Consider the following 224,005-nt stretch of genomic DNA (forward strand, 5'->3'; position numbering starts at 1 on the left):
CCTGCGGGATGGCGACGTCCAGGATCGCCTTCAGCAGGAACGGCGAAGCCACCGCGACGAGCGACGAGGCGCAGACGAGCAGTCCGACGACGGCGAGGCGGCCCCGGTAGGGGCGGAACAGACCCACGATCCGGCGCAGCTCACGCGGCTGCTCGTCGGGCGCGGGGCGGTTGGGGTCGAGTGCTTCTTTCGATGGGGTCCATTTCGGCTCTTCGGGGCGCATGGGCCTCCTTCTGGCGAGACCTGACAAGACTCGAATGAGCATAGCTCATTGTTACCTATGCTCACAATGAATCTGGTCCTGGTACTGTTCCCCAGTATGAGGACCGCTTCCGAAACCGACAGCACGGACGGCGTGCTCGCCGAGCAGCTGCTGCGGCTGACCCGTCGGCTCCACCGGATCCAGAAGCGCCATCTGGAACCGCTCGGCATCACCCCCGCCCAGAGCCGGCTCCTGCGCCTCGTCTCGCACTACGACGGCGAGCAGCCGCCCCGGATGGCGGACCTCGCCGCCCGCCTGGAAGTCGTGCCCCGGGCCGTGACCACGCTGGTGGACGGCCTGGAAGCCGCTGAGTGCGTGCGCCGCGCGCCCGACCCGGCGAACCGGCGCGTCATACGGATCGAGCTCACGGACACGGGCCGCGCCACGCTGCGCCGGCTGCGCAACGCGCGAACCGACGCGGCAGAGGAGATCCTGGCTCCGTTGACCGCCGAGCAGCGTGACGTGCTCGGCGGCCTGCTGAACGCTCTGACCGACGCCCCGGCGGAGCGCCGCTGCTGAGTACGCCGCCCCGGATCGGGAGAGGTTCCTCGGACTAGGCCGAACGAGTAGGCGAGGGGTCGCGCATGCCGCTGCTGGAACCGAGGCCCCGTGCCCTGCGCCCCCGCGGCATCGGCGGCCCCGCCCACGACCGGGTCCCCGAGCACCTCGCCGCCGGGACCCCGGAACCCCTGCGCACCGAACTGACGGAGCTGCTGGGCGCCGAGAAGGTGCTGTGGAAGGTCTCCCACCTGGTCCGCTACGCCTCCGACGCCTCGCCGTACCGGTTCGTACCGCAGGTGGTGGTGATCGCCGAGGACATCGACGACGTCTCCGCGGTCCTCTCGTACGCCCACGGCCGCGGGCGCGAGGTCGTCTTCCGCGCCGCCGGGACCTCGTTGAACGGCCAGGCCCAGGGCGAGGACGTCCTGGTCGACGTACGCCGCCACTGGGCGGGCATCGAAGTCCTGGAGGAGGGCCGCCGCGCCCGGATCCGGCCCGGCACCACCGTGGCGCGGGCCAACGCCGCTCTCGCCCGGCACGGCCGCGTCCTCGGCCCCGACCCGGCGAGCGCCGTCGCCTGCACCCTCGGCGGAGTCGTCGCCAACAACGCCTCCGGCATGACGGCGGGGACCACGAGGAACTCGTACCGCACGCTGTCCTCCCTCACCTTCGTGCTGCCCGGCGGCACCGTCGTGGACACCGCCGATCCATTGGCGGACGAGGAGCTCGCGCGTGCCGAACCCGCGCTGTGCCGCGGGCTGATGGAGATCAAGCGGGAGATCGAGGACGACCCGGAACTCGTCGCCCGGATCCGGGCCAAGTACGAGATCAAGAACACCACCGGGTACCGCCTCGACGCGTACCTGGACGGCACCACCCCCGTCGAGATCCTGCGCGGTCTGATGGTCGGCTCGGAGGGCACGCTCGGGTTCATCGCCGAGGTCGTCTTCGACACGGTGGCGCTGGACCGCAAGCTCAGCAGTGCGCTGCTCTTCTTCCCCTCGCTGCCCGCCGCGGCGGCCGCCGTACCGCTCTTCAACGAGGCGGGCGCCCTCGCCGTGGAGGTGATGGACGGCAACACCCTGCGCGCCTCGGTCAGCGTCGAGGGCGTGCCCGCCGACTGGGCCGGGCTCCCCAAGGACACCACCGCCCTGCTGGTGGAGTTCCGTGCCCCGGACGAAGCGGGCCGCACGGTGTACGAACGGCGCGCGGCCGAGGTCCTCGCCGGGCTGGAGCTGGTGGCTCCGGTGGCCTCCGTCACCAACACCTTCACCCGCGACGCGCGGACGATCAACGGATACTGGAAGGCCCGCAAGGCGTTCGTCGCCGCCGTCGGCGGTGCCCGCGCCTGCGGCACCACCCTGATCACCGAGGATTTCGCGGTGCCGCCCTCCCGGCTGGCGGAGGCCTGCGAGGCGCTCCTCGCACTCCAAGCCGAGCACGGCTTCGACGCGGCCGTCGCCGGTCACGCGGCCCACGGCAATCTGCACTTCCTGCTCGCCTTCGACGCCGCGAAGCCCGCCGACGTCGAGCGGTACGGGGCCTTCATGGACGCCTTCTGCCGGCTGACGGTGGAGCGGTTCGACGGCTCGCTGAAGGCCGAGCACTCCACCGGCCGCAACATGGCGCCCTTCCTCGAACTGGAGTGGGGGCCCCGGGCCACCGAGCTGATGTGGAGGACGAAGCAGGTCGTCGATCCGGACGGGCTGCTCGCACCGCGCATCCTCCTCGACCGCGACCCGGCGGCCCACCTGCGCGGGCTGAAGACGATTCCGAAGGTGGAGGCGGAGGTCGACCCGTGCATCGAGTGCGGCTTCTGCGAACCGACGTGCCCGAGCGGGGACCTGACGACCACACCCCGCCAACGGATCGTGCTGCGCCGGGAAATGATGCGCCAGCAGCCGGGCTCCCACGTGCTGGACGGGCTGCTCGACGCATACGGCCACGACGCCGTGGACACCTGCGCGGGCGACTCCACCTGCAAGCTGGCCTGCCCCGTCGGAATCGACACGGGTGCACTGATGCGGGACTTCCGCCACCGGCGGCACGGCCCCCGCGAGGAGCGGGCCGCCGCACTCGCCGCGCAGCGGTTCAAGACCGTGGAGGGCGCCGCCCGGCTGGCCGTGGCCGCCGCCGACAAGATTACGAACCGGGTCGGGGACCGGGTCCTGGAGGCGGTCACCGGGCTCGCCCGGAAGGTCGTACGGCGCGACCTGGTTCCGCAGTGGCTGCCGCAGATCCCCGGCGCAGCCGCCCGGAGCCTGCCCCGGACGGGGCGGGTGGGCGCGGCGGCCGTGTACTACCCGGCGTGCGTGAACCGGATCTTCGGCGGGCCCGGGGGGCGGCCCGGCCCCTCCCTGCCCGAGGCGGTGGTGGCGGTCTCGGAGCGGGCCGGGAAGCCGGTGTGGATCCCCGACGACGTCGCGGGTACCTGCTGCGCGACGATCTGGCACTCCAAGGGCTACGACGCCGGGACCCGGCTGATGGCCAACCGGATCGTGGAGGCCGCCTGGGGGTGGACCGCCGGCGGGCGGCTGCCGCTGGTGGTCGACGCCTCCTCGTGCGCGCTGGGCGTCGCACACGAGGTCGTCCCGTACCTGACGGACGACAACCGGGCCCTGCACGCGGAGCTGACGGTCGTCGACTCGGTCGTGTGGGCGGCGGACGAGCTGCTCCCGCACCTGGAGGTCCGGCGCACGGTGGGCTCGGCCGTGCTCCACCCGACCTGCTCGATGCACCACTTGGGCGACGAGCCGCAGCTGCGGGCGGTGGCCGAGGCCTGTGCGGCGGAGGTGGTGGTTCCGGACGATGTGGGCTGCTGCGCCTTCGCCGGCGACCGGGGCATGCTGCATCCGGAGCTGACGGCCTCGGCGACGGAGCGCGAGGCGGCGGAGGTGACCTCGCGCGCGTTCGACGTGCATCTGTCGGCGAACCGGATGTGCGAGGTGGGCATGGACCGGGCCACCGGCCGCAGTTACCACTCGGCTCTGCTGGAACTGGAGTGGGCGACTCGTCCTTGACCTGGCGGTGCGCGGCCAGACACACCGCACACTCCACTGCGTAGGGCCTTGGCCAACGCAAAATCGATTGCCCGGGGCCGGTCCGGAAGGCGAACCTTGCACGGTTTGGACCACTCGACCAGTCATGGGGCGTCATGCAGATCAGCGATCTTCCGTATCCGGATCCCGGGGTACCCGACGCCCGCTCCGGCCCGCGCTTCCTGGTGTGGCTGGGACGTGGCCAACTCGGCGGACAGGTCAGGAGCCTGTGCTGGGGGCTGGTGCACTTCTGCGGCATCGCCGGGCTGCCGTACGTGGTGGGCCTGGGCGTCGACGCGGTCATACAGCGCGACGGCACCCGCCTGCTGCTGGTCGGCGCGCTCCTGGCACTGATCGGCGTCGCCATCTCCGTCGGCGACGCGATGCTCCACCGGACGGCCGTCACCAACTGGATCACCGCCGCCGCGCGAGTCCAGCAACTACTCGCCCGCAAGACCGCCGAGCTGGGCTCCGCCCTGACCCGGCGGGTCGCGGCGGGCGAAGTGGTCGCGGTCTCCACCGGTGACGTGGAGAAGATCGGCTGGTTCGTCGAGGCGGTCTCCCGTTTCCTCGCCGCCGCCTTCGCCGTCGTCGTCATCTGTGTCGGCCTGCTCTTCTACGCGCCCTCGATCGGTGTGGTCGTCGCGATCGGCGTCCCCGTGCTCGCCCTGTCCGTGCTGCCGCTGCTGCCGCGCGCCACCCAACGCGCCGACATCCAGCGCGAGAAGGCCGGCAAGGCCACCGAACTGGCCTCCGATACCGTGGCCGGCCTGCGGGTACTGCGCGGCATCGGCGGCGAGGAGCTGTTCCTGGGCCGCTACCGCGAGGCCTCTCAGGAGGTCCGCAAGGCGGCCGTGCGCAGCGCCCGGATGTGGGCGCTGATCTCCGCGATCCAGGTGCTGCTCCCGGGCGCCCTGCTGATCACCGTCGTCTGGTACGGCTCCGTGCTCGTGCTGGACGGCCGGCTGGCGGTCGGTGAACTCGTCGCCGCCTTCAGCGCGGTGGCCACGATGCTCTATCCGCTCCGGCACTTCGAGGAGATCGCGATGGCGTACTCCTTCTCCCGGCCCTCCGCCCAGCGGGCCGCTCGGGTGCTGTCGCTGACGCGTACGGACGCGCCCGAGCCGAAGGCGCCCGCCACCCCGGCGGCGCAGGCCCCGGCCCCGGGCGGGGACCTGTACGACCCCGCGACCGGGCTGCTGGCCCCGGCGGGCCGGTTCACCGCCGTGGTGTGCGGGGATCCGGACCTGGCGGGCCGGCTCGCCGAACGCCTCGGCGGCCACCCGGCGGACGACGGGTCCGCCGCCGACCGGGTTTCGGTGCTGCTGGGCGGGGTCGCTCTGGATGATCTCGCGCTGGACACCGCGCGCACGCTGGTCCTCGTCCAGGACAAGGACCCGGTGCTGCTGTCCGGCACCCTGCGCGAGCTGTTCGCCGTACCGGCGTCCGGAGCCGTCGAGCCCGGGGCGGCGCTGGCCGCCGCCCAGTGCGGGGACGTCCTGGACGCGCTGCTGCAGTCGGCGCCGGACGGGGTGGACGACCCGATGGACGCGCGGATCACCGAACGCGGCCGGTCCCTGTCCGGCGGGCAGCGCCAGCGGCTCGCCCTGGCGCGGTCCCTGGCCACCGACCCGGAGGTGCTGGTGCTGGACGAGCCGACCTCGGCGGTCGACTCGCACACCGAGGCGCGGATCGCGGACGGGATCGCAGCGCTGCGGGCCGGGCGGACAACGGTGGTGCTGGCCTCCTCGCCGCTGCTCCTGGACCGGGCCGACCGGGTGGTCCTGATCCACGACGGCACGGTCGCCGCGACCGGTACGCACCGCGAACTGATGCACGGCGAACCGCTCTACCGGGCGGTGGTCACGCGCGAGACCGACGAGGAGCAGCGGGTGGCCCGCATCGAACTGACCCGGCTGGAAGAAACCCAGCTGGAAAAGACACTGACAGAGATCGAGGAATCGGCATGATCGGCGTGGCGCCGCCGCAATACGATCCGGCGGCCCCCGAATCGGCCGCCACCCTGCCCGTGGGCTCGACGGCGACCGTACGGGGCTATGTGCGCGGCCTGTTCCGGCGGCACCGGCCGGCCTTCGTGCTGCTGGTGACGGTCAACGCGGTCGCGGTGACCGCCTCCATGGTCGGCCCGTACCTGCTGGGCCGTGTCGTGGACCAGCTGGCCGCGGGGGCGCGCGAGCTCCATCTGGGTCGCGTGGCCCTGCTGTTCGCGCTGGCCCTCGTGGTCCAGACGTTCTTCGTCCGGCTGGTCCGGCTGCGAGGAGCGATGCTCGGCGAGGAGATGCTGGCCGATCTCCGCGAGGACTTCCTGGTGCGGGCCGTGGGCCTGCCGCCGGGCGTGCTGGAACGGGCCGGCACCGGTGACCTGCTGTCCCGGATCACCACCGACATCGACCGGCTGGCCAACGCCATGCGGGAAGCCGTTCCGCAGCTGGCGATCGGCGTGGTCTGGGTGGGGCTGCTCTTCGGCGCGCTCGCCGTGACCGCGCCACCGTTGGCCCTGGCCGCGCTGGTCGCGCTGCCGGTGCTGGTGATCGGCTGCCGCTGGTACTTCCGGCGGGCGCCGTCGGCCTACCGCTCGGAGGCGGCCGGGTACGCGGCGGTCTCGGCCGCGCTCACCGAGACGGTGGACGCCGGCCGCACGGTCGAGGCGCACCGGCTCGGGCCGGGCAGGATCGCCCTGTCGGAGCGGCGGATCAAGGAGTGGACCGCGTGGGAGCGGTACACGTTGTTCCTGCGGACGGTCCTGTTCCCCGTCGTCAACGTCACGTACGTGACGATCCTCGGCTCCGTGCTGATGATCGGCGGCTACTGCGTGCTCCAGGGGTGGATCTCGGTGGGGCAGATGACCACGGGTGCACTGCTGGCGCAGATGATGGTCGATCCGATCGGCCTGATCCTGCGCTGGTACGACGAGCTCCAGGTCGCCCAGGTGTCCCTGGCCCGCCTGGTGGGCGTGCGGGAGATCGAGCCGGACGCGGGAGACGCGGGTGTCTCCCCGGCGGGGCGGGACGTCCGGGCCGACGAGGTCCGCTTCGGCTACCGCGAGGGTGTGGACGTGCTGCACCAGGTGTCCATGTCCGTGCCGCCGGGCACGCGGATGGCGCTCGTCGGCCCTTCCGGGGCGGGCAAGTCCACGCTGGGCCGGTTGCTGGCGGGCATCTACGCGCCGCGGACGGGCGAGGTGACCCTGGGCGGGGCGCAGCTGTCGCGGATGCCCGCGGAGCGGGTGCGCGAGCAGGTGGCGCTGGTCAACCAGGAGCACCACGTGTTCGTGGGCTCGCTGCGGGACAACCTTCGGCTGGCGCGTACCGGGGCGGGTGACGCGGAGCTGTGGGAGGCGCTGGGCGCGGTGGACGCGGACGGCTGGGCCAGGGCTCTGGAGAGCGGTCTGGACACCGAGGTGGGCTCGGGTGCGACGGCGCTGACCCCGGCGCAGGCGCAGCAGATCGCGCTGGCCCGGCTGGTGCTGGCGGACCCGCACACGCTGGTGCTGGACGAGGCCACCTCGCTGCTGGACCCGCGGGCCGCACGGCATTTGGAGCGCTCGCTGGCCCGGGTGCTGGACGGCCGTACGGTCATCGCGATCGCCCACCGGCTGCACACCGCGCACGACGCGGATGTGATCGCGGTGGTCGAGGGCGGCCGGATCAGCGAACTGGGCTCGCACGACGAGCTGGTCGCGGCGGACGGCGCGTACGCGGCGCTGTGGCGCTCCTGGCACGGCTGACCCGGCCCCCGCACCGGTCGTCGTACGAGGCCCCGGTCCCCGCTGCTGCGGGGGACGGGGCCTCCGTCGTGCTGGACGCGCTAGATAAAGCCGAGGGCGGAGGCTCCGCCTATGCCGCCGAGCAGCATGAACACGGGCATGAGGACCTTGAGCTCGACCCAGCTGCCGGCCCGGAAGCGCATTCCCTTGGGCGGGCCGATGGGGTACCAGCGCTTTCCGGCGATCGGCAGGGGCCACAGGACGGGGCAGCCGGAGACGGTCAGTGCGTCGCCGATGTCGTGGACCAGGGCGCCGAGCAGGATCGGCAGGCCGAGCCAGAGGTACTCCTGGCCGGGTTCCGTGAACAGCCAGCCGGCGCCGTTGCCGGGCTGGTCGAGGACTCCGGCCAGGATCCAGGCGCTGGTGGCGCCGAGGAGCCAGACGAGGACGTCGCTGGACATCCGGGCGGCCCGCCACAGCAGGCCTTCGACGGCCAGGACCAGGTGGACGAAGAGCAGGACGAGTACGCCCCAGCGGTCGGTGGTGACCGCGAGCGCGGAGGAGCCTGCGCCGATCAGGACGGCCCACAGCCAGGTGTGCGTCAGGGTGCGGTGGCCGCCGGTGCGGCGGGCGTCCTTCGGGGCACGGGTGGCCTTGTAGACGGCGTACGAGATCTTGTCGACCACCTCGCACAGGCCCCGGGAGAGCGGGCCGAAGGCGCGCGAGATCGTCGCCGACTTGTGGTCCAGGTCGGGGGCGAGGGCTGCGCCGGCGCAGATGAGCGCGCCGACGACGAGGACCGGCCAGGGCATCGGGTGTCCGGCGGCCGCGGCCGCCGCTCCCACCCCCAGCCAGGCTGCCGCCCCGGACAGTGAGTGCGCCGGACCCATCATGGTCGTTCCCCGCCCCAGTCGTGTGGTGGTCGGGCCCCGTTGACGGTTTCGTTCGGGCCCGGTCAACGGCACAGCGTACCGTCGGTGATCTTCGATGCGTCCGCCGGTTCCCTCTTCCGGCAGGAAGCCAGGCAAGATGGGGGGTGTGACCCTCATTGATCAGCTCCCGCCGAACGCCGACCCCGACGCCCTCTTCGAGGCTTTCTCCTCGTGGGCCGAGGATCAGGGCATCACCCTGTACCCGGCTCAGGAGGAGGCGCTGATCGAGGTCGTCTCCGGGGCGAACGTGATCTTGTCCACCCCGACCGGCTCCGGCAAGAGCCTCGTCGCGACGGGCGCGCACTTCACCGCCCTCGCCCAGGACAAGGTGACCTTCTACACCGCGCCGATCAAGGCGCTGGTGTCGGAGAAGTTCTTCGACCTGTGCAAGCTCTTCGGCACCGAGAACGTCGGCATGCTGACCGGCGACGCCTCCGTGAACGCCGATGCCCCGGTGATCTGCTGCACCGCCGAGGTGCTGGCCTCCATCGCCTTGCGCGACGGCAAGTACGCCGACATCGGCCAGGTCGTCATGGACGAGTTCCACTTCTACGCGGAACCGGACCGGGGCTGGGCCTGGCAGATCCCCCTGCTGGAGCTGCCGCAGGCGCAGTTCGTCCTGATGTCGGCGACCCTCGGCGACGTGAAGCGGTTCGAGGAGGACCTGACCCGCCGGACCGGCCGCCCGACCTCGGTGGTCCGCTCCGCGACGCGGCCCGTCCCGCTGTCGTACGAGTACGTCACGACGCCGATCACCGACACGATCACCGAGCTGCTGGAGACCCGGCAGGCCCCGGTGTACATCGTGCACTTCACTCAGGCCCAGGCCGTCGAGCGGGCACAGTCGCTGATGAGCATCAACATGTGCACCCGCGAGGAGAAGGACAAGATCGCCGACCTGATCGGCAACTTCCGCTTCACCACCAAGTTCGGCCAGAACCTCTCCCGCTACGTCCGGCACGGCATCGGTGTCCACCACGCCGGCATGCTGCCCAAGTACCGGCGGCTGGTCGAGAAGCTGGCCCAGGCCGGCCTGTTGAAGGTGATCTGCGGTACCGACACCCTCGGTGTCGGCGTCAACGTCCCCATCCGGACGGTGCTGTTCACCGCGCTCACCAAGTACGACGGCAGCCGGGTCCGCACCCTGCGCGCCCGCGAGTTCCACCAGATCGCCGGCCGCGCGGGCCGGGCCGGCTTCGACACGGCGGGTTACGTGGTCGCCCAGGCGCCCGAGCACGTGATCGAGAACGAGAAGGCCCTCGCGAAGGCCGGCGACGACCCGAAGAAGCGCCGCAAGGTGGTGCGCAAGAAGGCCCCCGAGGGCTTCGTCGCCTGGTCGGACACCACCTTCGAGAAGCTCATCGCCGCCGACCCGGAGCCGCTCACCTCGCGGTTCAAGGTCACCAACATCATGCTGCTGTCGGTCATCGCCCGACCGGGCGATGCGTTCCAGGCGATGCGCCACCTCCTTGAGGACAACCACGAGCCGCGCAAGGCCCAGCTGCGGCACATCCGCCGGGCCATCGCGATCTACCGCTCGCTGCTGGACGGAGGGGTGGTCGAGAAGCTCGACGCCCCGGACGCGGAGGGCCGCACCATCCGGCTCACCGTCGACCTCCAGCAGGACTTCGCGCTCAACCAGCCGCTGTCCACCTTCGCGCTGGCCTCCTTCGACCTGCTGGACCCGGAGTCCCCCTCCTACGCGCTGGACATGGTCTCCGTCGTGGAGTCCACGCTGGACGACCCGCGCCAGATCCTGGCCGCCCAGCAGAACAAGGAACGCGGCATCGCCGTGGGCGCGATGAAGGCCGACGGGGTCGAGTACGAGGAGCGGATGGAGCGCCTCCAGGACGTCACCTATCCCAAGCCGCTCGAAGAGCTCCTCTTCCACGCCTACGACGTGTACAGCAAGAGCCACCCGTGGGTCCGCGACCACCCGGTCTCCCCCAAGTCGATCATCCGCGACATGTACGAACGCGCGATGACCTTCACCGAGTTCACCTCCTTCTACGAGCTCGCCCGCACCGAGGGCATCGTGCTGCGCTATCTGGCGAGCGCGTACAAGGCGCTGGACCACACGATCCCCGACGACCTCAAGTCCGAGGACCTCCAGGACCTCATCGCCTGGCTGGGCGAGCTCGTCCGCCAGGTCGACTCCAGCCTGCTCGACGAGTGGGAGCAGCTGGCGAACCCGGAGGTGGAGACGGCGGAGCAGGCCCAGGAGAAGGCCGACCAGGTCAAGCCGGTCACGGCGAACGCCCGCGCCTTCCGCGTCCTGGTCCGCAACGCCATGTTCCGTCGGGTGGAGCTCGCCGCGCTGGACCACGTCGACCAGCTGGGCGAGCTGGACGGCGAGTCCGGCTGGGACGCCGACGCCTGGGGCGAAGCCATGGACGCGTACTGGGACGAGTACGACGACCTGGGCACCGGCCCCGACGCGCGCGGCCCGAAGCTGCTCCAGATCGAGGAGGACCCGGCGCACGGCCTGTGGCGCGTCCGCCAGACCTTCGCGGACCCCAACGGGGACCATGGCTGGGGCATCAGCGCCGAGGTCGACCTCGCCGCCTCCGACGAGGAGGGCCGTGCGATCATCCGGCTGACCTCGGTCGGTGAGCCCGGCGTGCTCTGACCTCCCCCGGACGCCGTCCGGGGGGATCCCCGACCTGCAAGCGACCGGCCCCGACAGTGGAGAACCCCTGATGACGAACCCTGCCGAGAGACTTGTCGATCTGCTCGACCTGGAGCAGATCGAGGTCAACATCTTCCGCGGCGCCAGCCCGCAGGAGTCCCTCCAGCGGGTCTTCGGCGGGCAGGTCGCCGGCCAGGCGCTGGTGGCCGCCGGCCGCACCACCGAGAGCGACCGCCCGGTCCACTCGCTCCACGCGTACTTCCTGCGCCCGGGCATCCCCGGGGTGCCGATCGTGTACCAGGTGGAGCGGGTGCGCGACGGGCGGTCCTTCACCACGCGCCGCGTCACCGCGGTCCAGCAGGGCAAGACGATCTTCAATCTCACCGCCTCCTTCCATCATCCGGAGGAGGGCAGCATCGAGCACCAGCTGCCTCCCCGCCTCGACTTCCCCCACCCGGACACGCTCCCGAAGGTCGCGGACGAGATCCGCGAGCACTTGGGCGCGCTGCCCGAGGCACTGGAACGGATGGCCCGCCGCCAGCCGTTCGACATCCGGTACACGGACCGGCTCCGCTGGACCCCCGAGGAGCTCAAGGACGCCGATCCGCGCAGTGCGGTGTGGATGCGCGCGGTCGGCCCGCTGGGCGACGACCCGCTGGTGCACACCTGCGCGCTCACCTACGCCAGTGACATGACCCTCCTCGACGCCGTGCGCATCCCCGTGGAGCCCCTGTGGGGCATGCGCGGTTTCGACATGGCCTCGCTGGACCACGCCATGTGGTTCCACCGGCCGTTCCGTGCGGACGAGTGGTTCCTGTACGACCAGGAGTCGCCGATCGCGCACGGCGGCCGGGGCCTGGCCCGTGGCCGCATCTACGACGTGGAGGGCAGGCTGCTGGTCTCCGTGGTCCAGGAAGGCCTCTTCCGCCCGTACGCCGAGAACGCGGCCAAGCCGGCCGTGTCCCCCCAGTAGTCCGTCCCGTCGACGAAGAGCTGAGCACACCCATGCCCACCCCGGCCCTCCCCTGCCCCTGCGGTCTGCCCACCGCCTACCCGGACTGCTGCGGCCGCTTCCACTCCGGTGCGCAGCAGGCGCCCACCGCCGAGCTGCTGATGCGCTCCCGCTTCAGCGCGTTCTCCGTCGGCGACACCGCCTACCTGCTGCGCTCCTGGCACCCGAGCACCCGGCCTGGCCGGCTCGACCTGGATCCCGGGCAGCGTTGGGAGCGCCTGGAGATCCTTGCTACGGAGCGCGGCGGGATGTTCGAGACGGAGGGTTCGGTGGAGTTCCGGGCGCACTACCGCGAGGGCCGGCACACCGGTTCCCTGCACGAGCACAGCGCCTTCACCCGGGAGGCCGGGGCCTGGGTCTACGTCGGCCCCCTCTCTCCCGTCGACTTCGACTGAGCGCGCGCCCCCGTCAGCGCGAAGTCCAGGCTGGTGCGGTACCAGTGGATCTCGTCCGGCGGCTGCGCCCGCAACAGTCGGAGCGCCACGGCAGCCGCGGCCGGGACCTTCGGGTGCCCATACGGCGGGGGCGGGGCGAGCGCGGCGAGCACGATCCGCTCGGCAGGATCGGGCACGGCCTCCCGCAATTCACCCTCCGGGAGTACGGAGGCCAGGACGGCGGCACGCTCCCAAGGGTCGGCGGTTCGTCTCAGCAGCAACCCCACATGCCGCCCGCGCCATTTACGCGGCCGCAGATCCGCCTTGGCCGCCATCAGATCCCGGTCCTCCGGGGGTGCGCTGCCGCGCAGCATCCCCGCCTCCCGGCGGGCGAACTCCCTTAGCTCCGCGCTCAGATAGAGCCACACCACTGCCCGGTAGCGGTTGATCCGGTAGCCCACCGGACCGACGTGCCCGCAGCGCGCCAGCCGGGTGAACCGGCCCGGGCTGATGCCCAGCACCGCGCCCGCCGCCTCGGCTCCGGCCACGGTCTCGACCCGCTCGCGCAGCGCCTCCGGGAACCCGCGGGCCGACCGGACCCGCTCCAGCTCCGCCCGGGTGTAGCGCGCGGACCCTCCCGGCGCCGGCGGCCCGGCGCGCACGATACCCAGCTGGACTGCCCGGGCGAACTCGGTCCGGGTCAGCTTCAGCTCTCCGGCCGCGCGGGCTCCGCCGACCGCGGTATCCCGCGGCAGCTCCCCCCGTACCACCGGTGGCCCGGCTGCCCTCCACACCGGCGGCCCGTCCGCCCGTACCACCGGCAAGGCATGCACCCGTACCACCGGGCCGACCCGCACCCCGGCCTCCGGCAGCACGGTCCCCGACTGCGTCGCGACGACGTTCATGACGGTCCTCCCCCACACGAGACGGTTACTCTGTGTGAAGACCGTAGCTCAGCGTCACAACACCTCGCGAGCCCTGTGGATAACTCCCCGGACTGTTCCCCGGACCACTCTCCGGACAGCGCCCTGACGACTCCGTGACGGCTTCGCGAAGGCTCCGCGACGGCGTCGCACCGAATCCGCGATCAGCCCCCGGTGATCCGTCGCTCCGCCACGCCCAAGTGCTCTCCCACCCGGTTGACCAGCAGCGTCATCTCGTACGCGACCTGACCGATGTCGGCCTCGGCGGCGCTGAGCACGCACAGCGAACTCCCCGCCCCCGCCGCCATGACGAACAGGGCGCCGTCGTCGTACTCGACCATCGTCTGGCGTACCTCGCCCGCCCGGAAATGCCGGCCCGACCCCTTCGCCAGACTCTGCAACCCGGCCGCCACCGCCGCCAGATGCTCCGAGTCCTCCCGGGCCAGCCCCGCGCTCGCACCCGTCACCAGGCCGTCGTTGGAGAGCACCACCGCATGCCTGACCTGCTGGACCCTGCGGGTCAGATCGTCGAGCAGCCAGTCGAGCTGCTTGTCCAGTGCCATTTCGAGCCCCTCCCCGTCGACGCCGCCGGCGTGGCTGCGTCCCACCCCTCGTAGTAAGTGCCGCCAGCCTTCCCCACCAGCGCCTTTGGGGCAAGGAGGATGTCCCCATGGCGAAGAAGATGACTCAAGAGGAATGGCGGGCATTCGTCTCGTACGGGACCCGCACCGGCAAGCTCTCCACCGTGCGTGAGGACGGCAGTCCGCACGTCGCCCCCATCTGGTTCGTCCTCGACGGCGATTCCTTCGTGTTCAACACCGGCAAGAGCACGGTCAAGGGGCGCAACCTGCTCCGCGACGGCCGGGTCGCGCTCTGCGTGGACGACGACCGTCCGCCGTACTCCTACGTCCTCCTCCAGGGACGCGCAGAGATCAGCGAGGACCTGGAGGAGATGCTCCCATGGGCGACGAGGATCAGCGCCCGTTACATGGGCGAGGAACACGCCGAGGCCTACGGCCGCCGCAACGCCGTCCCCGGCGAACTCCTCGTCCGCGTCCCCATCGACAAGGTGGTCTCCGTCGACGGTGTGGCCGACTGACCCGTTCACACGGCACCTCCTCCTCCCCCGCCGCACGCCCGTCACACCGAATCGGCCTGCGGTTCCACCAAGTCCAGCAGCCGGGCGGTGTGCACCCGCCCGGCGTACTCGACCAGCCGGATCAGCAGCTCCTTCCCCGAATCCTTGTCCCGCGCGTCACACAGCACGACCGGCGTCCCCGGCTCCAGGTCCAGCGCCCGCGAGACCTCGTGCGCCCCGTACCTCCGCGCGTCCGTGAAGCAGTTGACGGCCACCACGAACGGAATGCGCCGGTGCTCGAAGTAGTCCACCGCCGGGAAGCAGTCCTCCAGCCTCCGGGTGTCCGCGAGCACCACCGCGCCCAGAGCGCCCTTCGACAGCTCGTCCCACAGGAACCAGAACCGGTCCTGCCCCGGCGTGCCGAACAGGTAGAGCGACAGTCCGGAGCGGATGGTGATCCGCCCGAAGTCCATGGCCACGGTCGTGGTCGTCTTCTGGGCGACCCCGCCCGTGTCGTCGACCAGTTCGCCCGCTTCGCTGAGCAGTTCCTCCGTCCGCAGCGGGCGGATCTCACTCACCGCTCCGACCAGCGTGGTCTTGCCGACCCCGAAGCCGCCCGCCACGAGTATCTTCAGCGCGAGCGCCGCCAGTTCCCCGTCGTCTTCCGGATCCACATCCGGTCCGCCGGTCCCGTCGTGGTGTTGTCCCATCACAGCGCTCGCAATCCCTCGATGACTTCACGCAGAATCCGCTCGTCCGGCAGGCGCGCGGGCGGCACCGGCCGGCTGACCTTGACGTGCCCGTCCTCCAGCAGGTCCCCGAGCAGCACCCGCACCACGCCCACGGGCAGGTCCGCATCAGCGGCGAGCTCCGCCACCGACTGCGTCTCGGACCGGCACAGCCCGAGCAGCGCCCGGTGTTCGGGGCCGAGCAGCGACTCAGCCACCGCGTCGGGGCCATCGGCGTGCACGACCACCAGCGCGATCAGGTCGAACCGGACGCCGTGGGGTCCCGGCTTCGTACGCCCGCCCGTCATCGCGTACGGACGGACCAGCGGGCCCGCATCGGCGTCGTACCACTGGCCGTTCATGTGCCGGGCCGCCGCTCTCAACCCGTGGCCGGCGGGCGCGCCGCGAACCTGGACGGGGTGTACAGGTGCTCGCCGACCCTCTTCACGAGCCGGGCCATCTCGTAGGCGATCAGCCCGATGTCGGCGCTCGCCGCGCTCAGCACGGCCAGGCACGAACCGTCCCCCGCGGCCGCGACGAAGAGGAAACCCTCGTCCATCTCCACCATCGTCTGGCGCACGCCCCCGACGTGGAAGTGTCGGCCCGCGCCCTTCGCCAGACTGTGGAAGCCGGAGGCAACGGCGGCCAGGTGCTCCGCGTCCTCCCGGCTGAGCGCACTGGACGCGCCCACCGCCAGGCCGTCGTTGGACAGGACGACGGCGTGCCGCACCTCGCGTACCCGGACCACCAGGTCGTCCAGCAGCCAGTCCAGCTCGCCGGACCTGCGGACGCCGTCGAGGTTGAATCTCTGGTGCTCGATCATCACGCTTCTCCTTCACTGCCTGCGTGGGCAGAGTTCTCCTGGGCACCGCGGACCCAGCCGGCCCGGTAGGCCGCCATCCGGTCCCGGGCCTGCTCCGGGCTGCGCCCCGGCGGGTCCTCCGGCACGCGCACCCCGTCCGGGGCCTTCGGGTCGGGGGCCTCGCGCAGCTGCGGGACCAGGCTGGCCTGGCGTACGCGGCGCGGCAGTTCGGCGGCCATCCGGCCCTCGGGCGCGGAGCCGGAGCCCAGGCCCAGGCCGGGGCCGGAGCCTGGGCCTCCGGCGCGCCGCACGGGCGGTGCCACATCAGCCACCGGAGCCGCCGTCGTGGCAGCGCCCGGGGCAGGGGCCGCCGTGGCCGTCGCAGCCGGTGGGGCCTGCGTACGGGCGCCGACGGCCCCGGCCCCGGCCGCCGCACCGCGCGGCCGCAGGGAGGCCACCGGGGCCGGGCACGGCTCCTCCCGTCCGGGGCTCCGCTCGGGCGCCGGGATGCCGCGCGCGTCGTCCCGTACCGCCGAACGGCGCGCGTCCTGCCGTACGACGGTGATCGCGGGAGGCTGCGGGGTCGCCGCGGCCCGTCCCGCCGGGGTACCGGCCGGGACGTCGAGCTCCGGGTCCGGGGCCGCCGACGCGGGGCCCGTCTCGATCGCGCCCTGGAGCAGGGAGTTCGGCAGGAGCACCACGGCGGTCGTGCCACCGTACGGCGACGTGCGCAAGTGCACCCGCACCCCGTGCCGGGCCGAGAGCCGGCTGACGACGAAGAGCCCGAGCCGGTCGCTGTCGAACAGGTCGAGGGCCTCGGACTGCTCGATGCGCCGGTTGGCCTCGTGGAGGGACTCGCGGCCCATGCCGAGCCCGCGGTCCTCCACCTCCAGGACGTATCCGGCGCCGACCGGCTCGCCGCTGACGCGGACCTTGGTGTGCGGCGGCGAGAACTGGGCGGCGTTCTCGATGAGTTCGGCGAGGAGGTGCGTGAGGTCGGCGACAGCACCACCGACCACGGCGGCCTCCGCCAGCTGGCGGACCTCTACGCGCAGATAGTCCTCGATCTCGGAGACGGCGGCCCGTACGACGTTCGTCAGCGGGACCGGCATCCGCCAGGCCCGCCCGGGAGCGGCGCCCGACAGGATGATCAGGCTCTCGGCGTGCCGGCGCATCCGCGTCGTGAGGTGGTCGAGGCGGAAGAGGTCGCCGAGGTCACCGGGGTCGTCGGTGCGCCGCTCCATCGAGTCGAGCAGGGTGAGCTGCTTGTGCACCAGGACCTGGCTGCGGCGGGCGAGGTTGACGAACACGCCGCTGACGCCGCTGGCGAGCTCGGCACGCTCGACGGCCGCGCCGAGGGCCGCCCGGTGGACCGTGGCCAGGGCTTCGCCGACCTGGGTGATCTCGTCGTCGGCGGGCGGCGGGGGCGGGGTTTCGGCCTCGACGTCGATGTCCTGGCCGGCCCGTAGCCGGTCCATGGCGTGCGGGAGCTTGCGGTGTGCGATCTCCAGGGCGGTGTTGCGCAGCGAAACGAGTTCCACGACGAGGGCGCGGCCGATGCGGACGGAGATGACGAGGGAGGCGGCGACCGCGGCGAGGCCCAGCAGTACGGCGGCTCCGGCGGTGCTGAGCCCGGCCCGTGCGAAGGGGTCGGTGCGGTCGGCGGCCGCGGCGTGGGCGGCGGCTTCGATCTCGCGCATCGAGGTACTGGTGCTCGTGTACGCGGTGTCCCAGCCGGCCGGGACACCGCGGGCCGGCTCCTTGGCCGCAGCAGCAGCCGCACCCGAACCGGCGCCCGACCCGGCGCCGGCGCCGGCGGCCGAACCCGAACCCGAACCCGACCCGGCGGCCGCTCCCATGGCCGGTACGGCGGCGAGCACCCGGTCCTCGGCAGCGGTCAGCTCGGCGTAGGCGGCGCTCTTGGCCACGGACTGCCAGACGGCCCGCTGGGCGGCGGGCAGGTCGCCGACGGAACCCGCGGTGAGTGCGCGCCGGGTCTCGATGACGCCGGTGAGACGCCGAAGCGATTCGGCGGTGCGCGGGCCGGGCGCGGCGATCAGCGCGTCCTCGCGGGAGAGGAGTTCCGCGGCGCGGGCGAATTCGAGCAGGACGCGCGCTTCGGGGCCGAGTTCGGCCTGCTCGCCTCCGGAGAGGGTGCCGTCGACGGCGAGGGCGGAATCGACGACGCGGGTGTACGTCTCGTACGCCGCGTCCGAGGTTGCGCGTCGGTCCGCGATGTCCTTGCGGGTGGCGCCGAGACCCTCCGCTGCGGCCACGAAGGCCCCGACGCGGACCACGACGTCGGTGCGGAACTCGCCGGACTCTGCGACGGTGTGCCGGTCGCCGAGCCGCAGCCGGCGGACGGCGGCGTCGGTGCGCCGCGCCTGCTGTTCCAGGGCGGCGCCGTGGTCGGCGGCGGGGTCGGCCAGGTAGCGGACGGCGGCGCGCCGTTCGGCCTGGAGCTCGGTGACGGCGGCCGCGACGGGGGTGCGTATCTGCTCGTCGACGTGCTGGACCCGGGTGAGCCGGGCTATGTCCTGGGAGGTGCTGACGGTAGCGAAGCCCCAGAGGGCGAGCAGGGACACGACGGGCACCATCAGGAGCGACACGATCTTCGCCCGGACGGAGGCGGGACGCAGGCTCGGGCGCGGCCGGGGCGGACGGGGCCCTCCGTCGGGGGCGTCCGCCGGGCCGGCAGCGGCGCTCTCCCGGTCTTGCGGTGCCGGCGGTTCCTCGGCGGGCGGTCCGGCGTGGGCCCGGCGGCCGCGTGCCGGGGGCACGGGCAGCTGTGGCGGCGCTGCCTGCGGTGGTCTGCGGGGTGTGCGCATGGGCTCCTCGTTCCGGGGGCGGTCCAGCGGGCGGGTCGGGGCCGGTCGGCGGGCCGGAGCGGGCGGCGCCGCCGGCTTGGGGTTAGCGGGCCGGAGCGGGCGGCGCCGCCCGCTCCGGCGCGTGCCCGCCCAGGTGCCGAGCGGCGGATGCGGAGGCGGCGCGTTCGTCGGCGGTCGGGGAGAGGGCGACGAACGCGGAGGTGATGAAGAGGTACGAGCCGAGCCCCACGGCGAGCGGGAAGATGAACTGCATCGCGGTGGCTCCGGGCAGGGTCTGGTCCGAGGGCACGACACGGACGGCGACCGCCAGCATCCCGGTGTAGTGCATGCTGCTGACGGCGACGCCCATGACGAGCGAGGCGACGGCCACGGCGACCGGCGCCTTGATGTTGAGCGCCGCCCACAGCGCGGCGGTGGCCGCGACGACGGCGATGGCCACCGAGAGCCCGACCAGGAGCGGGTCGTACGAGACGCTGCCGTGCAGGCGCAGGGCGGCCATGCCGAGGTAGTGCATGCTGGCGACGCCGAGGCCGGTGGTGAGCCCCCCGAGGACCAGGGCACGGCCGCGGGCCCGGCCGTAGCCGACGGCGAACACGCCGGCGCCGACGACGAGGACGGCGATGAGCAGGCTGAGGATGGTCAGCGGCACGTTGTAGTGGATCTCGGTGCCGGTGACGTTGAAGCCGAGCATCGCGACGAAGTGCATCGTCCAGATGCCGGTGCCGATGGCGGAGGCCGCGGTGAGGAGCCAGTTGCGGCGGGAGGGTCCGTTCGTGGCGGCGAGCGCGCGGACGGTGCAGCGCAGCCCGAGGGCGGCGCCTATGCACGCCATCACATATGACAGTACGGGTGTCAGCCAGCCATAGGCCGCGTGGTCGAGGTGTCCCATGGCCCCGGGACGCTAGTCCGGGTGAGGGCACGAACAAGGGGCGCATTTCGAAAGAAGCTGGAACTGCTGGAATATGACAGAGCTACGTTCGTCTTCGATCACGCCACGGGCCACCTTGCGCACGCACCGCACGCACCGCACGCACAGCACGCAAAGCTCCCGCCCCGGCACGAGTCCCGCCGCGAGTCCCGTGGAGGATCATGTCCACATGAGCGAAGACCACACGCACGTGCAGGAGTTCTTCGGAGCGCGCGCCGCCGACTGGGACCGGAAGTTCCCCTCCGACGAGCCGGCGTTCACCCGGGCCGTGGCCGAATTCGAGCTGCGCCCCGGGGACCGCGTCCTCGACGCGGGCTGCGGGACCGGGCGCGCACTGACGGCTCTGCGCGCCGCCGTCGGCCCGGGCGGCACGGTGCTCGGCGCGGACCTCACCCCGCAGATGCTGGCCGCCGCGCGGCAGGCGGGGCGGGGCGCCGAGGGCACGCTGCTGCTGACGGACGTGGCCCGACTGCCGCTGCGCGACGGCGTGCTCGACGCCGTGTTCGCCGCCGGCCTCATCGCGCACCTGCCCGACCCGGAGGCGAACCTGCGCGAGCTGGCCCGCGTCGTCCGGCCCGGCGGCCGGCTCGCCCTGTTCCACCCGATCGGGCGAGCGTCGCTGGCGGCACGGCACGGCCGCGCGCTGACGCAGGACGACCTGCGGGCCGAGCACAACCTCGGCCCGCTGCTGGCCGGTGCAGGCTGGGACATGACCTCGTACGCCGACGAGGACGCCCGCTTCCTCGTGCTCGCGGTGCGCCAGCCCTGAGCCGCACACCCCGAACACACCCGTGCACGTGTACGACGGCACCTCGCCCGGGGTCCGGGGAGGTGCCCCCCATCACGCCGGGGGCTGGGCCTCGGCCTCGGCCGGCCGGCGCGGATGCGGCACGGGGCATCCCCCCGAGCCGGGCACGGGAAACGTGCCGAGCTCGCCCACGTCGTAGCCGCGGGGGTAGCCCTTGATCTCCGGGTTCTGCCGGGCGTAGTGCGGGGCCTTACGCGGCGGCAGCAGCCGGACGGCGCGGCCGCGCAGCTTCAGGACGCCCCGGACCAGCCGCTTGACCTGCGGGCGGGGGTCCTCGTAGCGGAACGCGGACAGCAGCGGCTCGTCGAGGAGCGAGAGGCTCAGTGCGCGCACCGCGGGGGCGAGCGGCGCCGGGTACCAGGAGGCCATCAGGCCGATGGTGGAGTCGGCGACCTTGCGGCCGCCCTCGTCCCAGCCGAAATGGGCGTCCTCGTAGGCGTTCAGGGTCTTCTCGAACTCCTCATAGGAGTCCGGGATGTCCGTGATGCCCAAGTGTCGACCGAGTTCGGCGTAGTAGTTCGCGCTGGCCCGGCGCTCGTGGTGGGTCATGGGGCGCCAGCCGTAGGCGTCCATCCAACGCACCGGAATCACCACGAACGTGCACAGGACGTAGCGCATGTCCTCGTTGGTGATGTTGTAGGCGCGGTGCATCTGGTTGACGCGGCGGATCGCGGTGCGCGCGGTCTCGCTCTGGAATCCGTGCTCCACGACCGCGTCGAGGAGCAGCGCGGTGTCGTCGTAGCGCTTCTGCGGGCGGTCGGTGAACTCGGCGGTCTCGGCCAGCAGGCGGCCGATGCTGGGGACCGCGTAGGTCCGGAAGAGGGCGAGCTCCAGGGCACGGGTGAAGTCCCAGGGGAACTCGTAGGTGGCGGTGAGCCGGTAGATGGCGAGGAAGTCCTTGTCGGGGTCGAGACGGAGGATCTCCCTCAGCCGGTCGTAACGCTGCACCGGGTGTCCCTTTCTGTGGCGGGTGGCCAACTCTACGTGCAGGTAGCGGGCTTGGAAATCGGCGCCCGCAGGCTCTCGACGCGGGGGTTACCCGCTGGTTAGGGTGCGCCGACGAGAGAGCGACCGGGAGGCCAGGTGTCCGACGAGGAAGGGGGCGGTTCGCTCTATGTGCTGACCGCCGTACTGCTGACCCCCGCGCAGTTCCCGGGCATCCTGGGCGACGATTTCCCCGAAGCGTGCTCGCTGCTGGGTGTGGAGCCGGCGGCACAGGGGTATGGGCTGGTGCTCGGCCAGGACGAGGAGGGCGCGCGCTGGACCGTCGTCGTGGACGACGTCTCGCTCGTTGCCATGGCGATCGCCTCCTGGGACTGCGGCATGGAGTACGACCTGTCGCCCGACGAGCGGTCGATCGTGGTGTCGCTGGCGGGCTGGCCGCTGGACCTGTCGGTGGCGACGCCCGGAATCCCGGAGCCGCACGACCCGGAACAGGGTGCCGACGGCACCGGCCGGGTGCCGCTGGCTCCGCCTTCCGCCGAGGCGTGGGGGCCGGTGCAGCGGCGGATGGGCGCGGACCAGATCGCCCGGGAATGGGCCGCCTGGCGGGATCGGGTCGCGACGGACGGCGGAGCGGCGGCCGCGGCGCACCCCGGGCTCGCGCGGGCGCTCAAGGAAGCCCTGGAGTACGTGCAGAGCCCGCCGCCGCCCGGCCGGGTGCGGTCCTCCTTCGCCGGCGAGGGGGCGAGGACGTTGCGGGCGGACGGTCCCGGGTGGTCACTGGTGGCCCGGACCGACGACGCGGCCTTCGTACTGCTGGACGAGGAGCCGAGCGAGGTTCTCGCGGTCCCCCGCGACGGGGACCACGATCAAGGTCTGCCGGAGCTTGCCGAGCTGCTCGCGGCGCTGGACCGTATCGCCGTACGCCCGGCCTGAACCCGAGGGAGACATCGTGCTGGTGGAATCGGAGCCGGTGGCCGTGGTGGTGGGCGGCCGCACGGCAGTGGTCGACGACGACTGGGGCCGGGAGAGGTCCGTGATCCGGCTGGACGCCGGGCGGTTCGGTCCGGAGGCCCTGTACGGGCTGGCGGAGTTCTCGCACCTGGAGGTCGTCTACCACTTCGACCGGGTCCCGGTGGAGAAGATCGAGACGGGCGCACGGCACCCCCGGGGCAACCCGGACTGGCCACTGGTCGGCATCTTCGCCCAGCGCGGCAAGAACAGGCCGAACCGGCTGGGGGTCTCCCGCTGCCGGATCCTGCAGGTGGACGGCCTGGACGTGCACGTGGAGGGCCTGGACGCAGTGGACGGCACGCCGGTCCTCGACCTGAAGCCGTACATGACGGAGTTCGGCCCACGCGGCGAACACGGCCAGCCGGAGTGGGCGACGACGCTGATGCGGGACTACTACTGAACCGTGCCCGCCGCGGCCACCGGGTTCGCCCACGGCCGGGACGCACGCCGGGCACGCAGACGCCGCACGCCGGACACGGAGGCGCCCCACGCCGGGCGTAGCAACCCCGCACGCCGGGCATGGAGCCGCCGCCCGACGGGTCCCCGGGCTCCTGCCCCGGACCGGGCGGTCAGGCGACTCGCCCGCCGGGCCTGCCGGGCCCGCTCAGCGGCCCAGCTGCTTCCTGGACACGCCCCGCAGACGACGCCGCTGGGAGGAGTCCAGCAGCAGGTAGGCGGCCGCCGGCACCCCGATCAGGACCAGCAGTCCCGCCCAGAACCCGACCGTCCAGAACAACACGAGGGCTGCCGCGACTCCGGCAACCGCGACCTTGCCACGCTTGGACATCTGCGGACACCTCCACCTGTCGTCGTCCACTACCCCCTCAACGCCCCGCCCCGGCGAGGCGTTCCCGGGCGCCCGGGCCGTCGGCTCCGGCCGGCAGCACGCCTCGGCGGCTTTTCGGAACGGCGCGTGGCCGACGCAGAGCTTGTCGGGGCCCGGGGCCGGGACGACGATGGGGGCGCTGCGGGTACGCGGCACCTCGGGAGGGTGGCATGGACGATCCGTCGGTGGCGCTGCCGGGCGGGGCCGACCCCGCCGAGCGCACGCGAGTGCTGCGGCGGGCACACACCGCGTTCACGCGGGACGGGCGCTGCGAGGCGGAGGTCCGGCCCGTGATCGCGAAGTCCTGGCGGCGGTGCGCCCGGGCCCGGCTCAGCCCCGACTGCACGCCCCGGGTGGAGCTGGCGGAGGCGGAACTTCGGTCGTACCGGGCGCAGCACCCCCTGGCCCGGGTGATGCCGGTGTTCCGGGAGCTCGTGGGGGCGTTCGCGGCGCACGGGGCCCATCTGCTGGCGGTGTGCGACGCCCGGGGCAGCCTGCTCTGGGTGGAGGGAGAGGCGGCCACGCTGCGGCGGGCGGAGCGGCTCGGCTTCGTCCCGGGCGCGCGGTGGGCGGAGACCGCGATGGGTACGAACGCGCCCGGCACGGCGGTCGCCGTCGGGGAGCCGGTGCAGGTGTTCGGGGCGGAGCACTTCAGCCGCCGGGTCCACCCGTGGACGTGTGCGGCGGCTCCGGTGCGCGATCCCCGTACCGGACGGCTGCTCGGTGCGGTGGACATCACCGGCGGGGACGGCCTGGCCCATCCGCACTCCCTCGCCTTCGTGCAGGCGGTGGCCCGGGCCGCGGAGGCCCAGCTGGCGCTGCTGGACCCGTTACCGCCGCCCGCCGGGGACACCCTGGCCGCCCTCGGCCAGGACGAGGCGCTGCTGGCGGGCGGTGGCGCCGGCCTGCGGCTGGGGCGGCGGCACAGCGAGATCATGGCTCTCCTCGCACACCACCCGACGGGGCTGTCGGGCGAGGAGCTGGCGATCGCACTGTACGAGGACGAATCGGTGTCACCGGTGACGCTGCGCGCCGAAATGTCACGACTGCGGGGACTACTGGGGGACCGCGCTCCGCTCTCGCGCCCGTACCGTACGACGGCGCCGCTGGAGGCCGACTTCACCGTCGTGACCCGCCACCTGGCGGCCGGCGCCGTTTCGGCGGCCCTCCAGCACTACGCGGGCCCGCTGCTCCCCGGCTCGACCGCGCCGGGCATCGTCCGGCTGCGGCGCCGGATCGAGGACCAGGCACGGGCCGCTGTGATCGCCCGGGCGGACGTGGGACTGCTCACCGACTGGGTGTGCACTCCGTGGGGCGCGGACGACGCCGCCGTGTGGCGGGCGCTGGCCGCGGCACTGCCGCCGGAGGCACGCCCGGCCGCGCTGGCCCGCGTCCGCAGCCTCGACAGCGAACTGGGCACCGCGGCCGCGCCCGCGTCCCGCGCCGCACCGGCACCGGCACCAGCACCAGCACCAGCACCCGATGTCGGTGCCGGTGCCGGTGCCGGTGCCGAACCGACGCGCGCCCGGCGGGAGCCGGTTCGGCCGCGCCGTGCAACGTATCCGCAACCTGCCCGCTCCTAGCCTCCTCCCGAGCGCTGTCCGACGGCGGCCGGCGCCCGGCAAGGGGAGGACCACCATGGCCCGTTACGCTGCGCCCGGTACCGAAGGCGCGCTCATGTCGTACGCGTCCCGCTACGGCCACTTCATCGGCGGCGAGTACGTCGAGCCCGCTCTCGGCCAGTACTTCGCCAACCCCTCCCCCGTCAACGGCCAGACCTTCACCGAGGTGGCCCGCGGCACGGCCGAGGACGTGGAACGGGCACTGGACGCGGCGCATGCGGCGGCGCCCGCCTGGGGGCGCACCTCCGTCGCCGAGCGGTCGACGATCTTGCTGCGCATCGCGGACCGGATGGAGCAGAACCTGGAGGCCCTCGCGGTCGCGGAGACCTGGGAGAACGGCAAGCCGATCCGGGAGACCCTCGCCGCCGACATGCCGCTGGCCATCGACCAGTTCCGCTACTTCGCGGGTGCGCTGCGCGCCCAGGAGGGCGCGCTCAGCCAGCTCGACGACGACACCGTCGCCTACCACTTCCACGAACCGCTGGGCGTGGTCGGGCAGATCATTCCGTGGAACTTCCCGATCCTGATGGCGGTGTGGAAGCTGGCTCCGGCGCTGGCGGCCGGGAACACGGTGGTCCTCAAGCCGGCCGAGCAGACCCCGGCCTCGGTGCACTACTGGCTGAGCCTGGTGGCGGACCTGCTGCCGCCCGGCGTGGTGAACATCGTCAACGGCTTCGGCGAGGAGGCGGGCAAGCCGCTGGCGTCCAGCCCGCGCGTGGCGAAGATCGCGTTCACCGGGGAGACCTCCACGGGGCGGTTGATCATGCAGTACGCGGCGGAGCACCTCAAGCCGGTCACCCTCGAACTCGGCGGCAAGAGCCCGAACCTCTTCTTCGACGACATCTGGACCACTGACGACGACCTGCGCGACAAGGCCCTGGAGGGCTTCACCATGTTCGCCCTGAACCAGGGCGAGGTGTGCACGAGCCCCTCGCGCGCGCTGATCGAGCGCGGCCGGTACGGGGACTTCCTCGACGCGGCCGTTGCCCGTACCGAACTGATCGTGCCGGGACACCCGTTGGACACGGACACGATGATCGGCGCGCAGGCCTCCGAGGAGCAGCTGCGGAAGGTCCTGTCGTACGTGGAGATCGGCCGGACGGAAGGCGCGAAGATCCTCACGGGCGGGCAGCGGATCGACCAGGACGGGGAGCTGGCGGGCGGCTTCTACGTTCAGCCGACCATCTTCGAGGGGGACAACCGGATGCGGATCTTCCAGGAGGAGATCTTCGGCCCGGTGGTGTCCGTGACCTCCTTCCATGACTTCGACGACGCCATTCGCATCGCCAACGACACGGCGTACGGCCTGGGCGCCGGCGTATGGACGCGCGACATCAACACGGCTTACCGCGCGGGCCGCGCGATCCAGGCGGGCCGCGTCTGGACGAACTGCTACCACGCCTACCCGGCCCACGCGGCATTCGGCGGCTACAAGCAGTCGGGCATCGGCCGGGAGACCCACAAGATGATGCTGGAGCACTACCAGCAGACGAAGAACTTTTTAGTAAGCTATTCCCCCAAGAAGATCGGCTTCTTCTAGAAGTTGAGCACGGTGCCTGACCTGCACAAACGACCGGCCAGGATCCGTGCCCTCGTCTCGCAATAGCTACCGAAGCCGCGTGATTCCAGGGTTCATTTCCCTCCGGAATCCAACTTCATAGAGAAGATCCGGGCCAGTCACGGACCAGCGCGATCGCCGGTCCACCGCGCATACCAGCAGACACTGGCCGTCTTCGGACCCCGTAGCCACCGTCCACGCCGCCTGCGCAGTGAACGACCCACCCCAGACGTCGAGCAGAAGGCGTCACCACCCGGAAACCGGCGGCGTTGAGCATGGCGGCCACTAGTGACCTGACCACACCGTGTCCCACAGGGGACACGACCCCGAGATCAAGAACCCATTCCGCAAACCACACCGGGGTGCAGTCGGCCGTCTACGGCGAACCCGCAATGTCACTCATCAGAGCAGCAATCGATCATTTCAGCCATCAGGAGAGGTAGTGCCCGAAGGCGGCCCCAACTGGCGGACCAGCTCGTACACCGGAACCGAAACGTGCGTCGAGGTCGCGAGCGATACGCCTGGTTGTGTCATGGTCCGCGACACCAAACGCCGGGACGGCGGCACCATCACGGTGGGGCCCCCTCGGCGTGGTCTTCATTCGTCGAGTACAGCAGGGCCTGCCAGCCCCAGCCCCGTGCAGGAGGAGCCAGCAGCCGCCAACGGCACGGGCTGACGGCCGGCTGCCAGAAGCCAACCCGCCAACAGCGCTACTCGTACGTATTCTTCCGCAGGGCGCGGTGTCGGCGGTCGCCCTGGCCGGCTCCGTTCACCGCTGTGAGTGACGAGAGTGCCGCTCCGTGGTTCCACAGACCCAAATGATCACGGTGGACGGCGAGGACACCGTTCTGCACGGCACAGCGTTCGGCGGGGCCACTGAAGTACGTGTTGGTGACGAAGAGAGCGACCTCGGCCTTGAAGTGCACCTGTGACCCGAGGAGGTTGCGGACCTCTCCGCTTGAGATCTTCCGCTTCGGGTTGTACCGCTTGCACTGGATCACCATCGTCCGGCCGTCGGGCAGCTGGCCGCGCACGTCGGCTCCATCGTCGCCCGTGCGGCCGACGCGGCGGACATCCGCACATCCGTCCCGCCTACAGAGGTCGGCCACAAAGTCCTCGAACTGCGTGCCGTCCATCACGTCCACCTCGGCAAGCGTTCGGTGGCCGACGCTGACCGCTCCGTCGTGACGCCACCGCCGGTCGCTGCTCCTGATGAGACGGTCCGTCCTCCACAGCCACCAAGCGCTGCCGCCAACAACCCCGAGGAGTAACACTCCGACCAGGTAAGGCCAGATCGCCGACCAGAAGGTAACGAGCAACGCCAGGACGATGAAACCACCCCACGCGCCCGCTTTGAGCCGGGCCTCCCGGCGCTTCTGTGATGCCGATCGGCGCCTCTTGCGTACTGCCACGCAGTACCTCCCCGTCTCCCATCAGCAGTCTGGGCGCGGCGACGCCTGCCAGTAAGGGGCGCCCGTCAGCCATGGCTCGATCCATGCGGCCCGGTGGCACCCACCGGCAACGTGCTCAACGGCGGCTTGGACGTCCTCGTGGCCGAGGCCGAGGAACGCTTGTGTCATCCCCTCGGACCGCTGGCCGGGCGGGTTCCGAGGGCTTTTGCGGCGGCGGTGATCGACAGTGCAACAAGTGGTGCGAAGAGGGTGGGGTAGCCACCGAGAGGGCCTGCCAGGACTGCGCCGACGAAGGGGGCGAGCGCGGCTGCAGCGTGTGCGGGCGCGCCGAGGAGCCCGGAGAGCCAGCCGTACTGGGTGGTGCCCCAGCGGTCGGTGACGGCGTGGGCCCCGCGCTCCTTCCAGCCAAAGTGTCCAAGCTCCGTGCCCATCCGTAGTACCGACGGGCACGGAGGCAGCGCATGCCACCTAAAGGAGTAGGAACATCAGCGCCAACATGCAGACGCCGAAGGCCGACACGAAGCCGCCAGCGCCGTAGGCGGCGGACTCCAGCACGGTGCCCCCTTCGCTGCTCTTGAGGAGCGCGGCCACCACCGCAACAAGGAGCGACAGAAGCACGGCAAAGCAGACAGAGATGATCTTGCGTTCCCGACTGGTCAACGACCTGCCCTTCCGAGGGGAAGGCGGTCTGGGCGCAGAGCACCGGGCCAGACCGCCATGAATGGCGATCACCGAACCGCCTCATGCACGGTTCAACCTGGTGCCCCTACAAGGTGAGCTGTCGGGTGCGGGCTTGATGGCCCGGCCGCAATCCTGGACTGCGTCTTAACCCCAAGGCCCTGCGCGGGAGGGCCGTACTTCCTTGTCCATCGCTCCGGCCGCACAGCCGCGCTCCTACGCGGGCTTGGTCGACTTGGCGCAGCTAGCCGGACTCGGGGAATTCTGCGCCAGTGCCAACGGCAGCGAATCACCAGCATGGTTGGACGAATGTGTGCGCGAAGTGGCACTCGTCACAGCCGAACTTGGAGCATATGGCTACCTCCGTCCAGAGAGCCGCCCAACTGCAGGCGTACGGGGCTGTTCGGCCCGAGGAGATGGCTGATGCGCTCGATGATCCGGACCACACGGTCCACCCCCTGGAGATCGCCGGTACGGATCGCGGCCCGGTACACGCGAGTCGATGCCGGCGAGCTTCAGGTCGATGGCATCGGTGCGGCGTTGGTGATGGTGGCTCGTACAGCCCAGGTGAGGTGGCCCATGAACGTTTCCCCGGGCCCCGCACCCACCTCCGTGATCTCGTAGTGAAGAGGCGGGGGACTCCGAGGGCGCACCCTGTACACAAGCCTGTCGGCCCGCACATCCGTCACGACCCGCACGGCCACCCTCATCGCCCTCGGCGGCGCAACCACAGCCGCTCTCGCCCTCATCCCAGGCCCGATGCCCCTGCTGGTCATCCTCGCGGTCCTGGCGGGAATCGTCCGCGGCAACCTCACCTCCTCCAGGCCACCGCCGTCACCGACCGCTGGGGCACCACGCACTACGGCCGCCTCTCCGGCCTCCTCGGCTCCCCCGCCCACATCGCCGCAGCCCTCGCCCCCTGGGCCGGCGCCGCCCTCGCCGGACCGCTCGGCGGATACGCGCACCTCTTCGCAGCCCTTGCCGCCCTGTCACTCATCTCGACGATTCTTACGGTCATATGCCCGATGAAGGTGCAGACGGCGCGTAACTGGGGATAACCAGGGCGAGACGAAGGGAGTACTGATGCAAGAGAAGTCTCTGAAACAACTCCTCGCAGGGATTCGGACCCGACGGCGACGATGCGCTCCCCCTGATGGAGCGTGCGCGGGACGCGATACGGGAGGATCTGGCCGACGAGTTCCCCAATCTCACCGTAGAAGTCGTCGGGCGACGGCGGGCCGTGCTCGTACGGTTCGGCGACCCGGTGACCGCGGGCCAACCGGACTTCACAGCCGACGTGATGACCGCGATCCCGCACCCTTCCGGCAAGGGCCTCTTCATCCCCAACGTGGAGATCGCCGACAAGTGGGACCGGGCCGATCCGATCACGCACACCGAGATGGTGCTGGATGCCATCGACAAGACAGAGAACACGTTCGCCCGGACGGTGCGACTGCTGAAGCACTGGAACTGCACCCACAGCAAGCCGCTCTGCTCCTGGAACATCAAAGCGCTCGCGCTGGAGTGCATCACGTCCCCGATGCCTCTGGCCGAGGCACTCCAAGCCTTCTTCACCCACGCGGTCCAGGAGCTCAAATCCAGGCAGACGGACGACCCGGCCGGTGTCGCCGGCCTCATTCCGCTCAACCTGCCGATCAGCGAGGTCCGCAAACGACTCGACACAGCCCGGGAATACATAGACCTCGCCATAGAGCACGAGGCCGAGAACCGACCGCTGAGCGCCCAGCACGTCCTGAGCAAGGTCTTCCCCGAGATCGTTCCGGATACGGACCCCACCCAGGAGGAGGCCGCCCGGCTCCGCCGAGACGTGATCCTCACCGGGAGCGCAGCATCCGGACTCGGGCTGGTGGTCCCTCGAGTTACCCCCACTCGGGCCTGGGCGCCGCAGCTGGATACCGAAAGGGAGATCCACCTCGGGAACCACCTCCTCAACCCTCTCCTGTCTCAGGAGCAGCGGCCAAGGATGCCCCGCGTTGACGAACTGAGTGGTCCCGTCGAGCAGGCTGACGCGCAGCAGCTGCCCGGTGACGAAGCCCCGCCTGCCGTGGTCGATGACGGCCCGGTTGGCCTCAAGGCCTGTACTTCGAGCTCGGCGCCGGCACGCCTGGCCCTGCGAAGGGCGCCCACTGCGAGAGTGGCGAGTAGCGCGGCTTCCACGTCGTGGCCCATGGCATCGGTGACGGAGAGCTGCATGGTGTCGCGGTCGACGACGTAGTCGAAGGTGTCGCCGCCGACATGCGTCGCCGGTTCCAGTGCTCCGGCGACCGTGAACTGGGCCGCCTCACAGGCCAGGGAGGTGGGGAGAAGCCGGTGCTGGATCTCGGCCGCCAGGTTCAGGGGCCGCGTACGACGGCCCCACTGGTAGACATCGGTGAAGGACCGGTTCGCGATGACGATGTAGGCCAAGGCATGCGCGGTCGCACCGATCTGCCTCATCGCGTCCTCATCGGGGCGATCCGGTAGAAAGAGTTCGAGCAGGCCGATGGCGTCGCCGCGGTTGGTGACGGGCGCCACGGCCCTGACCAAACTGTTGCCCTCTCGCTGGAGGGCCGGCCGCTGTGTGCGCAACACGTCCGCGTAGAGGGTACCGGGCAGAGCGACGCGCTCAGGGGGCTCGTCGGACTCGACGCTGTCGGCTGCCCCGAGCCGCACCACCGACGACCCGGTGAAGTCGACGATCAGGAACGAAACCGCAGCAGCGTTCAGGCGGTCCCTGAGCATCCGTGCGACGACGTCCAGTGACTCGACGGGAGAGGCGGCTTCCGCTGCCGCGAGCGTGCCCGCGAGGTCCATTTCCACCAACTGCTCACCGTCGGCGCGCCTCTGATTGGCGCCTGGATCTCGCTCCTCGGTTGGGGGCATGACCGCTCCTGTCCTCCTCCGACGCCGTTGGCCAGCCGCCCCTCCCGACCGTCCTCAACCCTGCCCGAGGACCCGCACGCCAGGTGGCTGCTGCTGCCCGTGCAGGCCGCGCTGCCTGACTGGTTCACCCGGACAGCAGGCATCGGCCCTACTCGGGGACGCCGCGCGGCCACCGGCATAGCGCTCATGCCCGGAATCCTCTGAGGACTCGGTTGCGAGGCAAGCACCGGGGCATGGGGATGGACGAGTCAAGCCGGCGGTGTGGCTGTGGCCGCCGCCTTCGAGCTGAGAATGAGTCAAAGCCGCTCCCCAGTTCACCACCGACGGTGAAACGGCTGACCACCGCTACCTGTCCGCCGTCGGCAACTACTACCTCTCTCTCCGCCGCCCCCTCGCACCCTGACCCGAAGCCGGCCGGCAACTCGCCCGCCCCACGCCGACAGCTGCCCCGAGTCGGAACATTGCCGTGGTCAGTAGACGGCGATGGAGATGGCGATGTAGTGCGCGGTGAAGGCTGCCACGGTCAGGGCGTGGAAGACCTCGTGGAAGCCGAACCAGCGGGGCGAGGGGTCGGGGCGCTGGAGGGCGTAGACAACCGCGCCCGCGCTGTAGAGGAGCCCGCCGGTCACGATCAAGGCGAGTACGGCCGCCCCGCCACTGTCCAGGAAGTCGGGCAGGTATCGCACCGGTGCCCAGCCCAGGGCCAGGTAGCAGGGGGTGTACAGCCAGCGGGGAGCTCCGACCCACAGGACACGGAAGGCGATGCCGGCCAGAGCGCCCATCCACACGATCCACAGCAGGACGGACCGCTGGTCAGGGGGGAGAAGGAGCACGGAGAGTGGGGTGCAGGTGCCGGCGATGATCAGGAAGATGTTGGCGTGGTCGAGGCGGCGCAGAACGGCCTCACCGAGTGGTCCCCAGGTGCCGAGGTGGTAGACGGCGCTCGTCCCGAACAGCAGCCAGGCGGTGACGGAGTACACGGTGCAGGCCAAGACTGCCTGCGGTGTCCCTGCCAGGCAGATGAGGACGATACCCGCGCCCAGCGAGGCGGGCACCATGCCGGCGTGAAGCCAGCCCCGTAGCTTCGGCTTGATCGGTTCGACCAGCTCGGCCGCCCGCTCGACCAGGTCGGCAACCGGGTGGGAGTCCTCGGGGGCCTTCTCACGGTGCGATCCGGAGGGAGGGCCACTTGCCTCGTTCCCTCCGACCGTCGGTGCGGAAGACACACCGCCGGTTTCGATGTCGTCGCGGGACACTGCTTCCCTTCCTGCCTCGGACTGCTGGGCGTCACTGGCAACCATGTGCTCATGCTAGGAGCCCCCGCAGCAGCATGGTCCGAGGCCTGCCTCGGACCACCGGGCCGGCACCGCCGGAGGTGGCCTGTTCAGCCGCCCCATGGTTCCGGTCCTGGGGGCCTGCCACCAACTGGGGCCGTGGAAACCGTGTAAGTCGGCGGGCCAAGGGAACGATCAGGGTCCTCCGAACGGGCCTCTCCGCTCTCCTACGTTCAAGGACCGCCGATGCTTCCCGAGTTCCGCTCCCACGCATCCGCCCCCCTTTCCCACCAGCTGGAACAGCGACTGGGACTGGACCCGCGCCTCGAAGCGGGCCGAATCGACGTGGAGCGCGTCGCCGACATCGCCGTCGTCGCATCCGCCCACTCCGACGGGTACGCGGCCACCGCGCACCTCCTCGGACTGCTGGCCGCGCTCCCCGCTCCCACCGAGGCCGGAGAACGCTTCTGGTCGGACCTGTGGAGGTCCTCGGGCTCCCTCTACCTGCTGCCCGCCAACATCAAGACATTCGTGCTGAGTTCGCTGGCCGGAGAAGGCACCGGTCTGGCCGGGCAGATCCTCTCGGCTGTCGACGAGATGACCTCGCCCCAGCGCGTCGCAGCCGGAGAGGTCATCGGCCAGGCACTCGCCGAGTCCGACCACCTCCCCGACCTCAAGACGCAGGTCATCGGCGAGCTGTGGCTCCGGGACCTCGAACTCACCGCCTGGCGCGTCCTGCACGCGGACCACAAATCAGCTGATCCGGCTGAACGGAAAGCCTTCCTCGACGCATGGAGGCGTGTCTGACCGCCCGGTTTCCTCTCGACACAGCACGGCCGTACACGAGCCATCGACGAGCGCCACCGGTGCTGTTCGGGCCCAACGGCACCCAGCGAGCCGGTGAGGGGAGGAAGGCGTGACGCCTCCCTCCCCTCACCCCACCGATCGTCAAGCGCCCTTCGCCTGCCTCTTCACCGCTCCCTTGACGCGGGCAGCGCGTACCCGGGCGTCGATGCCCCCGGCGACCTCCTGCTGGCGTTCGTCGTCGGAGTGCTGGTAGATCATCGCGGCCTTCTCCGAGGACTGCCACGGCGCGGACCATCGTGTCCTTGAGGGTCGCGCCGGACTGGGTGGAGAGGGTGTGCCCGGTGTGGCGCAGGTCGTAGAAGCGGAAGTCCTTCGGCAGGCCGACCTTCGCGCGAGCCTTGGCCCACTTCCGGCCGAAGGTCGTGCGCCGGAACGGCGCACCCTTCCCCCCTATGAACAGCAGCCCGTCGGGCTCCTTCTCCGCGAACCAGTCCAGGTGCCGCCATCACCAGCAACGTCGCATAAGTGCCGGCGCCGATCAGGACCTCGGATTCTCTGAACTAGCGACAGCCCGGGCGTACGGGCGGGAGGGAAGATCGTGATTCTCTCGGCTCGCCTCGGGGCCAGGAACTACTGTCGCGATAAGCCCTCGCCGGTCAGGCATGCTCGTCCGATGGCTGCTGGGCAGGCTGGACCGACCAGCTTGTCGGCTCGTCGTCGCCTGAGTCCTCGTCGCGCTCCGCGTCGGCAACTGTCGCATGGATCTTGCCCGACGCGTGGTGGACCGGCGCGTATACGGCGTAGAGCTGCAGGGTCTCGTCACCGATGTTGGTGACGTTATGCCAAGTGCCGGCGGGCACGAAGATTGCCCAGCCATCCTCGACCTCCCGGTCGAAGTCGAGTCGGTCCTTCGTGCGGCCCATCTGGACGCGGCCCCGGCCTGCGTCGAGTCGTAGGAATTGGTCAGTCTCCGGGTGCGCCTCCAAGCCGATGTCCTCACCCACCGGGATCGACATGAGGGTCAACTGAAGGTACTTCCCAGACCAGGCGACCGCGCGATAGTTCGTGTTCTCGAGCGTCGCCTTCTCGAGGTCGAAGCTTTGAGGTTCCGGCCCGATGTCCTTGATGGTCATACGTGTCTCCCGGTCAACGAAGGCGATACGCGGTCGCGGTCTTGCGCCAGCCCACGTCAACATTCTCAGAGCCCCAGGTTCTTCTGGCCACAGGTACGCGAGCCGCTACCGCACAAGCGGCCGCGACCCATTGCCACATTCCGCTGTACGTCCGGTCGTGTAGTCGACCGGGTTCGTGCAGTCGATGACAGTCTTGCCGGCCAAGCGCCGACGCAACACCTCCATGATCGAGTGCCCGTCCGCGCACTCCAGCACGATCCGCGACCGCTGAGCCAGAGCCTGGGTCGATGCATGACAACGCACCCAGCCCTCCAGCACAGCCCGCTGGGCGATCGATTGCCGGTCAACACTTCTCGTCGCGCATCTCGTCCTCGTGGCCCTTGCCCGGCTCCGGGTGCTATTGCGGAACTGGATTCCTCCCGCCAGGATGACACGTTGCGTGATGTTTCGCGTCATTTGTGTCACCTGGTGTGGTGGGCGAGCGACGCCGGGACGCAGGTGGCCGGGTCGGCGTGCGGGGCATGCGCGCACCACCCACGATGGGCGACGTACCCATCCGCTGCCACCCGTCAGGAGCACCCATGCTGGAGCGCACACCGGGCTTTCGCGCGCCACTTGCTCCAGGCGAGCGTGCGGGCGTCTCGCATCGCGCCACAAAGGCGGGCACGTAACCACCCACCCAGGCCCACTGGTTCGCGACGACGGGCTCCGGACCCTCGCCCCTGGCGCGACAGGAGAGACGCGCCGCGTCCGACACGTGGGCGGGCGCCCACCCTTCGGCAGAGGATCACAACTAGTGATGAGGGGGATGCAGACGTGCCCTGGGTCAGGGACTACGTGCGGTCGGACGGCACGCCGGCCGGAGCCCATGTCCGGCTCCCGGCGGATGCGCGGCGGGAGACCGCCTGGGGGGTCAGCGGCCCCAACGCAGCGCTACCGTCTGCACCGGTGCGTCCCACAGCCGCAGCATTTCCTCGTCGGCCCGGCACAGCGTCACCGAGCACCCCGCCATGTCCAACGAGGTGACGTAGTTCCCCACGAGGGTCCGGGCCACCGGGACGCCCCGAGCCGCCAGCACCCGGGCCACCTCCGCGTGGAAGCCGTACAGCTCCAGCAGCGGCGTTGCGCCCATCCCGTTCACCAGGGCCAGTACCGGCCCGTCGACAGGGGCCGCCTTCGCCATGTCCTCCAGCACGGAACCCACCGCGAACTCCGCGATCTCCCCCGCCGGCATCATGGGGCGCCGCTCCCGGCCCGGCTCCCCGTGGATCCCGATGCCCAGCTCCAGCTCGCCGTCCGGCAGATCGAAGGTGGGACTGCCCTTGGCTGGGGTGGTGCAGGCGCTCAGCGCCACGCCGAAGCTGCCCGAGGCCTCGTTGACCCGCCGGGCGACCGCGGCGACCTGCTCCAGCGGCGCGCCCTCCTCCGCCGCCGCCCCGGCGATCTTCTCGACGAAGAGCGTGGCCCCCGTGCCGCGACGCCCGGCCGTGTAGAGGCTGTCGGTCACGGCAACGTCGTCGTTGACCAGCACCCGCTCGACCCGGATGCCGTCCTCCTCGGCGAGTTCGGCGGCCATGTCGAAGTTCAGGACGTCCCCGGTGTAATTCTTGACGACGAACAGCACCCCCTGGCCGGAGTCCACGGCCTTGGCCGCCCGCACCATCTGGTCGGGCACGGGGGAAGTGAACACCTCGCCCGGACAGGCGGCGGACAGCATTCCGTGTCCGACGAAGCCGGCGTGCAAGGGCTCGTGTCCGGAGCCGCCACCGGAGACGAGACCGACCCGCCCGCCCTGCCGCGCGTCCCGCCGTACGACGACCCGGGCGTCGGCGTCCACGTCCAGTTCCGGGTGGGCCGCGGCCAGCCCTCGCAGGGCGTCCGCGACCACGGTCTGCGGACTGTTGATCAACATCTTCATCGTGTGCCTCCCGGTCGGAGCCGGCGATCCATACGAACAGTGTGCTGCCATGCCGCGGACATCCGCGAGAACTGGGGCGACCGCCTCGGAGAAGGATTGAGGAATCCGAGCGGGCACCGGCCTCCGCGGGGCCGGACCGCCCTCGCCTTTCAGGTACGGGCGACCCGTCTTACGCTGAACCGGGGGGCTCGGGGCAGTCGAATGCCGGTCTTCGGACCGGCGGGAAGCGGGCACCCATGAAGGAGCGCCTCAAAGCACATGGGTTGGTCGGCGAACTCTCGGCCGAATTCGCCGGCACCATGATCCTCATCCTCTTCGGCTGTGGTGTCGTGGCCCAGGTGGTCGCCGGCGGAGCCCTGACGGACCCCGCGGGCGGCCTCGGAAACCACGACAGCATCGCCTGGGCCTGGGGTCTCGGCGTGACCCTGGGCGTCTACGTCGCGGCGAGGCTGAGCGGTGCTCACCTCAATCCCGCGGTGACCCTCGCCCTTGCGGCCTTCAAGGGCTTCCCGTGGAAGAGGGTCGCCCCCTACGCGCTGGCCCAGCTGGCCGGAGCCTTCGTGGCGGCCCTGATCGTCCGCTGGAACTACACCGAGGCGCTGGCCAAGGCCGACCCCGGTCACACCATCAAGACGCAGGTCGTCTTCTCCACGCTCCCGGCCAACGGAAACACCAACCTGCCGGTGACCGAGTGGGGCGCACTGCGCGACCAGATCATAGGCACCGCGATCCTGCTGATGCTGATCTTCGCGGTCACGGACCTGCTGGGCACGCCTCCCGGCGCCAACCTGGCCCCGTTCATCGTCGGCCTGATCGTCGTGGCCATCGGCATGGCGTGGGGCACCAACGCCGGGTACGCAATCAACCCGGCCCGTGACCTCGGCCCCCGGCTGGCCAGCTTCCTCACCGGGTACGGAGGGGCCTGGAGAGATCAGTACGGGAACTTCTACTTCTGGGTGCCGATCATCGGCCCGTTCATCGGCGGTGTGCTGGGTGCGGGTATCTACAAGCTCCTCATCGGCCGGTTCCTGCCGACCGCCGAACCGGAGCCTCCCGGACGCGTACCGGCACCGGACGAGAGCTGACCGGATCCGGGGCGGGCGGAACACGGCACGGCACGGCACGTCCGTTCATCCCGTCCGTCCCGTCCCGGACGGACAGCCCCCACACACGGCATCCCCAAGAGGAGGCGGCACCCCATGGCTGACTTCGTCGGCGCAGTGGACCAGGGGACCACGAGCACCCGTTTCATGATCTTCGACCACGCCGGCAACGAGGTGGCGCGGCACCAGCTGGAGCACTCCCAGATCCTCCCGCGCTCGGGGTGGGTCGAACACGACCCGGTGGAGATCTGGGAACGCACCAACTCGGTGATCCAGAACGCCCTCCGGCACGGAAACCTCGACGCCTCCGACCTGGCGGCCGTCGGCATCACCAACCAGCGCGAGACGACCGTCGTCTGGGACCCCCGCACCGGCCGCCCGTACTACAACGCCATCGTCTGGCAGGACACCCGTACCGACTCCATCGCCGCTGCACTGGAGCGCGGCGGCCAGGGCGACGTCATCCGCCGTAAAGCGGGGCTGCCACCGGCCACCTACTTCTCCGGCGGCAAGATCCAATGGATCCTGGAGAACGTCGACGGCGTGCGGGAGGCCGCCGAGCAGGGCCACGCCCTCTTCGGCAACACCGACTGCTGGGTGCTGTGGAACCTCACCGGCGGACCCGACGGCGGCGTCCACGCCACCGACGTCACCAACGCCAGCCGCACCATGCTCATGGACCTGGAAACCCTCGACTGGGACGATGAACTGCTCGGCTTCTTCGGCGTACCCCGGGCCATGCTGCCCACCATCAACCCGTCCTCCCACCCGGAGGCGTACGGGCGGACCCGCACCTCCCGGCCGCTGCGCGAGGCCATTCCCATCACCGGTGTCCTCGGCGACCAGCAGGCGGCCACCGTCGGGCAGGTCTGCTACGCGCCCGGCGAGGCGAAGAACACGTACGGAACCGGCAACTTCCTGGTGCTCAACACCGGGACGGAACTGGTCCGCTCGCAGCACGGCCTCCTGACCACCGTGGCGTACCAGTTCGGCGACGACCCCGTGATCTACGCCCTCGAAGGATCCATCGCGGTCACCGGCTCCGCCGTGCAATGGCTGCGCGACCAGCTGAAGATCATCGGCGACGCCGCCGAGAGCGAGCGCCTGGCGCGCACGGTCGAGGACAGCGGCGGCATGTACTTCGTCCCCGCCTTCTCCGGCCTGTTCGCACCGTACTGGCGCTCCGACGCCCGCGGCGCGATCGTCGGCCTGGCCCGCTACCACGACAACGGCCACCTGGCGCGGGCCACCCTGGAGGCCATCTGCTACCAGACCCGCGACGTGGTGGAAGCCATGGAGCAGGACTCCGGCGTCCACCTCGACGTGCTCAAGGTCGACGGCGGAGTCACGGCCAACGACCTGTGCATGCAGACCCAGGCCGATGTCCTCGGCGTACCGGTCAGCCGTCCGGTAGTCGCCGAGACGACCGCGCTCGGCGCCGCCTACGCGGCCGGGCTCGCCACCGGCTTCTGGCGCGACACGGACGAACTGCGCACCCACTGGCAGGAGTCCAAGCGCTGGAACCCCGAGTGGTCGGAGGAACGGCGCGCGGAAGGGTACGAGGGCTGGAAGCGGGCGGTGGAGCGCACGCTCGACTGGGCCAAGGTCGAATAGGTTCCGGCCGCGCGCGCCCGCAGCACTGAGGAGGAGACCATGGTCGATCCGGTGGCCCTCTCACCCCAAGGCCGCACACAGGCCCTCGCCGACATGGGACAGGGCGAACTCGACGTCCTCGTCGTCGGAGGCGGCGTCGTCGGCAGCGGGGCCGCCCTGGACGCTGCCACCCGGGGCCTGAGCGTCGGACTCGTCGAAGCCCGCGACTGGGCCTCGGGTACGTCCAGCCGCTCCAGCAAACTCATCCACGGCGGCCTGCGCTACCTGGAGATGCTCGACTTCCGCCTCGTCGCCGAAGCCCTCAAGGAACGGGGCCTCCTGCTCCGGTACCTCGCCCCCCACCTGGTACGTCCGGTGCCGTTCCTCTACCCCCTGCAACACCGCATCACGGAGCGGCCGTACGTCGGCACCGGCGTGCTGCTGTACGACGCGATGGCCAGGGCCTCCGGCAACTCCGGCGGCCTGCCCCACCACCGCCACCTGAGCAGGCACCGGGCCCTGCGCGAGGCGCCTGCCCTGCGCTCCGACGCACTGGTGGGCGCCATCCAGTACTGGGACGCCCAGGTCGACGACGCCCGGCACACCATGTTCCTCGCCCGCACGGCCGCCTCGTACGGGGCACTGACCGCCAACCGCACCCGCGTCAGCCGCTTCCTGCGACAGGGCGAGCGGGTGGTCGGCGCCGTCGTCACGGACCTGGAGAGCGGCGACGAGACGGAGGTGCGGGCCAAGCAGGTCATCAACGCGACCGGGGTGTGGACGGACGACACCCAGGCCATGGCCGGCACCCGCGGCCAGTTCCACGTCCGCGCCTCCAAGGGCGTCCACCTGCTCGTCCCCCGTGACCGCATCAACTCCCGCACCGGTCTGATCCTGCGCACCGAGAAGAGCGTGCTGTTCGTCATCCCCTGGGGCCGGCACTGGATCATCGGGACAACCGACACGGACTGGACGCTCGACAAAGCCCACCCCGCGCTCAGCTCCAAGGACGTCACCTACCTGCTGGAACACGTCAACAGCGTCCTGGCCACCCCACTGGTCCCCGAGGACGTCGAGGGCGTCTACGCCGGCCTGCGCCCCCTGCTGTCCGGCGAAGCGGCGGAGACCAGCAAGCTGTCCCGGGAGCACCTCGTCGCCCATCCCGTGCCCGGACTCGTCGTGGTGGCGGGCGGCAAGTACACCACGTACCGGGTGATGGCCAAGGACGCGGTCGACGAGGCCGTCCGAGGCCTGGACGAGAAGGTTCCCGACTGCATCACGCACCGCGTCCCGCTGCTGGGCGCCGACGGCTATCCGGCGCTGTGGAACTCCCGACACCGGCTCGCCGGGCGCTCCGGGCTCCATGTCGCCCGCATCGAGCACCTCCTGAACCGCTACGGCTCCCTGGCGCCCGAACTGCTCGCCCTGGTGGCGGCCGACCCCACGCTCGGCGAGGCACTGCCGAGCTCCGACGACTACCTGAGGGTCGAGGCCGTGTACGCGGTGACCCACGAGGGAGCCCGCCACCTGGAGGACGTCCTCGCCCGGCGCACCCGGATCTCCATCGAGTCCTGGGACCGCGGGGTGGACGCGGCGCCGACCGTGGCCCAGCTGATGGCGCCCCACCTGGGATGGGACCGGGCGCACCAGGACCGCGAGGTCGACCACTACCTCAAGCGCGTGGCCGCCGAGCGCGAGGCCCAGCAGCAGCCGGACGACCGGACCGCCGACGCGGTGCGGCTCGGCGCCCCCGACATCATCCCGGTGAACTGAACGGCCGCACGCCGGGGGGGTTGCCTCTATGTCCTTCGTCAAGGACGTGGTGCCGGGTTTGAGGTTGTTTGGGGTGGTCATGCGGCGAGGGTGACGGTGGAGGTTCGGGACTCGTAGAAGGTGCCGTCGCGGAGCATGGCAAACAAGACGCTGATGCGTTGGCGGGCGAGCCGCAGGAGTGCCTGGGTGTGGGTTTTGCCGCGGGCGCGTTGGCGGTCGTAGTAGGTGCGGGAGGCCGGGTCGGCGTTCATGCAGGCGAAGGCGGAGAGGAACATGGCCCGTTTGAGCTGCCGGTTTCCGCCGCGGGGTGCGTGTTCGCCGTGGATCGAGGTGCCCGACGACTTGGTGGTGGGGCGAGGCCCGCATAGGAGGCGAGGTGGGCGGCGCTGTGAAAGCCGGTGCCGTCGCCGACGGTGACCAGCGGGACGGCGGCGGTCCTGACTCCGACTCCCGGCATCGAGGTCAGGACCGGGTGAAGAGGGTGGGCCTCCAGCAGGGTGCTGATCTGGGCTTCCAGTGCCCGGCGCTGGTCATGGACCGCGGCGAGCGAGGCGGCCAGGGACGGGATCACGATGTCGAGGGTGCCCGTGCCGGGAACGATGACGGTCTGCTCGTCGAGAGCGTCGAAGACCTCGTCGATCAGCCTCTGTGCCATCCGCGGGGCCTTGGGTCGGATGAGTTCGACGAGTCTGCGGCGGCCGACCTTGCGCAGTGCGGCCGGGGATCCGTATCGCTCGAGGAGCCAGGTGACGGCGGGGTGGTCCAGTCGCGGGCCGAGCACGCGCTCCAGCGACGGGTGGAACTGGGCGAGCAGGCCGCGTATCCGGTTGGAGGTGCGGGTGGCTTCTGCGGCGAGGTCCTGATCGAAGCCGGTCAGCACCGTGAGCTCGGCGGTGATCTCGTCGGTCAGCTCCAGCGAACGCAAGGTGTGGGGCATGGTGCGGGCGGCGTCCGCGATGACCGCGGCGTCCTTCGCGTCGGTTTTCGCCTCTCCCGGGTAGAGGTCGGCGATCCGTCGCATGGCCAGTCCGGGCAGGTAGGCGACCTGGCAGCCCGCGTCCCGGGCGACGGTCAGGGGCAGAGCACCGATCGAGGCCGGCTGCTCCACGATCACCAGCACCGTGCCGAACTTCGCGGTCAGCTTGTCGAAGACGGCCCGCAGTTTCGGTTCGCTGTTGGGCATCGGCTTGTCGAAGACCTTCTTGCCCGCCGGCGTCAGCCCGTGGCCGCGGTGAGCTGTCTTGCCGACGTCCATACCCAGGAAGACGCCCACATCGCCGGTGTCTAACATCGCACCGCTCCCGGGTGGTTGACCGTGCCGGCCTCGGCGGTGGCACCGTGCTCGCGCATCCACGTTATGCAGACCCGCCGCCCGCAAACTGCCCGGCATTGCGCCAGGCCAGGCGGTGGCCGGACCTCTCATCAGCGTCTCCGACGGCACCCCACGGGCCCGGCGACACCACCCCCCAGGTCATCACTTCGACAGAGGGGACACAGTCATACCGGGCCCGGAGGCCAGCGGCCCCATTGCAGGACCGCGAAAAAGATAACGGGGGGACGGTGACGAGCGGTTCTCCCTCAGGCTTGCACTCGAGGCCGCAGCGAGACTGTCGTGGTTGCGCCCTCGGATGGAGCAAGATCCGGGCCAGTTGCGGGCCAGCACGGCACGATCGACGACGGATCCCTCTATTTTGCCTGGTCAGGAGGATTGTGGCGCGTGTACCACCAGCACTCGAAGAACGTTTTGGTCAGTTACTCCCCCAAGAAGCTCGGGTTCTTCTAGAGAACAGAAATCCGTTGCCTGGAGCGGGCATTGCCTCTCCAGGCAACATTGAATCCAAGCGCAGAAGGTAATCAAACGGCAGCCATACGTGACCTCCGGACCACTTCGAAACCTTCCCCCGGACCAGTCACGGACCAAGAAGTTGGAAATCGCTCAAGGCCGAGTTGGCGAACCTGGTCGGCGGCTGCTGGATGCGCCGGCGAAGCAGCTCACTGAACCACCGGTGCTCGCTGCCGACGTGCCGCGTGAGGTCCCCGAGAGTCCAGCCGGGGCAGGTCGGCAGCGGGGTGGAGGGTCGGCTCCCGTGACCGTGGCGACGAATGCGGCGGTCTCGGCTGCGAAGGCCGCTCCGTGCTGGGCGGGGTTCATGACTGCGCCCTTCCTCTGATGACGCTGCCCCAGGTGGCGATACTCAAGGCCTCTGGCGTCGTACTCGGCGCCGATGGTGGGCAGGGCTCCGTTGACGTCCCAGGACGAGGTGCGGAGCACTGTGCTGCCCTTGGCAGCCGTGACACGATAGCCGTCGGAGTCACAGGCGAAGCCGTGACGGTTCGGGCAAGTCATCCCGGCCCTCGTTGTCGGCGGGTCGCATGCGGTGCAGGTCGTCGAGCCTCCAGCCGGTGCCCAGGCCGCCCACAGCGCCCCGCTGCCTTGCTTGGGATACGAGTCGGCGGCATCCGCTGAACTGCAGCCGTACCTCTGGTCACGCGCTATCGGCCGACCCGTGGCCCGGCGGGTGCCGGTTCGGCGAGAGCGAGGCCGGTCCGGTCGAGCGGGCGCACTCGGTGGGAGTCTGACCGTAGTGCTTCTTGAAGGATCGGGTGAAGTGACTGCCGTCCGCGAACTGCCAGTGTGCGGCGAGTTCCGAAATGCTCAGGCGCTCTGACGGCGAGACAAGGGCGAGCCGGGCCTCATGCAGTCGCCGGTGGCGGATGTAGGTGCTCACCTGCTCTCCCACCGCGGCGAATGCCCGGTGCAGCGTGCGGACGGAGACGTTGAGTTCACGCGCAAGCATCGCCGGAGAAAGTTCGGGATCAGCGAGCCGACGGTCCGCGAGGTCCTTGGCTGCCTGGGTGAGCGCGGGAGCCAACCGGGGCTCTACGTCGTCGAACCGGCCCTTCACCACCGCCTTGGTCAGCTCGATCAGGGTACCTTGGGCAGCTGCCACACCGGCCGGGCCGAGGTCGGCCACGGTCATGTGGATCATGTCTGCAAGGGCCGTCAGCAAGCGCACCTCGGCCGAGTCCGCCGGCCCGGTGACGACCCGGTTCCCGAGCAGGGGTTTGAGCTCGCCGGGGGGCAGGACGAGGAACTTCGCCGTGAGGTGCGCCGTCGTCTCGAAGGCCGTCAGGCGCCCGAGGTGCCGGACGAGGAACTGCCCGGCCGACACGGTCTGGTCGCCGTAGCCGGACGGGCCGCCCAGAGTCCATGCGCCGCTCCGCACGACATACATGGCAACCAGATCCTGATCGCCGCCCGGGACGTCCGCGGTCCGGGTTGCCGACGCGGCGTGGAGATCGGCGATCGCCGCGCCATGCACCTTGGCAACCTTGCCCTTGACCCGGAAGTCACCGATCGTGTCCGGGCTGAAGGCCGGCAGTTGGAAGACATCGTCGCCGACCTGCGTCTGCCACCCGCGCCGGAAAACGTCGAGTCCCCGCGGTGCGGAATCCGGGGCGGTCGAGTCCACTGCGAACACCCCGCGCGCGCCGTCGACCTCCGCTCCAGTACCGTGCATCCCTCTGCGATCCTCTCGTCTTCATTGCTTCAACGCCGTCCTGTGGTGGTCGTGTTCCGCAGGACGCCGCCATGACCCATGTGGACACCGCGCCAATCTTCCTATAGACGGCTCGCATTGCAGCGGCCGGGAGGCAGAGCTGATGCTTATGATTCGGCGAGATGAACGACGCGACCCCTGACGATCAGGTCGCAGCCTGATCGTCAGGGGTCGCACTCGCGCTCGGTCCTCCCTCATGGGCTCGTGCCGGGGACGTCTTCGCCGCCTCGGTCGGACCTTTCGCCGGAGGTAACGGTTAGTGGCCGGCGCGCAGTTCGCCGTGTGGGCCGATGGCGTCGGCCACGCCCAGGCAGGTGCTGCCCCGGAGGCACCGAGTTCGTAGTGCACAGCCCCGGTGTCGACGGAACGGACCGTGAGCGCGACCTCGTAGTTGCCCGGGTAAGTCACTCACCGAGCCGCAGCCGAATCCGGGCGTCTTCCGGCGGCGGGCCATGCCGATCGGCCTGCCAAGCCGTGTCGGCCAAGATCATCCTGTCGCGGTCGTGTCCCACCGGGAACCCATCCGTGCCGGTGCCGGCTCCGGTCTCCTGCAGGTTGCGCGGCTCGACGGTCAGCGGGCGATCGAGATCGCGAAGGGGGTGAATCCGATGGACCGGATGACGTGCGGTACGAACAGTATCGCGGCCTCCGTGGCGCGGGCGGTCTGGATCCCGCCGAGGTCGGTGATCCATTCCTTGCGCCAGCCGAGGTCAATGAGCAGTTCAAGGACGGTCCGCTTGGCCTCCGGTTCCTCGCCGGAGAGGAAGGCGGTTGGCGTCTGGGTGAGCGTGGCCGGGGCGGTCATCACCGGGAAGAGCATGGTGTTGAGCGTCTTGACGACGTGCGTTTCGGGGAGCGCTGCCTGGAGTTGCTCGGCGAGGCTTGAACCGGGGTAGATCAGGGCGGCGGGCAGTCCGTCCGGTCCGTCGACGGTGGCGTTGGAGACGTCCACGAGGATCTTGCCGTGCAGCTCTTCGCGCAGGGCGGCGAGACGTTCCAGGGAGCCGGCGCCCGGGGTGGCGTTGATGACGATCCGGGCCGCCCGGGCGGCATCGGCGGCGGCGCCCGGCGCGCGGTCCGCGACGGTCACCTCGTGCCCTACCAGGGTGAGGGCTTTCGCCAGGTTGCCGCCGACGCGGCCGTTTCCGAGAACTGCGATCGTGGTCATGATGTTCTGGTCCTTGCGTGGGTGCGGGTTGTGGTGTGCGGGGTCAGCGGGAGAGCGTGGCGACGGCTTCGGCGTGGACGCCGGGCGCGGCGGCCAGGAAGCTCTCGCTCTGCGGGGTCCAGGGGCGGCCCTCGGCGTCGGAGATCTGTCCGCCGGCCTCGGTGACGAGCAGCGCGCCGGGCAGCAGGTCCGCTCGGGCGCCGGCGAACTGCCAGAAGGCGTCGATGCGGCCGGCGGCCACGTTCGTGAGGTGCAGGGTCGCGGGCACGGCGGTGCGGACGACGAGCGCGTCGAAGAGCATCGCGGTGATCGAGGAGCCGACGCGCCGTACGACCCTCTCGTCCTCGTCCGGCCGGGCCTGGCTGGTGGCCACGATGCTCAGGCCGAGGTCCGCGGTCGGGGAGACGCGCAGCGGCCGGCCGTCGAGGTGGGCGCCGGCGCCGGTGAGCGCGGTGTAGGTCTCGCCGGTCAACGGCAGGTGGACCGCGGTGAGCACCGGCTGGTTCTCACGCACGAGGGTGGCGGTCACCGCCCACTCCGGCAGCGCGTGCAGGTGGTTGACGTTGCCTTCGGCCGGATCCACGACCCACCACTCGCCGGGCGGCAGCGCCCCGCCGTCCAGCTCGTCCTCCACCCAGCCGGCGTCCGGGCGCAGGCTCGTGAGGCGGGGGCGCAGGATGTCCAGGGCCGTGTCGTCGTTGGCGGCGAGCGCACGCATCAGCTCGTCACGGGTCTCGTAACGGACCACATCGCCGAAACGCTCGCGCAGCGCCGCACCGGCGGCGCGCACGGCGGTCGCGGTGCGGTCGAGCAGGTCGGCGTCGGAGGTGACGACGTCCGTGGTCTGAAGCGTTTCGGACATGGTGGTGCTCCTGTCTGAGGAGGGGTGATGAGGCCGGTCGGGGTCGCGTTCGACGGACGACGGGGGGATGAAGCGCGTTGTGGAAGCGCCGTGGGCGCGGAAGAAGGCTCAGTCGATCAGTTCGGCGGCCCGTTCGGCGATGGCGTAAACGGTCGCGTTGGTGTTGGCCGAGGGGACGGACGGCATCACCGAGGCATCGGCGACACGCAGTCCGGCTATTCCGTGCACGCGAAGGTTCGCAGGGTCGACGACGGCATCGGCGTCGGTTCCCATGCGGCAGGTGCCGGTGAAGTGGAAGTAGGGGCCGGTGGCCTTGCGAATGAACTCGTCCACGGATTCGCCGCTCGTCCCGGATCCCGGCACCGCTTCCTGCTTGCGCCAGTCGGCGAACGCGTCGGCCTCGCCGATGCGGCGTGCCACTGCCAGGCCCTTGCGCATGACCTCCAGGTCACGGTCGTCGCTCAGGTAGCCAGGGTCGACGACGGGAACACTGGCGGGATGGGCGTCCGCCAGGCGCACGGTGCCGCTGCTGTGCGGAGCCATCGCGGAGAAGGCTATGGAGTAGCCGTGGGCCGGCGGCTGGCCCCAAGCCGACGGGAGCGGTGCGGCGACGATGTAGACCTGAAGGTCCGGCCGGGCCGCGGCGGGATCGCTGTACAACAGGCCCATCATTTCGGCCGGCGGGTTGGCAGGAACGAACGGTACGGGCCGGCTGGCCTCGTACACCACACCCGCCATCGGATGGTCCTGCAGATGGGATCCCACTCCCGGCAGGTCGGCGACGACGTCGATACCGTGTTCGCCAAGGTGTTGGGCCGGGCCGATCCCTGACAGCATCAGGAGGTGCGCGGAACCGATGGCCCCGGCGGTCAATATGACCTCGGCGCTGTCGATGGCCAGGTGCTCCCCACCGATCGTGTACTCGACGCCGGTGCAGCGGCCCGCGGTGGTGCGCAGCCGCTGCACGGTCGCGTCCGTGACGACGTTCAGGTTCGGCCGGTCGAGGAACGGACGGATGTAGGCGTCGGCCGCGCTCTGGCGGGCGCCGCCGGGCAGATTCATGTCACTCCACCCGAACCCGGTCTCCAGCCCGCTGCCGATGTCATCGGCGCGTGCGAACCCAGCCTCCACTGCGGCGTCGACGCCCGCCGTGGCCAGGGGATGGGGTTCCGGGACCGGGGCGACCGCGACCGGCCCGTCCGTGCCCCGCACGGAGGCATCACGACTGCGAGTGCTCTCGCTGCGGCGGAAATAAGGCAGCAGATCGTCGAAACCCCAGCCCGGAGCACCGAGGCCGGGCCATTCGTCGTAACCGGACCGGTGCCCCCGCAGGTGGTAGAGGCCGTTGATGCTCGACGATCCGCCGAGCGCCTTACCGCGCAGCACGTCAGCGGCCCTGCCTGTACCGGCCTGCACGGTCGAGGCGCCCAGCCAGAGGGATGACGGGTCGAACCCCAGGAACCCCCAAGGAGATGCCATCGCCTCGGTTGCGTCCCGGGCTCCCGCCTCCAGCAACAACACCCGCACGCCCGGGCGTTCCGAAAGCCGGGAGGCAATCACGCACCCCGCCGTCCCCGCTCCCACCACGACATAGTCATAAGGACTCTTGCCCATCATGTCTCCGCTTCCCACGGCAGCACTGTCCGACCACCGGGTTTCAGGAAAAGGCTCCTCGACGATCAAAGAGCTGATTGCTTGCACGAACTAAAGGGGCCGAGAAGTCCGAGCTCGGCGCGCAGAAGGCGTGGAACCGGCTGATCAGCAGCGAGCGGGCTCCAGGGGAGCGGGGCTGTCCGCAGGCAGGCCGCGCGCGCTGCTGGTGCTGACGGACACCGAGGCGGCCCGGCGGCAAACGATCACCTTGATCCGACGGGCCTGGGAGCGCCCGGTCCGGCCATTGCCGATCACCCCGTTGGGGATGTCCATGCCGGCGCCGGTGCCTGCGATGACGGCCTTCCGGCTGGACTTCTCTTGTTTCACGCGTTCTTGTCCTTGGTGTGTACCCGTCCTGGAACAGCCCGGGTTTCCCTTCTGCCGTCGAATCTTAGGAATACGGACACGGCGCGTACTTGAACCTCCGCGACGTTCGTTCGGAACCTCAGCGCCATACGAGTGGCGAGACAGTCGGCGTCACACAGCACTGGGTCAGGCTGCTCGTACACGCCGACCGACTTCTTGCCCTGCCACAGGTGGCCGCCCTTCCCCACCGACGGCCGCGTGAACCCGGGTCGGCAGCAAGGACGTTAGGCGGCCGCAGTTCCGGCCACGGCGGGACCGTGGCATCGGGGATGGGCGCGGATCCTCACGTCCGTCCACCGGGAGATCGACCTCTGGCAGCAGGTCGACGAGAACCTCGGCCCGGAAGCCACCCTCCGCCTGCTCTCCTGCACGGCTCCCACACCGAGTCGATCGGCGAGTGGTGGGGCTCCGGCTGGTACGAGACGATGGTCCGCCGCGCGGTTGTCCGCGCGGCGGACGACGGAAGCCTCCCAGCAATCATTCCCAGAACTTCCCGGCCCACCCCACGCCAGGAGCGCCCGGGCAAAGATCCGGACCAGCTCCGGACCAGCCCAGACCAAGGGGGCGCATCAACTGACGTTTCCGCTGGTCAGCATGGGTCGCCTCCCGTACCACCAGGAGACGAAGAGTCTGCTGGACGTCTGCGGAGCGGATTATTGACGCAAAGGCAAGGGGAAAGCACAGGTCAGAGGGGGCGCATGGGTCATGGTGGTCGCACGAGACTGGAGGTGTCGACCCTTCCTCCGCCTCCCGGAGGCGATCCCCATGCGTACCACCGGCGACCGCGGCCGCATCTACCGCAGATGTGGCTGCCGGGACACACCGCATTACCAGCTCGGAGAGCACTGCCCACACCTGCTCGCTGACGGTGACCACGGGACGTGGACCTTCGCGGTCGATGTCCCGGCACCGCGCCGCCGCCGGACGACCGTGCGCAGGGGCGGCTTCGACAATCACGACGCAGCCGAGAACGCACTCCGCAGATTCCTCGAGGGCGAGGCCGGAGGATTCAACGCCGACCCGAACCAGAGCGTCGACGACTACCCGAGCACCTGGCTGGCCGCCAAGGCGCTCGTGCTCAAACCGACCACCATGGCGCGCTACCGGGACTACGTCCACAACGACCTCGCCCCCGCCTGCGGCACCCTCAAGCTGGACGAGCTCGGACACCGTCACATCGCCGCCTTCGTCACCGGCGAACTCGCCGCAGGCCGCGGAACGACCACCCTCTACCGCTGCGTGGCCACCCTTTCCGACCCCTGCGACCCCTGCGACCCCACACCGTCCTCGACCGGCTCCGGCAGCTGTCCCGAGAAGCCGGCGTACCCCGGGTGACCGTTGACGACCTGCGACACCTGGCTGGAACGGCTGCGACCACCACGCGACCGCATCCAGCACCTCCGCGAAGCCCTCAACCGGCTCCGCTCCCCCGCCCCGACCGGCCTCTACCCCACCGCCAACCAACCCCGAAGCGGGCGTGCGACCACACTGCGACCAGCAGCAGTCCGGGCATGGAAAAGGCCGTCCTCTCGTGTGTGAGAGAACGGCCTCCGACCTGCATGAAGCATGGTCGGGACGACAGGATTTGAACCTGCGACCCCTTGACCCCCACCGGCTCCAATAGGTCGCCACAGGTGGGCGCTCGGCATGGCGAACGGTGCAACAGCGTGCCGTCCGCGGCGCGGGACGGTCCAGGTGCGCGGCCGGTGAGCCGCGGCGCAGCCCCGCGTCAGGCCCCGGCCGCTCTGGCTCCCGCGATCACCTCGGGCCGCAGCAGGGCGGTGAGCCGCTCGGCCGGCAGCAGACCTCGCTCCAGGACGAGCTCGGCCACGCCCCGGCCGGTGGCGAGGGCCTCTTTGGCGATGTCAGTGGCGGCGGTGTATCCGATGTGCGGGTTCAGGGCGGTCACCAGGCCGATGGAGTTCTCAACGGTGGCCCGCAGCATCTCGGTGTTGGCGGTGATGCCGGCCACGCAGCGCTCGGCGAGGGTGAGGCAAGCCGCGCGCAGGTGGGTGACGGACTTCGACAGCGAGTGCAGGATGACGGGCTCGAAGGCGTTGAGCTGGAGCTGTCCGGCTTCGGCGGCCATGGTGATGGTGATGTCGTTGCCGATCACCTCGAAGGCGACCTGGTTGACGACCTCCGGGATCACCGGGTTGACCTTGCCGGGCATGATGCTGGAGCCCGCCTGCACCGGCGGCAGGTTGATCTCGCCGAGTCCGGCGCGCGGCCCGGAGGACAGCAGGCGCAGGTCGTTGCAGGTCTTGGAGAGCTTGACGGCGATGCGCTTGAGGACGCCGGACATCTGGACGAAGGCGCCGCAGTCCTGGGTGGCTTCGACCAGGTCGGCCGCGGTGACCAGGGGCAGCCCGGTGATGTCGGCGAGGTGGCGGCGGGCCGACTCGGCGTACCCGGCAGGGGCGTTGAGGCCGGTGCCGATGGCGGTGGCGCCGAGGTTGATCTCGTGGATGAGTCCGAGGGCCTCCGCGAGCCGGCTGCGGTCCTCGTCGAGCATGACGGCGAAGGCGGAGAACTCCTGCCCGAGGGTCATCGGTACGGCGTCCTGCAGCTGGGTGCGGCCCATCTTCAGCACGTCGCGGAACTCGACGGCCTTGCGGGCGAAGGCGGCCTGCAGGACGGCCATGGCTTCGAGCAGGCCGCGCACCGCCGAGGCGGTCGCGATCCGAACGGCGGTCGGGTAGACGTCGTTGGTGGACTGGCCGAGGTTGACGTCCTCGTTGGGGTGCAGGTGCCGGTACTCACCCCTGGCGTGGCCCAGCAGCTCCAGCGCCCGGTTGGCGATGACCTCGTTGGCGTTCATGTTGGTCGAGGTGCCGGCGCCGCCCTGGATGACGTCGACGACGAACTGGTCGTGGAGCTTGCCGCCGCGTATCTCCTGGCAGGCGGCGACGATCACGGCTGCCTTCGCGGGCTCCAGCAGGCCGAGTTCCTCGTTGGCGAGGGCCGCGGCCTCCTTGACGGCAGCGAGGGCGTCGATCAGGTGCGGGTAGGCGGAGATGGGCGTCCCGGTGATGGGAAAGTTCTCGGTGGCGCGCAGGGTGTGGACGCCCCAGTAGGCGTCGGCGGGGACTTCGCGGTCTCCGAGCAGGTCGTGTTCGCTGCGGGTGGCGGCGGTCATGGGTGTGCGGCCCTCTTCCTGAGGTGGGTGGGTCAAGGTGGTGAAAGGGGATGGAGTCAGGCGGTGGCGGGGATGCTGGGCGGGTTCAGCGCCGCCACCGGCTGGATGCCGCCGACGGGCCGGCCGCCGCCGGTCATCGACTCGCCCTCGAACCCGGCGAGCAGCCGCGGCTCGACTCCCGCCCGGGCGAGGGCTGCGGCCGTCACCGGGATGCGCGCCCGGTCCGCCCCGTCGGCGATCTTCACCGCGACGGCCCGGCCGTCGTGCAGCGCGGCCACCTGGACGCCCTCGAAGCCGTCCTTGGCCAGCAGCCCGGGCACCGCGCGCATCAGCCGGGCCGTGTCTCGCCCTGTGCCGGAGGCCATCTCCGGGTGGACGCGCAGCGCGTCCGCCACCCGGCGCCCGGCGGTGTCCGGACCGGCCGTGGCGATGCGGGCGGCGGCGCGGGCCAGGCCGTGCAGGGACACTGCGAACAGCGGGGCTCCGCAGCCGTCGACGGTGACGTTCGCGATGTGCTGGCCGGTGAGTTCCTCGACGACCTCGGCGATCGCCCTCTGAAGCGGGTGGCCCGGGTCGAGGTAGCTCTCCAGGGGCCAGCCGGCCAGCTTGCACAGGTACAGCATCGCCGCGTGCTTGCCGGAGCAGTTCTGGGCGAGCCGGGAAGGCTCGCGGCCCTCGCGCACCCAGGCATCCCGGACCGCCGGGGCGTACGGCACGTCGGGGACGTTGCGCAGGTCGTCCTCGGTGAGGCCGGCCAGTTCGAGGATCAGCCGGGTACCTGCGAGGTGGTGCTCCTCGCCGGAGTGGCTGCCCATCGAGAGGGAGAGCAGGGCGCCGTCGAGCGGCAGCCCGGCCCGCACCATGGCGAGGGCCTGGACCGGCTTGAGGGCTGAGCGCGGGTAGCAGGCGGCCTCGATGTCTCCGATGCTCAACCGGACGTCGCCATTACCGCCGAGGACGACGACGGATCCGTAGTGGACTCCCTCGATCATGCCGCCCCGGGTGACGTGGGCGACGGGTGCATGCTGGGGCTCGCGCATCGCTGGCGCGTCCGCGAGGAGACTGCTGCGCATCACTGCCTCGTTCGGTGGTGGGTTGCTGCTGACCGGGGTGGCCGGCGGCGGGCCCGGCCCGGGGGGACGGGCCGCGCCCGCCGCCCGGCTCAGCCCTCGCTCTTCGCGGCGGCGCGCGCCACGCGGCCGCGGACGGCGTACCAGCCGGCGACCAGCGCCGCGGCGATCAGTGGCACGCACAGCACGGTGGTGCGCGCCGCTCCTCCGTCGGCGTACATGAGGACCAGGACGGAGGCGAGGAAGGCCAGCGTCACGAGTTCGGTCCACGGGGAGCCGGGCAGGCGGTAGGAGGGGCGGGTGAGTTCGCCGTCACGGGTCTTCCGCCAGAAGAGGAGGTGGCAGAGCATGATCATGCCCCAGGTAGCGAGGATGCCGATGGCGGCCAGGTTGAGCACGATCTCGAACGCGTCCGCCGGAACGACGAAGTTGAGCCCGACGCCGAGGACGCACATGCCGCTGGTGAGCAGGATGCCGCCGTAGGGCACCTGGGTGCGGCTCAGCCGGGCGGTGAAGCTCGGGGCGGAGCCGTTGACGGCCATCGAGCGCAGGATGCGGCCGGTGGAGTAGAGGCCGGAGTTGAGCGAGGACATGGCCGCGGTGAGAACGACCAGATTCATCACGTCGCCGGCCGCCGGAATGCCGATGTGGGAGAGCACGGTCACGAACGGGCTCTGGCCGGCGCTGTAGCTGTTCCACGGCATCAGCATCGACAGCAGGACGACCGAGCCGACGTAGAAGAGGCCGACGCGCCACATGATCGAGTTGATCGCCTTCGGCATGATCTCCTCGGGATTCTCGGTCTCACCGGCCGCGACTCCGACCAGCTCGACGGAGGCGTAGGCGAAGACGACGCCCTGGATGATCAGCAGCATGGGCAGCAGGCCGTTGGGGAAGATCCCGCCGTTGTCGGTGATCAGGGACGGACCGGGCACGGCGTCGTCGATGGGGTGCCGGGTCACGAGGAAGAAGATCCCGATGGCCATGAAGACGACCAGTGCGCCGACCTTGACGATGGCGAACCAGAACTCCAGTTCGCCGAAGATCCGCACCGAGATGAGGTTCACGGTGAGGACCACGGCCAGGGCTATGAGCGCGATCACCCACTGCGGGACGTCGGAGAACAGGCGCCAGTAATGGGTGTAGGTGGCGACGGCGGTGATGTCGGCGATGCCGGTGGTCGCCCAGTTGAGGAAGTACATCCAGCCCGCGGTGTACGCGCCCTTCTCCCCGAGGAACTCCCGGGCGTACGAGACGAAGGCGCCGGAGGACGGCCGGTACATGACGAGCTCGCCGAGCGCGCGTACGACGAGGAACGCGAAGATCCCGCAGACGGCGTAGGCGACGAACAGTGAGGGGCCGGCGTCGGCGAGGCGTCCGCCCGCGCCGAGGAAGAGCCCGGTGCCGATCGCACCCCCGATGGCGATCATGTTGACGTGCCGGGGTGTCAAGGACTTGCTGTAGCCGGTGTCCCCGGCGTCCACGTGACGGGTCGTGGGGCGCTTCTCGTCTTTGAGGAACTGCTCGCTCACGCCTCGGGTCTGCCTTCCGTGGAGGTGGCCGCGCGCTGGGGGCGCACGATTTCTGTGAGGGTCGTCTCGACCCGCAGGAGGTGGTGGGACATGGCCTCCACCGCGTCGTGCTCGGAACCGTCGGCCAGCGCCTCGAGGATCGCCCGGTGCTCGCAGTTGGACTGCTCGCGCCGGCCGCCCAGTTCGTTGAGGAAGGTCGACTGACGCGCCAGTGCGTCGCGGATCTCCTCGATGACGCGGCGGAAGACGGGGTTGCGGGATGCCTCGGCCACCGCCAGGTGGAAGACGGTGTCCATCGCCACCCACGCGGTGGTGTCGGTCTCCTGCTCCATCCGGTCGAGCAGATGGCCCAGATGGTCCAGGTCCTCCGGGGTGCGGCGCAGCGCGGCGTACCCGGCGACCGGGATCTCGACGTGCCGGCGCACCTCCAGCAGGTCGCTGGCGACGTAGTCGCCGAAGGTGGGGTCCTCGACCGTGTTCGCCAGGACGAACGTGCCCTTGCCGCTCTTGGAGGCGGTCAGGCCGATGGCTTGGAGGGCTCGGAGCGCCTCCCGCAGCACGGGCCGGCTGACCTCCAGGTTCCGGCACAACTCGGCTTCGGAGGGGAGCTTGTCGCCCACGACGTACTCACCGCGCTCGATGGCGCTGCGCAGGTGGCCGAAGACCGCTTCCATCGCGCTGACGCGCCGCGGGGCCTGGCCACCTGTCTGGCTGTCTGACAGGTTCACGGTGTGATCCTGATGGGTGCGCCGGAGGGTGTCAAGACACCTGTGTCGGGAAAGTCCGGCCCGGCGAGTTTCGCACCGTGCGCACTTTCCGTCCTGCCACCGAAGCCGCCCGATCGGTGTCTGCGGCGAAACCGGCGGCATCCACCAGGGCATGCACCACCGGCGTGTCGACACCCATCTCCGGATGCCACTGGACGCCCACGGCGAAGCGGTGCCGGGTGCTCTCGATCGCCTCGACGGTGCCGTCCGCCGCACGGGCGGCCACGATGAACCCGGCGCCCAGGCGATCCACCGCCTGATGATGGTGCGTGGCGACCTCGCGGGTCCCCGGTAGGAGGGCGCCGATCCGGGTCCCCGGCGCGGTGGTGACGGTGTGGGCACAGAAGTGGCCCCGGTAGGGGTTGTGGCCGTGATGGCCCACCCTGTCGGGCAGGTGCTGGATGAGGGTGCCTCCGGCGTGTACGTTCATCAGCTGCATACCCCGGCACACTCCGAGCACGGGTATGTCGCGGGCGAGACCGGCGGCCAGTACAGCCTGCTCCCACCGGTCGCGCTCGCGGACCGGCGGCCCCGTGCACGGGTGGGGCCGAGCGCCGTACAGGGCGGGATCCACGTCCTCGCCTCCCGTCAGGACGATCGCGTCCAGACGTGCGACCACATCGGCCGCTGCCGACGGGGCGTCCGGCGGCAGCAGGACGGCCCGGCCGCCCGCGGCCTGGAGACAGCCGGCGTAGGCAGCAGGCAGCACTGCGGCGGGCAGGTCCCACTCGCCCCACCGGGCGTCGGCCAGGTAGGTGGTGAGTCCGATGAGTGGTGGCTGGGGCATACCACTTCCTTTCAGGGCGTGAGGGGTGATCGTCGACGGCCGGGTGCACACCCGCCCCGCCGGACGTCCCCGGCCACGGCGGGCTGCGGCAGAAAAGGCGGACGGGGCGGACGGGGCACTGGCGGAGGGCGCCCCGGCGACAAGGTGGAGGGGCGGTCACGATCCGGGAGCGCGGGCTTGCGTTTTTCTTGCCGCGAGCAAGAATCCTGCTGGCGTTCATCTGCAATCACAAGAAAACACATCTTCGCGACAGATAAGTGAGCCTTAACTCCGTGCACGGACTCGACCCCCGCCTGCTCGCCACCCTCGAAGCCGTCGTGCGGCACGGCTCCTTCAACGCCGCCGCACGCGAGCTCGGCTACAGCGCGCCCGCGGTCTCCCAGCAGATCGCCGAACTCGAACGCCGCGCGGGCCTGAGAGTGCTGGAGCGCCGGCCCGTGCGCGCCACACCGGCAGGCGAAGTCCTTCTCGACGCCGAGCAGGGCGTCCGCAACGCGTTGGCGACGGCATCGGTGGAACTCGACGCCATGCGCGCGGGGACGGCCGGACGGATCCGCCTCGGCGCCTTCGCCTCGGCCGCCACCAGCATCGTTCCGCAAGCGCTGGCCCAACTCCACGCGGCCTACCCCCACGTGCAGGTCAGCCTCAGCCAACTGGAACCCGAGGCCTGCTACAACCGGCTCAAGCGGGGGGACATGGACCTGGCCCTCAGCTACGACTACGACTTCATCCCCGTCCCGCCACCCCGGATGCTGCGCCGGACGCTGGTCGCACGGGATCCGGTGGTGGCCGTGGTCCCGGCACACCACCGCCTGGCCGACAGGGAGGTCATCGACCTGGCCAGCCTCGCGTCCGAGACCTGGATCGCGGCTCCGGAGGCCGCACTGCGCCTGGAACTGCTCTCCCAGATGGCCAAGACGCCCGGCTTCCAGGCCCGCCTGCAATACGAGGGGGACGACTTCAACACCGTGCTCGGCTTCGTGGCCGCAGGCCTGTGCGTGGCCGTCATGCCGCAACTCGCCCTGCCCCGCGCCAACACCCAGGTCGTGGCCCGCCCCCTGGCCGAGCCGCAGTTGACGCGCTTCATCTACGCCGTCCGCATCGACACCCGGCACGCCCCGCGCGCCGTCCTGGACCTGGAGCAGATGCTCGCCGCGCAAGCGGTGGCCGCGCTCGCATGAGGCTGCGGCGGGCGGCCACCGGAGGTGAACGGCGCGTGAACCCACGCGAAATGCGCCAAGTTGACGGCGGCCGCACGCGCGTAGACCGGGTGATGACGCCAGGTCTCCCGGCTTGTCCGACTACCGGACGCGGTGGCTGAAAGTTAAACCATTGTGTGCCGGGCGCCCTACGTTTGCGGCGGTTGACGTTCCAGCGAGAGGAAACCCCTCATGACCGCCGCCGACAGTGCGCCGCGAACGGCCCGCGTCCTCACCGGCTACCGCCCCGAGGACGGCTTCATGGCCGTGGAGCTGGACCCGCCTCCGGCCGAGTACGTATGGCACGACGAGCACGCCGAGCAGCAGGAGCAGCGCTACGGCCCGGGTGCGGGCTACCACCAGTGGCTGGCAGTGGACGCACGCGACGGCGCCGTATGGTTCGGCGACATCGACTGGCGGGCTCCGTCCGAAGACCTCGGCAGCCAGCTCCCCGGCCTCCCCCGCAGGGCACTCGGCGACGGGGCCGTCCCGGCCTCCGGAAGCATGGTGCAGCTGCTCGGCCACCTGACCCATGACGAACAGCGCGGCTGCTCCTGGCGCTTCTTCACCGCTGAGGAACTGCACGCGCTCGCCCTGCGCATACTCCCCGCCGTGCAGCGGCTCGTGGACTCCATCCACCGCATCGGACCGGACGACGAACTGGAGTGGTCGGCCGAGGCCGCCACCGCCTGGGACGACATCGAGCAGGCCGCGACACACACCTTCGACCCCTCCGGCGATCTCCGCTGGCCCAGGCTGCGCACGACACCGATCCCTGCCTGGCGTGTCGAGGTCGGCGCGTTCCTCGCCATGAACCCCGGTCTGTGCAATCCCTCCTGGGGCCTGGCCACGGACGCGGAACTCGATGCCTACGCCGACTACAGTCCCGAGAGCGGCTATGGCGGTGTACCGGGGCGGATGTGCCGCGCCGCCGACCGGCAGATCGAGGACGGTTTCACTTTCTACGGCCACCGTGCCGCCCTGTACGCCTACCGCGCGCAGGCGTGCGGCGACCGTGTTCCGACAGACGCCCGCGTCTGGCTGGAGACGACAGAGGCGGGTCGGGGCACCTGGGAGGCGGCCAAGCCCCCCGGGGCCACCCTCGCCGACGTCCCCGACTGCGTGCTGGCGGCCTTGGCCGAAGGGTTCCAGAACTCCGCGCACGAGGAGGGTCTGGTCCTGACGGGCCTGGACGCCCATCTGCGCCGGTTGCGCGCCGAGGAACGCTCCGCCGTCGACCAGCAGCTCGTCCGCGAAGCCGAGGAAGTCGAACGCCTCGAGAACATGCTCAAGGACTTCCGCGCGGCACGGAACCGCACCGTGACACGGATCCTGGCCTGGTCCGATGGGCGCAGCGACGGGGAAATCGCCCGCCTGGCGTCCATGCCCGACGACTACGTCAGCGACTGGCGGGCCCGCCTGACCGACGAACAGACGACGGCCACACCCGCAACCTGAAGCATGTGCGGCGAAGACAGGGCACCCGCTCCGCAGCCTCACCGCCCGGGCAGCCCGTCGAGCGCCACGGCCGTCCGTAGACCGAGGCGACGGCCCGAGGCCTTGAGCTGGTGCCGCCGGCCCGCTGCGAGTACCGCTGCGCGGGGTAGGCGGAGCCGGACCTGGCCGCTGTACCGGCGAGACGACCGGAGACGGTGCTCGTCGACGGCCTCGGGACCAAACGCACCTGGCCTGCTGCGATGATCCGTAGAATGGTCTTCTCCCGTGCCTCGCGGACAGCGTGGTCGCGGCCGGAGAACTGCCAGGCGACCGCGGCGGCCGAGGAGACCTCGATGACCGAGTCCAGGCCGAAACCGATCAGCGCAGTGGAGGGGGCGATAGCCCCAGCGGTGATGGCGACGATCGCCTCGACAACGTTGTAGGTGATGGTGGCCGCGACCAGCAGCCGCGATCGCACACCGGTGGGACCGCGTACCCGGGGTGACGCTGCTCGGTGACGCCGCCCACCTGATGTCACCGTTCGCCGGAGAGGGCGCCAACCTCGCCATGTACGACGGCGCCGAACTCGGCAAGGCCCTCGCCGCGCACCCGGACGACACCGAGGCCGCACTTACCGAGTACGAGGAGGCTCTGTTCCCGCGCAGTGCCGCCGCTGCCGCCGAGGCGGCCCGGAACCACGGGCTGTGCTTCGACGACAACGCCCCGCACAGCCTCGTCGACCTCTTCACCAACTACGAACAGGCCGAGTGAACGGCGGCTGCTCCAGCAATGCCGGCCCCCGGTAGGCGGCCGTCGCGATCTGGACGAACGACCGGATCAGAGGGTTCGGGTCGCCCTTGTTCCACGCCGCCACCACGCGATTCGGCGCGATGCCGATGAGCGGTACCACGGCCAGCTCCTCGGGTAGTTCGTGCCCGAGCGGGGTCATTCCGACCGTGCCGTTCCAGAGCACGGCCTGCAGGCATTCCTGGACGGCGCGCACGACCGGGCCCTCACGCGGCTCGCCGCCGCTCCAGTACGACTGCCAGATCGGGTCGGTGCCGTCCGGGAACCGGAACCAGCGCCGGTCTGCCAGGTCGGCCGGCGTCAGGCGGTCGTGGCGGGCCAGGGGATCGTCGGCGCGCAGCACCACGCCCACCGGGTCGGCGCGCAACTCGTGCACTGCCAGGCCGGTCTCGTCGAACGGCGCGCGGGTCAGGGCGACGTCGACCAGTCGGGCACGCAGCCCACAGGTCGGATCGGTCAGGTCGGTCTCGCGGATGCGGACCTCGGCGCCGGGGTGTCGTCGGCGGTACGCGGCGGCCAGCCGGGTCGCACCCCGGTCGGTGGTGTCGCCCAGGATGCCGACGGTGAGTGTCGCGGCGCCGGCCGCCGCGGTCACGCGTACGCGGACCCGGTCGGCCTGGTCGAGTAGGTTGCGCGCCTCCTCCAGCAGCGCCGCCCCGGCCGGGGTGAGCATGACGCCTGCGGCGGAGCGGAGGAACAGCGCGGCGCCGAGCTCGACCTCCAGCTGCTTGATCGCCCGGCTCAGGGGCGGCTGGCTCATGTGCAGCCGGGCAGCCGCCCGGCCGAAGTGGAGTTCCTCGGCGACGGCCACGAAGTAGCGCAGCGTGCGTAGCTCCATGACAGGCGACGATACCCGCACGGTATGGACACCGCCGAAACCGGTCTTGGACGGCCACGGTGCCCCGGCGGTGGAATCGGAGTATGACCGACGAACGCATTCCCGACCCCGTCGTGCAGGTTGCCAACGTGCAGGAGATCGCCTCCGACCTGCTGGTGATCCCCAACCGCCGGGTCCAGCTCGTACCCAACATCGGCATTATCGCCGGTACGCAGGCCGTCCTGGTCGTCGAGACGGGCATCGGCACCTCCAACGCCGAGCAGGTCCTCGCCTTTGCGTCCGAGGCGGCGAAGGGCCGCCGACTGTACCTGACCACGACGCACTTCCACCCCGAGCACGCCTTCGGCGCGCAGGCGTTCGCCGGCCAGGCCACGTACCTGGTCAACCGCGCACAGGCGGACGACCTGAAATCGAAAGGGCCCGGCTACCTGGAAATGTTCCGGGGCTTTGGCGGGCCAATCGCCGCCCGCCTCGACGGGGTCCGGGTTCCCACCCCCGACGTGGTCTACGACGACGAGTACGACCTGGACCTCGGTGGCCGGACCGTACGACTGCGGCCCACCGGCCGGGGCCACACCAAGGGCGACCAGGTGATCGAGGTCCCGGACGCCGGCGTGCTGTTCACCGGGGACCTTGCCGAGACCGGGCAGTTCGCCATCTTCCCGTGGTTCCCGCCGTACGACACGGACGTATCCGGCGTACGGTGGCTCGCGGTGATGGACCGGCTGGCCGCCACCCGACCCCGGCTGGTGGTCCCCGGTCACGGCGACCTCGACGGCCCGCACGTACTCACCGACGTCCGCGACTACCTGCGCGAGCTGCGCGACGAGACCTGGCGGCGGCGCGACTCCGCGATGAGCCAGGACGAGATCGTCGCCGAAGTCCGGGCGGTGCTGATCGAGCGGCATCCCGAGTGGGTCGGGCGGGAGTGGATCGAGCGGGGCGTCGGATGCCTCTGCGCCGAACACGCCGCATGACCCCTACTCAGCCGGCCATAGCGGCATGGAAGTCGCCCCGTGCTGTCGCAGATGAGGCGAGGCAACCGCGCACCCGGGTCGACGTCCCTGCTCGGGGTCGATCCGTTTCGCCGAGCCTCAAGGCGCCGGCGTGGACTGCGCCTTGAGGTGGGCCCGGCGCAGGTGCGGAAGGCCACCACCAGCCGGTTGCACTCGCGGGCGCGGGTCGCCAGTACGACGTGGCTGGGCTCGACCCCGTCCAGCGGGACCGTGGTGAGGTCGGGGCGCAGGGTGTGCGCATGGACCTGCGCGGAGATGGCCACGGCCCGTCCGGCGGCGATGAGTTCGAACTTGTCCTCGACTGCCTCGATCAGCGGGCCGTCTGGGACCAGGCGTCCGTCGGGCCGGGGGTCGATGCGCCAGAAGGCGCTCAGGAGCGGGTCCGCCCCCTGCACCCGGGGCAGGGGTTCGTCGGCGATGTCGTCAAGGGTGACCGATTCCTTGCCGGCCAGCCGGTGGTCCCGCGGCCCTCGGGGTGGCGGTGGCCCAGCTCCCGCGCGACCGGAGTGATGACGATGCCCGCCGTGTACCCGATGGTGATGCGGCTGGGCCGGGCGGCGGCCCGGGTGCGTGCCGCGGCCTGATCGGCGGAGCGCAGCAGCTCCGTGGCGAGCGGCAGGAAGACCTCGCCGGCCGCCGTGAGGTGGTTGCCGTGCGGCGTGCGCTCGAACAGGCAGACCCCCAATTGCTGTTCAAGGCGGCGGATCTGCCGGCTCAGTGACGGCTGGGTGGTAAAGAGGGCCTCGGCTGCCCGCCCGAAATGCCGGTACTCGGCCACGACAGTGAAGGACCACACCAGCCGCAGGTCCAAGGCAGCCGGAGGCGGCGGCGATGCGGGAGGTGGCGGTGATGCCTGAGGAGGTGGCGAGTCGGGCACCGTTCCAGCGTAGCCCTCGCGCTGCCTGTCGGGTACGCCCCAGCAACCGCCTTGGCCAGCAACGATGCACGAACCGTATCGCTCCTTGCGAAGCATTCATTGGACCCGACACGTGCGGTCGGCACAGAGTGGGATCACCGGCCCAGGGAATCCGTCACGCACGGGGAGTCATCGCTGAAGGGCTGCGAGTAGCCAATAGGGCAGTTCAGTCAGCTCTCCCGGACCAGTCACGGACCAGAACCCGCACATTCGCGGCCGTCGCGTCCAACTCCCAGCGCGTGGAGTAGCAGCAAGCAGCCGAGGACCGCAACGCCTACTTCGCGTGGTGCTGCGCGGCCTCCAGAAAGCGGGGTTTCTCACCCGGCCCGCCACCGCGGAAACCGGTCGCGCCCGCCCCACCACCCTCACCGACGAAGGCCGACGCCGGCTGAGCGCGGCGCAGGGGGACGTCTAAGCGATCGAGCCACGCATGATCGAGGCGATCCCGGCGAACGATTGACCGCACTGCTCGAAGACCTCGACCGGATGGCGCGCGCACTCGCCGTCCGGGGACCGTGGACCCGGGCGCGCGTCCTGGACCTGCTGCCGAGGCTCGGGGAACGCCTCGGCCACCGCGGCGACCAGCTCTCCGGCGGGGAGCAGCGGATGCTCGCGATAGCCCGGGCCCTGCTGGGCAACCCGCGGCTGCTGCTCCTCGACGAACCCTCCGACGGCCTCGCGCCCGCGATCGTGGCCCAAGTGGGCGAGGTGATCCGCGAGGTGGCCGCGGAGGGCGTGTCCGTGGTCCTCGTCGAGCAGAACCTGGGGCTGGCGCTGTCGGTCGCCCAGCACGTGGCCGTCATGCAGAAGGGCCGGATCGTCCACCGGGCGCCCTGCGCGGAGTTCGCGGCCGGCTCCGAGGACCGGAGGCGGCTGCTGGGCGTCGACTGAATGCGGGAGGCGCCTCAGCCGCGCAGGGCCGCGCGGCGGATCTTGCCGCTGTCCGTCTTCGGCAGCGCCGTGACGAAGTGGACGCGCCGCGGATAGGCGTGGGCCGACAGCCGGGTCTTCACCAGGGCCTGGAGCTCCGCAACCAGCGCGGGGCCGGTGGCCGCCGAGGGGGCGGGCACGACGTACGCCTCCACGACCTCCCCGCGGAGGCTGTCCGGGGCGGCGGTGATGCCCGCCTCGGACACGGCGGGGTGCTCGATCAGGATGCTCTCGATCTCGGTCGGGCCGATCCGGTAGCCCGCCATGACGATGAGGTCGTCCTGGCGGCCCCGCACGTGCAGGCGGCCCGCGTCGTCGAGGACGGCCAGGTCACCGGTGACGAACCAGCGGCCCTCCTGGAGGAAGGACCCGCCCGCCTTCGGGGCGAGCCCGCCGCCGCCCGCGTAGCCGGTGAACCACATGAGGGGGCTGCGGGCCACGTCGACGGCGAGGAGCCCCGTCCCGCCCACCGTCTCGCGGCCCGTCTCCGCATCGAGCACGGCGAGCGTCCAACCGGGGAAGGCGCGCACCTCGCTCGGCGCCGCGCCCGCCGCCGACGCGACGTCCCAGGCCTGACCGGCCGCCATGCCCAGTTCGGACTGGCCGTAGTGGTCGTACAGGTCCGCGCCGAGCACGCGGCGGGCCCACGGCGCGAGGTCCGGGGGCAGGGGCTCGCCGGCCGAGGAGCAGGCGCGCAGGGAGGTGCGCACCGGGCTATCGCCGAGGGCGTTGCGCAGCGCCCGGTACGCGGTGGGGGCGGCGGCGAAGTTGGTGACGCCGAGGCTGGTGAGGGCGCGGACGGTGAGCTCGGGGTCGAACCGGGCCCGGAGCAGGGTGGTGGTCAGGCCCAGCGCGAGGGGGCCGATGACGGCCTGGTAGAGCCCGTAGCCCCAGGCCGGGTCGGCCAGGTTCCAGAACACGTCGTCGGGGCGGTGGTCCAGGCCGTGGCGCTGGTAGGCGGCGAAGGTCGCCGTCGCCCGGACGGGGACGGTGACGGCCTTGGGCTGTCCGGTCGTCCCCGAGGTGTAGAGGTCGACGAACGGCGCGTCACCGCCCACCGCGCGGGTGGCCGGCGTCAGCGGCGGGCCCGCCTCCAGGTCCCGGAAGCCGTGCGTCCCGGGCGGCGCGGGCTCCGCGCCGTCCGCTCCGCCCGGGGCGCCGTTGACGACGATCGGGGGAGCGGGCGCGCCGCCGCGGACCGGCGGGAGCAGCTTGGGCAGTTGCCCGGCGTCCGCGACGACGAGCGCCGCGTGCGCGGTGCGGGCGGCGATGGCCTCGGACTGGAAGGCCGTGAAGAGCGGTACGTGGACCGCTCCGAGCCGCCAGGTCGCCAGGAGCGTGACCACGTGCTCGGCCGACTTGGCCATCAGGGTGGCGACGCGGTCCCCCTCGCCCACCCCCAGGCGCCGCATCGCCCCGGCCAGCCGGCGGGACCGGTCGGCCAGTTCGCCGTAGGTGACGGTGGTGGTCCGCAGCTCGGCGTCGACGACGCGCAGCGCCGGGCGGTCCGCGGGGTGCCGGTCGCACAGCAGCAGGGCGAGGTCCGCCCCGGGATGCGCGAAGGCGGCGACGAGATCGGTGAGGGACAGGTCCGGGACGGGCACGGTGTCTCCTAGCGCACGGTGTGGGTGGTGAGGTCGACGACCTGCTCGGCGAGGATTTCGAGGGTCCGCCAGTCCTGCTGGGCGGTGCCGCGCAGCCGCTGGTCCCCCGGATCGGTGTCCAGTACGACGTACGCGGCTCCCAGCGCCTCCAGTTCGCGCAGGTCCGCGCGGACCTGCTCGACCGTTCCGTGGCCCGTCCGCCGGCCCGCGTCCGGCAGCGGGGTGCGGGTGAGGGAGATCTGGATGCGGGGGCAGAGCAGCGGGAGCGGGCGCTCCTCCTCGGCACTGAGCTGGCGCAGCGCGGGCAGCGCCGCGTGCCGCAGCCAGTCGGCGTTCGGCCACAGGGGGTGCCAGGCGTCGCCGAAGCGGGCCGCGCGCCGCACCGCGGGCAGGCTGTTGCCGCCGATCCACACCGGCGGCGCGGGTTCGCGGCGCGGCATCGGGGCGCTGTGGACCGAGGTGAAGGAGACGGTCTCGCCGCGGAAGGTGGCCCGCCCCTCGCTCCAGAGCTGGTGCAGCGCGGCGAGGTACTCGTCGGTGACGCGCCCCCGCGTGGTGAAGGGGACGTTCAGGGCCTCGTAGCCCTGGCGGGCCCAGCCGACCCCGACGCCCAGGACGAAGCGGCCCCCCGAGAGCTGGTCGAGGGTCGCCCCCATCCGGGCCAGGAGCAGCGGATGGCGGTGGGGCATGATGACGACCCCGGTGCCGATCTCGATCCGGGAGGTCTGGGCCGCGAGCCAGGCCAGCGAGGTGAACGCCTCGTAGAACGGCGCGGGCGAGCGGCCGGCGGCGTCCGGGGTCAGTGCCACGTGGTCCGAGACCAGCAGCAGGTCGTAGCCCAGGTCCTCGATGGTGCGGGCCCAGCCCAGCAGCGTCGGGGGATCCATGCCGGGGCCGAAGTTGGGCAGGTTGATACCGATCTTCACCGGGTCTCCTTGTACGGGTCCGGGCCGGGTGGGACCGCGGGGGTCCGGTCCCACCCGGCGTACGGGGGCGCTGCCGCCGGCTAGCCGGCCGCGCCGTCGGGGGTGGCCGAGGGGACGAGGAGCACCTTGCCGCGGACGCCGCCGGCCTCGAAGCCGGCTACCGCCTCGGCCGCCCGGGCGAAGGGGTGGGCGCGGGCGACGCGCACGGTGAGGATCCCGCGGTCCACGAGGGCGGCGAGCTCCTCCAGTGCCGCGCCGTCCTGGTCGACGTAGGAGACCTGCGGGGTGATGCCGCGCTCGGCGGGCGGAACGACCGTGGGCACGACGGTGACCAGGGACCCTCCGTCCCGCACAGCCTTGATCGCGTCGGGGATGCCGGCGGTCTCGAACACCGCGTCGTACCCGCCGGCCCGGGCGGCGCCGGCCACCGTGGTGTGGACCTCGTGCGCCCCGAGCTCCTCCGCGAGGTCCACGTCCTGCTCGCGGACCAGCGCCGACGGGCGCCAGCCGCGGTGCGCGGCGAGCTGGAGGGCGTAGCCGCCGAGGGCGCCCACGGCGCCGGTGACCAGGACCGAGGCCCCGGCCGGGAGGCGCAGCCGCTCGAACGGCTGGTGCACGCTGAGCGAGGCCAGCGGCAGGGCGGCCGCGTCCCGGAGGCTGATGGAGCGCGGGGCCGGGGCGAGCAGCGACTCGTGGAGGGTGACCAGTTCGGCCCAGGTGCCGAGCCCGGTGGCGGGCTGGGCGGACAGGCCGATGACGGGGTCGCCCACGGCGAACCGCTCCACGCCCGGTCCGGTGGACTCGATGCGGCCGGAGAGGTCCCAGCCCAGGGTCATCGGCAGCGGGAGGGTGATCTCGTCGCCCTTCGATCCGGAGCGGACCTGGTTGTCCACCGGATTGACCGCCGCCGCCTCGATCCGGATCCGGACCTGGCCGGGGCCGGGCGCGGGCGCGTCGGGCACGTCGGCCTCGTGCAGGACGTCGGGGCTTCCGTAGGCGTTCATCACTACTGCGCGCATGGGGTGTTCTTCCTCGGGGTCGGGCTGCGGTGGGTCAGGCTTCGGCGGGCGCGGGGCTCTGCGCCGGCGCCGGGCCGGTGCCCGCACCGGCGGCGCGGCGGTCGGAGCGCAGGGCGTGGACGGCCAGCGGCAGGGCGAGCAGGGAGATGACGGCGGCGACCCAGTTGACGCCGGTGGCGCCGAGGGACGAGCCGATCACGAGGCCGCCGATCCAGGCGCCGAAGGCGTTGGCGAGCTGGAAGGCGGAGATGTTGGCCGAGACGGCCAGGGTGGGGGCCCCGGCCGCGGCGCCGAGCAGGCGGGCCTGCAGGGCGGGGGTGATGGCGAACGCGGCCGCGCCGAAGACGAACACGGCCACGGACACGGCCGCCTTGTTGTGCAGGGTGAGGCCGAGCACGACCAGGGCGAGGGGCAGGGCGACGAGCATGCCGCACAGGGACTTCATCAGGGACCGGTCGGCCAGCCGGCCGCCGATCAGGTTCCCGGCGAGCGAGCCGATGCCGTACACGAGGAGCAGCACCGTGACCGCCGTGCCGGAGAACCCGGTGGTGTCGGTCAGCATGGTCGCCAGATATGTGAAGGCCGTAAAGGCGCCGGTCTGGCCGAGGACGGTGATCGCGATGGCCAGGAGCACCTGGGGCCGGGCGAACACGGACACCTCGGCGCGCAGCGTGGTGGTGTCGGGGGCGACCGCGTCGGCACCGGCGCGGGCCGCCGGGATGAACGCCACGATGAGCAGGGTGCCGACCAGGGCCACGGCGGCGACGGCCCAGAAGGTGGAGCGCCAGCCGAACTCCTCGCCCAGGAGGGTGCCGAGCGGGACGCCGAGCACCGTGGCCAGGTTGAGGCTGGCGGCGACCTGAGCGACGGCGCGGCCCTGCTTCTCGGCGGGCACGGACTGGACGGCGACGACCAGGGCCACGGCGAAGAGGGTCGCGTGGGCCAGGGAGGAGATCACGCGGGCCACCATGAGCACCCCGTAGCCGGGGGCGACGGCGGCCAGGACGTTGCCGAGCGTGAAGACCGTCATGAGCGTGAGCATCAGGGTCTTGCGCTCGACGCGGGTGGTGAGCGCGGTGATGAGGGGTCCGCCGACGACCACGCCCGCGGCGTAGGCGGTGACCAGGAGGCCCGCGCTGGGCACGCTGACCGCGACGTCGGAGGCGACGTTGGGCAGGAGGCCGGCGATGACGTACTCGGCGGTTCCCACCCCGAACACGCAGACGAGCAGGGCGAACAGGGGAAGGGGCACAGCTCTACCTCTCCAGAAGGTTCTTCGGGACGGGGACGGGGACGGGGGTGGAGACAGGGGCGGGGACAGGGACGAGCCGCCGACGGGGGCGCGGGCGCGGGCTCATCTGCCCGCGAAGCGGGCCCGGCCGGGGCCGTGGGCGACGAAGCTGCCCATCCCCAGCTCCCGGTCCTCGGTGCCGAACAGCGCGGCGAACCGCTCCCGCTCGACGGCCAGGCCCTCGTTCAGCCCGGCCGCGCTGCCGTGGTCGATGGCGTACTTCGCCGCCGCCAGGGCGGCCGCCGGCCCCAGGGCGTACGAGCGGGCCCGGCGCAGCGCCGCGGACAGCACCTCGGCGGCCGGGACCACCTCGTCCACCAGGCCGATCCGCAGCGCCTCCTCGGCCGACAGCGCCCGCCCCGAATAGACCATGTCCTTCGCGGCGGCCAGACCGACCAGCCGCGGCAGCCGCTGCGTGCCGCCCGCGCCCGGGATCACGCCGAGCAGGATCTCGGGCAGGCCTAGGCGCGAGTCGTCCGCGCAGACGCGGAAGTCGGCGGTCAGCGCGAGCTCGCACCCGCCGCCCAGAGCCGCGCCGTTGATGGCCGCGATGACCGGCTTCTCGATCCGGGCGACCGCGCTGAACGCCTCCTGGAGCGCGACGGCGTGCTCGTGCATGTCGGCGTGCGTCATGGCGGCCATCTCCTTGATGTCCGCGCCCGCACTGAAGACGGCCGGGCCGCCGTACAGGACCACGGCCCTGACCCGCGGATCGGTGGCCGCCTCGGCGGCGGCCCGGTGCAGCGCCCGTTGGGCCTCGCGGTCCAGCGCGTTGACCGGAGCGCGGTCCAGGCGGAGGGTGGCCACCCCCTCGTCGATGTCGAGCGTCACGCCCACAGCAGGCCCCCGTTGACGCCGAGGATCTCGCCGTTGACGTAGCTGGCGTCCTCGGAGGCCAGGAAGACCGCCGCGCGCGCCGCCTCGCGGGCCTCGCCGGCACGTCCCAGCGCGAAGCGCCTGCTGTACGCCTCCCAGGCCCGCTCGTTGTCGGCCAGCTCCCGGCCCATGCCCTCGTCGAGGATGCCGGGGGCGAGGGAGTTCACCCGTACGCCGCTGCGGCCCAGTTCCACGGCCGCGACCTTCGTGAACATCTCCACGGCCGCCTTCGACGCGGCGTACCCGGCGGTGCCGACGGCGACCCGGCTGCCCATGCACGAGGACACGGTGATCACCGACCCGCCGCTCTCCTTGAGGTAGGGGACGGCGGCCTGCACGGACAGAAAGACCCCGGTGAGGTTGGTGTCGAGCATGATCTGCCAGTCCCCGGGGTCCAGGGACTCGACCTTGCCGTCGCGGTTGACGCCGGCGTTGGCGACGACGGTGTCGATGTGCCCGAAGTCCTCCGCCACCGTGCGCATCAGCTCCCGCACGGCCTGCGGATCGCTGACGTCGACCTGGACGTAGTGGGTGCGGCCGGGGTACTCCTCCCGCAGCTCCTTGACGTCCCCCTCCGAACGGGACGCGCACACCACCCGGGCGCCCTCCCGCAGGAACTCGCGGGCGATGGCCAGGCCGAGGCCCTTCGTCCCCCCGGTGATCACCGCCGTCTTCTCTTCGAGCTTCATGGTGTCTCCGTAAGTTGTTGGGCGGCCCGGGAGGGCCGGATGTGGCTGATGGTGTCTTGCCTTCTGTGGCTCCCAAGGAGTGGCCGTCCGGCCTCTCCGGGGCGCCCTGGCTGCTGATTGAGATGTGCGCTTCGGTCGCTGATTACGGAGATGACAGCGGGGTGTTCCTCGGGCCAACGGCGAACCGTGCGGAACGAGGAGGGGCGAGTGAGTGAGCGACGGGCCCAGGCGTGGGCCGGCATCGACGCGGGGAAGGGCCACCACTGGGGGGCGGTGGTCGACGTCCACTGGGCGGTGGACATCTCCGGTACGTCCTCCGCCCTGCTGCTGGCCCTGCTCGCGGCCCACGGCCAGCAAGCCGTCTACGTGCCGGGCCGCACGGTCAACCGGATGTCCGGCGCCTACCGCGGCGAGGCGAAGACCGACGCCCGTGACGCCTACGTCATCGCTGAAACCATCCACCACCGCCGGGACTTCGCCGCGACCGACGTGCCAGCTCAGCTCGCGGCAGACCTCGCGTTGCTGACCGCCCACCGCACGGACCTGGTGGCGGACCGGGTACGAATGATCAACCGGCTGCGGGACGTGCTGACCGGCGTCTTTCTTCCTCTGGAACGGGCCTTCGACTACTCGGGGCATAAGGGTGCACTGGTGCTGCTGGCCGGCTACCAGACCCCGGCGGCGATCCGCCGACGTGGCCGGGCCCGGCTCACAGCCTGGCTGGCCAACCGCAGCGTGCGTGGTGCCGACGCGGTGGCGGCGACGGCGCTGGAAGCCGCCCAGGCCCAGCAGACCGCCCTGCCCGGCGAGGACACGGCCGCCCAGATCGTCGCTGACCTGGCCGAGTAGATTCTGGCCCTGGACGACCGGCTCAAGCGGATCGACAAACAGATCCGCGAGACGTTCCGCAGTCACCCGCAGACCGAGATCATTGAGTCCATGCCCGGCATGGGCCCGATACTCGGCGCCGAGTTCATCGTCGCTGCGGGCGACCTCGCCGCTTACGCGGACGCCGGCCATCTCGCCTCCGCGGCTGGGCTCGTGCCGCGTGACTCCGGTCGGCGGACCGGCAACCTGCACCGGCCCAAGCGATACAGCCGCCGCCTGCGACGGGTGTTCTACATGTCCGCGCAGACCAGCATCATCCGCGAAGGACCGAACCGGGAGTTCTACCTCAAGAAACGCGGTGAGGGCTGCAAGCACGTCCAGGCCGTCATCGCCCTGGCCCGTCGGCGAGCCAACGTGTTGGGGGCTCTGCTGCGTGACGGCAGGGTCTTCACCTCCGCCCCGCCGGTCACGCAGCTGGCTTGACTTCGTCATTGAGACTCCTCGGTCGGTGTTCAGTACCAGGTCATGACGGCGGCACCCGCCGTCATCCCGCCGCCCACCCCGGCCAGGAGCACCCGCTCGCCGCGCCGCAGGGGGCTCTTGAGGTGCGAGTCGTGGAGGGTGATCGGTATGGAGGCGGCTCCGGTGTTCCCGTACACCGGGGCCGTCATGGGCACCCGGGCGGGATCGAGGCCGAGTTCGCGGACGCACTGCTCCAGCAGGCGGGTGTTGGCCTGGTGGAAGACCACCCGGTCGATGTCCTTGAGGCCCAGGCCGCTCTCCTGCAGGACCTCGGTGACCAGCTTGGGCAGGGTGGTCAGGACGTAGTCGCGCACACCGCGGCCGTCCATCGTGAAGAGGTGCTCGCCCGCCTCCCACGCCCGGGGGTCGAGTGCCTTCGCGGTACCGCCGGCGGGCACGCCCACCAGCGAGCTGAGTCCGCCGTCGGTGACCAGCCGCACGGCGTGGATGCCGTACCCGTCGGGGACGGGCGCCAGGAGCGCGGCGCCGGCGCCGTCCCCGAACAGGGCGACCGTCTTGCGGTCGCCGCGGTTCATGATGCGCGAGTACATGTCCGCGGCGATCAGCAGCGCCGCGCCGTGGCCGTCCTGCTGCTCCACCAGGGCGCGGGCGACGTTCAGGCCGAACAGGAAGCCCGAGCACACGGCGTTGACGTCGAAGGCGGGGACGCCGTGCAGCCCCAGCTTGTCCTGGGCGATGGCCGCGGTGGCCGGCTGCGGCTGGTCTCCGGTGGAGGTGGCCACCACGATCGTGTCCACGCGCGGCCACGCGGAGCGATCGGCGCCCAGCACGTCGAGGGCGGCGGCCGTCGCCAGGTCGGAGGTGGCCACGCCCGGGGCGGCGTAGCGGCGTTCCTCGATTCCGGTGCGCTCGCTGGTCCACTCGCGGCTCGCGCCGCTCCACTCGGCCACCATGGCGTTGTCCACGACGCCGGGCGGCAGGTGGGACCCGGTCCGGACGATTCCTACCGGCATGTTCCGCTCCCCTCACCGGCCGGCGCGTGGCCGGGGTGCGGGGCGTTCTCACGGCCCGACCACGCGGGGGTGTCCAGCACCTCCAGCACGGCGCAGCTCCAGTTGAAGCCGCCGCCGACACCGATGACGACGATGTGCTGACCGGGGCGCAGGGTGCCGCTCTCGGCCAGGTGGTTGAGCCCGGCGAACTGGTCACCGGCTCCCAGGTGGCCCACCCGGCGGGCGAACTCCCAGGTCGTGCGGGAGAAGTCGGACAGCCCGATCGGCTGCAGGACCTGCCGGCGCAGCAACTGCGAGCCGAAGTGCGGGAGTACGACGTGGTCGGCCGCCTCCAGCGCGATGCCGGCCTCGTCCGTGGCCCGGGCGACGGCGGCGTGCAGGCCGACGGCGCCGCGCTTCCACAGCTCCTCCTTGGGCATCCGCTCCAGGAACGCCTGGGCCCGCTGGAACAGGTCTATCGGGTGGTCGGCGCCGTTGCGGAAGTCACCGAAGCCGTCGTTCCCGCGGTGCAGGCCCTCCAGTTCGGGGTCCTGCGTGGTCACCAGGGACCGCAGCCGTGCGAACCCGCCCCGCGTCGACACGGCGACGGCGCTCCCGCCGTCGCCGAAGACGAGGCCGGAGTCGGCCCGCCAGCGGTCGAAGTGGGGCGGCCCCCAGATGTCGGCGCAGGTCACCAGGGCGAGGTTCGCGTCCGGTCGGGCCGCGAGCCGGTCGCAGGCCAACTCCAGAGCGGCCAGGCCGCCGTTGGATCCCGCGCGGACCTCGGCGGCGAACGCCGCGGCGCTGCCCACCTCGCGCTGGACGTAGGAGGTGGGGTTGGCGACGTTGATGCCGTTGTGCTTGAGGACGGAGTACAGGAGCACGTCCACCTCGCCCGGTGTGCGCGCGGCGCGCCGCAGGGCCTGGATCGCGGCGGCCGCCGCCATCCCGGGGGTGGAGGCGTCCGGCGGGGCCACGATCAGGTGCAGCTGCTCACTGCGCTCCGCCTCCTCGGGGCTGTAGTCGCCGTCGGCGACGGCCTGCCGGGCCGTGACGTGGTCGGTCGGCAGCCAGGCGCCGGTGCCTGCCAGGTATATGTCGTCCCACCGCATGGGTGTCCCTTTCTGTCGACGGGGTGGCCGGGTGGCCGGATGGCCTTGGTGTCCGGTCAGGGACGGTTCGTCCAGGCCACCGGGCCGCCGTCGCAGCGCCGCGCCGGCGTGCCGGCCTCGTACGGCATGGCCCCGTCGGGCATGTTGAGGACCTCCATCGGGATGCCGATGGGCGTACGGAAGTAGACCCAGCGGTCCCCGGCGATGGGGCCGTCGGGGATGGTCTCCGGCTCGCCCAGGATCTCCACGCCGTCCTGCGCCCGGAGGTAGGCGACGGCGGCGTCCACGTCGTCGACGTAGAAGGCGAGGTGGTGGCCGCCCACGTCGCTGTTGCGCGGCGGGTGGGCGGAGGAGCCGGGCACGCCGTAGGAGAAGAGCTCGATGTTGTCCGTCGGGCCCAGGCGCAGCATGGCCTGCTCGATGGTGCCGGCGCCGTGCACGTTCAGCTGGGTGCTCATGACGTCGGCGTCGAGGGGCAGGGGCCCGATCCGGTAGAGCAGCTCCGCGCCCAGGACCTCGGTGAAGAAGGCCACGGAGGCGTCGAGGTCGGCGACGGTGTAGGCGACGTGGTCGACGTTGCGGACGGTGGGGATGCCGCCGGCCGGAGCGCTCTCGTCGCCGTTGTGCCACTGCGCGACCGGGCCGAAGCGACGCCCGTCGGTCTCCTGGTGGTACGGCATCTCCTGCGGGACGGAGTGGACCTCCATCTGCATGCCCCAGGGGGTGAGGAAGTAGATCCAGCGGTCGCCCGCGTTGGGGGAGCCCTCGGGCATCTCCTGCGGGGTGCCGAGGACGCGTACGCCGGGCCGGCCGCTCAGGTAGGCGACGGCGGCGTCCACGTCGTCGACGTAGAAGGCGAGGTGGTGGCCGCCGACGTCGTTGTTGCGGGGCGGCACGGTGTTCTGCGTGGGGGCCGTGTACTCGAAGAGCTCGATGTTGCTGGTGGGCCCCAGGCGCAGCATGGCGATCTCGGCGGTGGCCCGGGGGTCGACGTCGAGGTGGACGCTCATCCAGTCGTCCTCGCGCACGAGCCGGTCGAGCCGGTAGACGAGCTCGCCGCCGAGGGTGGTGGTGAAGAACTCCACGGCCTGGTCGAGGTCGGGCACGGTGAAGGCGAAGTGGTCCACGCTTCGGGCGGTGGGGATTCCGGTGCGCTGGGATGCCGGAAGCAGGCTGGTCATGGGCAGGTCTTCTTTCTGGGTGGGCGGTGCGGCGGCGCGCGTCACAGGGAGTTGGCGTAGCCCTGGTTGGGGATCGCGGCCATGAGGCTCAGGCCGCCGTCGACGGTGAGCGACACCCCGGTGGTGTAGGCCGCGGCGGGCGAGGCGAGGTGGGTGATGAGGGCGGCTACCTCCCGGGGCCGGCCGGGGCGGCCGGCCGGGATGGCGGGGCGCTTCACGTCGGCGGCGTCGGTGTGCTCGGGGACGCCGTTCATGGGGGTGGCGGTCTCTCCCGGGGCCACTGAGTTGACGGTGATGCCGTGCTCGGCGAGCTCCAGGGCCATCACCTTGGTCACCGCTCCGAGGGCGGCCTTGGCGGCGCAGTAGGCGCTGCCGCCGCGGATGGGTATGTGCTCGTGCACGGAGGTGACGTTGATGATGCGTCCGCCCCGGCCCGCGGCGACCATGGACGCCGCTGCCGCCTGGGCGCAGAGGAAGGGGCCGGTCAGATCGACGTCCAGGAGCCGCTGCCAGCCCTCGGCGTCCTCCTCCAGGGCGTCCGCGCGGCGGTTGACGCCGGCGTTGTTGACGAAGACGTCGATCCCGCCCAGCTCCTCGGCGGTGCGGCGGACCGTCTCGGCCGCGGCCCGGGGGTCGCCCAGGTCGAGCCGGACGAGCGTGGCCCCGGCACCGGGGGGCATGGCGTCCGCGGTACGACGGGCGCCCTCCTCGTCGGCGCGGTAGCCGAGGACGACGTGGTGGCCCGCCTCGGCGAGGGCGACGGCCGTCGCGCGGCCGATGCCGGAGCTGGCGCCGGTGACGAAGGCGGTGCTGCGGCGGGTGTTCTCAGTGGTCATGGTCGTCCTCGTGGGCCGGGGCGGAGGGGTCGAACCGGAGCAGGATCTTCGGGCGGGCGCCGCGACCCTCCTCCAGGAGGCGGAAGGCCTGGTCCGCGTCCGAGGCGGGCAGCACCCGGTTGATCAGGGGGTCGGCGCGCAGCACGCCGCGGTCGAACAGGCCGAGGGTGTCGTCGTAGTGGTCGAGCCCGTGCCGGATGCCGAGCAGGGAGATCCCGTCGAGCGTGATGCGGGCGGCGTCCATCTCCGGCACCGGCGCGTGGGCAACACCGATGGCGGCGACGCGGCCGCCCGGTTCGACGAGCCGCAGGGCGGTCGTGAAGCCGGCCGGGGCCCCGGAGGCCTCGACGACCAGGGAGTACGCGCCCGGCTCCGCCCGGTCGGGCAGCAGTCCGCGGCGGGCCCCGAGCCCGGTCGCCAGCTCCACGCCCGCCGGGTCCACCCCGACGGCGTCGACGTACGAGGCCAAGTGGGCGCCGAGTTGGACGGCGAGCAGGCCGATGCTCCCGGTGCCGACGACGGCGACCCGGTCGCTCTCGCGGCAGCCGGCGCGCCGGAAGGCCTCGACCACGGTGACCGCGGGCTCAACCAGCGCGGCGGACCGGGCGTCGACCGCGGCGGGGACCGGGACCAGCGAGGAGGCCGGCACCCGGACGTACTCGGCCGCCGCGCCCTGGAGGCCGTACAGCCCGACCTCCCGCATGTGCGGGCACAGGTTGCGCCGCCCGCCGCGGCAGTGGGCGCAGCTCTCGCAGGGGACCATGGTCTGGCCGACCACGGTCTGCCCGGGGGCGACACCGGAACCGGGCGGGGCGGCGACGACGGTGCCGCTCCACTCGTGGCCGACGACGTGCGGGTGGGTGGCGCGGCCGTCGAGGACGTAACTCGCCGTGCCGTGCAGGAGTTCGAGGTCCGTCCCGCACAGTCCGGCGTAGGCGACGCGGACGAGGGCGTGGCCGGCGAGCGGCCCGGGGATCGGGACCCGGACGGTCTCGACGGTCCGGTGCGCGACGACGGCGACGGCCCGCATGGACCCCTGGGGCCAGGCGCCGTTGACCGGGTCGTCGGCGGCCGGGGCGAGTGCGGCCGGACTAGTCATGGAGGATCTCCGGTGTACGAGGGGGGAGTTGGGCGGCGCGCTCGTCGGGGAGCGTCGCCACGAGCAGCAGCGTCGCCGTCTCGGCGCCGGCCCTGATGTGGGGGCGGGTGCCGGCCGGGCTGAGCATCAGCTGGCCGGCGTGCAGCGTCCAGGGCGGGGAGTCGCACTCGTCGACCGTGACCGTCCCGGACAGGACGAACCACGCCTCGTCGACCCCCGCTCGGCCGAGGTGCTCCACGCCGACGTGCGGCGGCAGGACCAGCTGGTCGACGGCCTCGCACTCGCTATGCAGCATGCCGCGCCGGGCCAGACAGCGCCTGAGGACGGAGCCGGTGCCGGTGCCCCCGCCGGTGACGGTGCCGGAGCCGGTGTCGGAACCGCCGCCCGGCCCGGTCACCCGGGCGTGGGCCGCGGCGGGAGAGACGATCATCGGTCCTTCCCCCGGGCGTGCGGGACGTCCATCTCGGCGTGGAAGAGCTGGAGTCCGCCCTCGGCGGCTTCGATCCGGACCTCGCCGCCGAGCGGCAGGGTCAGGGCGGTGCCGGGGGTGAGCTCGACCCGGGCGCCCGGCCCGTCGGCGACGCCCTCGCCGTCGATCGTGAACAGGACGTGCTCGCTGTGCCGCGATGTGAGCGTCCGGCTGCCGCCCTCGTCGAGGGTCAGGATGCGGATGGTGGACAAGGGGCCGTCGAACGCCTCGGAAGGATCGACGCGCAGCACCTCGTCGAGCTGGTAGACCCGGCTGCGGGGCATGTGTCCTCCAGGAGGGAAGGGGGTGGCGTCCCGGGTGAGGACGGCGTGCGTCGCCGGCGTGGACATCTCCACGACCAGCCAGGCGAGTTCCCCGTCGCCGACGTTGCGCAGCGCGTGGGTGCTGCCGGCGCGGGTGAGGGCCAGGGTGCCGGGGCGCACCGGGTGGGCGGTGTCGTCGAGGAGGAACTCCCCCCGGCCGGAGAGGACGAAGTAGATCTCCTCGGTACGGGTGTGCCGGTGGGCCCCGCTGACGGCGCCGGGCGGCAGGCAGGCCCACTCCACCGCCTCCCAGGAGCCGGCCGTGCCGGTGCGGCGTGCGAGGCACTTCCAGTACGTGAGGCCCTCCGCGCCGTGCACGCCGTGGACGTGCGAGGCCTGCGAGGTGTCGGCGACGATCACAGGGCGCTCCGCAGGGCCAGGTCCCGCTCGCGCAGTTCCTCCAGCGCCCCGCGCACCTCCGGTGCGGTGAGGTCGTTGACGAAGCAGGCCTGGCCGATCCCGATCGGCAGCGGCAGCCGCTGCTGTCCGTCGCGGTGCCGGACGGTGTCGGCGAGGGCCCGCTCCATGGCCGCGGGCGTGCAGGCGGGGTGCCATACGGGCAGCCCCAAGTCGTCCATGACCGCGAGCACGCGCTGGGCCTCGTCGTCGTCGACCAGTCCGCGGCGGCGGGCGAGGACGGTGGTGAAGGCCATGTCCACGCAGACGGCCTCGCCGTGCAGCAGCTCGGGCAGGGCCTCCATCTCGATCACCGGCGAGAAGGAGTGGCCGTAGTCGACCAGGCGCTGGAGCTGGTGCTCCCAGAGGTTGGGCTGCAGCTCCTCCAGCATGCCGTGCACCGCGCGGCACAGGACGTCCTCGGCCACGCGGCGGTCCGAGGGGTCGTCGCCGGGCTGGAGCCGGCTGCTGAGCAGGGCCTTGCTGTGGGCGGCGAGCAGCTCGAAGAGCGTCCGGTCCTTGACGAGGGCGATCTTGAGGATCTCGGCCAGCCCGTTGGAGATGTGGCGCTGGTCGAGGGTGGCCAGGAACATCGGGTCCAGGAGCGCCACCGAGGAGGGGTGGTAGGTGCCCAGACGGTTCTTGTGGCGCCCGTAGTTGACGCCCGTCTTGGCGCCGACGCCGGCGTCGACGAGGCCGATGAGCGTGGTCGGCACGCGCACGTAGGGGGTGGAGCGCCGGTAGAGGCTGGCGGCGAGGCCAACGATGTCCATCAGGACGCCGCCGCCGATGGCGACGACGGGCTCGTGGCGGCGCGCGATGCCGAAGCCGTCCATGGACTCCACGACCCGGAAGGCCGACTCCATGGTCTTGAGCTGCTCGTGGGCGGGCAGGACGCAGGTCTCGGTGTCCAGGCCGCGCGCCGCGAAGTAGGCCGCTATGCGGTCGCCGTAGAGGCGCTGCACCTGCTCCTCGACCACCAGCAGGCGCCGCGAACCGGTGGTCCCGGCGGCGTTCCCGGCCTCGGCGAGGGCGGGGTTGGCGGGGTCGAGGAGGCCGTTCTCGAAACGCACCTCGTACGTGACCGGTTTCGCGGTGCTGACCGTCCACGAGCGCGTGGGTGTGCCGTTGGTGAAAAGTCCGTTGCCCGAAGGGCCGGAAATGGTGTGCCTCGGCATGGTCGCCGCCATTCAGTACTCCTCGTCAGGTCTCCGAACGGAAGGAGGGAGTGAGGAAGCGGAGTGTGTGTGGTGCACGGCGATCCCCCGATCTCTGCCCCCGGATCCGTGGCCTCGTTCCAGCCAGCCATCGTGATCTCGGAAGCAACTATAGATGGCAAGACAAGTTTTGACGCAAGTACAAATTCTCTGTGACCTGGGACACAAGTAGCCAGAGCTGTCCAACTTCGCTGCAATCGCGGGGATTTGGCGTGCATAGTCGTTAGCTCAAAATTGATCTCAAGTGTATTTTTGGTCGGGCATCTGCGGTGGAGGCAGGTGCACGATCGCGCCATCAGGACTAGGGGTGGGGAAATGCCCGAGGAATTCCGAAGCGTGGACTCGGCCGTCGCCGTCATCGGCATGGGATGCCGGTTCCCACAGGCGGACGGCATCGACGAGTTATGGCAGAACATGCTCGACAACACCGACTCGATCACACCGGTCCCGCCCGACCGCTTCGACGCCGGACGGTTCTACGATCCGGTCCCGCGCACGCCCGGGAAGACCGTCAGCCGCCACGGCGGATTCCTCGCCGACGCCTTCGGGTTCGACGCCGCCTTCTTCGGCATCGCACCGGTGGAGGCCAAGACGATGGACCCCCAGCAGCGGCTGCTCCTGCACGTCGTCTGGGAGGCCCTGGAAGACGCCGGCATCGTCCCCTCGTCCCTCGCGGGAAGCCGTACGGGCGTCTTCGTCGGACAGGCCACCGCCGAGTACGGGGAGGCGCACGCCACCGCCGACGTGCACGGCGCGGCCGGCAGCCGCATCCGCGGCGTGACCGCCGGACGGCTCAGCTACTGCCTGGACCTGCGCGGACCCAGCCTCGTCCTCGACACCGCCTGCTCCTCGTCCCTGGTCGCCGTGCACAGCGCCCGCCAGAGCCTGCTCACGGGCGAGAGCGACCTGGCCGTCGTCGGCGGGGCCAATCTCGTCCTGACCCCGGACGACGCCATCGCCTACTCGCAAGGGGGCATGCTGGCGCCCGGCGGCCGCTGCCGCTTCGGCGACGCCGACGGGGACGGGTTCGTCCGCAGCGACGGCATCGGCGCCGTGATCCTCAAGCGCCTCGGCGACGCCGTCAAGGACAACGACCCGGTGCTCGGCGTCATCAGAGGCAGCGCCGTCACGCACGAGGGGCAGGGGGACGGCCTGCTCCTGCGCCCCTCCGTGGCCGGCCAGCGCGCCATGCTGCGGGAGGCGTTGCGGTCCGCGGGCATCGGCGCGGACCGCCTCGACTACGTCGAGGCGCACGGCACCGGGACCACGGTGGGCGACGCCGTGGAACTGCGCGCCCTGATCGAGGAGCGGGCCCGGCACGGCGCCGCGGCCGGACCCCTGCGCGTCGGCTCCGTCAAGAGCAACATCGGGCACGCCGAGGCGGCGGCGGGCATGGCCGGCCTGATCAAGGCCCTGCTCGTCCTGCGGCACCGGACCATCCCAGCGACGCTGCACGTCACCCGGCCGAACCCGCAGGTGGCCGCGAGCGCCGGGGCGGTGCGGCTGGTGACGGAGAACGAACCGCTCGCACCCGCCGGGGACGCGGCCCTCATCGGCATCAGCTCCTTCGGCATCGGCGGCACCAACGCCCATGTCGTCCTCGGCGAGTACGTGCCCGAGCCCCGCCCGGCGACGGCGCCGCGGCCCGCGCCCGCCGGGCCCGAGCTCCTGGTGCTGTCGGCCCGCTCCGCGGACTCGCTGCGCAGGACGGCCCTGTCCTACGCCGCCTTCCTGCGGCCCGGCGGAAAGGGGCATGGCACCCCCCTCGACGCGATCTGCGCCGCGGCCGCGACCCGCAGGGAGGCGCACCCCCACCGGCTGTGGGCCGTGGGCGACACCCACGCGGACCTCGCCGACCGCCTCGAACGGCTGGCCCGCGGGGAGGAGCCCGCCGGCGCCGGCACCGGAAAGGCCCCGAGCGGCCCCGCCAAGCGCACGGTGTTCGTCTTCCCCGGGCAGGGCTCCCAGTGGGCGGGCATGGGCCGGGGCCTGCTCGCCGCCTCACCCGCCTTCCGCGCCGCCCTGGAGGAGTGCGACCGCGCCGTCCGGGAGGAACTGGGCTGGTCCGTACGGGAACTCCTCGAAGCCCCCGCCGAGTCCTTCCCCGCCGAGGTCGAGGTGGTCCAGCCCGTCCTGTGGGCCATGGAGATCGCCCTGGCGGCGGCCTGGGCCGAGCGCGGTGTGACACCCGACGTCTGCGTCGGGCACAGCATGGGCGAGACCGCCGCCGCCCACGTCGCCGGAGCCCTGACCCTGGCCGACGCGGCGGCGGTGATCTGCCGCCGGAGCCGGCTGATGCGGCGCCTGGTGGGACGCGGGTCGATGCTGGCGGTCGAACTCGGCGCCGAGCAGGCCGCGGAGGCCGTCGCGCCCTACGGCGACCGGGTGTGCGTGGCGGCGGAGAACGCGCCCACCGCCACCGTGCTCTCCGGAGACAGCGCCGTCCTGGACGCCGTCGCGCGGGAGTTGGACGCCCGCGGGGTCCTGGCCCGCCGGGTCAAGGTCAACGTCGCCTCGCACAGCCCCCTCACCGACGAGCTCCGGGCGGACCTGGTCGACGCGCTGGCGGCGCTCGATCCCACGCCCGTGTCGAGGACGATGGTCTCCACCGTCACCGGCGGGCCCGTCGACGGCTCCGAGCTCGACGGCCCGTACTGGGCGCGGAACCTGCGGGACAAGGTTCGCTTCACCGAAGCGGTCGGGGCCGCGGGGAGCGCGGACGACAGCGTCTTCGTCGAGGTGAGTCCGCATCCGCTGCTCACGCACGGCGTGGAGGAGACCCTGGGCGCCGCGGGTACCGCCGTGGAGTCGCTCCGGCGCGACCAGGACGAGGCCACCGCCCTGGCGCGCTCCGTCGGACGGCTCTTCGCGGCCGGCGGCCGGGTGGACTGGGAGCGGTACCACGGCGGCGTCCCCGAGGCCGTCGCCCTGCCCGGCTACCCCTGGCAGAGCATCGCGCTGCGGCTGGCGCCGCGCGAGGACGCCGCCACCGCTGCGGCGCCGGTCCACGTCCGCGAGACGAGCCTCGCGGACCGGACCGATCCGGCCGCCTGGGGCGAGGCCATCAGCGTGCACGGCTTCGCCCCCGTCCCCCCGATGGTCTACGCCGACGCCCTGCTCGGCGCCGCACACGAACTGCGCCCCGGCGCCGCCTGGTCGCTGCACCGGGTCCGCCTGGGCGGGACGCCGGTGGAGGCCTCCGACGCCGACCTCGTGCGCCTGAGGCTGACCATGCGCCCCGACCAGGCCGGCTGGCGGTGCACCGTCCACGCCCTGCACCCCCGGTTCGCCGAGCCCGTGCTGTGCATGACGGCCGACGTGCGCGAGGGAGGCGCCGCCGAGCTGCGGCAGGGCGGCGACGCGGTGCTGGACCGGGCCCTCGCCTCCTGCCGCCGCTACGTGTCGCAGGCCCGGTTCGAGGAGCACCTGGCGCGCCTGGGCTTCGCGGTGGACGCGCCGTTCCTGGCGGTCGAACGCTCCTGGAGCCGGGACGGCATGACCCTGAGCCGCATGCGCCGCCCGCAGGTGGCCACGCCGGCCGGCTGGGAGTCCGTACTCCTGCCGCTCCTGGCGGCGCTGCCGGCGGCACGCTTCGGGGCGCGGCACACCTACGCCGCCGTCGGCTTCGACTCCGTCGAGCTCGCGGCCGAACTGCCCGAGCGCTTCTGGAGCCTGGCGACGACCGGGGCGGCTTCGGGTCCCCCGGTCGCCGCCGGTGCCTCGGTGCGCGGCCACGTGCTGGTGCTGGGGGACGACGGGCGGGTCGTGGCGCGGATCAAGGGGGTCACCCTGCGCAGGTCCGCCCTCGGCGGGCCGACGGGCCTGGACCGGATACCCGCCCTGGCAGCGCAGGTCCGCGAGCGCCTGACCGGGGGCCGGCGGCGCACGCCGGAGCAGTCCGCCCCGGCGGCCGCGCCCGACCAGCCCGCGTACGACCGCCCCGTGCACGGCGACCCCGCGCACGGCGACCAGGGGGCGGTGGCGCCGGCGGGGGTCGACCTGCCGGCGCTCGCGGCGTCCGTGCTGGGCATGGACAGCCACGAGGTGGACCTCGACCGCTCGCTGCGGGACCAGGGGCTGGACTCCCTCATGGCCTCCCGGCTGCGCCAGCACCTGGCCTCCCGGCACGACCTGCGGGTATCGGTCAGCCGTCTGCTGGGGGAGGAGAGCGCGGGCGCTCTGACGCGGGAGTTCGCGCAGGTCGGCGGCCAGGAGTGAGCCGGGACGGGCGGGGTGGTTTCGGCCATGGTGAAAGTTTGGACTATGGTATAAGTTTTGCGGGCCTGTGAGACACGCCGACGTCGCAGGCGGGAGCCTCCGGCAGCGCGTCCTGCGAGGCCTCCCCGGGTCAAACCCGCGAAATCATGGAGTCAGTGTGGACAACCAACCCGTCAGCCGCCGCGCGCGCAACAAGCAGCGCGTTCACGACCGCCTCTACAGCTCCGCGCTGGCCCTGATCACGGAGAAGGGGTACGACCACGCGTCTGTCGACGAGATCGCCGAACGCGCCGACGTCGCCCGGGGGACCTTCTTCAACTACTTCCAGCGCAAGGAAGACCTGATCTTCGCCTGGGCGGAGCAGCGCAGGGAGCGGATCCAGGTCGAGGTCACCGAGTCCATGCCGCCCAGCTGCCCCAGCGCCCTGTCGCAGCTGGCGCAGTGCATGCAGGTCCTCGGCCGGATCAACGACGCCGAGAGCGAGCTGACCGTGGCCATGCTGACCGCCTGGGTCAAGGCCGGGCGCCCCCTGCACGAGGACCCGCACCTCGCCGACATCTTCGCGAAGATCGTGGAGCACGGGCACGCCACGGGTGAGTTCTCGGCCGACTTCTCCGCGGAGCGCGTGGGCCACGCCCTGCGCGACCTCTACCTCGGGGCGCTGTACGAATGGGCGCGCGCCACCCCCGAGACCCGCCGCGCCCCGCTGGAGCACCGGCTCCAGGAGATCCTCGCGCTGCTGGTCCGGGGCATCGCGGCCACCCCCGTGAAGGCGTAGAGGGTGTCTTGCCCCGTACCCCTCACGCGGTCCCGCCGCGTGCCCGGTCGTGGATCCGCTGCCAGACCACGTCGCGCGTGACCGGCAGCTCCGTGAACGCCGACGCCTTCGTCGCGGCACGGATCGCCGACGGGGCGGACCACCTCAAGATCTTCATCGAGGACGGAACCGCGATCGGCACACCGATGCCTGTCCTGTCCCCCGAGACGATCCGCGCGTTGGTGCGGGCCGCACACGAGCGCGGGCTGCGTACCGCCGCCCACACCCTCACCCGCCGCTCGGCCCGCCTCGTGATCGACTGCGGTGTCGACGGCCTCGCCCACGCCCCCGCCGACGGGCTCTCCGACGACGCCCTCGCGTAAGACGCTGCGGCTCGGGGCATGTTCGTCGTACCTACGCTGACCTCGCTGACCGGTACCACCGACAGCCCGGCCGAGTACGCCCTCGTGGACGACCCATGGTTGCGGCCCTACGCCGACCCGCAGTGGCTCAAGGAGATCGAGCGCATGCGGACCGAAGGCCCGGGCGAGGGCGAGGTGCGGGTGGGGCCGGTCTCGGTCGTCGCCCGGTACCCGGCCGACGTCGCGCTGCGGATGTTCCGGACCGGGGTCCCGTTGCTGGCCGGCACCGACGGCACGGGCGGCGCCGGCCACCCCACCACGCACGGCATCAGCTACCACGGCGAACTGGCCCTCCTCGTGGGCGCCGGACTCACCCCGGCCCAGGCCCTCACCCCGCGACCGACACCCCGCCGGTGTACGAGATCGCGAACCGGAACAGCGGTCTGATCCTGCGAGTCGACACCAACGCCCCCACAGCGATCAAGCAGCACAGGGCGGAGGGCGACCACCGGGAACGGCAGTGGCAGCTGCTCCCCGTCTGACGCACAAGGGGGCAGGAGCGACCTCCCCCTGACCGTGCCTGACCAGCCTTCCGTTATGCGTGAGCGGACGGTGGAACACGAGCCATCAGGCTGGGTGGTGCTGACCTGCTCGAACAGCACCACCCAACGGGCCGACCGGGGCGGATCAACTCCGCCCCGATGTAGCCGCAGCACGGTCGCGCCCCCACCCTGCGCAGGCAGAGCCGCATGTCCGTCAGCAGACCGGGAGCCTCCGCTGCTGACAGCCGCTCGTCACGCCGTTGACACGCTGAAGCCCCAGGGGAGGCCGGAGCCGCATTGCAGCCCGGAGGGACACGTTGCCGCCATCCCGAGGATGGGCCGAGATCCGGACCATTCACGGACCAGCCACCGGCCAACTCCGCTAAAGATGAGCGTCTTTGCTGGTCAGCTGAGGTGCCATCCGTGTACCACCAGCAGATGCTGAGCCTCTCACGATCCCAAAGACCCGGCGGCGACACCGTTCGCCATCAGCCGCCGGTGCGGCCCGACTGCCTGGCCGGAACACGCCGAGACCGCACCCGCCTCTCCGGTCCCGCCACGGCCGGGCCCCGGGGGCGGCCGTGGCGGGGAGGCGGTGGCCGACGGTCGAGCGGCCGCTCCCGAGGACCAAGGGCAGGGCGTCCGTCAGCCCGTCAGGGACTTCCACATGGTCAGGGGTCGGTCCTCGACCGTGATCTGGTCCTCGTGGCCGCTGCCGTCGCGGATCACGATGATCCGGTACTGGTCCTGGTGGAACACCCAGAACAGACTCATGCCGTTGATCCGCTGCATGTCCGGGACCGCGAGAAATTCGTCGACCCGTGTGATCCCGGTCAGTGATCGCCACAGGTCGAGCCCTCGGTCGCCGCGTTCGAGGGCGTCCTGGTGCATCCTGCCGTCGGCGACCGAGATGAGCCGGTAGACCTGACGACCCATGAGGGTGTGGAAGACCCAGTAGTGGCTCTTGCCGTTCACCCGCTGCATGTCGGGCACCGGCAGGAAGGCGTCCACCCTTTCGATGCCGCTGAACGAGGTCCAAGCGGAGAGCGAACGGTCCGGCAGGTCGGTCCCGGCCGCCTGCTCGGGAGGGAGCCCGGACTCGGCGCCGTCGGCGATCCAGATCCGCCGGTAGACCTGCCGGCCCTCGACGGTGTGGAACAGCCAGAACCGGCTGCGGCCATTGATCCGCTGTTCGTCCGGGACAGGTAGGACCGCGTCGACCTTCGTCACTCCGACATAGCACGGCCACATGGTCAGCGGCCGGTCGGGGCGCTCGATGACGTCCGTGTGCTCGTCCCCGTCGGCGATGGAGACGGTCCGGCAGACGCCGCTGTCGCTGCCCGCCCCATACGCCCAGTACCAGCTCTTGCCCTTGTCCCGTTGCATGTCGGGGATGGGCAGGAAGGCGTCGGTTGGCCGGACGACCGCGGGCGGCTTGTCGGTGAGCCGGCCGTCACCGAGCAGCCGCAGCAGGGTCAGCGAGGGAGCGAAGGCGTAGACGGACCCCTCGGTGAAGACGAACTGGCTCAGGCTCAGCTGCGTGGTCTTGCCGGGGGTCTCGTAGCTGAGCTTGCCGGCGGCGCCGACCATTCCGTCGGGGCCGGGCTTGTTGGTCCGGTTGGGTGGAAAGTCCGGGCTGTCGATCCACGCCTTCTGGATGAACTCGAACTGCTGCACAAGGTCCGACTGGTAGCAGACGAACAGCAGGCCGCGCTTCTCGTCCGGCCCTCCGGGGCCCTCCGAGGCGGGGTCGAAGGGCGCGCCGTACGGGGCGCCGCGGCGGATGATCCGGCGGCGGTCCATCACCGGGTTCTCGTCGAACGGCCGGTCGCCGGGCTTCTCCTGCAGGCCGTCCCGGGGGTTGGTCTTGCGCAGGTGCGAAAAGAGCGGGGTGATGAAGCCCTCGGGGTCGTTGCGATAGCCGAAGTCGTTGTCCTCCCCGGCCAGCGCGCTGGAGGGCCGGTCGGCATTCGGGCACGTGGCGACGGGAGTGCCGGACCGCCACCGGCCGACGAGGCGGGCCGCCAGCCACTCCGTGGTGGCCTCGGGCGGCACCACCTTGGCCTCTTTGAGCGCCTTCAGCTGCCCGGCGACCTGGAACCAGAAACCGGGGACGTCCTGGCCGAGCCGGCGCACCACCTGGAAGCTTCCGTTGTCAGCCCAGTCGGGCGTCTCGTGCGGCACGCCACCCACCCGGTCGTGCCCGACGACGAACTCGCCGGGCGGGATCAGCCGGGTGCCGTGATGGCCCTTGACGTACTCGGGTTTGACGGGGTCCGGCTCGTCGAAGCCGATGACACCGGGCTCGCTGACGCCATCCTTGAAACCGAAGTGCTCCTTCCCCCTCCGGCTGCCGGTCAGGGTGGCGGCGTCCTGCTGGAACACGATCACGATCTTGGCCGCGGCACACGCCTCGCGCTGCTGTCTGACCGTCGCCTGGAGGTCCTGAACGGTGTCCGAGGCGACGGTGAGCACGGCGTGGACGACCTGGCCCTTGCCGTTGCCGAAGAGCCACATCTCCGGCGAGCTGTCGCCGGTGTCCCCGAGCGCCCGCTTGTCCGAGCCCTGCTTGAAGGCCTCCAGTCCGCTGCCGGGCTTCACGGAGGGCAGCGGGTCCTTGCCGGTCAGCTGCAGTAGGCCCTCGTAGGTGAAACTGACGTTGATCCAGGTGGCCTTCAGCGCCTTCGGATCGTCGCCGGCCGAGGCCTTCCTGGCCTTGCTGAAGGCGGCGTTGAAGACGGCCACCTGCCGCGTCGTGGAGATCTGCGGTTCCAACGCCTTGACCCAGGTGCGCGCCCGCGCCGCGTCCTCGAATTTGAGGAACAGCAAGGCCATCTGGTCCTTCTTGAAGCCGGCGATCACATCGCCCTGGATGTCGTCGCTCTCACGCAGCTTGAGATCGTCCACCATGCTCTCTCCAGAAGATCGACACCTCCACGCCGATACCGCGCAGAGTAATCAACAACGTATGCGGCACTCGCACACCCTCCCACCCTCCGACTGGCCGATTACGCCGCCCGCCTCCCATTCACGCCCCGAATGCACTGGTAGGGGGCGTGCAGAAACCTTGGGGTTGGTCGGAGTCACCCGCGTGCACGCCTCGGGGTGACAGCCGACCGGCGCGCCTCAACACTGAATCTCGTCACTGTGCGTGATCATGTGGCAGTCCTGGCGCAGCCCGTGTCAGCCGACGTGTCCCCCAGTCGGAGCGCTGTGCCTTCCTTTCGCCAGCAAGGAGTCCCATGTCCCGCAGCAGTCCGCGCCTACCCGCCCGCCGGAGACTCGCCACGGCGATCTCCGTCTGCGCCGCCACCGCGATGGCCGTGTCCATGGCCCTGGCTTCGGCAGGCCCCGTACTCGCCCACACCGGTCACGGAGACGAGGGCGATGCCGTCCCGTACGGCCCCGCCTCCCGGGCGGCGAGCGCACCGGTCACCGTCGACCCGGAGGAAGCCGCGACACTCGGCAAGGAACATGCCGAGGCGCACGCCCGCACCCGAACGGCCATGGCCGGCATCGGCGAGTACCCGCAGACCACCCGTACGGAGCGGCTCAAGGCGCTGACCGCCTCCCAAGAGAAGGCCAACGCGTCCTTTGACGCCGCCGAGTTCGGCCGGTTCCGGGAGTACTTCCAATCCCCGGACTTCGCGGCCCACATCGCGCTGCTGCCCACCGGCAAGGTCCTGCTGTTCTCCTTCGAGCGGATCGAGGTCAACCCGCAGAAGGAGCCCGCCCCCACCGACACCATCGGCAAGGAGAACGCCGGCCGCGCCTGGATCTGGGACCCCGCCAAGGGAACCGGCTCCGACGCGTTCACCGAGAAGAAGCCGCCGGTCGTCAACATGCCCGACGGCAAGAACGAACCCCGCCCGGCCCCGTTCTTCTGTGCCGGCCACTCCTACCTGCCCAACGGCATGCTCGGCGTCTTCGGCGGGAACCTCGGCGGCAACGGAGGCAGCGGAGCCAAGCTGTCCCTGGTCTTCGACCCCTGGGCGGAGGAGTGGTACCTGAACAAGGACATGTCCGTCGGCCGGTGGTACCCGAGCGTGGTCACCGGCGCCGACGGACGCCAGGTGATCATGTCCGGCCAGTCGGAGCTCGGCTGGGGCACCCCCACCCCGGTCGTCGAGCGCTTCCCCGCCGCGACCCAACAGGTGCCCTTCGACAAGTCGGTCAAGCCGATCGGCTGGGGAGTGGACCAGCTCAAGACCGAAGCCCCCTTCAAGTGGGACTATCCGCAGTTGTTCTCACTGCGTGACGGCAAGATCTACGGACTCGGCCGTTCCGTGGACCAGCAATGGCTCTTCGACACCCTCGCCGACACCAAGACCGACCTGCCGAACCGCCCGGACATCAACAAGGACAAGCCGGGCCCGGACGGCGGGCAGTGGAGGCGCAACTACGGCTCCGCGGTCCCCCTGCCGGCCGGTTTCAGAGGCCCCGACTCGGTCCTGGTCCTCGGCGGCGACCGCAACGACCCGAACACCTACCGTCTCGCCGGCGGCAAGTGGAACACCGAGAAGCCCCGCGCCTTCGGGCGTACCCAGGACGACACTCTGCTGCTGCCGAACGGCAACCTGCTCACCGTCAACGGTGCCTTCGATATCCGCGACTACGGCAACGGGCCGTACAACCCCAACGCCGACCTCAAGTACCGCCAGGTCGAACTGCGCGACGAGAACGGCGACTGGAAGCTCGGCCCCGTCCAGCGGCTTCCGCGCGGCTACCACTCCAACGCCGTGGTCCTCCCGGACGGCCGAGTCATGGTCACGGGCGACGAGCTCCAGCAGCTCGCCAACGACCCCGACATCACCGACAACAACAACGGCAGCATCGAGATCTACGAGCCCGCCTATCTCCACCAGGGCAGCCGCCCCTCGCTCGGCCTGATCTTCAACCCCAGCGTCGCCTACAACGAGAAGATCACGGTCAGCACCAGCACGCCCAACGACGTCACCCGCGCCGTCCTACTGGCCCCGACCACCGCCACCCACTCGATCAACACCAGCCAGCGTCACCTCGAACTACGCATCAAGAGCCGCGGCGGCAACTTCCTGGAGCTCCAGGCCCCACCGACCGCCGCCTCGGCCCCGCCCGGCTACTACATGCTCTTCCTCCTCAACGAGGAAGGCGCACCGAGCAAGGCGGGCTGGATCCAGCTCAAGCCCCCGACGGTCGCCGCGGGTGCCACCGCCACGAAGGCGAAGGCCGGCGGCTGACACCCGCCGGCACCTCCGGACGAGCCCCCAGCCTGGTCACGGGACACGGCTGGGGGCACTCCACGCGTACCGCTCACGTGAGCCCAGCTGCCCCTCCCCGCTGAGCTCGTCCTCGACCACGCCACACGGTGAACGTCGTGCGCCGGTACGCCGACGACGACGGCAGCGCCCCGAACGAGCGGCTGCGAGCGTACGGCTCCCGTAGGCGGTCCACCGGGCGATCACTGAGATCAGCCTCGCGCCAAGGCCAATGCACCGCAGAACCGGACCATGTCCACTGGCCACCGCTGCAGGAGAACCCGCCGATGGCGATGAAGCGGCCGGAGGCGGTGTTCTCGCCGGTGACCCGGGTGCGGTACGAGCCGCCGGACTCGAAGCGCGCCCCGGCTCCGGCGGCACCGGCTACTTCGGCGCGAGGGTGTCGACGAAATCGATCGACGCCGTCACCCAGTGCCGCAGGACGGAGTCCTCCGCGAGAGCGGGGCCCGAGACCGTCACCCAGCCGCGCATCGGTCGGCCGCTGAAGTCCATGGGCCGGGCTTCGGGCCGGGCGAGCGCCTCCTCGGTCCGTTCCGCGCCCACCCGCGCGATGAGCTCGTCGCCGACCACGCCCACGCTCATGTTGCCGCCCTTCAGGAAGGACAGCCCGCCGAACATCCGCTTTTCGGTGATGTCCGGCCGTTCGCCGAGCTGCCCCCTGATCCGCTGGGCCAAGCCCTCGTCGTACGTCATGTGCCCACCTTCCCCCAGGGGGCCGTGATCTGCCCGCGCGCTGGGCGCGGGCAGGCTGGTGCGGTTCGTTCCGCGCTTCCCCGCGGTCGAGTCGACGGCTTCCTGTGGTCAGCGGTGCGCCCCGCACCCTCGCCGGAGATCCCGCCGAGTTCGACAGCGGGGCGCTCGCTCCGTTCCGTTTGCGACGCCCCGTCAAGTGCGGGTAAACGCGCGGCGTACGCTGGGGCTCCGCGCCACAGATCGTAAAAGCAAAATAAAGGAAGGCTGATCGTGCGTACTCCCCTCTCATGGCTCGCCGGCAGGTACTCACTCGGAGCGAGAAGCGTCAGACTGGCCGCGCTGGGTTCGGTCGTGGCGAGTATCGCGATCATCGTGACCGGTGGAATCGTCCGCGTCACCGGCTCCGGTCTCGGCTGCACGGATTGGCCCATGTGTACGGGAGAGACACTGGCCCCCACTGCGGAAATGGGGGTGCACGGCGCCATCGAATTCGGAAACCGGCTCTTGACCGGAGCGCTGTGCGCGGTGGTGGGCTGGGTCATCATTACCGCGCGCCTCCAGGAAAAGCCGATGCCCGCCGTGCTGCGCGGAGGATGGGCGCAGTTCTGGATCGTCGTACTGAATGCGGTCGTCGGCGGAGTGACCGTATGGATGCGGCTGAGCCCGTACATCGTCGCCGCGCACTTCCTCGCCGCCACGCTGCTGCTCACCGCCGCGGTGTACACCTGGCACGCGGCGTATGCCGATGCCGACGCTGGTGCGGATGCCGATGCCGGCGCCGACGGCACTGGGCACGGCGCGGGCGGCGAGGGTGGCCGGTCCGGCGCGCGGATCCGGTCGCTGTCGACGGCCCTGGTCGCGGTGACGGCCCTGTTGGTCCTCGTGGGCACGCTCGCCACCGGTTCCGGACCGCACGCGGGTGACTCCTCCGACGTGGCGCGCATGCCCTTCAACTGGACGGCCGTGACCATCGTCCACGGCGTGCTGGCCGGGGCGGTCCTGGTCCTGGCCGGAGCCCTGCTGTCCGCGCTGCCCAAGGACGGCTTCGGCGTCGCGCGCCGCAAGGCGGTCGCCTTCCTGGCCGTACTCCTGGGCCAGGGGCTCGTGGGGCTGGTGCAGTCGGTGACGGCCCTGCCCTCGCTCCTCGTGATGCTCCACCTGCTGGGCTCGGCGCTCGTTTGGACCGGAGTGCTCCAGGTCCACTTCACAGTCAAGAGGGCCTGTTCCAGCCATTCGGGTCCACTCAGCGGTGCACCGCTGCCGCGGGCGCAGGGCGCCGCGACGCACGCCTGATCCACCGGGAGACCAGTGCACACGCCACGCATTCGACAATCGGAGTTCGATATTCCATTTCGCCCGGGCCGTGGTTTTCGGCCATAACGGGCGACGGTATCAAAAAAACGTTCTCGCGAATCCCCACCCCCGCTTGTTAGGTTGAAGATGAATCGAACGGAAGGGGGTGACACAAATGAACGACCACGAGGTTGTCGAATACGAGGCGCCCGAAATGCTGCCCATCGGCGAGTTCTCCGAACTCACGATGTGGTACGGCTGGGCCAGCAACGACGGTGAGGGCACCGCGATCATCTAATCGCCGTGCGCAAATTTAGTTGGCCAGGGGGATTCCTTGAGTGCGTCATGGTTCATCGCTTTCCCGGAGAACGTCGATGACGCATTTCCGGTCTATGCCGGGCCGACTGAGAACACCGAAGTGCTGACGTATGCCTCAGGCCGGACGTGGGTGGTCGCGGACCGCTCCCATTCCCGCCTGATTGCCGCGGAAGCCGGCGCCAGACGCCTCGCGCTGTTCGGCGAGACGAGCATCGACGCGGGGGGTCTGGCCCGCCTGCTGGCACAGCACGACGAAGCCGACGGTCTGATGGCCGCCGCGCACGAGATCGCTGGCAGCTTTCACATCCTTTACACCGACGGCCGCTCCACCCATGTCCAGGGGAGCGCGTCGGGCCTGCGCCAGGTGTTCTACGCCCGGCGCCAGGACGGCTCGTACGCCGCATCCGACTCGGCCGAACCACTGGCCCGGCTCAGCGGTGCCACCCCGCGCATCGAGATGGTCGCCTGGGGGATGCTGCACCCCGGATTCGACTACGGGCTGACCCGGGGCACCTACTGGCACGGGGTCCACCGGCTCCCCGCCGACCAGAGGCTGCGCATGACCGCCGACCGGGTCGAGTCCACCACCTGGTGGCGTCCCCCGGCGCCGACGCTGTCGCTCGCCGACGGAGCTCCGAAGGTGCGGGCCGCGCTGGAGGAAGCGGTGGCCGTCCGGCTCGCCACGGCCGGCGGCCTCTCGGCGGACCTGTCGGGCGGTATGGACTCGACCTCCCTCTGCTTCCTCCTGGCCGGCCAGGGCGCCCGCTTCCAGTCGTTCGTCGAGCAGACCGTCGACCCCAACCACGACGACGCCCACTGGGCGGCGATCGCGGCGCAGGAGATCGACCGGCCCCTGACGGTCCTCGGCCCCGAGGACGTCCCGGGCCCGTACGACGGCATCTGGGAACTCGGCCGCGGGCTCGTCCAGGACGTCCCGTACGGACTGGGAGAGCCGTACACGCTCATCCGGAACCGTGCACGGAAGACCGCGATGTCCAAGATCTTCGCCGCCACCGGCTCCGACGTCCACATCGGCGGATTCGGCGGGGACGAGCTGTTCACCATCGCACCGTCCTACTTCGGCGACCTCTACGCGCGCGCTCCCCTGCGTGCGGTCCGCGGCATCCGCGATCTCGCCCGGCTGCGGCGCTGGAGCATGCCCTCCGTCCTGCGCGGGCTCGCCCGGCAGCAGACGTACCAGGGCTGGTTCGAGGAGCAGCTGCGCAGTCTGCACCTGCCCCGGCCGGACGTCCTCGGCCCCGGCTTGAGCTGGGGCCCGCAGGTCCGCGTGACCCCGTGGTCGACGCCCGCCAACGTCGAGGCCGTGCGCGCGGTCGCCGCCGCCGACGATGCCGGTCGGACCTCGCAGGCCGACACCCGCTCGGTGCACACCAGCATCGCGGGACACCGCATCGGTGGACAACGGCTCGGCCCGCTGCGCGCCCTGATGGAGCACCAGGGGATCACCCTGTCGCTGCCGTACATGGACGACGCGGTACTGGAGGCCGCCCTCTCGGTGTCGCGCGCCGAGGCCCTGCCGGGCACCGGGTTCAAACCGGTCCTGAAGGCCGCCATGCGGGTGGACGCGACGCCGGGTTCCCGGACGGGTGCGCTCTCCCGTTCCACCAAGGGCGAGTTCAGCATGTCGGTGCACCGCGGCCTGGCCCGCAACCGCCGCTCGCTCCTCGGCCTGTTCGAGGACTCGCTGCTCGCCGAGCACGGCCTGGTGGACATCGACCGGCTGCGCGCCACCCTGCGGGACACGATGCGCCCCGAGTACGAGACCAACGCGCTGGAGCTGACCGTCGCCGCGGAGGCCTGGATGCAGGCTGTCGCGGGGGCCCCGGCAGCGGCGCCCGAACGCCCCCTCACGAACCGACGACTGGCCTCACCATGCTGAAGATCTCCCCTCACGTCGTACTCACCAAGACCGAGGACGCGGCCGTTCTCCTGGACAAGAAGTCCGGCACCTACTTCCGCATCAACCCGATGGGGACGTCGGTGTTCGAGATGCTCGCTGCGGGACGCACCCAGGACGAAGTCGTGGCCGAGCTGTGCGCACGCCACCCGGAGGCGGCCGACCGGATACCCGCGGACGTCGCGAAGCTGATCGACACCATGCGCCGTGCGAAGGTGCTGGTCTGACGTGACGCTGCCCATGACCCTGGAGCCCCGCGCCCGGTTGCCACTGCGCCGTCGGCCCCTGCCGATGCTGGCCGTCACGGCGAGCCGCCTGCTGACCCGGCTGAGCCCGCACGCGCTGGAGCGGGCGCTGCGCCTGCTCAGCGGCGGCGCCCGCCCCGCCACCCGCGCCGAGGCACTGGCCGCGCGCAGCGACGTCGTCTCCGTCAGCCGCCGCGCCGCCGGGCCGTACTGCCTGGAGCGATCGATCGCGGCGGCCCTGCTGGCCCGCCTGCGCGGCAGCTGGCCGGACTGGGTCTCCGGCGTCAGCCTGATGCCCTTCGCCGCGCACGCTTGGATCGAGGTCGAGGGCCAAGCGGTCGGCGAGTCCATGCGGCTGGACGCCTTCCACAAGAACATCGTCGTGTCCCGCACCCTCCGCACGGGGCGGAGCGACGGGCCGCACGACCACCTCTCCGAGAGCTGAGACGAACGGACGCCATGGACACCAAGCACATAGTGGAACGACTGGCCGGCCGGGGATACGCCCTGGTACCCGGCTTCGTGACGGGCGAGGCCCTCGCCCGGGCGCAGGCCGCGATCGACACCTACTTCCCCGACCCGGAGGCGAGCGGGAGCACGCCCGAGGAGGTCAACGCCCTCAAGCACGCGGTTCCGTTCCCCTTCACCAGCAACGACCTGAACCGGCACGCGCTGGACACCCGGGTCATCGACGTCGTCGAGGAACTGCTCGGCACCACCGACCTGCGGCTGACGAGCTCCTTCATCCAGGCCAAGTACGGCACGGCGTACGGGGAGAGCCGCGACCAGACCCTGCACAACGACGCCTGGGCGGCCAGCAGCCTGGTGCACCCGCGTGCGGACGGTGTCTACCAGCGCGTGTACGGCATCCTCTACCTGACCGACGTGACCGTGGACACCGCGCCCACCTACGTCGTCGACCGGGCCGCACACCTCGGGCTGCCGCTGCTGACCGACGCGGGCAAGGGCTCGTACGACAAGGCGGAGTATCCGGGGCTGTACGAGCAGGAGCGGCCCGTGGAGGCCGAGGCCGGTTCGCTCTTGCTCTTCGTCGGCGACATCGTCCACCGGGGGTCGGCCTACAACGAACTGCTCGGACGGCGTCTCGCGCTCTTCTTCAACATGCACGGCGCGCAGGCCCGTTGGACGGACAAGCACCTGTGGTCGATGCGGCCGGCGCACCCGAACTGGAACACCCTGCACGAGCTCATGGTCGAACTGGACCCGCGCCAGCGCCACCTGCTGGGCTTCCCGCCCGCCGGGGACGACTACTGGACCGAGGAGACGATCGGGCACCTGGAGCGGATGTACCCCGGGATCGACTCCAAGCCCTACCTGCCGCCCACCCCCGAGCCGGTCGCCCCGTGACGTCGGAGCGGCCCGGATACGCGGGACTGGCCGTCGACGGGCTGCGCTACCTGGGAGAGGTGCTCGGCCTGGGGGAACGCTTCGACGCGGCGGCCGAGGAATCCGTGCGGACCCTCTTCGACGGGTGGGGCCACCGTGTCTCGCGGGACACCGACGGCGGCGGGACCCGGCAGGACGCCGTGTCGACCGCTCCGTTCGAATACTCTCTCGTGCTCGACGGGGACCGGGTCGACGTCCGGCTCTTCTTCCGGCCGCTCCCCGAGCGGGGCCCCGTCTCGGCGACCGGGAGCTGGGAGCGCGGCCGGCGGACGCTGGCCGAGCTGGAACGCCTGGGCCTCGCACGCCTGGAGCGGGCCCGGGAGGTCGCCGACCTGTTCCGGCCGCGCAGCGAGCGGGCGGCGTTCGGGATGTGCCTGGCGGCTTCGGTCAGCGCCTCGGGAATCGCACGCCCCAAGGTGTACTTCGACACGCTGGCGGCGGGCACCGAGCGCAGCCGGGAGACCGTCGGGACGGCGCTCGACCGGCTCGGCCAGGGCGGCGCGTGGGGCTGGCTGCAGCGCCACGACCCGCAGGGCATGGCCCATCTGATGCCGGCCTTCTTCGCGCTCGACGTGGACGAGTCACCGCACGCTCGTATCAAGTTCTACACGACGGTCGCGGAGCGCTCCACCGCCGAACTGGAAGCACGGCTGGCCCCGTTGGGCCGCGCCGCGGCGGCCGCCGCGGCGGGTCTGGTGACGGACACCGCCCCGCAGGGATCGGAGCCGCTCGACACGCCCGGGGTACGCCCGACTCTGTGCTGGAGCATGACTTCGCGCGACGGGGCGCAGCCGGACGACGCCACGCTGTACCTGCCGTTCAACCTGTACGCCCCGCAGCAGCAGGAGGCGCGCGGCAGGCTGCGCAGGAGTCTCGACCCGGCGTTGCTGGCGCGGGTCGAGCGGCTGGTGAGCGACCACGTCGTTGCCGTGGAGGGACGGGCGAACCCGTTCCACTGGGCGGCGGCCAAGCTGGTCCACGGCGGGCGAGCACTGACCCTCTACACCTCGGCCGCGGCGGTGGAGGCGGCGCGGACGGCCCGGGTCCCGGCGCGGCCCCGCCCGGACGCCCTTCCGGTCACGACGTAGAGCCGTACGGACGGACCCCGCCGACGCTGGGTACCTGGCGGCGCAGCCGGAGCCGGCGGACCGGTGTTCACCGGCGCGACGGCAAGATCACCCGGGTACGGGTACGGGTACGGGTACGGCGCTGCCGGCCACCGCCGCGGAGGGGTGGCCGGCAGCGCCGGCTGGGGTGTCGGGGGTGGTCAGTTCCCGGGGGCGGTCAGGGTGTCGTCGGCGATCCAAGAGCCGTGGACCCCGGCGGTCACCCGCTGCGGCAGGTGGACGGTGGCGATGCGGTCGAGGCCGGAGGCGTCGAGGACCAGCAGTTGCGAGGCGTTCTGCTTGAGGTCGGAGACGACGGTCAGGAGGTAGCCGTCGTCCTCGCCGCTCGCTCCGGCCGCGGGGACGAACACCGCTTCGCTGGGCAGGCGGGCGTCACCGACCTGATGGATGCGGCGAGCGCCGGTGGTGCGGTCGTACTTCACCACGCCGTAGCCGCCGAAGCCCTTCTCGTCCGGGAACGAGATGGCGTACTGGTAGCGGTTCTCGGCGCCGAGGTACTCCTCGTTGAGGGTCGGGAACTCCACCGCGAGGTCGTCGATGATCTGCTCGTCGACGGTCCCGGCGGTCATGTCCACGACCCAGCGGCGGGTGTACGAGCGGGAGGCGGGCTCGGAACCGCGCCCCGGAGCGCCGGTCCACCAGTTCCAGGACAGCCGGAACCCCTCGCGGTCCACGGTGGGGCCTTCCAGGACGATGCGGCCCTGGCCGTCCTCGTACGCGTTGGAGACGTGCAGCATGTTGCCGGGCTCGATGGAGAACCAGCGCAGGTGCTGGGCGCCGTTGGCGCCGCGCGGCATGATGCCGATGCGGGAGAGCTGCTGGTCGCTCCAGGCGTACGGGATGCCGGAGTGCTCGCTGGGGTCGAAGGTGACGTTGCCCTCGACGAAGACCACGTGGCGGCGGGTGATGGCGAAGTCGTGCTTCAGGGAGGCCGTCGCGCCCGGGATCTCGGCGCTGTGGACGATCTCGCCCTTGGCGTCGGAGACGTAGTACGTCAGGAACGGCGGGAGGGGCGAGGAGCCGAAGAAGTGCAGCTCCCCGGTGAGCGGGTCCTCCTTGGGGTGCGCGGTCATCGCGGTGCGCAGCTTGCCGCCGAAGTCGTAGGCGCCGACCGTTTCCAGTTCCGGGGTGAGCTCGAAGGGGAAGTTGGACTCGCACAGGGCGAGGAGGCGGCCGCCGTGCTCGATGACGTGGGTGCCGGCGGTGCTGGCGGTCAGGTCGGGGCCGTTCTCGGTCATGTAGGGGGCGCCGTCGAACGCGGGGGTGTGCACCCAGCGGTTGCGGTACCACTCGGCGCGGCCCTCACGGAGCCGGATGCCGTGGACCATGCCGCTGCCCTTGAACCAGTGCGTCGGGGTCACACCGGGCTTCGGGTTGTGGCCGTTGCGGATCAGCCGGCCGGTCAGCTCCGGGGGCAGGGTGCCCTCGACGGTCAGACCGGTGGCGGTGACTTCCTCGGGGACGGGGGCGTAGTGACCGGTCAGGTAGGGCTTGTGCGTCGTCATGTCAGAACCTCTTCGAGTGGGTGTGATGGCAGGTCAGGCAGCGTGTTCGGCACGGTGCTTGAGGTGGGTGAGCCAGGTGTCCAGGGAGTCGTGGAGGGCCGCGGCGAGTTCGTCCACGGCGGCGTCGACCGGGTCGCCGCTCCAGGACTCCTCGGTGCGGACGGTGGTGGCCCGGTCGCCGTGCTGTTCGAACGTCCACACGTGGATGCCGGTGATGCCGTCGACGGGGCCGCCCCACACGATCCGCTCGCCGGGGACCAGTTCGTGCACGGTGGAGGTGATGTCCAGGCCGTGGGTCAGCCAGCTGAAGGAGTTGCCGGGGACCAGCGGGCCGTGGAGCTCTGCCCGGTCGATGTCCGCGTTCCAGGTGGGCCACGCCGCGATGTCGGTGTGGAGCTCCCACACCGTCGCGAGCGGGGCGTCGATCACGGTGCTCAGGCGGACGGTGACGGGTGCGGTCTCGTCGATGGTGAACACGGCTGGGTTTCCCTTCTCCCCCGGCGCGGGGGCGGTCGTGGTGGGCCGGCCGGTGCGGCGGGCGAGGAGCAGTGCGAGGAGTGCGGTGGCGGCCAGGACTGCGGCCGAGACCGCGAAGGCGGTGCGGTAGCCGGTGGTGAGCGCCTCTACGTGCGGCCGGTGGGCCGCGGCGCGTTGGGTGACGGAGCCTGCGAGCGTCGCCAGGGCGGCGAGGCCGATCGCACCGCCGATCTGACGCGTGGTGTTGACCAGGCCGCCCGCGAGCCCCGCGTCCTGCGGGGGGACACCGTCCACGGCGAGTGCGGTGAGCTGGACGAAGGCGACGCTCAGGCCGAGGCCGACCAGGATGCTCGGGCCGAGGACGTCCGCGAGGTAGCTGCCGTGGGCGTCGATCCGGGACAGCCACAGCAGGCCGGCCGCCTCGGTGAACAGGGCCGCGGTCACCGTCGCGGCGGCGCCGATGCGCCGGGAGATGCGGGAGGCCAGGGTCGCGCCGAGCATGTTGGCCAGGGCGAGCGGGAGTTGACCGGCACCGGTGGCCAGCGGGGACATCCCGAGGACCTGTTGCTGGTAGAGCGGCAGGAAGAAGAACAGTGCGATCCACACGGAGCCCAGCAGTGCCATCAGCAGGTTGCCCGCGACGACCCGGCCGGCGCTGAACAGGCGCGGCGGTATCAGTGCGTTCGACCGACGGAGCTCTATGACGACGAAGGCGGCGAACAGGGCGACGGCGCCGGCCAGGGCGCCCAGCACCCGCAGGTCCGTCCAGCCGGTGCCGCGTGCGGCGGTCAGGCCCCAGACGAGGCACGTCAGGGCGAGGGTGACGGCGGCGGTGCCCAGCAGGTCGAACCGCCCGTCCTTCCTACCGGCCGTCCGCGGTACGAAGGCCGCCACGGCGGCCAGGACGAGAACCGACCCGAGCGCCACGGAGTGGAAGATCCAGGGCCACCCCCACGCCTGGGTCAGGACACCGCCGAGGAGCACACCGCCCGCCCCGCCCGCGCCGGAGACCGCGCCCCACACCCCCAGTGCCCTGCCCCGCCCGGGTCCGGGCGGGTACAGGTCCATCACCAGGGCGAGCGCGGCCGGGGCGATGGCCGCGGCGCCGAGGCCCTGAACGGCCCTCGCCGCGATCAGCACGCCCGCGGAGGCGGCCAGTCCCGCCGTCAGCGAGGCCGCCGCGAACAGCGCCAGCCCGGTGATCAGCACCCGGCGGCGGCCGAGGAGATCGGCCACCCGGCCGCCCGCCAGGAGCAGCGCCCCGAAGGCCAGGCCGTAGGCGTTGACGACCCAGGTGATGCCGCCGTCCGACAGCCCCACTCCGCTGCTGATCTGGGGGAGCGCCACGTTCACGATCGAGGTGGCCAGCATGACGGTGAACTGGGCCGCGGCGAGCGCCGCGAGGGCGGTTCCGGGCCGGTGGGCTCCGGCTGCCGCCCGGCCCGTCTGCGTGTGTGCAACGTTCATGTCGCACAGACTCGTGCCGGGCGGTGTCCACTATCCAGAGCGGACGGCGGTCATGACTGTCCGCTGCTGTCCGCACCTGTCCACCGGGGCGCCCGGGGGGCCGGGCGGTGTCCGCTACCGCGGGCTCCCGTGCAGCTCCCGGTGCCACAGTTCCTCGCAGAGCAGGTCGAGTCCCTGGCGGACGTGGCGCCGGTAGGTCCCGTACGGCAGGCCCAGGCGGCGGGCTGCGGCCTCCTGGGTGGGTGCTCCGGAGAAGTAGCCCGCCGTCAGGGCCTCGCGGGCGCGCACTCCGCGCGGGTCGCCGGCGAGGTCGTCGACGGCCTGGCGCAGCAGGGCGCGCAGCTCTCCGACCGGATCGGTGAGGTCGGCCGCGAGCCGTGCGCGGGTCAGGGCGCAGGCGGCGAAGGCGCGGGGGTCGCGCCAGTGCGCCAGGGCCTCGCGCACGGCCTGGTCGAACGCGGTGCGTGAGAAGCCCGACGGTCCGGAGGGGGCCGGCACTTCGGTCGCGGTGATGAGGTGGCGTATCCACGCCTCGACCGGCACTTGCCGCCAGTCGATGCAGAACAGCCCGTACGCGTACTCGCCGACCCGCGCCCGTGCGCCGGTGTCGTGCATGACGCCCTTGAGGCGCGCGGCCCAGGTTTCGGCGTCCCGGTAGACGACGAAGCCGTGGGCGCGACCCCGCCCGCGGGCGGCCTCCGCCTGGGCCCGGGAGTTGCTCAGGTCGATGACGACGGAGGGGACCTGGTAGCGGGCGGGGTAGATCGAGAACCGGCTCATGCCGATGTGCTCTCCGGCCCGTACCGGGGCGGTGGCCGTCGTGTACTCCCAGGCGGCCGCGACGACGGGGTCGGTGGCGAGGTCCTGCGGGTCGGGAGGGGAGGACAGTTGGAGGCGGGTCGTGAACGCCACGGGCTCGCCGGTGCTCACCGAGCGGAAGACGCTGAATGCCTGCGGCTGTCGCTCCAGCCAGTAGCGCACGAGGTCCGCGGAGGCGGCCCCCTCCGTCTCCTCGGCCATGCGCAGTACGACATCGATGTCGTCCGGCTGCAGCACGCGTTCGTGCACCTCCTCCTCGCGGGTGGAAGTCCCGCGCCGGGCCGGGCTCGCCAACTCGCGGAAGAGGTAGAAGAGTTCGTCGGGGATGACGCTGACCCGCTCGTCGGCGCCCTCGCGCAACAAGCGCAGGTATTCCTCCGCCAGTCGCTGGCGCATCGCCATGAACGCGTTGGGGGCGCGCCAGCGCAGGTCTGCGGCCAGGGTTTCCCGCGCGGCATCGTGCGGGTAGAGCCCGCGGGCGGTGGACTCGACGAACGGCAGGTCCCGCAGCCAGCCGAACAGTAGGTGGGCGTCTTCCTCGGGCAGGACGGTGGCGAGGAGTTCCTCGGACGTCGAGTGCGCCTGGGCCACCACCTCCAGGGCCCGCCGGTGCGCCGCCGTCGGCACTTCCCCGATCAGGCCCGCCATCAGCGTGCGCAGGACGTCGGCCGATGGCGCCCACATCGCCTCGCCGCTCCAGCCCGCCGAACCCGCGGCCGCGGCCAGGGAGAGGGCCAGCGGATTGCCTCCGGCGAAGTGGAGTATGCGTTCCCCGAGCTCGTGCGGGATCTGCGCCGCCGCCAGCAGGCTCCGGGCCTGTTCATCGGAGAACGGACCCAGTTCACCGACGTGCAGGAGCCCGGACCAGGCGGGGTCGGCGGTCCATTGCGCGTGCGGCGGGATGCGGCCGGCCAGGACCACCAGGGTGTCGTCGGCGGCGCGGGGCAGGAAGCGCTGCCACAGCCAGCTCTCCAGCCATTGGCAGTGCTCGAAGGAGTCCACGAACAGGACCGTGCCGGCGACGTCCAGGAAGGGACCGGCCGCACGCTCGAAGTCGGCCGGGTCCCGGCTGACGAAACGGCCGTCCAGCTCCAGGAGCAGTCGGCCCGCCGCACGGGCCTCGGCCGCCAGGCTCCGCACCAGCGACGACTTCCCGATACCGCCCGGCCCGTACAGGTAGAACGCGAAGGGCGCCTGCGGATCCCCCGCCAATGCCGCACCGAAGCGGCCGAGTTCCTCTTCCCTTCCGATGAAGGTGCGCTCCCGCGCTCTGCTCAGTCTCTCTCCCACGGACGCCACGTCGGTCCCCTCCCGGGTCTCGGAAGAACCGGGCGGAGTACCCGGATCCCCTTCCAAGAGGGTAGGTCGGGACGGCAGGTTCCCGTTCCGGCCATGGGAGCGCCCACCCGTCGGCTCGAAATCGCCCGTGGGGACGGTCGGTCAGTCCCGGTCGAGGAAATCGCCGAGCAGCTCAACGAGTTCGGTCGTCTTCTCGAAGATGACCACGTGGCCGCTCTCCAGCTCGGCGTACTCGCTGCCCGCCACGGCCGCGTGGATCTCGCGCGAGTGCTCGACGGGGATCAGCGCGTCCCGGGTGGAGCCGATGACCAGGGTGGGCGCGGCGATGGCGGGGAGGCGGTCGCTGATGTCGACGAGGTGGTCGAGCTCGATCTGCTGGAGCGTCCACGCCTCGGCCTTGATCCCGGCGACGGTGGCCTTGACGCCCCCGCTGCCGATGCCGGCGAGGAACGGCGGCGAGAAGACGAGCAGCGCGCTGTACGCGGCGAAGGCCTCCTCGTCGATGGCCGCGAGCCGCCGCCAGAGGTCGGTGGCCAGCTGCTGGCGCGGGTCGTCTTTGCGGGCCCAGCCGTTGATGACGACGAGGCGGCGGACGAGCGCGGGGTGCTCGGCCGCGGCGGCGGCCGCGACGACGGCGCCGAGGGAGAAGCCGACGATGTCGAGGGGCTCGTCGGTGACCGCGCGTGCCGCGCCGATCACCTGCTCCACCAGCTCGTCCAGGCTGAGTTCGTCCGCGTGCAGCGGGGTCAGGCCGCTGCCCGAGCAGTCGGGGGTGATGACGGTGTAGCGGTCGCTGAACTGCTCGCGGACGTGCCCGAACTGGGCTTCTCCGTGACCTCCCGTGCCGTGCACGAACAGCAGGCCCGGGCCGGTGCCCTCAGCGGTGTAGGAGACGGGGTGCCCAGGCGCCGGTCGACGACGTCACGGGCGGTGGCTGTGAGAGCGCTACGTGGGCCTCGCGCAGCCGATTCCACCGCGCGCTCGGCGACCGCCCTGAGCCACGCCCACCCCGACTGCCGCACATGCCGGCCCCTCCCCGCGTACCGCATCGGCAGAGCCTGGGACGACGACGGGAAGTCGATCCCGGGCAAGCCTGCCACGGGGCAAAACTACGCGGCCGACCCATGGGCCCCACCGCCACGAGATCAAGATCACCATGTGGCGACTCCGGCAGGAGACCTGCCGGTCAGCCGCCTGCTGCCGCTCACTTCCTTACGCGGGAGCGGGGTAGACCCTGGACTGCTTCACGCTGCCGAACGCGAAGCTCGACTCGATCGACGCGATGCCGGGGATGGCGTGGATCCGGTGCCGGACCAGCGCCTCGTACGCCTCCAGGCTCTCGATGACCACGCGGAGCAGGTAGTCGCTGCTTCCGGCCATCAGGTAGCAGTCCTGGATGTGCTCGATGACCGCGACGTGCTCCTCGAAGACCCGGACCGCCTCCTTCGTGTGGCGGTCCAGGCGGATCCGGACGAAGACGGTGATCGGCAGGCCGAAGGCGACCTGGTCGACCATGGCCGTGTAGCCGCGGATCAGGCCGGCCTCCTCCAGGCGCCGCACCCTGCGCAGGCAGGGCGACGGGGACAGCCGGACCCGGTCGGCGAGGTCCTGGTTGGACAGCCGCCCGTCGGCCTGCAACTCACGGATGATTTGCAGATCGACTGCGTCCATGACCACTCCTTGGCAGATTCTGCCTCAAACGTATGTCCGGACGGCAGAACTGGCAATCGGCTGCCCCGAGGAAAGATCTAGCGTTGCTCCATGGCCGGATCCGGCCCCTTTGAGGCTGGAGGAACCCCCTTGGTCACCACGAACGCCGGACCCGCGACGGCGCCCCCACCCGCCGGCGCCGCGGTCCGCCCGAGGCTCTCCCCACAGGCGAAGGGCACCCTCGCACTGGTGGTGACCGTGCTGATCTGGGCCGCGTTCGCACTCAGCGCCCGGGCCCTGAGCGCCTCCTCCCTGCTCCCCGCCGATGCGGCCCTGCTGCGCTTCGGCGTCCCGCTGCTCGTCCTGGCGCCCGCGCTGTGGCGGCGGCGCCGGCGGATCGCCGCCGTGCGCCCGGCGGCCGCGCTCAAGATCGCCTGCGGGGCGGGGGTGCCGTTCTTCCTGGCCGCGATGTACGGCGGCTCCCTGACCTCGGCGGCGTTCGTCGGCTCGATCGTCCCCGGCATGGTCCCGCTGTTCGTCTCCGCGCTGATGGTCGCCGGCGGCCGCGGCGCCCCCCGGGGCACGCAGGCGGCCGGGCTGGGGCTGATCGCGGCCGGCGTGGTGGCCCTGGTGTGGCGGTACGTGTTCCCGCTGAACACACAGGTGCTGGCCGGAGCCGGCATCCTGCTCGTCGCCAGCGGGCTGTGGGCGCTGTACACCGTCGGACTGAAGGAGGTGGACCTCGATCCCGTCGGATCGATCGGTCTGCTGTGCCTGCCCTCGTTCGCCGTGATGGCGCTCCTGGTACTGACCGGGGTGCTGCCCACCGGCCTGGCGTCAGCCGCGGGCAGCGACATCGCCCTGTTCCTCGTGGTGCAGGGATTGGGGGTCGGCCTGTGCGCCGGCCTGCTGTACGCCTTCGCCATCCGCAGTCTCGGCGCGGAGCGCAGCTCGACCGTGGGCAGCCTGAGCCCCGTCGCCGTGGTCCTGCTCGCCATTCCCCTGCTCGACGAGTCGCCGACCGCGGCCGTGCTCGCCGGCGTCCCCCTCATCACCGCGGGCGTCGCCCTCGCCAACCGGCGTCCCCGCAACCGCACCCAGCCCGAGGTTCCCGCCCATGCTTGAGCTCCTCCTTCCTCCCCCCGTCGACCCGTTGTGGGACCTGACCGAGGCGTACGGCGCCGACGCCCGACCCGAGCGCCTGAACCTCGTCCTCGGCGTCTACCGCGACCAGACGGGCGGCACCCCGGTCATGGCGGCCGTACGGGAGGCCGAGATACGACTGGCGGAGCGCTCCGCCTCCAAGGAGTACCGGGGGCTCTCGGGCAACACCGCCTTCAACCGGGCGATGCTCTCGATGGTCCTGGGCTCCGGCGACGCCGCGGAGCGGGCCGTGGCCGTCCAGACGGTCGCGGGTAGCGGCGCGCTGCGGCTGCTCGCCGATCTCATCTGCCGGACCAGGCCGGGCACGACGGTGTGGATCAGCGACCCGGCGTACGTCAACCACCGGCCCATCCTGGAGGCCGCCGGGCTGACCGTGCGGACGTACGGCTGGGCGGACGCCGAGGGCCGCTTCGACACGGCGGGCATGCTGCGCGACCTCGGGCAGGCGCGGCGCGACGACGTCGTACTGCTCCAGGGCTGTTGCCACAACCCCACCGGGGTGGATCCGTCCGCCCAGGCCTGGGAGGCCGTGGCCGGGCTGGCGGTGCAGCACGGCTGGGTGCCGTTCGTGGACCTCGCGTACCACGGGCTCGGCGACGGCCTGGAGGCCGATCTGGCGGCCACCCGGCTACTGGCGGAGCGGGTGCCGGAGATGCTCGTCGCCATCAGCTGTTCGAAGAACTTCGGGCTGTACAGCGACCGGACCGGCTGCGCCGTCGTGCTCGGCGCGTCGCGGCAGTCGCTGCGGCATGTGGAGACGGCGCTGCAGAACGCGGCCCGCACCCTCTATTCGATGCCGCCGGAGCACGGCGCCGCGGTGGTGGCGGCGGTCCTTGAGGACAACGGGCTGCGGGACTTGTGGCGGGCCGAACTGGATGCGATGCGGGCCCGCATCGCGGCCAACCGGCGCGGACTGGCTGCGGAGCTGACCGCGCTCGGGTGGGACGCGCAGGCCGATGTGCTGGCGCGGCAGAAGGGGATGTTCTCGATGCTGCCGCTCACACCGCGTCAGATGCTCCGGCTGCGCAGCCGGTACGCCATCTACGGGACGACCGCGGGGCGGGTCAACATCGCGGGGATCCCGGCGCACCGGGTGTCGTGTCTCGCGCAGGGCATCGCGGCGGTCCTCGACGAGGGCCCCGAGTAGCCCCACGGAGAAACCGCCGCGCACCTGACATTCCATCAGGTCATCCGTCCCGGACTCTTGACTCTGTTACCGCCGGTAGCCATTCTCGTCACAATGCCTGCGCGGGACATGACAATCAGCCGCTCCCTCAGACGGTCTGCGTCCTCGACCGCGCCATCCGCCGACCGATGACGTGAGTGATGACCATGACCCGAGCCCCGCACCGAAGGCGCAGGCCCATCGCGCTGCTCGCCCTCCTCTTCGCCATGGTGGCCATGGCCCTCGGCCCCGCGCCCGGCGCGGCCGCCGAGGGCGATGCCGGCTGGTGGAACCCCTCCGCGCGGCCCGCCCCCGACTCCCAGATCAACGTCACGGGCGAGCCGTTCAAGGGCACGAACGCCCAGGGACAGGTACGGGGCTTCGTCGACGCCCACGACCACATCATGTCCAACGAGGGCTTCGGCGGCCGGCTCATCTGCGGCAAGGCCTTCTCCGACCTGGGCGTGGCCGACGCCCTCAAGGACTGCCCCGAGCACTACCCCGACGGCTCCCTCGCGATCTTCGACTTCATCACCAAGGGCGGGGACGGCAAGCACGACCCGACCGGCTGGCCGACGTTCAAGGACTGGCCCGCCCACGACTCGCTGACCCACCAGCAGAACTACTACGCCTGGATCGAACGGGCCTGGCGCGGCGGCCAGCGCGTACTCGTCAACGACCTCGTCACCAACGGGGTGATCTGCTCGGTCTACTTCTTCAAGGACCGCAGCTGCGACGAGATGACCGCCATCCGCCTGGAGGCGCAGAAGACGTACGACATGCAGGCCTACATCGACAAGATGTACGGCGGCCCGGGCAAGGGCTGGTTCCGGATCGTCACGGACTCCGCGCAGGCCCGCGACGTCATCCAGCAGGGCAAACTGGCCGTGGTCCTGGGCGTGGAGACCTCCGAGCCGTTCGGCTGCAAGCAGATCCTGGACGTCGCCCAGTGCAGCAAGGCCGACATCGACCGCGGCCTCGACGAGCTGTACCGGCTCGGCGTCCGCAGCATGTTCCTGTGCCACAAGTTCGACAACGCGCTGTGCGGGGTCCGCTTCGACGAGGGCGCCCTGGGCACCGCCATCAACGTGGGGCAGTTCCTGTCGACAGGCACCTTCTGGAAGACCGAGCAGTGCAGCGGCCCGCAGCACGACAACCCGATCGGCCTGGCCCCGGCGCCGTCGGCGCAGAAGGAGCTGCCGGCGGGCGTGGCGGTCCCCTCGTACGCGGCCGGCGCGCAGTGCAACTCGCGCGGTCTCACCGACCTCGGCGAGTACGCGGTGCGCGGCATGATGAAACGCAAGATGATGCTCGAAGTCGACCACATGAGCGTCAAGGCCGCGGGCCGGGCCTTCGACATCCTCGAATCCGAGTCCTACCCGGGCGTGATCTCCTCGCACAGCTGGATGGACCTGGGCTGGACCGAACGCCTCTACAAGCTGGGCGGGTTCGCCGCCCAGTACATGAACGGCTCCGAGGGGTTCAGCGCCGAGGCCGGGCGTACGAAGGCACTGCGCGACAAGTACCAGGTCGGCTACGGGTACGGCACCGACATGAACGGGGTCGGCGGCTGGCCGGGCCCGCGCGGAGCCGACACCCCTAACCCGGTGAAGTACCCCTTCCGCAGCACCGACGGCGGCTCCGTCATCGACAAGCAGACCACCGGGCAGCGCACCTGGGACCTCAACACCGACGGGGCGGCGCACTACGGCCTGGTCCCCGACTGGATCGAGGACATCCGGCTCGTCGGCGGCCAGGGCGTCGTGGACGACCTCTTCAAGGGCGCCGAGTCCTACCTGCACACCTGGGGGGCGTCCGAGCAGCACAAGGCCGGGGTCAACCTCGCCGCGCACGCACCCGCCGCGGCCAGCTCCGCCGAGTGGAACCCCTTCGTCAGCTACGCGCCCGGCAGGGCCGTCGACGGCGACACCGGCACCCGCTGGGCGAGCGACTGGAACGACGACCAGTGGCTCCGCATCGACCTCGGCTCCCCCGGCGTCGTCAAGCGCGTCACCCTCGACTGGGAGCGCGCGTACGGGAAGGCGTACCGGATCGAGGTCTCCGCGGACGACGTGAACTGGCAGACCGTGTGGTCCACGACCTCCGGCGACGGCGGCCTGGACACGGCGCAGTTCGCCGGCGTCCCCGCCCGGTACGTACGCGTCCACGGAGTGGGGCGCGGCACGCAGTGGGGCTATTCCTTGCACGAAGTCGGCGTCTACAGCAGCTGACGGCACCGGCGCGGCGGCCGGGGCATGCCGGATCGGCTCGTTCGATCCGACATGCCCCGGCCGCCCGTCCCGGGCGGTACGTGAACGAAGGGAACCGAACCCGCATGGCACGCATGCCGTTGGCGCAGCGGCGCCGGCAGCTGACCGAGGCCGCGATCCGCGCGATGGCCCGCGACGGCGTCCCCCGGACGACGACCCGGTCGATCGCCGCCGAGGCGGGCGTGTCGCTGAGCGTCTTCCACTACTGCTTCGACTCCAAGCAGGCCCTGCTCGAATCCGTCATCGAGACGATCACCGAGCACTACCTGGCGGTGGTGAAGGAGGCGATCCGGCCGCGCGCCACCCTCCGCGAGACCGTCCGGGCCGGCTTCGAGGCCTACTGGGACCACGTCTGCGCCCACCCCGCCGAGCACATGCTCACGTACGAGCTCACCCAGTACGCCCTGCGCGAGCCGGGGTGCGAGCACCTGGCGCGGCGGCAGCACGAGCTGTACTGCGCGACGTACGTGGAGCTCCTCGAACAGGTCCGGGCCGGCATGGGGTTCGAACTCCGCGTCCCCGTGACCGTACTGGCCCGCTACCTGGCGGCGATGACGGACGGGCTGACCCTGAACTTCCTCGTGCTCGGCGACGCCGACGCGGCGGCGCAGATCCTCGACATGGTCGCCGAGCACGTGGCGGGCCTGGTCCACGACGAGCGGCTGCTGCCCTCTACCGGCGTCCCCCGCTGAGGGCCGGCGTCAGCCCTCGGCCCGTTGGGTGACCGGGGCGCTGCTCTCGTCGCCGAGGAACTCGTACCAGCGGCGCTGGAGGCACAGGTAGCGCGTGTCCGCCTCGGCCAGCGCCAGGAAGGAGTCCACCGTGGCGGCGAGCCGCTCGCCCAGGCCCTCGTCCGCGAGTCGGCCGTCCTCGCGGAAGGCGGAATGCGCCGCGGCGAGGCTGAACATGTCCGGGTACACCCGCGCCCCGAGGTGTTCGAGCGGGACGCGCAGGGCCCACAGGCCGCGGTTGCCGCCGACCATCGACGGCGAGGCCGACACGAGCAGCGTCTGCTTGTCCTTGAAAGGCTGCGGCCGGAAGCGGGAGACCCAGTCGACGGCGTTCTTGATCACGCCGGGCACCGAGGCGTTGTACTCGGGCGAGGCGATGACCAGGGCCTGGGCCGCGATCAGCCGCTCGCGCAGCGCCGCCGCCCCGGCCGGCGGCCCCTGGCCCGCCTCGGCGTCCCCGTCGTAGGTCGGCATCTCGAAGTCGCGGATCCGCGCGAGGTCCACCGTGGCCCCGGAACGCTCGACCTGCGCCGCGACGAGTTCAGCCAGCTGGGCGTTGACGGAGCCTTCGCGGGAGGATCCCGCGAGGACGAGGACCCGCAGGGCGCCCGCCCCTCCGGTCACGGTCACGTCGGTCGCGCCCTTCGCGTCGGTCACGTCAGTCCCGTCTCTCGCCTCGGTCACTCCGGGGACCGTACGGCACCACGGGCGCGGGGTCCCGGCGGCGGCCGGGCCGCGCGTAGCGCATCACCCCAATGAGTGTTCTCACCCGAGGACCGGGTGGGCCTCCGGGTGGGCGTTCCACCACGCGCGGTGGAAGGCGTTGTTGTCCACGTTGGCCAGGTAGGCACCCGCCGCCGCGCGGTAGAGGGTGTCCGCTTGTGCGGCGGATACCGCCGAGCGGTTCCAGGCGAGGCGGATGCGGCCCATGATCGGGGTGCCGAGCAGCGGACGCATCACCGTGCCCTCCACCGCGGGGGCCGTGGGCTGGGTGAGGGAAATGGCGCGGCCCGCCGCCACCAGGTCGTGGCGCATCTTGCGGTCGGTGATGCGGTAGCGCAGGGAGGGGGCGAAGCCGGCCTTCGCGCAGGCCTCGACCAGTGCTTCGGGGCCGCCGTCGTCGTCCTCCACCAGGGTCATCCACTGCTCGCCGGCCAGTTCGGCGAGGTCCAGGACCTCGCGGCCCGCCAGGGGGTGGCGTGTGGACATCCGGATGCAGAAGGGTTCCTTGGGCACGAGGGTCCGGGCCAGGGCGCCCTGGGGCAGCGCGACCTCGTGGTCGTTGACCTCGCCGTACACGACGACGTCGTACCGGCCCGCGCCGAGCATCCGTACGAGTGCGGTCACCGAGTGCTCCACGTCCACGGTGATCTCCCGACCGGCCGGGGTCAGGTCCGTCCGCGTGAGCAGTCCGTCGATCAGGACGAGCAGGATGCAGCCGAGCCGCAGCGGGGCGTCGGTCGCCATGGCACGGGTCTCGGCGCCGAGGGTCTCCATCTCGGTGAGCACGCGGCGCGCCTTGGCCAGGACGAACTGGCCCAGCGCGGTCGGCTCCACCCCGTGCCGGCCGCGGACGAAGAGGTCGCCGCCCGTGACCCTCTCGATCCTGCGCAACTGCGCGGAGAGCGCGGGCTGGGAAACCCCCAGCCGCCGGGCCGCGCCGCCCAGACTGCCGGACTCCGCTATCTGGCACACGGCTTGCAGATGTCTCAACTCCAGCTGCATTCCGGCAGCTTACGCAGCGTGACCCCACGGCACCATAACGCGGGTCTTATGCGCGCAGAGATGTCCCAATCTCGCCATGTCCACGCCCATACTCGGCGCGAACAGCCAGCCGCACCCCCCACACACGAACGGAGTGGACTCTTGCAGCCCACCAGATGGATGGCTTCCGTGGCGGCCATGGCGCTGACCGCGAGCCTCGCCGGCGCACTGGCCACCGCCGCGTCCGCCGCACCACAGGCCAAGTCCGCACCCTCCCCCAAGCCCGCCGAGCGGGCGGTCGCCGCCGCCGACGCGGCGGTCCGCAGCGGTCTCGACACCCTGGTCAACTCACCCCAGCAGCAGTACGACCGGCGCCTGGTCACCCCCTGGGTGCAGGACCTGTACTCGGTCTCCTACGAGCGCAGCTACCGCGGCCTGCCCGTCGTCGGCGGCGACGCGGTCGTCCTCGCCGACGGCCAAGGGCGCGTCCGCGCCGTCCAGTCGGCCTCCGCCACCGCCGTCGACGTGGCCACCACCCCCTCCGTCAGCGCGAAGGCGGCGGAGGCCGTCTCTCGGGCGGAGCTGGCCAAGGTCGACAAGGTGCTCGACAGCCGGCTCGTCGTCAAGATCAAGGACGACAAACCGGTCCTCGCCTGGGAGACCGTCCTCTCCGGCAGCACCAAGACCGCGCCCAGCAAACTGCACGTCTTCGTGGACGCCCGCACCGGCAAGGTCGTCGACCGCCACGACGAGGTCGTCGCGGGCAGCGGCAGCAGCAAGTGGAACGGGCCCAACCCGCTCAGCATCGACACCACCGCCTCGGGCGGCTCGTACTCGCTGCGCGACCCGAACCGGCCCGGTCTGAGCTGCGCGGACTACAGCACCGGCACCGTGTTCACGAAGTCCTCGGACTCCTGGGGCACTGGCAACGCGACGTCCAAGGAAACCGGCTGCACAGACCTGATGTTCGCCGCCCAGAAGCAGTGGGACATGCTGAGCCAGTGGCTGGGCCGCAACGGCGTCAGCGGCAACGGCCGCAGCTTCCCCGGCAACGTGGGCCTGGGCGACCTCAACGCCTACTGGGACGGCAGTTCGGTCACCATCGGGCACAACAGCGCCAACGAGTGGATCGCCGGGATCGACGTGGTGGGCCACGAGTACGGGCACGCCATCGACTCCAACACCCCCGGCGGCACCAGCGGCCAGGAGGCCGGCCTCGGCGAGGGCACCGGCGACATCTTCGGCGCGCTGACCGAGGCGTACGCGAACGAGCCGGCCCCGTACGACACCCCGGACTACACCGTCGGCGAGATGATCAACCTCACGGGCAGCGGTCCGATCCGGAACATGTACAACCCGCCGGCCGTCGACAACGACCCGGCCTGCTACAGCTCCGCGATACCCGGCACCGAGGTGCACGCGGCGGCGGGTCCCCTGAACCACTGGTTCTACCTGCTGGCCGAGGGCAGCAGCCCGGGCGGCGGCAAGCCGAACAGCCCCACCTGCAACCAGTCCACGGTCACCGGCGTGGGCGTGCAGAACGCCGGCAAGATCTTCTACGGCGGCATGCTGCTCAAGACCAGCAGCATGTCGTACAAGAAGTACCGGACGGCGACCCTCAGCTCCGCCAAGTCGCTCGACCCGACCACCTGCAACCTGTTCACCAGGACCAAGGCGGCGTGGGACGCGATCAGCGTGCCCGCCCAGTCCGGTGACCCGACCTGCACCCCGAGCGGCCAGAACGACGACTTCTCGATGGCGCTGAACCCGTCGTCGGGCAGCGTGCAGCAGGGCGCCTCCGTCACCACTACCGTGACGACCAGCACCACCACCGGCCAGGCGCAGCAGGTGACCCTCACGGCCACCGGGCTGCCGTCCGGGGTGAGCGCCTCCTTCAACCCGGCCACCGTGCAGTCCGGCCAGTCCTCGACGCTGACCCTCTCCGCCACGGCCAACGCGGCGCCCGGATCCTCCACGATCACGGTCAAGGGCCAGGGCCCGAGCCTCGCGCACACCGTCGACTACGCGCTCAACGTCGGCAGCACCCAGCCCGGCAACGATCCGCCGAACATCAACGTGGCCAACGTCCAGGCTCACCTGGCCCAGTTGAACACCATCGCCTCGCAGAACGGCGGCAACCGTCGGGCCGGCAGCGCCGGCTACACCCAGTCCGTGGCGTACATCAAGGGCAAGCTGCAGGCGGCAGGCTTCACCGTCACCGAGCAGAACTGCACCTCCTGCACCTACCCGTCCAACAACCTCATCGCGGACTGGCCCGGCGGCCCGGCCGACCAGACCGTCATGTTCGGCGCCCACCTCGACAGCGTCTCGGCGGGCCCGGGCATCAACGACAACGGCTCGGGCTCCGCGACCCTGCTGGAGAACGCGCTCGTCCTCGCCCAGAAGAACCCCACCCTGACCAAGCACGTGCGGTTCGCCTGGTGGACGGACGAGGAGCAGGGCCTGAACGGCTCGGCGTTCTACGTGGGCCGGCTCAGCAGTGCCGAGAAGGCCGCCATCAAGGGCTACTACAACTTCGACATGGTCGGCTCGCCGAACGGCGGCTACTTCATCAACAACGTCAACTCCACCACCGCGGCGCCGCTGAAGGCGTACTGGGCCTCGCTGAACCTCGCCCCCGAGGAGAACACGGAGGGCCAGGGCCGCAGTGACGACTACTCCTTCCAGCAGGGCGGCATCCCCACCTCCGGCTACGCGGCCGGTGCCAGCGCCCGCAAGACCTCGGCTCAGGCCACCAAGTGGGGCGGCACCGCGAACGCGGCGTACGACTCCTGCTACCACAGCTCCTGCGACACGACGAACAACATCAACGCGACGGTCCTGGACCGCAGCGCCGACGGCGTCGCCTACACGATCTGGAAGCAGGCCGTCGGCGGCGACACCCCTGCGCAGGACTTCTCGATCAGCACCTCCCCGGCCGCCGGCTCCGCCGACCCGGGCGGCAGCGTCACCTCCACGGTGAACACCACCACCGTGAGCGGCAGCCCCCAGACGCTCGCCCTGTCCGTCTCCGGCGCCCCGTCCGGGGTGACCGCGACCCTCAACCCGGCCTCCGTCCAGTCCGGCGGATCCTCGACGCTCGGCGTGCAGGTCGGCGCGGGCACCACGGCCGGCACCTACACCCTGACCGTCACCGCCGCCGGCACGGTCACCCACGGCACCACCTACACCCTGACCGTCGGGGGCGGGGGCAACTGCACCCCGCGCCAGGTCATCGCCAACGGCGGCTTCGAGAGCGGCAGCAGCCCGTGGACCGCCACGGCCGGGGTCGTCACCAACCAGTCCGGCCAGGTCTCGCACAGCGGCTCGTACATGGCGTGGCTGGACGGGTACGGCGCCTCCCACACGGACAGCGCCGCGCAGTCCCTGACCCTGCCCGCCGGCTGCGCCAAGGCCACGCTCGCCTTCTACCTCCACATCGACACCGATGAGAACGAGAACGTGGTCTACGACCGGTTCACCGTCTCGGTGGGCGGCCAGACCCTGGAGACCCTGTCCAACCTGGACGCGGCCCCGGGCTACGTGCTCAAGAGCTACGACGTGTCCCGGTTCGCGGGCCAGAGCGTCACCCTGAAGTTCCAGGGCGTCGAGGACCAGTCCCTCCAGACCTCCTTCGTCGTCGACGACGTCACCCTCCAGGTGGGCTGACGCCCGCCCGAACCACCCCCGGGCGGCACGCACCCCGGCTTCGCGGCCGGGGGGCGTGCCGCCCGGCCGCGTCCGCGGCGGACCCCGCCGGCGGTCGTCAGTAGCGGCGCGGCGACATGACCTGGGGAACGGCGTCCTCGGCCTCCAGGACGCAGCGGGGGACGCCGGGGCCGGGCGTCGCGCGGACGGACACCGGTGTCGGCGGATCGGTCGGCAGTTCCACCTGTACGGTGACGGGCCGGTCGTGGTGCGTCGTGCCGTGGCCGGTCTCCTTGCCGTCGACCAGGATGTCCACTTCGACGTGGCGGCCGGTCTCGACGGTGGCGCTGACGGAGTGCCCCGCATGATCGATGTGGAAGTGATGGCGTCGTCTCATGAGGTCGCCTCCGACGGGCACTGCTCAACGGCCCCCCGTCCAGGGTAGTCGCGGGTACGGCGGCCCGCAGCGCCCCGGGAACGCGGCCGGTCAGGTGGCGGCCGGACGGCCACGGGACGGCCGGACGCCCAGCCCGGGGCGCGGGGACGCCCGTACGGTCCCGTCGGCCCCGCCGATCCCGGTCCACGGGTCGGCGGCCAGCAGCAGGTGCCCGTCGAGGTCCACCCAACGGGCCCGGTCGACGAGGTGCACGGCGGGGGCGATGCCCAGGGAGCTCGCCGCGAGGCAGCCGAGCATCACCTCGGTGCCGCTGCCCTCCAAGGCCGCGCAGATCCTGAGGGCGGCGCGTACCCCGCCGCATTCGGCGAGCTTGACGTTCACCCCGTGCACCCTGCCGGCCAGCCGCATCGCGTCCTCGTACGAGACGGCGTCCTCGTCGGCGATGACCGGCAGCGGGGAGTCCCGCGCGACGCGGGCGAGGACTTCGGGGCGGCCCGGCGCGACCGGCTGTTCGACGGCCTCGACGCCGAGCGCCGCGAAGGCCGGCAGGAGGCCGCGGGCCCGTTCCTCGCTCCAGGCCCCGTTCGGGTCGAGCAGCAGGCGGGCGCCGGGGGCCGCGGCGCGCACGGCCCCGACCCGGGCGAGATCCCGCGCCGGGTCGGCGGAGCCGGCCTTGACCTTGAGCACGCCGAACCCGGCCCGGGCGAGGCGGCCCGCGGTCGCAGCGGCCCGTACGGGCGCGACGATGCCGATGGTCCGGGCGGTCTCCGCCGCCGGCGGGAGCACGGTGCCCAGCACCCGGTGGGCGGGCCGGCCTGCCCTCTTGCCCACCAGGTCCAGCACGGCGGCCTCGATCGCCGCGGACACCCCGGCCGGGAGCCCGCCGGGCAGCGGGCCGGCCCAGGCGGTCTCCGGATCGGGGTAGCGCTCCAGCGCTCCGCGCAGCCGCGCCAGGTGCGCCGTGATCCGCCGGGCGGGCAGGCCCCGGTACGCGCTGCTCACCGCCTCGCCGTGGCCGCGCAGCCCGTCGTGCTCGACGGTGACCCGGACGGCTTCGCGGCGGGACATCACGGAGCGGGAGATGCGCAGTGGTTCGGCCAGTTCCAGGGCGGCCGTGTGCCAGGTCATCCGCATGTCCCGCCGCCTTCCGCGGGCCCGGGCACGCGGGAACGGACGGGCTGCGCGACGGGGTCGACGACGGTCCGGCAGCGCGCCCAGCCGGCGGCCCGGGCCGCCGCCCGCGGGTGCGCGATCTCCTCCGGCCGTGCGGCCGGCACGGCCACGTCCAGGCCGTGGGCGCGGCAGAAGCCGTCGTCGTAGACGGTGCCGAGGTAGCGGTGCGGGCCGTCGGGGAAGACGGTCGCGACGACGGCGTCCGGCTCCACCCGGGCGGCCCAGGCGGAGACCAGGGCGACGGCGCCGGTGCTCCAGCCCCCGCTGACGAAGCCGCTCCTGGCGAGCCGCCGGCAGGCGTCCACCGCCTCGGCCGCGCCGACCCAGTGCACCTCGTCGAACGCCTCGTGGGCCACGTTCCGCGGGTGGATGCTGCTGCCGAGCCCGCGCATGAGGCGGGGCCGGACGCGCTGCCCGAAGATCGCCGAGCCGACCGCGTCCACGCCGATCACGCGCAGCCCGGGCCAGCGGCGGCGCAGCGGCCCGGCCAGGCCCGCGCTGTGTCCGCCCGTCCCGACGCTACAGACCAGTACGTCGAGGCGGTCCAGGCGGTCGGCCAGCTCGGCGGCCATCGGCAGGTAGCCTGCCGCGTTGTCGGGGTTGTTGTACTGGTCGGGCCAGTACGCCTCCGGCATCTGCCGCAGCAGTTCGCGCAGTCGGGCGAGGCGGGCCGCCTGCCAGCCGCCCTCCCGGGCGGGCCGGTCGACGATTTCGAGGCGGGCGCCGTGGGTACGGAGCAACTGGCGCATGCACGGTTCGAGTTCGCGGTCGGCGACGAGGACGACGGGGTGACCGAGGGCCTGCCCGGCGAAGGCGAGGCCGACGCCGAGGGTGCCGGAGGTGGATTCGACCACGGGGGCTCCGGGAAGCAGTTCGCCGCGAGCCCGGGCGCCGCGCAGCATGGACACGGCCCCGCGGGCCTTCATGCCGCCTGCGCCCAGGCCTTCGAGTTTGGCCCAGAAGCCGGGGTGGGGGTGCGGCAGTTCGGTGCGGATGCGGGCGAGGGGGGGTGCGGCCGACGAGCGCCAGCAGCTCGGGGTGGGCGACGGGCGAGGCGACGGGGGTGACGGCCGGGGCGACGGCCGGCCGGGGCAGGATCGGGGCCAGGGTCACCGGGAGCCTCCGTAGCGGTGGATGACGCCCGGACCGCCGTCGAGCCAGAAGAAGGGGTACGGCTCGGCGGACACGGCGCTCACCCCGGCGCCGAGGAACCGCGGCAGGACGGCGCTACCGGTCTGGGCGAACATCACGAGCGGCGTGCCGGTCCGGGCGGCGTGGTCGAGCAGTGGCTGGAAGGAGCCGTTGCCGAGGGTCATTCCCGAGGCGAGGATCGCGTCGCAGTGCGCCAGCTCGGCCGGGGCGTCCGTCCGGACCGGCTCGCCCCACTCGGTGGCGCCGCCCTTGAGGTCGCAGGGGACGTACCCGATCCCGCGGGCGCGCAGCTGCTCCAGCAGGGAGTTGACGACGCCGACGACCAGGACCCTGCGCGGCCCGGACGCGGGCAGCAGATCGACCACGGCGCGGGCCCGGGAGCGGGACCGGTGCAGCGAGTCTCCCCGCGGGACGACGTGGGGCCGGGCGCCGTGTTCGGGGGTGTGCGGGCGTACGTGCATCAGGTAGGCGTCGAGTGCGGCGATCCGTACGGGCAGGAGGGGGTGGTCGAGTAGTTCGGCGACGCTCGCCCCGGCGCAGTCGTCGAGGGCGGCAGCCGGCAGGCTCCGGGGTTCGACCGCGCAGGATCCGACGGCCGCGGCGAGCCGCAGGCTGAGCACCTCGTTGCGGTAGCCGCCGGCCCGGCCGTGGTGCCGTACGGCCTGTGAGGTGGTGAAGGCGACGGAGACGCGCTCGTGCGCCGGGTCGGGCCCGTACGCACCGGACCGGACCTGTCGGACGAGGGCGCCGACGCTCGGCACGGCGGGGGCGTGGGGGGCGGGGCCGGAGTGGGGCAGGGTCGTGGTCACGCGGGCACCGCCGCGGGCTCCTCGTAGCAGGGGCGCAGCCGCGCGACCAGCCGCTCGGCCGCCTCCCGTGCGCCGCCGCCCTCCGGGTCGGCGGTCATGACGTGGCCGAGGTATTCGTTGTTGCTGGTGGCGGCGTGGACCGCGCGGCCGGGCGCGGCGAGGCTGAGCTCCAGGACCCGCGGATCGCGTCGGACACCGTCGGCTCCCCCGATGCCGGTGAGCGTGACGGCCGCGCCCCGCCGGGCCTGCGCGGCGTCGTCGGGCAGCAGGAAGGCGATGGCGGCGCTGTGCACCCCGGTCGGGCGGACGGCTAGGTCGGGTGCCCGGTCGAGGGCGACGTCCACGCAGGCGGCGACGAGGTCGACTCCGGTGACGCGGCGGACCAGTTCGGTGATGCGGTTGCCGGCCGGGCGCGGGTTCACCTCCACGAGCCGGGGTCCGGCGGGGGTCAGTTTGACCTCGGTGTGACAGACCACCCGGTCCAGCCCGAGCGCCTCGACCGCGGCAACGGCCGTGCCGACTGCGGCCCGGGTCCGCGCCGGGTCGAGGGCGGCCGGGAACATGTGGCCGGTCTCGACGAAGGCGGGCGCGCCGCCGATGCTCTTGTCCGTGACGCCCACGACCTGCGGGGCTCCGCCGAAGGAGACGGTCTCCACGCTGACTTCGGGTCCGGTGAGGAACTCTTCGAGGAGGATGGCGGGAGCGCGCTCCTGGCCGCGCGCGTTGACCGGGAACCCGGCAAGGGCCCGGCAGGCCGACTCCAGCTCGCGCTCGTCCTCGACCCTGCGGACCAGCATTCCCGCGCACAGGTCCACGGGCTTGACGACGAGCGGGTAGCCGAGGTCCCGGGCGGCCGCTGCAGCCCCGGCCGGATCGGTGCACACGGCGAAACGTGGCCCGGGCACCCCGGCCGCGGCCAGCACCCGGCGGGTCCGGTCCTTGCGGCAGGCGGACTCGACCGCCTCCGGTGCGGGCCCGGGCAGGCCGAGCCGCTGCGCGACGCGGGCGGCCGCGGGCAGGTAGTAGTCGCAGGAGGAGACGACGCCGTCGAAGGCCAGCACACCGTGCAGTTGCTCCGCGCGGGACAGCAGCGCGGCCGTGTCGTTGGTGTCGGCCGTGACGGTGTCGCGCGCCGCGAGCAGCGGGTGCGGTGTTCCGTCGGCCGGGGCGGAGCGCAGGTAGTGGTGCAGGTCGCGGGTGACGAACGTGAACTCGTGTCCCCCTTCGCGGATCGCGGCCGGCAGCAGGCCGCTCATCGACCCCACCCAGCTCTCGATCACCAGTAGATGTCCCACGGGACTTCCTTTCCGACCGCCGTCGCGTGTGCGGGCATGCGTGTGGCTCGAACGGGCCGCGGAGATCGCGGAACGCCGCACACCGGGACGTTATCGGAAAGCGTTTTCATTTCCAATAGCTCTCGGTGGTCCCGAAGCTCCCTTCCCGGGGAGCGTTTTGGTTTGGCGGTCGATCCTCAATACGATCCGGCGATGATCACAAGAAAATGGGTGGCGGCCGGGGCCTGTGGCCTGTTGGCCACCGTGGCGGTCGGGCTCTTCCCGGCGAATGCCGTCGCCGGCGAACCGGTGGCGAAGGAGTCCCCCAAGGTCGAGCTGGTCCTCGACGTCAGCGGCTCGATGCGGGCGACCGACATCGACGGCAAGTCCCGTATGGCCGCGGCGAAGCAGGCGTTCAACGAGGTGCTGGACGCCACACCGAACGAGGTGCAGCTCGGGATACGGACCCTCGGGGCCACCTATCCCGGTGACGACAGGCAGCTCGGCTGCAAGGACACCAAGCAGCTCTACCCGGTCGGCAAGCTCGACCGGACCGAGGCGAAGACGGCGGTGGCCACCCTGGCCCCGACCGGCTGGACGCCGATCGGGCCGGCCCTGCTGGGCGCGGCCGAGGACCTCAAGGGCGGTGACGCCACCCGGCGGATCGTGCTCATCACCGACGGCGAGGACACCTGCGCCCCGCTCGACCCCTGCGAAGTGGCGCGGGACATCGCGGCCCAGGGCATCCACCTCGTCATCGACACGCTCGGGCTCGTCCCCGACGCCAAGACGCGCAACCAGCTGATCTGCATCGCCGAGGCCACCGGCGGCACTTACACTTCGGTGCAGCACACCGCCGAGCTCTCCGGCCGCGTCAAGCAGCTGGTGGACCGGGCGGCGACCCCGGTCCTCACCCCGGTGGCGACCGAGGGCGCCAAGCAGTGCGCGGGCGCCCCGCAGCTCGGCGCGGGCCTGTACACGGACCGTGAGGCGTTCGGCGAGCACCGCTGGTACCGGGTGGACGTCAAGCCCGGCCAGGAGCTGCGCGCTTCGGTGAGCATCGCCGCCGACCGGGCCGTCAACAACGACTACGGCGTCCTGCTGCGGGCGACGACCGTGCACGGACGGGAGATCGTCCGCGGCTCGGAGGCGGGCGACGGACGCACCGACATGCTCTCGACCGGTCTGCGCTACCCGAAGGCCGAGGTCGACGACGACGCGGACGGGGACGGCAAGCCGGTGGCGGAGACCGTCTGCCTGCAGGTCAGCAACTCCTTCTCGGCACCCGCTTCGGTCAAGACCACTCCGGGCCTTCCGGTAGAGCTGACCATCGACGTGGTCGACGGGCCCGACCACGCGTCCGACGCGGCGGCGTTCGGCCTCGGACGCGGCTGGTGGCTGCTCGGCGTGCTGGTGCTCGCCGGTCTCGTCGCCGGTCTGCTGTGGGGCTGGATCTCCCGCTGGCGCATCTCGGTATGGAGGACGAACTGATGCGTACCGTACGCATACTGACCGCCGCTGCCCTCGCCGTCGGCGGGGCGCTCGGCCTCGCCGGCACGGCCATGGCGGACACCCCGTCGGCGAGTGCGAGTGCAAGTGCCAGCCCGGCCGGCAAGGCCTCCGGGCCGACCGAGGCGGGCACCGCCTTCCGTACCGCAACGCCGATCCAGCCGGGCCAGCGGGCCACGGCCGACGCGTCGACCGGCGACTACCTCTACTGGGTGGTCCCACTGGACTCGGGGCAGCGGGCCACCGTCAAGGCCACGGTGAAGCTGCCTCCGGCGGCGAACCGGCACGGCGCCTCTACCTGGCAGCTCGACGTGTACGACGGGCTGCGCCGCCGCCAGGCGTGCACCTACGGCACGCAGCAGGCCGCGGCGGCCAGGGAGGCCCCGTCGGTCGAGCTGTCCTGCACCCTGCGCACCGTCCGCCCGGGCGCCGAGCCCTGGGCCAACGACCCGCTGCCCGGCAGCTACTACCTCCGCCTGACGGTCGTCGGCGTGGCCGAGGAGGACCTCGGTCTTCCGGTCCGGGCCGAGGTCGAGGCGGCCACCCGGGACACGGGCGGCGCCTTCGCGGTGGACGGCGCCGTGGCGGCACCGCTCGTACCGGGCATCGGCGGGAAGGCGCAGGCCGGCGCCGGGAGTACGGCCAAGAAGCCGGCGGCCGTCGGCGAGCCGGCCGACGGCTGGTCCGGCGGCCGGTGGTCCGACCGCTGGGTGTGGACCGCGGCGGGCGGGCTGCTCGGCGCCCTCGCCGGCATCTTCGGCTACTCCCTCACCCGCGGCCGGGGCCGCCCCTCCCGGGTCCCGCCCCACGCCTGACGCCCCCGGCGGCCACGGCACCCGGCCGTGGCCGCCCCGGGCGGCCCCGGTGGTGACCCGCGGGTACGCGGATAGCCTGGTGGAGGGGCCGCACGGCGAGGTGGTGGGTCATGTCCGAGAGCGACCGGTACTGGACCACGGGGAACTGGCACGTGTCGGAGGGCAGGGAGGACGAGTTCATGGAACGCTGGACGGCCTTCATGACCTGGACCGGTGCGGCGATCAACGGCTTCCTCTCCGCCAGGTTGGTCCGTGACACGGCCGACCCGGGGCACTTCGTCTCCTTCGCGTCCTGGCGGGACCCGGAGGCCATGGGCACGTGGCAGCGCAAACCCGAGTTCCACGAGCTCTTCGGCGAGTGCCGTGCCCTGTGCGACAGCGTCGAGGCGGGCGGCTACGTCCTCGCCGCCGATGTCCGGCCGTAACCCGTGGGTCACCGGATCGGCGCGGCCCCGGCAGCCTCAGTAGCCCGCCTCCGCGTGTCCCGACTCTGCCGAGATGTCCAGTCGGCCCGGCGCCGCGGGGTCGTGCAGCCCGGGTTCGACGTCGCAGCGGCCCGTCCCGGCCCCGGCCGTGACCCGGAAGCGGGTGGCCGTCGGCACGGTCAGCCGCAGGCTCCCCGCGCCCGCCCGGGCGGTGACCCGGTCCGGCGGGGCGGCGAAGCGGGCGACGGCGGAGCCCGCCCCGGCCCGGATGTCGGCCTGCGGCGAGGTGAGGCCGGAGGCTTCGAGCGAGCCGGAGCCGACGCTCGCCCGCAGCGGACCGCGCAGCGCGCTCAGCCGGAGCTGCCCGCCGCCGACCTCGGCGTCCACGGGGCCGGCCAGCCCGCTGACGGACACCGTCCCGGAACCGGCGGTCACCTTGACCGGGATTCCGGCGGGCACGGTGACGTCCAGGTCGACCGAGCAGCCGAGGCCGGACTCCACGAGGGCCCCGGCCGCCGGGCAGCGCGGCGTCAGCTTCAGGGTGTCGCCGAGCCAGCTCTCCTCGATCCTCGGAGCGGTCAGCGACCAGCGCAGGTCGGCCTGGTAGACCACCTGCCGGTCGGAGCGGGGCGTGACGCGCACGTCGGCGCCGCCGGCCTCGATCTCCACGGCGGACACCGTCCGTTCACCACTGGCGCCGCTCAGCGTCCCGTGTTCGGTGGACGTGTACGCCCAGCCCTGCCAGACGGCCGGGGCGACGACGAGCACCGCGCTGAGCGCGGCGGCCACGGTCCACGCCACCCGCTGCGGACGCCACCGCCCCCGTGCGGCGGCGCCGCTCACGAGGCGCCGTCCAGGAACCGCAGGACCGCGAGGACCCGCCGGTGGTCGCCGTCGGCCTGCGGCAGGTCGAGCTTGGCGAGGATGTTGTTGATGTGCTTGGCGACCGCGCTCTCGCTGATGACGAGATGCGCCGCGATCCCCGCGTTGGAGCGCCCCTCAGCCATCAGGGCGAGCACCTCGCGTTCGCGCGGAGTGAGCCGCTCCAGCGGGTCGTTGCCCCCGCGGCGCAGCAGCAGCTGCGAGACGACCTGCGGGTCGAGGGCGGTGCCGCCGGCCGCGACCCGTTTGACGGCGTCGATGAACTCCTCGACGTCGGCGACCCGGTGCTTGAGCAGGTATCCGATGCCCCCGGTCCGGCTGGCCAGCAGATCGGCGGCGTAGCGCTCCTCCACGTGCTGCGAGAGCAGCAGGACCGCGGTCCCCGGCCACTGTTGACGGATCATCAGGGCCGCGCGCACTCCCTCGTCGGTGAATCCGGGGGGCATGCGTACGTCGACCAGCGCGAGGTCGGGCTGGTGGGCGGCGACGGCGGACAGGAGGGCCTCGGCGTCCCCCGTTTCGGCGGCCACCTCGAATCCGGCCATTTCGAGGACCTTGACCAGCCCTATTCGCAGCAGCACCGAATCCTCGGCGATCACAGCCCGCACGGCAGCTCCACAGTCACGACGGTCGGGCCCCCGAGGGGGCTGTTGATCAGGATGCTTCCGTCGACCGACCCTACGCGTTTGCGCAGGCCCACGAGTCCGGTGCCCCCGGCCGGGTCCGCGCCGCCCACCCCGTCGTCGGTGACGGTGATGTGCAGCAGGTCGGCGTCCCGGGAGACCTCCACCCGGCAGCGGGTCGCCTTGGCGTGTTTGGCGACGTTGGCCAGGGCCTCGGAGACGACGAAGTAGGCGACGGCCTCGACGGTGGGGCCGGGCCGGTGCGCCAGGTCCACGGTCAGTTCGACCGGCAGGGGCGCCCGGGCCGCGATCCCGGAGAGGGCCGCGTCGAGTCCCCGGTCCTCCAGCACCGCCGGATGCAGGCCGCGCACCAGGTTGTTGAGCTCCTCGATGGCCTCTTTGGCCTCGCGGTGGGCCTCGTCGATCACGGCCTTCACCTCGGGCGGCAGATCGGTGAGCGTGGCGCGGGCGATGCCGAGGTTCATGGCGAGGGCGACCAGCCGCTGCTGGGCGCCGTCGTGCAAGTCCCTTTCGATCCTGCGGCGTTCGAGATCGGCGGCGTCGAGGACACCGGCCCGGCTCTCGGCGAGGTCCTCTACGCGGCGTTCGAGTTCCTTGGCCCGGTTGGGCCCGAGGAGCGCGGCCGCGGCGAACGCGTCGAGCCGGGCCAGGGCGGCGGCGAGCCAGGGAGTGGTCAGCAGCAGCAGTCCGCCGAGCACCGTGACGACGTCGTAGCTCGCGGTCCAGCCCGGTGCGCGCTCCTCGACGGGGAGCATCCAGGCCCAGGCGTACACGGCGGCGCCAACCGCCCCGCCCGCCCAGGCCAGGACGATCAGCGCTCCGCCGACTCCGGCGAGCGGGCTGACCAGCAGGTGGTAGCCGTACTGCCGCCAGGTCGACTCGGAGCGCAGCCGTTCGAGCAGCCCCCGCGGGCTCAGCGGCCGGTGCCCGTACGCGACGGCCGGTATCTCCCGCTCCAGCAGCTCCCGGAACCGGCTGCGCTGGAGGAGGGTGAGCAGCGGGCCGAGGATCAGCACCGCGAGCAGCGCGGCAGCCGCGCGGCCCGGCGCCACGACCATGGAGGTGAAGGCGGCCGCAGCGGGCAGGGCCATCGGGATCGCGGCGGCGGTGAAGGTGGTGCTCCGCCAGGCCCACGCGGACCAGGGCGCATGGTCGGCGAGTCGGCGTGTGGTACGCCGCAGCGCCCCGGAAAGTCCCATGTCCGTACGGTAATCGCACTGATCGGGGCTGCTCCACCACGCTGGTACCCGCCCGGGGGTGTAGCCAGTGCCACCCCCGGTTCGGACAGTGCCGCTACTGATTCCGGCCCGCCGCGCGACCAGAGTGGTCGTCGTACCGGGGGACGGACCGCCGGACCGGAAGGAGCTCCACCGCCATGACTCTCGTCGCCCCGCGCTTCCAGCCCCGCCGCATGCCCCGTCCGGCCACGCTGCTCACCGGGGCCGGAGTGGCGCTGCTGCCGTGGATGGTGGTGCTGGCGAAGACGCTGCCGCAGACCGCAGAGGTCGCGAACTGGTCCACCGCCTGGATCGGGCTGGACGCCCTGCTGGCGGTGGGTCTGACCGGTACGGGTCTGCTGCTGGGCCGCAGCGATCCTCGTGCGGCGCCGATGGCCGCGGCGACGGCCGCGCTGCTGGTGGTGGACGCCTGGTTCGACGTGACGACCGCGGCCGGGGGCGGCGCCCGGGCGGCGGCCCTGGCCCTGGCGGTGTGCGCGGAGCTGCCGCTCGCGGCGCTCTGCGCGGCGGTGGCGACCCGCCGCCCGGTGCTCTAGCGTCGAAAGGGCGGGGCTGAGCGATGCGTCGAGCCGGTCGCCCCGGAGTGCCCGCTTCCGCGCCGCCCCGCCCGTGGTCCGGCGCACCGGCGGACCGCGTCACCGACCGAGAGAGCAGGTGCGTCCGCATGCGTCCGTCGGCCCGTATCCCCAGCATCCTCGCCGGCTTGGTCCTCGCCGCCGGCGGCACCCTCGTCGCCGCCCCGGCCGCCACCGCAGCCCCCACCAGCATCCAGGACTGCGAGCAGTACGTCGTGCAACACGGCAAGCAGGTCACGGCCGCCGTGGGACAGGCGTGCTACGAGGGCCAGATCGGAAACCAGACCAGCTGCGCCGCGAGCCTCCAGGCGGCCGGAATCTCCGCGAAGATCGCGAGCGGGGCCTGCCGGGCGGCCCACTAGACCGGCTGGACCGGGTGGCCGTCGGCGTCGGTGGGTTCCCTCTGGGTGGAGAACCGGGAGACGAACACGTCGAAGAGGCCGTCCGGGCGGCGGGTCAGCGTGGCCCCGTCCTGCCAGATGCCGTTGTCCGGCCACCACTGGCTGCCGTACGGGTCGCCCTGGTTCTGGTGGATGTTGTGCATGCCGAGCCCCTCGTCGAACGGCTCGCCGAACACCAGGACCTGCCGGCCCACGACGAGGATCGGCTCCAGCGCCTGGGAGGCCTCCAGGTAGGAACCCGAGATCCAGGGCCGGGGCGGGTTCAGCCGGTCCAGGATCCGCTGGATCCACTGCGGCGGGTGGCCTCCGAGCAGACAGCCGGGGCGGTCCGCGAGCGCCGGGTGCCGGAGGTAGTCGAGTGCGCCCGATCCGGAGGTGCGGGCGAGGTCGTGGTACCCGGGCGCCGGTGAGTCGACGGGTTCGAGCACCGAGGCGTGCAGCGTGAAGACCTTCCACTGGACGCCGGTCGTGGACTGCTTGCTGTCCACGTCGACGGCGCATTCGTAGCGGCCGGCCGGGGCGTCGACCTCCAGGTGGACGTGGAACCAGCGGCCCTGGTCGTCGGGCCGGTCACGGAAATGACGGTGCAGGGTTCCGGACAGCACTCCGTAGTTTTCGAGCGGCATGGCGCCAGTGAACCACCCGGGCCGCCCGGCGGCGCCCGCTGCGCGCCCGCAGGCGTCTCTGCGCCGTCCCTCGGCCCATGGAGAACACTTGACGGAACGTTGACTCCCTCCGGAGCGAGGCCCGCCGGCGCGGTGGCTACGGTCCCTCCCATGCCCCTACCTCCTCCCCTCCCGGTCCTCCCGTACCGCAAGCCGACCCGCGGGCGCGACTACTGGGTACTGGACGACGTACTGCCGGATCCGGCCGCCGTACGGGATCGCTGCCTGGCCAAGGACGACTGGACGGAGGGCTATCCGCACAAGCCCGAGAGTTGGCCGGGGCTGCGCGCCATGCCGGGTCTGGAGCCCGATGAACTGGCCTTGTTGGAGCGGCTGGTGCGGAAGTCGACCGGCGCCCCGAAGATCTGGGCCGAACGACCCGCGGGCGGCGGCACGTTCAACCACAACTGCGTCCAGGTCGTCGGCGAGGGCGAATCCGAGCCCCGCCCGCACACCGACTCGCGGAGCATGTGCCGCTACGCCGCCGTGCTCTACCTCAACCCTGACGTGCCGAAGGACTGCGGGACCAGCTTCTACCGCCAGAGCCTGCCCGGTGGCGCCCTGGGCGGCAACCAGGTGATCGCGCCGCACAACAACCTGGTCGACGCGCTGGGCACCCGCTTCGTCTCGCCCGACTCCTTCACGGAGGACGTACGGGTCCCCCACCGCGCCAACCGGCTGCTGCTCTACTCCGCGAACTTGATCCACAGCGCCACGGGCTACTGGGGGAAGACCCTGGAGGAGAAGCGGATGACGGCCGTCTTCTTCTGGAAGGCCTAGCCGCGGGTCGTGCGGATGCGCTCCGCCTCGGGCGCCGACGGCTGGACCGGGACCGCGGGGACCGCTGCCGGGTGCGCGGCGTGCCGGCGGATGTCGTGCACGGCGCGGCGCAGACCGCTGCGCAGCCGGTGGCCCAGGGGGCGCTCTATCAGCCGGTGTATGAGCCAGGCGAGCGCCACCATGAGCGTGGTCACGCCCAGGACGAGGGGGACGGGCCGCACGTCGTGGCGGAAATGGTGGATGACCGTCAGCCCGGCCATCATGTGGATCAGGTACAGCGGATAGGTGACCGCTCCCGCGTGCCGCAGCCAGCGCCACCGGACGCGGTCGAAAGCGCCGAGGGCGATCCCCGCCATGACGAGGAACCCGCAGGCGATGACGACGTGGGCCGGCCAGACCGGCGTCTGTGCGGCGGCGGCGCGTCCCAGGTTGCTGATCATGCGGCCCTGGACGTAGCTCTGCGCGAGGACGAACTGGAGGCCCGCGATGCCCCACAGGACGGCATTGGGCCCGAAGCGGCGCATCAGGTGGAAGGCGATGCCTGCGATGAAGTACGGGGAGAACGTCGGGATCGCGAAGAAGGACAGCACACCGCTGTCGGCGGTGGGCGCCACCACACCCGCCACGGTCCAGACCGTGCAGAAGAACACGCAGTTGCGGTAGGTGACGCCGCGCAGCACGACCAGCGCGAACAGGGCGTAGAACTTCAGCTCGACGAAGAGGGTCCAGTACGCGTCGTCGATGTGCGGCACCTTGATGCCCCCCTGGAGCATCGACAGGTTCACCACGACATCGCTGAACGCCTTGACCCCGCGCACCTCCGGCCAGGCGAACAGGACACCGGCCGTGAAGAGGACGGCCGCCCAGTAGGCCGGAAAGAGACGGGAGATGCGGGAGGCCGCGAACTCGCCCACACCGCGGCCCCAGGCGCTCATGCAGATGACGAATCCGCTGACGACGAAGAAGATCTCGACACCGAGCCAGCCGTAGGCGGCGCAGGCGCTCGCGCCGGGGAAGACGGTGGCGGCCGGTTCCCCCCAGGCGCTGTCCAGAGCCATGTAGTGGTAGCACAGGACGCCCAGCGCGGCGACGATCCGGACGCCGTCCAGGGCGGCCAGGCGGGCGCCGCCGAGCCGCGCAGCGCTCGGGCCCGGGTGTCCGACGGCTCTCGACGCGCTCATACCGTGGTTGCCGCTTCCATTGGATGACTGTCCGACGATCGGATTTGATCAACCGGCACCCTACAGGTCACCCACGAAGCCCACCCCGTCCGCGGCGCGAGGTGTGACGGAAGTCTGACGAACGCCCTCCGACCCTGGTGCCGGGCCGGCCGGCGGTGGTCTCATCGGCTCGTGAGCCCAGCACCCGTACCTGCACCCGCCCCGCGGCAACCCGACCCCGACGGCCACGGCACACCGATCGGGCGCCGGCTCGTCCTCGGCATGGTCGGGCTCGGCGCGGCCGGGCTGGTCACCGCCCCCTACCTGCAAAGCGGCTTCGAGGCGTTCCTCGGCGCGGCCTCCGACAAGGACCCCACCGGCCTCACCGGCCTGCTGCCGAACGGCGGCGGGTTCCGCTACTACTCGGTGGCCTCCTCGGTCCCCGAGCGCCGTCCCGAGGACTACCGGCTCACCGTCGACGGCCTGGTCGACCGCCCCGTGACGTACACGCTCGACGAACTCCGGCGGCTTCCGCAGACCCGCGTCGTACGGGACGTCCAGTGCGTCACCGGCTGGCGGGTTCCCGGCACCCCCTTCGAGGGGGTCCCGCTGTCACGGCTGCTCGACGCCGCCGGGGTGCGACCCGAGGCCCGGGCCATCCGCTTCAGCTGTTTCGACGGCACGTACACCGAGAGCCTGACCCTCCCCCAAGCCCGCCGGGACGACGTCATGGTGGCGCTGCGCATGCAGGACAAGCCGCTGGGCCACTCCCACGGCGGTCCCGTCCGGCTGTTCGTCGCCCCCATGTACTTCTACAAGTCGGCGAAGTGGCTCTCCGGCATCACGCTCACCCGTGACGTAGAACCCGGCTACTGGGAGCGTCTCGGGTACGACGCCGACGCCTGGGTCGGCCGGTCGAACGGACGCGACGATGCCCCTACCGTCTGAGCCCGCGGCGCAGCGCTCCGGGCGCGTGCGCCGGTTCAGCCGCGCCGAGCGGTGGATCCACCGGGCCACCGCCGCGCTGATGGGCCTGTGCATCGCCTCGGCCGCCTGCCTGTACCTGCCCGCGCTCGCCGAACTCGTGGGCCGTCGGCACCTGGTCGTCACCGTGCACGTCTGGTCCGGGCTGCTGCTCGGCGTGCCGTTCCTGCTGGGGCTCGCCTCCCGGGCCTTCCGCGCGGATCTGCGGCGCCTGGGCCGCTTCGGGCCGCACGACGGGGTATGGCTGCGGGCCGCCCTGCGGCGCGACCGCGTCACGGCGCGGCCCGCCGGGAAGTTCAACGCCGGGCAGAAGGTGTACGCGGGCTGGCTGGCCGGGGCGGTGCTGGTGATGGCGGGCACCGGGATGCTCATGTGGTGGACCGGCCTCGTCCCCCTGGTGCAGCGTACGGCCGCGGTCTTCGTCCACGACTGGCTGGCCCTCGTCGTGGGTCTCGTGCTCGCCGCGCACATCGGCAAGGCCCTGGCCGATCCCGAGGCGCGCCGCGGGCTGCGCACGGGTTCCGTCGGCCGTGCGTGGGCGGAACGCGAACACCCGCTGTGGCAGCCCGAGCGGGCCGAGGAGGCTGCCGAGGCCGAGCGGGCCGAGAGGTGACCCGCGGGGCCGGCCGACGGCCCCGCGGGAGTCTTCGGCGTCAGCCGCCGTCGCGCACCGCGACGATGCCGTTGAAGACGCCGACGTACGCCGTGCCGTCGGGGCCGAGGGTGATCGGCGCCCAGTTGTTGTCGTACAGCGGGCCGGTGCCGGTCAGCTGCCGCCAGCGGCGCTCGCCGGTGCGGAAATCCACCGCCGTGAGGTACCAGGCGTCGATGCCCCAGGCGTTGGGTTCCTTCTCGTAGAAGTAGAGCAGTCCGTTCGCGGTGGAGAGCTTGGGGACGACGGACGGCGAGCGGATCGAGCTCTGCCACACCGTGTCGCAGCCGCTGCCGTCGGCGCGGACGTCGATCCGGCTGACCCCGCCGACGACCGACTTGCCGAGGAGCAGGCTGGTGAGGTTCTCGTAGCCGTAGTTGTTCTCGACGACGATGCTGTTGCCCCAGGTGATCAGGGAGTTGTCGGTGGTCGAGGCTCCGCTGCCGAACACCGGCACCTTGCAGACCAGCCGCCGGTCGGCCGGGACGTCCGTGCCCCGTTTGTAGACCAGGACGTTCATCCGGTCGTCGGCGTTGTCGGTGATGGCGACGTAGCCGTTGCCGAAGAGGTCGGGGGTGGTGCCCGAACCCTGGTTCACGGAGCCGGGTTTGGTTCCGGTGCCGCGGTCGTAGGTCTGGCGCCACTGCACTTCGGGGGTGCCGTCGGCGGCGGCGCGGAAGCCGTAGAGGGCGTGGTCGGAGACGATCGACACGCCGTCCGCGGCGACCGAGAACGAGTTCTGGATCTCCTCACCCGGGAGCCGGATCGAGCGGATCTGCGAGGTCCGCGGGTCCACGGTGCCCACGCGGCCCTGGCGGGTGACCCACCAGATGCGGCCGTCCCAGTCGGGCATGACGGAGGTGACGGGGTCGCAGGTGCCGCTGGGCCGCAGGTTGGTCCAGGTCACGCAGTCGTGCGGGACCTGGCCGGTGAGGTCCCAGTCGTCGTCGACGGTGAACGTCCAGCTGCCGTCCGGGCGCTGCGCGTGCGAGAGCCGCAGGACGTGCTGGCGCGAGTCGGCCAGCACCGCACGGTCCTGGTCGTCCAGGTAGAAGTACGCGCCGCCCGAGGTGTCCTTGAAGATCTTCGAGAAGTCGAGGGAGGTGATCGCCTCGACCGTCGAGGAACGCTGCGGGAGCTGGTGTTCCGCGAGCGTGGCGAGCGTACGGGGGTCCAGCAGCTTGACCTTGAAGCCGGTGAAGGTGCCGCAGACCGTGACCAGCCGGCCACCGGCGTCGAACGTGGCGGTGGCGCACTCGCCGCCGAGGGCCGCGATCTTCTCACTGGTCACCCGCGGGTTCCTGCCGAGCGGCCCGGACCACGGGGAGGTGGCGCTGCCCCCGGCGTCGGAGTGCATGCCGCTGCGGCCGTTGGGCGCGAGGAACGGGTGCTGGGGCGGGGTTTCGCCGGGCAGCGGGACGGCGGCCGCTGGGGCGCCGTCGTAGTGGCTGACCAGGCGGTGGCCTGGGGCCTGGGGTATCTCGTCGGCCTGGGCCGGGGAGACCCCGTACATCGCGGTGAACACGATGAGGGCGGGAACCACGGCGCAGTTCAGCGCTCTTCGGAACATCCGGTCTTCCTCCGTTCTCTTCAGCTCTGTTGACAGTGCGTATGACGTCGCGCCGGCGGCAGACGCTAGATCGCACGGCCGGAGGAGTCCATGGAAGAGCCGGATGATTCATGAAGGCGCAACAGACGATCAAGGCGGCCCGGCCCGGTCCGGCTTAAGGGCGCAGGGCGGAGACCACCTCGGCCGTGGCCGAGAGCCCGTCGTGGATGGTCGCCGCCATGCTGCTGCTCGCGAGGTAGAAGCCGAGCAGCACGCAGACGAGGGCGTGGGAGAACTTGAGGCCGCCGCTGCGCATGAAGATCCATGCGAGCACGAGGAGCAGCACGACCAGGGAGAGCGAAATCACCATCGATACCTCCTTAGGCGGCGCCATCGTGGCGCAGGAGGGGGTGCCTTCGGGCGAAACCCGTGTCCGCCGTACGGGTGTTGACCGTCCGTGACGGGTGCTCGGTGCTTGACGATCTCGTCCCGGTCGCGCACACGGTCGCACCGGCGGTCGAGCAGGACCGGGTCGTGGCCGACGGCGAGGAGCCCGGCTCCGGTGTCGGCTCGGTGCTCGTCGACCACTCCCACCAGGGCGGCCGTGGTGGAGGCGTCCAGCATCACGGTCATTTCGTCGCGGACCAGCCAGCGCGTGCGCAGCGCCAGGGCGCGGGCCGGACAGGCGCGTTGCGGCTGGCCGTCGCCGTCCTCGTGGGGCGCCGGGTGAGCCGATCCGGACCGAGGCCGACACGCCCGGCCAACTCGGCGACCGCCCCGGCCACTTCCTTGCGTCGGCCCGTTGCCCGGAGGGGCTCGGAGACGACGGGGCTGCCTTCCTCGCCCCGCACCCCGACCGGCACCCACCCGAACTCTCCGGCGGACAGGCCCAACGGGCCGCCACCGCCCTGGTCCTGATCGGTGAGGCCCCGCTGCTGCTCGCCGACGAGCCGACCACCGGCGACGAGCTGCGCCCCACCCCCGGGAGGTGCGAGGGTCCGCTCGTCGGCGAGCCGGGCCGATCCGGCGGTCTCGGCGTTGCCCGCGAGCAGGCCGGGCAGGGCGGAGGCCGCAGCCGCTCTGCGCGACGGGGGCGCGGCACTCGCCGGCGGTCAGGGTGAAGTCGGCGGCGGTGACGGCTTCGACGTACCGCCCACCACGCGTCCGGAACCGCACGGACAGCGGGTCGACGTCGGGGACCGGGGGGATCCGGGGTCACAGGGTCAGCTCCGAACGGCGGCGGGGGGCAGGCGCTCGCGTCAGGTACCCGCCCGGCCTGCGGCGCCAGGGTCGGGACGACCAGGAAGGGGCCCGGGAAGAAGGTGGGCCACCAGTCGCCGGTGGGCGGGCGGTCCGAGGCCGAGGAACGACAGCGGCGACTCGTGCCGCATCGCGTCCGGGACCATCAGCCCGGCGGCGAGTTCCGCCTGCGGCAGCACCGCCGGCATCCAGGTCGCGCACGATGACCCGCAGCCGCGAGGCGGGAGCGCAGCGACAGCACCTCGGCGCGGACGATCCGCGCGGTCGACAGCCAGTGGGCGAGCTGCCCAGCAGCAGGTGCGTGATGGAGGAGAGGGGGTTGACGGCACGCATGACGAGCCGGTCGGTCCAGCCGCCGAGCGCCCCTGCGGCCGCGCCCAGGGCCGTGCCGATCACCAGTCCGCGAGCAGTGAGACGCGCGGTCCGTACGCGCAGCGCACAAGCAGGTCGCGGCCGACGTCGTCGGTGCCGAACCGGTGCGCCCAGAGCGCGGCCGGAGTTCGTCGACAAATCGACCGACTCCGGTCACACCGGCCCCGCCGCCAGAGCCCGCGGTGCGCAGGCCTTGCCGCGCCGCCCGCACCCGTGCCATATATGTCTAGACCTTTACGAGGAAGCGGAAGCCGAGGAAGGCCCCCCCGTGCGACGCACCGCCCCCCTGCTCGCCCTCTGCCTGGCCGCCGCCGGGCTCACCGCCTGCTCACCGGCCGACACCAGGCCCCCGGCGGCCCCTGCCGGGATCACCGCGCAGGCCGGCAGTGCCACCTCCGTGCACGTCATGTGGCAAGCGGGGGCTCCGGCCGACGGAGTGACCAACTACCAGGTCTTCCAGGCGGGCCGGCTGGTGCGCGAACTCCCCGCCGACAAGACGATGGTGGACGTCACGGGCCTGGCCCCGCAGACCGCCTACGCCTTCACGGTCCGGGCCCGGGACGCCGCCGGGAACACCTCCGGCCCGAGCGCGTCCGCCTCGGCCACCACCCCGGCGGCCAAGGCCGAGGACCGCCTGGCCCCGACCGCCCCGGTCCGCACCACGGGGCGCGCGGACGGCCCCCGGAGCGCCACGCTGTCCTGGACCGCGGCGACCGACGACACCGGCGTGACCGCGTACGACGTCTACCAGGGCGGCATACGGATCCACACGGCCGGCCCGGGCGAGAGCGCCACCACGCTGACCGGCCTCCAGCCGGACACCGTCTACACCTTCACCGTCCGGGCCCGCGACGGGGCCGACAACTCCTCCCCCGACGGCCCGCCCGTCGAGCTGACCACCCCGCCCTCCGCCGGACAGGGCCCGGGCACCGCGCCCACCGCATTCACCGCGACCGCTTCCCCCGGCGCCGTCACACTGACCTGGACGGCCCCCGACACCGGCCGCCCGACCGGTGAGTACGAACTCCACGTCAACGGAAGGCCCGTCACCGTCATCCAGTTCGGCGCCGGCGCCGTGCCCCCGTCCGGAGCCACCCGGGTGGAGCACCGGCTCACGGTGACCGAGCCGGCCGGCACGCGGTGGACGCTCAAGCTCCGCGCCCGGCTCCCCGACGGCAACTGGGGGGCCTTCTCCGCGGAACGGAGCATCGTACTCGTGGCGTGAGGAGTACCGCCGGCGTCCCCGCAACGTGACAGCAATCCGGACGGAACGGCACGGCCGGACAAGAAGATCGCGCACAATACATCCGTGTTCGGTGAGTACGCGTTCAACAGACAACAGCCGGATTCCACGGAGCCCGACGACGATTCCGAGCCGGATCCCGCGGTCCTCCCGGGGAACCTGCCGCCCGACCCGGCGGGCTTCATCGGCCGGGAGAGGGAACTCGCAGAACTCCACTGCCTGTTGCGTTCCCGCAGGCTGACCACCCTGACCGGGGTGGGCGGCGTCGGCAAGTCCCGCCTCGCCCTGCGGGCCGTGACCGACCCCGAACAGGCCCGGCCCGACGGGGTGTGGTGGGTGGAGCTCTCGCCCCTGCGCGACCCCGGCCTGCTCACGATGACCGTCGCCCACGCCGTCGGCCTCGCCGACCACTCCGCACGCCCCCTCGACGAGGAGCTGTGCGCGTGGATGGCCGACCGGGAACTGCTCCTCGTCCTCGACACCTGCGAACACATCGTGGCCGAATGCCGCCACCTCGTGGGTGAACTCCTCCAGTCCTCACCCGGGCTGACGGTCCTGATCACCTCCCGCGAACCGCTCGACAGCCCCTGCGAGAAGGTCGTCGAGGTCTGCCCGCTGCCCTGCGAGGGACCCGACAGCGACGCCCTCGCCCTGTTCCGCGCACGCGCGGTGGCCGCGACCCCGCAGGCCGCGGCCGCCTTCGACGACCCCGGCCGGGCCGCGCTCGCGGCCGAGGTGTGCCGCCGCCTCGACGGGATCCCCCTGGCCCTCGAACTCGCGGGAGCGCGGCTGCGGTTGTGGACGATGGAACAGATGGCGCAGCGTCTCGGCGCCCGCTTCGCCGTGCTGTCCGACACCCGGCCCGTGGTCCAACACCGGCACAGGCACCGGACGATGCGGACCGCGATCGGCTGGAGCCACGAGCTGTGCGAGCCGGTGGAACGGCTGTTGTGGGCCCGACTGTCCGTCTTCACGGGGGACTTCGACGTCGCCGCGGCCCGGGCGGTGTGCGCGGGCGGTCCGCTCCCGGCCTCCCGGGTGGAGCGGGTGCTCGCGGGCCTGGTCGCGAAGTCCGTCGTGCGGCGCTCGCTGGAGCGGGGCGCCGGCGCCCGCTACCGGATGCTGGACACCATCCGCGAGTACGGCCACGACTGGCTGGCCGAGCTCGGCGAGGTGCAGACCGTCGCCGACCGGCACGCCCATTGGTACGCGGCGCTCACCCAGGCCGCCGACCGGGGCTGGCTGAGCCCGCACCAGGTGGACTGGTACCGCAGGATGACCGCCGAGCACGCACAGCTACGGACGGCGCTGGAGCACCTCCTGGGCGCCGACCCGGCGGCCGCGCTCGAAATGGCAGGGGCCCTGTGGTTCTTCTGGTTCTCCTGCGGGCACGTGCACGAGGGCCGGGGCTTCCTCGAAAGGGCCCTGCGCACGGCCCCCGGCACGGGCGCCGCGCACACCCAGGCCCTGTGGGCCCTCGGACTGACCGCCCTGCTCCAGGGTGACATGGACGCGGCCCGCGAACTGGGCGGGGAGTGCACCCGCGAGGCGGCCCGGCTGGCGGATCCCGAGCGGGAGCTGCGCGCGGCGTACCTGCGCGCGGTGTCGCTGCTGATGCCCGGGGACCCCGTACGGGCGCTGGAGCTGGCGGGCCCCCGGGCGCGGGCCGGTCACGGCGGCCGCACCAGCGGCCCGGGCTGGCTGCTGTGCCGGCTGGCCACCAGCTACGCCCTGTGCGACCTGGGGCGCTTCGAGGAGGCCGCCGAGGAGGCGCGGGGACTGCGGGAAGCCTGCGCGGAACTGGGCGAGCGCTGGCTGCGGGCGTACGCCGACTACGTGCTGGCCCTCGCGGCGCTCGGGCTCGGCCACCACGGGGAGGCGGCACGCCACGTGCGGGCGATGCTCTCCGGCAAGCGGCTGCTCGGAGACCGGTTCGGCATCGCGCTCGGCCTGGACCTGCTCGCTGCGGCGGTGGCGGCCCTGGGCGACGGGGAACTCGCGGCCCGGCTGCTGGGCACCGGGCACGCCTGGTGGCGCACGGTCGGCCGGCCGCAGATGGGCTCACCCTCGCTGACGGCCCTGCGGGACCAGGGCGAGCGGCAGGCCCGCGCGGCGATCGGGGACGATGCCTACGAGGCCGCGTTCCTGGGTGGAACCACGGCGTCCACCGGCTGAAGCCCAGCCGGTGGGGCCGCATGGCGTCGGAGCTCCCGTCAGTACGGGAGGGGTCTGCCCGACGGTGTGCGCAGGTCCAGGTCTCGGGGTGCGGGCTTGGGGACGGGCTTGCGGATCAGTTGCTGGCGCATGCGGCCTCCTTGCTCAGACCAGGGCCGGGCGGCGGGGTTCCACCGCACGGCCGTCGGGAAGCAGCTCGCCGGTATCGTCGAAGATCACCAGGCCGTTGCAGAGCAGACTCCAACCCTGTTCGGGTCGGAAGGCCACGGTGCGGGCGGCGTCGTGATCGGCGTCGTCGGCGGACGGGCAGGGGGGCTGGTGGGAGCACATGGCGCACCTCCTCGCAGAGTGGGGCGGGAGGGCCGGTGGTCACCCGGTCAAATCCGCGATCCACGGTGGCGGTGAGTATTACTGATCGCCGCCCCCGGACGGAACCCATATTCGGGGTCCAGTTCAGGGTGTGTATGCCCGCTTACCATGCGCTCATGCCCGGTATCCGGATCGTTCACCGAACGCCGCTCCCGCCCGCCGAGGCGTGGCGGCGGCTGACGGACTGGGAACGCCACGGCGCACAGGTCCCGCTCACGCGGACGATCATCGAGACGGCGCCGCCCACGCGCGCCGGAACGCGCTTCACGGCGCGCACCGGCGTGGGCAGGATCACGTTCGACGACCCCATGGAAGTCGTGCTCTGGCGCCCCCCTGCCGACGCGTCGCCGGGGCTGGCCCGGCTGGAGAAGCGCGGCCGCACGGTCACGGGCTGGGCGGAGATCGGGGTGGGCCCCGGTCCGGCCGGCGGGTCGGTGGTGGAGTGGCGCGAGGAACTGCGCGTACGCGGGCTGGGGCGCCCCTTCGATCCGCTCGTCGCGGTGGCCGGCAAGCTGCTGTTCTCCCGGGCCCTCGCCCGAATGCTGCGGGGGTGACGGCGCGGGCTAGGGTTCCGTGATCACCGAGCACCGTTGGTCATCGCGAGAACGAGGAGAACCCCGTGGCCACTCCGCCACCGCAGCACGGCGCCGGCCCGTACCACCCGTACACCCCGCAACAGGGCGGCCCCTACGGCCACTACGGCTCGTACCCGGTGCCGCCGCAGCCCGGCCCGTACGGCCACCCCGCGGTGGCGGCCGCCCCGTACGGCTGCCGCTTGTGCGGCGCCGAGCCGGCCGTGCAGGCCACCGTACGGGGGCACCAGGGCATGCTCGTCCTGATGCGGTTCCTGCGCCAGGAGGGGCCGTTCTGCCGTGACTGCGGGTTCGCGACCTACCGCAGGATGTCCGCCGCCACCCTGTGGCAGGGCTGGTGGGGCCCGCTGTCGGTGTTCATCACGCCCTTCACCCTGCTGATGAACCTCGGCGCGCGGGCGCGCTTCCTCAAGCTCGCTCCCCCGGCGGGCGCCATCCTCCCCACCCTGGACCCGGGCAAGGCGCTGTGGCGCCGCCCGCCGGCGCTGGTCTTCCTCGTGGCGACCGTGCTCATCGCCTTCACACCGCCCACGCTCCTGCTGCTGGGCCTGACGATGTCCGGGGACGAGAAGCCGCCCGCGCTGATCACGGGGCAGTGCGTGCACAACGAGGGCGACTGGCAGGACCAGAAGCTGCTGGTCACGGACTGCGGCTCGCCGCTCGCGCAGTACCGGGCCACCCGGCCCGCGGACGCGCCCGGCGGCACCTGCGCCGCGCGCGACTTCCTCGCCGAACTGCAGTACAGCGAGGACGGGAACCAGCTCACCTGCCTCACGCCGCTGCGCTGACAGGCCGGTGCCCCCGGACACCCGAGACGTCCGGGGGCACCGCTGCAACGGTCCCGGGCTAGCGGATCGGCATGTCCGAGATCGTGCGGGCGATCACCAGACGCTGGATCTCGCTGGTGCCCTCGAAGATCGTGTAGATCGCGCTGTCGCGGTGCATGCGCTCCACCGGGTACTCGCGGGTGTAGCCGTTGCCACCGAGGATCTGGACCGCCTGGGCGGTGACCTTCTTGGACATCTCGCTCGCGAACAGCTTCGACATGGAGCCCTCCGCCGAGGTGAAGGGCTTGCCCGCGACCGCCATCCACGAGGCCCGCCACACCAGCAGCCGGGCCGCGTCGATCTGGGTCCGCATGTCGGCGAGCTGGAAGGCCACGCCCTGGTTGTCGATGATCGGACGACCGAACTGCGTACGGGTCTTGGCGTAGTCGAGGGCGACCTCGTACGCCGCGCGCGCAGTGCCGACGGCCATGGCGCCGACCGCCGGGCGGGAGGCCTCGAAGGTGGCCATGGCCGCGTTCTTCACGCGCTCGCCCCCGCCGACCCTGGCCCGCTCGCGGGCCCGCGCGAGCCGCTCGTCCAGCTTGTCCTTGCCGCCGAGCAGGCACGAGCCGGGGACGCGCACGTCCTCCAGGACCACCTCGGCGGTGTGCGAGGCCCGGATGCCATGCTTCTTGAACTTCTGGCCCTGGGACAGGCCCGGGGTGTTCGGCGGCACGATGAAGGACGCGTGGCCCTTGGTGCCGAGCTCCGGGTCGACGACGGCGACGACGATGTGGACGTTGGCGATGCCGCCGTTGGTCGCCCACGTCTTGGTGCCGTTCAGCACCCACTCGTCCTTGGCCTGGTCGTAGACCGCTCGCGTGCGCATCGAGCCGACGTCGGATCCGGCGTCCGGCTCGGAGGAGCAGAACGCGGCGACCTTGACGTCGTCGGGGGTCCCGTACATCTGCGGGATCCAGGTGCCGATCTGCTCCTCGGTGCCGTTGGCGACGACGCCGATGGCGGCGAGCCCGGTGCCCACGATCGACAGGGCGATGCCGGCGTCACCCCAGAACAGCTCTTCCATGGCCATCGGGATGCCGAGGCCGGTAGGGTCGAAGAACTGCTGGGCATAGAAGTCGAGCGAGTAGATCCCGACCTTCGCGGCCTCCTGGATGACGGGCCACGGAGTCTCTTCGCGCTCGTCCCATTCCGCGGCGGCGGGGCGGATCACATCGGCCGCGAAGCCGTGGATCCAGTCCCGCACCTGCTTCTGGTCGTCATTGAGCTCCATGGTGAACTCCGCCATGTCCCCTCCAGCTGTGCATCCACCAGTGCGTTACTAGCGGTAACCCTTACGGTGACCACAGTCTGTTACTGACGAGTAAGCACTGTCAAGCAGAGTCGTCCGCGACGCAGCCGATTCGTTCGCGAGGGTGTGCGGGGTGTTACGTTGCGTGGGCGTCACGCACCATCGCAAGGGCGGGGAGAGAAACACTCATGGAGACAACCCAACAGACCGGAGAACCGGGAGCGGCCGAACGCCGCAGGCGGGAGCTGCTCGAAGCGGCCGACAGGGTCGTCCTCCGGGACGGCCCAAAGGCGTCCATGAACGCCATCGCGGCGGAAGCCGGCATCACGAAGCCCATCCTGTACCGGCACTTCGGCGACAAGGCCGGGCTCTACCAGGCCCTGGCCGTCCGGCACACCGACGCCCTGCTCGACTCTCTGCGCGCCGCGCTCGACGCCCCGGCCGAGCGCCGCAACCGCGTGGAGTCCACCCTCGACACCTATCTCGCGGCCATCGAGGCCCGCCCGCAGGTGTACCGGTTCCTGATGCACCCGGCCGAGGACTCGCACGCCGCCGAACGGGGCTTCGACGTGGGCCTGCACTCGGCCCCGCTGCTGCGCCGGCTCGGCGAGGAGCTCGCCCAGGTGATCGGCGAACGCGTGGACCTCGGCCCCGGCGGCGAACGCATGGCCCGGATCTGGGGCCACGGCATCGTCGGCATGATGCACGCCGCCGGCGACTGGTGGCTCGGCGAGCGCCCGTGCGAGCGCGCGGAGTTGGTCGCCGGACTCACCGACCTGCTGTGGGGCCGCCTGGCCACGGCCGGTAACCGCGCGGACGGCCCGGGCTTCTAGCCGGCACGGGCTTGCGGCCCGCGCCGCGGCCCGCGCTCAGTCCTGCGCGGCCGCCCCGGCCCGCGCGCCCCACGGCGTCCTGCGGATCGCCCGCCGCAGCCGCCGGGCGCGCAGCCCGGTGACCCGGTCCGCGTAGACCGTGCCGTCGAGGTGGTCGCACTCGTGCTGGAGGCAGCGGGCGAAGAACCCGGTGCCCTCGATCCGTAGGGGCGCACCCGCGGAGGTGACCCCTTCGACGACGGCACGGTCGAAGCGGACCGTGCCCGCCTCCAGGCCGGGCAGCGACAGGCAGCCCTCGGGGCCGCGGAACTCGTCCCCGTCGGTCGCCACCAGGCGCGGGTTCACGATGTGCCCGACGTGGCGCACGTCCTCGTCGTCGGGGCAGTCGTACACGAACACCCGCTGCCCGACGCCGATCTGGTTCGCCGCGAGGCCGACGCCGTCGGCGGCGTACATCGTCGCGAACATGTCCTCGATGAGCCGGTCGAGGGCCGGGCCGAATTCGGTGACCTCCGCGCAGGTTGAGCGGAGCACCGGATCGCCGAGCAGGCTCATGGTGCGGACGAGGCCGGCGGTACCGGGAATGGGGCGCTGTCGCATGGCCGCAAGCCTACGACGGGCGAATATATGAGGAGATCCGCGGCGCCCAGGGGCGCCGCGGTCAAGGCCCCGGCCGGTACTGGATAGGCTGGGGCCGACCGACGCAAGGAGGACAAGGGACGATGGCAGGCAACACAGAGCCGCTTTCGCCGCGGGCCAAGCTGGCCGTGACGGCGGGCAAGGCCGCGGCGGCGGTGTCGCGGGCCGCGGGACGCGGAAGCGGATCGGTGATCGGTGGCAAGGTCGCACTCAAACTCGACCCCGATCTCCTCGGAGCGCTCGCGCAGCATCTCGACGTCGTCCTCGTCTCTGCGACGAACGGCAAGACCACGACGACGCGACTGATCGCCGAGGCCCTGCGGGCCAGCGGTCCGGTCGTGTCCAACGCCCTCGGGGCCAACATGCCGGCCGGCATCACCTCCGCCCTCGCGGGCGGTTCGGAGGCCAAGTACGGCGTCATCGAGGTGGACGAGAAGTACCTCGCCGGGGTGGCCCGGGACGTCACCCCCAAGGTGATCGCCCTGCTGAACCTCTCCCGCGACCAGCTGGACCGCGCCGCCGAGACCCGCATGCTCGCGGAGAAGTGGCGCGAGGGCCTCCAGGGCTCCAAGGCCGTCATCGTCGCGAACTGCGACGACCCGCTCATCGTGTGGTCGGCCTCGTCCTCGCAGAACGTGGTGTGGGTCGCCGCCGGTCAGGAGTGGAAGGACGACGCCTGGTCGTGCCCCTCCTGCGGTGGCGTCATGCAGCGCCCCGGCGACGACTGGTTCTGCGGCGAGTGCGGCTTCCGGCGCCCCACCCCGAGCTGGGTGCTGTCCGGGGACCACGTGCTGGACCCGCACGGCAGCGCCTGGCCGATCCACCTCCAGCTGCCCGGCCGCGCCAACAAGGCGAACGCCGCCACCTCGGCCGCCGTCGCCGCCGTCTTCGGCGTGCCGCCGCAGGTCGCGCTGGAGCGGATGTACCAGGTGCAGGCCGTCGCCGGCCGCTACGACGTGGTCACCTTCCAGGGCCGTGAGCTGCGCCTGCTGCTCGCGAAGAACCCGGCGGGCTGGCTCGAAACGTTTTCGCTGATCGACCCGCCGCCGACTCCGGTGATCCTTTCGGTGAACGCGCGCGGGGCCGACGGCACCGACACGTCCTGGCTGTGGGACGTGGACTACCCGCGTCTGGCCGGGCACCCGATCTTCGTGATCGGCGACCGCAAGCTGGACCTGGCGGTCCGCCTTGAGGTCGCGGGCCTGGACTTCCGGGTGTGCGAGACCCTCGACGAGGCCGTGCAGCTGGCGCCGCCCGGGCAGATCGAGCTGATCGCCAACTACACCGCCTTCCAGGACGTGCGCCGCCGCGTCGGCAACTAGTACTCATACCTCCAGAGGACACAAGAGCATGAGCGACAACAGCCTGCGTCTGGTGTGGGTCTACCCCGACCTGCTGAGCACGTACGGAGACCAGGGCAACGCCCTCGTGGTGGAGCGCCGGGCGCGCCAGCGCGGCCTGGACGTGCAGCGCGTGGACGTGCGCAGCGACCAGCCCATCCCCACCTCGGGCGACATCTACCTGATCGGCGGCGGTGAGGACCGGCCGCAGCGGCTCGCCGCGGAGCGTCTGCTGCGCGACGGCGGTCTGGAGCGGGCCGTCTCGAACGGGGCGATCGTCTTTTCCGTCTGTGCCGGCTACCAGATCCTCGGCAACGAGTTCGTCAACGACATGGGCGAGCGCCAGGAGGGCCTCGGCCTGCTGGACGTGGTCACCGTGCGCGGCGAGGGCGAGCGGTGCGTCGGCGACGTCCTGGCGGACATCGACCCGCGCCTGAACCTGCCGCAGCTGACCGGCTTCGAGAACCACCAGGGCGTCACGCACCTCGGCCCGAGCGCGAAGGCGTTCGCCCGCACCCGCCTGGGCCGCGGCAACGGCACGGGCGACGGCACCGAGGGCGCGTACAACGACACGGTCTTCGGCACGTACATGCACGGCCCCGTCATGGCCCGCAACCCGCAGATCGCGGACCTGCTGCTGAAGCTGGCCCTCGACGTGAACGCGCTGCCGCCCATCGACGACCGGTGGTACGAGGCGCTGCGCACCGAGCGCATTTCGGCGGCCACGCAGCCCGCGTAACGCCGCGCGGGCCGCTCATCGGGGCGGCCCCGCCATCATGTGTTCGGCCCGGTTTTCCCTTGGGGGAACCGGGCCGACGTCGTTTCGTACGACGAGCATGACCAGCATGTGGAGGATGGTTCAGTCCACCGCTCCACCGCTTGTAGGGTGGCCGTAGTTCCAACCGGACGACGTGGTCCGGTCGTCGGCCCACGTTGCAAAGGTTCTTCCTGCCATGCGCATTGGTGTGCTCACTTCCGGCGGCGACTGCCCCGGCCTCAATGCCGTCATCCGCTCCGTCGTGCACCGCTCCGTCGTCGACCACGGCGACGAGGTCATCGGCTTCCACGACGGCTGGCGCGGTCTGCTGGAGTGCGACTACCGCAAGCTCGACCTCGACGCCGTCAGCGGCATCCTGGCCCGCGGCGGCACGATCCTGGGCTCCTCCCGGGTACAGCCGGCGCACCTGCGCGACGGCGTCGAGCGGGCCCGCGGGCACGTCGCCGACCTCGGTCTGGACGCCATCATCCCGATCGGTGGCGAGGGCACCCTGAAGGCCGCGAACCTGCTCTCGAAGGCCGGCCTGCCGATCGTCGGCGTCCCGAAGACCATCGACAACGACATCGCCTCGACGGACGTCACCTTCGGCTTCGACACCGCCGTCGGGGTCGCCACCGAGGCCCTGGACCGGCTGAAGACCACCGCCGAGTCCCACCAGCGCGTGATGGTCGTGGAGGTCATGGGCCGCCACACGGGCTGGATCGCCCTGCACTCGGGCATGGCGGCCGGCGCCCACGCCATCGTCGTTCCCGAGCGCCCCTTCGACATCGACGAGCTGACGGCGGTCGTCGGCGAGCGCTTCTCCGCGGGCAAGCGGTTCGCGATCGTCGTGGTCTCCGAGGGTGCCAAGCCGCGCCCCGGCTCCATGGCGTTCCAGGAGGGCGGCACCGACCAGTACGGTCACGAGCGCTTCGCCGGCATCGGCAACATCCTCGCCGTGGAGCTGGAGCGGCGCCTGGGCAAGGAGGCCCGCCCGGTCATCCTGGGCCACGTCCAGCGCGGCGGCACGCCCACCGCGTACGACCGGGTCCTGGCCACCCGCTTCGGCTGGCACGCGGTCGAAGCGGCGCACCGCGGCGAGTTCGGGATGCTGACGGCCCTGCGCGGCACCGAGATCGAGATGGTCCCGCTCGCCGACGCCGTGCAGACCCTCAAGACGGTTCCGGCCGAGCGGTACGACGAGGCGCAGACCGTTCTGTGATGTTTCCCCCCTTCTCCGCCTCACTCCTGTGATGACCGCCCCCGGACGAGTTCGCGTCCGGGGGCGGCATTACTGTGGTGGGGCACCACAGGTCAAGGGAGTGGACAGATGGATCACAGCGGTCACGGCATGGACATGAACATGGACATGGACATGGACCTGCCGCCGTTCACTCTCGGGCGCGGGCTGGAGTTCTCCTTCGACGCGTTCTTCCTGATCGGCTCGCTGGTGGGCCTCGGCCTGTACCTGTGGGGCGTGCTGCGGCTGCGCCGCCGCGGGGACGCCTGGCCGGTGGGCCGGACGATCGCCTTCACCGCGGGCGTACTGAGCGTCGCCCTCGTGATGTGCACCAAGCTGAACGATTACGGCATGGTCATGTTCAGCGTGCACATGATCCAGCACATGGTCATCAGCATGCTCTCCCCGATCCTGCTGCTGCTCGGCGCGCCGGTGACGCTGGCGCTGCGCGCGCTGCCGCCCGCGGCGCGGGGCGTCAAGGGGCCGCGCGAGCTGCTGCTGATGCTGCTGCACAGCCGCTACATGAAGGTGATCACCCACCCGGTGTTCACGATCCCCCTGTTCATCGCCAGCCTCTACGCCCTCTACTTCACCCCGCTCTTCGACTTCCTGATGGAGAGCAAGGCCGGGCACATCGGCATGATGGTGCACTTCCTGGCCGTCGGCCTGGTCTTCTTCTGGCCGATCATGGGTGTGGACCCGGGCCCGCACCGCCCCGGCTACGTGATGCGGATGCTGGAGCTCTTCGCCGGCATGCCGTTCCACGCCTTCTTCGGCATCGCCCTGATGATGGCGAGCGAGCCGATGATCAAGACGTACTCGGACCCGCCGGCCTCCCTCGGCATCGATCCGCTGCTCGACCAGCAGTGGGGCGGCGGCATCGCCTGGGCCTTCAGCGAGATCCCGTCGGTACTGGTGCTGATCGCGCTGGTCTACCAGTGGTACCACTCGGAGCAGCGGGCGGCGAAGCGTTCGGACCGCGCAGCGGACCGCGACGGCGACAAGGAGCTTGAGGCGTACAACTCCTATCTCGCCTCGCTCCAAGCGCGTGGCCAGTAGCGCACCGGCACCTTCGCGCGCGACCATGGGGCATGACCGGATCCGTTAAGGCGATGGCCGTCATGACCTTCGCCGCTCTGGTGGCCGTCGCCACGTACTCCGTGGCCCTCGGCAGCAACGGCTGGCTGTGGTTCGGCTGGGTGCTCCTCGGCCTGCTGACCGCCGGAATGGCGGCGTCCCGCAAGCCCTGACCGCCCCTCCCCTGCCCTGCCGCCCCTCCGCCCGTTCCCCTGGCCCGGCCCTCGGGAGCGCTGTCAAAGCAGCGTCGGCCCGCCAGCAGACGGGACTTTGGCCACACGACCTAGCGGCCGGATTCGGTCGGTCTCTCTCCCCCATGCGCCCTCCGGGGCGGGCGGGATCCTGATGCGCCATGCCCATCCGGCACCGTGTCCGGCACACTGACCTGACCCCCAGGCGAAGGGAAAATGCCCCGGTGTTCTACCACTTGCTCAAGCACGTGCTGCTCGGTCCGCTGCTGCGTCTGCTCTTCCGGCCGCGCATCGAGGGACTGGAGAACATCCCGGCGGAGGGTGCCGCCATCGTCGCGGGGAACCACCTGTCGTTCTCCGACCACTTCCTGATGCCGGCCATCCTCAAGCGCCGGATCACCTTCCTCGCGAAGGCGGAGTACTTCACCGGCCCCGGGGTGAAGGGGCGGCTGACCGCGTTCTTCTTCCGCAGCGCCGGGCAGATCCCGGTGGACCGGTCGGGCAAGGACGCCGGGCAGGCCGCGCTGCGCGAGGGGCTGGGGGTGCTGGCCAAGGGCGAGCTGCTGGGGATCTACCCGGAGGGCACCCGCTCGCACGACGGGCGGCTGTACAAGGGCAAGGTGGGAGTGGCCGCGATGGCGCTCGGAGCCGGGGTGCCCGTCGTCCCGTGCGCGATGGTCGGCACCTTCGAGATCCAACCGCCCGGGCAGAAGATCCCGAACATCCGGCGGGTGACGATCCGCTTCGGCCGGCCGCTTGACTTCTCGCGCTACGCCGGGCTGGAGGGCGAGCGGGCCGTGCTGCGGGCCGTCACCGACGAGATCATGTACGCCGTGCTCCAGCTGTCCGGCCAGGAATACGTGGACCGGTACGCCGCCGAGGTCAAGGCCGAAGAGGAGGAGGCACGGAAGAAGGCCCGGCGCTGGTCGCGCTGAGCCTTCTCCCGTGCTGTGCCGCAGGCCTTAGCGAACGGCCGGCAGTTCCTCCAGCGCCGGGAGCGCGGAGGCCGGAGCATCGGCGAGCGCCTTCGCAGCGGCCGGGGCCGGGGCGACCGGAGTGGCGTGCGGACCGCACTTCACGTCCTTGGCGTCGACCTTGCCGGTCAGCAGGTAGGCGTCCACCCGGGTGTTGATGCAGGGGTTCACCAGGCTGGTGACACCGTGCGAGCCGGCGTTCTGCTCGGTGATCAGACGCGAGCCGGCGAGGCGGCGGTGCATCTCGACGCCACCGTCGTAAGGCGTGGCGGCGTCACGCTCGGACTGGACGATCAGGACCGGCGGCAGGCCGCGCTTGGCACCGACCTCGATCGGGTTGCTCTGCTTGGCCTTCCAGGTCGCGCAGGGCAGGTTCATCCACGCGTTGGACCAGGTCAGGAACGGGTACTTCTCGTTCAGCTTGGTGTTGTCCCGGTCCCACTTGGCCCAGCTGGTCGGCCACTTGGCGTCCGCGCACTCGACCGCGGTGTACACCGCGTTGCTGTTCTCCGAGGCGATGTTGCCCTTGATGTCGGACATGTCCGGGGAGATCGCCTCGATCAGCGGCTTCTCGTCACCGGCCACGAACGCGCTGAACGCCTGGGCGACGGGCACCCAGGAGGAGTCGTAGTACGGGGCACCCTGGAAGAAGCCGAGGAGCTCGTTCGGGCCGACGACGCCGCCGAGCGGGTTGGCCTTGGCCTTGGCGCGCAGCTCCAGCCACTTGGCCTCGACCTTGGCGCGGGTGTCGCCGATGTGGAAGACGTTGTCGTTCTTGGCGACCCAGTCCTCCCAGTCGTTCCAGCGCACCTGGAAGGCGACGTCCTGGCCGAGGTTGGCCTCGTACCAGATGTTGTCCGTGTCCGGGTTGACCACGCTGTCGACGATCATGCGGCGCACGTGGCTCGGGAACAGCGTCGCGTAGACGCCGCCGAGGTAGGTGCCGTAGGAGACGCCGAGGTAGTTCAGCTTCTTCTCGCCGAGGGCGGCACGGATGACGTCCAGGTCGCGCGCGGTGTTCGGCGTGGTCATGTGCGGCAGCATCTCGCCGCTGCGCTCCTTGCAGCCGTCCGCGTACTCGGCGGCGAGCTTGCGCTGGGCGCGCTTGTCGGCCTCGTTGGACGGGACCGGGTCGGCCTTGGGAGCCTTGACGAACTCCTGCGGGTCGATGCAGGAGATCGGGGCGGAGTGGCCGACACCGCGCGGGTCGAAGCCCACGAAGTCATAGGCCTTGGAGGTGTTGACCCACAACGGGCTCTTGGTGGTGACCCGGCGCGGGAAGCGCATGCCGGAGCCGCCGGGGCCACCGGGGTTGTAGACGAGCGCGCCCTGGCGCTCCTCCTTGGTGCCGGTGCTGCCGATCCGGTCGACCGCGAGGTCGATGGTCTTGCCGAACGGCTTGGCGTAGTCCAGCGGGACCTTGACCCAGCCGCACTGGATCGGGGCCTCGAAGCCCCAGTCGGCGGGACAGTCCTTCCACTCGATCCCGGTGCGGGCGGCGCGGGCGGCGGCGAGCTGCACGCCGAGCGCCTCCGGAACCGAGCTGCTCCCGGCGGACGAGGCCGCGGCGGCGGGCGGCGCGAGCAGCAGGCTCGCGGCCAGCGTTCCGGTGATCAGAGTGGCAGCGCTCCCCAGCGCTGCAGTGCGTATCACGTGGTTGTTCCCCCTGCGTCAGACCCGGCCGGAGGAGGCCGGGTTGGTCGGGTTGGTCGGTCGATCCAGGAGGATCCTTTCGCCTGACCTACACCTGACAACAGAGCAAGGTCACGTTCTTTGCCAACCCGATAACCGGAAAGGCGTGTACCGCTGAGCGGTGTCTGATTCGTCCCAGGTTCGCTCAGCGATTACCAGCCGTACGTTCGACACGCCGCGTCCAGTACCTCGCGCAGCCGAAGCGCATCGGGCGCCAGAGCCGTCACGAGTACGGCGGGACCCGCCAGCGGGGTGACCGCCGCGAACTCCCCGAGCACCGCGGGAGCCGGCGCCGACTCCGCGAACGCCGGATCGACGACCAGGAGCTGACCGAGCGCCCGATGGCCCGCCAGCCCCGCCGGACCGTCCCAGCCTCCCGGCGCTCCCGGTCCGCAGGCCACCTCCTGGTCCAGCAGCGCCTTCCCGCCCCGGGTCACGGTGAGCCTGCTGCGCAGCAGGCCCGGCTCCTCCCCCGTGCGGCCCAGCACCTGCTCCTCGCGCAGCAGCAGCAGCGCCGTGGGGGCGAGTTCGACGCGGGTGCGCACCCGCAGGTCACTGCCGCGCACGGAGACCAGCGGCTCCGGCAGCCACCGTACGGCCGCGTCTCCGGCCAGGGTCAGCCGTACGTCGTACCGCGCGGGCTCACCACCGCGGCCGGGCAGCGCCAAGGTGGCCGCCGCCGAGGCCAGGGCGAGGCGGGCACCGGGGCCGGCGGCGGCCTCCACCGTGAGGTGGTCCCCGCCGAGCGGGGCGCTCATCGCACCGACCAGCATGACGCCGGCCTCGGCGCCCGAGCCCCGGGTCCGGCGCAGCGCCAGCGGCCCCTCCCCGGACAGCAGCGGCAGGGCGGTACCTCCGCGGCCGTCGGCGACCGCGGAGATCCGGGCGGTGGCCCGTACACCCGCCGGAGCGAGGAGCTGCCGGGCCGGGGCGGCGGGGGGCGCGGCGTGCGGGGGCGCGGTGACCGGTGGCGCCCCTGCGGGGGGCGCCGCGGCCGCCGTGGGAATCATCGGGCGGTCCAGGCGGCAATCCGCCCGCGCACCCACGCGGCCACCGGAGCCACGCCCTCCGCGCCGCGCAGCGACTGGAAGGCGACGGGGAGTTCACCGCGCTGCTCGGCGGCGTCGCGGGCCATCCGGTCCAGGTCGGAGCCCACGTAGGGGGCGAGGTCGGTCTTGTTGACGACGAGCAGGTCGGCGGTGGTGACGCCGGGGCCGCCCTTGCGCGGGATGTCGTCACCGCCCGCCACGTCGATGACGAAGATCTGGGCGTCGACGAGGCCCCGGGAGAAGGTGGCGGTGAGGTTGTCGCCGCCGGACTCGACGAGGATCAGGTCGAGCGGCCCGACGGTCTCCTCCAGCTCCTCCACCGCCTCCAGGTTGGCGGAGATGTCGTCGCGGATGGCGGTGTGCGGGCAGGCGCCGGTCTCCACCGCGCTGATCCGCTCGGGCGGCAGGACGGCCTCCCGGAGCAGGAACTCGGCGTCCTCCCGGGTGTAGATATCGTTGGTGACGACGGCCATGGACAGTTCGGCGCGCAGGGCCCGGCAGAGCGCGGCGACGGTGGCCGTCTTGCCGGAGCCGACGGGTCCGCCGAGTCCGATGCGCAGGGCCCGGCGCGAGCCGTCCGCCCGCACGGGCTCGGCGCTGTGGGTGTGGCGCTGGGGGTAGGTCACGCCGTGGTCGAGGTGCATGGGGATCTCCAGGAGGTCGTGGAGGTGGTCGGGGGCTGCCGGGGAGGCGGCGTGCGGTGCGTACGGCGGGCGTGCGGCGGGCGGGCGGCGTGCGGCGTGCGGTCAGGAGGCGAACAGCCGTACCGGCCAGCCGGCATGGGCCTCCGCCGCGATCTCCAGCAGCGGCGAGGACGCCGCGGGCAGCGCGTCGGGGCCTTCCCGCAGGGCTCGGTGTGCGGCCCGGGCGGCCCGGCCGCAGACCTCGTCGAGCTCGGGGGCGAGGCGGGCCAGGACCCCGCTCGCCTCGAAGGGGTCCAGGCCGAGCAGCCGCACCGTCGCGGTCGCCGGTCCGCTGACGCTCTCGTACGCCGCCACGTGCGCGGCCTCCAGCGGCCCCAGTCCGGCTGCCCGGGCGGTGATCCCGAGCACCACCGGCTGGTGCGCCCCGCGCGGGAAGGCCGCGGCGAGCGCGTCGAGTTCGACGGCGGGCCAGGTGGCCCGGGCGGCCCGCATCAGCTGCCGGCCCAGCCGCCGCGCCGCGGTGCGCAGCGCGGGCGACGGGGTGCGTGCGTCGGCGGCGGTGTCGAGGACCGCCGGGTCGAGCCCGAGGGCCGCGGCCGCTGCGAGTCCGGCGGCGACGAGTCCGGCCGTGTGGAGCCGGCCGCGGCAGAACTCCTGCAAGGTGGCGGCGTCATGGATCCGGCCGGCCTTGCAGGCGGCCTCGGCCCCGCCGGAGTGGGCGTGCCCTCCGGCGGGGAAGCGGCCGTCCGCGAGGACGAGCAGGGCGGCGAGGCTCATCGGGCTGCGCCCATCGGAAGCGGCTCCTTTCAAAACAGGAAGTATCTCTGGGCCATGGGCAGTTCTGCGGCCGGCGCCGGCTCCACGACCTCGCCGTCGATGGTGACCGTGAAGGTGTCGGCGTCGACCTCGACCCTCGGCATGGCGTCGTTGTTGCGCATGTCCGACTTGCCCACCTTGCGGGTGCTCTCGATGGCCACGAACTGCTTGCCGAGTCCGAGCCGTTCGGGCAGCGAGTCGTCGAGCGCGGCCTGCGCGGTGAAGTTGATCGAGTTCAGCCCGGGGGCCCGGCCGAAGCTGGCGAACATCGGGCGGGGCAGCACCGGCTGCGGGGTGGGGATGGAGGCGTTGGCGTCGCCCATCTGCGCGTAGGCGATCTGCCCGCCCTTGATGACGACTTCGGGCTTGACCCCGAAGAACGCGGGCGTCCACAGCACGAGGTCGGCGAGCTTGCCGGTCTCCACCGAGCCGATCTCCCGTGCGAGGCCCTGGGCCACGGCGGGGTTGATCGTGTACTTGGCGACGTAGCGGCGGGCGCGGTGGTTGTCGGCGGGTCCGTCGCCGGGCAGGAAGCCGCGCCGCTTCTTCATCACGTGGGCGGTCTGCCAGGTGCGCATCACGACCTCGCCGACGCGGCCCATGGCCTGGGCGTCCGAGGAAATGATCGAGATGGCGCCCATGTCGTGCAGGACGTCCTCGGCGGCGATGGTCGAGGGCCGGATCCGGGATTCGGCGAAGGCCAGGTCCTCGGGGACCGCCGGGTTGAGGTGGTGGCAGACCATCAGCATGTCGAGGTGTTCCTCGATGGTGTTGATGGTGTGCGGCCGGGTCGGGTTGGTGGAGCTGGGCAGGATGTTCGACTCGGAGACCACGGTGATGATGTCGGGTGCGTGGCCGCCGCCCGCGCCCTCGGTGTGGTAGGAGTGGATCGTCCGCCCGGCGATGGCGGCGAGGGTGTCGCCGACGAATCCGGCCTCGTTGAGGGTGTCCGTGTGGATGGCGACCTGCGCGCCGGTCTCGTCGCAGACACCGAGGCAGGCGTCGATGACGGCGGGGGTGGCCCCCCAGTCCTCGTGGATCTTGAAGCCGAGGGCGCCGCCGCGCAGCTGGGAGTACATGGCGTCGCGGGACATGGTGTTGCCCTTGCCCAGCAGGCCTATGTTGACCGGGTAGGACTCCAGGGCCGCGAACATCCGGGCGAGGTGCCAGGGTCCGGGGGTGACGGTGGTGGCCTTGGTTCCCTCGGCGGGTCCGGTACCGCCACCGACGAGGGTGGTGATGCCGGAGGCCAGGGCCTCGTCGATGACGGTCGGCGAGATGAAGTGCACGTGGGTGTCGATGGCGCCCGCGGTGACGATCTTCCCGTTGCCCGCGATGATCTCGGTTTCGGGACCGATCACGAGAGCGGGGTCCACTCCGTCCATCGTGTCGGGGTTGCCGGCCTTGCCGATGCCGCAGATGCGGCCGTCGCGGATGCCGATGTCGGCCTTGACGATGCCCCAGTGGTCGATGACGACGACCCCGGTGATCACGGTGTCGGGGGCGCCCTCGGCACGGGTGGTGCGCGCCTGCCCCATGGATTCGCGGATCACCTTGCCGCCACCGAACACGGCCTCGTCGCCGGAGCGTCCGGGGCCGCCGCTGCGGTCCTCCTCGATCTCGACGAACAGGTCGGTGTCGGCGAGCCGGATGCGGTCGCCGGCGGTCGGTCCGAAGAGGTCGGCGTACGCGCGCCGGTCGAGCTCAGCCATCGAGCGGCCCCCCGGTCTCCCCGCGCAGACCGGGTACGGTGCGCAGCCCGGCCAACGGTACGAGTTCCACCGCGACCGGGATGCCCGGCTCGAAGCGCACGGCGGTGCCGGCGGCGATGTTGAGCCGCAGTCCGCGGGCTGCGGCACGGTCGAAGTCGAGGCCGGGGTTGGCCTCGGCGAAGTGGTAGTGCGAGCCGACCTGGACGGGCCGGTCGGCGACGTTGAGCACGGTCAGGCGGGTGACGGGCCGGCCCTCGTTGAGGCGCACCGGGCCGTCCCCGTGGACGATTTCGCCGGGGATCACGGTCTCTCGCCTTCAGACGATCGGGTCGTGGACGGTGACGAGCTTGGTGCCGTCCGGGAAGGTCGCCTCGACCTGGACGTCGTGGATCATCTCGGGGATCCCCTCCATCACCTCGGCGCGTCCGAGCACGGTGCGGCCCGAGGCCATGAGCTCGGCAACGGTCCGCCCGTCGCGGGCGCCTTCGAGGATGTGCGACGTGATCAGGGCGACCGCCTCGGGGTGGTTGAGGAGGACCCCGCGCGCCCTGCGCTTCTCGGCCACGTCGGCGGCCACATGGATGAGCAGTCGTTCCTGCTCGTGCGGTGTCAGTTGCACTCGTATCACCAAGTTTCCGGGACAAGATCAGCGTCGCACCAGGCCGACCCTAACGGCCTTCAACACTTTGTTGACCTGCGTATATCCATGCCAAGCGTGTCTTGCCCAACGAAGAGAAAGGCTTTCCGCACCGCGCACCACCGCTTTGCCGGCTGATGGGCGATCATTGACGCAAGGCAGTGGGCGCCACGCTAAGCGCCGCGTTTTTCCGCCGCGTTAACCCACGTTTCGTGGAGACACGCGGTTCAGCCGCCGGCCGCCGCCGGAGGACCCGCCACCGAGGAGATGCATGTTTCTCAACCCGGTCCGACACATCACCTTCGACGCACTCGATCCGTACAAGGTCGCCACGTTCTGGTCCGCGGCCACCGGCTTCCCGATCCACCCGGACGACGCCGAGGACGACGACGAGATCCTCGTGGACCCGGGGCAGCCCGGGGTTCCCGGTCTGCTGTTCATCCGGGTTCCGGACGCCAAGTCCATGAAGAACCGCGTCCACTTGGACATCCAGCCGCCCAGCGGCACCCGCGACGAGACCGTCGAGCGGCTGATCGGGCTCGGCGCGAAGCTGGTGGACGACCGGCGCCGGGAGGACGGCTCCGGCTGGGCGGTGCTCGCCGACCCGGAGGGCAACGAACTGTGCATCGAACGGAGCGCCGCGGAGCGCGGGCAGGGCTGAGCCCCACCGACCCCGCTCAACAGCCGGTGACGCTCTCCGCCGGGGCCCCGACGGGCCAGGGCAGGGCGATCCACACGGTCTTGCCGCCGTCCTCGGTGGGGCTGACGGAGAGCCGTCCGCCCGCCTCGGCGGCGAGCCAGCGGATGATGACCATCCCCCGGCCGTTGTCCTGCTGGACGGCGGCGGGGAGGCGCCTGGGCCAGCGCGGGTGACTGTCGGTGACGCCGACGCGGAGCCGTTCCCCGCACTCCAGGCGGATGTCGACGGTGAAGGTGGGCGACTGGCCGAACGTGTGCTGCACGGCGTTGGTGGCGAGTTCCGAGACGATCAGCCGGACGCTGTCGGCGGTGTCGGCCCCGTCGGGCAGTCCCCATTCACCGAGCACCTCCGTGACGTAGCGGCGGGCGGTGGCGACCGAGGCGGGATCGCTCGGCAGAGTGACGGATGCTTCCTGGTGGTCTGCCATGGCGACGGTCCCTTTCCCACCGGGGCGAACCGCCCCGGATCTGTGCTGGACGCCAGAGTGCCACCCATCGTCCCGCCGGTGCTGCCGTTACCCCAAGATATGCATATATCTGTCGCTCAATGCAGTGAACTCTGCTACGGAAGAGCGTATTTGGACGGCAGACTGGTGCGAGCTGTGCCGGTGGAAGGAGGCGGGTATGCAGCACGGTCCCGCGGTGCGTCGGCGCAAGCTCGGCGAGGAACTGCGCGCGCTGCGCGACCGGACCGGACTCACCAGTGGTGAGGCCGCCCGGATCGCGGGGTGGCACCAGTCGAAAATCAGCCGCATCGAAACGGGTCGCAGTGGCGTGAAACCGGAGGACATCCGCCTCCTGCTGGATGTCTACGGAAACGTCGTCAGTCCCGAACAGCGGGCCCTGCTGGAGGCCCTGTCGGCTTCGGCGGCCGGACCGGGACCGGGCAGCGAGGCCGGTCGCGGCCGCCAGTGGTGGCACGACTACCGGGGGCTGCTGCCACAGGAATACCGGGACTTCATCAGCCTGGAAGCGGGCGCCCGTTCGGCCCGCACGGTCGAGCTCTCCGTGGTGCCGGGCCTGCTACAGACCCCGGAGTACGCACGGGCGGTGACCCGGGCCGCGCTGGGCGGGCTTCCGGAACCCAAGGTCGACGCGCTGGTCGACGTACGACTGGCCCGGCAGTCGGTGCTGCGGGCCGATCCGCCGTTGGAGCTGAGCGCCGTGCTCGACGAGGCGGTACTGCGCCGGCAGATCGGCGGCCCCGGGGTGATGGCGGCGCAATTGCGACACCTGGCGCAGGTGGCCCGGTTGCCGCAAGTGCGGTTGCAGGTACTGCCGTTCAGCGTGGGGGGCCATCTCGGCCTGACCGGACCGTTCGTCATTTTCTCATTTCCGAACATCGCCGATCTGGATGTGGTGGTACTCGACCATTTGACGAGTAGCCTCTATCTGGAGCGGAAGGAAGACCTTGAGGCGTACAGCGCCGCATTCCGCACCATCCAGGCGCACGCCCTCCCGCCCCAGGACTCGTCGGATCTCATCAGCTCACTCGCTGACGACGCGTAAGGAGGCACCCCCGTGTCCGCAACCCCCCTCTCCTCCAGCGGACTTCTGATCAGCGCGCGGTGGCGGCGGAGCAGCCGCAGCACCGGAATGAACAACTGCGTGGAAACGGCCGCCCTCGGCGGCGACCTGCTGGCCGTCCGCGACTCCAAGCGGGCGGACGGCCCGGCCGTGCTCTTCACCGGGCCGGCCTGGTACGGCTTCCTCGCATCCGTACGGGCGGACGTGCTCGCGTGACGCCCTAGCGGTCCGTGGCTCCGGCCGGGGCGGTCCCCAGGATCGTCGCGACGGCGCGGTCGATCTCGTCCCCCGTGAGATCGGCACGTGCGGTCAGTCGCAGCCGGGAGATGCCGTCCGGCACCGACGGCGGACGGAAGCAGCCCACGGACAGACCTGCCTCGCGGCAGTCGGCGGCCCAGCGCAGTGCCGCCGAAGCCGACGGGGCCCGTACCGACACCACGGCCGCGTCCGGCCGGGCCGCGGTCAGGCCGGACGCGGTGAGCCGCCCGTACAAGCGGTCGGCCACCTCGCGGGCCCGGCCGGCGCGCTCCGGTTCCCGCTGGAGCAGGCGCAGGCTCGCCAGCGCCGCACCCGCGGCGGCCGGTGCCAGCCCGGTGTCGAAGATGAAGGTCCGCGCCGTGTTGACCAGGTGCCTGATCACCTTGGCAGGGCCGAGCACGGCTCCGCCCTGGCTGCCCAGGGACTTCGAGAGGGTGAGGGTGGCGACCACCCCGGGCGCACCCGCGAGCCCGGCCGCGTACAGGGCTCCCCGGCCGCCCTCCCCCAGGACGCCCAACCCGTGGGCGTCGTCCACGACCAGGGCCGCACCCTCCGCCCGGCAGGCGGCCGCGTACGCGGCGAGCGGGGCGGCGTCCCCGTCCACGGAGAACACCGAGTCGCTGACCAGCAGCGCCCGGCCACCGTGCCCGGCGAGCGTCTTGCGCGCGGCCTCCGGGTCGGAGTGCGGGATCACGTCGGTCTCGGCGCGGGAGAGCCGACAGCCGTCGACGATCGAGGCGTGGTTGCCTGCGTCGGAGACGACGAGGGTGCCCCGGTCGCTGAGTGCGGTGACGGCCGCCAGGTTGGCCGCGTACCCGGAGGACAGGACCAGGGCGGCCTCGAACCCGCAGAAGGCGGCGAGCTCCCGCTCAAGCTCCGCATGAAGCTCGGTCGTACCGGTCACCAGACGTGATCCAGTGGCCCCTGCCCCCCACCGCTCGGCCGCCTCGCACGCGCCGCGCACGGTCTCGGGGTGCCGGGAGAGCCCGAGGTAGTCGTTGCTCGCCAGGTCCAGCAGCGGCGAGGACTCCGGGCGGGGCCGCAGCGTCCGGACCAGTCCGGCCTGCTCACGGGCCCGCTCCGCGTCGTCGATCCAGGCGAACACGTCATCGGGCTCGGGGCTGTACTGACTCATCGGCGCGTCCTCGTGATTTGTCGGCTGTCCACAGACGTGCCTGACCCTAACGGCCGCCACTTGAGTCCCAGGTGTGGCGATACACACACTCCGTTCCGGCCATGTTGTGCGATCCCTCCTTGGCCGGGAGTGGTCGTGTGGTCCAGGATCGGCGTCATGGACCTGCTGAACACCCTGGTGGACAAGGGGCTGCGGCGCGAGCTGCCGACCCGCGAAGAGGCGCTCGCCGTTCTGGCGACCTCTGACGATGAACTGCTCGACGTGGTGGCCGCGGCCGGCAAGGTGCGCCGCCAGTGGTTCGGGCGTCGGGTCAAGCTGAACTACCTGGTCAACCTGAAGTCCGGGCTCTGCCCGGAGGACTGCTCCTACTGTTCCCAGCGACTGGGATCGAAAGCGGAGATCCTCAAGTACACGTGGCTCAAGCCGGACGAGGCCTCCCAGGCCGCCGCGGCCGGTGTCGCGGGCGGCGCGAAGCGCGTGTGCCTGGTGGCGAGCGGGCGCGGCCCGACGGACCGCGACGTCGAGCGGGTCGGCAAGACGATCGAGGCGATCAAGGAGCAGAACGAGGGCGTCGAGGTGTGCGCGTGCCTCGGCCTGCTCTCGGACGGCCAGGCGGAGCGTCTGAAGGACGCGGGTGCCGATGCCTACAACCACAACCTCAACACGTCCGAGGCCACGTACGGCCAGATCACCAAGACCCACACCTACGCGGACCGGGTCGACACGGTGCAGAAGGCGCACGCGGCGGGCCTGTCCGCCTGCTCCGGGCTCATCGCGGGCATGGGCGAGAGCGACGAGGACCTGGTCGACGTCGTCTACTCGCTGCGCGAGCTGGACTCTGACTCGGTGCCGGTCAACTTCCTCATCCCCTTCGAGGGCACCCCGCTGGCCAAGGAGTGGAACCTCACCCCGCAGCGCTGCCTGCGGATCCTGGCGATGGTCCGGTTCGTCTGCCCCGACGTGGAGGTCCGGATCGCCGGCGGCCGCGAGGTGCACCTGCGCTCGATGCAGCCGCTCGCGCTGAACATCGCCAACTCGATCTTCCTCGGCGACTACCTCACCAGTGAGGGCCAGGCGGGCCAGGCCGACCTCGACATGATCGCGGACGCCGGCTTCGAGGTGGAGGGCGCCGGTACGACGACCCTCCCGGCGCACCGCGCGGACGCTGCGGCCGCGGCCGCAGCCCACGGGCCGTGCGGCTCCTCCCCGGCGGAGGCGGGCTGCGGCTCGGCGTGCGGCGGCTGCTCGGGCCACGAGCACGAGGCCGTCCCCGCGCAGGCACCGGCCGAGGCCCGGGCCGAGGCGCCGGGCCAGGCTCCGGCGGGCGAGGTCCGCCCGGACCTGGTGGCGGTCCGCCGACGGGGCGCGGGAACGGACCTCGCCCCCAATGCCTGATCAGCACGCCCCGCTGCCGGCCGCGGAACTGCTCGCGCTGGACCGGCAGCACGTCTGGCACCCGTACGGACCGATGCCCGGGCGGCAGGAGCCGCTGGTCGTCTCCTCCGCCTCGGGTGTCCGGCTGCGGCTGGCCGAGCCCTCGCAGGGGCAGGACGAACTGGTCGACGGCATGTCCTCCTGGTGGTCGGCGATCCACGGGTACAACCACCCGGCGCTGAACGAGGCCGTGACCGAGCAACTCGGCCGGATGTCGCACGTGATGTTCGGCGGGCTCACCCACGAGCCCGCCGTCCGCCTCGCCACCCGGCTGGTCGAGATCACCCCGGTCGGCCTGGAGCACGTCTTCCTCGCCGACTCGGGCTCGGTCTCGGTCGAGGTCGCGGTGAAGATGTGCCTCCAGTACTGGCGCTCCATCGGCCGCCCCGGCAAGACCAGGCTCCTGACCTGGCGCGGCGGCTACCACGGGGACACCTGGACGCCGATGGGCGTCTGCGACCCCGAGGGCGGCATGCACGACCTCTGGTCGGGGATCCTCCCGCGCCAGCTCTTCGCCGACGTCCCGCCGAGCGGCTTCGACGGGCCCGTGGACCCCGCGTACGTGGACCACCTGCGCTCCCTGGTCTCCTCGCACGCGGACGAGCTGGCCGCGGTGATCGTGGAACCGGTGGTCCAGGGCGCGGGCGGCATGCGCTTCCACAACCCGGCCTACCTGCGGGTGCTGCGCGAACTGTGCGACGAGTACGACGTCCTGCTCATCCTGGACGAGATCGCCACGGGCTTCGGCCGCACCGGCGCCCTGTTCGCGGCGGACCACGCAGGGATGACCCCGGACGTGATGTGCCTCGGCAAGTCCCTGACCGGCGGCTACCTCACGCTGGCGGCGACCTTGTGCACGGAGCGGGTGGCGGCCGGGATCTCGCAGGGCGCGGTCCCCGTCCTCGCCCACGGGCCGACGTTCATGGGCAACCCGCTCGCCACGGCCGTGGCGCTGGCCTCGATCGACCTACTGCTCGGCCAGGACTGGCAGCGCGAGGTCAAGCGGATCGAGGCGGGGCTGCTGGAGGGCCTGGCCCCGGCGCGGGACCTGCCCGGTGTCCGGGACGTACGCGTCCTGGGCGCGATCGGCGTGGTCCAGCTGACCCACGAGGTCGACGTGGCCGCGGCCACCCGGGCGGCGGTCCGGGAGGGCGTGTGGGTGCGCCCGTTCCGGGACCTGATCTACGTGATGCCGCCGTTCGTGACGGGCGACGCCGACGTGGCCCGCATCTGCCGCGCGGTGTGCGCGGCGGCGGAGGAGGGCTGACATGACGGTGCTCATGGTCTCGGGCACGGGCACGGAGATCGGCAAGACGGTGGTCACGTCGGCGATCGCGGCCGCCGCGGTGGCGTCGGGCCGCTCGGTGGCGGTCCTGAAGCCGGCCCAGACGGGCATGGAACCCGGTGCTCCGGGTGATGCGGCGGAGGCGGTCCGGCTGGCCGGACCGGCGGTCACGGCGGTGGAACTGGCCCGCTACCCGGAACCCTTGGCCCCGGACACGGCGGCCCGCCGCTCCGGCCTGCCCACGGTCTCGCCGGCAGCCGTCGCAGAGGCCGCGGAGCGGCTCGCCCGCTCCCACGACCTGGTCCTGGTGGAGGGTGCGGGCGGCCTGCTGGTCCGCTTCGACGAAGCCGGCCACACCCTGGCCGACGCGGCCCGCCTGGTCGGCGCCCCCGTCCTGGTGGTCGCCCCGGCGGCGCTCGGCACCCTCAACTCCACGACCCTGACGGCCGAGGCCCTCCGGGCCCGGGGGCTGGAGTCCCCGGGCGTGGTCATCGGCAGCTGGCCGGCGCAGCCGGACCTGGCCTGCCGCTGCAACCTGGCGGACCTCCCGTCGTCCTCGGGACTCCCGCTGCTGGGCGCGGTCCCGGAAGCTTCGGGATCCCTCTCCCCGGAGGCCTTCTGCGCGGCAGCCCCCGGCTGGCTGTCCCCCGCCCTCTCGGGCACCTGGTCCCCGGAGTCCTTCCTGACGGCCTGGCAGCCCTGATCGGGAGCCGGGGTCCGGACTCCTGGCCCGGACCCCGGACCCCGGCCACGCAGCGGCCCGGCGGCGCCCCACGGCACCGCCGGGCCGCTGCGTCCGTGCTCCGTTCCCGGCGCGCTCAGTGCCCACCACGGGGCTCGCGGCAGCCGCCCTCCGCGTAGACCCCGTGTGCCTCCACACTCACCGGCACGCCCAGGCGGCCCGTCACGCACGGTCCGCTCTCGGGGATCGACAGGACGAACGAGAGGTTGCCCGGGCCGGATCCGTACACGTCCCCGGTGTCCAGCTCGTATCCGAGTTCCTTCAGGAGCCGACCGAGGTCCTGAGCCGTCTGCGGTGCGCCCTTCCCGCCGGGGCCGCCCAGCGCCACCTCGATCCGCGCGGCGTGCGCATCACCCCGGCACCGGGCCTGCGGACTGAGCCCGACCTGGCTCTTGTACCCGTGGTTCTCCGCGTACTTGCGCGCCTCCGGGTCCGTGGGCAGGTCGTCCGGCGTGGCCGACGGGGCGGCAGTGTCCATGCCCGCGCACGCCTTGGCCACCTCGGGGAAGAGCGCGTCGTGGCGGGCCACCGCGGCCGCCTCCCGGGCGGCGTGGTCCGGGGTCGGGCTCAAGGACGGCACCGGGGACGGGCCGGCGGCCGCGCCGCTCCCGGACACCTCGGTGCCGCAGGCGGTCAGTACGAGCGCCCCTGCGGCGAGCAGCACGGCGCCGACGGCGGTGGTACGGGAGGTCACTGGGTCTCCGCTTCCTGGGTCGGGCCCCGGCGGCGGGGCGACTCCGATTCCTGCGATCACCCGATTGTCCACATCCGGCGGTCCCGGACTCCTGAGTACGCGTACTCAACCGACCGGCGGACGGCCGGTTTTGCGGGCCTCCCGGACGGGGAACAGCCGGGCAGGGCAACCGCACCCGCCGCCACCCCGCCCCCGGAGGCCCGCCATGCCCGCTCCACATCGCGACCCGGACTCCGTCAACCACCCGCTCTTCGCCCGGTTCTACGCCCGTTTCAGCACCACGGCCGAGACCCGCGGCGGCATCGGCGCCCTGCGCCGCGAGCTCCTGCACGGCGTATCCGGCCGGGTCATCGAGATCGGTGCCGGCAACGGCCTCAACTTCGCGCACTACCCGCGCGCCGTCTCCGAGGTCGTGGCCGTCGAACCGGAGCGGCGGCTACGCCGGCTCGCCGCCGACGCCGCCCTGCGCGCCGAGGTCCCGGTCGATGTCGTGCCGGGTGTCGCCGAGGCACTCCCGGTCAAGAGCGAGGCCTTCGACGCCGCGGTCGCCTCCCTCGTGCTGTGCTCCGTACGGGACCTGCCCCGCGCGCTCGCGGAGCTCCACCGGGTGCTCCGCCCCGACGCCGAGCTCCGCTTCTTCGAACACGGCCGCGCGCCCACCGCCGGCATGGCCGCCGTCCAGCGCACCCTGGACCGGACCGTCTGGCCCCGTCTCTTCGGCGGGTGCCACACCTACCGGGACCCGGCCGCCGCGATCGGGGCCGCCGGATTCCGGTCCGTCTCGTACCGCAGCTTCCGGCTCCCCGAGCGCGGGCCCGCGTTCCCGAGTTCGTACTGCGTGATCGGGTCGGCCCGCCGCGGTCCGGGGTAGGGCTCAGGCGTCGAGCGGCTTGACCCAGCGCGTCCAGTGGTCCTCGGGGTGGTACCCCGCCGCGTCCCACGCCCCGTGCGCCCCCTCGTTGCGGTCCAGCACCATCGCGTCGGCGCGGCGTCCGCCGAGCTCGCGGAACCGTTCCTCCGCGGCGGCCAGCAGCGCCGATCCGATGCCCTGCCGGCGGTGCGCCGGGTGTACCGCGAGCCGGTACAGGTGGCAGCGCCAGCCGTCGAAGCCGGCGATCACGGTGCCGACGAGTTCGCCGCCCCGGCGGGCGAGCAGCAGGGCGCGCGGATCGCGGGCGTGGAGCTGCTCGACCCCGGCGAGGTCGTCACTGATACTCGTTCCCTCGGCGGCGGTCTTCCAGAAGTCGAGCACGGAGGGGAGATCGGCGACCGACGCGGGACCGACATGAAGATCACTCATGGCCGGATCCCATCATCCGGGTGCGCTCCGCCAAAAGCATGAGCCCTCCCCTTTGCCTTTCCTTTACCATGGTGGACAGCAGTCGACCGACCCGAACGAAAGGTGTGAGCGTCCGCCCATGGGCGAGCCCCCCGGTACCCGACATCGCGCAATACCCCTCCTCCTGGCTGATCATGGGACGGAGGTGACCGACCGATGACCGAAGTGCTCCTGCTCCTCGTAGCGCTGCTGCTCTGCCTTGCCTGCGGAGTCTTCGTCGCGGCCGAGTTCTCCCTGACCACCGTCGAGCGCAGCGAGCTCGAACAGGCCGTCGAGCGCGGCGAGCCCGGCGCCGAGAGCGCCTTGACGGCCGTCCGGAGCCTGACGTTCCAGCTGTCCGGCGCCCAGCTCGGCATCACCGTGACCGGCCTGGTCATCGGCATGATCTCCAAGCCCTCGATCGCCGCCCTCCTGCAAGGTCCCTTCGAGGCCGTGGGGCTGTCGGCCGGCGCCGCCTCCTCCGTCGCCCTGGTCCTGGGCACCGTGCTGTCGACCCTCGTCCTGATGGTCGTCGGCGAGCTGGTGCCCAAGAACTGGGCGATCTCGTCCCCACTGGCCATCGCCAAGCGGGTGGCCACCATGCAACGGGTCTTCAGTCGCGCGTTCCGGCCGTTCATCAGCCATCTGAACAGCACGGCGAACCACCTGGTCCGCCGCTTCGGCATGGAACCCGCCGAGGAGCTCGCTTCCGCCCGCACTCCGCAGGAGCTGGTGGCGCTCGCCCGGCACTCCGCCAAGGCGGGCGCGCTGGAGAAGGACACCGCCGAGCTGTTCGTACGGACCCTCAACCTGGCCGACCTGACCGCGGAGAACGTCATGACCCCGCGCGTCCAGGTCACCGCCCTCGACGTGCAGACCACCGCCGAGGACGTGGCGAACGCGACGCTCGCGACCGGCCTGTCGCGCTTCCCGGTCTACCGGGGCAGCCTCGACACCGTCGTCGGTACCGTCCACATCAAGGACGTGGTCGCCCTGCCCGCCGGGGAACGGCACCGCCGCCCCGTCTCCCAGCTGCTGCGCGAACCGCTCCTCGTACCGGAGTCGCTGACCGTGGACCGGCTGCTGGACCTGCTGTCGGGCCGCCGGACGATGGCCGTGGTGATCGACGAGTACGGGGGCACGGCCGGCGTCGTGACCCTGGAGGACATCGTCGAGGAGGTCGTCGGCGAGGTGCGCGACGAGCACGACCCGCACGAGACCGCGGACCTGGCCCCGGCCGGTACGGACGCCTCCGGGCGCCGCCTCTACTCCGCCGACGGAGCCGCGCGCACCGACCAGCTGGAGCGGATCGGACTGCGCGTGCCGGACGGCCCATACGAGACCCTCGCCGGCCTGATAGCGACGGAGCTGGGCCGGATCCCGGCCGTCGGCGACAGCATGGAGCTGGGCGGCTGGCGGCTCGACGTCGTGGACGCGAGCGGGCGACGGGCCGCACGGGTGCTGCTGCACGCGCCGGTCGAGCCGCCGCAAGACAAGGGTGGGGAGGCAGCCCGATGACGGTGCTCCAACTGCTGATCGGCCTGGCGACCCTGGTCGTCAACGCCTTCTTCGTCGGCGCCGAGTTCGCGCTGATCTCGGTGCGGCGCAGCCAGATCGAACCGCACGCCGAGCGGGGCGACCGGCGGGCGCGCGCGGTGCTATGGGCGCTGGAACACGTGTCGGCGCTGATGGCGGCGGCCCAGCTGGGCATCACGCTGTGCACCCTGGTCCTGGGTGTGGTGGCCGAGCCGGCCATCGCCCACCTGCTGACCCCGCTGTTCGACCTCGTGGGCGTGCCGTCGGGGCTGACGCACGCGATCTCGTTCGTGATCGCCCTGGCACTGGCGACGTACCTGCACATGCTCTTCGGCGAGATGCTGCCGAAGAACGTGGCGCTGTCCGAGCCCGTGCGCACCGCACTGCTGCTCGGTCCGCCGCTCGTCACCCTGACCCGGGCGCTGAAGCCGGTGATCTTCGCGGTCAACGCCTTCGCCAACCTCCTGCTGCGACTGCTGCGGGTGGACGTCAAGGACGAGGTCGCGGCGACCTTCACCGACGACGAGCTGGCGCGGATCGTCAAGGACTCCAGCGAGGCGGGACTGATCGACGGCCGGGCGAGCGAGCGGCTGTACGACGCCCTGGAACTGGGCCGGCGGCCGGTCACCGATGTGGTGCTGCCGCTGGACCGGGTCGTCGTGGCCCGGGACGGCATCACGCCGACGGGCCTGGAACAGCTGTCCGCCTCATCCGGGTACTCCCGCTTCCCGGTGATCGACGCGCAGGCCGGGATCCTCGGGTACCTGCACGTCAAGGACGCCCTCGACGCGGACGGGCCGGAGCGGGACGAGTCGTTCCCGGTGTCCGCGCTGCGCCCGATCGCGCAGGTACGAGCGGAGACCCCGCTGGACGACGTGCTGACCGCGATGCGGCGCAGCCGGACGCACCTGGCGGCGGTACTCGGCTCGGGCGGGGCGATGACGGGCCTGGTCACGATGGAGGACGTGCTGCGCGAGCTGTTCGGCCGGCCGGCCTCCGCCTGACGCCGCCGCCACCGCAGTGGTGCCCCGGCCCTACGCGGTCGGGGTACTGCGCGGTAGCATCGCTCCGCCATGGAGATGAATGCGCCTTACACCAGTTTCGTCGCGGTCGGCGACTCCTTCACCGAAGGCATGTCCGACCTGCTGCCCGACGGTTCCTACCGGGGCTGGGCCGACCTGCTGGCCGCCCGCCTCGCGGCGCGCGAGCCCGACTTCCGCTACGCGAACCTCGCGGTCCGCGGAAAGCTGATCGGGCAGATCGCCACGGACCAGGCCCCGGTCGCGGCGTCGATGGGCGCTGACGTGGTGACGCTGGTCGGCGGCCTGAACGACGCGCTACGCCCGAAGGTCGACATGGATCGGGTGCGCGGGCACCTGGAGGAGGCCGTGGGGCTGCTGGCACCCACCTGCAAGACGCTGGTGCTGATGCGCTCTCCGGGCCGCAACGGGCCGGTGATGGACCGCTTCCGTCCGCGCATGGAGGAGCTCTTCGTCATCATCGAGGAGCTCGCCGCCCGGCACGGGGCGCTGGTGGTCGACCTGTACGGGGCCGCCGCCCTCGCCGACCCCCGCATGTGGGACGTGGACCGGCTGCACCTGACGGCCGAGGGCCACCGCCGCGTGGCGGAGGCGGTCTGGCAGACGCTGGGCCTGCCGCCCGAACAGGACTGGCGAACCGAGCTCCCGCCCGCGATACCGCCCGGCTGGGCCGCGCGCCGCTCGCAGGACCTGAGCTTCGCCCGGCAGCACCTGCTGCCGTGGGTCGGCCGCCGGTTGACGGGCCGCTCCTCCGGGGACGGCCGTCCGGCCAAGCGCCCGGAGCTGCTGCCGTACGAGGCCGCCGCGGGCGAGCGTCACTCGTAGCAAGACACAATCCAGGGTGGGGTCCCTACCTGCGTAAACGCACAGCGGCGGCACAAGTAGAATCCCTACACGTGACTGCCAAGCCCCGCATCCCCAATGTCCTGGCCGGCCGCTACGCCTCCGCGGAGCTCGCCGTCCTGTGGTCCCCCGAGTACAAGGTGACGCTGGAGCGGCGGCTGTGGCTCGCCGTGCTCCGCGCCCAGAAGGACCTCGGCATCGACGTCCCGGACGCCGCCCTCGCCGACTACGAGCGCGTCCTGGAGACGGTCGACCTCGCCTCCATCGCGGAGCGCGAGAAGGTCACCCGGCACGACGTGAAGGCCCGCATCGAGGAGTTCAACGCCCTCGCCGGCCACGAGCACGTCCACAAGGGCATGACCTCCCGCGACCTCACCGAGAACGTCGAGCAGCTCCAGATCCGGCTCTCGCTGGAGCTGGCCCGCGACCGTACGGTCGCCGTCCTCGCCCGGCTCGGCAAGCTGGCCGGCGAGCACGCCGAGCTCGTCATGGCCGGCCGCTCCCACAACGTGGCCGCGCAGGCCACCACCCTGGGCAAGCGCTTCGCCACCGCAGCCGACGAGCTGCTGGTCGCCTACGACCGCCTGGAGGACCTGCTGGGCCGCTACCCGCTGCGCGGCATCAAGGGCCCGGTGGGCACCGCCCAGGACATGCTCGACCTGCTGGGCGGCGACGCCGCCAAGCTGGCCGACCTGGAGCAGCGCATCGCCGCCCACCTCGGCTTCGCCCAGGCCTTCACCTCCGTCGGCCAGGTCTACCCGCGCTCGCTCGACTACGACGTGGTCACCGCCCTGGTGCAGCTGGCCGCGGCCCCCTCGTCGATCGCGAAGACGATCCGCCTGATGGCCGGCCACGAGCTGGTCACCGAAGGCTTCAAGCCCGGCCAGGTCGGCTCCTCCGCGATGCCGCACAAGATGAACACCCGCTCCTGCGAGCGCGTCAACGGCCTGATGGTCATCCTGCGCGGCTACGCCTCGATGACCGGCGAGCTGGCAGGCGACCAGTGGAACGAGGGCGACGTCTCCTGCTCCGTGGTCCGCCGCGTGGCGCTGCCCGACGCGTTCTTCGCGTTCGACGGCCTGCTGGAAACCTTCCTGACGGTCCTCGACGAGTTCGGCGCCTTCCCTGCGGTCGTGGCCCGCGAGCTGGACCGCTACCTGCCGTTCCTGGCGACCACCAAGGTCCTGATGGGCGCGGTGCGCGCGGGTGTCGGCCGCGAGGCGGCCCACGAGGTCATCAAGGAGCACGCGGTGGCCTCCGCGCTCGCCATGCGCGAGCAGGGCGCCGAGCGCAACGAGCTGCTCGACAAGCTGGCCGCCGACGAGCGGATGCCGCTGGACCGGGCCCAGCTCGACGCCCTGATGGCCGACAAGCTGTCCTTCACGGGCGCAGCCGGTGACCAGGTCGCCGCGGTGGTCTCCCGTATCGAGGCGATCGCCAAGCAGCACCCGGAGGCCGCCGGATACACGCCGGGGTCGATCCTCTGACCCCCGAAGAGCTGAGCGCCGCCCGTGACCGCGTCCTCCCGGACGTGGTCGCGGGCGGTCTGCGTGTGCTGTTCTGCGGGATCAACCCTGGTCTCCTCTCCGCCGCGACGGGCCATCACTTCGCCCGCCCCGGCAATCGCTTCTGGCCGGTGCTGCACCTGTCCGGCTTCACCCCGCGCCGCCTGGATCCCGCGGAGCAGGAGGAGCTGCTGACCTACCGGCTCGGCATCACCAACGTCGTCGCCCGCGCCACGGCCCGGGCGGACGAGCTGAGCGCCGAGGAGTTCCGCGAGGGCGGCCGCATCCTCACCGCCAAGGTGGAGCTGCTGCGCCCGCAATGGCTGGCGGTCGTCGGGGTCACCGCCTACCGCACGGCCTTCGGCGAGCGAAAGGCCCAGATCGGCTCCCAGGACCGGACCATCGGTTCCACCCGCATCTGGGTGCTCCCCAACCCCAGCGGCCTGAACGCCCACTGGACCGCCGAGTCCATGGCCCAGGAGTACGCCCGCCTCCGCACGGCCGCCGGGGCGACTCCCGAGCCCTCTGAGTCCTAGGGCGGGTCGATCACGGTCACCGCGACCATGAGCTGCGGTGAGTGGTCGGTCCCCCACTGGGCTTCGTAGACGGCGACCCAGCGGTCCTCGGCCCGCCAGAGGTGCAGGTGGTCGCTGGTGTCGCCGATCTCCTGCCACGGCTGCGGCACCTCGCCGGACTCCGTCCGCAGCCGCAGGCTGTCGAGCGTGAACCGGTCGGGCTTCCCCCACCGCTCCTCCAGCCGTTGGACCAGGGCCTCGAACTCGGCGGACACCTGGTCCTCGTGCGCCACACGGTCGGCCGCGTCCTCGTCCCCGTACCACCGGCTGCCGCCCAGCTCGGCGAGGTGGTAGCCGGGCCCGCTGGTGCCCACTTCGGACCTGCCCCGGACGTCGGGGAAGTCACGCGTCCGGAGCCGGTCGATCGTGTCGAGATGCTCTGCCGTGGTCATGCCGTCAGTATCCCGCCGACCACTGACAACTGGCCCTGCGTCACGCGTCCCGCCGGCGCACCGCCAGCCATCCGCCGATCAGGGCAGCCGCCGTCCACAGCGCCATCACCCCGAGCCCGGTCCAGGGCCCCAGGTCTCCGGTCATCTCCTGGTGCATCACCAGCTGCCCGGCGCGGTCCGGCAGGTACTGGGCCACGCCCGCGGCCTTCGCGCCGATGATGAACGACACCATCAGCACGAACGGTATGAGCAGGCTCAGTACGGCCGTCGCGCTGCGCAGCACCGCCGTGAGTCCGGCGGCGAACAGGGTCATGAGCATCAGGTAGAGGCCGCTACCGAAGATCGCGCGGAGGGTGCCCGGGCCGCCCAGCTCCAGAGCGTACGGGCCCATGAACTGCTGGCCCGCGACGAAGGTGACGAGACCGGTGATCTGGCCCATCAGGAAGGCGGCGCCCCCCACCGCGGCCATCTTCGACAGGTAGAAGCGGGTGCGGTTCGGCACGGCGGTCAGCGACGTCCGCACGCCGCCGTTGTGGAATTCGGCGGACAGCGCGTTCGCGCCGAAGGCGATGGCCGCCACCTGCCCGAACAGGAGGCCGTAGTAGGCCGCGAAGAGGGGGTCGTCGCCCATGCTGCCGGCTTCGGCGTCACCTATCAGCGCGGCTGTCAGCGTCTGGATCCCGGCCGTGGCGACCAGGATGGCGATCAGGGCCCCGAAGGTGCCCCGCAGGGAACGTATCTTGATCCATTCCGAGTGCAGAACGGGGACGGTGGGCAGAGCGGCGCTCATGGCGAAGCCTCCTGGAGTGAGCAGGGCAGTGGTCAGGGGGTGGCGGCGAACTGGGCGTGGCCGGCGGTGAGGTCGAGGTAGGCCTGCTCCAGCGAGGCGCGCTCGTCGGAGAGTTCCAGCACGGGGATGCCCTCGCGGGCGGCCATGCTTCCGATCTGCTCCGCCTGTATGCCGTCGACGGTCCATCGCCCGTCTTGTGCGTCGGCCATCTCGAAGCCGTCGCGGGCGAGGGCAGCACGCAGCCGGATGGGGTCAGAGGTGCGAAGGCGCACCCGCGGGGTGCTGCGGGAATCGATGAATTCCTCCATCGACGTGTCGGCCAGCAGTTTCCCCTGCCCCAGCACCACCAGGTGGTCGGCCAGCGCCGCCGTCTCGGACATCAGGTGGCTGGAGACGAGGACCGTGCGGCCCTCGGCGGCGAGGCCCCGCATCAGCTCGCGGATCCAGATGATGCCCTCGGGGTCGAGGCCGTTGGTCGGCTCGTCCAGCAGCAGCACACCGGGGTCACCCAGCAACGCGGCTGCTATGCCGAGACGCTGACGCATACCGAGCGAAAAGGTCTTGATCCGTCGCTTGGCCGCCGAGGCTATCCCCGACTGCTCCAGGACCTCCTCCACCCGGCGCATCGGGATGCGGTTGCCGGCGGCGAGGAAGCGGAGGTGGTCCCGGGCGGTGCGTCCACCGTGAGCCGCCTGGGCGTCCAGGAGGGCACCGACCCGGTGGAGCGGGTCGGTGAACTCCGTGTAGCTGCCGCCGCCGATGGTCGCCGTGCCGGCGGATGCCCGGTCCAGGCCCAGCAACAGGCGCATCGTGGTGGACTTCCCGGCGCCGTTGGGGCCGAGGAATCCGGTGACCCGCCCGGGAAGGACGTCGAAGGAGAGGTGGTCTACGGCCCGGGTCGTGCCGTATTCCTTGGTCAGTTCTCGGATCTCGATCCTGTTCATGGCTCAAGACTCGCCGCCGGCCCCACCCCCTTCCCTCCCCCGTGCGAGGGTGCCATCTCCCCCACGTGGGGGAGACGCGGTCGAGGTGCGCACTGTCACGATGGGGGCATGTACCGACTGCTCCGTGCTCCGCTCCAGCCAGTGACGTACTCACGCTGGGTGCACCTGTGCGTGCCCATCCTGATGCTGGCCGTCTGGATGTTCATAGAGCCCGAGGCTCCGTGGGTCCCCCTGCTGATCGTCATCCCGATGGGGCTGATGCCCTGGATGCGGCTGGCCGAGGGGCTGCAGGCCCGCTTCCTCCTCGCCCCCCACACGGGCGACTCGGTCGACAGCGGTATCAGCACGGTCAAGTCCGTACGGTGGGGCGACCGGTGGCGGACCCTGCTGTGGCTGGAGATACGACTCATCCTGTCACTCGGCGTCATGATCGCGACGGTGTGGCTACCGTTGTTCAGCGTCCAGCTCGTCGCGAACGCGCTCGGGAATCCGCTCCACGGGGACGTCGAACTTCCTTTCACTCCCGAGCGCTGGGCGGCCGCGCTGCTCGCCCCGGTACCGTTGGTCCTGCTGTTCGTCATCGTCGTGTTGCTCGGCGAGCTGATCACGGCGATCGCACGGCGGCTGCTGGGACCTTCGGCGGCGGAGCGCGTCAGCGCGCTGGAGGCTCGTACCGAGCAGCTGCTGGAGCGCACCCGCATCGCGCGCGAGCTGCACGATTCGATCGGGCACGCACTGACCGTGGCGGTGGTGCAGGCGGGGGCTGCACGGGCCGCGGGCAACCCGGAGTTCACGGAGCGGGCATTGTCCGCGATCGAGGAGACGGGCCGTGCGGCTCTGGAGGATCTGGAGCGGGTCCTGCACGTCCTGCGGGAGTCGGCGCAGCCGGCCTCGCAACGGCCGACGCTGGCGGAGGCCGACCGGCTGCTGGAATCGGCCCGGGCTTCCGGCTCGGACGTGGACGCGGAACTGACGGGACCGCTGGAGCAGTTGCCGGGACCCGTCACCCGGGAGGGTTACCGGATCCTGCAGGAGGCGCTCACGAACGTGCTGCGGCACTGCGGTCCCGTCCCGGTGCGGGTCCGGGTGGAGATGGCCGTCGGCAGGCTGGACCTGGAGGTCACGAACCCGCTGCCGGAGCAGCCCGTTCTCATCACCGGCAAGGGGAGCGGGCTGCGCGGGATGCGGGAGCGGGCCGCGCTGCTCGGCGGGGAGGCCGAGACCGGTCCGCACGAGGGCAGTTGGAGAGTGCGCGCACGGCTTCCGCTGGAGCGAATACGCTGATCGGATGCCGGTTACCGTTCTGCTCGTCGATGACGAACCCCTGGTACGCGCGGGCCTGCGTGCCGTTCTGGAGGCCCAGCCCGACATCGAAGTGGTGGGTGAGGCGGCCGACGGGGCCTCCGTCGTGCCGCTCGTCCGTCAGCTGAGGCCGGACGTCGTGGCCATGGACGTGCGGATGCCGCTGCTCGACGGGATCGAGGCGACGCGGGCCGTCCTGCGGACCGTGGACTCCCCGCCGAAGATCCTCGTGGTGACCACCTTCGAGAACGACGAGTACGTGTACGAGGCGCTGCGCGCCGGTGCGGACGGGTTCCTGCTGAAGCGGGCCCGCCCCTCCGAGATCGTGCATGCGGTGCGGCTGGTGGCGGAGGGCGAGACGCTGCTGTTCCCGGCAGCCGTGCGGGCGCTGGCCGCGGAGTACGGGAACCGGCAGGCGCGGGTGGCACTGGAGCGGGCAGCGCTCACCGAGCGGGAGGAGGCGGTGCTGCGGCTGATGTCGCGAGGGCTGACGAACGTCGAGATCGCCCGCGAGCTGATCGTCGGGACCGAGACGGTGAAGTCCCACGTGAGCGCGATTTTGGGCAAGCTGGGGGCGCGGGACCGGACGCAGGCCGTGATCACGGCGTACGAGTCGGGGTTCGTCGCCCCGGCCTGAGGGGAGCAGCCGGTTCCAGCCGATGGGGGGCTGCTTCTCGCCGCCGCCCCGGGGGCGCAGTACGATCCGGCAGACAAGCTCGCTAGCTGGGAGGACACACGTTGGGGCAGCTGACCGGCGGGGATCCCTCTCTGCTCCGGCGCATCAATTCGGCCGTGGTGCTGCGGGCACTGCGGGCGGCCGAATCGCCGACACTCACGGACCTCACCCGGGTGACCGGGCTGTCCCGGCCGACCGTCGAAGGCGTGGTCGAGGGGCTGATCGGGACCGGGCTCGTCGTCGAGGCCGGCGCCGAGGAGGGTGCGCGGCGCCAGGGACGGCCCGCCAGGCGCTACCGCTTCCGGACCGAGGCGGGTCACCTGCTCGGCATCGAGATCGGCTCGCACCGGGTTGCGGTGCTGCTGTCGGGGCTGGACGGGCGGGTGATCGGCGCCGGTACCAAGGAGGTCGCCGAGACGGCGTCCGCCGACGAGCGGTTGGAGCGCGTGCGGGCGGCGGTGGCCGATCTGCTGCGACGCGCCGGCGTACCGCGCGACTCGCTGCGGGCGGTCGGTGTCGGCAGCCCCGGGATCGTGGAGGCGGACGGCACGGTGCGCCTGGGGACGGCCCTGCCGGGCTGGACCGGGCTGCCGCTCGGCGAACGGCTGCGCCGCTCGTTCCGGTGCCCGGTGCGGGTGGAGAACGACGCCAATGCGGCGGCGGTCGCGGAGCACTGGAAGGGCGCGGCCCAGGACACCGACGACGTGGTGTTCGTGATGGCGGGGCTCAGCCCCGGCGCGGGTTCACTGATCGGCGGCCGACTGCACCGCGGGTTCGGCGGGGCGGCCGGCGAGATCGGCGCCCTGCACCTGTTGGGCCGTGACGTCACGCCCGAGAAGCTGCTGTCCACGACCGGCGAGCCGCTGCACCCGCTGGACGAGCAGGCGGTCGCCGAGGTGTTCGCGATGGCCCGGCGTGGCGACGAGCGGGCCGTGGCCGCGGTGGAGCGGTTCATCCAGCGGCTGGTGCACGACGTGGCGGCGCTGGTCCTGGCCATGGATCCGGAGCTGGTGGTGGTCGGCGGATGGGCGGCCGGGCTGAACGGGGTCCTGGATCCCCTGCGCCGGGAGCTGGAGCGGTACTGCCTGCGCCCGCCGCGGGTGGCACAGTCCCTGCTCGGCGAGGCCGCGGTGGCCACCGGAGCACTGCGGCTGGCGCTGGACCACGTGGAAGAAGAGCTCTTCGCGGTGGAGAAGACGGTCACCACCCGCCGCCGCTGACCCCGCCCCGCGGCGACCCACGACCCGCGACCCGCGACCCGCGACCCGCAATGGCGAACGGCCCGCCCCGGGGTGTCCGGGGGCGGGCCGTGGCCGGCAGGTCAGGTCAGGCGGTCAGGAGGCTGCCCGGGCTTCGTGGCTTATCTCCACGTCGCCCGAGTCGCCGAAGGTCAGACGGCAGGTGTCCGCGCGGTACGTGGCGACCGAGACGGCGGCCGTTCCCGCGGCGGTGAAGTAGCGGGTGGTGACCACGAGGACCGGTGCGCCGGGCAGCCGGTCCAGTTCCTTGGCGTCGTCGGCACGCGCCGAGCCGAGCTCCACCGAGCGGTCCTGGCCGTCCAGGGCGAGCCGCTGGAGCTCGCGCAGCACGGCCCGGGCGCGGGCCGGTCCGGACGGGGCGTCGATGGCGGAGAGGCCGGGCACGGAGGCGGCCGGCACGTACAGCAATTCGGCGGCGACGGCCTGGCCGTGGGAGACGCGGGTCCGGCGCACGGTGTGCACGGGCTGGTCGGCGGCGGCGCCGAGGAGCTTCAGGACGGCGGCGGACGCCACGGAGGCTTCGGCCACGTCCACGATCTCCCAGCCGTCGGCGCTCTCTCCGGGCCAGCTGTGCCCCGTACTGCCGACGGCCACGCCGACCCGCGGCGGGGCGACGGTGGTGCCGACGCCGCGCCGGCGCTGCAGCCGGCCTTCGAGTTCGAGCTGTTCCAGGGCCTGGCGCAGGGTCGCACGTGCGACTCCGAAGCGGGCGGCGAGCTCACGCTCGTTCGGCAGGACCTCGCCCACCGCGAAGTCCTGGTCGAGCGCCTCGCTGAGGACGGTCTTCAGGTGCCAGTACTTCGGCTCCGGCACCGTTTCGAGCTGCGTGGTCCCCACCCTGACTCCTCCTGCCATCGCTGCAATCGCCGTGTCCCAGCGGCAGTTCCGCGCCTTTGTTTATTAAAGGTTCCTGCACTATCCCTGCCGACCATAGGGCGGCACACCCCCTTGGTCAAGACCAATCCTCACCCCTTTACCGGGCAGATCGGGCATACGTATCAAGCCGTTCATACGATGTTCTCGCTCACCCGACCCCTCACCCCGACACGCGCCGGAGGCTTGTCCCACCGGGCTACCGGGCGGTAATCATGACGGTAGTCATTACTGACAGCCTGTCTCACACGCGTCCACCCGACGAGGAGCAGCATGACCGCAACGGTCTCCTTCCCGATCGAATCGCCGCTGGGCCCCCGCACCGCCACCGTCGCCTACGAGCGCAAGGGCGCGGGCGTCCCGCTGCTCCTGTTGCACGGCATCGGCCACCACCTCCAGGCCTGGCACCCGGTGACCGACATCCTGGCCGCCGAGTACGACGTGATCGCCGTCGATCTGCCCGGCTTCGGCTCCTCGGCGCCGCTGCCCGAGGGGGTCCCGTACGACCTGGGCAGCTTCGTCCCCGCGCTCGGCGCGCTCTGCGCGGCGCTCGGCGTCGAGCGCCCGCACGTCGTGGGCAACTCCCTCGGCGGGCTCCTCGCCCTTGAGATGGGCCGGAGCGACCTGGCCCGCTCGGTCACGGCGCTGTCCCCCGCCGGGTTCTGGACCGAGGCCGAACGCAGATACGCCTTCGCCACCCTGCGCGCGATGCGCGTCGGCGCGCTCGCCTTGCCCCACTCCACGCTGGAGCGGCTCTCGCGCAGCGCCGCCGGCCGGGCCGCGCTCACCGGCACGATCTACGCCCACCCGGCCCGCCGCTCGCCGGAGGCCGTGGTCGCCGAGACCCTCGCACTGCGCGAGGCCACCGGCTTCGAGGAGACGCTGGCCGCGGGCCGCTCCGTACGGTTCACCTCGGACGTGCCCGGCCTGCCCGTCACCATCGCGTGGGGATCGCGCGACCGGCTACTCCTGCCCCGCCAGGGCGTCCGCGCCAAGCGCACGGTCCCCGACGCCCGGCTGATCCGGCTCCGCGGCTGCGGTCACGTCCCGATGAACGACGATCCCGCGCTGGTCTCCCGCGTGGTTCTGGACACGGTGCGCACGACAACCGGCCAGTCGGCCTGAGCGGCTGACGGCTGTTCATCCACGGTTCGGTTGCGCGACGCGGGCGGGCCGGTGTGCGGCGGCACACTGGTCCGACCCGTCCCCGCCGGCCCCTGGAGACGCTCCGATGGCACCGATTCCGCACTCCCGACGGTCCCTGCTCGGCGGTTCACTCGCCGTTCCGGTGGGCCTCGCCCTGTCCGGCGCGCTCGCCGCGCCCGCGTTCGCCTCACCCGCCACCGCTGCGGCGTTCACCCGCTCCGGGCGCCCGAGCGCGCCGTGGGGCACCCAGTCCGGTGAGATCACCACGCACTCGGCCACCGTCTGGACGCGCTCCGACCGGCCGGCGCGGATGTACGTCGAGACCTCCCCGAGCGAATCCTTCCGCTACGGCGTCCGGCGGCACGGCGGCCCCTTCCTCGGCCCCGCCACCGACTTCACCGGCACGAGCACCCTGCGCGACCTCCCGCCCGGGCAGCAGATCCACTACAGGGTGGTCCTGGCCGACCCGGACGACCCGCGCCGCACCGGAGAACCCGTCCGCGGAACCTTCCGGACCACACCCGTCTCCCGCCGCCACGACGTGCGCTTCCTGTGGTCGGGGGACCTCGCGGGCCAGGGCTGGGGCATCAACCCGGACCTCGGCGGCTACCGCGTCTTCGACGAGATGCGCCGGCTGGACCCCGACTTCTTCCTGTTCAGCGGGGACACGATCTACGCCGACGGGCCGATCCAGGCCTCCGTCCCCCTGCGCGACGGCAGCATCTGGCGCAACGTCACCACCGCGGAGAAGGCGAAGGTCGCCGAGACGCTCGACGAGTTCCGCGGGAACTTCCGCTACAACCTGCTCGACCACAACCTGCGCGAGTTCAACGCCCAGGTGCCGGTCCTCGCCCAGTGGGACGACCACGAGGTGCGCAACAACTGGTACCCCGGCCAGGTGATCGACGACCCCCGCTACACCGTGCGGGACGTCGACACCCTCGCCGGCCGCGCCCGCCAGGCCTTCGGCGAGTACTTCCCCGTCACCGACCTCCGGGGCGGTCGCGCGGAGGGCCGGATGTACCGGGTGATGCGGTACGGGCCGCTGCTCGACGTCTTCGTCCTCGACATGCGCACCTACCGCGACGCCAACTCCCCCGGCCGCCAGAGCGTGGACCCCGTCGGCATCCTCGGCCCGGAGCAGCTGGCCTGGCTCAAGCGGGAACTGTCCCGCTCGCGGGCCACCTGGAAGGTCATCGCCGCCGACATGCCGCTGGGCATCGTCGTGCCTGACGGGACCGCGAACTTCGAGGCCGTCGCGCAGGGCGACCCGGGCGCCCCGCTGGGCCGCGAGCTCCAGATCGCCGAACTCCTGCGCCACATCAAGCACCAGCGCATCACGGGCACGCTGTGGCTCACCGCCGACGTCCACTACACGGCCGCGAACCACTACGCCCCCGAGCGGGCCGCGTTCGCCGACTTCGCACCTTTCTGGGAGTTCGTCTCCGGTCCGGTGGGCGCGGGCGGGTTCCCGGCCGGGAAGCTCGACGCCACCTTCGGACCCGAGACCGTGTACGTTCAGTCGGCTCCGCTCGCGAACATGTCGCCGTCCGAGAACCCTCCGTACTACGGGGAGGTCGAGATCGACGGCGAAGGCGGTGAGCTCACCGTCCGCTTGCGGCGCCAGGGAGGCGGCGTACTCTTCGCCACCTCGCTACAGCCGGGACGTGTGGGCCAATAGGGAGAGCTGATTCGCGAACCGGCCGCGAAACCGGGCCAAACCGGCCTAAACCGGCCAGACGGATACTTAACCAGTCGGTCACAGACCGTTCGTGATCACGCAACACCCCTGCGTCACAGTGGCATGCATGACTGAACGCAACCACACCCCCGCCCAGCGCTCCCACCGCCACCACTGGCGCCGCGACGTCGTCGAACTGGCCGCCCTGTTCTGCGCCGTCGCGGTCGCCGACGGCATCGCCAATCTCGTCGCGCACGGCCCCGAGGGCCCGATCCTGCTCGTCGCCTCCGCCGTGGCACTCCTGGTCACGGCGGCGTTCCACACCTGGTGGGCACGGCGCCACAGCCATGCGCCGCCCCTGAGGACAGCGCCGTCCGATCCGACCCCGCGCGGTGCGGCCCCGGCGGCCGAGCCCACGACGCAGAACGCGTCGGAGACGGCGACCGCCGCCACCACCTCCCTGTGGCGGATGCGGACGACCGTACGGGACGAGCCCGGCAGCCTCGCCGCGATCTGCACCGCGCTCGCCCACCACGACGTGGACATCCTCACCCTGCAGACCCACCCGCTCCCCGAGGGCGGCACCGTCGACGAGTTCCTGCTGCGCTCCCCGCAGCGGCTGCCCTCCGCCGACCTCACCCGCGCCGTCGCCGGGGCCGGCGGCCACAGCACCTGGGTCGAGCGCGCCGACGCGCACGACCTGGTCGACACCCCGACCCGCGTCCTGGGCCTCGCCACCCGCACCGCCCTGGACGCCGCCGAGCTGCCCCTCGCGCTGCGCCAGCTGCTCGGCCGCTGCACCATCCACTCGATCCCGGCCACCACCCTCTCCGGCCGCCCCAACGCGGGCGCCGACGCCCCGGTCGAGGGCGTCCTGGAGGCGACCGTGATGCGCCTGCGCGACCCGTCGGGCGGAGCCATCACCGTGGAGCGCCCCTACCTGCCCTTCACCCCGACCGAGTTCGCCCGGGCCCGCGCCCTCGTCGAGCTCGACGCCCGTCTCGGGCCGCGCGTTCCGCGCAGCCAGGACGTGCTGACGCTGCCCGAGGGCAAAGAGATCACCGTGCGCCGTGCCGACGGCTCCGACCTCGCCGCCGCCCGCGCGATGCACGACCGCTGCTCCGAGCGCACCCTCGGCCTGCGCTACCACGGGCCCGTCGCCGACGCCGACCGCTACCTCGCCCATCTGCTGAGCCCCCGGTTCGGCCGCACCCTCGCCGCAACCACCGCGTCCGGCAGGCTCGTCGCCCTCGGCCACCTGCTGTGGGACGGGGACGAGACCGAGGTCGCGCTCCTGATCGAGGACGACTGGCAGCGCCGCGGGATCGGCACCGAACTCCTGGGCCGCCTGATCGCGATGGCCGTCGAGGCCGGCTGCGACAGCGTCTACGCCGTCACCCAGGCCTCCAACACCGGCATGGTCGCGGCCATGCGGGGACTGGGCCTGCCCCTCGACTACCAGATCGAGGAGGGCACCCTGGTGATCACGGCCCGGCTGGACGCCACGCCGGTCGTCTCCCGGGTCCCGTACGAGCTACCGCGGGCGGAGCAGCCGTACGGGCAGCGCAACCACGGGCGCTGAGGCCCGGCGCAGCGGGATCCGGCCGGTCGGCGTGAACTCACCCCCGGCCGACTCCTGTTGACGGTGCGCGAGCGCAGGTCCGGTCCGCTGCTTCGGTGCACGTCAGGAGGCTGACAGCGAACGCTGATGACGCGGGGCCGTCCGCCGTACGAAGATGGCCGCATGTCAGAGACCCTTCGCAGCGACAGCGCTTCCCGGCTGCCCCGCCAGGTCGCCGACGCATACGTCGACGACCTCATCGCCATCGATCCGATCACGGGCACCTACCTCGGTGTCGCCGCGAGCTCCAGTCGGCTCCCGGACTTCTCCCCGGCCGGCCGTGCGGCCGCAGCCGACCTGTCCCGCTCCACCCTCGCCCGCCTCGATGCCGCCGAGCGGTTGCCCGGCGCGGACAGTGACGTCGAGCGCCGCTGCGCCCGCCTGCTGCGCGAGCGCCTCACGGCCGAACTCGCCGTGTACGAGGCGGACGAGGACCTGCGCGCCGTCAGCAACATCCACTCGCCCGCGCACTCCGTCCGCGAGGTCTTCACCCTGACCCCGGCCGACACGGACGAGGAGTGGGCCGCGATCGCCGAGCGGCTGCGCGCGGTCCCCGCCTCGCTGGCCGGCTACCGCGAGAGCCTCGAACTCGGCCTGGACCGCGGCCTGTACGGGGGCCCGCGCGCCACCGCCACCTTCATCGGCCAGCTCGCCACCTGGGTGGGCGAGGACGGCGAAGGCGACAGCGGCGGCGAGGGCTTCTTCGGCGCTTTCGTGTCCCACGGCCCGGAGTCGCTGCGCTCCGAGCTGGAGGAGGCAGCCGCCGGTGCGACCGCGGCCCTCACCGAGCTCCGCGACTGGATGCGCGACGTGTACGCGCCCGCCGTCGCCGGCGCGCCGGACCCGGTGGGCCGCGAGCGCTACGCCCGCTGGTCGCGGTACTTCAACGGCACGGACCTCGACCTGGACGAGGCCTACGCCTACGGCTGGTCGGAGTACCACCGACTGCTCGCCGAGATGAAGGCCGAGGCGGCCAAGATCCTGCCGGGCGCGGGTCCTTGGGAGGCACTGAAGCACCTCGACGAGCACGGCACCCACATCGAGGGCGTGGACGAGGTCCGGGCCTGGCTCCAGGGCCTCATGGACGAGGCCATCGAGAACCTCGACGGCACGCACTTCGAGCTCGCCGAGCGCGTGAAGCGGGTGGAGTCCATGATCGCTCCGCCGGGCGGGGCGGCGGCCCCCTACTACACGAACCCCTCGGAGGACTTCTCCCGTCCGGGGCGCACCTGGCTGCCGACGATGGGCCAGACCCGCTTCCCGGTGTACGACCTGGTCTCCACCTGGTACCACGAGGGCGTTCCCGGCCACCACCTCCAGCTCGCGCAGTGGACGCACGTCGCGGACCAGCTCTCGCGCTACCAGTCCACCGTCGGCTGGGTCAGCGCCAACTGCGAGGGCTGGGCGCTGTACGCGGAGCGCCTGATGGACGAGCTGGGCTACCTCAAGGACGCCGAGCAGCGCCTGGGCTACCTGGACTGCCAGATGATGCGCGCCGCGCGGGTCATCGTGGACATCGGCATGCACCTGGGCCTGGAGATCCCGGCGGACTCGCCGTTCCACCCGGGCGAGCGCTGGACGGTGGACCTGGCACAGGAGTTCTTCGGGCTGCACAGCGGGCGGCCGGCGGACTTCGTCGAGAGCGAGGTGACCCGCTACCTGTCGATGCCGGGACAGGCGATCGGCTACAAGCTGGGCGAGCGGGCCTGGCTGCTCGGCCGGGACAACGCCCGTGCCGCACACGGAGACTCCTTCGACCTGAAGGCGTGGCACATGGCGGCGCTGTCGCAGGGTTCGCTGGGTCTGGACGACCTGGTGGACGAGCTGTCGAAGCTCTGATCCAGGGCCGGCACGCGTACGGGCCGCCCGCTGCTTGCGGAGCGGGCGGCCCGTACGGGCTACGGCGCGGAACGGGAACTGCTGAACCGGAACTGCTGAAAGCGAACTGCGGAACGGGAACGTCAGCAGCCGCAGTCGTCGGAGTCGGTGGGCGCGGTCAGCGGGTCCGCCTCGGTGCGCTGCTGGTTGCCCTGCCAGGTCTCGACCTCGAAGCCCTCGCGGATCCAGTACTCGATGCCGCCGAGCATCTCCTTGACCTGGAAGCCGAGCTGGGCCAGGGCGAGGGCGGAGCGGGTGCCTCCGTTGCAGCCGGGGCCCCAGCAGTACGTGACGACGGGCAAGCTCTTGTCGAGGAGCTGCCCGGCCTGCTCTGGGATGAGCGCGGTCGGCAGGTGGATCGCGCCGGGCACGTGGGCCTGGTCCCAGGCCGGGGTGGAGCGGGAGTCGATCAGCTGGAAGCCGAGTTCGGCGCCCTGTTCGCGGTGGGCCTTGAAGGCGGCGGCGACATCGGACACGTCCGCGTGGAAGGCGAGGCTCGCGGCGAAGTAAGCAGCGGCCGCCGCCGGGGTGGCGGGGGGCACCCGGAGCACGGGGTTGGTCGTGGCGTCCGGTGCTGCGGTGTTCTGTGTCGTCATCATGGCTCTGAATCTACGAGCCGCTGATCATCTCGGGAAGTGCCATTCCCCGGCTTTCCTCTTGTTCGGCCGGGGTTTCCACTGCTACATCTGGTCCATGACCGACTATTCCCCTGACGCCACCGACTGGCGCATCCTGACGGCCCTCCAGGAGGACGGTCGGGCCAGCTTCGCCGAGCTCGCGCGCGCCGTCTCCATGTCCGCGAGCGCGGTCACCGAGCGGGTGCGCCGCCTGGAGGACGCGGGCGTGATCACCGGGTACACCGCGGTGGTGGACCCGGAGAAGCTGGGCAAGTCCATCCTGGCGCTGGTGCGGCTGCGCTATCCGCACGGCAACTACAAGCCGTTCCACGACCTGCTGGAGGCCACCCCGGAGATCCTGGAGGCCCATCACGTCACGGGCGACGACTGCTTCGTGCTCAAGGTCGCCGCCCGTTCGATGGGGCACCTGGAGGAGGTCGCGGGCCGGATCTCGGGCCTCGGAGCCGTCACCACCAGCATCGTGTACTCCTCGCCTCTGTCCCGGCGCCCGCTCAGTCCGTGAGGGCCGCAGTGCGGTGGCGCACGACGGAGCCGCCGCGCTGTTTCACGATCTCCAACTGGGCCTGGACACGGGTCCGCAGATCGGCGACGTGGCTCACGATGCCGACGCTGCGGTCGCGTTCGCGCAGCGAGTCCAGTACGTCGAGCACCTCGTCCAGCGCCTGGTCGTCGAGGCTGCCGAAGCCCTCGTCGATGAACAGGGTGTCCAGTCGCATGCCGCCCGCCTCGTCGGTGACCACGTCGGCCAGGCCGAGGGCCAGCGCGAGCGAGGCGAAGAAGGTCTCGCCGCCCGACAGCGTGGCGGTGTCCCGCTCGCTGCCGGTCCAGGAGTCCACCACGTGCAGCCCGAGGCCGGACCGCCCGCGTCCGCTCGCCTTGGCGTCGGAGTGGACGAGCGTGTACCGGCCGCCGGACATCCGCAGCAGCCGCACCGTCGCGGCGGCCGCCACCTGCTCCAGGCGGGCGGCCAGGACGTACGCCTCCAGCCGCATCTTGCGCTCGTTGTCCGCGGAGGTGCCCGCGGTCAGTCCCGCCAGCCGGGCCACCCGGTCGTACGCCTCGCGCAGCGGGCCCAGCGCCCGAAGCTCCTGCTCGGCCTGCCGGGACAGCCGGTCCAGCTCCGCGCAGCGCACCCGCGCGGCGTCGAAGGCCGAACCGGCCGAGCGCAGCCGGGCCGCGGCCCGTTCGGCGGCGGCCTGCGCGGCCTCCGGGCCGGCCGGGGGCAGGGCCGCCGCGGCGGCGGTGTCGCGCTCGCCGTGCCGGTCGGCCAGCATGGCCTCCTCCGCCTGCCAGGCATCCGTCCGGTGCTGGAGCGCGGTGCGTTCGTAGTCGGGCAGGACCGCGTCGGCGGCGACCTCGACGGTGTCGAAGCCCGCCTTGAAGGCGGCGTCGGCGAGTTGGTCGTCGGCCTCCTTGAGCCGGGCGGCGGTGACTTCTGCCCGGCGCAGCGCGGCGGCGGCGCCGGTGACCATCCGGACCCGGTCCTCCAGGGTCCGGGCGCGGGCCGCGACCGTGGGCGCGTCGCCCCGTACGACGGCCAGCTCGGCCTCCAGCGCGGCGTGTTCCTGGTCCAGGGCCTCGCGGCGGGAGGCCCTGGCGGCGGCCCGGCGCTCGGCGTCGAGCCGGTCGGAGCTGCGTACGGCGTGCTCGCGCTCGGCGCCGGCCAGCCGCTCCCGGGCGGCGTGCAGTCCGGCGGCCGCGGCGTGGGCGGCGGCGTGCCGGGAGCTGAGGTCCGAGGTCAGCGCGATGAGTTCGTCGGTGGTGGCCTCCCCGGCGGCGGCCGCTGCCTCGGCCCGGGCCTCCCGGACTGCGGCGAGCGTGCGTTCGACGGCCGCCCTGCGCGCCTCGGCCCGCTCGGAGCCGGCATGGGCGGCGTCCTCGGCGGCCCGGTCCACGTGCCCGGGGGCCGGGCGCGCCGGAGCGGGGTGCTCCGCCGATCCGCAGACGGTGCAGGCCTGCCCCGCCACGAGCCCCTCGGCGAGCTCGGCGGCGATCCCGCGCAGCCGGGCCTCCTTGAGCTCCAGCCAGCGCTCCCGGGCGGCGGTCGACTCCTCGCGTACGGAGAGCAGTTCGCCCTCGGCGCGCTGCGCGTCGGCGTCCAGCGCATCCCGGCGCCGGGCGGCGTTCAGGTGCAGGCGGGCCGGCTCCAGCCGGCCGGCGAGCTGCTCGGCCAGCGTCGCGGCCTGCTGGGCGGCGTCGACCCGATCGGCCAGGGCGGTCCGGGTGGCCTCCCAGCGGGCGAGCCAGTCGGCGGACTCCCGCAGCTGCTCCTCGGCGTCGCGGGCCTCCCGCTCCAGGGTGGCCCGCTCGCGGCCGATCTCGGCGCTGCGCTGCTCGGACCGCCGGGCCGCGCCGAGCGCGCCGAGGTCCCCGCGCAGCCGCTGCTCGACGGCGGACAGCTGCTCGGTGCCCGCCCCGGCGAGGGCCGGGGGGAGCTGCGCGCGGGCGGCGGCCTCGGCGTGGGCGGCGGTCAGGTGGGCGGCTGACGCGGCGCCGCGCAGTTCCAGGGCGGGGGCGACCAGGGCGCCGCGGCGGGCCTGGTCCAGCAGGGCGCGGACGCGTTCGCGCTCGGGACCGGCCTCGGCGAGCAGGGCGGTGCGGCGGGCCGTTTCGGCGTGCCTGCGCTGGAGGCGGTCGAGCTCCCGGGCTTCTTCGGCCGCCCGCCGGGCGGCGGCGTGCCGGCCCTCGACGGCGGCGAGTGCCCACTCGGTGACCGTCAGGCGCTCGCGGGCCGCGCAGCGGGCGACGGCGGCCCAGGCCCGGATCGCACCGGCCAGTCCGGGGTCGCCGGGCTGGTGTCCGGGCAGCGGCCAGGCCCGCAGGTCGGCGCTGTCCCCGGCCGCTTGGGCGATCCGCTGGGCGGTGCCGAGCACCTTCTCGTCGCCGGCCCGGACCTTGGCCTCGGCGGCTCGGCGGCGCTCGGCGAGCAGTGCCTCGACGGCGGCGAAGCGGCGGGTGTCGAAGAGCCGGCCCAGCAGCCGGCCCCGCGCCGCCTCGTCGGCCCGCAGGAAGCGGGCGAACTCGCCCTGCGGCAAAAGCACGACCTGGCAGAACTGCTCGCGGCTCATGCCGAGCAGCTGCTCGATCTCCTCGCCGATCTCCTGGTGGGAACGGCTGAGGGCGAGCCAGCGTTCCCCGTCGTACTCGCGCAGCCAGCTCTGCGCCTTGTCCTTGGTGGTGCCGGTGCCGCGCTTCTTGGGGCGGTCCTGCTCGGGGCGGCGGGTGATCTCCAGGCGCCGTCCGCCGGCGGTGAGTTCGAGGGTGACCTCGGTCGGGGTGGCGGCGTCCGCGTGGTCGCTGCGCAGGCTGGTGCCGGGGGCCTGGCGGGGGCCCGGCACCGATCCGTACAGGGCGTAGCAGACGGCGTCGAGGACGGAGGTCTTGCCGGCGCCGGTGGGGCCGTGGAGCAGGAAGATCCCGGCGCCGGACAGCGCGTCGAAGTCGATCTCCTGGGGTGCGGCGAAGGGCCCGAAGGCGGTGATCCTGAGCCGGTGCAGCCTCATCGGCGGGTCTCCTGCCGGGTGTCGTCCGCGCGTACGTCCTCGAAGGCGCCCTGGAGGACGGCCCGTTCGGCTTCGTCGGCGACGCCGCCGCCGCGCACGTGGGCGACGAAGTCCTCGGCGATCTCCTGGTCGCTGCGGCCCTTGAGGCGCTGGGCGTACGAGGCCCCGCCGGCCTCCTCGCGGCCCTCGGGGTCGAAGGCGAGGCTGAGGGTGTGCGGGAAGCGGGCGGCGAGCCGGGCCATGGGGTCCTCGGGCCGGACCGGGTCGGTGAGGGTGGCCTCGATCCAGGAGCCCTCGTACACGGCGTACGCGGACTCCTCCAGCAGCGTGTCGAGCCGCCCCCGGATCCGGGCGAGCGGCCGCGGGACAGGGGTGTCGACGCGCTCGGCGGTGATCTCCCCGGTCGGGCCGAGGTCGATCAGCCACATGGTCTTGCGGTGGTCGGCCTCGGAGAAGGAGTAGGCGAGCGGGGAACCGGAGTAGCGGACCCGTTCGTTGATCGTCTGACAGCCGTGGAGGTGGCCGAGGGCGGCGTAGTCCACCCCGTCGAAGACGGCGGCGGGAACGGCCTCGACCCCGCCGACGGCGATGTCGCGCTCGCTGTCGCTGGCCTGCCCGCCGGTGACGAAGGCGTGGGCGAGGACGACGGAGCGGGTGCCGGGGGCGCGGGCGGCGAGATCGGCCCGGACGAGGTCCATGGCCGCGCCGAGGACGGCCTCGTGGCTGACCCTGCCCGCGCCGAACCGGTCCTTCACCAGGGCGGGCTCCAGGTACGGCAGTCCGTACAGCGCCACGTCCCCGTGCGCGTCGGCCAGCACCACGGGCTCGGCGCAGCCGTCGGGGTCGGTCCGCAGGTGGATCCCGGCCCGGCCGATGAGCCCGGCGCCGACGCCGAGCCGGCGGGCGGAGTCGTGGTTCCCGGAGATCATCACGGTGGGCACGCCCAGGTCGGCGAGCCGGTGCAGGGCCCGGTCGTACAGCTCGACCGCGGGCAGCGGGGGTACGGCCCGGTCGTAGACGTCGCCGGCGACGAGGACGGCGTCGACCTCGTGCTCGCGGACGGTCTCGACCAGGTGGTCGATGAAGGCGGCCTGGGCGCCGAGCAGGTTCACGCGGTGGAAGGACCGGCCGAGGTGCCAGTCGGAGGTGTGCAGGAGCCTCACTCGCCGGCCCCGCCGGACGTCGCGCCGCACATGTTCTTCCGTCCCCCTGGTCGTCGTGGTCGTCCTCGCCGCCTCCCGCTCGCCGAGCCCCTCTACGCTAACGCGTCGTCGGGGCCCCCGGGCCCGTCCCTCAGGACGCGTACGTCTCTCCGCCGAGGGTGAGGGTGGCGCTGCCGGCCGTGCTGTCGGCGAGCCAGGCCTCGAAGGCCGGCAGGTCCGCCTCCGGCAGGGCGACCTCGATCTCGACCGCGGCCCCGTAGCGCAGGTCCACCACGGTCCGGCCGGTGGAGCGCAGGTCGTTCTGGGTCTTGCCGGCCCGCTGGTGGTCAACGGTGACGGTGGCCAGCCGGTAGCGGCGGCGGGTGAGGGTGCCGAGTGCGTCGAGCGCCTCTCCGACGACGCCGCCGTAGGCCCGGATCAGGCCGCCGGCGCCGAGTTTCACGCCGCCGTAGTAGCGGGTGACCACGGCCACGGCGTAGCGGATGTCGCGGCGCATCAGCATCTGGAGCATGGGCACCCCGGCGGTGCCGCCGGGTTCGCCGTCGTCGCTGGCCTTCTGAACCGAGGCGTCGGCCCCGATGACGTACGCGAAGCAGTTGTGCGTGGCGGTGTGGTGCTCCTTGCGGACGCGCGCGATGAACTCCTGCGCTTCCTGCTCGGTCGCCGCGGGGGCGAGCGAGCACAGGAAGCGCGAGCGGTTTATCTCCGCCTCGTGCACGCCCTCGCGGGCCACCGTCACGTACTGGTCTGCCTTCACCGCTCCACCCTACGGGGAATCGGACATGTGTCCTTTCGGTTGATCCCGGATGCGGCCCGGCGCACCGGGCCGCATCGGCAAGGCAACAGGAGGCGGCACCCGTGCACGGCGACCCGGCAACCATCCGCAAGATCCTCACCGAGCTCGGCGACACCTGGGCCGTGGTGGGGCTGTCCAACAACCGGGACCGGGCGGCCTACGGGGTGGCCCGTACGCTCCAGCGGTTCGGCAAGCGCGTCGTTCCCGTGCACCCGAAGGCGGAGACGGTCCACGGCGAGCAGGGGTACGCCTCGCTCGCGGAGATCCCGTTCGAGGTGGACGTGGTGGACGTGTTCGTGAACAGCTCCCTCGCCGGTGCGGTCGCCGACGAGGCGGTGGCCGCGGGCGCGCAGGCCGTCTGGTTCCAGCTGGACGTGATCGACGAGGACGCCTACGCACGCACCCGCGAGGCCGGTCTGGACATGGTGATGGACCGCTGCCCCGCTATCGAGATCCCGGCGCTGTAGCCGGACCCTGCACGCGGTCGACGGGCGGGATGGAGACGGCCATGGTCATCTCCATCGGGCCGGGGCCGTCGTTGCGGTAGGTGTGCGGGAGGTTCGCCTCGAAGGAGACCGCCCCGCCCGCCGGAACCGCGTACCGCTCGTCGGCGACGAGCAGCGTCAGCTCCCCGGCCGTGACGTGCAGCATCTCGAAGGTGCCGGCCGGGTGCGGGTCGGAGTCCGTCCCGTCGCCCGGCTCCAGCCGGTAGGTCCACATCTCCACCGGTCCGCGCCGGTCGTCGCCGAGCAGCATGCTGGCGCCGCTGCCCGCGTCGGTGGACCACATCCGCACCCCCTGGCCGGGCAGCACGACGTGCACCTGCGGGGTCCGGTCGTGGTCCAGCAGCGTGGTGATGCTCACACCCAGGGCGTCGGCCAGTTTGACCGTGGTTCCGACGCTGGGGTTCGTACGGGCCTGCTCGATCTGGATGATCATGCCGCGGCTCACTCCCGCGCGGGCTGCCAGCGCGTCCAGGGTGAAACCGCGCTCGCCGCGCCACCGCTTGAGGTTCCGGCCGAGGGCCTGGGTGAGCTGTTCGAGGTCCGACACCGTTCCGTCCCCACTACTGGCGTCCAATATTTTGACTGGCGCAGTCCAATGCACTGCACTAACGTGCGTTGTACTCCACGCTGCACTCCACCGTTCACTGCACTGTACTGCGAGGCCCCTGCCATGACCGCCCTCTTCGCCCTGGCCACAGCAGTGCTGTGGGGTCTCGCCGACTTCGGCGGCGGGCTACTGACCCGCCGGCTCCCGGCGCTCATGGTCGTCGTGGCCTCCCAGGTCCTGGCCGTCATCGCACTCGGCGCGGTCGTGCTGGGCACCGGGGCCTGGCGGGAGGCCGGGCCCCAGCTGTGGTTCGCGGTCGCCGCGGGCCTCGTCGGGCCGGTCGCCATGCTCAGCTTCTACAAGGCGCTCGCGCTCGGTCCGATGGGCGTGGTCTCGCCGCTCGGCTCGATCGGCGTGGTCGTACCCGTCGCGGCGGGGCTGGCACTGGGCGAACGCCCCGGGCTCGGCCAGTTCGCAGGGATCGCGGTGGCCGTCGTGGGCATCGTCCTCGCAGGCGGACCGGAGCTGCGCGGCGCACCCGTACAGCGCCGGGCGGTCGTGCTCACCCTGACCGCCGCGTTCGGCTTCGGCGCGGTGATGGCCCTGATCGCGCACGCCTCCACCAGCGTCACCGGGCTCTTCCTCGCCCTGTTCGTCCAACGGGTGACCAACGTGGCCGCGGGCGGCGCGGCCCTGTGGGTCCGGGCCCGGCGCGGCAGCCCGGCCCTGCCCGCGGGGACCGGCCCGCGCATCCTGTGGGGACTGCTGCCCGCGCTGGCCTTCGTCGGCCTGGCCGACGTCGCGGCGAACGGCACCTACTCGATCGCCGCCCAGAACGGTCCGGTGACCGTGGCCGCCGTCCTCTCCTCGCTCTACCCGGTCGTCACCGCGTTCGCCGCCTTCGTCGTGCTCAAGGAGCGGCTGCGGACCGTGCAGGCGGCCGGCGCCGGCCTAGCCCTCGCCGGCACGGTCCTCCTCGCGGCCGGCTAGCCGGAGTCGCGGTCAGGCGGGTTCCGGAGCGGCATCGACCGGGCACTGCTCGGCCTCCACCAGCTGCGCCACCGCGCGCAGCTGCTCCGGAGTCACCCCGTCCGGGATCGGCACCGGCGCCGGGGTGCGCAACGGCGGCTGCCAGCCCGTCTCGGGCTGCCACCGGCGGACGATCCGCGCGGGCGCCCCGGCCACCACGGCGTGGTCCGGCACCTCGCCCCGTACGACGGCCCCCGCGGCCACCACCACGTTGCGGCCCAGCCGGGCCCCCGGCAGGATCACCGCGCCCGTGCCGAGCCAGCAGCCGGGGCCGATCTCCACGGGGGCGCTGCGCGGCCACTGCTTGCCGACGGGCTCGTGCGGATCGTCGTAGCTGTGGTTCGTCGAGGTGATGTAGACCCCGGGGCCGCAGAAGGTGTCGTTCCCGATGGTGATCCGGGTGTCGGCTATGACGTGGGTGTCCCGGCCGAGGACCACGCCGTTGCCGAGGACCAGCACCGGCTCGGTCCCGAGGTCGAGGCCCGGCATCATCCCGGCGGTCAGCGTGACCTGCTCGGCGATGATGCAGTGCTCGCCGAGGCGGATCCACGGCTCGCCGAAGACCGTGCCCTGGGGGAAGGCGAGGCGGGTGCCGTTCCCGATCGCGCCGAAGCGCAGCCGGCCGGGGGTCTGCGCGGTCACCGCGCCGGCCCGCTGCATCCAGCGCCACCCGGCGTGGACCGCGCGGCTGGCGAGCCTGCGGCGCAAGGACGTCAGGGCCGTTACGGCCGGCAGGGATGAGAACGTGTTCTGGTTCTTCGGCACCGGCTCACCGTAACGCGCCGGACGCCCGGAGCGCGCCGTGATCTTCACCCCATCGCCGGATGTGCGGGATGCGTGCCCTACCGTGCCGGTAGCGCGGCACGGCACGGCAGACACAGGACTGGGGAAGAGAACATGACGTATCAGGCGGACCAGGGCCAGGCACTCGTCGCGGGCGTGGGCGGCAAGAGCCCGCAGATCGACCCCACGGCCTTCACCGCGCCGACATCGGTCGTGGTCGGCGACGTCACGATGGCCGCGGGCGCGAGCATCTGGTACTCGGCGGTGCTGCGCGCCGACTGCGGCCCGATCTCCCTCGGTGCGGACAGCAACGTGCAGGACAACTGCACGCTGCACGTCGACCCCGGCTTCCCGGTCTCGATCGGCGAGCGCGTCTCCATCGGACACAACGCGGTGGTGCACGGCTGCACCGTCGAGGACGACTGCCTCATCGGCATGGGTGCCACCGTCCTCAACGGTGCGGTGATCGGTGCCGGCTCGCTGGTGGCCGCGCAGGCGCTGGTCCCGCAGGGCATGGTCGTCCCGCCCGGGTCGCTGGTCGCGGGCGTGCCGGCCAAGGTGCGGCGGGAGCTGACCGACGAGGAGCGCGAGGGCATCAAGGTCAACGCCCTGATGTACGCGGACCTGGCGAAGCAGCACCGCGCGGCCGTCCAGCCCGCGCGGTAGCCGGCCGGCCCGGGGAGCAGTCGCCGGCCCGGGGGCTGACGTACGGCCCGGGGAGCCGGCCGCTATTCGGCCGCGGCCGACTCCGCCACGGCGGCCGCCCCCGCGGCCGCCGCCTTCTTCATCCGGCTGCGCAGCACCAGCGTCACGGTGAGGCCGATCAGCAGGGCCACCACCAGCGCGACCCAGGAGAAGCCCTTCAGCCACGGTTCAGCGACGATGCCGATCGAGTAGATGACGGCGGTGGTGCCGCCCGCCCAGAGGATTCCGCCGAGGACGTTCGCGATCAGGAACCGCCAGTACGGCATGTGCAGCACACCCGCGAGCGGACCGGCGAAGATCCGCAGCAGGGCCACGAACCGCCCGAAGAAGACGGCCCACATGCCCCACTTCTCGAAGGAGCGCTCGGCCTGCGCCACGTGTTCGGGCCCGAAGTGCTTGGGGAAGCGCCGGCCCAGCTTCTCCAGCAGCGGCTTGCCGCCCCTGCGGCCGATCGCGTAGCCGATCGAGTCGCCGACGATCGCCCCGGTGGAGGCGCAGACGCCCAGGACCACGGGGTCGATCTCGCCGTGCTGCGAGGCCAGCAGCGCCGAGCTGACCAGGACGATCTCCCCCGGCAGCGGGATGCCGAGGCTCTCCAGCCCGATGACCAGACCCACGAGGAGATAGATGCTGACCGCCGGAATCGTCTCCAGCCATTCCTGGATGTGCACCGGTACGTCCTCCCGAATCGCGGCGGCGCGTCCGCTGTGACACACCGAACGGGCAGCCTATCTGCTCTTCAACACGGCCTTTGCCGTCAGGTGGAGTTCGCGGGAGGAACGGCCCGCGAACACTTCGCGACGGCCTGAACCCGGCACCCAGGCGTGCTGTTCTGGATCCCACGAGGACAGTGCGCGGGCATCGATGTCGATCACGACGCGCCGTGCCTCGCCCGGCGCCAGGGTGAGCCGCCGGTAGCCGGCCAGCGCGCGCACCGGCTGTTCGAGTTTCAGGTCCGCGGAGGGGCCCACGTACACCTGGGCCACTTCGGTGCCCTTGCGGCGTCCGGTGTTGCGGACCGTGAACTCCACCCGCAGCCCGCCGCGCTCCGGCCGGACGCTCAGCTTCTCGTACTCCCAGGTCGTGTACGAGAGCCCGTGCCCGAACGGGAACAGCGGGGTCACCTGCTGCGCGTCGTACCAGCGGTGCCCGACGTGGACGCCCTCGCCGTACTCCTGCCGGCCGCCCACCCCCGGGTAGCGCAGCGGGTCCCCGCCGACCGGGGTCGCCTGCTCTTCGGCCGGGAAGGTCTGGGTGAGCCGGCCGCCCGGGTCCACGTCCCCGAAGAGGACGTCGGAGGTGGCGCCCGCGCCCTCTTGGCCCGGGTAGTACATCTGGAGGACCGCCCCGGTACGGGAGAGCCACGGCATGGTCGTACCGGAGGGGGTGTTGAGCACGACCGTGGTGCGGGGGTTCACGGCGGTGACCGCCTCGATCAGCCGCGGCTGCCCGCCCGGCAGCCCCAGAGAGGTCCGGTCTGTGCCCTCGGTGGCGTCGTCGTAGGCGAACAGCACGACGCTGTGTGCCTCCTCGGCGGTCCGCACCGCCTCGGCGAGGTCGGCGGCCCGGGTCGCCGTCGTGGTGTGCAGCAGGCGAAACCGCTGGCCCCGGTCGCCGCCCTCGGCGAATACGGCGAGCCGGTGCGGGCCCGCCGTGAGGGCGAGGGTGCGGCGGCGGACGGTGAGCCCGTCGGACGCCGCAGCGAGGAGTCCGCCGGCGAACTGCTCCGCCACGCCCTGCCCGGCGGGGAAGAGCTCCTCGCCGTCGAGCCGCACGCCGGGCCGCTTCCCGGTGTAGTGGACGAGCAGCGTCCACTCGTCGTCCGCGCCCAGCGTGAACACGCCCTCGTGGCTCCAGCTGCGCCCGGCGTCCACCCGTCGGTCGGCCAGGTCGGCGGCCGGGGTGAGCAGTTTCGCCGGGAGCGGGCGGCCGTACAGGTCCTCGCCGAGGGCGTAGCGCACCGTGCTGCCGTTCCCGGCGCGCCGTCTGATGGCGTCGAGCGGGGCGGCCGCCCGGTCGGGGACCACGTGCGCTCTGCCCCCGCCGCCGACGAAGGGCACCTGCCCGGTGGGGCCGATCACGGCGATCGAGCGGGCCGCGGCGCCCGTCAGCGGCAGGGTGGCGTGCTCGTTGCGCAGCAGTACGGCGCCGGCGGCGGCGACCTTGCGGGCGACCCGGGCCCCTGCGGCGGCGTCGCGGGCGGGTCGGGCCGGCGGGCGCGCGGCCAGCAGCCCGAACCGGTCCATGGTGGCCAGGATCCGGCGTACGGCGAGGTCCACGGTGTCCTCGTGTACGGAGCCGCCGCGCACGGCCTGGAGGAGCGGGGCGCCGAACTGGGTGCCGCCGGGCATCTCCATGTCGAGGCCGGCGCCGATGGCGGCGACGGTGCTGTGGGCCGCGTCCCAGCCGGACACCACCCAGCCGTCGAACCCCCAGCGGCCGCGCAGCACTTCGTCGAGCAGCGGCTTGCTCTCGCAGGCGTAGGTGCCGTTGACCTTGTTGTACGCGCCCATCACGGCGCCCGCTCCGGCGGCGACGGCGGCCTCGAAGCCGCGCAGCTCCGTCTCGTGCAGGGTCTGTTCGCCGGCCACGGCGTCCACGGTGTCGCGGCCCTGCTCCTGGTTGTTGAGTGCGAAGTGCTTGACGGTGGCGATGAGCCCCTCGTCCTGGATGCCGCGGACCACCTCCGCGACGAGGTCCGCCGTCAACCGGGGGTCTTCGGCGAAGGTCTCGAAGTTCCGCCCGGCGTACGGGGTGCGGATCAGGTTGGCCATCGGGGAGAGCACCACGTCCTGGCCGAGCGCCCGCCCCTCGCGGCCGATGACCCTGCCGTACTCGCGGGCCAGCGCCGGGTCGAAGGCGGAGGCCAGCATCACCGGCGCGGGCAGCGCGGTGGCCGGCTTGGCCACCCGTACCCCGGCGGGCCCGTCGGCGAGCCGCAGCGCCGGGATGCCCAGGCGCGGCACGCCGGGTAGGTATCCGGCCTGGCCGAGCGGGGCGGGGTCCCGGCCGCCGTGCAGCAGGGCGCTCTTCTCCTCCAGGGTGAGCCGCTCCAGCAGGGCCTCGATCCGGGCGGCGCTGCCGGGCCGGCCGGGCACCGCGGTCGCGTCCTCGGACGGCCGGGCCGCGCGGGGGGCCGTGCCGGGCGGCACCGCGGCCACGCAGCCGCCCGCTCCCAGCGCGGCGCCCACCGCCCCGAGCAGCCGCATCGCGCAACGTCTGGACACGGCCTCGCTCATGGGCGCTCCCTGCGGCTCCGGTCTGCGCGAGCGGCCCGCGCCGGACCGCTCCCGCGCCCACTGTGCGGCGCCGGCCCGTCGGGCCGGTCCCGGACGCGCCACCGCTGCGCCGAGGTTCAGCCCTGCGGCGGCGGCTCCAGGGCGTCGGCGTCGCGGCGGGATGCGTCCTGCGCCTGCACCCGGGCCTCGGTGCGGTGCCCGCGCGCGATGTAGTCCCGCACGACGGCCTCCACCGCGTCCTGCGGCGAACCGATCCCGGCGAGGACCATCACCTCCACCACGAGCTCGGCGTCGAGACTGATGTCGACCTTGGCCACGGCCACCTCCTGAACGTCGCCCGGGACTCTAGGACCTGCCCCGGCGCTCGTGGGCGCAAAACACTGAACCCGCTCGGGAACGAGGGTTCTTCCTCGTCCCCGAGCGGGTCCTGGACCGGCGGCACCGCCCACGCACGGGCGGCCGTCGGCGACTAGGCGTTCGGACGCAGCGTCCACACGACGGTCATTTCGCCCGTCACGGCTTCGTCCTCGCGCTGGATGGCGATGGTCACGGGGAACTCGGGGCGGCCGCCCGCGTCGAGTTCGGCGACGACCTCGGCGGCCGGGCGGCCGAGGGTGGCGGTGGCCGTCACGACGCCCTTGGCGAGCTTCTTGTAGCCGATCTCGGCCTTGACTGCGAGGGGCACGGCGCGTGAGAGCTGGTCGCCGAAGGCGGCCAGGACGATCGCGCCGCTCGCGGACTCGGCGAGGGTGAACATGGCGCCGGCGTGCGGGCCGCCCACGTGGTTGTGGTAGTCGGGCTGGTCCGGCAGCCGGACGACCGCGCGCTCGGGGGTGGTCTCCAGGAACTGGAGGTTCAGGGTCCGGGCCATCGGCACCGTCGCGGCGAGCAGTTCGCCCACGTTCATCTGATCTGCGCTCATGACGCGCAATGTTACCCGTGAGTAGACATCCTTGGCCAGACCTCTCCCGGGGGCGGCCGTGGCTCCCCGCACCCGCGCCCACTATCGTTACCGGCCATGTGGCCAGGACAGCAGCAGCCGCCCGGGGGAGAACAGAACCCTCAGGACGCGCATCAGAACCCGTACCAGCAGCAGCCAGGACAGGGACAGCAGCCGAACCCGTACCAGCAGCAGCCCGGCTACGGGTACCCGCAGGCGGGCTACCAGACACCTCCGCCGGTGCAGCCGTGGGGCCAGCAGCCCCAGCAGGGCGCGCCGCTGCCGCCGAGCGGCGGCGGGAGCCCGTACGCCACCAAGACCGTGGCCATCGTCGCGGCGGCCGCGGTCGTCGTGGTGGCCGCCGCCACGGGCGCGTTCGTCCTGACCCGGGACGACAAGAAGAGCGACGAGGCCGACAACAAGCCCGCCGCCGCCTCGTCGGCGCCCTCCTCCGAGGCGCCGGCCTCGCCCGGCGCCAACCCGCGGACCGGCGGCGACGTCAAGCCGGTGATCCCCGGTTGGAAGGTCGTCCTCAACCCCAAGTACGGCACCGCCTTCGACGTCCCGCCGGAGTGGAACGTCGCGAGCGCCGGAGTCATCGCGGGCTTCTCGGACGACAGCAAGAACGACGGCCTGCCGATGATCAGCTTCTCCGCGCCGGCCTTCCTCAAGGAGGACTGGTGCAAGGTCGACTCCAACAAGGACGGCCGCGAGGAGACCACCGAGCTCGCCGGCACCGGCACCAAGGGCGGCCAGGGAGCCAAGGACACCGCCGAGGCCGTGAAGAACGAGGCGGGCAATTGGGCGTTCGCCGCGTACGCGCAGAAGGCGCCCAAGGGCACCGTGAAGATCTCCGAGCCGAAGGAGTACACCACCTCCTCCGGCCTCAAGGGGCACATGGCGACCGCGACGGCGATCGGCGTGCCCAAGGAGAACAAGTGCTCCTCCGACGGCAAGTCCATCGCGTTCAGCTTCAAGACCGCCAACGGTGACTTCTCCAGCTGGGTCCTCTACAGCGTCGCGGGTGTCCCCGGCGAGGTCCCCCAGGAGACGATGGACAAGATCCTCAGCTCCGTGCGACTGAACGGCACCGCCAGCAACAGCTGACCCACCGGTCACCGGCCACAGGTCCGTACCCGTTCGTACGATTCGTCCGACCCCGCGCCCCGGGCCGTTATCCGTTTGGATTCTCGGCCCGGGGCGGGGATAGTCCCGGGGGTGAACCCTCCCCCCGCCGCCGCGTGCCGTACGACCGCCCGCCGCCGGCCCGCCTGGGCCGGCCGCAACTACACCCTGCTGACGGGTGCCGCGGTCGTGACGAACCTCGGCAGCCACGGAGCGCTCATCGCATCGGCGTTCGCCGTCCTGGAGGCGGGCGGGTCCGGCGCAGACGTCGGCCTCGTGGCGGCCGCCCGCACGCTCCCCCTCGTCCTCTTCCTCCTCATCGGCGGCGCGCTCGCCGACCGACTGCCGCGCCACCGCGTGATGGTCGCGGCCAACGCCCTCAACTGCCTCTCGCAGGCCGCCTTCGCCGTGCTCGTCCTGACCGGGCACCCCCAGCTGTGGCAGATGATGCTGCTCACCGCGCTCTGCGGTACCGGCACCGCCTTCTTCAACCCGGCCGCCGAGGGCATGCTGCTCTCCAGCGTCTCCGGCGAGCACGCCAACCGCGCCTTCGCCCTCTTCCGGATGGCCATGAACGGCGCCGGCATCGGCGGGGCGGCCCTCGGCGGAGCCATGATCGCCGCGATCGGCCCCGGCTGGGTCCTGGCCGTGGACGCCGCCGCGTTCGCGATCGCCGGGGCCCTGCGCGCCTTCCTGGACGTCGGCCACATCGCCGACCGGGCTCCCGGTGGCGGCCTGCTCGCCGACCTGCGCGAGGGCTGGGTGGAGTTCCGGACCCGGCCCTGGCTGTGGAGCATCGTGCTCCAGTTCTCCGTGGTCGTCGCCGTCGTCGGCGCGGCCGAGGCGGTCTACGGTCCGCTCGTCGCCCGCGACCAGCTGGGCGGGCCCGCCCCCTGGGGCCTGGCACTGGGCTTCTTCGGCATCGGCACCATCGCCGGGGCCGTCCTGATGATGGTGTGGAAACCGCGCCGGCTGCTGCTGGTCGGCACCCTGTGCGTGTTCCCGCTGGCGCTGCCGTCGGCGGGTTTGGCGGTCCCGCTGCCGGTGTGGGGCCTGTGCGCGGTGATGTTCGTCAGCGGAACGGCCATCGAGGTGTTCGGCGTGAATTGGATGACGACCATGCACCAGGAGATCCCGGAGGACAAGTTCTCCCGGGTCTCCGCCTACGACTGGTTCGGCTCGGTGTCCATGCTCCCGCTGGCGACCGCCATGGCCGGCCCGGTCGAGTCGGCCTTCGGCCGTACCTCCGCCCTGTGGGGCTGCGCCGCGCTGGTCGTGCTGGGCACCGCCGCGGTCCTCTTCGTCCCCGACGTGCGCCGCCTGACGCGCAAGCCCGCTCTCCCGAAGGCCGCTTCGGTCCCGGCGACCGACGCCGCTCCCGACGCAGCGGCCGACGCCGCCGACCCTGCCGTCTCCGCCGGGGTCAGCCGAGGCTGAACGCGCCCTCCGGCGGCTCCGGCGAAGCGACGGCGTCCGCGTCCGCCACCGGGACCGCGCCCTTCATGAACCTGGCCAGGGCCGCCCCCTCCTCGACCCGCGCAGGGAACGCGTCCGCCGCGCACCTCCGGGACAGCGCGGCCACCGGCAGCTCGGCATCCGAGGCGAGCAGCACGGCGTTCCCGAACCGCCGCCCGCGCAGCACGCCGGGCTCCGCGACGAGTGCGAGCCGACCGAACACCGCACCGAAATTGGCGAGCTGGGCGCGCAGGAAGCCGAACGGCGCCCCGTCGGCCAGGTTCGCCGCGTACACCCCGCCGGGCCGCAGCACCCGCGCCGCCTCCCGCGCGTAGTCCACCGAGGTCAGCTGCGCCGGCACCCGCGAGCCGCCGAACACGTCGGCGACCAGGACGTCCGCGCTGTCCGTGGGGGCCGCCTCCAGCCAGGCCCGCGCTTCGGCGGCGTGCACCGTGACGCCGGACCCGGCCGGCAGCGGCAGGTGTTCCGCCACCAGCTCCACCAGTGCGGCGTCGAACTCCACCACCTCCTGCCGGGAGCCCGGCCGGGCCGCCGCCGCGTAGCGGGGCAGCGTCAGCGCGCCGCCGCCGAGGTGCAGCAGGTCCAGCGCGGCTCCGGGCTGCGCCACGCAGTCCAGGACGTGCGCGAGGCGGCGTACGTACTCGAACTCCAGGTACCCGGGATCGTCGAGGTCCACGTACGACTGCGGCGCACCGTCGACGGTCAGCAGCCACGCCCGCTCTCGGTCCACGTCCGGCATCAGCTTGGCGGTGCCCTGGCCCACGACCCGGACGACCGGGATCTGTTCGTCGCTCACGGCACCATTGTCCGGCAGCCCGCCGCCCGGGCCGCCGCGGCCCTAGGCCGACCAGACCGCGGCCGCCTCCGCCGCGTGCTCCGCGGCCTGTACGAGCCCGGCGCGCGCCGCCGGGTCCCGCCGCGCCGGGTCCAGGACGTTGCGCCCGAACGTCTTGCGGGCCTGCGCGGACGGGGTGATCAGCAGCACCCGCGCCCCGGCCTCCCGCAGCCGCGCCGCCTGGGCGGACGGCGAGGGGACGAGCCCGGAGCCGAGCGCCATCGGCGCGAGGATCACCACCCGCTCACAGCCGGAGGCCAGGTCGGCATTGGTGGCGGACCGGATCCCGCCGTCGATGAACCGGCGCCCGCCCACGGTGACCGGCGGCCACACCCCGGGCACCGCGCAGCTCGCCGATACGGCGTCCACCAGCCCGGCCCCGCTCTCCCGGTCGAAGGCGGCGAGCTCGCCGGTGAGCACGTCGACGGCGGTGACGACCAGCCTCCGCTCTGGCCAGGCGTGCGAAACGAGCCGGGCCTCCAGCACCTTGCGCCGCTCCGCCTCCTCCCCGGTGTCGGCGGCGAGCGCGAGGGCGCCGACCCGCCTGCGGTAGCTCTTCGGATCCCGCGAGCGCACCATGGCGACGGCGTACCGGGCGAGCAGCCCCGAGCCGAGCCGGGCGACGGCCTCTCCGGCGGGGTCGCCCAGCTGGCGCTCGTACAGCTCCTGCGTGGTGAGCAGCCCGGAGGTGAGCTGGGCGCCCACCACCGAGCCTGCCGAGGTGCCGACGACGAGGTCCGCGGCGGTCAGGTCCACGCCCGCCTGCGCGAGCCCGTACAAGATCCCGGCCTCCCAGCCGATGCCGGTGAGTCCTCCGCCGCCGAGCACCAGTGCCGTGCCGCCGCCCATCCCGGTCCCCCTCTTCGCGCGCCCGTGGTGACGGCAGTCTGGCGCAACCGGACTGCCGCCGCCACGGCGGGGCCGGTACACCGGCGGCGGTGCGGCCGGCGGTTCAGCCGAGCACGGCCGTGACGGTCCCCGCGCCGACGGTCCGCCCGCCCTCGCGGATCGCGAAGCCGAGCCCCGACTCCAGCGGGACGTCCCGTCCGAGCTCGACGGTCATCGTGACCGTCTGGCCCGGCCGGGCCACCCCGGCCACGCCCAGGTCCACGTCCCCCACCACGTCGGCGGTGCGGATGTAGAACTGCGGCCGGTAGCCGGTCGCCACCGGGGTCGTACGGCCTCCCTCCCGCGCGGAGAGCACGTACACCTGAGCGGAGAAGCGGCGCCTCGGCTCGACGCTCCCCGGGGCGGCGACGACCTGCCCGCGTCGTACGCCGTCGCGCGGGACGCCGCGCAGCAGCAGCGCGACGTTGTCCCCGGCCTCGGCGGACTCCATCGGCTTCCCGAAGGTCTCCAGGCCGGTCACCACGGTCTCGACGGGCTCGCCGTCGCCGCCGAGGACGCTGACCCGGTCGCCCGTGCGGACGCTGCCGCGCTCGACGGCGCCGGTCACGACCGTTCCGCGCCCGGTGATCGTCAGCACGTTCTCCACCGGCAGCAGGAACGGCGCGTCCGTGTACCGCACCGGCATCGGCACGTACGTGTCCACGGCGTCGAGCAGCGCCTCGATCGCCGCGGTCCAGCGCGGGTCGCCCTCCAGCGCCCCGAGCCCGGAGACCCGTACGACCGGCGCGCCGTCCCCGCCGTATCCGTGGGCGGTGAGCAGCTCGCGGACCTCAAGCTCGACGAGGTCGGTGAGCTCGGGGTCCCCGGCGTCGGCCTTGTTGAGCGCGACGACGATGTGGTTCACCCCGACTTGGCGGGCGAGGAGCACGTGCTCGGCGGTCTGCGGCATGACCCCGTCGAGGGCGGAGACCACGAGGATCGCCCCGTCGAGCTGGGCGGCGCCGGTGACCATGTTCTTGACGTAGTCGGCGTGCCCGGGCATGTCCACGTGGGCGTAGTGCCGGGTGTCGGTCTCGTACTCGACGTGCGTGAGGTTGATGGTGATGCCGCGCCGGGCCTCCTCCGGGGCCCGGTCGATGCGGTCGAAGGGCACGAAGGAGGCGCCGCCGCGCTCGGCGAGCACCTTGGTGATGGCGGCGGTGAGGGTGGTCTTGCCGTGGTCGACGTGACCCATGGTGCCGATGTTGAGGTGCGGCTTGGTGCGCACGAAGGCCGTCTTGGCCATGATGTCTTTTCCCGTTGGTTCGATGATCCGAAACTGCTCCGGGACCCCTGAGGCCGAGCCGACCCTCCCCCTGCGGGGTCCGCCGGACTGTCCGGGAAGGGTCAGCTTCGTGCGCCGTCGAATGCGGCGAAGGCAGATGCCTCGAACGCCGCGAGTGCCTCGAAGAGGAAAACGGCAGCCTTCGGCGCGTCCGCGACTGCGGACGGCGCTGCGGGGAAGGCGTACCGGGACATGCCGCTGATCCTGCCGGACGGGTCACGGCGGGTCGAATGAATTTCCTTGCGGCTGGGCCTGATCCGGACGACGGGCCTAGATGTTCTTGAGCGCTTCGCGTACGGACAGGGGTGACAGGGCGTTGCGTTCGGCGGCGACGAAGGCGCGGACCGCTTCCGGGTCGGTCTTCGCGTACTCGCGCAGCGCCCAGCCGATGGCCTTGCGGACGAAGAAGTCGGGGTGGCCGCTGCGGCGGCGGCAGTAGGCGAAGAGGCGCTCGGGGTCGGTGGCGGACTTGTAGCGCAGCTGGTGGAGCAGGGCGGTGCGGGCGAGCCAGAGGTCCTCGTCCCCGATCCAGTCGTCCATCACGGCGGTGAGGGCCGGGTCGGCGGCCACGAGCGGGCCGGCCGCGTGGGCCGCGAGGTGGTCGACGGTGTCCCACCACGGGACGGTGACGATCAGCCGGCGGACCACCGGCAGGAAGCCGGAGGAGCAGACCCGGACGTGGCGGCGCAGGTAGTCCACCGCGAAGTAGTGGTACTCGCGCTCCGGAAGCTCCCAGCACCGCAGTACGAGCGCCGCGAGGTCGGCCTCCGCCGGCTGCGGGGTGCGCGCGGTCACGGTTTTCGACAGTGCGCGGCGCAGCGGGGTGCGGATGCCGAGGAAGGGCGCGACGTCCTTCATGTACGCGGCCATGGCGCGGGCCTGCACCGGGTCGGCGGCCGCCGCGTACGTCGTGGTGAGGCGGTCCATCAGGGTGTCGGCGAGGGCGCTGGGCGCGGCCTCCGGGGGACGCTGGTCGTTCGGCCGCATGAGGCCCAGATTACGGCGCGGCGCCGCACGGGTCGGCTAGTCTCCCCGGATGTCCCTCCTCCTCGCGCCGTGGACCCGGCTGTCGCTGCTCGTCGTGCTGCTGCTGGCGGCCGGCGTGTGCGTCGTGCTGTACGAGCCCCAGCGCATCCTGTCGGAGGGCTGGCCGGCGGGGCTCCCGGTGGGCGCTGCGGTGCTGCTGTTCGCGGCCGCGTACGGGGTGGCCACGGCGGCCCTGGTGCCGCGCCCGCTGCTCAACCTGGCGGCGGGGGCCGTTTTCGGTGTCCCGTTCGGCTTGCTCGCGGCGGTCGCCGGCTCGGTCATCGGTGCCGGGATCTCCTTCGGGCTGGGCCGGATGATGGGCCGGGACGCCGTGCGGCCGCTGCTGCGCGGCCGCTGGCTCCAGGCGGCCGACGACCAGCTGGCCCGGCACGGCTTCCGTTCGATGCTGGCGGTCCGGATCTTCCCGGGCCTGCCCTTCGCGGTCGCCAACTACTGTGCGGCAGTGTCCCGGTGCGGCTGGCTCCCGTTCCTCTTCGCGACTGCCATCGGCGTCGTCCCGAACACCGCCGCGTACGTGGTCGCGGGTGCGAGCGCCTCCTCCCCCGACTCTCCCGCCTTCCTCGCGTCCTTCGGCTTCATCGCCGTCTCCGCGGTCGCGGCCGCGGTCGTCGGGTGGCGCAAGCGGCACCGGCTGGCGCCCGTACCGGCGTGCGAAACGCACGATCCGATGCCCGTGCACCCCCCTGTGGTCAGTGCCGCTCCCCACGGGCCCTAGCATCGGACCCGAACTGCCCGACGATCACAAGGACGAGCGCACCCCGACATGAGCTGGTTCGAATCCCTAATCCTCGGTCTCGTCCAGGGGCTTACGGAGTTCCTCCCGATCTCCTCCAGTGCCCACCTCCGGCTGACCGCGGCATTCGCCGGCTGGCAGGATCCGGGCGCGGCCTTCACCGCGATCACGCAGATCGGCACCGAGGCCGCCGTGCTGATCTACTTCCGCAAGGACATCGCGCGGATCATCTCCACCTGGTTCCGCTCGCTGTTCAACAAGGAACTGCGCTCGGACCAGGACGCCAAGATGGGTTGGCTGGTGATCGTCGGATCGATCCCGATCGGTGTGCTGGGCATCACGCTCAAGGACCAGATCGAGGGCCCGTTCCGTGATCTGCGGCTGACCGCCACCACCCTCGTCGTGATGGGCGTCGTGCTCGGCATCGCCGACCGGCTGGCGGCGCGGGACGAGGAGGGCGGCCGACACCGCGCGATCCGCGAGCGCAAGACGCTCAAGGAACTGGGCGTCAAGGACGGTCTGATCTTCGGCCTCTGCCAGGCGATGGCCCTGGTCCCGGGCGTCTCCCGGTCCGGCGCGACGATCTCCGGCGGTCTGCTGATGGGCTTCACCCGCGAGGCCGCGGCCCGCTACTCCTTCCTCCTCGCCATTCCTGCCGTACTGGCCTCGGGCGGCATGGAGCTGAAGGACCTCGGCGAGGGCCAGGTCTCCTGGGGTCCGACGATCTTCGCGACGGTCATCGCCTTCGTGGTCGGCTACGCCGTGATCGCCTGGTTCATGAAGTTCATCTCCACCAAGAGCTTCATGCCCTTCGTGGTGTACCGCATCCTGCTCGGCATCGCGCTGTTCGTACTGATCGCGATGGGCGTGCTCAGCCCGCACGCCGCCGAGTCGGCGGGCTAGTACGGCTGCCGCTCACCGCTTCGCGTGAACCGGAGGCCGCTCGGGAACGTTCCCGGGCGGCCTTCGCGTCGTTGTGCCTGGAGAGACCTGAAGAGACCGGAAGGCAAGCAGCAGGGGGTGTCCCATGGGTCGAGTGGTGCTGGAGCGGTTTCCGGCCGGAAGTCCGAGGGGAAGTTGGCCCGCCGAGGAGTACGCGGCGGAGCGGATGCGCGAGGGCGTGCCGGCCGAGGTGGTGATGGACCTGGCCACCGATGCGTTCCTCGTCGTGGTCCGGCAGCGGGAGGCACATTCCGGTCACTGATCCACCGCGCGGGGATCCGGAGTGCGCACGCCCCTTGGCGTCGCCGCCCCGCACCCCCACACTGACCCGATGACGCAGCGTGTGGACCTCGCCACGGTCATGGACCGGATGGCGATCGACGAGGTGGTCACGGGGTACGCGGTGGCCGTGGACGACGGCGACTGGGCGGCGTACCGCGCGCTGTTCGCTCCTGCCGGACGGGCCGACTACAGCTCGGCGGGCGGGATCGAGGGCCCGGCCGCCGAGGTTGCGGACTGGCTCGCGCAGACCATGCAACTGTTCCCGGTGCGACAGCACCTCATCGTCAACCGGCTGATCCGGCTGGAGGACCGGGGCGGCTCGCCCGGCGACCAGGCCGAGGTGCGGGCGGACTTCCTCAATCCGATGCGGCTGGCCGGCGAGGAGTTCGACGGGACCGTGACCGCACCGAACTTCGTGGCCGCCGGCCGCTACACCTTCGAGCTCGCCCGCACCGCCCGCGACGGCTGGCGGCTCACCCGCGTCACCGTCCACGAGAAATGGCGGCACGCGTCCGTCTAGCCCTTCGTCCAGACCCTCTCCGGGGGGCCTTGCACGGGCCGTGCTGACGGCCCTGTCCCACACTGGAAGCGGAGGCGCGCCATGGTCACTGGACGGACCCGGTACGGGCGTGCGGTGGCCGCGGCCGCCGCCGGGGCGCTGCCGTGCCTCGCCTTCCCGGCCCCCGCGCTCTGGTGGTTCGCCTACGTGGCCCTCGTGCCCTGGATGCTGCTGCTGAGGTCGGCGCCGACGGGGCGGCGGGCGGCCCTGGAGGGCTGGCTGGGCGGCGCCGGGTTCATCTTCGCCGTCCACCACTGGCTGCTGCCCAGCCTGCACGTGTTCCTGCTGCCCCTGGCGGCCCTACTGGGGCTGCTCTGGATCCCCTGGGCCCTGCTGGTGCGGGAGTTCCTCAGCGGGGCACCGGAGCCCGGTCGGGCTGCGGCCGCGATGGTCCTCGTACCGGCGGGCTGGCTCCTGTCGGAGCTGGCCCGGTCCTGGCAGGGGCTGGGCGGGCCGTGGGGGTTGCTGGGGGCGAGCCAGTGGCAGGTGCCGCCCGCCCTGCGGCTCGCCTCGGTGGGCGGGGTGTGGCTGGTGAGCCTGCTGGTGGTGGCGGTGAACTGCGGACTGGTGCTGCTGATCGCGGTTCCCGGGGCCCGGGTTCCGGCGGTCGCCGGGGTGACGGGATGCGTGGTGCTGACGGGGGCGGTATGGCTGTGGGTACCGCGGCCCGAAGTGTCGGGCGCACTCCGCGTTGCCGTCGTACAGCCGGGACCGGTGGCGGACGGCCCGAACAGCACGGACCTGCGGTTCGCCGCCGGGGAGCGGCTGACCCGGACGCTGGCCGGGCAGCGGGTGGACCTGGTGGTCTGGGGCGAGAGCAGCGTCGGGGCGGACCTGGCGGCGCGCCCGGACCTGTCCGGGCGGTTGGCCGCGCTGTCCGCCGAGGTCGGGGCTCCGCTGCTGGTCAACGTCGACGCCCGGCGGCCTGCGGCTCCGGCCGTGGCGCCCGCCGTCCTGCCGGTCGTGGTGTCCGGGGCGCTGCCCGAGGACGGCATCTACAAGAGCTCCGTGCTCGTCGGGCCCCGCGGGCCGACCGGCGACCGGTACGACAAAATGCGCCTGGTCCCCTTCGGCGAGTACGTACCGGCCCGGTCGCTGCTCGGCTGGGCCACCTCGGTCGGCAAGGCCGCCGGCGAGGACCGCAGGCGCGGCACGAGCCCGGTCCTGATGAACCTGCCGGGGCGGCCCGGGGTGCGGATCGGCCCGCTGGTCTGCTTCGAGTCGGCTTTCCCCGACATGAGCCGCCGCCTGACCCGCGACGGGGCCGCCCTGCTGATCGCCCAGTCGGCCACCTCCAGCTTCCAGCACAGCTGGGCCCCGGCGCAGCACGCCTCGCTCGCCGCCCTGCGCGCCGCGGAGGACGGCCGCCCCGTGGTGCACGCCACCCTCACCGGGATCAGCGAGGTGCACGGCCCGTCCGGCGAGCGGATCGGCCCGGCGCTGCCCACCTCGGCGCGCGCGGCGCACGTGTACGAGGTCCCGCTCGCCCGCGGCACCACGTACTACGCCCGCTTCGGCGACTGGCCCGTGGGGGCCTGCCTCGCGCTGCTGGCGGCGTACTGCACGATCGAGGGCTCCCGGTCGCTCGGCCTCAGGAAGCCTGCTCCAGAGCCGACGCCACCACCCGCTCGCACAGCTCGTGGGTGAGCAGCGCATCGCGGGCGCTGAGCGTCCTGCCCACCGCGACGGACTCCAGGAAGGCGTCCACGACCTGCTCGATGCCGCGCTGGCGGGCGACCGAGACCCAGTCGCCACGGCGCCGCACGGTGGGCTGGCCCCGGTGGTCGATGATCTCGGCGAGGTTGACGACCTGCCGCTTGGTGTCCTGGCCGGAGACCTCCAGGATCTCCTCGGTGGATCCGGACAGCCGGTTCATGATGCCGAGCGCGGTGAAGCCGGCGCCCGACATCTGCAGGACGACCTGGTACATCAGCCCGTCGCGCAGCTGCGCCCGGACGTCGATGTGGTCGGCTTCGCCGGGGAGCAGGAAGCGCAGGGTGTCGACGACGTGGATGAAGTCGTCAAGGACGAGGGTCCGCGGGTCTTCCGGCAGCCCGACCCGGTTCTTCTGCATGACGATCAGGTCGCGCGGGTGCTCGGCGCACTGCGTGTAGCCGGGTGCGTGGCGGCGGTTGAAGCCGACGGCGAGCGATACCCCGCGCTCCTCGGCCAGTTCCACCAGCCGTCGCGAATCTTCGAGCGCGTAGGCGAGCGGCTTGTCCACGTACGTCGGAACGCCCGCTTCGAGCAGCCGGGTCACGATCTCGGGGTGAACGGCGGTGGGGGCGTGGACGAATGCCGCGTCGAGGCCCTCGGCCAGCAGTCCGTCGAGGCCGGTGTGGCGGCGTGCCGCCGGGATGTGGTGGACCTCCCCGATCCGCTCCAGCGTGGCCGGGGTACGGGTCTGCAGGTGCAGTTCCACGCCCGGACGGGCGGTGAGGACGGGCAGGTACGCCTTCTGGGCGATGTCGCCGAGTCCGATGAGGCCGACCTTCACCGGGAACCTCCAGGTTGATCCTTGCGGGACCTCCGCAGCTTAATCCCTGGTGGCGGGGGCCGGGTTCGCCGAGGATGTCGGCATGACCACCACCAACGGATCCCACCGCACCGAGCCCTCCACCACCGCGAACGAGCGGGAGATGCTGGACGGCTGGCTCGACTACCACCGCGCCACCCTCGCCTGGAAGTGCGAGGGGCTCGGGGACGAAGAGCTCGGCCGCACCGCCCTCGCCCCCTCCGAACTGAGCCTCATGGGCCTCGTACGGCACATGGCGGAGGTGGAGCGGTACTGGTTCCGGGAGATCATGCTCGGCGAGGACCTTCCCGAGCTGTACTCCACGCGGGAGGACCCGGACGGAGACTTCCGCATCGGTCCGGGGGACACCTGGGCCGAGGCCGAACAGACCTGGCGGACCGAGGTCGAGCTGGCGCAGCGGGCCTCGGCGGGCCGCTCGCTGGACTTGCTCTCGGATCCCGCGAGCCACCGCCGCGGCGAGACGTTCAGCCTGCGCTGGGTCTACACGCACATGATCGAGGAGTACGCGCGCCACAACGGGCACGCGGACCTGCTGCGCGAGCACATAGACGGCGCCACGGGCGAGTGACGCCGCGACGGCGTGCGCGGGTGTCCGGCGGATGCCCGTCACCCGTGCGGGGTCAATATCGGCTCCGGGTTTTCGCAACGGGGTCCTCGCACAGCAGAGTTGCGCGAGTGCATCCAACCCGAACCACGACGAAACTGCTGCTCGGAGTCGCCTGTGCCGTCTCGGCCGTCTCCGGCTGCGTGCATGTGACCCCCGCCCCGATGCAGCCGGCGGGCGCCCCCGGCACCGCTGCGGCGCTGCCCCGGCACGTGCCGCGCGGCGGGCCGGCGGCTGCGCCGGTGGAGGTCCAGGCGCCCGCCCTGGAGGCGCTGAAGGCGGTGCCGGGCCGGTCCGCGCAGCCGGCGGCCCCCGCCGGCGGCCGGCAGTCCGCTCCGGGCGGCGCGGCGGTGCCGGCGATCCCCGCGGGCGGTGCGGCGGACCCGCTGGCCGCAGGGCCCTCACGGGCCGTCCCGCCGGTGCCCGACATCCCGGAGCCGCGCCGGCCCGCGAGACGCGCCTCAGCGGGCAAGGACGGCCACCGGAACCCCTCGGGGCCGGAAGCGGAGGTGCCGCGCGAGCTGATGAAGGAGCTCCCCGTCCGGCCCTCCGACGTGTGCGCCCTGGGCCGCCGGCACGGCCGCTGGCACCCGGACAGCCCGGAGGCCCGCATCTGCGGGGGCGTCCAGGGCGGCTGAGCGCCGAGGGCGCCCACCGGCGAACAGCCGGGCGACCGGTCCGGCCGGGCCTAGGGGTGCTGCTCCGGGAACGGTCGGGGCTCCCCGCCGGGTTCTGCCGCGAGGCGGCGCTCCAACCGGGCGATGGCGGCCCGTACGCCGTTCCCGTACCCGTCGTCGGACAGGGCACCGGTGGCGGCCCGGGCCCGGGCCAGGTGCAGCCGCGCCGCGTCGGTCCGCTGGAGCTTCACGTAGTCCGCGGCCAGGTTGAGGTGCAGCGACGGGTAGAACACGCGCACGGCCGGGTGGGGTTCGTGCTGCGCGGGCAGCCCGTCCCGCAGCCCGTGCCCGAGCCCGTCGGCGGCGGTCAGGGCCCGCAGGTCCCAGGCGAGTTCGTCGGCGGGGTCGTCCTGCGCGTCGGCCATGTAGTGCGCGAGCGTGCAGCGGTGGAGGGAGTCGCCGTCCTCGCCGATATCGGACCAGATCTCGCCGAGGCGGTTGCGGGCCTCCTCGCGGTCACCGGCGTGCAGCAGGATGACGGCCTGGCCGATCCTGGTCATGACGGCGTCCTCCGACGCCTCCTGCTGCTCCGCCACGGCGGCCTCCGGCTCGCTCTGCCAGACCTGCTCCGGTCTGGTCATCACGACGCTAACCGGACGCACCGGCAATGGCGCCGAGGCGCGGTGGGGCGTCAGCCCAGGTCCGGGATCCGCCAGTCGATCGGCGCATGGCCCTGGGCCGCGACGGCCTCGTTGATCTGCGTGAAGGGCCGGGAGCCGAAGAACTTCTTGGCCGACAGCGGGGAGGGGTGGGCGCCCTTGACGACCACGTGCCGCTCCTCGTCGATCAGCGGGAGCTTCTTCTGGGCGTAGGCGCCCCACAGAACGAAGACGGCCGGGTCGGGGCGGTCCGCGACGGCGCGGATCACCGCGTCGGTGAACTTCTCCCAGCCCTTGCCCTTGTGCGAGTTGGGCTCGGCCTCGCGGACGGTGAGGACCGCGTTGAGCAGCAGGACGCCCTGCTCGGCCCACGGCATCAGGTACCCGTTGTCCGGGACGGGCGTGCCCAGCTCAGCCTGCATCTCCTTGTAGATGTTGCGCAGCGAGGGCGGGGTCTTGACCCCGGGCTGCACGGAGAAGCACAGGCCGTGGCCCTGGCCGGCGCCGTGGTAGGGGTCCTGGCCGAGGACCAGGACCTTCACCCGGTCGAAGGGAGTGGCCTCCAGGGCTGCGAAGACCTGCTCTCGGGGCGGGTAGACCGGCCCGTTCGCCCGCTCCTTCTCGACGAACTCGATGAGCTCTTTGAAGTAGGGCTGGTCCAGCTCGTCGCCGAGGACGGGGAGCCAGGACTCGGGCAGCATCTGGGTCACGTCTACAACCTCCGGTACAAGTTCGTGCAACTGCTTGGTGCAACAGCTCAGAACCTACCGGGGGCCACTGACAACGCCTCACCGCGGGCGCCCTCCGGGCGCCCGCGGCAGGGGTCACCAGCTGGTCTTGCGCTGCAGCTCCCACATCTGGAAGACGGTCTGCGGGTCCAGCGCCCGCTCGGCGCCGGCGATGTCCTCACGGGCGGCGACGTAGAGCTTGCCCTGCCACAGCGGCAGCAGCCGGACGTCTTCGGCGAAGATCTGCTGGGCCTGCTCGAACTCGCGGACGCCGGCCGAGCGGTCGCTCTCGCGGCGGGACTTGGGCAGCAGGTCCGTGAGGATCTGGGTGGGCTCGTACGGGGTGCCGACCGCGTTCTCCTTGCCGACGAACGGCGCGATGAAGTTGTCCGGGTCCGGGAAGTCGGGGAACCAACCGCGGCCGAAGACCGGGTACTCGCCGTTCTTGTAGCCGACCTGGAAGACCTTCCAGGGCTGGCCGCGCAGGGTGATCTTGAAGAGCTGGCTCTCGTCGAGCTGGCGCTTGAGCTCGGTGAACTCGTCGGCGGTGGAGGCGCCGTAGCGGTCGGTGGTGTACCAGAAGGTCAGCTCGACCGGCTGGGTGATCCCGGCGTCCCGGAGGATCTTCTTGGCCTTGTCGACGTTGGCCTGGCCGTACTTGTCGTAGAACGGCGTCTTGTGACCCACCACACCCTTGGGGACCATGGAGTACAGCGGTTCGGCGGTGCCCTGGTAGACCTTGGAGACGATCGCGCCGCGGTCGACGACCTGGGCGATGGCCTGGCGCACCGCGAGCTTGGCGACCTGCGGGTCCTTGGGGTTGAAGACCAGGTAGCGGATCTCCGCGCCGACGTTCTCGACGACCTGGACGCCCGCCGAGTGCGAGGCGGGGGTCTGCAGGTCCTTGATCTCCGGAGCCGACAGACCGCGGTAGGTGGCGTCGATCTCCTTGCCCTTGAGCGCGGCGATCATCTTGGTGGAGTCCGTGAAGTAGCGGATGGTCACACCGTCGTTGCGCCGGTTCGCGAAGCCGTTGTAGGTCCCGTTCTTGCCGAGGACGGCCTCGCTGCCCTCCTTGTAGGAGTCGAGCACGAACGGGCCGGAGCCGGTGACCTTGCCGTCCTCGCGGACCTTGTCGGCCGGGTAGTCCTTGGGCGCGACCAGCGAGGCGGCCGGCGAGCCGAGCACGAAGGGGAACGTGGCGTCCGGGGTGTTCAGGTGGAACACGACGGTCAGCGCGTCAGGGGTCTCGATCTTGTCCAGGCTGGCGAAGAGGCCCTGCGGACCGGTCTGGGAGTTGATCGTCTTGATCCGGTCGAGCGAGTGCTTGACGGCCTTGGAGTCGAGCGGCTCCCCGTCGGAGAACTTCAGGCCCTTCTTCAGGGTGCACCGGTACGACTCGTTCGCCGAGTCGGTGAACTCGCAGTTCTGGGCGGCGTCGGGCTGGGGCTTGGTGGAGCCCGTGGGGAACGCCAGCAGGGTCTGGTAGACGTTCCGGTACAGCTCCCAGGAGCCGTCCCAGGCCGCGGCGGGATCGAGGGTGCTCGGGGCGCTCGTCGTGCCGACGACGATTCTCTTCGCGGCCTCACTGCTGTCGTCCGAAAGCAGGCCGCATCCGGCGAGCAGGGATATGGACGCAAGGGCCGCAGTGATCTGCAGGCATCTGGTCCGGATGAACACGTGCACGCTCCTCGATCAGCCAGGGGTGCGGCAGACCCTACCGCAGTGCCTCACAAATCCAATGGGCAGGTTTCATGTGACACTTGACCGATTTCGTGCATATTAGGTACGCATTTGCCTCCCCTCAGGAGGCAAATGCGTCCGATTATCGATCAGTGCACTCCGGCATTGAGGAACATTCCTCCGTCCACGACCAGAGTTTGGCCCGTGATCCATTCCGCTTGTGCAGATGTAAGAAAAGCCGCCGCCCCGCCGATGTCCTCCGGGAGCCCCAGCCGGCCGAGCGGATAGGCGGCCGCGGCCTCCTGCTCCCGGTTCTCGTAGAGGGCCTGCGCGAACTTCGTCTTGACCACCGCGGGGGCGATCGCGTTGACCCGGACCCCGGGCGCCATCTCGTGGGCGAGCTGGAGGGTGAGGTTGACCATGGCCGCCTTGCTCATCCCGTACGCGCCGATGAAGGGCGAGGCGGAGACGCCGGCGATGGACGCGATGTTCACGATCGCGCCGCCGTTCTCCTTCTGCCAGGCGTGCCAGGTCCGCTGGGCGAACCCGAGCGCCGAGATCACGTTGGTCTCGAAGACCTTGCGCGCGACACCGAGGTCCAGGTCCGCGATGGGGCCGAAGACCGGATTGGTTCCCGCGTTGTTGATCAGGAAGTCGACCCGGCCGAAGGCCTCCATCGTCCGCTCGACCGCGACGGCCTGGTGGGCCTCGTCGTGCGCCTTGCCCGCGACTCCGATCACCCGGTCGGCGCCGAGCGCCTCGACGGCCTCCTTGAGGGCGTCCTCGTTGCGTCCGGTGATGCACACCCGGTCGCCGCGGGCGACGAGCGCCTGCGCGATGCCGTAGCCGATGCCCCGGCTGGCTCCGGTGATCAGCGCGACCTTACCGCTGTCCACCGTGTTCGTGCTGTTGTCGGTCATGAGCCTGCACCCTGCCTCTCGTCAGTTGAGCGGGCCGCCGGCCACGTACATGACCTGGCCGGAGACGAAGCCGGCGGCCTCGCCCGTGAAGAAGGCGATCGCGTTGGCGATGTCGTCCGGACGGCCGACGCGCTGGACGGGGATCTGGGTGGCCGCGGCGGCCTGGAAGTCCTCGAAGCCCATCCCCACGCGCGCGGCCGTCTGCGCGGTCATCTCCGTGACGATGAAGCCGGGGGCGACGGCGTTGGCGGTGACGCCGAACTTGCCGAGCTCGATGGCCAGGGTCTTGGTGAAGCCCTGCAGGCCGGCCTTGGCGGCGGAGTAGTTGACCTGCCCGCGGTTGCCCAGTGCCGAACTGCTGGAAAGGTTGACGATGCGGCCGAACTTGGCCTCCACCATGTGCTTCTGACAGGCCTTCGACATCAGGAACGCACCGCGCAGGTGGACGTTCATGACGGTGTCCCAGTCGTTCTCGCTCATCTTGAAGAGCAGGTTGTCGCGGAGCACGCCCGCGTTGTTGACCAGGATGGTCGGGGCGCCCAGGACGCTCGCGACGCGCTCGACGGCCGCCTCCACCTGCGCCGCGTCGGAGACGTCGCAGCCGACCGCCAGGGCCTTCCCGCCGGCCGCCGTGATCGCCTCGACGGTGTCCTTGCAGGCCGCCTCGTCCAGATCGAGTACGGCGACCGCGCGGCCCTCGGCGGCCAGGCGTACGGCGGTGGCCGCGCCGATGCCCCGGGCCGCCCCGGTCACGATCGCGACGCGCTGCTCGGTGGTGGACATGGTGGATCTCCTCGCCCTCGGAATCCTCGACAGCGGCTCCTCATTGGTGAGCAACCGCTTAGTAGCTTCAGCTGAGGAGACGCTAGGAGCCCTGGCACCCGGTGTCAACGGCACCGGGCCCCAGGGCTCTCCAGGTCGTGGCGGCCACCGTAAGGATCTTCGTACGAATCAGCGGACCAGCAGGTCGAGCAACCTTTCCACCTCGGCCTCCGGGTCGGCCGTCAGGCCCGTGTGCACCGGCCCGGGCTGCACCACCGTGCTGCGCGGGGCGATCAGCCAGCGGAACCGGCGTCCCGCGTCGTCACCGGCCGCCTGGCCGGCCGACTCGCCGCCGGTGCACACGCCCTGCACGCCGTGCAGGGCGGCGCGCACACCGGCCACGTCGGCCCCGGGGTCCAGGGCGAGGAGCTTGGCCTCGTCCAAGTGGGTGCGCGCGGCCACGTACGAGCGCGCCCGGCAGTAGACGATCACACCGGCGTTGAAGCACTCGCCGCGCTCCATCCGGGGCACCACGCGCACCAGCGCGTACTCGAACACGTCCCGCTTGGTCACTCGCTGTCGCTCTTGTTCTTCCGGGGGCGGGGGTCGAGGCGGTCGGCGAGCCAGCCGGGGGGACCCGACCGGGGCTTCACCTCCGCTTCCATCGAGATCCTCTCGTGGATCGTGGCCGCGCGCGGCAGCAGCACCTCCACGTAGGCGCGGCGCACCCCGTCGGTGGAATCGAAGCCGGGCTCGTCGACCAGCCACTCGTCGGGCACGTCGGCGACGACCTCTTCGAGCAGCTCCCGCGTCACCAGGGGCGCGAGCGCGGCGGCGGCCGCGGCGACGTCCGGGCCGACCGGGGCCAGGACGTGGTCGGAGGCGTTGTACGGCTTGGCCGCTGCGCTCTCGGCGGTGGGCCAGTTGTGGTGCCAGATCATGGTGGCGCCGTGGTCGATGAGCCAGAGGTCGCCGTGCCAGACCAGCATGTTCGGGTTGCGCCAGGACCGGTCGACGTTGTTGATCAGCGCGTCGAACCAGACCACGCGCCCCGCCTCGGCCGGGTCCACCCGGTACGCGAGCGGGTCGAAGCCGATCGACCCGGGGAGGTAGTCCATTCCGAGGTTGAGTCCGCCGCTGGCCTTCAGCAGTTCCTGGACCTCCTGGTCGGGCTCGCCGAGCCCGATCACGGGGTCGAGCTGCATCTGCACCAGCCGCGGGACCCGCAGGCCGAGGCGCTGCGCCAGGCGCCCGCAGACGACTTCGGCGACCAGGGTCTTGCGCCCCTGGCCGGCTCCGGTGAATTTCATGACGTAGGTACCGAGGTCGTCGGCCTCGACGATCCCCGGGAGCGAGCCGCCCTCACGCAAGGGCGTGACGTAGCGGGTCGCGATCACTTCGGACAGCATCCGCCCAGGTTACGGGGGTCAGCGCGCGGGAGCCCACTGTGCGAGGAGGGCTTCGGCCGTGGTGACGGTCGCGACGAGGGCAAGGGAGTTGCGGATCACCTCGGCGGTGTAGGCGGCGGGCACCCCCGCGATGGCGTCGGACGGCACGACGACCCGGTAGCCGAGGTTCACTGCGTCGAAGACGGCGTTCGGGATCGCGATGTTCGAGGACACTCCGGCGACCACGAGCGTGCGGACGCCGAGGTTGCGCAGGAGGGCGTCGACGTCGGTGCCGGCGATCGGCGAGAGGCCGTGCAGCCGGCGGACGACCAGGTCATTTTCGGCCACCTCGATGGGGGCCGCCACTTCCACCGCCCGACTCCCGGACAACTGTCGTACGGGCAGCTTCCCGGCGGCCCGGAAGAGTCGTGCGTTGGCGTTGGCCGCCAGCCCGTCCGGCCGCTGCTCGGCTATCGCGTGCAGCACCTGTACGCCGGCTGCGTGCGCGGCGTCGACCAGTGCGGCCACCCGCCCCAGCATCCCCGAGTCCCGGGCTTCCTTCGCGAGTTCGGGAAGCGCGCTCTCCTCGCCGACGACGCCGTTCTGGCACTCGACGGTGAGCAACGCGGTGGTGGTGGGATCGAGTTCCGGTTGCGGCATGGCTCCCCCTGGCGTGACGACCGTCGATCCCGCATGATTCCTGACAGTCAGTCAGATGTGAAGGGGTGCGGGACGGATGGACGGATCACAGCGGCGGGGCCGCCGCATCATGATGACCGACGCGGAAGTGGACGTCTTCCTGCGCGAGCAGCGCACCTGCCGGGTGGCGACCGTCTCCCCGGACGGCCGCCCGCACGTGGGCGCCCTGTGGTTCGCCTGGGACGGCACCTCACTGTGGCTGTACTCGATCACGCGCAGCCGCCGCTGGTCGGAGCTGCGGGGGGACCCGCGGATCTCGGTGGTCGTGGACGCGGGCGAGGCGTACGACGAACTGCGGGGGGTCGAACTCTCCGGCAGCGCCGTCTTCGTGGGCGAGGCCCCGCGCACGGGCGAGCCCTGTCCGGAGCTGGCCGAGGTGGAACGACTGTTTCCGGCCAAGAACTTCGGCATCGAGGAGATGCCGCACGACGGCCGCCACGCGTGGATCCGCCTCACCCCGGAGTCGGTCGTCTCCTGGGACTTCCGCAAACTGTGAGCGGCTAGAGCACCTCGGCGGCCGCCTGGCGCAGGGCCTCGACGGCGGCCCTGATCGAGGGCCGCCGGTCGGCGTCCGCCCGCCAGACCACGTACACGTGACGGCGGACGGAATCGCTCACGGGCAGCAGCCTGACCCCCGGCGGCACCGGGCCGCGCCCGAGCCGGGGGGCCACGCACACCCCGAGTCCGGCCTCCACGAAGGCCAGCTGGGTGTGGTGCTCCTCGGCGATGTGCGCGATGCGCGGCTCGATACCGGTTCCGCGCAGGGTGTACACCAGCCACTCGTGGCAGAACTGGCCCTCGTTCCAGGAGATCCAGTCGTCGTCGGCGAACTCGGCGAGGGTGATCCGGTCGCGGTCGGCCAGCCGGTGGCCCACCGGCACGGCGATGTCGCAGGAATCGTCCAGCAGGTGCTTCCGCGTGAGCTCGGCCGGCACCGGCATCCGCTTGTTGTGCCAGTCGATGGCCAGGGCCAGGTCCAGGTCTCCGCGCACGACCGCGGCCATGCTCTCCTCGGGCTCCTGCTCCCGGACCAGGGGCCGCAGTTCGGGGTGCTCTGCGCGCAGCGCGGTCAGCGCCTGGGGCAGCAGTCCGCGCATGGCGGTCGGGAAGGCGCCGATCCGCAGCTCTCCGACGGCGCAGCCGCGCCGGGCCTCCACATCGGCCTGGGCGAGCTCCACCTGGGAGATGATCCGGGCCGCGTGGTCGGCGAGCAGCCGTCCGGCGTCCGTGAGCCGGACCCCGCGGCCGTTCTTGGCCAGCAGCGGCTGGCCGACCTCCCGCTCCAGCTTGGCCATCTGCTGGGAGACGGCGGAGGTGGTGACGTGGAGCCCGTCGGCCGCGCCGCTGACCGAGCCGTGGCGGGCGAGGGCATCGAGGGTGCGCAGGCGCTCCAGGTTCAACATGTAAGCGATGCTACGCCGTCACTACGAAGAAATCTCGCTTGTCCTACGTAGTTGAGCGGAGCAGAGTACACCTCATGAGCGCACCCACCACCCCACGCCCCACTCTCTCCCCGCCGGCCGCCCCCACCCGGACCGCCCGGGTGGACTGGCGCATCCGCTTCGCGATCCTCTCGGTGGTCTGGGGCTTCAGCTTCCTGCTGATCAAGGTGGGCACGCAGGCGTACGCCCCCTTCCAGGTCGCCCTCGGCCGGGTGCTGTTCGGGGCGCTCGCGCTGCTGACCGTGCTCCTGGTCCGCCGCGAACCGCTCCCCCGGGGCCGCCGCACCTGGGCCCACCTGGCCGTGGCGGCGCTCCTGCTCAACACCGCCCCCTTCTCCCTGTTCTCGTACGCCGAGCTCAGCATTCCGTCGAGCCTGGCCGGGATCTGCAACGCCACCTCGCCGCTGTGGGGCATGGCGCTGTCGATGGTGGCCCTGTCCGAGGACCGCCCGACGCGGCGCCGTTTCGCCGGCCTGGGCCTGGGCTTCCTCGGCGTCCTGACCGTCCTCGGCGCCTGGCAGGGCTTCTCGGGCATCGACGCGAAGGGCACCGCGCTCGCCCTGCTCGCCTCGCTCTGCTACCCGATCGGCTGGATCTACGTCCGGCGCACGCTGGCCTCGGTCCCGAGCTCGCCGGTGGCGCTGACCGGCGCGCAGCTGATGCTCTCCACGCTGCAACTACTGGCGGTCAGCGCCGCGTTCACCTCGGCCCCCACCTCGTTCCCGCTCTGGCCGACCCTGTCGGTGATCGCGCTCGGCGCCCTCGGTACGGGGATGGCCCTGCAGATGCAGTACGGACTGGTTTCCGAGGTCGGCCCGACCACGGCCCAGATGGTCACGTACTTCATCCCGGTCATCGCCACCACGGCCGGCGTCGCGCTCCTCGGCGAACAGCTCCACTGGAACACCCCGGTGGGCGCGGCGATCGTCCTGGCCGGAGCCGCCCTGACCCAGACCCGCCGCCGCTAGCGCGCGCGACCCGGCCGCCTACCCGCAGTCGCCGAGGACCGACCCCGAACCGTCGGGCGTGTACGCGGCCCACAGCACGAACAGCTCCAGCAGGATCGCCACGACGTTGAGCAGAGCGACGACGAAGGCCAGGAGCCCCGGCCAGGTGTCCCAGATCCGGACCCCGCAGCGCCGCCGGATCCACCGGGCCAGCAGCAGGCAGACGACCACGGCCGACAGACCGAGCACCGGTCCCGACCACGCGGCGACGTGCTCCATCTTCGGGAAGGGCATGTGCCGACAGGCTGCCTGCTGCCGGTCGACCCAGTCCCCGTGGATGAACTGAACCCCGTAGGAACTGACCACTCCCAGTGCGGCCAAGACCGGCACGAGCAGTGCCGTGATCGCCATGCCGGGTGTGACGTGGCGCTTGCGCACGGTGTCGTGGAGCTCGGCGGTGGAGGGAGAGGTTTCCATCAGTACCAATTCGGGTGCGGTCGGACGATGTGGATGCGCTGCTCGCCGTGGTTCCTGGTGGCGATGCGTTCCCGGCTGTCCAGGCTCACGTTCTGCCACGAGCCGGTGTGCTGGGTCAGCTTGATGTCTCCGTCAGGGGTTATCGAGGTCACCACGGCGGCGTGGTAGATCTCCCCCTGCGGTTCGTCCGGGTCGGCAGCGACCTGCTCCATTCAGAGCCGGTCAGTCGAAGCGGGCGCTCGTCGTGGGGCGGGTCGAGGCGGTCACCGCGGCGGCGAGGGAGGGCAGTTCGTCCAGTGCCAGTCCCGACACCGTGATCCGGATGCCCGGCCCCGACTCCACCCGGAACCAGCCGCCCGGGGCCACCGCCCAGCCCGCGGCCAGGAGCCTCGTCACCGCGGCCGTCTCATCGGCCACCGGCACCCACACGTTCATCCCGGTGCGGCCGTGCGCCACCACCCCCCGTTCCCGCAGGGCCGCGACCAGGCCGTCCCGTCGCTCCCCGTAGGAGCGGGCGACCGCCGCCCGGTCCACCACGCCGGAGGTCCACAGTTCGACCGTCGCGTACTGGAGCAGCCGGCTCACCCATCCCGGGCCCAGCCGCTGCCGCCCCCGTACCCGGTCCAGGGTCACCGCGTCGCCGGTCAGCACCGCCAGGCGCAGGTCCGGCCCGTACGCCTTGGCCGCGGACCGCACCAGCGCCCAGTGCCGGGTCACCCCGCCGAGCGAGTGCAACGGCAGGTCGACGATGCCGTGCCCGTGGTCGTCGTCGACCACCAGAACCTCCGGATACCTGGCCAGGACGGCGCGCAGCTCCGCCGCCCGGTCACCGCTCACGGCCGCCCCGGTCGGGTTCTGCGCCCGCGACGTCACCAGCAGGGCCCGCGCACCCTCCGCGAGGACCCGTTCCACCGCCGCGGCGACCGGCCCGTCGTCGTCCACCACCACCGGCACCACCCGAAGTCCCAGCGCCGCCGCGAGGTCCAGCACGCTCCCCCACCCCGGGTCCTCGACGGCCACCGCGTCCCCCGGTCGCAGGTGCGCGCCCAGGACCCGCTCGATCCCGTCCAGCGCGCCCGAAGTGACCCCCACCGGCCCGACGGGAACGCCGTCGGCATCGAGGTCGGCGCGGGCCAGCCGCTCCAGCTCCGGCACCACCGGATCGTCCCCGTACAGCGTCGGCGCCTGCGCGTACCGCCGCGCGGCCCGGGCCAGGGCCTCGTCCAGGGCGGGAAGCAGCCGGACGTCCGGGTTCCCGGACGCGACGTCCCGGGTGCCGGGCGGAACCGCCATCCGCAGTTCGTCGCGCGGCGCGCTCGCGGGTCGGCCGCGCACCCGGCTGCCGCGCCGCCCGTCGGTCTCGATGACCCCGCGCTCGCGCAGCGTCCGGTACGCGGCGGCCACGGTGTTCGGGTTCACCCCGAGCACACCCGCGAGCTCGCGCATCGGCGGCAGCAGCGCTCCGGGCACGAGCGCGCCCGATCCGATGCCCGCCTCGACACTCGCCGCGATATCCGATGCGCGGCTCCCTGTGATCCGGTATTCTCCTAGCACAAAACCAAGTATGCACTAGTACAACGGAGCGCGCATCATGACCGCCACCACCGACACGCAAGAGATGCCCGGGCGGAACGTACCGAGCGGCGGCTACGAGCCCACGGAGCGCACCGTCCCGAGCCGCTCCCGCGAGCGGGCGCGCTACGACCGCGAGACGGTCCACTCGATACTCGACCAGGCCTACGTCTGCCACCTCGGCTTCGTCCGTGACGGCGCCCCGGTGGTCCTGCCGACCCTCTACGGCCGGGTCGGCGAGACCTTGTACGTCCACGGCTCGACCGGCTCGCGCCCGCTGCTCGCCGCCGGCAAGGCGGACCCGGGACTGCCCGTCTGCCTGACCGTGACGCACGTGGACGGCCTGGTGTTGGCCCGGTCGGCCTTCAACCACTCGATCAACTACCGATCGGTGATCGTGCACGGCACCGCCTACCAGGTGACCGACGAGGACGAGTGCCGGATGGCCCTCGACGCCCTCGTCGACCACGTGGTCCCGGGCCGCTCGGCCGACTCCCGGCCCGCCAACGCCAAGGAGCTCGCCGCCACCGCGGTGATCCGGCTGGACCTGCGCGAAGTGTCGGCGAAGATCCGTACGGGCGGCCCGAACGACGAGCCCGAGGACATGGGCCTTCCCTACTGGTCGGGCGTGGTGCCGGTCGCACCGGTCCACGGGACCCCGATCCCGGCCGACGACCTGGCCCCCGGGATCGCCACCCCGGACTACCTCGCCGCGCTCTGAGCCTCACGGGGGGACCCGGAGGACGCTGATGACCCGGAAGCCTCACGGGCGGCTCGGACCACCGGCCCGCCCGTGGGCCTGCGCGCCTCGGCCGCGATCAGCGCACCCACCGCGGTCAGCAGCAGTACGGTGCCCAGCACCACGGCGCCGGTCAGCCGCTCGCCGAGCAGCAGCACGGCGATCACCGCGGCACTGACCGGCTCGATGAGCATGATCACGGACACGGTGGCGGCCCGTACCGCGGCGGCTCCGGTGAAGTACAGCGCGTACGCCAGGGCCGTCGGCACGGTGGCCACGTACACCAGTAGCCAGAGCACCCGCCCGATTTCGGCGGTGTGCGGCAGCAGCCCCTCGGCGGCGGCGAGCGGCAGCAGGCACACCGTGCCCACCGCGACCGACCATGCGGTGGTGATCAGCGGGTCACCGCCCGCCCCGCGCCGCCCGAGCCAGCGGGCCCGCAGGGTCATCCCGGCGTACCCGGCGGCCGACAGCAGGGCCCAGCCGACGCCCAGGGGCCGCACCTCGCCGTCCCCGCCGCCCAGAACGAGCACGGCGAGCCCGGCAAGCGCCCCGACGACGGCGGCCGTGCCGCCCCGGCCGAGCCTCTCGCCCATCCAGTAACGCCCCCCGACCGCGATCAGCACCGGCCCGGCGCCGAGGGTGACCACGGTGCCGACCGCGAGGCCCGTCTCGCGCACGGCGCCGAAGTAGGCGGCCTGGAAGAGCGTGAACATCAGGCCGGTCCCGATGAGCGATGCCACCGACGGCCGCACCGCCGCCGCTCGCCGGGGCCTGCGTACGGCGAGCACCCCGAGCAGCACCACCAGCCCGCCGGCGCACCGCCAGAAGGACAGGGCGAGTGGGCCGAGGTCAGTGGCCAGGAAGAGGAGGGAGGCGGCCGCTCCGGCAGTGCCCCAGGCGGCTCCGGCGACGACGAGGTACAGCAGACTGCGCCCTGAAGCGGGCGAAAGGTTCGACACGAGTGTGCTCCGCGGATGCGTGAAGGATGAGGGGGGAAGGTCATCTCTTCGCGGGCAGCGCGGACCCGCCCGGGAACTGCCCGGGCCGGGTCTTCGTCAGGGGGCGGCTGCCCGCGGCTACGCGGCCGGAGGCGGAAGCACGGTCGAATGCATGGTCGCCACCCTAGGCCTTCGTCGTCTCACCGTCCAGAACGGCCGGTTCCGGATCCGCCGCCCCCGGCGGGGTCGGTCGCGCGGTCTGCGCGATGAGGGCCCCGCCCAGCACCAGCGCACCGCCGACGATCTGCGGGGTCGACAGGTACTCGCCCAGCAGGATCCAGGCGAAGACGGTGGCCACGACGGCCTCCATGCAGGCCACGACACCGGCCACCTGGGGCGAGAGCTTGCGCACCGAGACGACGCCGGTGAGGTACGCGAAGGCGGTCGCGATCAGCACCACCCAGGCGAGCAGCACCCACGCGGGCACCATCAGGTCCCCCATCGCGGCCCGCCCCGCCAGCACCTGCCAGTCGATGTTCCAGGGCCGGGCGATCACGGTCATCACCAGTGCGCCGATGAGCATGCCGTACGCGATCACGCCGATCGGGTCGGGCACGTCGCCCTCTGCGCCGCCCTCGGTGCCGTGGTCCGCGAACACGAAGTAGAAGGCCTGGCAGCAGGCGGCGGCGATGCCGAGCAGCACGCCGAGGGGGTCCAGGCTCAACCCGGACCAGATCTCGACCACGCAGGCCAGCCCCACCACGGCGACGGCGGCACCGGCCGCGGCGGCCCGGGTCACCGGCTTGCGCTGCACGAAGCGGATCCAGCCGAGCAGCAGCGCCGGGCCGAGGTACTCCAGCAGCAGGGCAACGCCGACCGGGATCCGGGACAGGGAGGCGAAGTAGAAGGCCTGCACGCCCGCGACGGCGACGAGGCCGAAGCCAGCGAGCAGCAGGGGCTTGCGCAGCAGGAGCCCGCGGTGGCGCCAGGCCAGCGGGGACAGGACCAGAGCCGCCCCGGCCACCCTGAGCCAGACCATGTGCAGCGGGTCCAGCCCCGCCTCGATCAGCGGCTTCGCCGCCACTCCCGAACCGCCGAACGCGAACGCCGAGACGAGGGCGAGGCCCAGTCCGACGTTTTTCCCTGTCGCTTGCATCGGGCCATCATGGCAGGGCCGGTCAGCACCGTCACAGGCGTGACACCTGTTGAGACGGTTCCGAGACCGGACGTGACCGCACTGACTATTTCTGACAGGTCGTCAGTATTGAATGTTCCGTCCGCCGGGGCTACGTTCCGCCGCACGTACCCGACGAGAAGGGGTGGTCGCATGGCCGAAGTCACCGCGGAATCACGCATCGAGGCGTCCGCCGCGAAGGTCTGGGCCCAGCTGACGGACTGGGCGGCGTACGGCGAGTGGAGCATGACCCACACCAATTTCCCCAAGGGCGGCCCCGAGACCCTCGCGGTCGGGACGACCTTCGAGGAGAACATGAAGATGATGGGCTTCCCCGCCGAAGTCGCCTGGACCATTTCCGAGCTGGAGGACGAGCGCGTCTTCGCGATCACGGGCAAGGGCCCGATGGGCGTGGCCATCCTGACCCGGTACACCCTGGTGCCGGACGGTGGCGCCACCACGGTCCGCATCGACGGGGAGTTCAACGGGGCCGCCGTCTCCCTGATGGCGGGCAAGCTCAAGGACTCGGCGACCGCCGCCCTGAACGAGTCGCTCCGCAAGCTTGCCGGCCTGGTCACCTGACCCGCTCCCCCGGCGGGTGCGCGAATGCGGCGGCGCGCCCCGCGAGAGGACTCGCGGGGCGCGCCGTTCGGTCGGCCGGCCGACTCAGTGCTCGTCGGCCAGGATCAGGTAGAGCTTCTTGCGGGCGTCGTTGACGACGGCGAGGGCCTTCTCGCGCTGCTCGGCCGAGCCGGTCTTGTAGACCTGGCCGAAGGCCTCGAACAGGCCCATCCCGGCCGCCCGGACCTCCTGCATCGCCTCGAAGTCGAACCCGCGCCCGGCGTCGGCCCAGGGGGCCTCGGGACCGGACTCGGCCTCGGTGCGGCCGGCGTCGGTGAGCGTGAACAGCTTCTTGCCGCCCTCGCTCTCGCTCGCAATGAGCCCCTCGTCCTCAAGCAGCTGGAGGGTCGGGTAGACCGACCCCGGGCTGGGCTTCCAGGCCCCGCCGCTGCGCTCGCCGATCTCCTGGATCATCTCGTAGCCGTGCATCGGGCGGTCCTTGAGCAGTGCCAGGATCGAGGCGCGCACGTCTCCGCGCCGAGCCCGGCCGCGCGGTCCGCCGCGGCCACCCCGCCCGCCGAAGGGTCCGCCGCCGAAGGGCGGTCCGAACGGTCCGAAGGCGGCGCGCAGCCCCCTGAACTCCTCCCGACGATCGGGCCCGCAGTGGCCGTGGCCCCGTCCGTGCTCGTGTCCGTGGTCGTGACCGTGCTGTCCGTGTGAACGCATGACTGCGCTCCTTCCGTCTGTTCGTTTCCATGTCATCGCTGCTGCGATGCTTCAACTATCGCTGACCCATCGCGATGCGTCAACGATATATCGGAAACTTCTTCAGCGAACGACACGAGAAGGCCCGTCGGCTGACCTGCGCCAGCGAAGCCGGGCTGCTTGTCACCGAAGTTGGGCCGACGGCTGTTTGTGTCACCGAAGATGAGTCACTGCACGGTTCGTGCCAGTGGAGTTGAGCCGATGGCGAGCTGTGCGGTCGCGGAGTTCCGCCGGCAGGGCACCTTCGTGCGCTCGGCCGTGGTGAAGGACTCCCGGGTCTCCTCGTCCAGCTCGTCCTCGGCGCGGACGTCGACGACACGGGCCCGCCCGTCGGCGAGCCGGACGAAGTAGTCGGGAGCATGCCTGCGCTGTCGGACCCCGTCGTGCCAGTGCAGCCAGAACGGCTGCGCGGCGATGGCGGTGACCTGTGAGTCTCGGTCCAGCAGGACCAGCCGGTCCCGCTCCAGCCACGACTCGTAGCCGACGTGATCCCGTACGGTCACCGAGTGGTACCAGCCCGCGAAGCCTCGGCCTTACTTGTGCCAGGTGAACGCGCGGACCGGCTCCAGCGCCTCGAACCGGACATCCCAACCCGTCTGCAACAGCTGACGCCTACGTACCCCATCGACGTAGAGGTCCAGCTCAAAGCCACGGAGCATGCGATCTGGTGTGCACCGTGGTGTCCCGTCTCAGGCGATCCGGTCCCTGCCTCAAATGATCTGGTTCGATTCGCTCGCCGTCCCAGATGCTCTGGTCCCGCGGGTCTGCTTCTTCGGTCTCGCCGGCCCTGGTGGCATCTGAGCCGTTCCGGGTGCTGACCGATGGGGGCAGGAGCTGGTCATAGTCGTGCGGCCGTGCGGATCAGGCCGGCCAGGGCGAGGGAGCGGCTGTGGGCGGGCCAGGCGATGTGGGTCACGACGGGAGGCGCGTCGGTCAAGGGAACGGCCGTGTGCTCGGCCCACAGCCAGGAGCGGGCGGAGTCGGGGACGACCGCCACGGTGCGTCCGAGGGCAATCAACTGGGCCAGTTGCGTCTGGTTGTGGATCTCGGGGCCCGGGCCGGGTGCGTAGGTGCCGTGGGTGGGCCAGCGGGCGAGCGGCAGATCGGGGACGTCCCTGACATCGGCCAGGGACAAGGTCTCGCGGGCGGCGAGGGGGTGCCCGGCAGGCAGGACGGCAACCTGCCCCTCGGTCGTCAGTGCCTCGCTGTCGAACCCGGCGAGGGAGTTCCACGGCGTGTGCATGAGCGCGACATCAGCGCGTCCGTCGCGCAGCAGCTCTTCCTGCTCGGAAATGCCGCACGGCAGCACC

209 protein-coding genes and 13 pseudogenes (2 of these 222 cut by a window edge) are annotated in these 224,005 nt (G+C 72.1%); 99 read left to right on the forward strand and 123 right to left on the reverse strand.

Features of this window, described 5'->3' with window-relative positions; translation table 11 throughout:
- Window positions 1-223, reverse strand: the 5' portion of a protein-coding gene (locus OHA65_RS06435) for an ABC transporter ATP-binding protein (protein ID WP_327282144.1). It extends 1,694 nt beyond the left edge of the window; the window shows 223 of its 1,917 coding nt (coding positions 1-223); its start codon is at window positions 221-223; the stop codon falls past the left edge of the window.
- Between the two features lie 96 nt (window positions 224-319).
- Here OHA65_RS06435 and OHA65_RS06440 point away from each other — a divergent pair, with 96 nt between their 5' ends.
- The 4 genes from OHA65_RS06440 to OHA65_RS06455 all read left to right on the forward strand — a co-directional run bounded on the left by OHA65_RS06440 (window position 320) and on the right by OHA65_RS06455 (window position 7,549).
- The gene (locus tag OHA65_RS06440; protein WP_327282145.1) at window positions 320-781 is read left to right on the forward strand and encodes a MarR family transcriptional regulator; all 462 of its coding nucleotides are present in this window, start codon (window positions 320-322) and stop codon (window positions 779-781) included.
- A gap of 65 nt (window positions 782-846) precedes the next feature.
- Window positions 847-3,783: an FAD-binding and (Fe-S)-binding domain-containing protein gene (locus tag OHA65_RS06445; protein ID WP_405761508.1), complete on the forward strand. Its 2,937-nt coding sequence runs from the start codon at window positions 847-849 to the stop codon at window positions 3,781-3,783.
- Window positions 3,784-3,917: 134 nt separating this feature from the next.
- The gene (locus OHA65_RS06450) at window positions 3,918-5,771 is read left to right on the forward strand and encodes an ABC transporter ATP-binding protein (RefSeq protein WP_327282147.1); all 1,854 of its coding nucleotides are present in this window, start codon (window positions 3,918-3,920) and stop codon (window positions 5,769-5,771) included.
- Window positions 5,768-7,549, forward strand: coding sequence for an ABC transporter ATP-binding protein (locus OHA65_RS06455; RefSeq protein WP_405761511.1), 1,782 nt, complete (start codon window positions 5,768-5,770; stop codon window positions 7,547-7,549). Before OHA65_RS06450 ends, OHA65_RS06455 begins: the two co-directional genes overlap by 4 nt.
- Before the next feature lie 80 nt (window positions 7,550-7,629).
- Here OHA65_RS06455 and OHA65_RS06460 read toward each other — a convergent pair whose 3' ends face one another.
- Window positions 7,630-8,421 carry a metal-dependent hydrolase gene (locus tag OHA65_RS06460; RefSeq protein WP_327282149.1) on the reverse strand — a complete coding sequence of 264 codons (792 nt, stop codon included), beginning with the start codon at window positions 8,419-8,421 and terminating at the stop codon, window positions 7,630-7,632.
- Between the two features lie 145 nt (window positions 8,422-8,566).
- On the opposite strand from OHA65_RS06460, the gene OHA65_RS06465 reads away from it, so the two are divergent.
- From OHA65_RS06465 to OHA65_RS06475, 3 genes are all read left to right on the forward strand, one after another.
- A complete protein-coding gene (locus OHA65_RS06465; RefSeq protein WP_405761513.1) occupies window positions 8,567-11,089 on the forward strand; it encodes a DEAD/DEAH box helicase in 2,523 nt (840 codons plus the stop codon).
- Window positions 11,090-11,159: 70 nt separating this feature from the next.
- The gene (locus tag OHA65_RS06470; RefSeq protein ID WP_327282151.1) at window positions 11,160-12,062 is read left to right on the forward strand and encodes an acyl-CoA thioesterase II; all 903 of its coding nucleotides are present in this window, start codon (window positions 11,160-11,162) and stop codon (window positions 12,060-12,062) included.
- A gap of 32 nt (window positions 12,063-12,094) precedes the next feature.
- A complete protein-coding gene (locus OHA65_RS06475) occupies window positions 12,095-12,496 on the forward strand; it encodes a YchJ family protein (protein WP_405761516.1) in 402 nt (133 codons plus the stop codon).
- On the opposite strand, the gene OHA65_RS06480 is transcribed toward OHA65_RS06475, so the two are convergent.
- Window positions 12,460-13,380: a DUF6397 family protein gene (locus OHA65_RS06480; RefSeq protein ID WP_405754909.1), complete on the reverse strand. Its 921-nt coding sequence runs from the start codon at window positions 13,378-13,380 to the stop codon at window positions 12,460-12,462. The two genes, OHA65_RS06475 and OHA65_RS06480, sit on opposite strands and share 37 nt — an antisense overlap.
- Before the next feature lie 182 nt (window positions 13,381-13,562).
- Window positions 13,563-13,961: a roadblock/LC7 domain-containing protein gene (locus OHA65_RS06485; protein WP_327286015.1), complete on the reverse strand. Its 399-nt coding sequence runs from the start codon at window positions 13,959-13,961 to the stop codon at window positions 13,563-13,565.
- Between the two features lie 107 nt (window positions 13,962-14,068).
- On the opposite strand from OHA65_RS06485, the gene OHA65_RS06490 reads away from it, so the two are divergent.
- Window positions 14,069-14,497, forward strand: coding sequence for a PPOX class F420-dependent oxidoreductase (locus OHA65_RS06490; RefSeq protein ID WP_327282154.1), 429 nt, complete (start codon window positions 14,069-14,071; stop codon window positions 14,495-14,497).
- 41 nt (window positions 14,498-14,538) lie between these two features.
- On the opposite strand, the gene OHA65_RS06495 is transcribed toward OHA65_RS06490, so the two are convergent.
- The 5 genes from OHA65_RS06495 to OHA65_RS06515 all read right to left on the reverse strand — a co-directional run bounded on the left by OHA65_RS06495 (window position 14,539) and on the right by OHA65_RS06515 (window position 19,723).
- The gene (locus OHA65_RS06495; RefSeq protein ID WP_327282155.1) at window positions 14,539-15,186 is read right to left on the reverse strand and encodes an ATP/GTP-binding protein; all 648 of its coding nucleotides are present in this window, start codon (window positions 15,184-15,186) and stop codon (window positions 14,539-14,541) included.
- Complete coding sequence (locus OHA65_RS06500) at window positions 15,186-15,566, reverse strand: DUF742 domain-containing protein (protein WP_329312898.1); 381 nt, start codon at window positions 15,564-15,566, stop codon at window positions 15,186-15,188. Before OHA65_RS06500 ends, OHA65_RS06495 begins: the two co-directional genes overlap by 1 nt.
- A gap of 17 nt (window positions 15,567-15,583) precedes the next feature.
- Entirely contained in the window at window positions 15,584-16,027 is a 444-nt protein-coding gene (locus OHA65_RS06505; RefSeq protein WP_327282157.1) for a roadblock/LC7 domain-containing protein, read from the reverse strand.
- Window positions 16,027-18,834: a nitrate- and nitrite sensing domain-containing protein gene (locus OHA65_RS06510; protein ID WP_328761942.1), complete on the reverse strand. Its 2,808-nt coding sequence runs from the start codon at window positions 18,832-18,834 to the stop codon at window positions 16,027-16,029. The genes OHA65_RS06505 and OHA65_RS06510 overlap by 1 nt, the downstream gene beginning before the upstream one ends.
- An 82-nt stretch (window positions 18,835-18,916) precedes the next feature.
- Window positions 18,917-19,723: an MHYT domain-containing protein gene (locus OHA65_RS06515; RefSeq protein ID WP_328761944.1), complete on the reverse strand. Its 807-nt coding sequence runs from the start codon at window positions 19,721-19,723 to the stop codon at window positions 18,917-18,919.
- 208 nt (window positions 19,724-19,931) lie between these two features.
- On the opposite strand from OHA65_RS06515, the gene OHA65_RS06520 reads away from it, so the two are divergent.
- Complete coding sequence (locus tag OHA65_RS06520) at window positions 19,932-20,531, forward strand: methyltransferase domain-containing protein (protein ID WP_327282160.1); 600 nt, start codon at window positions 19,932-19,934, stop codon at window positions 20,529-20,531.
- 72 nt (window positions 20,532-20,603) lie between these two features.
- Here the strand turns inward: OHA65_RS06520 and OHA65_RS06525 are convergent, their stop codons facing one another.
- On the reverse strand, window positions 20,604-21,518 hold the full coding sequence (locus OHA65_RS06525; RefSeq protein WP_327282161.1) for an oxygenase MpaB family protein: 915 nt from the start codon (window positions 21,516-21,518) through the stop codon (window positions 20,604-20,606).
- 135 nt (window positions 21,519-21,653) lie between these two features.
- On the opposite strand from OHA65_RS06525, the gene OHA65_RS06530 reads away from it, so the two are divergent.
- Window positions 21,654-22,448 (forward strand): hypothetical protein, encoded by a 795-nt coding sequence (locus OHA65_RS06530; RefSeq protein ID WP_329312902.1) that lies wholly within the window; start codon window positions 21,654-21,656, stop codon window positions 22,446-22,448.
- A 22-nt stretch (window positions 22,449-22,470) separates the two neighbouring features.
- Complete coding sequence (locus OHA65_RS06535) at window positions 22,471-22,926, forward strand: SAM-dependent methyltransferase (RefSeq protein WP_327286016.1); 456 nt, start codon at window positions 22,471-22,473, stop codon at window positions 22,924-22,926.
- 204 nt (window positions 22,927-23,130) lie between these two features.
- Here the strand turns inward: OHA65_RS06535 and OHA65_RS06540 are convergent, their stop codons facing one another.
- Window positions 23,131-23,313, reverse strand: a complete 183-nt coding sequence (locus OHA65_RS06540) for a hypothetical protein (protein ID WP_327282163.1) — start codon at window positions 23,311-23,313, stop codon at window positions 23,131-23,133.
- A 209-nt stretch (window positions 23,314-23,522) separates the two neighbouring features.
- Here OHA65_RS06540 and OHA65_RS06545 point away from each other — a divergent pair, with 209 nt between their 5' ends.
- The 3 genes from OHA65_RS06545 to OHA65_RS06555 all read left to right on the forward strand — a co-directional run bounded on the left by OHA65_RS06545 (window position 23,523) and on the right by OHA65_RS06555 (window position 27,208).
- A complete protein-coding gene (locus OHA65_RS06545) occupies window positions 23,523-24,935 on the forward strand; it encodes a GAF domain-containing protein (protein WP_328761949.1) in 1,413 nt (470 codons plus the stop codon).
- Window positions 24,936-24,990: 55 nt separating this feature from the next.
- Window positions 24,991-26,514 carry an aldehyde dehydrogenase family protein gene (locus OHA65_RS06550; protein WP_327282165.1) on the forward strand — a complete coding sequence of 508 codons (1,524 nt, stop codon included), beginning with the start codon at window positions 24,991-24,993 and terminating at the stop codon, window positions 26,512-26,514.
- Window positions 26,515-26,974: 460 nt separating this feature from the next.
- Window positions 26,975-27,208, forward strand: coding sequence for a DUF397 domain-containing protein (locus OHA65_RS06555; RefSeq protein WP_328761950.1), 234 nt, complete (start codon window positions 26,975-26,977; stop codon window positions 27,206-27,208).
- Window positions 27,209-27,242: 34 nt separating this feature from the next.
- Here the strand turns inward: OHA65_RS06555 and OHA65_RS06560 are convergent, their stop codons facing one another.
- The 3 genes from OHA65_RS06560 to OHA65_RS06570 form a co-directional block, all read right to left on the reverse strand.
- Entirely contained in the window at window positions 27,243-27,944 is a 702-nt protein-coding gene (locus OHA65_RS06560) for a restriction endonuclease (RefSeq protein ID WP_328761952.1), read from the reverse strand.
- A gap of 164 nt (window positions 27,945-28,108) precedes the next feature.
- Window positions 28,109-28,375, reverse strand: coding sequence for a hypothetical protein (locus OHA65_RS06565; protein ID WP_327282166.1), 267 nt, complete (start codon window positions 28,373-28,375; stop codon window positions 28,109-28,111).
- Between the two features lie 37 nt (window positions 28,376-28,412).
- Complete coding sequence (locus tag OHA65_RS06570) at window positions 28,413-28,604, reverse strand: hypothetical protein (protein WP_327282167.1); 192 nt, start codon at window positions 28,602-28,604, stop codon at window positions 28,413-28,415.
- 651 nt (window positions 28,605-29,255) lie between these two features.
- Here OHA65_RS06570 and OHA65_RS06575 point away from each other — a divergent pair.
- Window positions 29,256-29,680, forward strand: a pseudogene (locus tag OHA65_RS06575) (MFS transporter); the annotation flags it as partial.
- Between the two features lie 857 nt (window positions 29,681-30,537).
- Here OHA65_RS06575 and OHA65_RS06580 read toward each other — a convergent pair.
- Window positions 30,538-31,436: pseudogene (locus OHA65_RS06580) on the reverse strand (PP2C family protein-serine/threonine phosphatase); the annotation flags it as partial.
- A 539-nt stretch (window positions 31,437-31,975) separates the two neighbouring features.
- Window positions 31,976-32,806 carry a hemolysin III family protein gene (locus tag OHA65_RS06585; protein WP_405761523.1) on the reverse strand — a complete coding sequence of 277 codons (831 nt, stop codon included), beginning with the start codon at window positions 32,804-32,806 and terminating at the stop codon, window positions 31,976-31,978.
- 219 nt (window positions 32,807-33,025) lie between these two features.
- Here OHA65_RS06585 and OHA65_RS06590 point away from each other — a divergent pair, with 219 nt between their 5' ends.
- Complete coding sequence (locus tag OHA65_RS06590; protein WP_329312908.1) at window positions 33,026-33,586, forward strand: hypothetical protein; 561 nt, start codon at window positions 33,026-33,028, stop codon at window positions 33,584-33,586.
- A 141-nt stretch (window positions 33,587-33,727) separates the two neighbouring features.
- Here the strand turns inward: OHA65_RS06590 and OHA65_RS06595 are convergent.
- The 3 genes and pseudogenes from OHA65_RS06595 to dhaK form a co-directional block, all read right to left on the reverse strand.
- Window positions 33,728-34,088: pseudogene (locus OHA65_RS06595) on the reverse strand (tyrosine-type recombinase/integrase); the annotation flags it as partial.
- Between the two features lie 154 nt (window positions 34,089-34,242).
- Window positions 34,243-34,719 carry a cupin domain-containing protein gene (locus tag OHA65_RS06600; protein ID WP_405761526.1) on the reverse strand — a complete coding sequence of 159 codons (477 nt, stop codon included), beginning with the start codon at window positions 34,717-34,719 and terminating at the stop codon, window positions 34,243-34,245.
- Window positions 34,720-35,632: 913 nt separating this feature from the next.
- Window positions 35,633-36,637, reverse strand: coding sequence for a dihydroxyacetone kinase subunit DhaK (dhaK, locus tag OHA65_RS06605; protein ID WP_327282169.1), 1,005 nt, complete (start codon window positions 36,635-36,637; stop codon window positions 35,633-35,635).
- Between the two features lie 236 nt (window positions 36,638-36,873).
- Here dhaK and OHA65_RS06610 point away from each other — a divergent pair, with 236 nt between their 5' ends.
- The 3 genes from OHA65_RS06610 to OHA65_RS06620 all read left to right on the forward strand — a co-directional run bounded on the left by OHA65_RS06610 (window position 36,874) and on the right by OHA65_RS06620 (window position 41,106).
- Entirely contained in the window at window positions 36,874-37,722 is an 849-nt protein-coding gene (locus OHA65_RS06610) for an MIP/aquaporin family protein (protein WP_405761529.1), read from the forward strand.
- A 114-nt stretch (window positions 37,723-37,836) separates the two neighbouring features.
- Entirely contained in the window at window positions 37,837-39,354 is a 1,518-nt protein-coding gene (glpK, locus tag OHA65_RS06615) for a glycerol kinase GlpK (protein ID WP_327282170.1), read from the forward strand.
- A 39-nt stretch (window positions 39,355-39,393) separates the two neighbouring features.
- Window positions 39,394-41,106 (forward strand): glycerol-3-phosphate dehydrogenase/oxidase, encoded by a 1,713-nt coding sequence (locus OHA65_RS06620; RefSeq protein WP_327282171.1) that lies wholly within the window; start codon window positions 39,394-39,396, stop codon window positions 41,104-41,106.
- Between the two features lie 77 nt (window positions 41,107-41,183).
- Here the strand turns inward: OHA65_RS06620 and OHA65_RS06625 are convergent.
- The 7 genes and pseudogenes from OHA65_RS06625 to OHA65_RS06655 form a co-directional block, all read right to left on the reverse strand.
- A pseudogene (locus OHA65_RS06625) lies at window positions 41,184-42,397 on the reverse strand (IS110 family transposase).
- A 619-nt stretch (window positions 42,398-43,016) separates the two neighbouring features.
- Entirely contained in the window at window positions 43,017-43,211 is a 195-nt protein-coding gene (locus tag OHA65_RS06630; RefSeq protein WP_405763380.1) for a maleylpyruvate isomerase N-terminal domain-containing protein, read from the reverse strand.
- A 381-nt stretch (window positions 43,212-43,592) separates the two neighbouring features.
- Window positions 43,593-44,579 carry a helix-turn-helix domain-containing protein gene (locus OHA65_RS06635; protein ID WP_405761532.1) on the reverse strand — a complete coding sequence of 329 codons (987 nt, stop codon included), beginning with the start codon at window positions 44,577-44,579 and terminating at the stop codon, window positions 43,593-43,595.
- 658 nt (window positions 44,580-45,237) lie between these two features.
- Window positions 45,238-45,834: an NAD(P)-binding domain-containing protein gene (locus tag OHA65_RS06640; protein ID WP_327282174.1), complete on the reverse strand. Its 597-nt coding sequence runs from the start codon at window positions 45,832-45,834 to the stop codon at window positions 45,238-45,240.
- A 43-nt stretch (window positions 45,835-45,877) separates the two neighbouring features.
- Complete coding sequence (locus OHA65_RS06645) at window positions 45,878-46,696, reverse strand: inositol monophosphatase family protein (RefSeq protein WP_405761534.1); 819 nt, start codon at window positions 46,694-46,696, stop codon at window positions 45,878-45,880.
- A gap of 108 nt (window positions 46,697-46,804) precedes the next feature.
- Window positions 46,805-48,397 carry a GMC family oxidoreductase gene (locus tag OHA65_RS06650; protein ID WP_405761537.1) on the reverse strand — a complete coding sequence of 531 codons (1,593 nt, stop codon included), beginning with the start codon at window positions 48,395-48,397 and terminating at the stop codon, window positions 46,805-46,807.
- A gap of 57 nt (window positions 48,398-48,454) precedes the next feature.
- Window positions 48,455-48,676, reverse strand: a complete 222-nt coding sequence (locus tag OHA65_RS06655) for a hypothetical protein (protein ID WP_327282178.1) — start codon at window positions 48,674-48,676, stop codon at window positions 48,455-48,457.
- A gap of 804 nt (window positions 48,677-49,480) precedes the next feature.
- Between OHA65_RS06655 and OHA65_RS06660 the strand changes: the two genes are divergently transcribed.
- Complete coding sequence (locus OHA65_RS06660) at window positions 49,481-50,050, forward strand: hypothetical protein (RefSeq protein ID WP_327282179.1); 570 nt, start codon at window positions 49,481-49,483, stop codon at window positions 50,048-50,050.
- Between the two features lie 394 nt (window positions 50,051-50,444).
- On the opposite strand, the gene aspA is transcribed toward OHA65_RS06660, so the two are convergent.
- From aspA to OHA65_RS06685, 5 genes are all read right to left on the reverse strand, one after another.
- Entirely contained in the window at window positions 50,445-51,854 is a 1,410-nt protein-coding gene (gene aspA / locus OHA65_RS06665; protein WP_405761540.1) for an aspartate ammonia-lyase, read from the reverse strand.
- A 56-nt stretch (window positions 51,855-51,910) separates the two neighbouring features.
- Window positions 51,911-52,927, reverse strand: coding sequence for an asparaginase (locus OHA65_RS06670; RefSeq protein WP_405761542.1), 1,017 nt, complete (start codon window positions 52,925-52,927; stop codon window positions 51,911-51,913).
- A gap of 89 nt (window positions 52,928-53,016) precedes the next feature.
- The gene (locus OHA65_RS06675) at window positions 53,017-54,456 is read right to left on the reverse strand and encodes an amino acid permease (protein ID WP_257553328.1); all 1,440 of its coding nucleotides are present in this window, start codon (window positions 54,454-54,456) and stop codon (window positions 53,017-53,019) included.
- The gene (locus OHA65_RS06680; RefSeq protein WP_327282182.1) at window positions 54,453-55,184 is read right to left on the reverse strand and encodes a FadR/GntR family transcriptional regulator; all 732 of its coding nucleotides are present in this window, start codon (window positions 55,182-55,184) and stop codon (window positions 54,453-54,455) included. The genes OHA65_RS06675 and OHA65_RS06680 overlap by 4 nt, the downstream gene beginning before the upstream one ends.
- Window positions 55,185-55,215: 31 nt before the next feature.
- Window positions 55,216-56,010: a gamma-glutamyl-gamma-aminobutyrate hydrolase family protein gene (locus tag OHA65_RS06685; protein ID WP_327282183.1), complete on the reverse strand. Its 795-nt coding sequence runs from the start codon at window positions 56,008-56,010 to the stop codon at window positions 55,216-55,218.
- A 272-nt stretch (window positions 56,011-56,282) separates the two neighbouring features.
- Between OHA65_RS06685 and OHA65_RS06690 the strand changes: the two genes are divergently transcribed.
- Together OHA65_RS06690 and OHA65_RS06695 are read left to right on the forward strand one after the other, a co-directional pair.
- Window positions 56,283-57,191, forward strand: a complete 909-nt coding sequence (locus OHA65_RS06690) for a LysR family transcriptional regulator (RefSeq protein WP_405761545.1) — start codon at window positions 56,283-56,285, stop codon at window positions 57,189-57,191.
- Between the two features lie 210 nt (window positions 57,192-57,401).
- Window positions 57,402-58,667, forward strand: coding sequence for a hypothetical protein (locus OHA65_RS06695; protein ID WP_405761548.1), 1,266 nt, complete (start codon window positions 57,402-57,404; stop codon window positions 58,665-58,667).
- 234 nt (window positions 58,668-58,901) lie between these two features.
- Here OHA65_RS06695 and OHA65_RS06700 read toward each other — a convergent pair.
- Window positions 58,902-59,124, reverse strand: a pseudogene (locus OHA65_RS06700) (cation transporter); the annotation flags it as partial.
- Between OHA65_RS06700 and OHA65_RS06705 the strand changes: the two are divergent.
- A pseudogene (locus tag OHA65_RS06705) lies at window positions 59,109-59,417 on the forward strand (FAD-dependent oxidoreductase); the annotation flags it as partial. The pseudogenes OHA65_RS06700 and OHA65_RS06705 overlap by 16 nt on opposite strands.
- On the opposite strand, the gene OHA65_RS06710 reads toward OHA65_RS06705, so the two are convergent.
- Window positions 59,392-60,291, reverse strand: a complete 900-nt coding sequence (locus OHA65_RS06710) for a LysR substrate-binding domain-containing protein (protein WP_327282186.1) — start codon at window positions 60,289-60,291, stop codon at window positions 59,392-59,394. The pseudogene OHA65_RS06705 and the gene OHA65_RS06710 overlap by 26 nt on opposite strands.
- An 83-nt stretch (window positions 60,292-60,374) precedes the next feature.
- Here OHA65_RS06710 and OHA65_RS06715 point away from each other — a divergent pair, with 83 nt between their 5' ends.
- A complete protein-coding gene (locus OHA65_RS06715) occupies window positions 60,375-61,268 on the forward strand; it encodes an MBL fold metallo-hydrolase (RefSeq protein ID WP_327282187.1) in 894 nt (297 codons plus the stop codon).
- Between the two features lie 146 nt (window positions 61,269-61,414).
- Here the strand turns inward: OHA65_RS06715 and OHA65_RS06720 are convergent.
- Window positions 61,415-62,118: pseudogene (locus tag OHA65_RS06720) on the reverse strand (LysR family transcriptional regulator); the annotation flags it as partial.
- Window positions 62,119-62,679: 561 nt separating this feature from the next.
- On the opposite strand from OHA65_RS06720, the gene OHA65_RS06725 reads away from it, so the two are divergent.
- Window positions 62,680-63,114, forward strand: a complete 435-nt coding sequence (locus tag OHA65_RS06725) for an ATP-binding cassette domain-containing protein (protein ID WP_328761970.1) — start codon at window positions 62,680-62,682, stop codon at window positions 63,112-63,114.
- A 14-nt stretch (window positions 63,115-63,128) separates the two neighbouring features.
- On the opposite strand, the gene OHA65_RS06730 is transcribed toward OHA65_RS06725, so the two are convergent.
- From OHA65_RS06730 to OHA65_RS06755, 6 genes are all read right to left on the reverse strand, one after another.
- On the reverse strand, window positions 63,129-64,757 hold the full coding sequence (locus OHA65_RS06730; protein WP_405754950.1) for an AMP-binding protein: 1,629 nt from the start codon (window positions 64,755-64,757) through the stop codon (window positions 63,129-63,131).
- A gap of 8 nt (window positions 64,758-64,765) precedes the next feature.
- A complete protein-coding gene (locus OHA65_RS06735) occupies window positions 64,766-65,683 on the reverse strand; it encodes a TIGR03619 family F420-dependent LLM class oxidoreductase (protein ID WP_327282189.1) in 918 nt (305 codons plus the stop codon).
- Window positions 65,684-65,763: 80 nt separating this feature from the next.
- Window positions 65,764-66,702 carry an NADP-dependent oxidoreductase gene (locus OHA65_RS06740; RefSeq protein ID WP_327282190.1) on the reverse strand — a complete coding sequence of 313 codons (939 nt, stop codon included), beginning with the start codon at window positions 66,700-66,702 and terminating at the stop codon, window positions 65,764-65,766.
- Between the two features lie 34 nt (window positions 66,703-66,736).
- A complete protein-coding gene (locus OHA65_RS06745; RefSeq protein WP_405761552.1) occupies window positions 66,737-67,954 on the reverse strand; it encodes an MFS transporter in 1,218 nt (405 codons plus the stop codon).
- Between the two features lie 102 nt (window positions 67,955-68,056).
- Window positions 68,057-68,830, reverse strand: coding sequence for an enoyl-CoA hydratase/isomerase family protein (locus OHA65_RS06750; protein ID WP_327282192.1), 774 nt, complete (start codon window positions 68,828-68,830; stop codon window positions 68,057-68,059).
- Window positions 68,821-69,558 carry an SDR family NAD(P)-dependent oxidoreductase gene (locus tag OHA65_RS06755; protein ID WP_405754955.1) on the reverse strand — a complete coding sequence of 246 codons (738 nt, stop codon included), beginning with the start codon at window positions 69,556-69,558 and terminating at the stop codon, window positions 68,821-68,823. Before OHA65_RS06755 ends, OHA65_RS06750 begins: the two co-directional genes overlap by 10 nt.
- A 207-nt stretch (window positions 69,559-69,765) precedes the next feature.
- Between OHA65_RS06755 and OHA65_RS06760 the strand changes: the two are divergent.
- Window positions 69,766-70,869: pseudogene (locus OHA65_RS06760) on the forward strand (IS110 family transposase).
- Window positions 70,870-70,898: 29 nt separating this feature from the next.
- On the opposite strand, the gene OHA65_RS06765 reads toward OHA65_RS06760, so the two are convergent.
- From OHA65_RS06765 to OHA65_RS06800, 8 genes are read right to left on the reverse strand one after another with little or no spacing between them, the layout of a single operon-like run.
- Window positions 70,899-71,882, reverse strand: coding sequence for a ketoacyl-ACP synthase III (locus OHA65_RS06765; RefSeq protein WP_327282195.1), 984 nt, complete (start codon window positions 71,880-71,882; stop codon window positions 70,899-70,901).
- Window positions 71,873-72,973, reverse strand: coding sequence for a ketoacyl-ACP synthase III family protein (locus tag OHA65_RS06770; protein WP_327282196.1), 1,101 nt, complete (start codon window positions 72,971-72,973; stop codon window positions 71,873-71,875). Before OHA65_RS06770 ends, OHA65_RS06765 begins: the two co-directional genes overlap by 10 nt.
- Before the next feature lie 56 nt (window positions 72,974-73,029).
- Entirely contained in the window at window positions 73,030-74,154 is a 1,125-nt protein-coding gene (locus OHA65_RS06775) for a VOC family protein (protein ID WP_327282197.1), read from the reverse strand.
- Window positions 74,155-74,195: 41 nt separating this feature from the next.
- Entirely contained in the window at window positions 74,196-74,990 is a 795-nt protein-coding gene (locus OHA65_RS06780; RefSeq protein WP_327282198.1) for an SDR family oxidoreductase, read from the reverse strand.
- The gene (locus OHA65_RS06785; protein WP_327282199.1) at window positions 74,980-76,089 is read right to left on the reverse strand and encodes an alcohol dehydrogenase catalytic domain-containing protein; all 1,110 of its coding nucleotides are present in this window, start codon (window positions 76,087-76,089) and stop codon (window positions 74,980-74,982) included. Before OHA65_RS06785 ends, OHA65_RS06780 begins: the two co-directional genes overlap by 11 nt.
- On the reverse strand, window positions 76,082-76,519 hold the full coding sequence (locus OHA65_RS06790) for a cupin domain-containing protein (RefSeq protein ID WP_266669483.1): 438 nt from the start codon (window positions 76,517-76,519) through the stop codon (window positions 76,082-76,084). Before OHA65_RS06790 ends, OHA65_RS06785 begins: the two co-directional genes overlap by 8 nt.
- Window positions 76,516-77,241: a cupin domain-containing protein gene (locus OHA65_RS06795; protein ID WP_327282200.1), complete on the reverse strand. Its 726-nt coding sequence runs from the start codon at window positions 77,239-77,241 to the stop codon at window positions 76,516-76,518. Before OHA65_RS06795 ends, OHA65_RS06790 begins: the two co-directional genes overlap by 4 nt.
- The gene (locus OHA65_RS06800; protein WP_327282201.1) at window positions 77,238-78,467 is read right to left on the reverse strand and encodes a sedoheptulose 7-phosphate cyclase; all 1,230 of its coding nucleotides are present in this window, start codon (window positions 78,465-78,467) and stop codon (window positions 77,238-77,240) included. The genes OHA65_RS06795 and OHA65_RS06800 overlap by 4 nt, the downstream gene beginning before the upstream one ends.
- 342 nt (window positions 78,468-78,809) lie before the next feature.
- On the opposite strand from OHA65_RS06800, the gene OHA65_RS06805 reads away from it, so the two are divergent.
- From OHA65_RS06805 to OHA65_RS06820, 4 genes are all read left to right on the forward strand, one after another.
- Entirely contained in the window at window positions 78,810-82,712 is a 3,903-nt protein-coding gene (locus OHA65_RS06805) for a beta-ketoacyl synthase N-terminal-like domain-containing protein (RefSeq protein ID WP_327282202.1), read from the forward strand.
- 157 nt (window positions 82,713-82,869) lie between these two features.
- Complete coding sequence (locus OHA65_RS06810) at window positions 82,870-83,490, forward strand: TetR/AcrR family transcriptional regulator (protein ID WP_327282203.1); 621 nt, start codon at window positions 82,870-82,872, stop codon at window positions 83,488-83,490.
- A gap of 77 nt (window positions 83,491-83,567) precedes the next feature.
- Window positions 83,568-83,852: a hypothetical protein gene (locus OHA65_RS06815; RefSeq protein WP_328761982.1), complete on the forward strand. Its 285-nt coding sequence runs from the start codon at window positions 83,568-83,570 to the stop codon at window positions 83,850-83,852.
- A gap of 18 nt (window positions 83,853-83,870) precedes the next feature.
- The gene (locus OHA65_RS06820) at window positions 83,871-84,278 is read left to right on the forward strand and encodes a hypothetical protein (protein WP_327286049.1); all 408 of its coding nucleotides are present in this window, start codon (window positions 83,871-83,873) and stop codon (window positions 84,276-84,278) included.
- 740 nt (window positions 84,279-85,018) lie between these two features.
- On the opposite strand, the gene OHA65_RS06825 is transcribed toward OHA65_RS06820, so the two are convergent.
- Window positions 85,019-87,283: a Dyp-type peroxidase gene (locus tag OHA65_RS06825; protein WP_328761984.1), complete on the reverse strand. Its 2,265-nt coding sequence runs from the start codon at window positions 87,281-87,283 to the stop codon at window positions 85,019-85,021.
- A 332-nt stretch (window positions 87,284-87,615) separates the two neighbouring features.
- Between OHA65_RS06825 and OHA65_RS06830 the strand changes: the two genes are divergently transcribed.
- Window positions 87,616-89,592 (forward strand): galactose oxidase early set domain-containing protein, encoded by a 1,977-nt coding sequence (locus OHA65_RS06830; RefSeq protein WP_327282206.1) that lies wholly within the window; start codon window positions 87,616-87,618, stop codon window positions 89,590-89,592.
- 402 nt (window positions 89,593-89,994) lie between these two features.
- On the opposite strand, the gene OHA65_RS06835 is transcribed toward OHA65_RS06830, so the two are convergent.
- Window positions 89,995-90,324 carry a TfoX/Sxy family protein gene (locus OHA65_RS06835; protein WP_328761985.1) on the reverse strand — a complete coding sequence of 110 codons (330 nt, stop codon included), beginning with the start codon at window positions 90,322-90,324 and terminating at the stop codon, window positions 89,995-89,997.
- A 372-nt stretch (window positions 90,325-90,696) separates the two neighbouring features.
- Between OHA65_RS06835 and OHA65_RS06840 the strand changes: the two genes are divergently transcribed.
- The 7 genes from OHA65_RS06840 (at window position 90,697) to OHA65_RS06870 (ending at window position 96,593) form a co-directional block, all read left to right on the forward strand.
- On the forward strand, window positions 90,697-91,617 hold the full coding sequence (locus OHA65_RS06840; RefSeq protein ID WP_371646774.1) for a heme A synthase: 921 nt from the start codon (window positions 90,697-90,699) through the stop codon (window positions 91,615-91,617).
- 175 nt (window positions 91,618-91,792) lie between these two features.
- Complete coding sequence (locus tag OHA65_RS06845) at window positions 91,793-91,915, forward strand: lasso RiPP family leader peptide-containing protein (protein WP_133895650.1); 123 nt, start codon at window positions 91,793-91,795, stop codon at window positions 91,913-91,915.
- A 120-nt stretch (window positions 91,916-92,035) separates the two neighbouring features.
- Window positions 92,036-93,835: an asparagine synthase-related protein gene (locus OHA65_RS06850; RefSeq protein ID WP_327282209.1), complete on the forward strand. Its 1,800-nt coding sequence runs from the start codon at window positions 92,036-92,038 to the stop codon at window positions 93,833-93,835.
- On the forward strand, window positions 93,829-94,080 hold the full coding sequence (locus OHA65_RS06855) for a lasso peptide biosynthesis PqqD family chaperone (protein WP_327282211.1): 252 nt from the start codon (window positions 93,829-93,831) through the stop codon (window positions 94,078-94,080). Before OHA65_RS06850 ends, OHA65_RS06855 begins: the two co-directional genes overlap by 7 nt.
- A 1-nt stretch (window position 94,081) precedes the next feature.
- The gene (locus OHA65_RS06860) at window positions 94,082-94,543 is read left to right on the forward strand and encodes a lasso peptide biosynthesis B2 protein (protein ID WP_328761988.1); all 462 of its coding nucleotides are present in this window, start codon (window positions 94,082-94,084) and stop codon (window positions 94,541-94,543) included.
- A gap of 14 nt (window positions 94,544-94,557) precedes the next feature.
- Complete coding sequence (locus tag OHA65_RS06865) at window positions 94,558-95,466, forward strand: phytanoyl-CoA dioxygenase family protein (protein ID WP_327282213.1); 909 nt, start codon at window positions 94,558-94,560, stop codon at window positions 95,464-95,466.
- Entirely contained in the window at window positions 95,463-96,593 is a 1,131-nt protein-coding gene (locus OHA65_RS06870) for a hypothetical protein (RefSeq protein ID WP_328761989.1), read from the forward strand. The genes OHA65_RS06865 and OHA65_RS06870 overlap by 4 nt, the downstream gene beginning before the upstream one ends.
- A 179-nt stretch (window positions 96,594-96,772) precedes the next feature.
- Here the strand turns inward: OHA65_RS06870 and OHA65_RS06875 are convergent, their stop codons facing one another.
- The 5 genes from OHA65_RS06875 to OHA65_RS06895 all read right to left on the reverse strand — a co-directional run bounded on the left by OHA65_RS06875 (window position 96,773) and on the right by OHA65_RS06895 (window position 103,870).
- Window positions 96,773-98,137, reverse strand: coding sequence for a carotenoid oxygenase family protein (locus tag OHA65_RS06875; protein WP_328761991.1), 1,365 nt, complete (start codon window positions 98,135-98,137; stop codon window positions 96,773-96,775).
- Between the two features lie 33 nt (window positions 98,138-98,170).
- Window positions 98,171-100,081 carry an MFS transporter gene (locus OHA65_RS06880; protein ID WP_405761559.1) on the reverse strand — a complete coding sequence of 637 codons (1,911 nt, stop codon included), beginning with the start codon at window positions 100,079-100,081 and terminating at the stop codon, window positions 98,171-98,173.
- A gap of 114 nt (window positions 100,082-100,195) precedes the next feature.
- On the reverse strand, window positions 100,196-102,190 hold the full coding sequence (locus tag OHA65_RS06885) for an ATP-binding protein (protein ID WP_327282217.1): 1,995 nt from the start codon (window positions 102,188-102,190) through the stop codon (window positions 100,196-100,198).
- A gap of 150 nt (window positions 102,191-102,340) precedes the next feature.
- On the reverse strand, window positions 102,341-103,051 hold the full coding sequence (locus OHA65_RS06890) for an alpha/beta hydrolase (RefSeq protein WP_327282218.1): 711 nt from the start codon (window positions 103,049-103,051) through the stop codon (window positions 102,341-102,343).
- Between the two features lie 360 nt (window positions 103,052-103,411).
- On the reverse strand, window positions 103,412-103,870 hold the full coding sequence (locus OHA65_RS06895; RefSeq protein WP_327282219.1) for an Lrp/AsnC family transcriptional regulator: 459 nt from the start codon (window positions 103,868-103,870) through the stop codon (window positions 103,412-103,414).
- Window positions 103,871-103,999: 129 nt separating this feature from the next.
- On the opposite strand from OHA65_RS06895, the gene OHA65_RS06900 reads away from it, so the two are divergent.
- The 4 genes from OHA65_RS06900 (at window position 104,000) to OHA65_RS06915 (ending at window position 109,140) form a co-directional block, all read left to right on the forward strand.
- A complete protein-coding gene (locus tag OHA65_RS06900; RefSeq protein WP_405761561.1) occupies window positions 104,000-104,974 on the forward strand; it encodes a DMT family transporter in 975 nt (324 codons plus the stop codon).
- Window positions 104,967-106,160 (forward strand): aromatic amino acid transaminase, encoded by a 1,194-nt coding sequence (locus tag OHA65_RS06905; RefSeq protein ID WP_327282221.1) that lies wholly within the window; start codon window positions 104,967-104,969, stop codon window positions 106,158-106,160. The genes OHA65_RS06900 and OHA65_RS06905 overlap by 8 nt, the downstream gene beginning before the upstream one ends.
- Window positions 106,161-106,405: 245 nt before the next feature.
- Window positions 106,406-108,409 carry a discoidin domain-containing protein gene (locus tag OHA65_RS06910; protein ID WP_371646776.1) on the forward strand — a complete coding sequence of 668 codons (2,004 nt, stop codon included), beginning with the start codon at window positions 106,406-106,408 and terminating at the stop codon, window positions 108,407-108,409.
- Window positions 108,410-108,513: 104 nt separating this feature from the next.
- Window positions 108,514-109,140 carry a TetR family transcriptional regulator gene (locus OHA65_RS06915; RefSeq protein WP_327282222.1) on the forward strand — a complete coding sequence of 209 codons (627 nt, stop codon included), beginning with the start codon at window positions 108,514-108,516 and terminating at the stop codon, window positions 109,138-109,140.
- Between the two features lie 9 nt (window positions 109,141-109,149).
- On the opposite strand, the gene OHA65_RS06920 is transcribed toward OHA65_RS06915, so the two are convergent.
- Entirely contained in the window at window positions 109,150-109,863 is a 714-nt protein-coding gene (locus tag OHA65_RS06920; RefSeq protein ID WP_327282223.1) for an NAD(P)H-dependent oxidoreductase, read from the reverse strand.
- 81 nt (window positions 109,864-109,944) lie between these two features.
- A complete protein-coding gene (locus OHA65_RS06925; RefSeq protein ID WP_328761998.1) occupies window positions 109,945-110,904 on the reverse strand; it encodes a LysR family transcriptional regulator in 960 nt (319 codons plus the stop codon).
- Window positions 110,905-111,063: 159 nt separating this feature from the next.
- Between OHA65_RS06925 and OHA65_RS06930 the strand changes: the two genes are divergently transcribed.
- Window positions 111,064-114,552 (forward strand): M28 family peptidase, encoded by a 3,489-nt coding sequence (locus OHA65_RS06930; RefSeq protein ID WP_327286020.1) that lies wholly within the window; start codon window positions 111,064-111,066, stop codon window positions 114,550-114,552.
- Between the two features lie 97 nt (window positions 114,553-114,649).
- Here OHA65_RS06930 and OHA65_RS06935 read toward each other — a convergent pair whose 3' ends face one another.
- From OHA65_RS06935 to OHA65_RS06955, 5 genes and pseudogenes are all read right to left on the reverse strand, one after another.
- Complete coding sequence (locus OHA65_RS06935; protein ID WP_327282225.1) at window positions 114,650-114,928, reverse strand: hypothetical protein; 279 nt, start codon at window positions 114,926-114,928, stop codon at window positions 114,650-114,652.
- A 90-nt stretch (window positions 114,929-115,018) separates the two neighbouring features.
- On the reverse strand, window positions 115,019-116,062 hold the full coding sequence (locus OHA65_RS06940) for an enolase C-terminal domain-like protein (RefSeq protein WP_327282226.1): 1,044 nt from the start codon (window positions 116,060-116,062) through the stop codon (window positions 115,019-115,021).
- A pseudogene (locus OHA65_RS06945) lies at window positions 116,053-117,196 on the reverse strand (PLP-dependent cysteine synthase family protein). The gene OHA65_RS06940 and the pseudogene OHA65_RS06945 overlap by 10 nt, the downstream one beginning before the upstream one ends.
- A 14-nt stretch (window positions 117,197-117,210) precedes the next feature.
- The gene (locus OHA65_RS06950; RefSeq protein WP_405761564.1) at window positions 117,211-118,062 is read right to left on the reverse strand and encodes a Rossmann-like domain-containing protein; all 852 of its coding nucleotides are present in this window, start codon (window positions 118,060-118,062) and stop codon (window positions 117,211-117,213) included.
- A complete protein-coding gene (locus OHA65_RS06955) occupies window positions 118,059-119,357 on the reverse strand; it encodes an ATP-grasp domain-containing protein (RefSeq protein WP_329312936.1) in 1,299 nt (432 codons plus the stop codon). The genes OHA65_RS06950 and OHA65_RS06955 overlap by 4 nt, the downstream gene beginning before the upstream one ends.
- Window positions 119,358-119,549: 192 nt before the next feature.
- On the opposite strand from OHA65_RS06955, the gene OHA65_RS06960 reads away from it, so the two are divergent.
- The 3 genes from OHA65_RS06960 (at window position 119,550) to OHA65_RS06970 (ending at window position 122,085) form a co-directional block, all read left to right on the forward strand.
- Window positions 119,550-120,827, forward strand: a complete 1,278-nt coding sequence (locus OHA65_RS06960; protein ID WP_327282228.1) for a VWA domain-containing protein — start codon at window positions 119,550-119,552, stop codon at window positions 120,825-120,827.
- A complete protein-coding gene (locus tag OHA65_RS06965) occupies window positions 120,827-121,660 on the forward strand; it encodes a hypothetical protein (RefSeq protein WP_327282229.1) in 834 nt (277 codons plus the stop codon). Before OHA65_RS06960 ends, OHA65_RS06965 begins: the two co-directional genes overlap by 1 nt.
- 110 nt (window positions 121,661-121,770) lie before the next feature.
- Window positions 121,771-122,085: an antibiotic biosynthesis monooxygenase family protein gene (locus tag OHA65_RS06970; RefSeq protein WP_327282230.1), complete on the forward strand. Its 315-nt coding sequence runs from the start codon at window positions 121,771-121,773 to the stop codon at window positions 122,083-122,085.
- Between the two features lie 36 nt (window positions 122,086-122,121).
- On the opposite strand, the gene OHA65_RS06975 is transcribed toward OHA65_RS06970, so the two are convergent.
- From OHA65_RS06975 to OHA65_RS06985, 3 genes are read right to left on the reverse strand one after another with little or no spacing between them, the layout of a single operon-like run.
- Window positions 122,122-122,928 (reverse strand): hypothetical protein, encoded by an 807-nt coding sequence (locus tag OHA65_RS06975; protein ID WP_327282231.1) that lies wholly within the window; start codon window positions 122,926-122,928, stop codon window positions 122,122-122,124.
- Window positions 122,925-123,575 carry a response regulator transcription factor gene (locus OHA65_RS06980; protein ID WP_327282232.1) on the reverse strand — a complete coding sequence of 217 codons (651 nt, stop codon included), beginning with the start codon at window positions 123,573-123,575 and terminating at the stop codon, window positions 122,925-122,927. The genes OHA65_RS06975 and OHA65_RS06980 overlap by 4 nt, the downstream gene beginning before the upstream one ends.
- A complete protein-coding gene (locus OHA65_RS06985; RefSeq protein ID WP_327282233.1) occupies window positions 123,563-124,810 on the reverse strand; it encodes a histidine kinase in 1,248 nt (415 codons plus the stop codon). The genes OHA65_RS06980 and OHA65_RS06985 overlap by 13 nt, the downstream gene beginning before the upstream one ends.
- 176 nt (window positions 124,811-124,986) lie before the next feature.
- Here OHA65_RS06985 and OHA65_RS06990 point away from each other — a divergent pair, with 176 nt between their 5' ends.
- The gene (locus tag OHA65_RS06990; RefSeq protein ID WP_327282234.1) at window positions 124,987-125,385 is read left to right on the forward strand and encodes a hypothetical protein; all 399 of its coding nucleotides are present in this window, start codon (window positions 124,987-124,989) and stop codon (window positions 125,383-125,385) included.
- A 128-nt stretch (window positions 125,386-125,513) separates the two neighbouring features.
- On the forward strand, window positions 125,514-125,786 hold the full coding sequence (locus OHA65_RS06995) for a hypothetical protein (RefSeq protein ID WP_327282235.1): 273 nt from the start codon (window positions 125,514-125,516) through the stop codon (window positions 125,784-125,786).
- On the opposite strand, the gene OHA65_RS07000 is transcribed toward OHA65_RS06995, so the two are convergent.
- A complete protein-coding gene (locus OHA65_RS07000) occupies window positions 125,783-126,451 on the reverse strand; it encodes a DUF2278 family protein (RefSeq protein WP_327282236.1) in 669 nt (222 codons plus the stop codon). The two genes, OHA65_RS06995 and OHA65_RS07000, sit on opposite strands and share 4 nt — an antisense overlap.
- Before the next feature lie 150 nt (window positions 126,452-126,601).
- On the opposite strand from OHA65_RS07000, the gene OHA65_RS07005 reads away from it, so the two are divergent.
- Complete coding sequence (locus OHA65_RS07005; protein ID WP_327282237.1) at window positions 126,602-127,270, forward strand: DUF6445 family protein; 669 nt, start codon at window positions 126,602-126,604, stop codon at window positions 127,268-127,270.
- Here the strand turns inward: OHA65_RS07005 and OHA65_RS07010 are convergent.
- Window positions 127,267-128,451 (reverse strand): acyltransferase, encoded by a 1,185-nt coding sequence (locus OHA65_RS07010; RefSeq protein WP_327282238.1) that lies wholly within the window; start codon window positions 128,449-128,451, stop codon window positions 127,267-127,269. The genes OHA65_RS07005 and OHA65_RS07010 overlap by 4 nt on opposite strands.
- 261 nt (window positions 128,452-128,712) lie before the next feature.
- Here OHA65_RS07010 and OHA65_RS07015 point away from each other — a divergent pair, with 261 nt between their 5' ends.
- Together OHA65_RS07015 and OHA65_RS07020 are read left to right on the forward strand one after the other, a co-directional pair.
- Window positions 128,713-129,378 carry a molybdopterin-dependent oxidoreductase gene (locus OHA65_RS07015; protein WP_371646779.1) on the forward strand — a complete coding sequence of 222 codons (666 nt, stop codon included), beginning with the start codon at window positions 128,713-128,715 and terminating at the stop codon, window positions 129,376-129,378.
- Window positions 129,362-130,027 carry a cytochrome b/b6 domain-containing protein gene (locus OHA65_RS07020; protein WP_327282239.1) on the forward strand — a complete coding sequence of 222 codons (666 nt, stop codon included), beginning with the start codon at window positions 129,362-129,364 and terminating at the stop codon, window positions 130,025-130,027. Before OHA65_RS07015 ends, OHA65_RS07020 begins: the two co-directional genes overlap by 17 nt.
- A 40-nt stretch (window positions 130,028-130,067) precedes the next feature.
- Here OHA65_RS07020 and OHA65_RS07025 read toward each other — a convergent pair whose 3' ends face one another.
- The 3 genes and pseudogenes from OHA65_RS07025 to OHA65_RS07035 all read right to left on the reverse strand — a co-directional run.
- On the reverse strand, window positions 130,068-131,636 hold the full coding sequence (locus OHA65_RS07025) for a hypothetical protein (protein WP_405761569.1): 1,569 nt from the start codon (window positions 131,634-131,636) through the stop codon (window positions 130,068-130,070).
- Window positions 131,637-131,790: 154 nt separating this feature from the next.
- Complete coding sequence (locus tag OHA65_RS07030; protein WP_327282240.1) at window positions 131,791-131,985, reverse strand: hypothetical protein; 195 nt, start codon at window positions 131,983-131,985, stop codon at window positions 131,791-131,793.
- Window positions 131,979-132,442 (reverse strand): annotated as a pseudogene (locus OHA65_RS07035) (hypothetical protein); the annotation flags it as partial. The pseudogene OHA65_RS07035 and the gene OHA65_RS07030, both read right to left, overlap by 7 nt.
- A 3-nt stretch (window positions 132,443-132,445) precedes the next feature.
- Between OHA65_RS07035 and OHA65_RS07040 the strand changes: the two are divergent.
- A pseudogene (locus OHA65_RS07040) lies at window positions 132,446-132,577 on the forward strand (ATP-binding cassette domain-containing protein); the annotation flags it as partial.
- 253 nt (window positions 132,578-132,830) lie between these two features.
- Here the strand turns inward: OHA65_RS07040 and OHA65_RS07045 are convergent.
- Window positions 132,831-133,360 (reverse strand): annotated as a pseudogene (locus OHA65_RS07045) (ABC transporter permease); the annotation flags it as partial.
- A gap of 155 nt (window positions 133,361-133,515) precedes the next feature.
- Here OHA65_RS07045 and OHA65_RS07050 point away from each other — a divergent pair.
- Together OHA65_RS07050 and OHA65_RS07055 are read left to right on the forward strand one after the other, a co-directional pair.
- Window positions 133,516-134,472: a fibronectin type III domain-containing protein gene (locus OHA65_RS07050; protein WP_328762009.1), complete on the forward strand. Its 957-nt coding sequence runs from the start codon at window positions 133,516-133,518 to the stop codon at window positions 134,470-134,472.
- 84 nt (window positions 134,473-134,556) lie between these two features.
- Entirely contained in the window at window positions 134,557-136,665 is a 2,109-nt protein-coding gene (locus OHA65_RS07055) for an ATP-binding protein (RefSeq protein ID WP_405761573.1), read from the forward strand.
- Between the two features lie 144 nt (window positions 136,666-136,809).
- On the opposite strand, the gene OHA65_RS07060 is transcribed toward OHA65_RS07055, so the two are convergent.
- Complete coding sequence (locus OHA65_RS07060) at window positions 136,810-136,995, reverse strand: DUF5999 family protein (protein ID WP_327282244.1); 186 nt, start codon at window positions 136,993-136,995, stop codon at window positions 136,810-136,812.
- 155 nt (window positions 136,996-137,150) lie between these two features.
- Here OHA65_RS07060 and OHA65_RS07065 point away from each other — a divergent pair, with 155 nt between their 5' ends.
- Together OHA65_RS07065 and OHA65_RS07070 are read left to right on the forward strand one after the other, a co-directional pair.
- Window positions 137,151-137,588: an SRPBCC family protein gene (locus tag OHA65_RS07065; RefSeq protein WP_327282245.1), complete on the forward strand. Its 438-nt coding sequence runs from the start codon at window positions 137,151-137,153 to the stop codon at window positions 137,586-137,588.
- Between the two features lie 65 nt (window positions 137,589-137,653).
- Window positions 137,654-138,415 (forward strand): hypothetical protein, encoded by a 762-nt coding sequence (locus OHA65_RS07070; protein ID WP_327282246.1) that lies wholly within the window; start codon window positions 137,654-137,656, stop codon window positions 138,413-138,415.
- Window positions 138,416-138,473: 58 nt separating this feature from the next.
- On the opposite strand, the gene OHA65_RS07075 is transcribed toward OHA65_RS07070, so the two are convergent.
- Entirely contained in the window at window positions 138,474-139,703 is a 1,230-nt protein-coding gene (locus tag OHA65_RS07075; protein WP_327282247.1) for an acyl-CoA dehydrogenase family protein, read from the reverse strand.
- A gap of 191 nt (window positions 139,704-139,894) precedes the next feature.
- On the opposite strand from OHA65_RS07075, the gene OHA65_RS07080 reads away from it, so the two are divergent.
- A complete protein-coding gene (locus OHA65_RS07080) occupies window positions 139,895-140,539 on the forward strand; it encodes a TetR family transcriptional regulator (RefSeq protein ID WP_327282248.1) in 645 nt (214 codons plus the stop codon).
- Window positions 140,540-140,575: 36 nt separating this feature from the next.
- On the opposite strand, the gene def is transcribed toward OHA65_RS07080, so the two are convergent.
- On the reverse strand, window positions 140,576-141,139 hold the full coding sequence (gene def, locus OHA65_RS07085) for a peptide deformylase (protein WP_327282249.1): 564 nt from the start codon (window positions 141,137-141,139) through the stop codon (window positions 140,576-140,578).
- Between the two features lie 122 nt (window positions 141,140-141,261).
- Here def and OHA65_RS07090 point away from each other — a divergent pair, with 122 nt between their 5' ends.
- The 6 genes from OHA65_RS07090 to OHA65_RS07115 all read left to right on the forward strand — a co-directional run bounded on the left by OHA65_RS07090 (window position 141,262) and on the right by OHA65_RS07115 (window position 146,718).
- Window positions 141,262-142,500: a MurT ligase domain-containing protein gene (locus OHA65_RS07090; RefSeq protein WP_327282250.1), complete on the forward strand. Its 1,239-nt coding sequence runs from the start codon at window positions 141,262-141,264 to the stop codon at window positions 142,498-142,500.
- Window positions 142,501-142,528: 28 nt separating this feature from the next.
- Window positions 142,529-143,257 carry a glutamine amidotransferase gene (locus OHA65_RS07095; protein ID WP_327282251.1) on the forward strand — a complete coding sequence of 243 codons (729 nt, stop codon included), beginning with the start codon at window positions 142,529-142,531 and terminating at the stop codon, window positions 143,255-143,257.
- Between the two features lie 214 nt (window positions 143,258-143,471).
- On the forward strand, window positions 143,472-144,497 hold the full coding sequence (locus OHA65_RS07100) for a 6-phosphofructokinase (RefSeq protein WP_327282252.1): 1,026 nt from the start codon (window positions 143,472-143,474) through the stop codon (window positions 144,495-144,497).
- A 108-nt stretch (window positions 144,498-144,605) separates the two neighbouring features.
- The gene (locus tag OHA65_RS07105) at window positions 144,606-145,574 is read left to right on the forward strand and encodes a cytochrome c oxidase assembly protein (protein WP_371646187.1); all 969 of its coding nucleotides are present in this window, start codon (window positions 144,606-144,608) and stop codon (window positions 145,572-145,574) included.
- Window positions 145,575-145,606: 32 nt separating this feature from the next.
- Window positions 145,607-145,765 carry a hypothetical protein gene (locus tag OHA65_RS07110; protein WP_327282254.1) on the forward strand — a complete coding sequence of 53 codons (159 nt, stop codon included), beginning with the start codon at window positions 145,607-145,609 and terminating at the stop codon, window positions 145,763-145,765.
- 242 nt (window positions 145,766-146,007) lie between these two features.
- The gene (locus OHA65_RS07115) at window positions 146,008-146,718 is read left to right on the forward strand and encodes a lysophospholipid acyltransferase family protein (protein ID WP_327282255.1); all 711 of its coding nucleotides are present in this window, start codon (window positions 146,008-146,010) and stop codon (window positions 146,716-146,718) included.
- 27 nt (window positions 146,719-146,745) lie between these two features.
- Here the strand turns inward: OHA65_RS07115 and OHA65_RS07120 are convergent, their stop codons facing one another.
- The 7 genes from OHA65_RS07120 to OHA65_RS07150 form a co-directional block, all read right to left on the reverse strand.
- Entirely contained in the window at window positions 146,746-148,410 is a 1,665-nt protein-coding gene (locus OHA65_RS07120; protein WP_327282256.1) for an alpha/beta hydrolase, read from the reverse strand.
- A gap of 191 nt (window positions 148,411-148,601) precedes the next feature.
- Window positions 148,602-149,459, reverse strand: a complete 858-nt coding sequence (locus OHA65_RS07125; RefSeq protein ID WP_327282257.1) for an urease accessory protein UreD — start codon at window positions 149,457-149,459, stop codon at window positions 148,602-148,604.
- On the reverse strand, window positions 149,456-150,142 hold the full coding sequence (ureG, locus tag OHA65_RS07130) for an urease accessory protein UreG (RefSeq protein ID WP_327282258.1): 687 nt from the start codon (window positions 150,140-150,142) through the stop codon (window positions 149,456-149,458). Before ureG ends, OHA65_RS07125 begins: the two co-directional genes overlap by 4 nt.
- 102 nt (window positions 150,143-150,244) lie before the next feature.
- A complete protein-coding gene (locus tag OHA65_RS07135; protein ID WP_327282260.1) occupies window positions 150,245-150,919 on the reverse strand; it encodes an urease accessory UreF family protein in 675 nt (224 codons plus the stop codon).
- Window positions 150,920-150,948: 29 nt separating this feature from the next.
- Window positions 150,949-152,670: an urease subunit alpha gene (locus tag OHA65_RS07140; RefSeq protein WP_327282261.1), complete on the reverse strand. Its 1,722-nt coding sequence runs from the start codon at window positions 152,668-152,670 to the stop codon at window positions 150,949-150,951.
- Complete coding sequence (locus OHA65_RS07145; RefSeq protein ID WP_327282262.1) at window positions 152,663-152,974, reverse strand: urease subunit beta; 312 nt, start codon at window positions 152,972-152,974, stop codon at window positions 152,663-152,665. The genes OHA65_RS07140 and OHA65_RS07145 overlap by 8 nt, the downstream gene beginning before the upstream one ends.
- A 12-nt stretch (window positions 152,975-152,986) precedes the next feature.
- On the reverse strand, window positions 152,987-153,289 hold the full coding sequence (locus tag OHA65_RS07150) for an urease subunit gamma (protein WP_030300160.1): 303 nt from the start codon (window positions 153,287-153,289) through the stop codon (window positions 152,987-152,989).
- Between the two features lie 289 nt (window positions 153,290-153,578).
- Here OHA65_RS07150 and OHA65_RS07155 point away from each other — a divergent pair, with 289 nt between their 5' ends.
- Window positions 153,579-153,968 carry a VOC family protein gene (locus OHA65_RS07155; RefSeq protein ID WP_327282263.1) on the forward strand — a complete coding sequence of 130 codons (390 nt, stop codon included), beginning with the start codon at window positions 153,579-153,581 and terminating at the stop codon, window positions 153,966-153,968.
- A 16-nt stretch (window positions 153,969-153,984) separates the two neighbouring features.
- On the opposite strand, the gene OHA65_RS07160 is transcribed toward OHA65_RS07155, so the two are convergent.
- Window positions 153,985-154,434, reverse strand: coding sequence for an ATP-binding protein (locus tag OHA65_RS07160; protein ID WP_327282265.1), 450 nt, complete (start codon window positions 154,432-154,434; stop codon window positions 153,985-153,987).
- Between the two features lie 196 nt (window positions 154,435-154,630).
- Here OHA65_RS07160 and OHA65_RS07165 point away from each other — a divergent pair, with 196 nt between their 5' ends.
- Both OHA65_RS07165 and OHA65_RS07170 read left to right on the forward strand, forming a co-directional pair.
- Window positions 154,631-155,515, forward strand: a complete 885-nt coding sequence (locus OHA65_RS07165) for a helix-turn-helix transcriptional regulator (protein ID WP_327282266.1) — start codon at window positions 154,631-154,633, stop codon at window positions 155,513-155,515.
- A gap of 12 nt (window positions 155,516-155,527) precedes the next feature.
- Entirely contained in the window at window positions 155,528-155,749 is a 222-nt protein-coding gene (locus tag OHA65_RS07170) for a DUF397 domain-containing protein (RefSeq protein WP_327282267.1), read from the forward strand.
- Between the two features lie 4 nt (window positions 155,750-155,753).
- Here OHA65_RS07170 and OHA65_RS07175 read toward each other — a convergent pair whose 3' ends face one another.
- Window positions 155,754-156,926 carry an 8-amino-7-oxononanoate synthase gene (locus OHA65_RS07175; RefSeq protein ID WP_327282268.1) on the reverse strand — a complete coding sequence of 391 codons (1,173 nt, stop codon included), beginning with the start codon at window positions 156,924-156,926 and terminating at the stop codon, window positions 155,754-155,756.
- A 156-nt stretch (window positions 156,927-157,082) separates the two neighbouring features.
- Here OHA65_RS07175 and bioB point away from each other — a divergent pair, with 156 nt between their 5' ends.
- The 3 genes from bioB to bioD are packed head-to-tail and all read left to right on the forward strand — an operon-like array spanning window position 157,083 to window position 160,348.
- A complete protein-coding gene (gene bioB, locus OHA65_RS07180; RefSeq protein WP_327282269.1) occupies window positions 157,083-158,321 on the forward strand; it encodes a biotin synthase BioB in 1,239 nt (412 codons plus the stop codon).
- Window positions 158,314-159,627, forward strand: coding sequence for an adenosylmethionine--8-amino-7-oxononanoate transaminase (locus OHA65_RS07185; protein WP_327282270.1), 1,314 nt, complete (start codon window positions 158,314-158,316; stop codon window positions 159,625-159,627). The genes bioB and OHA65_RS07185 overlap by 8 nt, the downstream gene beginning before the upstream one ends.
- A 1-nt stretch (window position 159,628) precedes the next feature.
- Window positions 159,629-160,348: a dethiobiotin synthase gene (gene bioD, locus OHA65_RS07190; protein ID WP_327282271.1), complete on the forward strand. Its 720-nt coding sequence runs from the start codon at window positions 159,629-159,631 to the stop codon at window positions 160,346-160,348.
- A gap of 115 nt (window positions 160,349-160,463) precedes the next feature.
- On the opposite strand, the gene OHA65_RS07195 is transcribed toward bioD, so the two are convergent.
- Entirely contained in the window at window positions 160,464-161,081 is a 618-nt protein-coding gene (locus tag OHA65_RS07195; RefSeq protein ID WP_327282272.1) for a hypothetical protein, read from the reverse strand.
- Between the two features lie 205 nt (window positions 161,082-161,286).
- On the opposite strand from OHA65_RS07195, the gene OHA65_RS07200 reads away from it, so the two are divergent.
- Window positions 161,287-161,952 carry a class I SAM-dependent methyltransferase gene (locus tag OHA65_RS07200; protein WP_327282273.1) on the forward strand — a complete coding sequence of 222 codons (666 nt, stop codon included), beginning with the start codon at window positions 161,287-161,289 and terminating at the stop codon, window positions 161,950-161,952.
- A 3-nt stretch (window positions 161,953-161,955) separates the two neighbouring features.
- Here OHA65_RS07200 and OHA65_RS07205 read toward each other — a convergent pair whose 3' ends face one another.
- Complete coding sequence (locus tag OHA65_RS07205) at window positions 161,956-162,381, reverse strand: GNAT family N-acetyltransferase (RefSeq protein ID WP_327282274.1); 426 nt, start codon at window positions 162,379-162,381, stop codon at window positions 161,956-161,958.
- Window positions 162,382-162,576: 195 nt separating this feature from the next.
- Here OHA65_RS07205 and OHA65_RS07210 point away from each other — a divergent pair, with 195 nt between their 5' ends.
- The 5 genes from OHA65_RS07210 (at window position 162,577) to mug (ending at window position 167,859) form a co-directional block, all read left to right on the forward strand.
- Window positions 162,577-163,917, forward strand: coding sequence for a hemolysin family protein (locus tag OHA65_RS07210; RefSeq protein ID WP_327282275.1), 1,341 nt, complete (start codon window positions 162,577-162,579; stop codon window positions 163,915-163,917).
- A complete protein-coding gene (locus OHA65_RS07215) occupies window positions 163,914-164,939 on the forward strand; it encodes a hemolysin family protein (RefSeq protein WP_327282276.1) in 1,026 nt (341 codons plus the stop codon). The genes OHA65_RS07210 and OHA65_RS07215 overlap by 4 nt, the downstream gene beginning before the upstream one ends.
- Window positions 164,940-165,008: 69 nt before the next feature.
- Window positions 165,009-165,800, forward strand: a complete 792-nt coding sequence (locus OHA65_RS07220; RefSeq protein WP_329312952.1) for an SGNH/GDSL hydrolase family protein — start codon at window positions 165,009-165,011, stop codon at window positions 165,798-165,800.
- A 71-nt stretch (window positions 165,801-165,871) separates the two neighbouring features.
- Entirely contained in the window at window positions 165,872-167,305 is a 1,434-nt protein-coding gene (gene purB / locus OHA65_RS07225) for an adenylosuccinate lyase (protein WP_030300188.1), read from the forward strand.
- Window positions 167,302-167,859, forward strand: coding sequence for a G/U mismatch-specific DNA glycosylase (gene mug, locus OHA65_RS07230; RefSeq protein WP_327286025.1), 558 nt, complete (start codon window positions 167,302-167,304; stop codon window positions 167,857-167,859). Before purB ends, mug begins: the two co-directional genes overlap by 4 nt.
- On the opposite strand, the gene OHA65_RS07235 is transcribed toward mug, so the two are convergent.
- The 3 genes from OHA65_RS07235 to OHA65_RS07245 are packed head-to-tail and all read right to left on the reverse strand — an operon-like array spanning window position 167,856 to window position 170,024.
- Window positions 167,856-168,290, reverse strand: coding sequence for a hypothetical protein (locus OHA65_RS07235; RefSeq protein ID WP_329312954.1), 435 nt, complete (start codon window positions 168,288-168,290; stop codon window positions 167,856-167,858). The genes mug and OHA65_RS07235 overlap by 4 nt on opposite strands.
- Before the next feature lie 40 nt (window positions 168,291-168,330).
- The gene (locus OHA65_RS07240) at window positions 168,331-169,080 is read right to left on the reverse strand and encodes an ABC transporter permease subunit (RefSeq protein ID WP_327282301.1); all 750 of its coding nucleotides are present in this window, start codon (window positions 169,078-169,080) and stop codon (window positions 168,331-168,333) included.
- A gap of 32 nt (window positions 169,081-169,112) precedes the next feature.
- Window positions 169,113-170,024, reverse strand: coding sequence for an ABC transporter ATP-binding protein (locus tag OHA65_RS07245; protein WP_327282302.1), 912 nt, complete (start codon window positions 170,022-170,024; stop codon window positions 169,113-169,115).
- Window positions 170,025-170,132: 108 nt separating this feature from the next.
- Between OHA65_RS07245 and OHA65_RS07250 the strand changes: the two genes are divergently transcribed.
- The 3 genes from OHA65_RS07250 (at window position 170,133) to OHA65_RS07260 (ending at window position 173,222) form a co-directional block, all read left to right on the forward strand.
- Window positions 170,133-171,308 (forward strand): histidine kinase, encoded by a 1,176-nt coding sequence (locus tag OHA65_RS07250; RefSeq protein WP_327282303.1) that lies wholly within the window; start codon window positions 170,133-170,135, stop codon window positions 171,306-171,308.
- Between the two features lie 4 nt (window positions 171,309-171,312).
- Window positions 171,313-171,963, forward strand: a complete 651-nt coding sequence (locus OHA65_RS07255) for a response regulator transcription factor (RefSeq protein WP_327282304.1) — start codon at window positions 171,313-171,315, stop codon at window positions 171,961-171,963.
- Window positions 171,964-172,064: 101 nt separating this feature from the next.
- Entirely contained in the window at window positions 172,065-173,222 is a 1,158-nt protein-coding gene (locus OHA65_RS07260) for an ROK family transcriptional regulator (protein ID WP_327282305.1), read from the forward strand.
- 114 nt (window positions 173,223-173,336) lie between these two features.
- On the opposite strand, the gene OHA65_RS07265 is transcribed toward OHA65_RS07260, so the two are convergent.
- On the reverse strand, window positions 173,337-174,098 hold the full coding sequence (locus tag OHA65_RS07265) for a GntR family transcriptional regulator (RefSeq protein WP_327282306.1): 762 nt from the start codon (window positions 174,096-174,098) through the stop codon (window positions 173,337-173,339).
- A gap of 309 nt (window positions 174,099-174,407) precedes the next feature.
- Between OHA65_RS07265 and OHA65_RS07270 the strand changes: the two genes are divergently transcribed.
- The 4 genes from OHA65_RS07270 to OHA65_RS07285 all read left to right on the forward strand — a co-directional run bounded on the left by OHA65_RS07270 (window position 174,408) and on the right by OHA65_RS07285 (window position 180,421).
- Window positions 174,408-175,259, forward strand: coding sequence for an alpha/beta fold hydrolase (locus OHA65_RS07270; RefSeq protein WP_327282307.1), 852 nt, complete (start codon window positions 174,408-174,410; stop codon window positions 175,257-175,259).
- Window positions 175,260-175,365: 106 nt separating this feature from the next.
- Window positions 175,366-176,961, forward strand: coding sequence for an alkaline phosphatase (locus OHA65_RS07275; protein ID WP_371646200.1), 1,596 nt, complete (start codon window positions 175,366-175,368; stop codon window positions 176,959-176,961).
- 127 nt (window positions 176,962-177,088) lie between these two features.
- Complete coding sequence (locus tag OHA65_RS07280; RefSeq protein ID WP_327282309.1) at window positions 177,089-178,543, forward strand: GNAT family N-acetyltransferase; 1,455 nt, start codon at window positions 177,089-177,091, stop codon at window positions 178,541-178,543.
- Window positions 178,544-178,705: 162 nt separating this feature from the next.
- Window positions 178,706-180,421 (forward strand): DUF885 domain-containing protein, encoded by a 1,716-nt coding sequence (locus OHA65_RS07285; RefSeq protein ID WP_327282310.1) that lies wholly within the window; start codon window positions 178,706-178,708, stop codon window positions 180,419-180,421.
- A gap of 122 nt (window positions 180,422-180,543) precedes the next feature.
- On the opposite strand, the gene OHA65_RS07290 is transcribed toward OHA65_RS07285, so the two are convergent.
- The gene (locus tag OHA65_RS07290; RefSeq protein ID WP_327282311.1) at window positions 180,544-181,059 is read right to left on the reverse strand and encodes a rhodanese-like domain-containing protein; all 516 of its coding nucleotides are present in this window, start codon (window positions 181,057-181,059) and stop codon (window positions 180,544-180,546) included.
- A 94-nt stretch (window positions 181,060-181,153) separates the two neighbouring features.
- Between OHA65_RS07290 and OHA65_RS07295 the strand changes: the two genes are divergently transcribed.
- Window positions 181,154-181,600, forward strand: a complete 447-nt coding sequence (locus OHA65_RS07295) for an Lrp/AsnC family transcriptional regulator (RefSeq protein WP_327282312.1) — start codon at window positions 181,154-181,156, stop codon at window positions 181,598-181,600.
- Here OHA65_RS07295 and OHA65_RS07300 read toward each other — a convergent pair.
- The 3 genes from OHA65_RS07300 to OHA65_RS07310 all read right to left on the reverse strand — a co-directional run bounded on the left by OHA65_RS07300 (window position 181,590) and on the right by OHA65_RS07310 (window position 186,521).
- The gene (locus OHA65_RS07300; protein ID WP_405761582.1) at window positions 181,590-184,601 is read right to left on the reverse strand and encodes an AAA family ATPase; all 3,012 of its coding nucleotides are present in this window, start codon (window positions 184,599-184,601) and stop codon (window positions 181,590-181,592) included. The genes OHA65_RS07295 and OHA65_RS07300 overlap by 11 nt on opposite strands.
- Entirely contained in the window at window positions 184,598-185,764 is a 1,167-nt protein-coding gene (locus OHA65_RS07305; protein WP_327282314.1) for an exonuclease SbcCD subunit D, read from the reverse strand. Before OHA65_RS07305 ends, OHA65_RS07300 begins: the two co-directional genes overlap by 4 nt.
- 130 nt (window positions 185,765-185,894) lie before the next feature.
- Entirely contained in the window at window positions 185,895-186,521 is a 627-nt protein-coding gene (locus tag OHA65_RS07310; protein WP_329312963.1) for a YigZ family protein, read from the reverse strand.
- A gap of 101 nt (window positions 186,522-186,622) precedes the next feature.
- Between OHA65_RS07310 and OHA65_RS07315 the strand changes: the two genes are divergently transcribed.
- Window positions 186,623-187,027: a CoA-binding protein gene (locus OHA65_RS07315; protein ID WP_327282316.1), complete on the forward strand. Its 405-nt coding sequence runs from the start codon at window positions 186,623-186,625 to the stop codon at window positions 187,025-187,027.
- On the opposite strand, the gene OHA65_RS07320 is transcribed toward OHA65_RS07315, so the two are convergent.
- Window positions 187,005-187,613, reverse strand: coding sequence for a helix-turn-helix domain-containing protein (locus OHA65_RS07320; RefSeq protein WP_405761585.1), 609 nt, complete (start codon window positions 187,611-187,613; stop codon window positions 187,005-187,007). The genes OHA65_RS07315 and OHA65_RS07320 overlap by 23 nt on opposite strands.
- A 123-nt stretch (window positions 187,614-187,736) precedes the next feature.
- Between OHA65_RS07320 and OHA65_RS07325 the strand changes: the two genes are divergently transcribed.
- Window positions 187,737-188,603 carry an EamA family transporter gene (locus OHA65_RS07325; protein ID WP_405761587.1) on the forward strand — a complete coding sequence of 289 codons (867 nt, stop codon included), beginning with the start codon at window positions 187,737-187,739 and terminating at the stop codon, window positions 188,601-188,603.
- Window positions 188,604-188,615: 12 nt separating this feature from the next.
- Here OHA65_RS07325 and OHA65_RS07330 read toward each other — a convergent pair whose 3' ends face one another.
- Window positions 188,616-189,407 carry a DapH/DapD/GlmU-related protein gene (locus OHA65_RS07330; protein ID WP_371646208.1) on the reverse strand — a complete coding sequence of 264 codons (792 nt, stop codon included), beginning with the start codon at window positions 189,405-189,407 and terminating at the stop codon, window positions 188,616-188,618.
- Between the two features lie 132 nt (window positions 189,408-189,539).
- On the opposite strand from OHA65_RS07330, the gene OHA65_RS07335 reads away from it, so the two are divergent.
- Entirely contained in the window at window positions 189,540-190,091 is a 552-nt protein-coding gene (locus OHA65_RS07335) for a gamma carbonic anhydrase family protein (RefSeq protein WP_327282319.1), read from the forward strand.
- 62 nt (window positions 190,092-190,153) lie between these two features.
- On the opposite strand, the gene OHA65_RS07340 is transcribed toward OHA65_RS07335, so the two are convergent.
- The 4 genes from OHA65_RS07340 to OHA65_RS07355 form a co-directional block, all read right to left on the reverse strand.
- On the reverse strand, window positions 190,154-190,801 hold the full coding sequence (locus OHA65_RS07340) for a DedA family protein (RefSeq protein WP_327282320.1): 648 nt from the start codon (window positions 190,799-190,801) through the stop codon (window positions 190,154-190,156).
- Between the two features lie 57 nt (window positions 190,802-190,858).
- The gene (locus tag OHA65_RS07345; RefSeq protein WP_327282321.1) at window positions 190,859-193,369 is read right to left on the reverse strand and encodes a glycoside hydrolase family 3 C-terminal domain-containing protein; all 2,511 of its coding nucleotides are present in this window, start codon (window positions 193,367-193,369) and stop codon (window positions 190,859-190,861) included.
- Window positions 193,370-193,485: 116 nt separating this feature from the next.
- The gene (locus OHA65_RS07350; RefSeq protein WP_327282322.1) at window positions 193,486-193,686 is read right to left on the reverse strand and encodes a DUF2191 domain-containing protein; all 201 of its coding nucleotides are present in this window, start codon (window positions 193,684-193,686) and stop codon (window positions 193,486-193,488) included.
- Between the two features lie 152 nt (window positions 193,687-193,838).
- Entirely contained in the window at window positions 193,839-194,291 is a 453-nt protein-coding gene (locus OHA65_RS07355) for a DUF4442 domain-containing protein (RefSeq protein ID WP_189973593.1), read from the reverse strand.
- 96 nt (window positions 194,292-194,387) lie between these two features.
- Between OHA65_RS07355 and OHA65_RS07360 the strand changes: the two genes are divergently transcribed.
- Together OHA65_RS07360 and OHA65_RS07365 are read left to right on the forward strand one after the other, a co-directional pair.
- The gene (locus OHA65_RS07360; protein ID WP_327282324.1) at window positions 194,388-195,416 is read left to right on the forward strand and encodes a hypothetical protein; all 1,029 of its coding nucleotides are present in this window, start codon (window positions 194,388-194,390) and stop codon (window positions 195,414-195,416) included.
- A gap of 111 nt (window positions 195,417-195,527) precedes the next feature.
- On the forward strand, window positions 195,528-196,871 hold the full coding sequence (locus OHA65_RS07365) for an MFS transporter (RefSeq protein ID WP_327282325.1): 1,344 nt from the start codon (window positions 195,528-195,530) through the stop codon (window positions 196,869-196,871).
- Here the strand turns inward: OHA65_RS07365 and OHA65_RS07370 are convergent.
- The 5 genes from OHA65_RS07370 to OHA65_RS07390 form a co-directional block, all read right to left on the reverse strand.
- On the reverse strand, window positions 196,858-197,649 hold the full coding sequence (locus tag OHA65_RS07370) for a fused MFS/spermidine synthase (protein WP_328765142.1): 792 nt from the start codon (window positions 197,647-197,649) through the stop codon (window positions 196,858-196,860). The genes OHA65_RS07365 and OHA65_RS07370 overlap by 14 nt on opposite strands.
- A 99-nt stretch (window positions 197,650-197,748) precedes the next feature.
- Entirely contained in the window at window positions 197,749-198,594 is an 846-nt protein-coding gene (locus tag OHA65_RS07375) for a patatin-like phospholipase family protein (RefSeq protein ID WP_327282326.1), read from the reverse strand.
- Between the two features lie 103 nt (window positions 198,595-198,697).
- Window positions 198,698-199,879: an elongation factor Tu gene (gene tuf / locus OHA65_RS07380; protein ID WP_327282327.1), complete on the reverse strand. Its 1,182-nt coding sequence runs from the start codon at window positions 199,877-199,879 to the stop codon at window positions 198,698-198,700.
- A gap of 101 nt (window positions 199,880-199,980) precedes the next feature.
- On the reverse strand, window positions 199,981-200,112 hold the full coding sequence (locus OHA65_RS07385; protein ID WP_327282328.1) for a hypothetical protein: 132 nt from the start codon (window positions 200,110-200,112) through the stop codon (window positions 199,981-199,983).
- Window positions 200,113-200,188: 76 nt separating this feature from the next.
- Window positions 200,189-200,905: a DNA alkylation repair protein gene (locus tag OHA65_RS07390; protein ID WP_327282329.1), complete on the reverse strand. Its 717-nt coding sequence runs from the start codon at window positions 200,903-200,905 to the stop codon at window positions 200,189-200,191.
- Window positions 200,906-200,954: 49 nt separating this feature from the next.
- On the opposite strand from OHA65_RS07390, the gene OHA65_RS07395 reads away from it, so the two are divergent.
- The 5 genes from OHA65_RS07395 (at window position 200,955) to lnt (ending at window position 205,128) form a co-directional block, all read left to right on the forward strand.
- Window positions 200,955-201,680 (forward strand): VTT domain-containing protein, encoded by a 726-nt coding sequence (locus OHA65_RS07395; protein WP_327282330.1) that lies wholly within the window; start codon window positions 200,955-200,957, stop codon window positions 201,678-201,680.
- A gap of 48 nt (window positions 201,681-201,728) precedes the next feature.
- The gene (locus OHA65_RS07400; RefSeq protein ID WP_327282331.1) at window positions 201,729-202,601 is read left to right on the forward strand and encodes an undecaprenyl-diphosphate phosphatase; all 873 of its coding nucleotides are present in this window, start codon (window positions 201,729-201,731) and stop codon (window positions 202,599-202,601) included.
- 124 nt (window positions 202,602-202,725) lie between these two features.
- Window positions 202,726-202,902 (forward strand): hypothetical protein, encoded by a 177-nt coding sequence (locus OHA65_RS07405; protein ID WP_099893904.1) that lies wholly within the window; start codon window positions 202,726-202,728, stop codon window positions 202,900-202,902.
- A gap of 69 nt (window positions 202,903-202,971) precedes the next feature.
- Window positions 202,972-203,442 carry a nuclear transport factor 2 family protein gene (locus tag OHA65_RS07410; RefSeq protein WP_327282332.1) on the forward strand — a complete coding sequence of 157 codons (471 nt, stop codon included), beginning with the start codon at window positions 202,972-202,974 and terminating at the stop codon, window positions 203,440-203,442.
- Window positions 203,443-203,523: 81 nt separating this feature from the next.
- Complete coding sequence (gene lnt / locus OHA65_RS07415; protein WP_329312967.1) at window positions 203,524-205,128, forward strand: apolipoprotein N-acyltransferase; 1,605 nt, start codon at window positions 203,524-203,526, stop codon at window positions 205,126-205,128.
- Here the strand turns inward: lnt and OHA65_RS07420 are convergent.
- Window positions 205,073-205,978 (reverse strand): Gfo/Idh/MocA family oxidoreductase, encoded by a 906-nt coding sequence (locus tag OHA65_RS07420; RefSeq protein WP_327282334.1) that lies wholly within the window; start codon window positions 205,976-205,978, stop codon window positions 205,073-205,075. The genes lnt and OHA65_RS07420 overlap by 56 nt on opposite strands.
- Window positions 205,979-206,060: 82 nt before the next feature.
- On the opposite strand from OHA65_RS07420, the gene OHA65_RS07425 reads away from it, so the two are divergent.
- On the forward strand, window positions 206,061-206,585 hold the full coding sequence (locus tag OHA65_RS07425; protein ID WP_327282335.1) for a DinB family protein: 525 nt from the start codon (window positions 206,061-206,063) through the stop codon (window positions 206,583-206,585).
- A gap of 107 nt (window positions 206,586-206,692) precedes the next feature.
- The gene (locus OHA65_RS07430) at window positions 206,693-207,259 is read left to right on the forward strand and encodes a hypothetical protein (RefSeq protein ID WP_405761590.1); all 567 of its coding nucleotides are present in this window, start codon (window positions 206,693-206,695) and stop codon (window positions 207,257-207,259) included.
- Between the two features lie 50 nt (window positions 207,260-207,309).
- Here the strand turns inward: OHA65_RS07430 and OHA65_RS07435 are convergent, their stop codons facing one another.
- The 8 genes from OHA65_RS07435 to OHA65_RS07470 form a co-directional block, all read right to left on the reverse strand.
- Window positions 207,310-207,879, reverse strand: a complete 570-nt coding sequence (locus tag OHA65_RS07435) for a hypothetical protein (RefSeq protein ID WP_405761593.1) — start codon at window positions 207,877-207,879, stop codon at window positions 207,310-207,312.
- A gap of 50 nt (window positions 207,880-207,929) precedes the next feature.
- The gene (locus tag OHA65_RS07440; RefSeq protein ID WP_327286029.1) at window positions 207,930-208,598 is read right to left on the reverse strand and encodes a uracil-DNA glycosylase; all 669 of its coding nucleotides are present in this window, start codon (window positions 208,596-208,598) and stop codon (window positions 207,930-207,932) included.
- A gap of 123 nt (window positions 208,599-208,721) precedes the next feature.
- Window positions 208,722-210,305, reverse strand: a complete 1,584-nt coding sequence (locus tag OHA65_RS07445; RefSeq protein WP_327282337.1) for an ABC transporter substrate-binding protein — start codon at window positions 210,303-210,305, stop codon at window positions 208,722-208,724.
- A gap of 152 nt (window positions 210,306-210,457) precedes the next feature.
- The gene (locus tag OHA65_RS07450; RefSeq protein ID WP_327282338.1) at window positions 210,458-211,228 is read right to left on the reverse strand and encodes an SDR family oxidoreductase; all 771 of its coding nucleotides are present in this window, start codon (window positions 211,226-211,228) and stop codon (window positions 210,458-210,460) included.
- 21 nt (window positions 211,229-211,249) lie between these two features.
- A complete protein-coding gene (fabG, locus tag OHA65_RS07455; protein WP_327282339.1) occupies window positions 211,250-212,011 on the reverse strand; it encodes a 3-oxoacyl-ACP reductase FabG in 762 nt (253 codons plus the stop codon).
- Between the two features lie 168 nt (window positions 212,012-212,179).
- Window positions 212,180-212,563 (reverse strand): DUF3037 domain-containing protein, encoded by a 384-nt coding sequence (locus OHA65_RS07460; RefSeq protein WP_327282340.1) that lies wholly within the window; start codon window positions 212,561-212,563, stop codon window positions 212,180-212,182.
- Window positions 212,560-213,399, reverse strand: a complete 840-nt coding sequence (locus OHA65_RS07465) for a HipA family kinase (protein ID WP_327282341.1) — start codon at window positions 213,397-213,399, stop codon at window positions 212,560-212,562. The genes OHA65_RS07460 and OHA65_RS07465 overlap by 4 nt, the downstream gene beginning before the upstream one ends.
- A gap of 18 nt (window positions 213,400-213,417) precedes the next feature.
- Complete coding sequence (locus tag OHA65_RS07470) at window positions 213,418-214,038, reverse strand: isochorismatase family protein (RefSeq protein WP_327282342.1); 621 nt, start codon at window positions 214,036-214,038, stop codon at window positions 213,418-213,420.
- 76 nt (window positions 214,039-214,114) lie between these two features.
- On the opposite strand from OHA65_RS07470, the gene OHA65_RS07475 reads away from it, so the two are divergent.
- A complete protein-coding gene (locus OHA65_RS07475; protein WP_327282343.1) occupies window positions 214,115-214,573 on the forward strand; it encodes a pyridoxamine 5'-phosphate oxidase family protein in 459 nt (152 codons plus the stop codon).
- A 4-nt stretch (window positions 214,574-214,577) separates the two neighbouring features.
- Here OHA65_RS07475 and OHA65_RS07480 read toward each other — a convergent pair whose 3' ends face one another.
- Window positions 214,578-215,480 carry a LysR family transcriptional regulator gene (locus OHA65_RS07480; RefSeq protein ID WP_327282344.1) on the reverse strand — a complete coding sequence of 301 codons (903 nt, stop codon included), beginning with the start codon at window positions 215,478-215,480 and terminating at the stop codon, window positions 214,578-214,580.
- Between the two features lie 74 nt (window positions 215,481-215,554).
- On the opposite strand from OHA65_RS07480, the gene OHA65_RS07485 reads away from it, so the two are divergent.
- Complete coding sequence (locus OHA65_RS07485) at window positions 215,555-216,487, forward strand: DMT family transporter (protein WP_327282345.1); 933 nt, start codon at window positions 215,555-215,557, stop codon at window positions 216,485-216,487.
- Window positions 216,488-216,505: 18 nt separating this feature from the next.
- Here OHA65_RS07485 and OHA65_RS07490 read toward each other — a convergent pair whose 3' ends face one another.
- The 3 genes from OHA65_RS07490 to OHA65_RS07500 are packed head-to-tail and all read right to left on the reverse strand — an operon-like array spanning window position 216,506 to window position 218,497.
- Complete coding sequence (locus tag OHA65_RS07490) at window positions 216,506-216,943, reverse strand: hypothetical protein (protein WP_329312969.1); 438 nt, start codon at window positions 216,941-216,943, stop codon at window positions 216,506-216,508.
- Window positions 216,943-217,155: a hypothetical protein gene (locus OHA65_RS07495; RefSeq protein WP_329312971.1), complete on the reverse strand. Its 213-nt coding sequence runs from the start codon at window positions 217,153-217,155 to the stop codon at window positions 216,943-216,945. Before OHA65_RS07495 ends, OHA65_RS07490 begins: the two co-directional genes overlap by 1 nt.
- Window positions 217,156-217,165: 10 nt before the next feature.
- Entirely contained in the window at window positions 217,166-218,497 is a 1,332-nt protein-coding gene (locus OHA65_RS07500; protein WP_327282348.1) for an aminotransferase class I/II-fold pyridoxal phosphate-dependent enzyme, read from the reverse strand.
- A gap of 37 nt (window positions 218,498-218,534) precedes the next feature.
- On the opposite strand from OHA65_RS07500, the gene OHA65_RS07505 reads away from it, so the two are divergent.
- Window positions 218,535-219,236: a pyridoxamine 5'-phosphate oxidase family protein gene (locus OHA65_RS07505; RefSeq protein ID WP_405755071.1), complete on the forward strand. Its 702-nt coding sequence runs from the start codon at window positions 218,535-218,537 to the stop codon at window positions 219,234-219,236.
- On the opposite strand, the gene OHA65_RS07510 is transcribed toward OHA65_RS07505, so the two are convergent.
- Together OHA65_RS07510 and OHA65_RS07515 are read right to left on the reverse strand one after the other, a co-directional pair.
- Entirely contained in the window at window positions 219,218-220,216 is a 999-nt protein-coding gene (locus tag OHA65_RS07510; protein WP_405761598.1) for a DMT family transporter, read from the reverse strand. The two genes, OHA65_RS07505 and OHA65_RS07510, sit on opposite strands and share 19 nt — an antisense overlap.
- A 163-nt stretch (window positions 220,217-220,379) precedes the next feature.
- Window positions 220,380-221,351, reverse strand: coding sequence for an EamA family transporter (locus OHA65_RS07515; RefSeq protein ID WP_327282350.1), 972 nt, complete (start codon window positions 221,349-221,351; stop codon window positions 220,380-220,382).
- Window positions 221,352-221,522: 171 nt separating this feature from the next.
- Between OHA65_RS07515 and OHA65_RS07520 the strand changes: the two genes are divergently transcribed.
- A complete protein-coding gene (locus OHA65_RS07520) occupies window positions 221,523-221,951 on the forward strand; it encodes an SRPBCC family protein (RefSeq protein ID WP_327282351.1) in 429 nt (142 codons plus the stop codon).
- A gap of 84 nt (window positions 221,952-222,035) precedes the next feature.
- On the opposite strand, the gene OHA65_RS07525 is transcribed toward OHA65_RS07520, so the two are convergent.
- From OHA65_RS07525 to OHA65_RS07540, 4 genes and pseudogenes are all read right to left on the reverse strand, one after another.
- Window positions 222,036-222,656: a PadR family transcriptional regulator gene (locus tag OHA65_RS07525; RefSeq protein WP_327282352.1), complete on the reverse strand. Its 621-nt coding sequence runs from the start codon at window positions 222,654-222,656 to the stop codon at window positions 222,036-222,038.
- Window positions 222,657-222,862: 206 nt separating this feature from the next.
- Window positions 222,863-223,213 (reverse strand): annotated as a pseudogene (locus tag OHA65_RS07530) (TnsA-like heteromeric transposase endonuclease subunit); the annotation flags it as partial.
- 15 nt (window positions 223,214-223,228) lie between these two features.
- Window positions 223,229-223,354: a hypothetical protein gene (locus OHA65_RS07535; protein ID WP_329312976.1), complete on the reverse strand. Its 126-nt coding sequence runs from the start codon at window positions 223,352-223,354 to the stop codon at window positions 223,229-223,231.
- Between the two features lie 179 nt (window positions 223,355-223,533).
- A protein-coding gene (locus OHA65_RS07540; RefSeq protein ID WP_405755079.1) for a LysR family transcriptional regulator crosses the window boundary here: on the reverse strand, window positions 223,534-224,005 show its 3' portion. Its footprint extends 392 nt past the window's final position; only the last 472 of its 864 coding nucleotides appear in the window; its start codon lies beyond the right edge, outside the window; its stop codon occupies window positions 223,534-223,536.

Origin of the sequence: Streptomyces sp. NBC_00045, assembly GCF_045041095.1 — a bacterium.
Taxonomy (GTDB): Bacteria; Actinomycetota; Actinomycetes; order Streptomycetales; family Streptomycetaceae; genus Streptomyces.

Excerpts from the sequence above, each read along its gene's own strand:
- OHA65_RS07075 (WP_327282247.1), bottom strand. The coding sequence starts at position 139,703 with ATGGCGGAGTTCACCATGGAGCTCAATGACGACCAGAAGCAGGTGCGG.
- OHA65_RS06460 (WP_327282149.1), bottom strand. The coding sequence starts at position 8,421 with ATGATGGGTCCGGCGCACTCACTGTCCGGGGCGGCAGCCTGGCTGGGG.
- OHA65_RS07290 (WP_327282311.1), bottom strand. The coding sequence starts at position 181,059 with ATGATGACGACACAGAACACCGCAGCACCGGACGCCACGACCAACCCC.
- OHA65_RS06825 (WP_328761984.1), bottom strand. The coding sequence starts at position 87,283 with ATGGTGGACGATCTCAAGCTGCGTGAGAGCGACGACATCCAGGGCGAT.
- OHA65_RS07110 (WP_327282254.1), top strand. The coding sequence starts at position 145,607 with ATGACCGGATCCGTTAAGGCGATGGCCGTCATGACCTTCGCCGCTCTG.
- OHA65_RS06835 (WP_328761985.1), bottom strand. The coding sequence starts at position 90,324 with ATGACGTACGACGAGGGCTTGGCCCAGCGGATCAGGGGGCAGCTCGGC.
- bioD (WP_327282271.1), top strand. The coding sequence starts at position 159,629 with ATGACGGTGCTCATGGTCTCGGGCACGGGCACGGAGATCGGCAAGACG.
- OHA65_RS07440 (WP_327286029.1), bottom strand. The coding sequence starts at position 208,598 with ATGCTGCCCGAGTCCTGGCTCCCCGTCCTCGGCGACGAGCTGGACCAG.
- OHA65_RS07140 (WP_327282261.1), bottom strand. The coding sequence starts at position 152,670 with ATGGCTGAGCTCGACCGGCGCGCGTACGCCGACCTCTTCGGACCGACC.
- OHA65_RS07015 (WP_371646779.1), top strand. The coding sequence starts at position 128,713 with ATGGTCGGGCTCGGCGCGGCCGGGCTGGTCACCGCCCCCTACCTGCAA.
- OHA65_RS06930 (WP_327286020.1), top strand. The coding sequence starts at position 111,064 with ATGGCTTCCGTGGCGGCCATGGCGCTGACCGCGAGCCTCGCCGGCGCA.
- OHA65_RS07335 (WP_327282319.1), top strand. The coding sequence starts at position 189,540 with ATGACGTATCAGGCGGACCAGGGCCAGGCACTCGTCGCGGGCGTGGGC.
- OHA65_RS07395 (WP_327282330.1), top strand. The coding sequence starts at position 200,955 with ATGTCCCTCCTCCTCGCGCCGTGGACCCGGCTGTCGCTGCTCGTCGTG.
- OHA65_RS06540 (WP_327282163.1), bottom strand. The coding sequence starts at position 23,313 with ATGTCCAAGCGTGGCAAGGTCGCGGTTGCCGGAGTCGCGGCAGCCCTC.
- OHA65_RS07010 (WP_327282238.1), bottom strand. The coding sequence starts at position 128,451 with ATGAGCGCGTCGAGAGCCGTCGGACACCCGGGCCCGAGCGCTGCGCGG.
- OHA65_RS07250 (WP_327282303.1), top strand. The coding sequence starts at position 170,133 with ATGTACCGACTGCTCCGTGCTCCGCTCCAGCCAGTGACGTACTCACGC.
- OHA65_RS07095 (WP_327282251.1), top strand. The coding sequence starts at position 142,529 with ATGAGCGACAACAGCCTGCGTCTGGTGTGGGTCTACCCCGACCTGCTG.
- OHA65_RS06915 (WP_327282222.1), top strand. The coding sequence starts at position 108,514 with ATGGCACGCATGCCGTTGGCGCAGCGGCGCCGGCAGCTGACCGAGGCC.
- OHA65_RS06565 (WP_327282166.1), bottom strand. The coding sequence starts at position 28,375 with ATGGGCACGGAGCTTGGACACTTTGGCTGGAAGGAGCGCGGGGCCCAC.
- def (WP_327282249.1), bottom strand. The coding sequence starts at position 141,139 with ATGCGACAGCGCCCCATTCCCGGTACCGCCGGCCTCGTCCGCACCATG.
- OHA65_RS07450 (WP_327282338.1), bottom strand. The coding sequence starts at position 211,228 with ATGACCGACAACAGCACGAACACGGTGGACAGCGGTAAGGTCGCGCTG.
- OHA65_RS06590 (WP_329312908.1), top strand. The coding sequence starts at position 33,026 with ATGCTTCCCGAGTTCCGCTCCCACGCATCCGCCCCCCTTTCCCACCAG.
- OHA65_RS06895 (WP_327282219.1), bottom strand. The coding sequence starts at position 103,870 with ATGGACGCAGTCGATCTGCAAATCATCCGTGAGTTGCAGGCCGACGGG.
- OHA65_RS07080 (WP_327282248.1), top strand. The coding sequence starts at position 139,895 with ATGGAGACAACCCAACAGACCGGAGAACCGGGAGCGGCCGAACGCCGC.
- OHA65_RS06995 (WP_327282235.1), top strand. The coding sequence starts at position 125,514 with ATGCGTCCGTCGGCCCGTATCCCCAGCATCCTCGCCGGCTTGGTCCTC.
- OHA65_RS06780 (WP_327282198.1), bottom strand. The coding sequence starts at position 74,990 with ATGACCACTGAGAACACCCGCCGCAGCACCGCCTTCGTCACCGGCGCC.
- OHA65_RS07370 (WP_328765142.1), bottom strand. The coding sequence starts at position 197,649 with ATGCCGGACGTGGACCGAGAGCGGGCGTGGCTGCTGACCGTCGACGGT.
- OHA65_RS06875 (WP_328761991.1), bottom strand. The coding sequence starts at position 98,137 with ATGACGACGCACAAGCCCTACCTGACCGGTCACTACGCCCCCGTCCCC.
- OHA65_RS07270 (WP_327282307.1), top strand. The coding sequence starts at position 174,408 with ATGACCGCAACGGTCTCCTTCCCGATCGAATCGCCGCTGGGCCCCCGC.
- OHA65_RS06440 (WP_327282145.1), top strand. The coding sequence starts at position 320 with ATGAGGACCGCTTCCGAAACCGACAGCACGGACGGCGTGCTCGCCGAG.
- OHA65_RS07255 (WP_327282304.1), top strand. The coding sequence starts at position 171,313 with ATGCCGGTTACCGTTCTGCTCGTCGATGACGAACCCCTGGTACGCGCG.
- OHA65_RS06710 (WP_327282186.1), bottom strand. The coding sequence starts at position 60,291 with ATGGAGCTACGCACGCTGCGCTACTTCGTGGCCGTCGCCGAGGAACTC.
- OHA65_RS06740 (WP_327282190.1), bottom strand. The coding sequence starts at position 66,702 with ATGCGCGCAGTAGTGATGAACGCCTACGGAAGCCCCGACGTCCTGCAC.
- OHA65_RS07235 (WP_329312954.1), bottom strand. The coding sequence starts at position 168,290 with ATGACCACGGCAGAGCATCTCGACACGATCGACCGGCTCCGGACGCGT.
- OHA65_RS07165 (WP_327282266.1), top strand. The coding sequence starts at position 154,631 with ATGCAGCACGGTCCCGCGGTGCGTCGGCGCAAGCTCGGCGAGGAACTG.
- OHA65_RS06550 (WP_327282165.1), top strand. The coding sequence starts at position 24,991 with ATGGCCCGTTACGCTGCGCCCGGTACCGAAGGCGCGCTCATGTCGTAC.
- OHA65_RS06905 (WP_327282221.1), top strand. The coding sequence starts at position 104,967 with ATGCTTGAGCTCCTCCTTCCTCCCCCCGTCGACCCGTTGTGGGACCTG.
- OHA65_RS07175 (WP_327282268.1), bottom strand. The coding sequence starts at position 156,926 with ATGAGTCAGTACAGCCCCGAGCCCGATGACGTGTTCGCCTGGATCGAC.
- OHA65_RS06610 (WP_405761529.1), top strand. The coding sequence starts at position 36,874 with ATGAAGGAGCGCCTCAAAGCACATGGGTTGGTCGGCGAACTCTCGGCC.
- OHA65_RS07405 (WP_099893904.1), top strand. The coding sequence starts at position 202,726 with ATGGGTCGAGTGGTGCTGGAGCGGTTTCCGGCCGGAAGTCCGAGGGGA.
- OHA65_RS06505 (WP_327282157.1), bottom strand. The coding sequence starts at position 16,027 with ATGATCGAGCACCAGAGATTCAACCTCGACGGCGTCCGCAGGTCCGGC.
- OHA65_RS07465 (WP_327282341.1), bottom strand. The coding sequence starts at position 213,399 with ATGCTGTCCGAAGTGATCGCGACCCGCTACGTCACGCCCTTGCGTGAG.
- OHA65_RS06640 (WP_327282174.1), bottom strand. The coding sequence starts at position 45,834 with ATGACCACGATCGCAGTTCTCGGAAACGGCCGCGTCGGCGGCAACCTG.
- OHA65_RS07485 (WP_327282345.1), top strand. The coding sequence starts at position 215,555 with ATGAGCGCACCCACCACCCCACGCCCCACTCTCTCCCCGCCGGCCGCC.
- glpK (WP_327282170.1), top strand. The coding sequence starts at position 37,837 with ATGGCTGACTTCGTCGGCGCAGTGGACCAGGGGACCACGAGCACCCGT.
- OHA65_RS06785 (WP_327282199.1), bottom strand. The coding sequence starts at position 76,089 with ATGACTAGTCCGGCCGCACTCGCCCCGGCCGCCGACGACCCGGTCAAC.
- OHA65_RS06685 (WP_327282183.1), bottom strand. The coding sequence starts at position 56,010 with ATGCCCCAGCCACCACTCATCGGACTCACCACCTACCTGGCCGACGCC.
- OHA65_RS07025 (WP_405761569.1), bottom strand. The coding sequence starts at position 131,636 with ATGTTCCGAAGAGCGCTGAACTGCGCCGTGGTTCCCGCCCTCATCGTG.
- OHA65_RS07295 (WP_327282312.1), top strand. The coding sequence starts at position 181,154 with ATGACCGACTATTCCCCTGACGCCACCGACTGGCGCATCCTGACGGCC.
- bioB (WP_327282269.1), top strand. The coding sequence starts at position 157,083 with ATGGACCTGCTGAACACCCTGGTGGACAAGGGGCTGCGGCGCGAGCTG.
- OHA65_RS07470 (WP_327282342.1), bottom strand. The coding sequence starts at position 214,038 with ATGCCGCAACCGGAACTCGATCCCACCACCACCGCGTTGCTCACCGTC.
- OHA65_RS06770 (WP_327282196.1), bottom strand. The coding sequence starts at position 72,973 with ATGCGGTGGGACGACATATACCTGGCAGGCACCGGCGCCTGGCTGCCG.
- OHA65_RS07520 (WP_327282351.1), top strand. The coding sequence starts at position 221,523 with ATGGCCGAAGTCACCGCGGAATCACGCATCGAGGCGTCCGCCGCGAAG.
- dhaK (WP_327282169.1), bottom strand. The coding sequence starts at position 36,637 with ATGAAGATGTTGATCAACAGTCCGCAGACCGTGGTCGCGGACGCCCTG.
- OHA65_RS07400 (WP_327282331.1), top strand. The coding sequence starts at position 201,729 with ATGAGCTGGTTCGAATCCCTAATCCTCGGTCTCGTCCAGGGGCTTACG.
- OHA65_RS06970 (WP_327282230.1), top strand. The coding sequence starts at position 121,771 with ATGTCCGAGAGCGACCGGTACTGGACCACGGGGAACTGGCACGTGTCG.
- OHA65_RS07275 (WP_371646200.1), top strand. The coding sequence starts at position 175,366 with ATGGCACCGATTCCGCACTCCCGACGGTCCCTGCTCGGCGGTTCACTC.
- OHA65_RS06940 (WP_327282226.1), bottom strand. The coding sequence starts at position 116,062 with ATGCGGATGACCTGGCACACGGCCGCCCTGGAACTGGCCGAACCACTG.
- OHA65_RS06765 (WP_327282195.1), bottom strand. The coding sequence starts at position 71,882 with ATGCCGGTAGGAATCGTCCGGACCGGGTCCCACCTGCCGCCCGGCGTC.
- OHA65_RS07325 (WP_405761587.1), top strand. The coding sequence starts at position 187,737 with ATGACCGCCCTCTTCGCCCTGGCCACAGCAGTGCTGTGGGGTCTCGCC.
- OHA65_RS07475 (WP_327282343.1), top strand. The coding sequence starts at position 214,115 with ATGGACGGATCACAGCGGCGGGGCCGCCGCATCATGATGACCGACGCG.
- OHA65_RS06755 (WP_405754955.1), bottom strand. The coding sequence starts at position 69,558 with ATGAAGCTCGAAGAGAAGACGGCGGTGATCACCGGGGGGACGAAGGGC.
- OHA65_RS06925 (WP_328761998.1), bottom strand. The coding sequence starts at position 110,904 with ATGCAGCTGGAGTTGAGACATCTGCAAGCCGTGTGCCAGATAGCGGAG.
- OHA65_RS07185 (WP_327282270.1), top strand. The coding sequence starts at position 158,314 with ATGCCTGATCAGCACGCCCCGCTGCCGGCCGCGGAACTGCTCGCGCTG.
- OHA65_RS07245 (WP_327282302.1), bottom strand. The coding sequence starts at position 170,024 with ATGAACAGGATCGAGATCCGAGAACTGACCAAGGAATACGGCACGACC.
- OHA65_RS07205 (WP_327282274.1), bottom strand. The coding sequence starts at position 162,381 with ATGAGTGATCTTCATGTCGGTCCCGCGTCGGTCGCCGATCTCCCCTCC.
- OHA65_RS06455 (WP_405761511.1), top strand. The coding sequence starts at position 5,768 with ATGATCGGCGTGGCGCCGCCGCAATACGATCCGGCGGCCCCCGAATCG.
- OHA65_RS06470 (WP_327282151.1), top strand. The coding sequence starts at position 11,160 with ATGACGAACCCTGCCGAGAGACTTGTCGATCTGCTCGACCTGGAGCAG.
- OHA65_RS07215 (WP_327282276.1), top strand. The coding sequence starts at position 163,914 with ATGACGGTGCTCCAACTGCTGATCGGCCTGGCGACCCTGGTCGTCAAC.
- OHA65_RS07000 (WP_327282236.1), bottom strand. The coding sequence starts at position 126,451 with ATGCCGCTCGAAAACTACGGAGTGCTGTCCGGAACCCTGCACCGTCAT.
- ureG (WP_327282258.1), bottom strand. The coding sequence starts at position 150,142 with ATGCACCTCGACCACGGCGTGACCTACCCCCAGCGCCACACCCACAGC.
- OHA65_RS06445 (WP_405761508.1), top strand. The coding sequence starts at position 847 with ATGCCGCTGCTGGAACCGAGGCCCCGTGCCCTGCGCCCCCGCGGCATC.
- OHA65_RS07495 (WP_329312971.1), bottom strand. The coding sequence starts at position 217,155 with ATGGAGCAGGTCGCTGCCGACCCGGACGAACCGCAGGGGGAGATCTAC.
- OHA65_RS06910 (WP_371646776.1), top strand. The coding sequence starts at position 106,406 with ATGGTGGCCATGGCCCTCGGCCCCGCGCCCGGCGCGGCCGCCGAGGGC.
- OHA65_RS06715 (WP_327282187.1), top strand. The coding sequence starts at position 60,375 with ATGACCGACGAACGCATTCCCGACCCCGTCGTGCAGGTTGCCAACGTG.
- OHA65_RS06500 (WP_329312898.1), bottom strand. The coding sequence starts at position 15,566 with ATGAACGGCCAGTGGTACGACGCCGATGCGGGCCCGCTGGTCCGTCCG.
- OHA65_RS06855 (WP_327282211.1), top strand. The coding sequence starts at position 93,829 with ATGCTGAAGATCTCCCCTCACGTCGTACTCACCAAGACCGAGGACGCG.
- tuf (WP_327282327.1), bottom strand. The coding sequence starts at position 199,879 with ATGGCCAAGACGGCCTTCGTGCGCACCAAGCCGCACCTCAACATCGGC.
- OHA65_RS06520 (WP_327282160.1), top strand. The coding sequence starts at position 19,932 with ATGAGCGAAGACCACACGCACGTGCAGGAGTTCTTCGGAGCGCGCGCC.
- OHA65_RS07360 (WP_327282324.1), top strand. The coding sequence starts at position 194,388 with ATGTGGCCAGGACAGCAGCAGCCGCCCGGGGGAGAACAGAACCCTCAG.
- OHA65_RS06545 (WP_328761949.1), top strand. The coding sequence starts at position 23,523 with ATGGACGATCCGTCGGTGGCGCTGCCGGGCGGGGCCGACCCCGCCGAG.
- OHA65_RS06800 (WP_327282201.1), bottom strand. The coding sequence starts at position 78,467 with ATGGCGGCGACCATGCCGAGGCACACCATTTCCGGCCCTTCGGGCAAC.
- OHA65_RS07220 (WP_329312952.1), top strand. The coding sequence starts at position 165,009 with ATGGAGATGAATGCGCCTTACACCAGTTTCGTCGCGGTCGGCGACTCC.
- OHA65_RS07490 (WP_329312969.1), bottom strand. The coding sequence starts at position 216,943 with ATGGAAACCTCTCCCTCCACCGCCGAGCTCCACGACACCGTGCGCAAG.
- OHA65_RS07135 (WP_327282260.1), bottom strand. The coding sequence starts at position 150,919 with ATGAGCCTCGCCGCCCTGCTCGTCCTCGCGGACGGCCGCTTCCCCGCC.
- OHA65_RS06490 (WP_327282154.1), top strand. The coding sequence starts at position 14,069 with ATGGCGAAGAAGATGACTCAAGAGGAATGGCGGGCATTCGTCTCGTAC.
- OHA65_RS07155 (WP_327282263.1), top strand. The coding sequence starts at position 153,579 with ATGTTTCTCAACCCGGTCCGACACATCACCTTCGACGCACTCGATCCG.
- OHA65_RS07480 (WP_327282344.1), bottom strand. The coding sequence starts at position 215,480 with ATGTTGAACCTGGAGCGCCTGCGCACCCTCGATGCCCTCGCCCGCCAC.
- OHA65_RS07435 (WP_405761593.1), bottom strand. The coding sequence starts at position 207,879 with ATGACCAGACCGGAGCAGGTCTGGCAGAGCGAGCCGGAGGCCGCCGTG.
- OHA65_RS06805 (WP_327282202.1), top strand. The coding sequence starts at position 78,810 with ATGCCCGAGGAATTCCGAAGCGTGGACTCGGCCGTCGCCGTCATCGGC.
- aspA (WP_405761540.1), bottom strand. The coding sequence starts at position 51,854 with ATGACCGCCGCCACCCGCAGCGAACACGACCTGCTCGGAGACCGCGAA.
- OHA65_RS07100 (WP_327282252.1), top strand. The coding sequence starts at position 143,472 with ATGCGCATTGGTGTGCTCACTTCCGGCGGCGACTGCCCCGGCCTCAAT.
- OHA65_RS06485 (WP_327286015.1), bottom strand. The coding sequence starts at position 13,961 with ATGGCACTGGACAAGCAGCTCGACTGGCTGCTCGACGATCTGACCCGC.
- OHA65_RS07065 (WP_327282245.1), top strand. The coding sequence starts at position 137,151 with ATGCCCGGTATCCGGATCGTTCACCGAACGCCGCTCCCGCCCGCCGAG.
- OHA65_RS06585 (WP_405761523.1), bottom strand. The coding sequence starts at position 32,806 with ATGGTTGCCAGTGACGCCCAGCAGTCCGAGGCAGGAAGGGAAGCAGTG.
- OHA65_RS06670 (WP_405761542.1), bottom strand. The coding sequence starts at position 52,927 with ATGCGCAGCAGTCTCCTCGCGGACGCGCCAGCGATGCGCGAGCCCCAG.
- OHA65_RS06865 (WP_327282213.1), top strand. The coding sequence starts at position 94,558 with ATGGACACCAAGCACATAGTGGAACGACTGGCCGGCCGGGGATACGCC.
- OHA65_RS07285 (WP_327282310.1), top strand. The coding sequence starts at position 178,706 with ATGTCAGAGACCCTTCGCAGCGACAGCGCTTCCCGGCTGCCCCGCCAG.
- OHA65_RS07425 (WP_327282335.1), top strand. The coding sequence starts at position 206,061 with ATGACCACCACCAACGGATCCCACCGCACCGAGCCCTCCACCACCGCG.
- OHA65_RS07105 (WP_371646187.1), top strand. The coding sequence starts at position 144,606 with ATGGATCACAGCGGTCACGGCATGGACATGAACATGGACATGGACATG.
- OHA65_RS07385 (WP_327282328.1), bottom strand. The coding sequence starts at position 200,112 with ATGTCCCGGTACGCCTTCCCCGCAGCGCCGTCCGCAGTCGCGGACGCG.
- OHA65_RS07240 (WP_327282301.1), bottom strand. The coding sequence starts at position 169,080 with ATGAGCGCCGCTCTGCCCACCGTCCCCGTTCTGCACTCGGAATGGATC.
- OHA65_RS06620 (WP_327282171.1), top strand. The coding sequence starts at position 39,394 with ATGGTCGATCCGGTGGCCCTCTCACCCCAAGGCCGCACACAGGCCCTC.
- OHA65_RS06695 (WP_405761548.1), top strand. The coding sequence starts at position 57,402 with ATGACCGCCGCCGACAGTGCGCCGCGAACGGCCCGCGTCCTCACCGGC.
- OHA65_RS07375 (WP_327282326.1), bottom strand. The coding sequence starts at position 198,594 with ATGGGCGGCGGCACGGCACTGGTGCTCGGCGGCGGAGGACTCACCGGC.
- OHA65_RS07280 (WP_327282309.1), top strand. The coding sequence starts at position 177,089 with ATGACTGAACGCAACCACACCCCCGCCCAGCGCTCCCACCGCCACCAC.
- lnt (WP_329312967.1), top strand. The coding sequence starts at position 203,524 with ATGGTCACTGGACGGACCCGGTACGGGCGTGCGGTGGCCGCGGCCGCC.
- OHA65_RS06660 (WP_327282179.1), top strand. The coding sequence starts at position 49,481 with ATGCGTACCACCGGCGACCGCGGCCGCATCTACCGCAGATGTGGCTGC.
- OHA65_RS07300 (WP_405761582.1), bottom strand. The coding sequence starts at position 184,601 with ATGAGGCTGCACCGGCTCAGGATCACCGCCTTCGGGCCCTTCGCCGCA.
- OHA65_RS07125 (WP_327282257.1), bottom strand. The coding sequence starts at position 149,459 with ATGATTCCCACGGCGGCCGCGGCGCCCCCCGCAGGGGCGCCACCGGTC.
- OHA65_RS06600 (WP_405761526.1), bottom strand. The coding sequence starts at position 34,719 with ATGACCATCAAGGACATCGGGCCGGAACCTCAAAGCTTCGACCTCGAG.
- OHA65_RS07505 (WP_405755071.1), top strand. The coding sequence starts at position 218,535 with ATGACCGCCACCACCGACACGCAAGAGATGCCCGGGCGGAACGTACCG.
- OHA65_RS06990 (WP_327282234.1), top strand. The coding sequence starts at position 124,987 with ATGACTCTCGTCGCCCCGCGCTTCCAGCCCCGCCGCATGCCCCGTCCG.
- OHA65_RS07090 (WP_327282250.1), top strand. The coding sequence starts at position 141,262 with ATGGCAGGCAACACAGAGCCGCTTTCGCCGCGGGCCAAGCTGGCCGTG.
- OHA65_RS07005 (WP_327282237.1), top strand. The coding sequence starts at position 126,602 with ATGCCCCTACCTCCTCCCCTCCCGGTCCTCCCGTACCGCAAGCCGACC.
- OHA65_RS07410 (WP_327282332.1), top strand. The coding sequence starts at position 202,972 with ATGACGCAGCGTGTGGACCTCGCCACGGTCATGGACCGGATGGCGATC.
- OHA65_RS06450 (WP_327282147.1), top strand. The coding sequence starts at position 3,918 with ATGCAGATCAGCGATCTTCCGTATCCGGATCCCGGGGTACCCGACGCC.
- OHA65_RS06880 (WP_405761559.1), bottom strand. The coding sequence starts at position 100,081 with ATGAACGTTGCACACACGCAGACGGGCCGGGCGGCAGCCGGAGCCCAC.
- OHA65_RS06475 (WP_405761516.1), top strand. The coding sequence starts at position 12,095 with ATGCCCACCCCGGCCCTCCCCTGCCCCTGCGGTCTGCCCACCGCCTAC.
- OHA65_RS06935 (WP_327282225.1), bottom strand. The coding sequence starts at position 114,928 with ATGAGACGACGCCATCACTTCCACATCGATCATGCGGGGCACTCCGTC.
- OHA65_RS07060 (WP_327282244.1), bottom strand. The coding sequence starts at position 136,995 with ATGTGCTCCCACCAGCCCCCCTGCCCGTCCGCCGACGACGCCGATCAC.
- OHA65_RS07345 (WP_327282321.1), bottom strand. The coding sequence starts at position 193,369 with ATGAGCGAGGCCGTGTCCAGACGTTGCGCGATGCGGCTGCTCGGGGCG.
- OHA65_RS06985 (WP_327282233.1), bottom strand. The coding sequence starts at position 124,810 with ATGGGACTTTCCGGGGCGCTGCGGCGTACCACACGCCGACTCGCCGAC.
- OHA65_RS07390 (WP_327282329.1), bottom strand. The coding sequence starts at position 200,905 with ATGCGGCCGAACGACCAGCGTCCCCCGGAGGCCGCGCCCAGCGCCCTC.
- OHA65_RS06830 (WP_327282206.1), top strand. The coding sequence starts at position 87,616 with ATGTCCCGCAGCAGTCCGCGCCTACCCGCCCGCCGGAGACTCGCCACG.
- OHA65_RS07030 (WP_327282240.1), bottom strand. The coding sequence starts at position 131,985 with ATGGTGATTTCGCTCTCCCTGGTCGTGCTGCTCCTCGTGCTCGCATGG.
- OHA65_RS06515 (WP_328761944.1), bottom strand. The coding sequence starts at position 19,723 with ATGGGACACCTCGACCACGCGGCCTATGGCTGGCTGACACCCGTACTG.
- OHA65_RS06645 (WP_405761534.1), bottom strand. The coding sequence starts at position 46,696 with ATGTCCGAAACGCTTCAGACCACGGACGTCGTCACCTCCGACGCCGAC.
- OHA65_RS07160 (WP_327282265.1), bottom strand. The coding sequence starts at position 154,434 with ATGGCAGACCACCAGGAAGCATCCGTCACTCTGCCGAGCGATCCCGCC.
- OHA65_RS06775 (WP_327282197.1), bottom strand. The coding sequence starts at position 74,154 with ATGACCAGCCTGCTTCCGGCATCCCAGCGCACCGGAATCCCCACCGCC.
- OHA65_RS07355 (WP_189973593.1), bottom strand. The coding sequence starts at position 194,291 with ATGAGCGCAGATCAGATGAACGTGGGCGAACTGCTCGCCGCGACGGTG.
- OHA65_RS07535 (WP_329312976.1), bottom strand. The coding sequence starts at position 223,354 with ATGCTCCGTGGCTTTGAGCTGGACCTCTACGTCGATGGGGTACGTAGG.
- OHA65_RS06965 (WP_327282229.1), top strand. The coding sequence starts at position 120,827 with ATGCGTACCGTACGCATACTGACCGCCGCTGCCCTCGCCGTCGGCGGG.
- OHA65_RS06960 (WP_327282228.1), top strand. The coding sequence starts at position 119,550 with ATGATCACAAGAAAATGGGTGGCGGCCGGGGCCTGTGGCCTGTTGGCC.
- OHA65_RS07200 (WP_327282273.1), top strand. The coding sequence starts at position 161,287 with ATGCCCGCTCCACATCGCGACCCGGACTCCGTCAACCACCCGCTCTTC.
- OHA65_RS06820 (WP_327286049.1), top strand. The coding sequence starts at position 83,871 with ATGTTCGTCGTACCTACGCTGACCTCGCTGACCGGTACCACCGACAGC.
- OHA65_RS07525 (WP_327282352.1), bottom strand. The coding sequence starts at position 222,656 with ATGCGTTCACACGGACAGCACGGTCACGACCACGGACACGAGCACGGA.
- OHA65_RS06495 (WP_327282155.1), bottom strand. The coding sequence starts at position 15,186 with ATGGGACAACACCACGACGGGACCGGCGGACCGGATGTGGATCCGGAA.
- OHA65_RS06845 (WP_133895650.1), top strand. The coding sequence starts at position 91,793 with ATGAACGACCACGAGGTTGTCGAATACGAGGCGCCCGAAATGCTGCCC.
- OHA65_RS06510 (WP_328761942.1), bottom strand. The coding sequence starts at position 18,834 with ATGCGCACACCCCGCAGACCACCGCAGGCAGCGCCGCCACAGCTGCCC.
- OHA65_RS07020 (WP_327282239.1), top strand. The coding sequence starts at position 129,362 with ATGCCCCTACCGTCTGAGCCCGCGGCGCAGCGCTCCGGGCGCGTGCGC.
- fabG (WP_327282339.1), bottom strand. The coding sequence starts at position 212,011 with ATGTCCACCACCGAGCAGCGCGTCGCGATCGTGACCGGGGCGGCCCGG.
- OHA65_RS06480 (WP_405754909.1), bottom strand. The coding sequence starts at position 13,380 with ATGAACGTCGTCGCGACGCAGTCGGGGACCGTGCTGCCGGAGGCCGGG.
- OHA65_RS07515 (WP_327282350.1), bottom strand. The coding sequence starts at position 221,351 with ATGCAAGCGACAGGGAAAAACGTCGGACTGGGCCTCGCCCTCGTCTCG.
- OHA65_RS06790 (WP_266669483.1), bottom strand. The coding sequence starts at position 76,519 with ATGATCGTCTCTCCCGCCGCGGCCCACGCCCGGGTGACCGGGCCGGGC.
- OHA65_RS07210 (WP_327282275.1), top strand. The coding sequence starts at position 162,577 with ATGACCGAAGTGCTCCTGCTCCTCGTAGCGCTGCTGCTCTGCCTTGCC.